Here is a 230686-nt window from a genome sequence, read left to right on the forward strand (position 1 = left end):
ANCCCCTCCCTTCCAGGGAGGGGAGAAGAGTCGCCGGCATCTCTCTCCACGCCACTGATCAGCCCCAGTTAATCCACGTTGCCCGCCCCGCCGTTGCCGCCCTCTACCCCGCATGCTAAATGCGCGCGCTTGGGGCACAGGGTGAAATCGGAAATTCGATGAAGATTGCTGCACTTCCGGGTCGATTCACCGTCCAGTGAGCGTCGACCAGACCGCCGCGGCCTCGACCGTGCCACCCGCCAATCTCGATCTCGAGACGGGACATCACAACTCCGACGGCATGTTGAAGCTCGCCTTCGGTGCGATCGGCATCGTCTTCGGCGATATCGGCACCAGCCCGCTCTACGCCTTCCGCGAGACCTTCGCCGGCCACCACAAGCTCGCGCTCGACGCGGCGCACATCATGGGCGTCATCAGCCTGATGTTCTGGTCGATGATGATCGTCGTGACGGTCAAGTACGTCATCATCATCATGCGCGCCGACAACAAGGGCGAAGGCGGCAGCCTCGCGCTGCTCGCGCTCGTCTCGGGCAAGACCAAGACGAAGCGCTGGAGCAAGGGCATCATCCTGCTCGGCGTGTTCGCGACGGCGCTGTTCTATGGCGACAGCATGATCACGCCCGCCGTCTCGGTGCTGTCTGCGGTCGAGGGCCTTGCGGTCGCCGCGCCCGCCTTTGCCGGACTGGTGCTGCCGATCGTGATCGTGATCCTGATCGCGCTGTTCTGGGTGCAGAAGAGCGGTACCGCGCGCATCGGCCTCGTGTTCGGGCCGATCATGCTGGTGTATTTCAGCGTTATCGCGGTGCTCGGAATCCTCAGCATCGTCCAGACCCCCGAGGTGCTCTGGGCGCTGTCGCCGCACTACGCGGTCGAGTTCTTCATCATCGATCCCGAGCGCGCGTTCCTGGCGCTGGGCTCGGTCGTCCTTGCCGTCACCGGCGCGGAAGCGCTGTACGCGGACATGGGCCATTTCGGGCGCAAGCCGATCGGCCTGTCCTGGCTGTTCTTCGTGCTCCCCGCGCTGATCCTCAACTACATGGGGCAGGGCGCACTGCTGTTTCGCGATGGTCGCGAGGCGCTGGTCAGCCCGTTCTACAATCTCGCCCCCGAAAGCCTCCAACTCCCGCTCGTCATCCTAGCGACGATGGCCGCGGTGATCGCGTCGCAGGCGGTCATCTCGGGTGCGTTCTCGGTAACGCAGCAGGCGATCCAGCTCGGCTTCATCCCGCGCCTTCGGATCGAGCACACGAGCGCCTCGACCGCCGGCCAGATCTACATCCCGCTCGTCAACGGCGCGCTGATGGTGATGGTGATCCTGCTCGTGCTGTTCTTCCGCACCTCGTCGAACCTGACGAGCGCGTACGGAATTGCGGTAACCGGGGCGATGTTCATCGACACGTGCCTGCTCGGGGTGGTGCTGTTCCGCCTGTGGAACTGGCCGAAGATCGCGGCGATCCCGCTGCTGGCGATCTTCTTCACGGTCGATGGCGCCTATTTCGCGGCAAATCTGACGAAGGTTCCCGCCGGTGGCTGGTTCCCGCTGCTGGTCGGCTTCATCATCTTCACCTTCCTGACGACCTGGTCGAAGGGGCGGATGCTGATGATCGACCGGATGCAGGAGGCGGCGATGCCGATCAAGGTGTTCATCGGCTCGGCTGCCAGTTCCGCGTCGCGTGTGCCGGGCACCGCGGTGTTCATGACCTCGACCGCGGACGGCGTGCCGCACGCGCTGCTCCACAATCTCAAGCACAACAAGGTGCTGCACGAGCGCGTCATCCTGCTCACCGTCAAGATCGTCGGCCAACCGTATTGGCCTGCCAACGACCGTGCGGTGCGCGAGGAGCTTGGCGACGGCTTCCACCGTCTCGTGCTGCGTTACGGCTTCATGGAGGACGCCGACGTGCCCGCCGCGCTGCGCCAGGTCCATAATTGCGGTGCGGACTTCAAGATGATGGACACCAGCTTCTTCCTGTCGCGCCAGACGCTGCTCGCGTCGGACAAGCCCGGCATGATGATCTGGCGCGAAAAGCTGTTCGCGTGGATGCTGCGCAATGCGGAAAGCGCGATGGAGTTCTTCCGTCTGCCGACCAACCGCGTTGTGGAGTTGGGTAGTCAGGTCGAGATTTGATGGCTCCCTCGGTTCACTTCGTAAGCCTCGGCGTAACAGGAACGTATCATCTGCAAACAGTAATACCCCCCCGGCGAAGGCCGGGGCCCAATTGGAGAGGTTGCAGTAACGAAGCGCAGCGATCGTCATCGACGTTTTCCAACTGGGCCCCGGCCTCCGCCGGGGGGGTGTTTCTATGACGACCGGCCCCACCGAAGTAGCCCCGATCATCGTCACCGCCCTGTTCGGCCGCAATGACACCGCGTTCTTCGACGCAATGCGCCGCGAGCATTTCCCGCCCGAGCGCAACCAGCTCGACGCGCACCTGACGCTGTTCCACCATCTGCCGCCCTCGGGCCTCGACGAGCTCAAGCACCGCCTCAACCAGGAAACGCGCGGCATCCGTGCTCCACAGGCCCGTGTGGGCGGCCTGATGTCGCTAGGACGGGGTGTGGCCTACCGGATCGAATCCCCCGAGCTTGTCGGCATCCGTGCGCGCCTTGCGGACGCGTTCACCGGCATGCTCACCCCGCAGGACGCGGGCGGCTGGCGTCCGCACGTCACGATCCAGAACAAGGTCAGCCCGCAAGTCGCCAAGCTCCTGCTCGGCAATCTGCAGCGAGATTTCACGCCGAAGGACGTCGAAATCGCCGGTCTCGGCGCTTGGTGGTATCGCGGCGGACCATGGGAAGCGATTTCCCGGCACATGTTCGCTTGACCGCCTCGAAACCGCTTCCTATAGGCCGCGCCTCGCAGGGAAGAACGCTTCCCTGACGGACGGTACGGCGAAGTAGCTCAGTTGGTTAGAGCACGGGAATCATAATCCTGGGGTCGGGGGTTCAAGTCCCTCCTTCGCTACCATTTCGGATCTGGCGCGCGCCGCCGCCGGCACATCCCCGCAGACCGACGCAAGCGATCACCAACTGCGGGAAACTCGTCTTCGCAATCGCAAAATGCGCTTCTATTGCCTTGGGTTAATGGTCAGCCAGTGTGCCGCATCTCGGGCGCACGCGTCGGCCCGACCGTTCGGGAGATACGAGTATGCGCGACAAACGCCCTGATGGGATCGCCGATTATACGGGTCCGGCCGGCGGCTGGGGTGCGCTGAAGGCGGTTGCCGTCTCGCTCAAGGCGCAGCAGATCGTGGTCCGCGGCGGCCAGACGCTCCTGAAGTCGAACCAGCCCGACGGCTTCGACTGCCCGAGCTGCGCATGGCCCGACCCGAAACATACCTCCTCGTTCGAATTCTGCGAGAACGGTGCCAAGGCCGTCGCATGGGAATCCACTGCCAAGACGATCGGCGCCGACTTCTTCGCCAAGCATAGCGTGTCCGACATCTGGAAGCAGAGCGATCACTGGATCGAGGACCAGGGCCGCGTCACCGAGCCACTACGCTACAATGCCGCCACCGACCACTATGAGGTCGTGAGCTGGGCGGATGCGATGCGCGAGATCGGTGCCGGCCTCGCCGCCGTCCCCGATCCGAACCAGGCCGAGTTCTACACGTCGGGTCGCTGCTCGAACGAGGCGGCATTCCTGTTCCAGCTGTTCGTGCGGCTGTACGGCACCAACAACTTTCCCGACTGCTCGAACATGTGCCACGAGGCGACGTCGGTCGGGCTGCCGAAGTCGATCGGTATTGGCAAAGGCACCGTCAGCCTCGAAGATTTCGATCACGCCGACCTGATCCTGTCGATCGGCCACAACCCCGGCACCAACCATCCGCGGATGATGGCGACGTTGCGCGAAGTGTCGAAGCGCGGTGGCAAGATCATCGTCTTCAACCCGCTCAAGGAGCGCTCGCTCGAACGTTTCGAATCGCCGCAATCGGTGGTCGAGATGGCGACGATGTCGGCAACCCCGATCGCGAGCAGCTATTACCAGGTGAAGGTCGGCGGCGACGCAGCCGCGCTGAAGGGCATAGCCAAAGCGCTGGTCGCGCTCGACGAGGCCGCCAAGGTGTCCGGTGGCGAGCGCGCGCTCGATCACGCATTCATCGCCGAGCATACCGCGGGCCTCGACGACTATATCGCCGACCTCGCCACCACCGAATGGGCGGATATCGAACGCTCCAGCGGGCTTTCGCAGAAGGACCTCGAAGAAGTCGCGCTCGCCTATTCGAAGTCGAAGTCGACGATCTGCTGCTACGGCATGGGCGTCACGCAGCATCGCACCGGCACGACCAACGTCCAGCAGATCGCGAACCTGCTTCTCCTGCGCGGCAATATGGGCCGGCCAGGCGCGGGCATCTGTCCGCTGCGTGGCCACAGCAACGTCCAGGGCGACCGCACCGTCGGCATCACCGAGCGGCCGATGCCCTTGCTGCTCGACAACATGCGCGACGTGTTCGGGTTCGAGCCGCCACGCGAGCATGGCCATTCGGTGGTCGAGAGCATCGCCGCGATGCGCGACGGCCATGCCAAGGCGATCGTCTGCCTCGGCGGCAACCTCGCGATCGCCTCGTCCGATCCGCAGGCGTGTGCGGAGGGCTTCCGCAACCTCGACCTCGCGGTCCACATCACCACCAAGCTCAACCGCACGCAGTTGCTGATGGCGAAGGCGACCTACGTCCTGCCGTGCCTCGGCCGGACCGAACTCGACATGCAGGCCACCGGCCAGCAATCGGTCACGGTCGAGGATTCGATGTCGATGGTCCACGCCTCGCGCGGCTTCCTGATGCCGCCAGGCGACAACGTGAAGTCGGAGATCTGGATCGTCGGCGAGATCGCCAAGGCGACCTTCGCTGCCAAGGGCCGTGCGCCGATCGAGATCGACTGGGACGCCTATGTCGGCGATTACAGCCTGATCCGCGACAAGATCGAGGCGGTCTTCCCCGCGTTCGCCGACTACAACGCACGTATCCGCAAGCCGGGCGGCTTCCACCTGCCGAACTCGGCAGCGATGCGCGAGTGGAAGACGGACAGCGGCAAGGCGAACTTCATCGTCGCCAAGGGCGTCGAGGAGGACGAGACCGCAGGCGATCCGACCGTGCTGCGGCTCACCACGCTGCGCGCGCACGATCAGTACAACACCACCGTCTACAGCCTCGACGATCGCTATCGTGGCGTATTCGGGCGCCGCGACATCCTGTTCATGAACGAGCGCGACATGGCACGGCTCGGGCACAAGGAGGGCGACGTCGTCGACATCGCCACCGCGCTCCAGTTCGCGCGGCCCGACCGCGTCGTGCAGAAGCTGATGCTGGTCCGCTACGCGCTGCCCGATGGCTGTGTCGCCTCCTATTACCCCGAAACGCAGCCGCTGATCGCGCTCGAGGATCACGATCCGCAGAGCTTCACCCCGTCCTATAAATCCATTCCGGTGACCGTCCGTCCCGCGGCGGCCGACATGGGTTCGGATCGCGGCGTGGTGCGCGCGGGGATCGTCGGCCACGAGAGCAAAGTCCCCGCATGAGCACCGGTTATTCGTCGACGATCGACACCTACGCGACCCTTGCGGCGACCAAGGCGGAGGCGTTGCGGCGCTCTCCCGCCGGGTTCTTTGCAGGCGCGATCCTCGCGGGCACGTATATCGGCATCGCGATGATCCTCGCGATCAGCACCGGGGCGGGGCTCGAACCGGGCGTGCGCCCGCTGGTGATGGGCGCGACCTTCGGGCTCGGGCTGATCCTGACGGTATTCGCAGGCGCCGAGCTGTTCACTGGCTATGTGATGTACCTGGGCTTCGGCTTGGCAAAGCGGACGATCACCGTCGCGGACGCCGTGAAGCTGACCATCGTTGTATGGGTCGGTAACCTGATCGGTGGATTAGTCCTGTCGGCAGTGTTCGCGGCTGGCGGCGGCGGCGCGGTGTTTGCCAACGCGGACACGATGTTCCACGCCTATGTCCAGCACAAGGTCGAGGCGAGCGCGGTCGCCCTGCTGGCGCGTGCGATCCTCTGCAACTGGCTGGTGTGCCTGGCGATCTGGACCGCGGCGCGGATGACGGGTGACGCCGCGAAGTGCATCGCGATGGCGTGGATACTGCTCGCCTTCGTCGCGGCCGGGTTCGAGCATTCGGTCGCCAACATGACCGCATTGACGCTCGGGCTGATGGTGCCGAACCCTTCGGTCGACATCGTCGGTATGGTCCGCAATCTCGCAATCGTCAGCGTCGGCAACATCATCGGCGGGTTGGTGTTCGTCGTCGGCGGCTACCTCGCGGCGGCAAAGACCGACGCGGTTCTCGACCCGAAATAAGCTACCCTCCGCCTGGCCGCATCACCCGCGGCTAGGCGAAGACGTCCCACGGATCGTTGACCACCAGGATCGCGTCGCTGCGCGCGAGCGCGAGCAGCGTCAGGCCGTGCTCGCGTGCATGATCGATCGCCAGGCTGGTCGGGGCAGAGATCCCCACCAGCATCGGCGCCCCGGCGATCAGCGCCTTGTCGACCATCTCGAAACTGATCCGCGACGTGACGAGGATGAAGCTGTCGATCGGCTGCCCCGTGATCGCGATGCCGCCGACGAGCTTGTCGAGCGCATTGTGACGGCCGACGTCTTCATACGCCGCAACGATCCGACCCTCGCGATCGCACGCAGCAGCAGCATGGATCGCGCCCGTAGCCGCGTTCAGAGGCTGGTGAGCGCGTAACCCGCCCAGCGCGGCGAACAGCGCGTCTACCGGCGTATCGGGCTTTTGCGGCGTCCTAGGGACGGGTTTGCGGAGCTGTTCGAGCCCGGAGATGCCGCACAACCCGCAACTCGTGTCGCTGGTCCGATGGCGGACGCGGTCGTGAATGCGGCCCTTGCAGTGATCGGACAGCCCGACACGGACGATCCAGCCCGCCTCCGCCTCGAAGATATCGATGTCGCGCACGTCGTCCGCGCTGTCCGCGAGCCGCTCGGTCAACAGGAAGCCGGTCGTGAACTCGGCCAAGTCGGCCGGCGTCATCATCATCACCGCATAGCCCAGCCCGTCGATCTCGATCGCGACCGGGACTTCGACGGCGATAGCGCGCTCGCCAACGGAAATCGAATCAGGCCGCAGGATCTTGATCGCTTCGTTGCGCGACGTGGTCATAGGGTCTCAAGATCCTGCGGCGTGTTGACGTTCGGGATAGGCGCACCCGCCGGGATCGGGATAGCCCCGATCGCCTCCGCCCAACCGCGCACCGATCGCCGCGGGACGGTCTCGATATGGGTCAGCAAATTGCCGAGCAAACCCGCCTCCCAATGCCCGAGCACCGGAGCGTCGGGGCAATAGGCGGAAGCACGTCGGGACAGCGCCGTCAGCAACCCGTCCGGCAACCACGGCATGTCGCATGCGATCGTTAGCACCGACGTGAACCCGTGCAAGGCCGCGTAACCGAGCGCGCCGGCGATGCCCCCCAATGGCCCAATATGTGCCCTCGGCAGGTCGGGGATCGCCCCATCCCGCCCCGCGATCACCGCGGCCTCGACATGAGGCGCAAGCAGTGCCCGCGCATGCTCAGCCAACGCACGCCCGTCCAACACCGCCATCGCCTTGTCGGACCCGAACCGCGACGACCGTCCGCCCGCCAGTACGACGCCGAGAATGCGCTGCTCGGTCAGCGCGTCTTCTCGATCCGCACCGGCACAGATTTCGCCGCCGGAACATGGCTTTCGCGGGCATGGTGAGCAACCGGTATGAGCAAATTGCACTCCGGATAGTACGCGCCGAGGCAGCCCTCAGGGATCGCGTATTCGACCACGCGCAGCTTGTTCAGGCGGCGATCCGAGTTATCGCCTGCGTCACCGACCAGATCGACGTCGTCGCCGTCGGTGATCCCCATCCGGATCATGTCGCTGCGGTTCATGAAGACGATGTCGCGCGTGCCCTTCACGCCGCGGAAACGGTCGTGATAGCCATAGACGGTCGTGTTGAACTGGTCGTTCGACCGCAGCGTCATCAGCCGGAAGCGGCCCTCCGCCTCCTCGAACCCGGTCACGTTCAGCGCCTGCGGAACGTTGATCTCCGCCTTGCCGCTCTTCGTCTTCCATTCGCGATGCGCCGCCGGCACGCCCTTCCAGAAGCCACCGGGCGTGAACATCTGGTCGTTGAAGTTCTTGAACAGGTCCGGATACGTCACCTCGATCGCATCGCGAACGCGCGCATAATCGCGCACCCACGCATCCCAATCGAGCTTCGGATTGGGCGCCAGCGTCGCCTTCGCGATACCCGCGACGATCGCCGGTTCGGACAGCAGCGTCTCGGCGGCAGGCGTTGCCTTGCCCTTCGACCCGTAGATCTGGCTGAACGAATCCTCGATCGACACGCTCTGCGGCCCGGTGCCCTGCATGTCGGTCTCGATCCGGCCGAGGCACGGGAGCAGGTACGACGTCTCACCCGGCAGCAAATGCGAGCGGTTGAGCTTCGTCGCGATATGCACCGTCAGGTCGAGTGCACGCCATTTCGGCTCCATCCGCGCATGATCGGGGATCGCCCGCACGAAATTGCCACCAAGACCGACGAACGCCTGCGCGCTGCCGTCGAGGACCGCCTCGCACGCCTCGACCGTATCCCAACCCTTCTCGCGCGGCGGCTCGAACCCATATTGCTCGGCAAGCTTGTCGAGCGGCGCGAGTTCGGGCTTCTCGGTGATGCCGACGGTCCGCTGGCCCTGCACGTTCGAATGACCACGAACCGGCCCCATGCCTGCGCCCGGCTTGCCGATGTTGCCGCGGAGCAGCATCAAGTTGACGAGCATGTGGACGTTGTCGATCCCGCCGACATGCTGCGTCAGCCCCATGCCGTACACCGCGATAACCGCCTTCGACTTGGCATAGACCTTCGCCGCTGCCTCGATCTCGGTGCGGGGCAGGCCGCTTTCATGCTCGATCGTCGCCCATTCGGTCCCGCGTGCGACATTGGCGAACGCCTCGAACCCGGTCGTGTGCTCGGCGAGGAACGCGTGGTCGAGCACGGGCAGGCCGTTGATCCGCTTGGCGTTGTCGTCAGCCTCGATCAGATATTTGCACATCCCCATGATCGCGCCGACGTCGCCGCCGGTCTTCAGCTGGTGGTATTGCGAGGCGATCGGCGTCGACTTGCCCGTCACCATCTCGATCGGGTTCTGCGGATCCTGGAATTTCTCCAGACCGCGCTCCTTGAGGGGATTGAACACGACGATCTCGACGCCACGCTTCGCACAATCGCGCAGCGGATGCAGGAACCGCGGGCTGTTCACGCCGGGGTTCTGGCCGAAATAGAAGATCGCGTCGCACTTCTCATAGTCCGACAGGTGGATCGTGCCGACCGCCGAACCGATCGCCGACTTCAACCCGACCGAGGTCGTCTCGTGGCACATGTTCGAGCTGTCGGGCAGGTTCTGGCTGCCATACATCCGCGCGAGCAGGCTATACATGTACGACGTCTCAAGGCTGGCGCGACCCGACGCGTAGAAGATGACCTTGGTCGGATCATACGTCTTCAATTTGGCGCCAATTCCCGCGAACGCCTCGTCCCAGCTGCACGCCGCATACTTATCGGTCGCGGCATCATACTTCAGCGGGTGCGTGAGCCGCCCGGCTTGTTCAAGATCGTAATCCTTCCAGCCGACCAGCTCGCTGACCGTATGCTGCTCGAAGAACGCAGGCGTCACCCGGAACGAGGTCAGCTCCCACGCCGTCGCCTTCGCGCCATTCTCGCAGAACTCCGCGACGTGCGGATGCGCCGGCTTGCCCCACGCGCAACTGACGCACGCAAAGCCATCCGGCTTGTTCTGCCGGGCGAGTTCGCGGATCACTTCCGGGCCGACCTTCTCGCGCGCGGAAATCTCGACGAGCGACTTCATCGAGCCCCAGCCGCCTGCTGGTGCCGTGTAATCCTCGATCTCTACGGTCCGGTCGTCGCTCATGCTCATCTCCGATTTTATCGTCCAACGCAGTGGCAAAGCTTTCGATGCAGGCGGCACAGATTTACCGGCGGTTCAAATCCGGCCGCGCATCCCCTAGATGCAATCTCGAATCTCCAAGGCCAGAACCTTCAAGGAATGCCGATGACGACGCACACGACCCGCATGCTTATCCTCGGCTCGGGCCCCGCCGGGCTCTCCGCCGCGATCTATGGGGCGCGTGCCGGGATGGCGCCGATCGTCGTGCAGGGCATCCAGCCCGGCGGCCAGCTGACCACGACCACCGACGTCGAGAATTATCCCGGCTTCAAGGACGTGATCCAGGGCCCGTGGCTGATGGAGCAGATGCAGGCACAGGCCGAGCATGTCGGCACGCGGATGATGTGGGACACCGTCACGCAGGTCGACCTGACCAGCCGCCCGTTCCGCCTGATCGGCGACAGTGGCGACGTGTATGAGGGCGACACGCTGGTGATCGCGACCGGCGCGCAGGCCAAGTGGCTCGGGATCGACAGCGAGGAGCCGATGAAGGGCAAGGGCGTCAGCGCCTGCGCGACCTGCGACGGCTTCTTCTACCGCGGCAAGAAGGTTGCTGTCATCGGCGGCGGCAACACCGCGGTCGAGGAAGCTCTGTACCTCACCAACCATTCGCCCGACGTGACGCTGATCCACCGCCGCGATTCGCTGCGGTCGGAGAAGATCCTCCAGGAGCGGCTTTTCGCACACAAGGGCGTGACGGTGCTCTGGAACAAGGAGGTCCGCGAGTTCGTCGATGGCGGCGGCAATGCAGGCCTGGTCGCGCTTGAGCTCGAGGACACGGTGACGGGCGAGCGCTCGCGGCTTGCGGTTGACGGCGGGTTCGTGGCGATCGGGCATCATCCGGCGACCGAGCTGTTCCGCGGCCATATCGATCTCGATTCGGACGGGTATATCTCGGTCGAGACCGGGTCGACCCGGACTAGTGTCGAGGGTGTGTTCGCGTGCGGCGACGTCGCGGACAAGGTGTACCGGCAGGCGGTGACGGCGGCGGGGACGGGCTGCATGGCGGCGCTGGACGCCGAGCGCTTCCTCGCGGCGGCCGAGTTTGCGGAGCTGGCCGAAGCCGCGGAATAACGCCCGCGTCCTTCGTCATCGTCATCGTCATCGTCATCCTGACGAAAGTCAGGATACAGGTTTCCAAACGATAGCGGTTATGGCTCTGGTCCTGCGTTCATCAGGACCCGAGCAGCTACTCGTGCGCCATCCCGTCGACGATCGCGGCGTGGAGCGCTGCGGCGTTCTCCGCCCCGGCAAAACTATGTGACGCCGTGTCGAACCGCTTCACTTTCGCGCCACCGCGATACCGTGCAGCAAAGGCGATCGCGGTCGCGTCGCCCGTCGCAAGGACGATGGCGGCGTCGTCTCGCCAGCCGTCAAGTGCGGTCAAGACGCTGGTCGCTAGTAAAGCACGCTCTTCAGCCTTGGCGGTCACAACCCTCTTCAAGCCTCGGAGAAGTTTGGTAAAGCTGACCTGTCCTGTCAGCGCGCGTCGCCAGGTTGCGGGGTCGCGAAGCGCGCTGCGATAGCGGGCGCTGATCGCGTCGGCCGGGGGCAGGTCGTCGATCGGTTGCACGACCCAGGGGTTGGCGACGATGATCCGGTCGATCCCCGCCGATCGTCCGAACAGCGCGAGCGTGCTGGCCGCGTCGCAATTGCCGAAGCCGACCAACCGGCTGACCTTAGGCGCCGAGCGGCGGAACGCGGCGGCGGCTGCGATCAGGTCAGGTTCTGCGCTGAGGAAGCCGTTATTTTCGCCCGTCGAGTCTCCCACGCCGCGGCGGTCGTAACGGAACACGGGTATGCCAGCGGCGGCCAGTCGATGCGCCAGCATCGCCATGCCGCGATGGGCACCGCTGCGAATTTCATTGCCGCCAGACACGATGAGTAGCCCTGTCGACCCGTCTGCCTCGTCCAGCGTCGCGGCAAGGGTTTCGCCTTCGCAGGGGAACGCGATCAGCGTTCGCACGATGCGATCCAGTGCGAGATATCGTCGGCAAGTATCTGAGCCAGCGCAGTATCATTGTCTGGCTCTGAGCGGCGCCACAGGGGCGCTGCCGCATATTTCACGTCTGCGTCGCGCGGGTCGGACTCGAGCCGGATACCTCGCACGGGACCCGTTCCAACAAAGGGTGCGGCGTCGCGGAGGTCGGCCAGCATTTCGCGGGACAGCGTGTTGCCCGCATAGTCGATGTCGCTAGCGCGAGCGGAGCGAGAGGCCACTCGCACGCGGTCCAGTTCACGCAACAGGTCTTCGCCCGTTTGCGGGGACAGCTGCCATCGTCCGGCGAGGGCCGCGTCGGTATCGAAGAGCGCGCCGCTTCTTATCGAAATGCCGTAAGTGTTCCGGCCAAGTCGCTGAGCAAGCTCGGCATAGGCTGTCCGCTGGTCGCGGAGTCGCGCTTCGCCGGTGACGACGATGCTCTCGCCGGTGCCCGGGAGATCGGGGAGCACGCTGCCGATCCCATGATCCGCAAGTTCGTGCAAAATCGTGACGAGGAACTGGCGGGTCCGGTTCGCTTCCTCGAACAGCGGGAGGGCGGCGATGACGATCGGGCCGGCATCCGGGCCGAACCGCAGCATCGCTTCGCGGCCGCCGCTCCAGTCATAGGTGTCAAAGCGCAGGCCGGTCATCCCGGGTGAGGCTAGACCCCCCGTTAAAGCTAGACCAGTGCCTTGCTGGCAGCAAACTGGACGAGCGCGCCGAACGTCTCGAGCATCTCGCCGTCGATCTCGTCGTCCTCGATCAGGATGCCGAGCCGGTCTTCGAGCTCGGTCAGCACACTCGCCACCGCCATCGAATCGAGTTCTGGCAGCGCGCCGAACAGCGGTGTGTCGGCTGTGAACGCGGCGACACGGTCCGCGCTCAGACCGAGGATATCGGCGAGGACGGCGCGTACCGTCGTTTCGACTTGGGAAGTGCCTTCGAAGATCACGAGCATCGCCTGAACGGTTAGGAACCCGGCCCCGCTAGCGTGTGGGGGTGAATTCGGCAACGGGTTCGCGCTAAAGGGGGCTTGGCGCTATTAGGGCGTCATGATCGCGCTCGACCCCAAGCCGTACCCTATCGACCACATCGCGCTGCGTGGTGCGCCGGATGCCTTCGCGCTGGTCGACAAGGCGGGCACGATGACGTTTACCGAGCTTGAGGCAAGGGTCGGTGCATTGGCGGGGTGGCTCGCTGGCCGGGGGCTGTCGGCCGGCGACCGCGTCGCGACGTGGCTACCGAAGACGCGCGTCGCCTGCTTAATGCCGCTCGCAGTGGCGCGAGCGGGTTTGGTGCATGTCCCGGTAAACCCACTGCTCCGGCGAGCGCAGGTCGCACATATCCTGGCAGACAGCGGCGCTCGCCTACTGGTGACCCAAACCGTGCGGGCCGGGACGCTAGACGATGGCGACGTACCGGATGCCTGCGCGATCGTAGACGAGACGGATCTTCTTTCTCTGTTCTCTTGCGAACGCGGGGGCCCAGGATTGCAGAACGCGACGCCCGTGATTGCTGGCCCCCCGCCTTCGCGGGGGAACGGAATGTTGGCTCCATCCGACGCCGACCCCGATACCCTGGCCGCGATCCTCTACACGTCCGGCTCCACCGGCCCGCCCAAGGGCGTGATGCTAAGCCACGCCAACCTGTGGCTCGGCGCGATCTCTGTCGCGCACTATCTGAAGCTGGAGCCTGAAGATCGCGTGCTCGGCGTACTGCCCTTGTCGTTCGACTACGGCCAGAACCAGCTATTCTCGACATGGGCAGCCGGCGGGTCGGTAGCGCCGCTCGACTACCTCGTCGCACGCGACGTGGTGAAGGCGGTCGAGCGGGTCGAGGCGACGACCTTGGCGGGCGTGCCGCCTCTTTGGGTGCAGTTGCTGGAAGCGGAGTGGCCGGCGGAGACGGCGGCGTGGTTGAAGCGCCTGACCAACTCGGGCGGCGCACTGACGCCGCGACTCGTGCGGGGTCTGCGAGAGCGGTTCCCGGAAGCGCAGGTGTACGCGATGTACGGGCTAACCGAGGCGTTCCGGTCGACCTATCTCGACCCGGCGCTTATCGATACGCATCCCGACGCGATGGGGCGCGCGATTCCGTTCGCCGAGGTTTCGGTGGTGAAACCCGACGGCACGCGCGCTGCGCCGGGCGAGGCGGGGGAACTCGTGCATTCGGGGCCACTCGTCGCCCAAGGCTATTGGCAGGACGCGGAGCGTACGGCGCAGCGGTTCCGGCCGGCTCCCGGTGGCAACGGCATGGCGGTCTGGTCGGGGGATACCGTCGTCGAGGGCGAGGACGGCCTGCTCCGATTCGTCGGCCGCGATGACGAGATGATCAAGAGCGCGGGGAACCGGATCAGTCCGCTTGAGGTCGAGGAGGCTGTGCTGGCGGGAGGCGAAGCGCGCGAGGCGGTCGCGGTCGGTGTGCCGGACGAGCGGCTGGGTCAGGCGATCGTCGTGATGCTGGCGGGGGATGCGGGCGGAGAGGGGGCGTTGCGGGCCCGGTTGCGGACGGCTTTGCCGAGCTTCATGCAGCCGGGGATATACCTCTGGCGGGACGAATTACCGCGTAATGCCAATGGCAAGCTGGACCGGTCTGCCATCGCGTCGGAGGTAAAAGCTTATTCTCCCGCGAGGGCGGGAGTCCAGTCTGGGCCCCCGCCTTCCCGGGGGAACACGGAAGGGAGCGCGTCATGAAACCGATGGGTGCTCTTCCTCGTGAGTTTGTTGCGCAGTCGGGGGCGCTAACGATCGGCGGTCGGCCTGCCGATGGTTGGGCTGTAGAGGCAGGCGACACGCCCATGTTCGTTTACGACATAGAGATCGTCGCCGCCCGCATCGCACGGTTCCGCGCGGCGATGCCGGCGATCGATCTGCATTACGCCATCAAGGCCAATCCACACGCCGACCTGCTAGCCGCGATCGCCCCGCTGGTCGACGGGCTCGACGTCGCCTCCTCGGGCGAACTCGCGAAGGCTATGATCGTCAAACCCGCCGCGTCGATCAGTTTCGCGGGGCCCGGCAAGCGCGACGACGAACTCGTCGCCGCGATCACCGCCGGCGCCACGCTCAACGTCGAATCGGAAGGCGAGGCCACGCGGGCGTTCGCGATCGGCGACCGCCTCGGCCACACACCGCGCATGGCGGTCCGCGTGAACCCCGATATCGAACTGCGCGGCTCAGGCATGCGAATGGGCGGGCGCGCGTCGCCGTTCGGCGTCGATGCAGTGCGGGCGGCCGCGCTCGTGAAGGCGATTTTAGCAGCGGGTGCGGACTGGCGCGGGTTCCATATCTACGCCGGCAGCCAGGCGCTCGATGCCGGTGCGATCATCGAGACGCAGGCTGCGACGATCGCACTCGCGGCGCGATTGGCAGAAGAGGCGAGCGTCGCCCCACCGCTCGTCAATCTCGGCGGCGGTTTCGGCGTGCCGTACTTCGCCGGCGACGCGGCGCTCGACGTCGAACGGGTCGGCGACGCGCTAGCCGAAGCGCTCGCATCCCGCCCCGCGATCCTCGGCAAAACCCGATACGCGATCGAACTCGGCCGCTGGCTCGTGGCCGAAGCAGGCGTCTACCTCACCCGCGTCATCGACATAAAGCAAAGCCAGGGCGAGACCTTCGTCGTCGTCGACGGCGGCCTCAACCACCAGCTCGCCGCCAGCGGCAATTTCGGCACCGTCGTCCGCCGCAACTACCCGATCGCGGTCGCCGCGCGGATGGGCCACGCGCCGACCGAAACCGTCTCCGTCGTCGGCCCGCTCTGCACCCCGCTCGACCGGCTCGGCGACAAGGTCGCGCTGCCACCCGTCCATGTCGGCGACCTGATCGCGATCTTCATGGCCGGCGCCTACGGGGCGAGCGCCAGCCCGACTGCGTTTCTCGGGCATCCACCGGCGTCCGAGATCGTTACTGGTATATAAGGTGCAGTTGCAGTGCCTTGGCGGGGCATGGTTACGGGGCGCTCCTAACGCTATCTTCACCTGTTACTTGCATAGCGAAGGCTGAGTTAGCCGCCCGTCGGGCAACCGATGGACGGTGCGGCGCCAGGAGAAAGTTACCCATGCGTTCCGGATCTGTATCGAAATCCCTGCTGACCTTAGGCCTCGCCGCGACCACGCTCGGCGCGTGCACGACCGGCAGCACGCCGCCCGCACTGCCGCCCGCCTCGTTCGTCGCGAAGCAGGAATTGCCGGGCGAGGAATATGTGATCGGCCCGCTCGATCAGCTCAACATCTTCGTCTGGCGCAATCCAGAGCTGTCGTCGAAGGTCCAGGTGCGTCCCGACGGCCGGATCACCACGCCGCTGATCAACGACCTGCCTGCGGTCGGCAAGACCCCCGCGATGCTCAGCGACGATATCAAGAAGGCGCTGGGGGCCTATATCAAGGACCCGATCGTTTCGGTCATCGTCGAGAATTTCAGCGGCACCTACAGCCAGCAGGTCCGCATCGTCGGTGCGACCGAGAAGCCCGCGTCGATCCCGTACCGCGCCAACATGACGTTGCTCGATGCGATGATCGCGGTCGGCGGGCTCAGCCAGTATGCGGCGGGCAACAAGGCACGGCTGGTGCGCTACGATCGCGCGACCGGCAAGCAGACCGAGTTCGGGTTGCAGATCAACAACCTACTCAAGAAGGGCGATTCGTCGGCCAACGTCCGGCTCGCGCCGGGCGACGTGATCATCATCCCCGAATCGATGTTCTGAGGCGATCGGGATGAACGGGATCTACGACGAGGTACGGATCGCGCTGCATGCGATCTGGACGCGGCGCTGGCTGGCGCTGGCGGTGGCATGGGGCGTGTGCGTGCTCGGCTGGCTGGTCGTGTCGCAGATCCCGAGCCGCTACGATTCGACCGCCCGCGTATTCGTGCAGATGCAGACGATCCTGCCCTCGGGCATGGACGGCGTGCCACAGGTAGCGCCGATGACGGTCGATACGATCCGCACGACGCTGATCTCCGCGGTGAACCTCGAAAAGGTCGTGCGCGGCACCGATCTCGCGAACACCGTGTCGAGCGACCGCGACGTCGCCGACCGCGTCGCGGCGCTGGCCCCGAACATCAAGATCGTGTCGCAACAGGATAATCTGTTCCAGATCACGACCAGCGCCGCGACCCCGAAACTCGCGCGCCAGATCACGCAGAAGCTGATCGACCTGTTCGTCGAGCAGAATCTCGCCGGCGATCGCTCGAAGACGACGCAGAGCCTGACCTTCCTCGACCAGCAGCTCGCCTCGCGCCAGAAGCAGCTTGCCGACGCCGAGGCCAAGCGCGCCGACTTCCAGAACCGCTATCTCGGCGCTCTGCCCGGCACGGGTTCGGTCAGCGACCGGATCAGCGCCGCGCGGTCGCAGATGTCGCAGGTCGACGGCGATCTCGCCGCCGCGCAGTCGAGCCTTGCCGCGGTCCAGGGCCAGATGGCCGGGACGCCGGCAACGGTCGCAGGGACGGGGGGCGTCGCTGGCGCCGCGGGGCCGGCGCGCGCACGGCTTCAGGCGATCCAGGGTCAGCTCGCCGATGCCCGCGCGCGCGGCTATACTGAGAACCACCCCGACGTGATCGCGCTGAAGAGCCAGCTCGCATCTGCCACCGCGGCCGCGCGCAGCGAGCCGCTGGCAGGCGGCAGTGCAGGGGGCAGCGCGCAGAACCCCCTCTACGCGTCGCTCCAGTCGATGGTCGCGGATCGCACCGCCACGGTCGCCTCGTTGCGGATGCGCCGGAGCCAGTTGCAGGGCGATCTCGACCTGCTCAATTCGAAGCTGTCGGGCGATCCCGAAGTCGCCGCCGAACAGGGCTCGATCGATCGCGATTATCAGGTGCTGAAGGACCAGTACGACGCACTGCTCAAACAGCGTGAGCAGACCGCGATCGTGGGGCAAGCGCAGTCGCAGAGCGATCACGTGAAGTTCAGTGTGATCGATCCGCCGACGATGCCGAGCAAGCCGAGCGCACCGAACAGATTGCTGCTACTCACGGGGGTTCTGATCGCGGGACTCGCGGCGGGAATCGGCGCGGCCTTTGCGATGGGGCAGCTGCGATCCACGTTCGCGACGACCGCGCGGCTCGAAAAGGCGGCAGGCATGCCGGTGATCGGGTCAATCGGCGAGGTGGTGACGCGCGTGCAATCCGGCCAGCGTCGGCACAAGTTGAAGATGTTCCTGGGCGGTACGGCCGCACTGGGCGTCGCCTATGTCCTGTTGCTGGGGGTAGAGATCCTCCAGCGCGGACTGGCGGCATAGGGGGATGACCGTGACGAAGCCTGATCGCGAACCCTCGTTGCTCGAACGAGCGGCCAAGGTGTATGATTTCAACGCGCACGCCCGACTGCGTGGTACCGCCGTGCCGACTCCGCCGCAGGTCGACGCGCCCCCGGTCGCGCCCGTGGTCCCCCCCGTCATCGAGGCGCCGGAACCCGAGTCGCCGAAGCTTGAAACGCAGATCGAAGAGGCGCCCGCTCCGACACCCGCTCCCGTATCCGAGGCCGAGCCGTCGCACGAATTCGTCGATCCCACCTTTCTCGCGATCCCGGAAGAACTGCGCGCACCGGTCGGTGACGAGCTTCCCGACGAATTCTATTTGCCCGACGAAGCATCCGACACCGTGCGGATCGATCGCGGGATGCTGGCCGCGAACGGCATGATCGTCCCCGGTGCGCCCGTCGGCCCGCTTGCCGAGGAATTCCGGCTGATCAAGCGGCAGTTGCTGATCACCGGCGCGCGGATCGCGGAAAGCGGGAGCGCCGACAAGGCGCGCATGATCCTGGTCTGCTCGGCGCGCCCCGGCGACGGCAAGACGTTCTGCGCGATCAACCTCGCGCTCTCGATCGCCGCCGAGCGTGATACCGAAGTGCTGCTGGTCGATGCCGACGTCGCAAAGCCCGATGTCGTCGCGCAGCTCGGCCTCACCGATGGCCCCGGACTGCTCGATGCGCTGGGCGATACGCGGATCGACGTCGAGGATTTCGTCATCCAGACTGACGTACCGCATCTCTCGATCCTGCCTGCCGGGTCCAAGACCAGCATGGATACCGAACTCCTCGCCAGCGCGCGGACCAAGTCGGTGATCGCGCGCCTGCTAGAGGCCAATCCGCGCCGCGTGGTTATCTTCGATTCGCCGCCTGCGCTGGCGGCGTCGCCGGCATCGGTACTGGCGATGCGGGTAGGGCAGGTGATGCTCGTCGTCCGCGCGGACCACACCCCCGAGAACGAACTGCGGGCGGCAGTGAACCTGCTCGACGGGTGCGAGCATATCCAGCTCGTGCTGAATGCCGTGTCGTTCGTCCAGGGCGGTGCGCGGTTCGGCAGCTATTACGGGCATGCGTCGTGATGCGGACACTGCACACTAGGCGGATGAAGCTGGCGTTGATCGCCGGCGGTTGCGTGCTCGCCGCACTGCCCGCCACGCCGGTCGTCGCGCAGGCCGATCTGCCGACGCAACCCGCGCAATCGTCTCGCCGCATCACGATCAATCCGTATGTCGAGGCAAACCAGACGCTGTCCGCCGATCTCAACGGTGGCGACGTGCTGACCTATACCAGCCTCGCCGCTGGCGTCGACGCGGCGGTCCAGACCCAGCGTATCTCGGGCCAAGTCAGCTATCGGTACGAGCATCGATTCGGCTGGGGCGATCGTCTCGGCGACGACGATATCCATTCGGGCCTCGCGCGCGTCGATGCGCGCGTCACGCCGAACCTCACGCTGGAGGCTGCCGGTATCGCCACCCGGTCGCGCTCCGATATCCGCGGCGCGGCGCCGGGCGTTCTCGTCGGCAATGTCAGCAACGTCAGCCAGATCTATTCGGTCTATGCCGGCCCCAGCTTCACCAGCAACGCCGGCCCGGTGACGCTGAACGCGAACTACCGGCTCGGCTATACCAAGGTCGATACGCCGACGTTCGGCGATGCGGGCCTGGGTGGGCAACGGCTCGATTATTACGACGATTCGATCGGCAACACGGTGACCGCCAGCGCCTCGGTGCGCCCCGGTGCGATCGCGCCGTTCGGGCTCACGGTCAGCGGCGCTTACGACCGCGAGACCSCCAGCCAGTTGAAGCAGCGGTACGAGGGCTATTACGGCCGCGGCGACATACTCCAGCCAATCTCGCCCTATGTCGCGCTCACTGCCGGCGTCGGTTACGAGAAGATCGAGACGAGCCAGAAGGATCCGGTCGTCGACGCGACCGGCACGCCCCTGCTCGATCGCGACGGTCGCTTCGTCACCAACGAGGCATCGCCGCGCCGCGTCGCCTACCGCACCGACGGCATCTATTACGACGCCGGCGTCGTCTGGCGGCCCAATCGCCGGACCTCGGTGGAGGGGCATGTCGGGCGCCGCTACGGATCGCTCAGCTACACCGGCACCGCGACCTATCAGGCATCGGACTCCGTCGGCCTCGCGGTCAACGTGTATGACGGCGTGCAGACCTTCGGCCGTCAGCTCCGGACGGGCATCGGCAATTTGCCGACCAGCTTCCTGAGCGGCAACCAGCAGGGTTTCGGCCAGCAGTTCAATGGCTGCGTGTTCGGCTCCACCGGTGCGCAACCGGGCGGCTGCCTCAACGACGTGTTCCAGTCGATCTCGACCGCCAGCTACCGCGCACGCGGGATCGACGGTGTGATCTCGGCGACGCGCGGGCGCTCTACCTGGGGCGCGGGCATCGGCTACGCCAATCGCAAGCTCTATGCGCCGCGACTCGCGCCCGGCTTGGTCGTCGCGGGTCTCGATGATGAAAGCTATTACGGCCAGCTATTCTACACGCGCAGGCTGACCCCGGTTTCCGGCGTCAACGCCGACCTGTTCGTCAATTATTACGACAGCGGCGTCGACGACATCACCGGCGATACCGGCGTGTGGTCTTACGGCGGGACGGGGACATATTTTCATAATTTCGGGCGTCTCGGCACCACCGCGTCGCTCGGGCTTTACAGCTTCAAGGTCGGCGACCTCGACAGCGACTGGTCGGCGCAGGCGCTGATCGGTGCGCGGTACCAGTTCTGAAGGCGAGCAGCTTATGTACGATCAACATTATGGACTGACGGGTCGGCCTTTCCAGCTCACCCCCGATCCCAAATTCTGGTTCGAGACCGCCACCCACCGCAAGGCGATGGCGTATCTCGGCTATGGTCTGGCGCAGGGCGAGGGCTTCATCGTCATCACCGGCGATATCGGCGCGGGCAAGACGACGCTCGTCGGTCACCTGATGGACACGATCGACCTTCAGCGCCTGAACGCGATCAAGCTCGTCTCGACCGCGATCGAGGCGGACGACCTGCTCCGGATCGTCGCTACCGACCTGCAAGTCGATCCGGCTGGGCTGAGCAAGGCCGAACTGCTCACCGCGATCGAGCGCGGGCTGCACGCGGTCGCGCGCACCGGCAAGCGGACGCTGCTGATCGTCGACGAGGCGCAGGCCTTGCCCGTCGATGCGCTCGAAGAGCTGCGGATGCTGTCGAACTTCCAGGCCGGCGGCCACGCGCTGCTGCAGATCGTCCTGCTCGGACAGCCCGAGTTCCGCGATCGCCTCCACGGCTCGGAGCGTCTCGAACAGCTCCGCCAGCGCGTGATCGCGATCCACCATCTCGATCCGATGGAGGAGCATGAAGTCTCCGAGTATCTCGCGCACCGCCTGACGGTGGTCGGCTGGACGGGGAACCCCGATTTTACCGAGGACGCGTTCGCGGCGTTCTTCACCGGGTCGGCGGGTGTGCCGCGTCGTTTGAACCAGCTTGCGGGGCGCGTGATGCTCCATGCGGCGATCGACGACCTCACGGTGATCGACGGCGATACGGTGCGGGCGGTGCAACGTGACCTTGAAGGCGACCTGCCGATGATTGCGCAGGATCGGGGAAAAGGTGCGCATAACGCGCACGAACCGCGCGAACCCGTGTCCACGCCGCGTGCTGACACGCCGAGCACCGATCCTGCGGTCGAGGAGCGGCTCGCTGAACTCGAGGCGCGGGTGGACATGCAGGACAAGGCGCTACGTCGCGTGCTGACGCTGCTGGTCGACTGGGTCGAGGGTGACGATACCAAGCCGGAATACGCGCCGATTCGCGGTGTGGCCGCCTGGCACGATGCTGCCTGAAATGCCTGTTCTCAATGGCATGTCGGTCGATGTTGAGGACTGGTTCCAGGTCGGCGCGTTCGAAAAGGTGATCGACAAGGCCGACTGGGACTCGCTCCAGCCGCGCGTCGAGGCCAACACCGACGCCGTCCTGGCCTTGTTCGCCGAGCGCGACACGAAGGCAACGTTCTTCACTTTAGGCTGGGTAGCCCACCGCTATCCCGCCCTGATCCGCCGCATCGTCAACGCCGGACATGAGGTTGCCAGTCACGGCTGGGACCACCAGCGCGTCTTCACGATGACGCCCGAGTTCTTCCGCGCCGACCTCGTGCGCGCTCGGACGGCGATCGAGGATGCGGCGGGGGCAAAGGTCACCGGTTATCGCGCACCGAGCTTCTCAATCGACCAGCGTACGCCCTGGGCGCATGTCGAACTTGCCGAGGCGGGCTATGCCTATTCCTCCAGCGTCGCGCCGGTGAAGCATGATCATTACGGTTGGCTCGATGCACCGCGTTACGGGTTCAAGCCGCTCGCGGACAGCGCCTTGATCGAAGTCCCGGTAACGGTCGCCAAGTTCGGCGAGCGCAAGCTGGCGACCGGCGGCGGGTTCTTCCGGCTGCTCCCAGCGGCGATCACCGATCTCGCGGTGCGCCAGGTCAATCGCGAAGACCGTCCGGCAATGTTCTACTTCCACCCGTGGGAGATCGATCCGTCACAGCCGCGTGTCGACGCGGCACCGATGCGCTCGAAGATCCGCCATTACTCGCGGCTCGGGGCGATGGCCGGCAAGTTGCGCGGACTGCTTGGCCGGCACGATTGGGGCCGTGTGGACACTGTCGTAGCGCGCGAAGCGGCGCGACTGGCGTGACCGCGCCGATGCCTGTCGGCGTGCGCGAAGTCGATCTTCGCGATCCGGCCGAGTGCGCGTGGATCACGGCGTTCGTCGAGGCCAGCGACGGGGCAACGCCGTTCCACCTGCCCGCCTGGAGCCTCGCGGTGCAGGATGGATGCGGCCAGCGCGCGCATTATCTAGTCTCGGACAGCGGAGGCACGATCGACGGCGTGTTACCGTTGACCGAGATGCGATCGCGGTTGTTCGGGCGCGCGCTGGTGTCGGCCGGGTTCGGCGTCGATGGCGGCGTCTTGGGTGACGCGGTCGAAGCGCTGTCGGCGGCGGCTTGGAACCTTGCGCTGCGGACCGGCTGCCCCTCGGTCGAGTTACGCGGCGGTCCTGCGCCTAGGGGCTGGAATAGCGATGACACGAGTTATCTGGGCTTTATTCGCGATCTGGCCGCGGACGACGATGCGGAACTGCTCGCGATCCCCCGGAAGCAGCGTGCCGAAGTCCGTCGCGCACTCGGCTTCGACCTGGAGATCGTCATTGGCAACGACCGGTCAATGCTGGCCGAGCATTACCGGGTTTATGCGGAGTCGGTTCGCAATCTCGGCACACCGGTCTTCCCGGCCAAGCTTTTCCGTAGCGTTGCGCGCGTGATGGATGCCGATGTTCTAACCGTTCGACACAAGGGCCGCGCGGTCGCCAGCGTCCTGAGCCTGTATCTCAACGGTACGGTCTATCCCTATTGGGGCGGCGGGACCGAAGCCGCGCGCGGACTGCGCGCCAACGACCGAATGTATTTCGCGCTGATGGCGCACGCCCGCGCGCGAGGGTGCACACGGTTCGATTTCGGCCGTTCGAAGACCGGCACGGGGGCGGCGGCGTTCAAGAAGAACTGGGGCTTCACGCCCGAACCGCGGCTCTATGCCAAGCGCGGCAACGGGCCGGCGCGCGAGGTGAACCCGCTGAACCCGAAATACGCGCTGATGGTGCGGACGTGGAAGAAGCTCCCGCTCTGGGCGGCCAATGCAGCAGGACCGTGGATTTCCCGAGGCCTGGGGTGAGCCTGCTCTTCCTGGCGCACCGCGTTCCCTTTCCGCCCGACCGCGGCGACAAGATCCGCAGCTTCCACATTCTCCAGTATCTGGCGAAGCGAACGCCGGTGCATCTTGTGGCGTTCGCTGACGACGAGGCCGACTTCGATCCGCCGGCGGTGTTCACGAATATGCTGGCGAGTTGCACGATCCTGCCGCGCGGGAAGTCGCAGAAGCGTGCGGCGGTCGAAGCACTCGTAGCTGGTAAGCCGGTCTCGTTGACCGCCTTTGCAAGCGCGGCGATGCAGGATGCAGTCGATCGTGTCTTGCCCGAGGTTAGCGGGGTCTACTGCTTCTCCGGCCAGATGGCGCAGTATCTGCCGGTTGGCAGTCCGCCGGTCGTCATGGATTTCGTCGACGTCGATTCGGCCAAGTTCGCTGGTTTTGCCGACGACGCATCGGGGCCGATGCGGTGGATGATGCGCCGCGAGGCTCGGCTGCTCGGCGCGTTCGAGCGTGAGGTGGCGGGCAGGGTGTCGGCCAGCCTGTTCGTCAGCGAGGCCGAAGCGGGGTTGTTCCGGGAGGGTGGGGCAACCGGGCGGATCATCGCGGTCGAGAACGGCATCGATTCGGCGAAGTTCGATCCGACGGCCAGAGACGCCCGCCGATCTGCCCCCCTCCCTGGAAGGGAGGGGTTAGGGGTGGGTCGGCCTGCTTGGGTTACGCCCGGTTGCGTCCGGGGAAGCCAACCCACCCCCAACCCCTCCCTTCCAGGGAGGGGCGCAGAAGCGTTGATCGTCTTCACCGGGCAGATGGATTACCGACCTAATATCGACGCCGTCATCTGGTTCGCGCGCGACAACCTCCCGCTCGTCCGCGAGCGCCACCCCGCTCACTTCGCGATCGTCGGCCGAGCGCCGAGCGCCGCCGTCCAGGCGCTCTCGAGCGATCACGTCACCGTCACCGGCGCAGTCGACGACGTTCGAGGCTGGCTCACCGCCGCGGACGTCTGCGTTGCCCCGCTGAAGCTCGCCCGCGGCATTCAGAACAAGGTGCTTGAGGCGATGGCGATGGCGCGCCCCGTCGTCGCCTCGACGGCCGCGGCCGAGGGCATCGACCATGCCGGCACGATCCATGTCGCCACGACCGCGCAGGAGTTCGCCGACCGCATCTGCGACCTGATCGAAGCCCCCGACACGGCAGTTGCGCTTGGCCAGTCCGCCCGCGCGCAGGTCATCCGCCGCTACGGCTGGGACGCACGCCTCGCGCCGCTGGACGCGCTGCTCGGCCTCCCGGCATGACCGCATGGCGTCGTCACGGCATCGCGCTCGCGGTCGTCGCGGTGCTGATACTCCTGACGTTCCGAAGCGACGTCGCCGATCTCGCGCATATCTGGTGGACCAGCACCACCTTCGGCCACTGCCTCTTCATCGGTCCCGTGATCGTGTGGTTGGTCTGGCAACGCCGTGCCGAGCTGGCGCAACTGACCCCGACCGGCTGGTCGCCTGGCCTCGCGCTCGTCGCGATCGGCGGGTTCGGCTGGCTGATGGGCGATGCAGCCTCGGTCGGGTTCGCGCGCCAGCTGGGGCTCATCATGATGCTGCAAGGCGCGGTCGTGACGATCCTCGGCCCCAACGTCGCGCGCGGGCTGCTTTTTCCGCTCGCGTATGCGTTCTTCCTCGTGCCGTTCGGCGAGGGTCTCGAACCGCCCCTCCAGACCGTCACGGTCGCGATCGTCATGCCGCTGCTCCACCTCGTCGGCGTACCCGCGGTGGTTGACGGCGTGCTGATCCATGCCGGCCGCTATTATTTTGAGGTCGCCGAGGCGTGCTCAGGGGCCAAGTTCGTCATCGCGATGGTCGCGTTTGGGGTGCTCGTCGCCAACCTCTGCTTCGTGTCGTGGAGGCGGCGCGCAGTTTTCCTAGTCGTGTCCGTCGTCGTACCGGTCATAGCCAACGGCCTCCGCGCGTTCGGCACGATCTGGGCGGCGGACCTCACTTCGGTCGAAGCGGCGACCGGGATCGATCATATCGTCTATGGCTGGGTGTTCTTCGCGCTGGTCATGGCGGGCGTGATGGCGATCGGCTGGCGCTGGTTCGACCGCGCACCCGATGATCCCGCGTTCGTTCCGACGAAGCTGCAGGCGACCCCACGCAACCGGACCGATCTCGCCGTTGCGACAGCGTTGGTCTTAGGCACGTTCGCAGTGTTCCCAGCCTGGAGCGCGGCAATCGCCAGGCGCGCACAGCCACTTCCCGCGCATATCGACCTGCCCGAGATCGCCGGCTGGCACCTCGTCCCCGTCAGTACGCGCGCGCCGTGGACGCCCTATTACCCCGGCGCGGACCATTATCTGTTCGGCCGCTACGCCGATGCAGCTGGCGCGCAGGTCGACATGAGCATCGCGGTGTTCGGCAGCGAGCACGAGGGCAAGGAACTGATCGCCTACGGTACCGGCGTCCTGCGGGAGGAAGATCGCTGGGTCCGCGTCGCCGATTTGGCCGATATAGCAGGGGGAAGCGTCATGCGCATCACGGCGCCGGGACCCGTAGAGCGGATCGTCGCGACGTGGTACCGGGTCGGCGACACGACCACGCAGGACGACACGCTGGTGAAGATCGAGACGATGAAAGCGCGGTTGCTCGGGGGGCCGCAACGCGCGGTGGCGATCCACCTGTCGGTCGAGGGCGCCGATGCGCGTCCGATCGCGCGCTTCCTGGCCGCGCTCGGGCCGATCGCGCCGGTCGCCGATCACGCCGCGGGGATGCGCTAGATGTGCGGCATCGCCGGGGTCTTCCACCCCGGCACGCCCAAGCCGGTCGACCCGAACCGCGTGCACGCGATGATCGCCGCGCTGTCGCATCGCGGCCCCGACGGCGACGGCATCTGGACTGCGCCCGGCGTTGGTCTGGGGCATCGCCGCCTGTCGATCATCGACCTCGAAGGCTCGCCGCAGCCGATGTCGGACGGCACGCTCACGATCACCTACAACGGCGAGGTCTATAACTTCGCCGAACTGCGCGACGAACTGACCGCCAAGGGTGCGATCTTCCGGACGTCCGGCGACACCGAAGTCCTGCTGCACGCGTGGCGCGCCTGGGGACCGTCGATGCTCGACCGGCTGAACGGGATGTTCGCGTTCGCGATCCACGACACCGCCGCGCACACGCTGTTCCTCGCGCGCGACCGGATGGGCGTGAAACCGCTCCATTATGTTGAACTGGCCGACGGGTCGCTGGCGTTCGCGTCCGAACTGAAGGGCCTGCTCGCACATCCGCAACTCCGGCGGGTGCCCGATCTCGGCGCGGTCGAGGATTACCTGGCATTCGGGTACGTCCCCGACGATTCCTGCATGCTCGCGGGCGTGAAGAAGCTTGCGGCCGGGCATTTCCTGCTGGTCGAGCGCGGTAAGTCTGTACCGCAGCCGCGCAGATGGTGGGACGTCGACTTCTCGAACCGCGCGACTGGTTCCGCCAAAGCGCTGGGCGAGGAACTGGTCGATCGGATGCGCGCGGGCGTCCGCTCGCGAATGGTCGCGGATGTGCCGCTGGGTGCGTTCCTGTCGGGCGGCGTGGACAGCTCGGCCGTGGTCGCGCTGATGGCGGAGGCCAGCCCGAAGGCGGTCCGCACCTGCACGATCGGGTTCGACGAGGCTGGGCATGACGAGCGCAGCTATGCCGACACCGTCGCGCGGCGTTTTGCGACCGATCACCGCGAGCGCGTCGTCCAGTCTGGTGATTTCGGGCTGATCGATACGCTGGTTGCCAGCTTCGACGAGCCCTTTGCCGATGCCTCCGCGCTCGCCACCTACCAGGTCTGCGCGCTTGCCCGTGAAAGCGTCACCGTCGCGCTGTCCGGGGACGGTGCAGACGAAGCACTCGCCGGATACCGCCGCTACAAGTTCCAGTCGGTCGAGGAGCGAGTCCGCGGCTTGCTGCCGTCGCATCTTCGGGCCGATGTGTTCGGGACGCTCGGCCGCTGGTATCCGAAGGCCGACTGGGCACCGCGGCCATTACGGGCGAAGTCGACGTTGCTCGCGCTCGCGCAAGGTGGCAGCGAGGCGTATGCGCGCTCGGTTGGCGTCACCACGCCCGAACTCCGCGCGCAGCTGTTCAACGCCGACGCTCGCGCGAAGCTCGGTGGGTACCGGGCCGAGGACCGCTATGTCGCGACGATGGCGACCGCGCCCGCCCGCGACGCGATCGACCGCGCGCAATATGCCGACATCAAGCATTGGCTGCCCGGCGACATCCTGACCAAGGTCGACCGCACCAGCATGGCGGTCGGCCTCGAAGCGCGCGAACCGTTGCTCGACCACCGCCTGATCGAGTTCTGCGCGACGCTGCCGGCGAACATGCGGTTGCGGCACGGCGAGGGCAAATGGCTGATGAAGAAGGCGATGGAGCCGTATCTGCCGCGCGACATCCTCTATCGCCAGAAGATGGGCTTCGTGACGCCGATCAGCGCCTGGTTCCGTGGCGCGCTGGCGGGCGAGGCGACCGCGCTCGCCAAGTCGCGCACGCTGGGCGAAACGGGGTGGTTCGATATGGCGACGATCGCGCGGATCGCCGACGAGCACCGGATGGGGCGTGCTGAGCATGGTCGCACGTTGTGGCAGTTCGTGATGCTCGAACGCTCGATGAAGTGGATGTTCGGGTAGCAATCATGCAATCCTCCCTGCCAGGGTGAGGTGGTTGGCACTTGCCAGACGGAGGGGGAGGTACGCGAAACGCTTGTTCCTTGTCCGCCCCCTCCGTCACCTTCGGTGCCACCCCCCCTGGCGGGGGAGGATTGAGACTTAGAACAGCCCTTCGATTAGCCCGTCGTCGTTCAACCGGATCGCCTCCGCTGCCGGCATGCGCGGCAGGCCCGGCATCGTCATGATCTCTCCGCAGATCGCGACCACGAACCCGGCACCCGCCGCGAGCCGGACTTCGCGCACCGGCACGATGTGCCCGGTCGGCGCGCCGAGCAGGGCAGGGTCCGTCGAGAAGCTGTACTGCGTCTTCGCGAGGCAGACGGGCAGATGGCCGTAGCCCGCATCCTCCCAACGCTTCAACTGCGCGAGGACGCTCGGCTCGGCGACCGCGTGCTCGGCGCGGTAAATGCGGCGGGCGACGGTATCGATCTTGTCGAACAGCGACAGCTCGTCGCCATAGATCGGCGCGAACCCGCCCCCGTGCCCGTCGCAAAGCTCGGCGACCGCGTCGGCCAGCTCGACCGCACCGGCGCCACCCTCGGCCCAATGCCGGCACAGGATCGCGCGCGAGCCGTGGTGCGCAGCGGCCTCGACGATCGCGGCGATCTCCGCATCGCTGTCGGTGTAGAAATGGTTGATCGCGACCACGGCGGGAACGCCGAACTGGCGGATGTTCTCGATATGCCGCACGAGATTGACCGCGCCGCGGCGGACGGCGTCGACGTCCTCGCGCCCCAGATCAGCCTTGGCGACGCCACCGTTCATTTTCAGCGCGCGGGCGGTCGCAACGATCACGACCGCGTCGGGGGCCAGCCCCGCCTGGCGGCATTTGATGTCGAAGAACTTCTCCGCGCCGAGGTCCGCGCCGAAGCCCGCCTCGGTCACCACGTAATCGCCGAGTGAGAGTGCGGCCCGCGTTGCGATCACCGAGTTACAGCCATGCGCGATGTTGGCGAACGGCCCGCCGTGAAGGAACGCTGGCGTCCCCTCCAGCGACTGGACGAGGTTCGGCTTGATCGCCTCGGCCAGCAACACAGCCATCGCGCCATCCGCCTTCAGGTCGCGTGCGGTGATCGGCCTGCGGTCCCGCGTGTAGGCGACGACGATGTCGCCCAGTCGCCGCTCCATATCCGCGAGCCCGTCGGCGAGGCAAAGGATCGCCATCACCTCCGACGCGACCGTGATGTCGAAACCCGACTCGCGCGGATAGCCGTTTGCAACGCCACCGATCGACTGGACGATATCGCGCAGCGCCCGGTCGTTCATGTCGAGCACGCGCCGCCAGACCACGCGGCGGACATCGATCTCGAGCGCGTTGCCCCAGTGGATATGGTTGTCGATCATCGCCGCGAGCAGGTTATGGGCCGCCGTGATCGCGTGAAAATCACCGGTGAAGTGGAGGTTGATGTCCTCCATCGGTGCCACCTGAGCACGACCACCACCCGTCGCGCCGCCCTTGGTTCCGAAGCACGGCCCGAGCGAGGGTTCGCGAAGGGCGAGCACGGCTTTGCGTCCGGTATGGCGGAGCGCATCAGCGAGCCCGATCGAGGTCGTAGTCTTGCCTTCGCCTGCCGGGGTTGGATTTATTGCGGTGACGAGGACGAGCTTGCCGTTCGCCGAAGACTTGCGCGCGTTCAGCCATTCTAGCGAAATCTTAGCCTTGTACCGGCCGTAAGGCTCAATCGCGTCGTCTGGAATATGCAGGCTCTCGGCGATGGCGGCGATAGGGCGCAGGGCGACGCTGCGAGCGATAGCGATATCGGTTTCCATGGCGCTGACCTAGCGGGGCCGGGGATGGCTTTCCAGACGATTAGGAGTCCCGAATGCAGAACGGCGCCCGCTTTGTGAAGCGAGCACCGTCTGTAATCCGCCGTCGATAGGACGCCGGATGATTACATCGTCTGCAGTTCGGTGATGTGCGACTGGACGACCGGTACGATCCCGGCTGCAACAGTTTTCAGGCCCGCCACGGTGCCCTTGTCGGCATAGCCTTGCTGCAACGTCAGCGCCTTTGCATGCGCCGCCTTCTGCTGCGTCACGTACAGCCGATCGCGCGCCGTGCCCTTCGCCGCGCGCAGTGCCGCGACGTTCTTCGCGCCCATCGGATCGAGCTTGGGTGGTGCGACCTTCACATGCGCCGCCATCGCCGCCGCCTTCACGTCCTCGGTGCTCTTGGTGTGATCGGTGATCATCATCTGCGCAAAGCTCTTGAGTTTCGGATTAGTGGTCGTCTCGAGCAGGATCTGGCTCGACGTCTTCTCATACAGGTCGCCGGCGCCGGCCTTCATCACATAGGTGGATGCGGGCATCGGTGCCTGTGCAGATACGGCGGCGATCGGCAGCGCGATCAACGCGGCGGCAGTCAGAAATCGTGACATGGTCTTCTCTCTCCTGTTGAAACTGTCGTTCAATCGTTCGCGGTGCCAGGCTCGGCCATCTTGCGGTGCATCTCGGCGAGTACGGCGTTGGGCGTGACGTTGGCGATCGCCGACTGGACCTTGTTCTTCCAGCCCGACACGACCGCGGCCTTGCCGGACATCAGCGCGTCCCAGCCGTCCTTCGCCACGTCCGCCGGATCGCTTTTCTTGGGATCGGTCCCGACATCGGTGTCCATCATGTGCGCACGGTCGAAGAATTCGGTATCGACCGGGCCGGGCATCAGGTTGGTCAGCGTAACGCCGTCTGCGTCCTTGATCTCGTTCTGGATCGCCGCGACGAAGCTGTCGACGAAGCTCTTCGTACCGTTATACACCGCCTGGAACGCACCGGGGATGTAGCCTGCGATCGATCCGGTCACGAGCACCTTGCCTGCGTTGCGCGCGACCATCGGCGGCAACACATTCTGCAACAGATACGCCGTGCCGATGACGTTGGTGTCGACGACCTTGCGCCACTCGGCCAGATCTTGGTCGAGGAACGCCTTGCCGAGCCCGCGCCCGGCATTCGCGCAGACCAGATCGATCGTCCGGCCGTTCGTGGCCGCAAGCAACTGGTCGACGCCTTCGATCGTCGAGAGGTCGGCCTGGAGCGACTGAACATCGGTGCCGAACTGCTTGAAGTCCTGCGCGGCGGCGTCGATCAACGCCTCGTCGGCTACGACCAGTATGTCGTAGCCGTCCTTCGCCGCCAGGGTCGCCAGCTCGAAACCGATACCAGTCGACGCGCCGGTGATGATTGCGAATTTATCAGCCATTGTCAGATATCCTCAGTTGAAGCCGGGCTTGAGCACGACCTTCGTCACTTCGTTCTGGTTGTTCTTGAACATGTCGTAGCCCTTGGGGGCGTCCTCCAGGTCCATGCGGTGCGAGATCAGGAAGGTGGTGTCGATCTTGCCCTCCATGATCGCGTTGAGCAGCGCGGGCATGTAATGCTGGACATGCGTCTGGCCGGTCTTGAGCGTCAGCCCCTTCTCCATGAACGCCCCGAGTGGGAACTTGTCGACGAACCCGCCGTACACTGCAGGCATCGACACCCGCCCGCCCTTGCGACACGCGATGATCGCCTGGCGGATCGAGTGCGTCCGATCGGTGCCGAGGAAGGTCGACGCCTTGATCTGGTCAACGACGTCGTCGACGAAGAAGCCGTGTGCCTCGAGCCCGACGCTGTCGATGACGGCGTCAGGACCGATTCCGCCGGTCATCACCATCAGCGCCTCGTAGACCGCGCTTTCCTCGTAGTTGATCGTCTCGGCGCCGAACTTCTTGGCAAGCTCCAGTCGGTGGGGGAAGTGGTCGATCGCGATGGCTCGTTCGGCGCCCATCAGGAACGCCGACTGCACCGCGAACAGCCCGACCGGACCGCAACCCCAGACCGCGACCGTGTCGCCGGGTTCGATCTGCGCATTCTCCGCCGCCATCCAGCCGGTCGGCAGGATATCGGAGAGGAACAGCACCTTCTCGTCGTCGACGCCGTCGGGAATGACGATCGGCCCGACGTCGCTGAACGGCACGCGGACATATTCCGCCTGTCCGCCGGCATAGCCGCCCGTCATGTGACTATAGCCGAACAACCCGGACATGGGTTGACCGTAGATTTCCTGTGCGATGTCCTGGTTGTCGGCGGGGAGGCCGTTGTCGCACGCCGAATATTGATGCTTGCCGCAGTGGTAGCAGCTGCCACACGCGATCGTGAACGGGACGACGACCTTCTGGCCCTTCTTCAGCGTCGACTTGGCGCCAACCTCGACAACTTCGCCCATGAACTCGTGGCCGAGAATGTCGCCGGCCTGCATCGTCGGGATATAGCCGTCGTACAGATGGAGGTCGGAGCCGCAGATCGCGGTCGCGGTCACCTTGATGATGCAGTCGCGTTGGTTGACGATTTCGGGATCGTCGACCGTATCGACGCGGACGTCGTGCTTACCGTGCCATGCCAGAGCGCGCATCAGGCGAGTTCCTCTTCATGCTGCTTGCGGTTCATCGCGGCAGTCGCGATCTCGCCGGTTTCCATCAACTGCTTGAAACGGCGCAGGTCGCGGCGCGCCTGGATCGCGGGTTCCCGCTGGAACATCTTGGCGATCAGCTTACCAATCACCCCGCCCGGCGGGTCGTACAGGATCGTCGCAATGACCACCGTCCCACGCGCACCGGCATCGCGGAACTCGACACGGCCGCTGTTCGGGACGTCGGCGCCATCCTCCGACGACCATGCGATGACGCTATCCGGCGTTTCGTCCGTAATCGTCGACGTCCACTCGTAGGACTTTCCGGCCGGACCCTTCACGACCCAGTGCGAACGACGCGCATCGAGGACATCGATACGCTCGACATTCTCCATGAACGTCGGAAGGTTCGCAAAATTTCGGAAATAGGCGAACAGCTCGCCGACGGGCCGGTTGATGGTCACGGCGCGCGCTACGATGCTGCTGCCCTTGCCGTCGGCCAAGTCCTGCGTCGCGTCCGCGACGGCATCGCGTCGCTTTGACGCGCTTAACGGAGCATCGTCTCTGGAATCGCTTTCGGTCATGATCGTCTCCAACTGCGAAGCCTGTTCAACAGCGTCGGGAGAATGAATGTTCCGCTGTTTCTCCAATGAATTGCGGGGCGTTAATCTGGATCAGGACGTTCGCACGAACGGTCCTTTTCCGTTGTCACTAAAGTTACAACGGAACAACCGGGCAGCCGTGTTCGTGACATCGCCACGCTGTTAACTCGCCATTACCCGGCTTCGCCGGTGTCAACTTCGCTACAAGGTGATCATCGCAGCAGACGAGGATCGCCCGTGACCTACCAGACGCACATCGCCCAGTTGACCAACCTCATCGCCGACCAGAACGGCACGTGGGACGCGATCTCGCCCGAGTCCGTCGCGCGGATGCGGCTGCAGAACCGGTTCACCACCGGTCTCGACATCGCGCGGTACACGGCGGCGATCATGCGCAAGGACATGGCCGCTTATGACGCGGACCCGGCGAACTACACCCAGTCGCTCGGCTGCTGGCACGGGTTCATCGCGCAGCAGAAGATGATCAGCATCAAGAAGCATTTCGGCACGACCGACCGGCGATATCTGTACCTGTCGGGCTGGATGGTCGCGGCTATGCGGAGCGAATTCGGCCCCTTGCCCGACCAGTCGATGCACGAGAAGACCAGCGTCCCCGCATTGATCGAGGAACTCTACACCTTCCTCCGCCAAGCCGACGCGCGCGAGCTCGGCATGATGTTCCGCGACGTCGATGCCGCGCGCGCCGCCGGCAACGCGATCGAGGAACAGCGGCTGCTCAACGCGATCGAGAACCACCAGACGCACGTCGTGCCGATCATCGCCGACATCGATGCGGGCTTCGGCAATGCTGAGGCGACCTACCTGCTCGCGCGCAAGATGATCGAGGCGGGGGCCTGCGCGCTCCAGATCGAGAACCAGGTCAGCGACGAGAAGCAGTGCGGCCACCAGGACGGCAAGGTCACCGTCCCGCACGAGGACTTCCTCGCGAAGGTCCGCGCGTGCCGCTACGCGTTCCTCGAACTCGGCGTCGAGGACGGCATCATCGTCACGCGCACCGACTCGCTCGGTGCGGGTCTCACCAAGCAGATCGCGGTCAGCAAGGAAGCGGGCGACCTGGGCGACCAATATAACTCGTACCTCGATTGCGAGGAGATCGACTCAGCCACCGCGCAGAACGGCGACGTCATCCTCAACCGCGACGGCAAGCTGCTCCGCCCGAGGCGCCTGCCGTCGAACCTGTTCCAGTTCCGTGCGGGAACGGGGGAGGATCGCTGCGTGATGGACTGCATCGCCTCGCTACAGAGCGGCGCGGACCTGCTGTGGATCGAGACCGAGAAGCCGCATATCGAGCAGATCGCCGGCATGGTCGACCGCATCCGCGAGGTCGTTCCGAACGCAAAGCTCGTCTATAATAACTCGCCGAGCTTCAACTGGACGCTGAACTTCCGCCAACAGGTGTTCGATGCCTGGTCGGCTGCGGGCGAGGACGTATCGACCTATGATCGTGCGCGTTTAATGAGCGTCGATTACGACGGCACTAAGCTCGCTGACGAAGCCGACGAACGCATCCGCACTTTCCAGGCGGATTCGGCCAAGCGTGCGGGGATCTTCCACCACCTGATCACGCTGCCGACGTATCACACGGCCGCGCTTTCGACCGACAATCTCGCGAAACAGTATTTCGGCGACGCGGGGATGCTTGGTTATGTGAAGGGCGTCCAGCGCAAGGAAATCCGCGAGGGGATCGCCTGCGTGAAGCACCAGAACATGTCTGGCTCGGATCTTGGCGACGACCACAAGGAGTATTTCGCGGGTGAGGCGGCTCTGAAGGCTGGCGGCGCGCACAATACGATGAATCAGTTTGCGGCGTGATGCCCAAGCCGGAGCGAAAGCTCCGGCGCGGATCCGGCATCCCGCCCGGCCGGCGGGGCCAAAAGCCCCGTCCGACGACGCGGCTTTGCCGCGGCGCGTAGCCTAGTTTCGATAAGGCTCGCGAAAGCCGATATCCACATCGAGTGATCCTCCCCCGCCAGGGGGAGGTGTCGCCGAAGGTGACGGAGGGGGAGGACACGGAGCAGAGGTCACCTTATCCTCCCCCTCCGTCAGGCAAGTGCCTGCCACCTCCCCCTAGTGGGGGAGGATCGTTTCGTTGCGACCGGCTTTACTCCGCCGGGTCCACCCGGTCCGCCGCAAGCGGTTCCGCCAGCGCCGTCTCACCCAGCGATGCCAGCACAGCCGCCGTCAGCGCATCGAGCCCGTACGGCTTCTCCAGCATGATCGCATCCGTATCGCCTTCGACCGACGCGGTATCACCACTCGCGAAGACGATCCCCACGCCCGGCCGCAGCGCGCGCGCGGTGCGGGCGAAGTCCGGTCCAGAGACGCCGGGGAGGTTGATGTCGGTCACCAGCGCGTCGATCGGCACGGTCTGGAGCGCGGTCATCGCATCCTCCGCGCTCGCCGCGTCGACCACCACGAAGCCGCTGCCTTGCAGCATCTCGGCAGTGTTCGCGCGGATCATCTCGTCGTCCTCGACCAGCAGGACGGTGCGCCGTGCCGACGCGTCCAGCCGTCGATCCGCTTCGATCCGTGCATCGCGGGCGCTCTTGGCGGCAGGCGAGTCGCCGCGTTGCCGATTGGCGAGCACTTCGCGGAATTTCCGTGCCAGCGCCTCGCGTGAATACGGCTTCGACAACAGGTCGACCCCGGCATCGAGCTTGCCGCCGTGCACGATCGAGTTCTCGGTATAGCCCGACGTGAACAGCACCACGAGATTGGGCAGCCGCTCCTTCGCCTGGCGCGCGAGTTCGGGGCTTTTCAGCGTTCCGGGCATCACTACGTCGGTGAACAGGATATCGATCGGCACGCCGCTCTCGACCACATTGAGCGCACTGGCCGCGTCGACCGACTTTAGGACGCTGTAGCCGAGATCGGTCAGCAGCTCGACCACGGTGGTGCGGACCTCGTCGTCGTCCTCGACCACCAGCACCGTCTCCGTGCCGCCACAGATCGGCCCCGCATCGGCGACGACCTCGACGTCCTCGCTCTCCATCGCGCGCGGCAGATAGAGCTTGATCGTCGTGCCTTCGCCGACCTCCGAATAGATCTTCACATGGCCGCCGGACTGTTTGACGAAGCCGTAGACCATCGACAGGCCGAGGCCCGAGCCCTTGCCTTCGCTCTTGGTCGAGAAGAACGGTTCGAACACCTTCTCGATGATTTCCGGGCTCATGCCGCTCCCGGTGTCGGACACTGCGAGCAGGACGTATTGCCCGGCTTCGACCTCCTCGTGGCTGCGCGCATAAGCGTCGTCGAGGTGTGCGTTGCCGAGTTCGATGGTGAGCTTGCCCTGGCCTTCCATCGCATCGCGCGCGTTGATCGCGAGGTTCAGGAGCGCGTTTTCGATCTGCGCAGGGTCGATGAAGGTGTTCCAGAGGCCGCCGCCGACCACGGTCTCGATCTCGACGCCTTCGCCGATCGCGCGCCGCAGCATGTCGTCCATCCCGCGCACGAACCGCGTGACGTTGACGACCTTGGGCTCGAGCGCCTGGCGACGCCCGAACGCGAGCAGCTGCGAGGCGAGCTTCGAGCCGCGTGTGACACCGGCCATCGCGTTGGCGACCCAGCGCTCCGCACGCTCGTTGCCGGCGAGGTTCTTGCCGAGCAGCTGGAGATTGCCCGAGACGACCTGGAGCAGGTTGTTGAAGTCGTGCGCGACGCCGCCGGTGAGCTTGCCGACGGTCTCCATCTTCTGCGATTGCGCGAGCTTGGCTTCGGCCTCGCGGCGTTCGCCGATCTCGGCGATGACGCGCGCCTCGAGCGTCTCGTTGAGCTGGCGGAGCTGATCCTCGGCACGCTCGCGGTGGCGGACCTGGCGGGCGAGCGCTTCGGCCTGTTCGCGCAAGGCGGCCTCGGCGGCGCGCTGATGCGTGATGTCGGTGTGGACGCCGACCCATTCGATGACTTCGCCCGCCGAATCCAGGATCGGCAAGCTGCGGACGGCGAACGTGCGCCATGCCCCGCAATGGCGGCGGACGCGGTGTTCGAACACGAACATCGACTTGTTCAGGACGGCGGCGGTCCACGCCTTGATCGTCGAGGCGACGTCGTCGGGGTGGATCGCGTCGGCCCAGCCGAAATTCTGGTATTCGTCGATCGACTGGCCGGTGAGCGTCGCCCAGCCCGGTTGCTCGCCGATCATCCGGCCGTCGGGGCTGTTGGTCCAGAGCACGCCGTGGACCGCATCCATCGCGGTGCGGAACCGGCCGTTACTGATGCCGAGTGCGGCCTCGCGTTCGGCGCGGTCCTCGACGTCGATGCCGAGCACGTAGATGCCCGCGACCACGCCGTCCGCCTGAATGTGTGGAACATAGCGGAATTCGGAGCGGCGCGAGCGGCCGTCGCGGTGCGGGAAGACGGTCTGCGCGATGAAGCTCTCGCCGGCCAGCGCGCGGTCGAACGACGGGCGGCGATCCTGGTAGACCGCATCGCCAAGTACTTCGCGGACGGACTTGCCGATCATCGACTCGGGCGCGACGCCGAGCCATTCGTCATATTGCGCGTTGGCGAGACGGTAGACGTGGTCGCGGTCGATGTAAGAGATCAGCATCGGCACGGCATCGGTGACTCGGCGCAGTTGGGCTTCGCTGGCGGCGAGACGGTGCTCGGCTTCGACGCGGCCGCTATTGTCGACCATCGTGCACAGGACGCCACCGACAGTCCCGCCCGCGCAGTAGACGGGCGTGTAGAACAGGTCGAGCGTCAGCGTTTCCGGGCCCTCGGGGCGCTGGAACAGGATCGGCTGGTCGCGATAGGCGACGGTCTCGCCACGGAAGCCTGCTTCGAGGACCGCGCGGTTCCAGTCCCACACTTCCGGGAACGCGGTCGCGACCGCGCTGCCGAGCGCGGCCGGGTGGCGGTCTCCTGCGACGGCGCGGTAGCTATCGTTGTAGAGCATGACGTGCTCGGGCCCCCACATCACGACCTTGGCGACGGGGGAGTTGAGGATGTTGGCGAGCGTGACGCGGAGCTCGGCGGGCCACGAGTCGATCGGGCCGAGCGAGGTCGCGCTCCAGTCGCGCTGGCGGACGAGCATCCCGCATTCGCCCCCGCCGATCAGGATTTCCGCTGGTGCGGCCAAGGCGGCGTCGCGGTCGCGCATCTGCTGGAGCGCGGCGCGGACGATGGCGGCGGCGTCGCCATGCCCTCCGCCGGTCAATTCGTCGATGTAACTGCCGAGGTCTGCGGGCAGGGAAATGGTGCGCGACGAGTCTGGCGTTGTCATGCCGGACTAGTGGGTATGCGGCGCGCGCCTGTCAATGATTAGGGGGGGCGGGGAAGCTCTGCCCCTCCCTCATACCACCCCAGCGAAGGCCGGGGCCCAATTGGAAAGGTGGTCGTAACGGCGCGCTGCGCATCGCAATCACCGTCCCCCAATTGGGCCCCGGCCTTCGCCGGGGTGGGCCGGTGAGGGGTAGCCGAACTCAAGCATGTTTCCCCGCGAAGGCGGGGACCCAGACTGGGCTCCCGCCTTCGCGGGAGAACAAGGAAGAGGGGGCCGCCCTGCGACGGCGCCACCTTCCTCGTACTCTCTCGTCGATCAGCCCTCGGTGCGCGGCAGGCCTAGCGGGTTGTCGTGCTTGACTGCCTTCGGCAGCAGCGCGTCCGGCAGGTCCTGGTAGCATACCGGGCGCAGGAAGCGCTCGATCGCCGCGGTACCGACCGAGGTCGTGCGCGGGTCCGACGTTGCGGGGAAAGGCCCACCATGCACCATCGCAGGAGCAACCTCGACGCCGGTCGGCCATCCGTTCGCGAGGATGCGGCCCGCCTTGCGCTCGAGCACCGGCACCAGCGTCGCAGCGTCGGCGTAGTCACCCTCGTCGATCTGCAGCGTGATCGTCAGCTGACCCTCGACCTGTTCGAGAACCTGGCGAACCTCGGCGAGGTCGGCGCAGCGGACGATGATCGAGGCAGCCCCGAACACTTCATGCGACAGCGCAGGGTCGGCGACGAACGCCTTGCCGGTGGTCGAGAACAAAGCTGCACGACCGCGGTTTGCGCCCTCGGCCTCGGTGCCGCGGGCGAGCGTCTCGACCGCATCGTGACCGGCGAGCGCGGCGACGCCCTTGTCATAGCTGGCATGGATGCCGGGGGTCAGCATGACCTGCGGCGCAGCTTCGCCAAGCGCAGCGGCGGCGGCTTCGACGAAGGTGTCGAGGTCTGGACCATCGACCGCGACGACGATGCCGGGGTTGGTGCAGAACTGGCCCGAGCCCATCGTCAGCGAACCGACATAGGCCTTGCCGAGCGCTTCGCCGCGCGCCGCAAGCGCCGCGGGGAACAGGATGACGGGGTTAACGCTGCTCATCTCGGCATAGACCGGGATTGGCTCGGCGCGCGCTGCGGCGAGTGCGACCAGGGCCAAGCCACCGCCGCGCGAGCCGGTGAAGCCGACTGCCTTGATACGCGCGTCCTTGACGAGTGCTGCGCCGAGTTCGTTCGCAGGGCCCTGGACCAGCGAGAACACGCCCTCGGGCAGGCCGCACTTGGCGACCGCAGCCTGGATCGCCTTGCCGACCATCACCGACGTGCCGGGATGCGCGGGGTGGCCCTTGACGACGACCGGGCAACCGGCGGCGAGTGCGGAGGCGGTGTCGCCGCCCGCGACCGAGAAGGCGAGCGGGAAGTTTGACGCACCGAACACCGCGACCGGGCCGACCGCGATGCGGCGCTGGCGCAGGTCCGCGCGGGGGGCGGGCTTACGATCGGGCTGTGCTTCGTCGATGATGACCGAGGCCCAGGTGCCAGCGCGGAGATGCTTGGCGAACAGGCGGAGCTGGCCGGTGGTACGGCCGCGCTCGCCTTCGAGGCGCGGGCGGGGCAGGCCGCTCTCCTGGATCGCACGGGCGACGAGCGGCTCGTGGATCGCCTCGATCTCGTCGGCGATCGTCTCGAGGAATTTCGCGCGCGTTTCGGGATCGGTTTCGCGGAAGGTATCGAACGCTGCTTCGGCGAGCTTGCAGGCTTCCGCGACGTCTTCTTCACTCGAAACGGCAAAGGCGGGTTCGATCTTTGCATCGGTCGACGGGTCGATCGCGAGGAAGGTGACGTCGCTGTCTACGGCGCGCGCGCCGATCGGGAAGGTACCGTCCATGTCAGTTCTCCAAATCAAATCGAGGGACGCGCCGACCGGGGCGGTGGTGCGTCGGGAAGTCGTTGGCCAGGATACGCGCCGACCGTGAAGGTGGCGCTATCACTCCTGGAGCCTTCATCCAATGTGGTGCGAAGGCGGAGCATGTTCCAGTGCGAAGCAACAGTCGTGGACGACAATGTGACATTGAGGTCAAGGATTGAATAGAGCGTACGGCTCAGATCGTATCGCACGCGCTCCCCCTGTCCGTCCCATATCTGCTTGCTGCCCGGTAAGGCAAAACCCGATTGTCCGACTAATCTTGGGAGCGATAACACGCAAGAGCGAACGGCCGCGGCGCGATGTTCTCTGAGTATACGACCACGGTAACTCAGATTACATGCTGATAATATTGCAATCACCTGCTAAAAAGCGCGGCATGAGCCTCGCCACGCGCAAGCCGCGCAACACTTCGGGCCGCAGAAGCGGCGCACCCACCATTTCCGACGTCGCGGTTCTCGCAGGCGTTTCGCCGATGACCGTTTCGCGCGTCATCAATGGGGAAGCGAAGGTCCGAGAGGCGACGCGCGAGGCGGTCAACGTCGCGATCGATACGCTGCGATACGCCCCCAACCGCGCCGCACGCAGCCTGGCCGGCGGCGGGCAGATGCGGATCGGCCTTCTCTACAGCAATCCGAGCGCGGCATATCTGAGCGAGTTCCTGGTCGGCAGCCTCGAACAAGCAAGCCGCAGCGACGTGCAATTGATCGTCGAGAAATGCGACATCGGCGACCATGAGATCGAGGTCGCGCGGCACATGATCGAGAGCGGCATCGACGGCGTCATCTTGCCGCCGCCGCTGTGCGATTCGCGCGCGGTGCTCGACGTGCTGACGGAGGCCGGCGTGCCGACCGTGGTCGTCGCGACCGGGTCCCCACCGGAAGGGTCGGCCGCGGTCACGATCGACGATTTCGAGGCGGCCCGCGCGATGACCGAACACCTTGTTAAGCTGGGTCATTCGCGGATCGGGTTCATCATCGGAAACCCGAACCAGACCGCCAGTCGGCTTCGTCACGAGGGGTATCTCGCGGCGATCGCCGATGCCGGTCTGGCGCCGGATGAGTCGCTGGTGGTGGGCGGCCTGTTTACCTATCGCTCCGGGCTCGACGGTGCCGAGCAATTGCTCGACGCGAAGGATGCGCCCACCGCGATCTTCGCCAGCAACGACGACATGGCTGCGGCGACCGTCGCGGTCGCGCATCGCCGCGGTCTGGACGTGCCGGGCGACCTGACGGTGTGTGGGTTCGACGACAGCGCACTCGCGACGACGATCTGGCCCGAACTGACGACCATCCACCAGCCGATCGCCGATATGTCGCGCGCGGCGGTCGAACTGCTCGTCTCGGCGATTTTCAATCGTCGCAGCGGCGGCAAGGATGCGAACGGCCACGTCGTGCTCGATTACACGCTGGTGCGCCGTCAATCGGACGCCGCACCGCGCCGCCGACCACCGTCGCGCGTTCACCTATAGTGTTTGCAGACGCTTGACCGACCGACGACCGTCGCGGTAGCGCTCCCATGAGATAACAGACCGCGTTCAGGAGAGTTTGCAGTGGACCGTGTACCGGTGAAGCCGTTCCGATCGCGCGACTGGTTCGCCGATCCCGCCCGCTCGGACATGACCGCGCTCTATCTCGAACGCTTCATGAATTACGGGCTGACCCCGGCGGAGTTGCGCTCGGGAAGGCCGATCATCGGCATCGCGCAGTCGGGCAGCGACCTTTCGCCGTGCAACCGCATCCATCTGGAACTCGCCAAGCGAACGCGCGACGGCATCCGCGACGCCGGTGGCATCGCGATGGAGTTTCCAGTCCATCCGATCTTCGAGAATTGCCGGCGGCCGACCGCGGCGCTCGATCGTAACCTGGCGTATCTGGGCCTGGTCGAGACGCTTTACGGCTATCCAATCGACGCGGTCGTGCTGACCACCGGCTGCGACAAGACCACGCCGTCGGGGATCATGGCGGCGTCGACGGTCGATATTCCGGCGATCGTGCTGTCGGGCGGTCCGATGCTCGATGGCTGGCATGACGGCGAACTGGTCGGGTCGGGAACGGTGATCTGGCGTAGTCGGCGCAAGCTGGCGGCGGGCGAGATCGACGAGGAGGAGTTCCTCAACCGCGCTACCGACAGCGCGCCCTCGGCCGGGCATTGCAACACGATGGGCACGGCGTCGACGATGAACGCGGTCGCCGAAGTTCTGGGGCTGTCGTTGACGGGCTGCGCGGCGATTCCGGCGCCGTACCGCGAGCGCGGGCAGATGGCGTACGAGACCGGGCGGCGGATCGTCGACATGGCGTATGAGGACCTCCGCCCGTCGAAGATTCTCACGCGCGACAGCTTCCTGAACGCGATCCGCGTGGTCAGCGCGATCGGTGGGTCGAGCAACGCGCAGCCGCACATCATGGCAATGGCGCAGCATGCCGGCGTGACGCTGTACCCGGAGGACTGGTCGGATCATGGCTACGACCTGCCGTTGCTGGTCAACATGCAGCCGGCGGGCAAGTATCTCGGCGAGCGCTTTCACCGCGCGGGCGGCGTGCCCGCGGTGCTGCACGAGCTGATCGCCGGCGGGAAGCTCGACACGTCGTGCCTGACGGTCACCGGGCGGTCGATCGGCGAGAACATCGCCGGGCGCGAGACGCGCGATCGCGAGATGATCAAGCCGTTCGATGCGCCGATGATGGAGCGTGCAGGCTTTCTGGTGCTCAAGGGCAACCTGTTCGATTTCGGGATCATGAAGACGTCGGTGATCTCGCCGGCGTTTCGCGAGCGGTATCTCTCGACGCCGGGGGCCGAAGATCGCTTCGAGGCGCGGGCGATCGTGTTCGAGGGGTCGGACGATTATCACCACCGGATCAACGATCCTGCGCTCGACATCGACGAGGGCTGTATCCTGGTGATCCGTGGGGCGGGGCCGATCGGGTGGCCGGGTTCGGCGGAAGTCGTGAACATGCAGCCGCCCGACGCGCTGATCCAGCGCGGCGTGCTGGCGCTGCCGACGCTCGGCGACGGGCGCCAGTCGGGGACGTCGGACAGTCCGTCGATCCTGAACGTGTCACCTGAGAGCGCTGTCGGCGGCGGGTTATCGTGGATTCGGACGGGCGATGTGGTCCGGATCGATCTGGTCGCTGGGACCTGCGATGCGCTGGTAGAGCCCGACGAGATCGCGCGACGCAAGGGCGAGGGGCTGCCCCCGGTACCCGAGAGCAATACGCCTTGGGAGGAACTGTACCGCGAAAAGACCGGGCAGCTCGCCGAGGGTGGCGTACTCGACTTCGCGGTGAAGTATCGCGGGATTTCGGCGAAGACGCCTCGGCACAATCACTGAGAGTGCGGGGGGCGGGGCCTGTGCCTCGCCCTTCGTCCTATGACTGATCGGTGTCTCGCGCAGGCGGGTCCCTACGACCGCCTAGCGCTGCGCTATCAGGGGGAACCGGTATGGCTTCCCGCCTCCGGGGGAATGACGGAAGAGATGGCGAGGATGCTGGCAACGTTGCGGCGGACCTTCGCCACTCGTCCCGTCCAGGCCATCTAAACTCGATAGTCCCGCAGAGCCGATCCCTGCCCCCGTTATCCAAGCGGAAGCTCGAATCTTTATGTGACGGGCGTCATCCGCGCTGTGAAATACTCTGGCTTTCGCTGGAGTCACGGAACGCGGCTGGGGAAGGAGAAGGGCTGGGGGCGTCTGACGTTCAGGTCTTCGAGCGGCTTTATCTCGCACCTCCCCGGCGGAGGCCGGGGCCCAGTTGGGGGACGTTGCTAACGGAGGAAGGTCCGCCGTTACTTCCGCCTTGCCAACTGGGCCCCGGCCTCCGCCGGGGTAGTGCTATTGGAGGGAGGTCGTTGGCTGTCTGACTTAATACAGGCCAAGTCCAACTTCGGCATGAGCTATCGGACCTACCCGGACCGCGACCCAAGCCGCGGTCCGGTGGTCGGCTTCACCCCACCATATCTTCCAACTCGCGACCACGCGTTTCCGAAACCATCTTCCAGACGAAGAAGAACGAGACGAACGCGGACAGTGCATAGAAGCCGTAGGTGAGCGACAGGCCGAGCGAGATCGCCATCGTCGGGAAGCTCACCGAGATCGCGAAGTTGGCGAACCACTGCGCGAAGCCCGCGACCGCGAGACCCGAGCCGCGGATCTGCGTCGGGAACATCTCGCCGAGCATCACCCACATGATCGGGCCCCAGCTCAGGTTGAAGAACACGACATACGCATTGGCCGCGATCAGCGCGATCAGGCCGTTGCGATCCGACAGGTGCAGCGAACCCTCGACGATCGCGCCGCTGGCGAAGCAGATCGCGACGATCGCCAGCGCGACGGTCATGCCCGCAGAACCGATCAGCAGGAGCGGCTTGCGGCCGACCTTGTCGACCAAAGCAACCGTGAGCAGGCAGGCGATGATCGACAGCGAGCCCGACAGGATGTTGATGAGCAGCGCATCGCTCTCGCTGAAGCCGACCGACTGCCACAGCACCGAGCCGTAGTAGAACACGATGTTGATGCCGACGAACTGCTGGAAGATCGCGAGGCCGATGCCGGTCCAGACGATCGGGCGGATCTTGCCGCTCGCCTTGTCGATCAGGTCGGACAGCTTGGGGCGGTGCGCGTCGACCGACAGCGAGCCGCGGATCTCGGCGACCTTGCGGGTCGCCTCGGCGGCACCGAACAGGCGCGTGAGGACGACCTGCGCCTCGTCATAGCGGCCCTTGAGCACCAGGAAGCGCGGACTTTCGGGGATCAGGAACAGCGTCGCGAGATAGATCGCGGCAGGGATAACCTGCATCCAGAACATCCAGCGCCATGCCGGATAATCGAGCCAGAACAACGCGGTCGAGGATCCGGCGATGCGCGCGAGATACCAGTTGGCGACGAATGCGCCGGTCAGCCCGGTGATGATCATGATCTGCTGCACGCTCGAAAGCCGGCCGCGGACGTTCGCGGGGACGACTTCGGAGATGTAGACCGGTGCGAGCACGCTGGCGGCACCGATGCCGAGACCGCCGACGATGCGCGCGAGCACGAACATCGTCGCTGAGGTTGCCGCACCCGCTGCGAGCGCGCTGACGATGAACAGCACCGCGGCGATCATCATGACGTTGCGACGGCCGAGATTGTCGGCAAGCCGCCCGGCCATGAATGCGCCGACGGACGAGCCGATCAGGATCGCGCCGACGGTGAAGCCGGTGCCGAGCGACGACAGCGCGAACGTGCTCTCGAGCCCCGCCTGCGTGCCGTTGATGACGCCCGAGTCATAGCCGAACATGAACCCGCCGATGGTCGCGACGATGACGATCATCGCAATCAGTGCTCGGTTCACTTGGGGCGCGGATTCTGCCGCTAAAGTCATTGGTTTTCCTCTCCGTGACGGCGCTCTAACGGCGACGCTTATCGTGAATGGGGTGTCGTAACATTGGTTGCACTAAAGTGTGACGGGTTCGACCGGGACGCCGGGAATGGCGACGCGGAAGGTGAACAGGTTTCCGGCCAGCGGCTGGGCTGCGAGCGCTTCGTCGTCGAGGCCTTTCGCGGCGGTCGTCGCATAGGCGGTGCGACCGTCGGGGCCGCCGAGCGCGATCTTGGTGATGTTCGCGACGGGAAAGCGGACAATGTCGGTGCAGGTGCCGTCCGGCGCGAACCGGCGTGCCGCCCAACCGCCGAAAAACCCGACCCAGACGCCACCTTCGGAATCGCAGATCGCACCATCGGGGTGACCATCGTCGGGGCCGATCGTCAGGAAAAGGCGTGGCTCGCCGACATTACCGTCCGCGTCGATCGGGTAGGCGTCGATCCGCTTGCCGAGCGTGTCGACCGCATACAGCGTGCGGCCGTCGGGCGAGATTGCGGGGCCGTTGGTGATCGCGACGGGCGGGATCTCCGTCTTGGTCAGTTCACCGTCATGCCAGTGATAGACGTGGCCGGTGTGCTCGGATTCCGCATTGTCCATCGTCCCGAACCATACGCGCCCGGTGGGATCGCGCGCGGCATCGTTGAGACGATTGCCGGGAGTCTCGGCGTGAACGACCGCAATCTCGTCGAATGCGCCGGTCGTTGGATCGAACCGGTGGAGAGCGCCACGGACGCCAGCGAGAAACCCGCCATCGTCCGCCGGAATGATCCAGCCGATCTGGTCTGGCGCCTTCCAGGTGTCGAGCGCTCCCGTCGCCGGATCGAACCGGTGGACGCACGGCGACTTGATGTCGACGAACCAGAGCGCGGCGTCGCGCGCGATCCAGATCGGGCCCTCGCCGAGCGTCGCACCGACGTCGCAGATGCTTTCCGCGGTCGTTTCGACGGGAACCTCGTGGCTCATCTCAGCGCCACCCGGCATCGACGAAATAGTCGTGGCCGGTGCACATCCGCGCATCGTCCGACGCGAGGAACAGCACCAGCGCCGCGACGTCCGCCGGCTGCACGCGGGTCTTGAGGCACTGCGCGCCGATGATCTCGGCCTCACCCTCGGGCGTGTACCATTTCAGCTGGCGTGGCGTCTCGACGTTGCCGGGGACGATCGTGTTGACGCGGATGCCGTCGCCGCCGAGATCGCGCGCCATCGCGCGGGTCATGCCCTCGATGCCGGCCTTGGCAGTCTGGTAGATCAGCAGTTCGGGCAACGCGAGATGCCACGAGATCGACCCGAAATTGAGGATCACGCCGCCGCCTGCGCGCTTCATCGACGGCACCACGGCCTGCCCCGCGAAGAACAGGTGGCGCAAATTGGTCGCCATCCGCTCGTCCCAATAGGCGGGCGTGATCTCTTCGATCGTGTGGCGATCGTCGTTCGCGGCATTGTTGATCAGCACGTCGATGCCGCCCAGCCGGTCCTCGATCGTCGCGACGGTCGTCTTCAGCGCATCGACGTCGCGCAGGTCGAGCGGCAGGAATATCGGCGCGGTCGCGACGTCGGGCGTCAGCGTCTCGATCAGCGCTTCCGCGGCGTCCTTGGCCATGTCGACGAACGCCACATGTGCACCCTGGCGCGCGAACGCCTCGACCAGACCGGCGCCGATCCCCGACGCGCCGCCGGTGATCAGGACGCGCTTGCCCTTCAGGCTTGGATAGATCGCCGTCTGGTCGGCCATTTCGGTCTTCTGCAACACGCGCTTACGCCCCTTGATTCTTGGTATGGCCGAGCAGCCCCCGGCTCGCGAGATTGCGCATCAGGTCGCCGATCCCGTAATTCCACGGCGCCGCATCCTTCGACGTGGTCACCGGATTGACCAGCGCGCCGAGCTTCGGGTTCGAGATGGTGACGACATCGCCGACCGCATGCGTGAAGCCGCGGCCCGGCTCGTCGCGGTCCTGCGTCGGCGCGAACAGCGTGCCGAGGAACAGCACGAAGCCGTCCGGATACTGATGCTCGCTCATCGCCTGGCGAACGAGCTCCTCCGGATCCCGGCTGATCTGGTCCATCGAGCTGCTGCCGTCGAGGCGGTAGCCGTCCGCGCCCTCGATCGTCAGCGCGATCTGCGCGGCGCGGACGTCGTCCATGCCGAAATTCTCGTCGAACAGCCGGATGAACGGCCCGATCGAGCAGGACGCGTTGTTGTCCTTGGCCTTGCCGAGCAGGAGCGCCGAGCGCCCCTCGAAATCGCGCAGGTTGACGTCATTGCCGAGCGCCGCGCCGACCGTCTTGCCGGTGCGGTCGACGACCAGCACGACTTCCGGTTCGGGGTTGTTCCAGGTGGAGTCGGAGCGGATGCCGATCTCGCCACCCCAGCCGATCGTCGACAACGTCGGTCCCTTGGTGAAGATCTCCGCATCCGGGCCGATCGCGACCTCGAGATATTGCGACCACATGCCGTCCTCGATCAGCGCGGCCTTCAGTGCAGCGGCTTCGGGCGAACCCGGTACGACCGAGCGGATGCTGCCGCCGACGCGCTCTTCGAGACGGGCACGGACCGCGGTCGCTGCTGACGCGTCACCGCGCGCGCGTTCCTCGATCACGCGTTCGAGCGCGGAGACGGCGAAGGTGACGCCCGATGCCTTGACGACATGGAGATCGATCGGGCTGAGCAGACGGGTCTTGCCCTCAGCCGCTGGCGTCAGGTTCAAGTCGTCGAGAGCGCCGAGATCTGCGCCGGCATCCGTATCGAAATCCCCACCCGCGATCAGATCGGCGACTGTCGGCGCGACGGCGGACATGTCATACACGCGGCCATCGCGAACGATCACGGGCGTCGGACCGTCGCCAAGGTCGATACGACCAAGTAACGCCGCCTTTTCCCAGTCGACGGGCAAAGCCCCCGTCGACGTGAATGCGATCTCCACGATGTCATCCCCTCCGTTTTGTTAGCGGTACCGTATGCTGCGCAGCGTCAGCGTCAAGTCCCCAATGCCGATGTCGCGTCGGTGCCCCGTCATCGACGTCACGACGGTTCAAGTAAATGCGACCGATTAATCATACAATTAAAAAGTGGGACGACGGTGTTCGGCAGCAGATAACTGCGTACGAAAAACCTCACAGTCGCTCTCGCAACCTGGTATCGATATCATAGCGACAAGCTTGCCATTTTGCGCCAGGTCCCGTGGTGGCCCCAAAGCACGGCAAGGGCGGCTTGCGAGTTGGCGCGCCCGGAGGGGTTCGAACCCCCGACCGAGGAGGTAGAAGCTCCTTGCTCTATCCAGCTGAGCTACGGGCGCGCGCTGCGGCGACGACTAGCGCGGATTGTGCGGGCTTGGAACCTCGATCATAACGCCGGGCATGGAAATTGGAACGGATCAGGCGCCCGGGCTCGAACCGATCGACGCGAACGCAGTCGGTGGGGTGCAGTTTCGCTATTTCGACTTCGTGATGGCGGCGTTCGTCACGATCCTGCTGCTGTCGAACGTGATTGGCGCAGGCAAGCGCGCGGTGATCGATCTGCCGTTCATCGGCACGTGGCCGTTCGGCGCAGGCATCCTCTTCTTTCCGGTCAGCTATGTGATCGGCGACGTCCTGACCGAGGTGTACGGCTATGCGTATGCGCGGCGGTGCATATGGGCAGGGTTCGGCGCGATGCTGTTCATGGTGTTCATGTCGGCGGTCGTCGTGGCGTTGCCGCCTGATGCCGGGTGGACGGGCCAGGCCGCGTATGAGTCCGTGTTCGGCCAAGTGCCGCGGATCGTGTTCGCGTCGATCTGCGCGTTCTGGGTGGGGGAGTTCGCCAACAGCTTCGTGCTCGCGCGGATGAAGATCTGGACGCAGGGCCGCATGTTGTGGACGCGGACGATCGGCAGCACGGTGGTGGGGCAGGCTTTCGACAGCCTGATCTTCTATCCGCTCGCGTTTTACGGCGCGCCGGACTGGCCGGTGGAGGCGATGCTGATGGTGATGGTCAGCCAGTTTTTGCTGAAGGTGTCTTGGGAGGTGTTGCTGACGCCGCTGACGTACGTGGCGGTCGGGTGGCTGAAGCGGCGCGAGGGGGTCGATGTTTATGATCGGGGGACGGACTTTTCGCCGTTCCGGACGCGGGTTTGAAGGTGTTGCAACCCTAACGCTTCCGTGACCGTCCCCCTTCCCATCCCCCCGTTCGTGCTGAGCGAAGTCGAAGCATGTGAGACTCAGGCCCTTCGACTTCGCTCAGGGCGAACGGAGGGGGGGGGCGAAGGGGATGGTGACGGAGCTTAGACGCCGACGGCTTCCAACAAGCCCTCGAACAGGCGGCGACCATCCGTGCCACCGTGGGCCGCTTCGATCCGGCGCTCCGGGTGGGGCATCATGCCTAGCACGTTGCCCTTGTCGTTCAGCAAACCGGCGATGTTGCGGGCCGAGCCGTTGACGTTTTCGGCATAGCGGAACGCGACGCGGCCTTCGCCTTCGAGGCGGTCGAGCGTCTCGGTGTCGGCGAAGTAATTGCCGTCATGGTGCGCGACCGGGAATGAGACCTGCTCGCCGGCGGTGTAGCCCGAGGTGAAGGTCGAGCTTGCCGTTTCAACCGTGAGCGCAACGTCGCGACAAACGAAGTTCAGTCCCTCGTTGCGCATCAGCGCGCCGGGCAGGAGCCCCGCTTCGGTCAGCACCTGGAAGCCGTTGCAGACGCCGAGGACCGGCAGGCCCTTGCCCGCCTGCTCGACGACCGCGCGCATGATCGGCGACCGTGCGGCGATCGCGCCGGAGCGCAGGTAATCGCCGTAGGAGAAGCCACCGGGCACCGCGACCAGGCCGACATCGCGCGGCAGGTCCGCGTTGCCGTGCCAGACCATGAGCGGCTTGACGCCGGTCACCGTCTCCAGCGCGACGGCGATGTCGCGGTCGCAGTTGGAGCCGGGAAAGACGATGACCGCGGTCTTCATGCTTTCTCGACCCGGTAATTCTCGATCACCGTGTTGGCGAGCAGCTTACGGCACATGCCGTCGATCGTCGCGTCGTCGGTGTCGTCGGCGACTTCCAGTTCGATCAGCTTGCCCTGGCGGACGTCCTGCACGCCGTCGAAGCCTAGGCTTCCGAGTGCGTGGTGGATCGCCCGGCCCTGCGGATCGAGAACGCCCGGCTTCAATGTCACGAAAACCTTGAGTTTCATTTACTTGCCCCGGTTCTTGCGATGCTTTTCGAGGTCGAGGACGGCGTTGTCGGCACCCTCGGGCAGCAGGCCAAGACGGCGTGCAACCTCTTGATAAGCCTCGACTTCACCACCGAGATCGCGACGGAAGCGATCCTTGTCCATCTTCTCGTTGGTTTCCATGTCCCACAAACGGCAGCCATCGGGGCTGATCTCGTCGGCGAGGATGATGCGGCCGAAATCGTTGTCGAAGATGCGGCCGAATTCGAGCTTGAAGTCGACCAGGCGGATGCCGACGCCGGCGAACAGCCCGCACAGGAAATCGTTCACGCGGATCGCGAGGTCGGCGATGTCGTGCATCTCCTCCTGGCTCGCCCAGCCGAACGCGGCGATGTGTTCGTCGGAGATCATCGGATCGCCGAGCGCATCGTCCTTGTAGTAATATTCGATGATCGTACGGGGCAGCTTGGTGCCCTCCTCGATCCCGAGGCGCGTCGAGATCGAGCCCGCGGCGACATTGCGCACGACGACTTCGATCGGGACGATCTCGACCTGGCGGATCAGCTGCTCGCGCATGTTGAGGCGACGGATGAAGTGCGTCGGCACGCCGATATGATCGAGCAGCGTGAAGATGTGCTCCGAGATCCGGTTGTTGAGCACGCCCTTGCCGTTGATCGTGCCCTTTTTCTGGGCATTGAACGCGGTCGCGTCGTCCTTGAAATACTGGATCAGCGTGCCCGGCTCGGGACCCTCGTAGAGGATCTTGGCCTTGCCTTCGTAGATCTGGCGGCGGCGAGCCATGCGCGGTCCCCTGGAAATCGAGCGATGAAAATCGAGCGGCCCCAGCCTACGCGCTATGTACCGCGAAGCCGAGGCCGGAATAGGCCGCGCCTATAGGCGAAGGGTGCGGGGGGTGCAATCAGGCGTGATCGTTCTCTGCGCGACGGTGGACGCGACCGCGGATCGTACGCCATCCGAAGTAGCCGAGCCCCGCGAGCAAGGCCCAAGGCGCAAGGAAGATCAGTGTGCTGAGTATGGCTGCAATGCCGATCGAGAAAGTGCTCCATGAGCCGGCAATGGAATCTCCTAATCCGGACCTCGGACTACCGGGATCGGCCGCGACCGCATCGTAGCTGATCTCGATCGTCGACATGGCGACGCGTCCGCGAAGTTCGCCGAGCCAGCCCTTGGCCTGATCGATCTCTTCCTGTGCGGCGGCGACGCTGCGTTCGGCCTCGACGAGTTCCGAGACCTTGCCGGTTCGCGTCCTGAGTATCTCCGTCAGGCGTTCGACCAAGAGCGTTCGCTGGCGCAGACGCGCTTCGGTATCGACGATATCCTTCGACACGTCCTCGGCCGCGATCGAACTCGATACCGCGCGACCGCCGGCCTTAGCGACGGTGTCCTGCAATTGTTGGCCGAAGCGGCGGGCAATACTGCTTTGGACGCGCAGTTTTAGCGTGCCGGTCGAAGCCGTACCGTCGCTTTTGCCGCTGTCCAGCGCAAGTACTTGGCATCGGGCGGGACCGAGCCTATCGCACAACGCGACGTGCGTCTGTTCGGCTCGGCCAATCGCGTCGCCGGCAAGCCGGAACGCGTATTTATAGGAATACGCCATTTGCGGGATCGCGACCGCGATCGGTTGCGGCGCGTTCGCCGCGCTCGGTGATTTTGCGGGTTCCTGCGCCGACGGCTCAACGTCGTAGGTGTTCAGCTTCTGTGCCGGCGCTCCGTTTGGTGCCTTGCTACAGGCCATGAGCGACAGGATTACCGCACCAATAACCACGTATCGCATGCCCGCTCTCCCGTTCGTCGGACATACTATCAATGCGATCAGTATTGCGGTCAATCGAGATCAGGTGACGGCAAGTCGTGTCGAGAAGCGTGGGTCCCTCCAACTTCCACTGGTAATGATTTTACATAGTATTTCGCCCGCCCGCCACACATCTTCATGGCTGAGGTACAATGGCGTCAGGCCCAAGCGGAGGATATCGGGGTCGCGGAAGTCGCCGATTACGCCCTGCGCGATGAGGGCCTGGGTAAGCTCGTAGGCGTGCGGGTGGCGGAAGCTGATGTGGCTGCCGCGTTTGGCGGGGTCTCGGGGGCTGACGCAGTCGAGGCCGAGCGCGTCGCCGGCTGCGGCAAGAATATCGAACAATTGGGCGCTCTTGGTGGCAACCAGTTGCTGGTCGATGTCGGCCCAGAGGTCGAGTGCGGTTTCGAGTGCAGCGGTCGAGAGCATGGCGGGGGTACCGGCTAGCCAGCGCTTCATGCCGGGGGCGGGGCGGTAGGCATCCTCGAACGCGAACGGCGCGGCGTGGCCCATCCAGCCGGAGAGCGGGCTGGCGAGCGCGTCCTGCCAGCGATTGGCGACGTAGAGGAACGCGGGCGCGCCGGGGCCGCCGTTGAGGTATTTGTACGTGCAGCCAACGGCGAGGTCGGCGTTCGTGCCGTTCAGGTCGATCGGGACCGCGCCGACGCTGTGGCTCAGGTCCCAGAGCATGAGCGCGCCGGCATCGTGCGCGCGAGCGGTCCAGGCGGCCATGTCGAAGCGGTCGCTGGTCTTGTAGTGCACGTGCGTGAGCAGCAGCACCGCGGTGTCGTCGTCGAGTGCGGCGGCAAGGTCCTCGCGGGCGACGACCTTCAACCGCGCGCCGGGGACGCAGGTGACGGCGCCTTCCGCGATGTGGAGATCGGTGGGGAAGTTGCCGGCCTCGCTGATGACGGTGTGGCGGTCGGGGTTGCTGCGAAGACCTGCGACCAAGGCCTTAAAGAGGTGTGTCGAGGTCGTGTCGCCAATGATAACTTCGTCCTCGCCTGCGCCGATCAGGGGAGCAATCTTCGCACCGATCCGTTGGGGAGCCTCGATCCAACCTTCGTTCCAGCTTCGGATTAGGCGGTCGCCCCATTGACGCGTCGCGACGTCGGCGAGCGCTGCGGGCGTGGCCTTGGGCAGGGCGCCGAGCGAATTACCGTCGAGGTAGATCACGCCCTCCGGCAGCGCGAACTTATCGCGGTACGCAGCGAGCGGGTCGGTCGCGTCGAGCGCGCGGGCGTCTTCGAGGGTCACTGGCTCTTTCCGAAATCGGACAGGATCAGGCGTTTGGCCTCGGCCCAGGCAGGCGTTTCCGGCGCGATCAGTTCGACATGGCCGGTCGCGGGGATGGTGTGGAGCGTCGCGGTGTCGCCGGCAGCTTCGGCCTTGGCGATATAGTCGGTGGCCATGACGAAGGGGATGATTCGGTCTTCACGGCCGTTGACGAGATCCTGCTTCACGCCGAGTGGCAGGAGGCGCGGGACAGACGTGTCTGCGTAGACGTCCGGATGCTGCGGCGTGGGCGCGCCGACCAGTTTCGCGACGACTTCGGTGCCGCAGCCATTGTCGGCGTTGCTCGCGGTGGCTTCGAGATCGGGCAGGCCGCCGAGGCTGACGACGTGGCGGATGCGGAGTGGGTGAGCGGTGTGGAGGGGGCTCGTCGTCGGAAGCTTCGCGCGGGCGGCGAGCCAGAGCGCGAGGTGGCCGCCAGCCGAGTGGCCGATCGCGAGCACGTGGCGCGTGTCCAGGTTGAACGTCTTGGCGCTGACCTTGAGTTGGTCCGCAGCCTTCGCAGCATCCGCGAACGTACCGGGATAGCCGCCGCCGCTCCGGTCGACGCCTCGATAGTCTATGTTCCAGACCGCGACGCCAGCGTTGCGGAGGTCGTCGGCGATCCAGTTCATCAGGCTGCGATCGGCGATGCTCGTCGTCCAGCAGCCGCCATGGACCATCACGACCACCGGGAAGGGCCCCTTGGCCTTGCCCTTGGGGAGCCAAACGTCGACCTTCTGCATCGGGTCGGTACCATAGTCGACGGTCGCGTCAGGCATCGGTTTCGGCCGCTTGGTCAGGTCGTGCCATGTCAACAGCTTAGCCGGCGGCGAAGCAGGTGTTTGCGCCACGACGGGCGTGGACATTGCGGCAAGCGCGAGAAAGGCAAGGCGGATCATAAGGTTGGTGTAGCGGGCTCGATCGACCACGTCATGCGGGCATATCGTCGTGATCGAACGTGCAGGCCGCTTCGTACGTTCATGCTTTGATCGTTTCGTTCGCGGCTGCTATCGCTGCGCGCAATGGCCACCGATTTCAAAGATCCGTTCGACTCCATCGTCGACGCCCCCTTCGACAGCGCGCTGTCCGAGCGGTATCTCGTCTATGCCTTGTCGACGATCACCGCGCGGTCCTTGCCCGACGTGCGTGACGGAATGAAGCCAGTGCATCGGCGGCTGCTGTGGGCGATGCGGCTGCTCAAGCTCGATCCCGCGCAAGGGTACAAGAAGTGCGCGCGCGTCGTCGGCGACGTCATCGGTAAATATCATCCGCACGGCGACCAGTCGGTCTACGACGCGATGGTCCGCTTGGCGCAGTCTTTCGCGATGCGCTATCCGCTGGTCGACGGGCAGGGCAATTTCGGCAACATCGATGGCGATAACGCGGCCGCCTACCGTTATACCGAAGCGCGGCTGACGCAGGTCGCGATCGACCTGATGGACGGGCTCGATGAGGACGCGGTCGCGTATCGTCCGACATACAATGGCGAGGACCACGAGCCCGAGCTTTTCCCCGGGCTGTTCCCAAATTTGCTAGCAAATGGCGCAAGCGGGATCGCGGTCGGCATGGCGACCAGCATACCGCCGCACAACGCAGCCGAACTGCTGGAGGCGGCGATCGTCCTGATCGACACGCCCGACGCGGACGACGCGGCGATCCTGGAGCATGTGAAGGGCCCGGACTTCCCGACCGGCGGACTCGTGGTTGATCCGCCTGCCGTGATCCGCGAATCCTATGCGACCGGGCGCGGCGGGTTCCGCGTCCGCGCGCGCTGGGAGACCGAGCGGGAGAAGGGCGGCGGCTGGCAACTGATCGTCACGGAGATCCCGTACGGCGTTCAGAAGGGCAAGCTGATCGAGCAGATCGCCGACCTCATCAACGCCAAGCGCCTGCCGATCCTCGCCGACGTGCGCGACGAATCGGATACCGAGATCCGCATCGTGCTCGAACCGCGCAGCCGCACGGTCGATCCGCAGATCCTGATGGACGGGCTGTTCCGGCTGACCGATCTCGAGACGCGGATCAGCCTCAACCTGAACGTGCTCGACAAGGATCGCACGCCGCGCGTGATGAGCTTGCGCGAGGCGCTGGCGGCGTGGGTCGATCACCAGTTCGTCGTGCTGCGCCGGCGTACCGAGCACCGTCTGGCGAAGATCGCCGACCGGGTCGAGCTGCTCGACGGCTATCTGATCGCGTACCTCAATCTCGACCGCGTGATCGAGATCATCCGCACCGAGGAAGAGCCGAAAAAGATGATGATCGCCGAGTTCGCGCTGACCGATCGCCAGGCCGAGGCGATCCTCAACATGCGGCTCCGCAGCTTGCGGCGGCTGGAAGAGTTCGAGATCAAGACCGAGCGCGACAAGCTCGACAAGGAGCAGGCGACGCTCGCCGCGTTGCTGGCGGATCCGAAGAAGCAGCGCGCGCGGATGAAGCGTGACATGGCGAAGATCCGTGACCGCTACGGCCTGGAGACCCCGCTCGGCAAACGACGCACGACGATCGAGGAGCACGCGCCGACCCGCGACATCCCGCTCGAGGCGATGATCGAGCGCGAGCCGATCACCGTGATCCTGTCGCAGCGCGGCTGGATCCGGGCGATGAAGGGGCACAACGATCTGGCGAGCCCGGAAGCGCTGAAGTTCAAGGAGGGCGACGGCCCCGCCTATGCGTTCCACGCGCAGACCACCGACAAGCTATTGCTCGCGGCGGAGAACGGGCGGTTCTACACGTTGGCGGCGGACAAGCTGCCAGGCGGGCGCGGGTTCGGCGAGCCGGTGCGCGCGATGATCGACCTCGACGGCAGCATCGGGATCGTCGCGTTGCTGCCCGCGAGCAAGCATCCCAAGCTCTTGGTAGTGGCAACTGACGGGCGCGGCTTCTCGGTCAGTTCGGCGGAAGTCGTCGCCGAGACGCGCAAGGGAAAAACGGTGATGACCCCGCGGCCGGGTGCGCAGTTGAAGATCGTCCGTCCTATTGGCCCCAATGACGATTACGTCGCGGCGATCGGCGACAATCGGAAGATGCTGGTGTTCCCGCTCGCCGAACTGGTGGAAATGACGCGCGGGCAGGGGCTCCAGTTGCAGCGTTACCGCGACGGTGGGCTGGCGGATGCGATCACGTTCACGTTCGCCGAGGGCCTCAGCTGGGCGATGGGCGGCGGCACCGGCCGCACTCGGACCGAATCGGACCTCGGGCCGTGGCGCGCTGCCCGCGGTGCCGCCGGGCGGATGCCGCCGACGGGCTTTCCGCGCGATAATCGATTCGGATAATGGATGAGAAAGGCCCCATTCAGGGTCCTTCAGAGCCTCTTAACGAACCCGCGGTACCGGGGGGGATGCCATCGCCCGCCCTCGAAGAGACTGTAAAGCCGATCGTGACGAGCGATATGATCGCACGCGGGCTTGAACTCGTGGCGATCCCGGCGGTTCACGTCGTGCTGAACGCGGGTCGGATCGAGCTGTTCGCGATGAATCGCGCCTATCGGCTAGCCGGGTTCGGTGTCGTTGCGGAGCGGTCGCGGATGATTGCCGAGCTTGGCGACCAGATCCGCGCATTCCTTGGCTCCCAGCAGATCAGGTCCGACTTCGATTGGGTCCTGGGCGACGAGATCGACTGCCGCCATTACCGCGTCACGATCGCACGATCCGATCCCATATTCCGCGAACGGTGTACGATCAGTTTCATCGACCTGACGTCGCAGGTCCAGACCGAGCGTAGCTTGCGTCGCGAGATGACGACCGACAGCCTGACGGGACTGTTGAACCGGGAAGGGTTCGCGGACCTGATCGAGGAGCTCGAAGACCATACGGTCAGGGCCGTGCTTGCGATCGACCTCGATCGGTTCGGCCGGCTGAACTCGTGCCTTGGCTCGTTGGCGGGAGACGAATTGCTGATCACGGTGGCGCGTAGGATCAAGGGCGCGTTGCGCGCGCGCGACACGCTGGCGCGGATCGGAGGAAATCAATTCGGTATCCTGATATCGATCGACCAGGATCGTGAGGAGGCGCAGGCGCTCGCCGAGCGGATCCACCGGACGTTGCAAACGCCGTTCCGGTTGACCGATTACGAGATCAACGTCGAGTGCTCGGTCGGGATCGCCTTTGGTGCCGATGAGTCCGGCGACAATGTCGATCTGGTCCGCCACGCGCAGTTTGCGGTCAAGCGCGCTAAGGTGAGTGGTCGCGCCGAGTTCTACCAGGTCCAGGATTTCGCGATCGCGCGCGCGCAATTCGGCATGGAGACCGCGCTCCGCCGTGCGATCGAGCACCGCGACCTGCGGCTGGCGTATCAGCCGATCTGCGACCTGGCGACCGGCCGGATCGTGTCGTTCGAAGCGCTGGCGCGCTGGACCGACAAGGATGGCCACGAACATTCGCCTACCGAATTCATCGCGGTCGCCGAGGAATCGGGGTTGATCGTGCCGCTGGGGCGGTGGGCGATCGAGGAAGCGGCGCAGACGCTGGCGCGCTGGGACGCGACGAACGGCGGACCGTGTGGGGTGAGGCTCGCCGTCAACCTGTCGGCGATCCAGTTGCAGCGTGATGCGATCGCCCCGGTGCTGCAGGCGGCGCTGGACTCGACGGGGCTGTCGGGAGATCGGTTCACGCTCGAACTGACCGAGAGCGCGATCGTCTCGGATCCCGACCGGATCGCCGGGACGATGCACGCGCTGAAAGCGCTCGGGACGAACCTGGCGATGGACGATTTCGGTACCGGGTATTCGAACCTCGCCTATCTCCAGAAGCTGCCGATCGACATCCTCAAGATCGACCGAAGCTTCGTGACGGGCATGCTGGCGGACCGCGACAAGGTGTCAATCGTCCGCGCTATCCTCAGTCTGGCGCAGGCACTGGGGATGCGGACGACGGCCGAGGGGGTCGAGACGCATGAACTGTCCCAGACGCTCGCGGCGCTGGGGTGCACGTACGGGCAGGGCTATTTCTACGCGCGACCGCTGGAGCCGGATGCGGCGTATGCGATGATCAACTCTATAACTGCTATGAACTGACTGGCGCCCACGCCGGCTCAATCGGGTTAGGCGGAAACCTCCGCCACCAGTCCGTCGGCAATGACCGCCACGCGCTCGGCGCCCGGAAACCCTTCCGAAATCCACTGCGTCTCGACCCGGCGCAGCGTCGCAGCCACGTCCGGCCCCTTGCGGAGTCCACGTTCGACTAGAGCCCCGCCGGAGAACGGGAACGCAGGCGGTGTCCAGTCCGTGATTGCGGACACGTCTTCGCCAGCGATGAGCAGACGGTCGACCGCGCCGGCCACACCGACACGATAGGCCAAGGCGAGCGGGCCTTCCTCACCCGGCCCCGCAGTGGCTGCCATGAGGCGCTTGCGGTCGACGTTCGACAGCTTCAGCCTCGCTCCAACGGCCTCCGCGGCGGCAGGCGCGATCGCCACAGCGAGGCGGCGGATCGGATTCGGTGCTATGCCAGCGCCCGTCTCTCGCTCGGCTAGCACGCCGAGACGCGCCGCTCCCCCGGCGTCTATCTCGGGCAATACCGCCCGGAAGATGCCGCGTTCAACCATCAGCGCGACTACGGGCACGGCGTTGGCGGCGACCAGCAGCTTCAGGACTTCGCTCGCCACGCGTTCGCGGGACAGCGCCATCAGGTCGTTCGCGCGCGCGGTGCAGGCATCGAGACCGGCTTGGTCGATCGAGGTGCCGAACCGCGCGTGGAAGCGGAAGAAGCGGAGGATGCGGAGGTGATCCTCGGCGATCCGCTGCAACGGGTCGCCGATGAAGCGGACGCGCCGCGCCGCAAGATCGTCGAGGCCGCCGAAATAATCGAAGATCTCGCCGGTCGCGGGATCGGCGTAGAGCGCGTTCATCGTGAAGTCGCGCCGTGCCGCATCCTCGCGCCAGTCGTCGGTATAGGCGATGATCGCGTGGCGGCCGTCGGTCGAGACGTCGCGGCGCAATGTCGTGACTTCGACCGGACCCGCGGGGGTGACTGCCGTGATCGTACCGTGCGCCAGGCCAGTCGGGACCGCCTTGATCCGCGCATCCTGAAGTCGCTCGATCACCTCCTGCGGGGGCAGGCGGGTGGCGATGTCGACATCGGCGACGTCGATCCCGAGCAGCGTATCGCGCACCGCGCCACCGACGAAGCGCGACTCGCCCTCCGCCGCGCCGAGAACCTTAGTCAGTGCGTCCAGGCCATCACGGTCGCGCCACGCCGCAGCCGGGAGTATCAAGACCACCTCAGGCGGCGGGCGAGGTTGACGATCATCGCCGCAGTCGCACCCCAGATGCGGCGCTCGTTCCACATGATCTCGTAATAATGCCGGTCGTGGCCCTGCCATTCGAGCGTCGCCTCGACATGGTTCGCTTCGTCTAGCAGGAACGCGAGCGGGACTTCGAACACGCTGGCGACTTCTGCCTCGCTCGGGGTGAAGATCAGGTCGGGCGGAATGGCGCCGATCACCGGCGTCACCTGGAACCCGGTGACGGTGCGATAACTGTCGGCTTCGCCGATCACCCGGACCTTGTTGCGAGGAAGTGCGATCTCCTCCTCGGCCTCGCGCAGCGCGGCGGTGACGACGTCCTCGCCGGGATCGATCCGACCGCCGGGAAACGCGATCTGGCCGGGGTGGCGGCTCATCGTGTCGGTGCGCTGCGTCAGGATCACGCCGGGATCGGCGCGGTCGGTCACCGCGATCAGCACCGCGGCGGGCAGCAACGTGTCGGCGGCGGTAAGGTCGCCGTCATGCTGGTCGCCGGTAAGCAGGATCATGTGCGACCCGGCGCCCTTTGCCAGCGCCGCGGCCATCCGTTCCGTCAGGCTCATGCAGCGTGCTCCAGCGGGAAGAATGCGCCGTCGCTCCACAGGCCGGCGGGCGTTGCGTCGTCTGCGATCGCGCGCTCGGCGAGTTCGTAATAGACCGAGCGGACGACCAGCGCCTCCATCCCGCCGCGGACGGCGAGATACGGGCGCGGACCGCCATCTCCGTCGGTCGTGTCCTCGACGAAGCGCAGCGGATGCTCCGGACCCGCCGTAACGAGGTCGCCGGTATTGAGCCGGAAGGCGAGCTTCGCATCGCGACCGCTACCCTCGGCCTTCATCTCCACCGCGATGAACGGCGCGTCTTCGACCTCGATATCGAGCTTTTCGACCGGGGTGACGAGGACATGGCTGCCGTCGGGTTCGCGGCGCAGGATCGTCGAGAACAGCCGAACCATCGCCGGGCGGCCGATCGGCGAGCCCTGGTGATACCAGGTGCCGTCGCGCGCGATCCGCATCTCGCTGTCGCCGCAGTGCGTCGGGTTCCATTTCTCGACCGGCGGGAGCTTGGCCTCTTCGACGAGCTTCGCGATTTCGGCGAGACTGAGCGAGGCGATATCGGGGATGGCATCCATGGGCATGGCGGCGGACTAGGCGGGCAGGAGGCGGAGGTAAAGCGGTGGCTTATGCGGATGCGGCGACCGGCATGGTCTCCGCAACGCGCGGGCCTAGCATGCCGGTGCTGTCCGGTACGGCATCGCCGCGCGCGAGCAGGCGGTGGCGCTCGACCGGGCCGGGGGCGGCCCAGCGTGCAGTGCGGTCGGCGGAGAAGCCGAAGAAGCGGCCGTAATAGTCGGGATCGCCGATCAGCATGAGCGCATCGTCGAGCCCCGTGAAGGCAGCCGCATCGAGCGCCTGCGTCATCAGGCGACGACCGATGCCATCGCCTTGATGGTCGGGTACCACGGCGACTGGGCCGACCATGATCAGCTGAAACAGTCTGTCGTCGTCGACCAGCGCAATCGGCCAGCACTGGATCGAGCCAACCAGCACGCCATCCTCGACCGCGGCGAAGCTGAGCGCGGCGACCGGCTTCGTGCCACCGCGGATCGTGTACGCGGTCCGCGTGAACCGATCCGGGCCGAAAGCGGCATCGAGCAGCATCTCGACCGCTGTCGGGTTGATGCTGGCCAGGGGAACGAGAGTGATCAACGGCATCTCCGGCCCGGACTGCGCCGCGTACACGCGGGAAGGGCAGCGCGCTTTAGCCTTGGCGACGCTGAACGCAAGGATAACCGGACCGTCGCTCGGCCGACCCGGCGCGAACGGTGTGACTTTCATCTCGCGGTGCGTCTGCTAGAGGCGCGCAGATGGAAGACAGTCTCCAACTCGAAGTCCACGATCTCGAAGTGCAGGTCCTGACCGGCATCTATTCGGAGGAGACGCACCTGCCGCAGCCGTTGCGGATTTCTCTGACCGTGGACATGGTCTGCCCGAGACACTTCGCGCCGGATACGCCGTTGTCGGCATCCAAGAACTATCTCGACCTGAAGAACGCCGCGACGACCGCGCTGCCGCCCGGCGTGCATTTCACGCTGATCGAGGGCGTTGCGGATCATATCTGCGAGACGTTGTTCTTGCAGGATGCCCGCGTCCTGCGGGTGATGGTCAAGATCGTGAAGCTCGCGATCGCCGAAGCCGACGAGGCAATCGGCGTGACCCTCGTCCGACATCGCCGCTGATCGCATGCTGCTGACGCTGGAGCCGGGCGGGGACATTGCGGCGCTCGTCCGTGGCGCAGTCGGCGAATCGCGGATCGTGTTGATCCCCGCGAACCTCGATCCGCTGACGATGGCGCAGGCGAGGGCGGCGATCGGCCCTCTCGCGATCGAACTGGCGCCAGCGGTTCGCGTGAATGGGGTGGCACCGGCCGAGGCGGCTCGACACGCCGATGTAGACGCCGCGGTCGCGTTTCTCGAGCAGGCGCGCTCCACTACCGGACAATTACTGGTCGTCGGTTAGCCTGCGCGCTTCCGAGGGTGGTTCAGCTTTTCCGAGTCCGTCCGCACGGCCCCAGCGCGGCCACGACGAACGCGTAATCCTCCCGCGCGATCGTCGCATCGGCGGCCTCCAACGATCCCGTGCTGCGGTCCGGCAAGGCCTCCGGCAAGGCGCAGCTCAGCCGGTACCACAGCAGCGTCTCCGGGGCGGGGGGCGCCGCCGATTCATCGACGATTTCGCTCAGCGCAACCGCCCAGCGTGGCTGTTCGCCGGGACGACGCAGCACCGACAGCGAAACCGGGCGTTGGTCAGCGGTCGTCAGGAAGATCTGGGTCTCGCCTTCACCGGGCAGCGCGCCCGGCACGTGAAACGCGTTGCCGATGCCGGTGATGACCGGCGGCGCATCGCTCGCCAGTGCATCGCGGGCGATCTTCCGTGCGCGTGCATCTGCGGTCGGCGTCCAATCCAGCTGCGCGTCGGGCGCGACCAGTTGGACCTGATTCACTGCGCCGGGCACTGGTCTGGCGAAGATCAGCACGCGCGCCTTCTTGAATTTCGGCACCCGGCCGGCTGCGTCGGGCATTACGTCGAGCAGATACCCGATTCGCGGCGGCAGCCCGTCGGCGCCGCGGATCAGCGCGGTGACGTCGACCTCGACATATAGTCTGACATGACCCGCCGCGAGATTTGGTGCCTCGGCCGGCTTGATCTTCGTCGTCGATCGGACAGTCGCGTCGGCGATCACGGGGGCGGAAAGCACCAGGTCGGCGATGTCGGAATATCCAATGCCGCCAGCCGCTTCGCGCTGCACCGCACCCTGCGACGCATCCGTGTTATCGGCGAAAACCCTGGGCGCGGCCGGGGTTTCCTGAGCACTGACAGAAGTTGCCGCGATGATGACGGAGAGGGCCGAAGCCGTAACGTGAAAGAGAAGATTCATGTCTTCAGGCTACGCTACGCAACCTGAACGATACAGAAATAATTCTGCCATCCTGTGGTTGTACGTTTGTTGCGTCCGACAAAGCGTTTGCGTGTCGCAGAACGTGGCGATAGGACTTGCTCACTGTCCCGTGGTTATTCCGGCCAACGGCAGACGCATGTGCCGCGTACCCATTGCGGGCACGTGCGTACGGAGCAGGCAGATTAAGGGAGTGTCGTTTCTGAATGGCCTATACTGACCAAAAGATGTCCGGAGGCAAAATCGTCGCGATCGTGATCGTCGCGCTGATTCATGCGGCCTTGGGCTATGCTTTCGTCACTGGCCTCGCGTACCAGTACGTGAAAAAGGCCCAGGAAAAGATGACGACGTTCGACGTGGAGCCGCCACCGCCGCCGCCTCCGCCCGACGAGCCCCCGCCGCCGCCACCCGACCAGCCAAACCTGCCGCCGCCACCGACTACGGTCGTGACGCCGCCGCCAGTCGTGGTAACGCCGCAGCCAGCGCCCGCGCTGACGACGTCGAGCATCATTCCTCGGTTCCAGCCGACGGCACCGCCGTCGCCGCCCGCACCACCAGCGCCGCCGGCACCGCCGCCGACGCCACGTGTCTCGCAGGCTGCTGGTCTCAAGGGTAACCCAGGGCAGTATTTCGGCGCGGACAATTATCCGCCGTCGGCACAGCGCGAGGGTGCTCAGGGTCGCGTTTCCGCGAAGCTGACGATCGGTACGGATGGTCGCGTGACCGACTGTTCGGTGACGTCGTCCAGCGGCAACACGACGCTGGATGATGCGACCTGCCGGATCTCCAAGGCGAGGGTGCGTTTCACGCCTGCCAAGGACGAGAACGGCAATGCCGTAGGGTCGTCGTACCAGCTGAACATCAGGTGGGTCCTGCCTCAGGAATGATCCATCCTACGTCAACCGCACCAGATAAAATTCAGTCAGAGGACTAAGCGAACATGATCACCACCATTCTTGCAGCGGCAGCGCCCGCCGCAGCCGACGCCAACCCGTACGGCCTGCAAGCCGCACTTCGCGAAGGCGGCCTGATTTCGCAGACCGTGTTCGGCATTCTCGTGCTGATGTCGGTCGTGTCGTTCTACATCCTGTTCTCGAAGCTGTTCGAGCAGCAGAAGATCATCGGCCAGGGCAAGCGCGTCCGTCAGGCCTTCTGGTCGTCGAACAGCCTTCGCGAAGGTTCGGCGAAGCTCGAGAAGAACTCGGCCTACAAGCAGATCGTCGACGATGGTCTGGCCGCTCAGGATCAGCATTCGAAGCTGACCGATCCGGTCGAGGCGCATGACTGGCTGCACGGTTCGCTGGCTCGCTCGGAAGCCGCGATCAACTCGAAGCTGGGTGGCGGTCTCGCCTTCCTCGCGACGGTCGGTTCGGTTTCGCCGTTCATCGGTCTGTTCGGTACTGTTATCGGCATCTACCGCGCGCTCGTGAAGATCGGTGCATCGGGTCAGGCATCGATCGACAAGGTCGCAGGGCCGGTCGGTGAAGCACTGATCATGACCGCCCTCGGTCTGGTCGTCGCGGTTCCTGCCGTGCTGTCGTACAACTGGCTGCAGCGCCGCAACAAGTCGATCGCAGAGGACCTGTCGGCCTTCTCGAACGACGTGCTCGGCTTCCTTGCCTCGAACGGTGCGGTTCGTCCGTCGATCGCAACGGCTGCCAAGCCGGTTTCGGCCAAGCCTGCTACGACGACCACGACTGCCGGCCAGACCGGTGGCGTACCGCGCGCCAACTAAGACGCGAAAGGCGGGGCTGCTGTTCGCAGCGGCCCCGCTTCATTGCCGCCGGCGGTTCCGGTGGCGATCAAATGGATAGGATAGTTCGCACATGGCGATGAGTGTTGGTGGCGATTCCACCGAGAGTTCGATATCGGACATCAATACGACGCCGCTGGTCGACGTCATGCTCGTGCTCCTGATCATCTTCCTGGTGACGACGACTGTCGCGGTCCAGGCTGTGCAGCTGAAGCTGCCGGATGTTCGGTTCGATCCGACGATGACCAAGCCCGAGAACGTCTCGCTGTCGGTGACGTCGGCTGGCGGTCAGTGCCAGGTGTATTGGGGTCTTTCGCCAGTGACTCACGAAGAGTTGCTGCAGCGTGCCGTCGACAAGCTGAAGGCTGAGATCGCACGTCAGGGCGGTGTCAACGCGGCTGGTCTCGAATTGCCCGAGGCTCACATCCGCGGCGACGTGAACGCACCGTATCGCTGCATCGGCGCAACGATCTACACGATGCAGCAGGCTGGGTTCGCCCGCGTCGGCTTCATCTCCGAACCGCCTCCCGGCGGCACCACTGAACGTTGATGGCGAACGCTGATGCCGAACGCTGATGATCGCTCGGACGTATTTAGGAGTAGTATAAGATGGCAATGAGCGGCGGCAAAGAAGATGGCGCGCCGATGATGGAAATGAACATGACGCCGTTGATCGACGTCCTGCTCGTTCTCCTCATCATGTTCATCATCACGATCCCCATTCAGACGCATGCGGTGAAGGTCGACCTTCCGGTCAACAGCAAGAACCAGCCGCAGAACCCGGTCGATCCGCAGAAGAACAAGATCTCGATCGATCCCGCCGGTACGGTCGCGTGGAACGGTTCGCCGGTCGACGAGGTCACGCTGCGCCAGTATCTGGATCAGTCCGCTGGCATGACGCCCGAGCCGGAACTCCACTTCCAGCCCGATCCGGAATCGAAGTATGAAGTGGTCGATCGCACGCTGGCCGTGATCAAGCGGTCCGCGATCACCAAGCTCGGCTTCATCGGCAACGAGCAGTATCGCAACGCCTTCTAAGACGTCCTGCGTACAGTATCGAACGTCCAAAGGGCGGTCCTCCGGGGCCGCCCTTTTTCGTTGCTTGCTCAGGATCGGGCGGCGGCTGGAACGGGTCGGCAAAACGCTTGGCGGGCTATCGACAGACCGCAGTCCGTATGGCTGGGCGAACTTGATCAATGTGCTTGTATGACAGTCATCGAAGTGACACACTGTTGTCACAAAAATGAAACCTTCCGATACGCGAAGGTCAGTGGAGATGGATGATGCGCAAGACCGTCCTGTTCGTTCTAGCAACCTTGGGTGCAGCCACGCCGGCGTTGGCGGACCAGTCCGCGTCGACGGATCGCACTGGCTATGTCGCGATCGCGGCCGGCGACCTGTCGACGGCAGAACAGCGCATCGTCGCCGAGCGGAAGATCTTCCCGCAGCGTCCCGAACTCATGCTGAATCTGGCGTCGGTCTATCATCGCACCGGCCGCGAGTCGGAGGCACGCGCGCTGTATGCAGCGGTGCTCGACCGTCCCGCGGTCGCGATGGACCTGCCATCGGGCGCAGTGGCGTCCTCGCACGATCTGGCCAGCCGCGCATTGGCGCGCCATTCGCAGCAGATTGCGACTCGCTAACGACTGACGCGCGCCGTCCGAGGAGGTCGCGTACTCCCTTGTTCTCCCGCGAAGGCGGGAGCCCAGACTGGGTCCCCGCGTCCGCGGGGAAACAAGCTGAGTAGGCGGTTGATCGTATCTGCACAGCTGCGAACAGCTATCAGCTGTAAGGAACCTCATCGTTCGATCGGATCGCCATGACGGCGGTTCGAAGGTACTGCGATTAGGCGGCAATCCGACAACGTTTCGTGCACTATTCGCTTGCGACCTCGCGGTCGTTAGCAGCCGGAAACCCCGTCAACCACGACAGGCATCTCACGACCCCGGAGAAGGCCGGGGCCCAGTTGGAAGCCGCCCCCAACTGAGCGGTGAGCGTCATCACCGAGACCTCACCACCTGGACCCCGGCCTTCGCCGGGGAGGTTGGCTAGAAGGGGATGCCCTTTACTCACTGCCTACAAGTGGCTGCCAAGTTGCGGGGAGCATCGCGGAATCGCGCAGTTCGGCGACATGGAGCAGTTAGATCAGCTTTAACGCTGAGCAACCGTCTGCCGTGGTCTCGCTCGAGCCCCGAGCCCAACCCTACAGTCGCGGCAGAGTCACCCCACGCTGCCCCATATATTTCCCCGCCCGGTCCGCATAACTCACTTCGCACGGCTCGTTCCCCTTCAGGAACAGGAACTGGCACGCACCCTCGTTCGCATAGATCTTGGCCGGCAGCGGCGTGGTGTTGGAGAATTCCAGCGTCACATGCCCCTCCCATTCCGGCTCCAGCGGTGTCACGTTGACGATGATCCCGCAGCGCGCATAGGTCGACTTGCCGAGGCAGATCACCAGCACGTCGCGCGGTACGCGAAAATATTCGACCGTGCGGGCCAGCGCGAAGCTGTTCGGCGGGATGATGCAGACGTCGGTCTTGCGGTCGACGAAGCTGTTCGCGGCAAAGTCCTTCGGGTCGACGATCGCGCTGTCGACGTTGGTGAAGATCTTGAACTCGTCGGCAACGCGCGCGTCGTAGCCATAGGACGACAGCCCATACGAGATGCAGCCGTCGCGGCGCTGCGCTTCGTGGAACGGTTCGATCATCGCATCGCCCAGCGCGCGCTCGCGGATCCAGCGGTCGGACATCACGGACATGGCAACTCCCTTTTCGCGAGCGGCTTTCGCCCGGATGCGGGCCGACGGCAAGAGGGACGCGCCGAATCACGTGTAGCCCCGACCACGACTCCTTCAGGAAGCGTCTGCCTACGCGCGTAGGCTATTGATGCGGTCGAGCGGTGGCGTCACAATGCAGCGTCACGATCGCCGCGGTCGAGACTGCGCCATCGGTGCTGGCCCGACGGCTAAAAGGGAAGCTGGCTTGAAGTTCATCGAGACCCCGTCACCCAATTTCGACGATCGTTCGCTGCCCATCACGATGATCGTGCTGCACTATACCGGGATGCAGGACGGCGCGTCGGCGATCGCTCGGCTGCGCGACCCCGAGGCGAAGGTGTCCTCGCATTATCTGGTCGAGGAAGACGGCACCGTCCTGCGGATGGTCGCGGAGGACAAGCGCGCTTGGCACGCGGGCAAATCGCATTGGCGCGACGTCGACGACGTCAACTCGGCCAGCATCGGCATCGAGATCGTCAATCCCGGCCACGAGTTCGGCTATCGCCCGTTTCCGCCGGAGCAGATCGCATCGGTCGTGCAGCTGGTCGCCGAGATCAAGGATCGCCACGAGATCACGCGCGGCAACATCGTCGGCCATTCGGACATCGCCCCTGTGCGCAAGCGCGATCCGGGCGAGCTGTTTCCGTGGCACGAACTGGCGCGGCGGCGACTGGCGCTGCCGCGGCCTACCAAGAATTTGATGGACCCGGGCTGGACCGAAGGCGGCTTCTGCCTCGCGCTCGAGCGCTTCGGCTACGACGTCGAGAACCGGATGGCAGCGACGATGGCCTTCCAGCGGCGATTTCGACCGGAACTGGTCGATGGCGAGGTCGATGCGGAGTGCCGGTGCATTCTTCTTGCGTTGCTGCTGCCGAAGCCAATGGGCGACGACTGACGAACGCTACGGTCTCCCCTCCCTAGAAGGGAGGGGCAGGGGGTGGGTTGGCCGGCTTTTGTCGTAACCGTTCCATGATGCGGAAACCTACCCACCCCCGACCCCTCCCTTCCAGGGAGGGGAGAGCGTTTCGCCTGTAAGAGTGCTCCTACTAAAAACGGTGGTGCATCGCCCATACCCGCGCTAGGGCTCGCGTCGCCAGAGGGTCGGGCGGCCGCGGGTGTCTTTGGACACGCGAGGAAAGTCCGGGCTCCGCGAAACGACGGTGCCGGGTAACGCCCGGCGAGGGTGACCTCAGGGAAAGTGCCACAGAGAGCAGACGGCCAACCCTCGGCGCAAGCTGGGGCGGTCAGAGTGAAAGGGTGCGGTAAGAGCGCACCGCGCGCCTGGTAACAGGGGCGGCACGGCAAACCCCACCGGGAGCAAGATCGAATAGGGGTGGCACATGGGCTTCGTTTCAGCTCGTCACCCGGGTTGATTGCTTGAGGCGGCGGGCAACCGTCGTCCTAGAGGAATGGTCGCCTAACTTCCGTATCGAAGGATCGGAAATGGACAGAACCCGGCTTACAGACCCTCTGGCATCCTTCCCCGAACCATTGCAGACTGCGCTGAAATAACGCTGGGCTGCGACGTGGGGAATGTGATGCGTATCAAGACGATCGCGCTGTTGGGTGCAGGCGTGTTGGCGATGGCGGGTGGGCTCGTCCCCGTTGGCGCGCAGACGCCGCCGTCGACGACGACAATTCAACAGGACTTCGACGCAGCGACGGCGCTGGATGCGAAACCCGATCGCGCGGCGTCGCTGGCGGCCTGGGAGAAACTGGAAGCGCGAACCAAGCCCGGGTCACGCAGCCGCGGCATCGTGCTCGTCCGCAAGGCGCCGACTCTGTTCGCGCTGAACCGCGCCGACGAATCGGTTAAGGCTGCACGGGCCGGGCTCGCCTTGCTGCCGGCCGACGATGCCAGTCTTGCAGAAGACCGGACACGCGCTTTCCTCATCCTCGGCCAGGTCGCGACCGATACGCTCGATTACGCGGGCGCCGTGACCGCGCTCCAGCAGGCGGAGGCGAGCGCGATCAGTACCGCCGACAAGCTGGGCGCGATGCTGTCGCTGGTGACTGCGCAGATCTTCATCGATCCCACCGCCGCGGCGGCGACGTTGGCACGCAGCGACGCATTGGTCGGCACGGTGAAACTCGAGAAGAGCGTCGCCGCGCGGTTCGCACGCGAGCGGACCCTCCTGAAGCTCAACACCGGGGACATTGCCGGCGCCCGCGCCAGCGCGTTGCAGGCGATCCGGCTTCTCGGCGGCCTCGAAACCGACAAGGTCGATATCATGGACGCATCGGCGCGCTCCGATGCTGCGATCGCATACCTGCTGAGCGGCAATGCGGACGAGGCGCGGCGGTACATGGCCTATACTGGTGCCGGACGCATGGTGAAGGGATCGTTCGACCCTGCCGCGGAGATGCGCTCGCCCGATTGTGGCGGCGATGCCGGTCTCAAGCCGCAGGACGTTGCGGTGGTCGAATTCAACATCGCGTCCGACGGTACGATCGACCAGGCGGCGCCGATCTATGCCGCGGGCGGCGGCCAGGTCGCGCTGGAGTTCGCGCGGGCGGTCAAGGGTTGGTCATGGCCTGCCGAAAAGGTGCAGGCGATCCCGGCCTTCTATCGTTATCACGTGCGGGTCGAGATGCGCTGTTCGACCGCGTTCGAGCGGCCATCGATCGACGACGGACTGGACGACGTCCTGGAACAGTGGCTGTCCAGCAAGGGCGTCACGGTCGCCCCTGCACCGACCGGCTCGCAGGCGGCCGCGCTCGCCGGACAGCGCGCCGAACTCGCATCGGCGACCGCTCAATCGCCTAATGGTTTGCGTACGCTCGCCGCGATCTATCGCCTGACGAACAATCCTACGGTAGCGCGCGAAGAGCGTGCGGCCTTGGCTGCGCGGGCGCTGGCGATCGCGGTCGCCAACGATGCGCCGCCTAGTGCGCGGCTGACGTTCGACCTGCCGGGACGCGTCGATGCGGTGACCGACATCTGGCGGCCGGGGGTATTCGAGCGGACGCTGACGCCGATGGTATCGGAACCCGTCTACGCGAACGACCCCCAGGCGCGGGCGGCGATCCGGTTGATGATGGTCGACGGCGCCGTCGCACGGACGCGAAAATCCGAGAAGAACGACACGGCGATCGTCACGCTTCGGCAAGTGGCGGACGACAAAGCCTTGAAGCCGAACGATCCGCTGCGCGTCGGCGCGCTGATCCGCATCGCATCGATTGAGGAGCGCAACGGCGAGATCGACGCAGCGCGGGCGACATTCGCGTCGAGTGGCCTAACCGCGAACCAGTGCGCGATCATGGATGCACCACCGAAGATGGTATCCCAGCCGGGATCGGAAGCGTTCCCGATGGAAGCAATGCGTTGGGGTTTCGAAGGGTGGACCCAGGTTCAGTTCGACATCGGCGCGGACGGCAACGTCATCAACCAGCGTGCGCTGCTGAGCTATCCGCCGTTCATCTTCTCGGAGGCGGGCACCAAGTTCTTCACCAAGGCCAAATACGCCAAGACGTATCGTCCCGACGGCGGGCTCGGTTGCGGCGCCACGACGACCCGTATCAAGTTCATGCTGCCAGACTCCGCGCGGCGCGGCTCGTAAGCGAAAGATAGCCCCTTCCCACGGCTAAGGTGGGAAGGGGGAACGCCTTACACCAGCACCTTGTCCGGCCGGCCGACCTCTTCGAGCACGGTCGTCGAATCGATCTCCATCATCGGTTTGATCAGCCCGTCGCGGATGTCGTAGACCCACCCGTGGAGCAGCACTTCCTGGCCCCGCGCGAACGCCCCCTGGATCGTCTTGGTGCGCGCGAGCCGGATGAGCTGGTCGCGGACGTTGACCTCTACCAGGCGGTTGACCTTCTGCTCGCGGTCGGGCTGCGCGTCGATCTCGTCGGCATGGTCGTGCAACACGCAGCGCGCGGTGCTCAGCCAGTCGTCGACCGGTCCGGTGGTGCCGCCATCCAGCGTCGCGCGGATCCCGCCGCAAGCATAATGCCCGCAGATGATGATGTGCCGCACGCCGAGCACGTCGATCGCATATTGCAGCACCGACATCAGGTTCATGTCGTCGTCATTGACGAGATTGGCGATGTTGCGGTGGATGAACATGTTGCCGGGCGGCGTCATGGTCATCTGTTCGGGCCCGACGCGGCTGTCCGAACAGCCGATCCACAGGAACTCGGGGTTCTGGCCGACCAGCTGGCGCTGGAAGAAGTCGGCGCTCTCCTCGATGATCTCGGCCGCCCACGCCTTATTGGCGAGCAGGAGCTGCTTGTACTGCCTCATGCGAAACGGACCTCGGTCTGGGGGGCGTTGATCAGCTTGACCGTCCGGAGCGCGAGATCGCCGCGGATGAGCACGGTGATGCCGCGATACGCGGCGCCCTTGATGAACGCGTTGATGATGTCGACGTTGTCGAGATCGACATAGCTGGTCGACGACAGGTCGATCAGCAGGTTCGCATTGTCGGGCACCTTGGCGAGCGACTTCTGCAACTCGTATTTGTGGATGAAGTACAGGTTGCGGCGGGCGCGGACGAGGCAGTCCTCGTCGTCGCAGGCAAAGGTGATCGCCGTGCGGAAGTTGCGCGCGACGACGAACACGAAGCCGACCGCGAGGCCGATGACGATGCCTTCGAGCAGGTCGGTGAACAGGATCGCAGCCACCGTGACGACGAACGGAATGAACTGCGTCCAGCCCTGCTTGAAGCGCTCGGTGTAGAGCTTCGGCTTGGTCAGCTTGTAGCCGGTCGCGATCAGCACCGCGGCGAGTGCCGACAGCGGGATCAGGTTTAGCACCGCGGGGATCAACGCGACGCTGACCAGCAGCCAGAAGCCGTGCAGGATCGTCGACAGCTTGCTCTCGGCCTTGGCATCGACGTTCGCCGACGAGCGCACGATCACCGAGGTGACGGGCAGGCCGCCGATCAGCCCGGACAGGATGTTGCCGCCGCCCTGCGCCATCAATTCCCAGTTCTTGTCGGTCGAGCGACGGCGCGGATCGATCTCATCGACCGCCTTGACGCTCAGCAGCGACTCGAGGCTGGCGACGATCGCGAGCGTGACCGCGCTGCTCCAGACGATGCCCATCGTGATCCCGGAAAAATCGGGGAAAGTGAACAGCGACGGGAATTGCGACAATGTCTGCGTGATAGGCACCTGCACAAGATGCGTCGCCTGCAACTGCCAATCGGGCTTCACGGCACCGAGCAACATGTTGCCGAAGATGCCGATCAGCACGACGACCAGCGGGCCGGGAACGAAGCGCAGCGGGCCGTCCTTCGGCTTCGCGCCGTCCCACCAGAACAGGAAGGCGAGGCTGACCGAGGCGATCAGGATCGCACCCGGCGTCACCGCGGCGCTGAGGCTGTCGAGGATCCGCGAAAAGGTGTTGATGCCGTTCGCGGTGGTGAATTCGAAGATACCCTCGGCCTCACGGTCGAAGCCGACGGCATGCGGTATTTGCTTGAGGATCAGGATCAGGCCGATCGCGGCGAGCATGCCAGTGATGACGGAGGACGGCACGAACTCGCTGAGGATGCCGGCGCGGGTCAGCGAGAAGCAGATCTGGAGCACGCCGGCTAGCACGACCGCCATCAGGAACATCTGGTAGCTCGGCATGCTCTCGATCGCGGTGAGCACGATCACGGTCAGGCCGGCGGCGGGGCCGCTGACCGACAGCGGCGACTTCGAGAACAGGCCGACCGCGATGCCGCCGACGATGCCCGATATGATGCCGGCGAACAGTGGCGCCCCGGAGGCGAGCGCCACGCCGAGACAGAGGGGCAGCGCGACGAGCGCGACGACGATGGAGGCGGGAAGATCCGCGCGCCATGTGGTAAGCTTTGGAATGAGAGTCGGCACCAGGGCTCCTGTCCTTAAGGTGTCGGCCGGGAATACGTCCGCACCGGACGCATCTATCCATGCCACATGACAAATAGTTCATGTTCAGTAATCGATGAACGGTGTCTGACTCAAGGCGGAATGTTGCGGCGCGGAAGATTGTCGGATCGGGCAAGTTTACATCGCGATCGCTGCGTGCGGTTGCGTTGTCCGTGGGGACGCCTATCTCGGGCCGCTATGGCGAGAAGCACGACACGATCTTCCGACTGGGGTTTCCCGCGCTGGCGCGAATATGGCGCGAGCACCGAGGCGGTGACCGTCCGGTTGTGCGATCGGCATGGCTGCAACGAGCCCGGCAACTGCCCGGCGCCGAAATCGCCCAACAGCCCCGACCGCTGGTATTTCTGCATGAACCACGCCGGCGAATATAATCGCGGCTGGAATTATTTCGAAGGCTTGAGCGCGGAGGAAGCGGCCGAGCGCGAGGCGGCGGAAACGCGCACCGCCGACGGCTATACCGATCCGAAGCATTATGCCTGGGCTGGCTCGGGCGACGGCAGCCGGTCGCGCGACGAGATGCGCGCGTTGGAGGTGCTCGACCTCGAGCCCGACGCGACGTTCGAGGACGTCCGCGCGGCGTGGCGGCGGATGGCGAAGGCGAATCATCCGGACGTGCGCCCGAACGACAAGGATGCTGCGAAGCGGTTCCAGGGCGTGCAGGCGGCGTACGAAGTGCTGAAGGTGGCCGAGGATCAGCGGACCTGGAAACCGGCGTGATCCGGGTCCTCGCCAGTCGCTGGCAAGGTAGCGTTCTGGTTTGCGGCAAGTGTTCGAAGAAGCTCGATGGCGGGTTTGGCGAAAAGGGCCGGACACCCCTCGCGAAGCTGTTGCGTCAGGCACTCGGCGTCAAGAAGGGCCGCAAGTCGGATCGCGGCGTGGTCGAGGTGAGGTGTCTTGGCGTGTGCCCGAAGAACGCGGTGGTGATGGTCGATGGCGCCCGGCCGGACCGGTGGATGTTGGTCCCGGCTGGTGCTGATGCCGAAGAGGTCGTCGCTACGCTCAACGAACCCGCTAGCGTGCCCTCACCCTCGCCGCCTCCGGCGTCTCTCCCTCTCCCCTAAGGGGAGAGGGAAGGGGCCCGCGGCCACTTGGCCGTGGGAAGGGTGAGGGCACGATTTAGGCGTACCGCTCCGCCGTCTCCCGGATCAGCGCAATCATGTTCGGAATCCCCTGCGTCCGGTTCGAACTCAGCTGCTTGCTAAGATCGAACGGCGCCAGTTCCGCCTTGATATCCGTCGTGACGATTGCGCCAGGCGCCTGATCCTGCACCGTCAGCAACACCAACGCGATAATCCCCTTCGTGATTGCTGCGTTAGAGTCTGCAAGAAAGTGGAGCCGGCCATCATCGGTCGTAGTCGGATACACCCAAACCGAAGCCGAGCACCCCCGCACCAACGTCGCGTCGGTCTTCAGCGCCTCCGGCATCGGTTCAAGCTCTTTGCCAAGGTCGATCAGCAGGCGATAGCGGTCGTCAGGTTCAAGGAAGTCATATTCCTCGCGAATGTCGGTGAGAGTGGCCATTCCTGTCGGGTAGCGGTTCGAAGGTAACGCTTCAACATCATGTTCCCCCGCGAAGGCGGGGGCCCAGTCTGGACCCCCGCCTTCGCGGGGGAACAAGTCTCCCGGTCGGTGGCCCTATAGATCCACCCCGGCCGCGATCGCCTCAAGCTTCTTGATCCGCTCCTTCAAGTCCGCGATCTCGATCCGCGATCCGGTCGACACCGCGACCGGCATGCGGCCGTCCTGCATGTTATCCAGCTCCATCCGCCGCAGCGAGAGCCATCCGCGCCATCCGGCCAATCCGCCTGCGACGATCATCGCCAGCCCCGCAAGGCTCGCCAGCGCCAGGGTGATATAGACGTTAGGTTCGATCATGTCCGCCTCCTAGCGGTCGCGGAGCCGTTCGATCTCTCGGTCGAGATCGACGCTCTTGTGGTTGTCGGTGATCACGCGCTCCAGCACCTGGATGCGCTCCTTCATCTGCTGCACCTCGTCGCGGAGGCGGGTTGCTTCTGGGTCGTTCATCAGCGACGAGCCCTCGGCATGTCGGCCGCTCTTGTGGCGCGATTTGAAGATGCCGGTAATCATCACGATCAGGACGATCATCACGACCATCACCTGTCCACCATTCATGATCTTGTCTCCTAACGGGTCGGTCTAGTTGGCCAAGCGCTCGGTCGCGGGACCGGTATCGCGGAGCAGGTCGATCTCGTTCGAGAGCTCGATCCCGCGGTCGGTGACGATCCGTTCGAGCACCCGGACGCGCTGTTCGAGGCGGTCGGTATGCGCCGCATATTGCGCGGACTTCTCGGCGATCATTTGCGCGTCGAGTTCCATGCGGCGGTGCCGGTAGGCGAACCAGGGCCTGACGAAGACACCGCCGAAAATCGCGAGCAGTCCGCAGCAGATGCCTAGGATCGGGATGAGCAAGGGGCTGAGCATGATCGTGTCCTTCAGCGGTCGCGGAGGGCGTCGATCTCGCGAGCGGTGCGCTCGGCGGGATCGGTAGCGATGCGTTCGAGGACCGCGATCCGCTCCTCGAGGCGGGAAACCTGACCGGTGAGGCGCTCATTCTCGCTGCTGAGCAGCTCGACCTTTCGTTCGCCAGCGGGGTCCTGCTTGTGCCCGCCGCCCCAGTTCATTGAGTTGCCCCAGTCGTCGCTCGGCGGATAGCCGTGCTTCGTACGGATCCAGTTGTTGACGATCCAGCCGACGGTCGTGATCGCGATGATGGCGATAATGAAACCTGGTCCACCCCAAGCCATAGTCATTCTCCCTGTTGACGCCGCGTCTCAGCGCAGGCTGTCGATCTCTGCCGCGAGGCTGGTGCTGTTGCGGCTCGTATAGTGCGTCTCGATGTCGGCGAGGCGGCGGTCGATGTCGCGGAACTTGCTGCGGACCTCGGCGGTCGAGCGCTTCGGGTTCGAACGGACGCCCTGCCAGAACTTCGCGTCGTCAGGTGTCTCGTACAGGCCGATCGGCTTGGCATGCCCCATCCAGGCGACCATCCAATAGGCCAGCAGCGTCCAGGGAAATCCCCCGGCAAGCGTCAGGACGACCATGCCGACCCGGACGAAGAGCGCATCGACGCCAGTGTAGTCGGCGATCCCCGCGCAGACGCCCTTCCACTTGGCGTTCTGCTTATCGAGGTAAAACTGCGTGCGGCTGCCGGACATCTCAGTTCCTCCGATCAGAAGTGCGGTCGGACTGATGGTCCGACAGATACGGCGATTGCGTCGTGCCGAGGCCCGGCTTCCAGTCGGGATTGTCGGCGGCGATGATCCGTTCGACGGTCATCACTCGGTCCTCGAGGCGGCGGGCGAGCATCTGCATCTCGTCGAGCAGGCGCTCGTCCTCCTCCGTGATCCGCGGCGCCTGTTTCCACTTTGTGATGTAGTGCAGGATCACCCACGGCAGCCCGATGAAGAGCACGGCGCAGACGAGAACGGGCATCAGGTCATCCATCTCAATCGTCCTTCTTCATGCGCGCCTTGAGCGCGGCGAGCTGGGCGTTGACCTTGTCGTCGCTGCGCAGCTCGGCGATTTCCTCTTCGAGCGACTTGACGACCCCGAGCCCCATCGCATCCGCGCGGCCCTCGGCCTCGTCGACACGGCGGTCGAGGATGTCGAAGCGGCTGAACGCCTCGTGCGTTTTCGGCCCGTTGTACATCTCGCGCAGCCGGGTGCGGTTGTTCGCGCTTTCCAGCCGGGTCTGCACCGCGTTCTGCTTGGTGCGCGCCTCGCGGAGTTTGGTCTGGAGCTTGGCGATGTCCTCTTCCGACGCGCGGAGCGCATCGTCGAGCACGCCGACCTCGGCCTTCAGCTGCTCGGCCATGTCGAATGCCTTCTGGCGCTCGACCAGGGCAGCCTTGGCAAGATCCTCGCGGTCCTTGCTCAGCGCCAGTTCGGCCTTCTCGGTCCAGTTGTCCTGGAGCTGCTCCAGCTTCGAGATATGGCGGCGCATCTCCTTCTGGTCGGCGATGGTGCGCGCGGCGGAGGCGCGAACCTCGACCAGCGTTTCCTCCATCTCGAGGATGATCATGCGGATCATCTTCGACGGATCTTCGGCCTTCTCGATGAGATCGGCGAAGTTGGCGGCGACGATGTCGCGGGTGCGGGAAAAGATGCCCATGTAAAATCCTACTCCAGGGGTCGGCCCGAGGCTCTTGGCGAGCCGTCGGGGTCTTATGCCACGATTGCGGTAGTTGCCGCGATAGGCGTCATGTTGGTTGCGGTCGCAGGTCCTACCGCGCCGATGACGCAGGTTGCGCTGGCGACGATGGTGCAGAGGGCGGCGACGACGGTGCGGGCGATGGTGGTGTTGAACATGGTGGGTCCCCTTTGAGGATGGTCGGTTCCGCTATTCGGCGGGTTGCCTGAAGCGTTGCATCAGTCGTGCCAGTTTCGAAAATGGTGCAATTGCAGGGGTTTGCGCGATTTCAGTTGTTCGGGGCGTGGCGGAAGCTTGCCAAGAGTTGGGAATTCGCGCCACATCTTCGCCATGGAGCGAACAACCCAGGTCATCGGCGAGTCCGGCACGTTCATGGCGGCGCTCGAACGCGCGTCGCGGGCGGCGGCGTTGGATCGCCCCGTGCTGGTGATCGGCGAGCGCGGCACGGGCAAGGAACTGGTCGCCGAACGCCTCCACCGCCTGTCGCCGCGGTGGGATCAGCCGCTGGTTATCATGAACTGCGCGGCGCTGCCCGAAACGCTGATCGAGGCGGAGTTGTTCGGGCACGAGGCGGGCGCGTTCACCGGCGCAACCAAGGCGCGAGTAGGGCGGTTCGAGGAGGCCGATGGCGGCACGCTGTTCCTCGACGAACTCGGCACGCTGTCGATGGCCGCGCAGGACCGACTGCTCCGCGCGGTCGAATATGGCGAGATCACCCGGATCGGTTCGTCACGCCCGATGCGCGTCGACGTCCGCATCGTCGCTGCCACCAACGAGCATCTCCCCGACAAGGTCGACCGGCACGAGTTCCGCGCCGATCTGCTCGACCGGCTGTCGTTCGAGGTGGTGACGTTGCCGCCATTGCGTGCGCGGACCGGCGACGTGGTCGTGCTCGCCGAGCATTTCGGTCGGCGGATGGCGTCCGAACTCGGTCGCGAGCGTTGGGAGGGGTTTGGCCCGGCGGCGATGGATGCGCTGATCGCCTATCGCTGGCCCGGCAACGTCCGCGAGCTGCGTAACGTCGTCGAGCGGGCGGTGTATCGCTGGGAGCAGGCGGGACCGATCGACGCGATCGAGATCGACCCGTTCCAGTCGCCGCACCGGCCGGGTGCGTCGACCGCGCCTAAACCTATGGCGGTGCCGCTCCGCGATGCCGAACCGAACGAAGGCGAGGACCCCGTCGTCGCGTGCGAGGAAGGCCCCTCGGACTTCAAGTCCCGCGTATCCCGCTTCGAACGCGACCTGCTCTCCCGAGCGCTGTCGGAACACCGCTTCAACCAGCGCGCCACCGCTGAAGCGCTAGGCCTGAGCTACGACCAACTCCGCCACGCCCTGAAACGCCACGATCTGCTCAACGCAGGCGGCTAAGCCTACTTCCCCCCTCCCTGAAAGGGAGGGGCCGGGGGTGGGTCGGCTTCCGCATCAGGCGACGTCAGCGGCACAAGCGGGCCGACCCACCCCCAACCCCTCCCTTCCAGGGGGGGGGGGGAAGAAAGTAGCGTGGTGCTTACCCGCTCTTCCCCACCAACCCCACCAGCTTCTTCAACTTCGGCGCAACCACAGGCACGGTCAGCATCGTGCTCGCCAGCGCCATCAGCAGCAGCGCGGTAAACGTCTCATTCGTGATGATCTTCTTATCCAGCAGGATGTTGACGAAGATGATCATGATCAGCGCCTTGGTCTGCAGCAGCCAGCCGATCGCCGATGCCTCCCCCGGGCGCCACTTCAGGATCCGCCCGGCGGCGTGAACGCCCGCCAGCTTGCCGCCGACAGACGCGACCAGCAGCAATGCCGCCGCGCCGAACACTGCGTACCCGCCAACCGCCCACTGCGTCTTCAACCCGGTGGACAGGAAGAACACCGGCATCACCGCAAGCAGCACGAAATGGCGGAATTGGTCCATCTTCGCCGTGGTGAACCATTTCGAATCGAGCACCGCGCCCGACAGGAACGCGCCGACCATGAAGTGCAGTCCCGCCCAGTCCGCCGCAAACCCGCAGCCGGCAAGCCAGATCAGGCTGACATACCAGCGATCACGCTCCTCAATCAGCGCCATCAGTTTGCGCACGATCAGCGTCGCGACCGCAAACCCGACCAGGAAACCACCCTGCCGCCCGACCCGCTCCCAATCGAGCAGGATCAGCGCCAGCACGCCCCAAATCGCGATGTCGTCGAGGCTCGCATAGCGCAGGATCCGCTGGCCGATCGGCTGGCGCAGCACATCTAGTTTTTCGAGGAACAGTACGAGGATCGGCAGCGCGGTCACCGCGCAGGCCATGCCGATGCCGAGCACCACCTGCCACGTCCCGCCGTCCGGCCCGCGCCAGCCGGGGTAGCGCAACATTAACACCGCTGCGATGCTGCCGGTGATCAGCGGCACCGCGAGCGCGAGCCCTGCGGTCACGCCGGTCTCGCCGCGCCGCTTCCATGCCTCGCCAAGATCGAGTTCGATCCCTGCGACCCACACGAACATCATCACCGCCCACCACGCGATGCCGTTCAGAGAGCCCAAGGTCGCGGGCGTGAAGACCGTCGCGTAATAGTCGGGATAGGCCGCGCCGAGCACGCCCGGCCCGAGCAGGATGCCGCCAAAGATCTGCACCACCACCAGCGGCGCCCAGTAATCGGTCCGCCCGAGCCGCCATACCAGATACGGCACGGTAAAGATGATGAGTATCGCGAGGAGGAAGACCTCCGTCGGCGTCATGGCGTGCATGTGGATCCCCCGCGCCGGTCGGTTCCCCCCGCCGGCTTTGTTACGGTAGCGGTATTATGCGTTCGACGCGGGCACGGCAATATGCGGACATCGGGATCGACCCATCCCGGTTCATTCTTTCCAATGCTTCATAACGGGACAGGCGTCGTCGAAGCGCGGCGGACGGACTGGTCGAAGCGCGACGTTCCGTGCGATCACGCAGCCCATATCGTCGGCGGGCCACCGCTGCGGAACGAAGAGGATCTCGGATGAAACGATCGTTGCTCGCCCTCGCGCTGTTCACCGCCCCCGCGTTCGCGCAAAGCTCCGCGCCGTTCACGATCGACGGGCAGGGGTTCGCGACGTTGCAGGAGGCGGTCTCGTCGATCCGGCTGGGCACCGCGACGATCCTGATCGCGCCGGGCACGTACCGGCAATGCGCGGTCCAGGCCGGCGGCCACATCACCTTCAAGGCGATCAAGCCCGGCACCGCGATCTTCGAGAAGGTTGCCTGCGAGGACAAGGCCGCGCTGGTCCTGCGCGGGCAGGGCTCGGTCGTCGATGGTCTCGTCTTCCGCGGCTACCGCGTATCGGACGGCAACGGCGCCGGGATCCGCACCGAGATGGGCGACCTGACCGTCACCAACGCGATGTTCCTCGACAGCCAGGAGGGTATCCTCGGCGGCGAGCCGACCGCCCAGAAGATCCTGATCGACCATTCCACCTTCGCCGGTCTCGGCCAGTGCGACGAATCGCCCGGCTGTTCGCATGCGATCTACCTCGCGAACAAAGGGAGCGTGACGATCACCAACTCGCGGTTCGAGCGCGGTACCGGCGGGCATTACGTCAAGCTGCGCGTGCCGACCGTGTCGATCACCGACAACAGCTTCGACGATACCGCGGGGAAGAAGACCAACTACATGATCGACCTCCCCGAAGGCGCGACCGGCCTCATCGCGCGCAATACCTTCGTGCAGGGGCGCAACAAGGAGAACCATACCGGGCTGATCGTGGTCGCGGCGGAAGCGCAGACGTACCGATCGACAGGGTTGCGGGTCGAGGGGAACGACGCGAGACTGTCGCCTGGGGACAGTAGCAGCCCGGCGTTCTTGGCGGACTACAGCCACGACAAGCTCGCGCTTGGGGCGAACCGGCTGGGCACCGGGTTGCGAGCGTTCGAGACGCGGTAGCTTGCACGCTGGCCGGAGCGATCGTTCGAGGTAGCACGCCCCAAAAAGCTTGTTCTCCCGCGAAGGCGGGAGCCCAGTCTGGGCTCCCGCCTTCGCGGGAGAACAAGCTTTGCAGTGAAGGTGCGCGGCGCTCAGTTGCCGCAGGTACTCGCAGCACCCGGATCGAGATCCAGACAGCGCCCATCCAGCCCGCTAACCGGCAACCCGATCGTCGCCGCCAAGGTCGGCACAATATCCACCGTCTCCACCGAAAGCGGTTGCTCGAACCCCGTCATCCCCTTGCGCCAGAACAGGATCGGCACGCGGCGGTCGTAATCCCAAGGCGACCCATGCGTTTCGACATAGCCGCCCGCCGGCGACACGATCGTCGTCACGCGCGGCTTGAGCAGCACCACCATCTGCCCCGACCGCTCCGGATAGAACGACGCCCGCGCCCGCTCGATCAGCGTCCATGTCTCGGGCGGCGACTTCGCCATCGGTGTCGCCATTATTTCGGCGGCCGAGTACGCACCCGCGATCTGCGGCATCGCGCGATAGCGACGCAGCGCCTCCGCAAGCACCTTCGCCTGCGTCTTTGCCGGCAGCGCGTCGTCGATATACACGTCGCCCTCGGTCCCGAGCAGCACGTTGCCCGGCAGCCCCATGTCCTTGGCGATCGCGGTGCCGACCTGCTTGGCGAGGACGTTCTCGTCCATGTGCGCCTCCATCGGCATCGCGCGCTGCTGCTGGCGTTCGGTCGCGTCGTGCGCGCCGTGATCCGCGGTCAGCACGACCTCGTAATCGACCCCGGTCTCATCCATCACGCTAAAGAAGTCGCCGAGCGTCTTGTCGAGCTGCGCCATCTGGATGCACATCTCCGAGCCCTGCGTGCCATAGGTGTGCCCAATATAGTCGGTCGCCGACGCGCCGATGTCGATGATGTCGGTCTGCGGCCCCTTGCCGAGCTTCATGTCCTGCACCAGCGCCGCCGCCATCGCGAACACCGCGGCGTCCGAGGCCGGCGACACGCGGAAGCCCTTCGCGTCACCGGCTTCACGCTCGAAGCGCCCCTGGCCGTAGGTCTTGCCCGCGATCACGATCGGATGGTTCACGCCCGCGCAATAGCCGGGCAGCGGCAGCGCCGCCTGAGGCTTGGCGATCAGCGCTGCGACCGCATCGCGCGTGCGCTGCACCGCCGGCGGTACCGCGCGCGCCGCGTACGAAACGTACGTCTTGCCGTCCCACCACCATAGCTCGTCGACCTTGTGGCCGCCCATCATCACCGCCGCGCGATCCTTGCCCGCGACCGAGACCGAGCGCGTCCGCGGATCGCGCGCCTTCATCATCTCGCCGAGCGTCGGCACCTTCAGGTGCATGTCGGACACGGTGTAGCTGTCGTGTGTGCTGCCCGTAACGCGCTCGTCCTCCGAGCAGTAGACGACCTTGTCGGGCCGCCCCGCGCGCTGGTCGATCCAGTTGTTGGCGATGATGCCGGTATGTGCAGGCCGCATGCCGGTCAGGATCGTCGAGTGGCCGGGGCAGGTCTCGGTCGCGGCATGGCTCTGATACCCGCTCGGGAAAACCGCGCCGTTCAGCAGTCGTGTGAAGCCGCCCGTATAGTGATTGCGATATTGCTGGAACAAGTCGGCGGCGAACTGGTCGACCGAGATCGCGACGATCAGTTTCGGTGGAGTCGTCGGGGTCGCCGCGGGGGGCGCCGCCGTCTGGGCAGAGACCGAAGAAGCCGAAGTCAGCAGGAGCGCGGCGATAAGTGCTTTCACGAACAGTCCTTTAGCCAGCGACATCCCTCGATCGAGGCCGTCGCTTTGAAGTGCAATACGACAAGGTCACCGCTATGGCTTTGCGCGATGAACGAAACAAGGATGGCCATGCGCGGATTACGTTGCGCCGTGATGACGGTTTTGCTGGCCGTCTGCGGGCTGGCGAGTGCGCCCGCGCTTGCTGAATCGCTGAACGGCTCCAGCCAGCATCTGATGATGAAGCTGGTCGCCGAGAGCGATCACCCGAAGGCCGGCGCGCCGCTGACGATCGCGCTCGCGACGACGCCCGAGACCGGCTGGCACGGCTATTGGCGCAACCCCGGCGATGCGGGCTTTCCGGCGACCTTCGACTGGACCTTGCCGCCGGGCGCGAAGGCAGGCGAGCCCGAATGGCCGGTGCCAACGACGCTGCTGATCGCTGGCCTGATGAACTATGTCTACGAGGCGCCCTATGCGCCGCTCGTGACGATCCAGGTCCCGGCGGGGCTAGCGGTGGGAACCAAATTCCCGGTTCGCCTGAAGACGAGCTACCTCGTCTGCTCCGCGACGATCTGCGTGCCCGAAGAGAAGGCGCTGTCGCTCGATCTTACGATCGGCGACGGCGCGCCATCGCAGGCCGCCGCGTTCGCCGGCTGGCGTCAGGCGATCCCCAAGCCGCTCGATGCCGGCGCGACCTACGCGGCGAGCAACGGGACGATGCGGATCGCGGTGCCGTTCCCGGCGAGCGCGAAGATCGACAAGGCGTATTTCTTCCCCGTCACCACCGGCGCGATCGAGAACGGCGCGGCGCAGACCGTCACGCGCGACGGCGACCGCCTGACGATAACGACGAAGGTCGCCGCCAACGCCAAGACCGGCGGCCCGATCGAGGGCGTGCTCCGGATCGGCGACGGGCAGGGGCTCGGCGTAAAGGCGACGCCCGGCGCGGTGGCCGAAGCGGCCGGCGGCGACGCAACCAGCGCCAGCGGCGAGAGCCTCTGGCTGACGGCGCTGATCGCGTTCGCCGGTGCAGTGCTCGGCGGCCTGATCCTCAACATCATGCCCTGCGTGTTCCCGATCCTCAGCCTCAAGGCGCTGAGTCTTGCCCGCGGCGGCGCGAGCGAGAAGGACGCGCGGGGCGAAGCGCTGGCCTACACCGCAGGCGTCGTTCTGGTGTGCCTCGGTCTCGGCGGCGCGATCCTGGCCTTGCGCGCAGGCGGCTCCGCAGTCGGCTGGGCGTTCCAGTTGCAGCATCCCGGCGCCATCGTCGCACTGCTGCTGCTGAGCACCGCGATCGCGTTCAACCTTGCCGGGCTGTTCGAGGTCCCGACTCCGCGCTTTGCCGGTGAGAGTGGCGCAAGCGGCGCATTCGCAACCGGAGCACTTGCCGCGTTCATCGCAACGCCGTGCACCGGGCCGTTCATGGGCGCGGCGCTCGGCGCCGCGCTGGTACTGCCGTGGCCGGCGGCGCTGGCCGTGTTCGGCGGGCTCGGGATTGGGCTGTCGCTTCCGTTCCTCGCGATCGGGTTCATCCCCTCATGGCGGCGGTGGCTGCCGAAGCCCGGGGCATGGATGGAGACGTTCCGCCACATCCTGTCCGTGCCGATGTTCCTGACCGCGATCGCGCTCGGCTGGGTGCTCGGGCGCCAGACCGGCGCGGACACGCTGACGCTCGCGTTGGTTGCCGTGCTCGCGGTCGGCGCGGTGCTCTGGATCGGCGGCTCGCGCCAGCGCAAGGGCAAGTCGTTCGGCGTCGTCGCGCAGGTCCTGCTGCTAGTGGTGTTCGTAGGCAGCGCCGTGCTGATCTCACGCGCGCCGCCGGTTGCCGCGAAGACGGCTACCGCGGGCGACGAGGCGTTCACCGAGGCCAAGCTCGCCTCGCTGCGCGCCGAGAAGCGCCCGGTGTTCGTTTACTTCACCGCCGACTGGTGCCTGACGTGCAAGGTCAACGAGAAGGCCGCGATCGACACCACCGGCGTCCGCGACGCCTTCGCCAAGCACAAGGTCGCGGCCTTGATCGGCGACTGGACCGACGGCGACCCGGTAATGGGCCGCTTCATCCAGGCCCACAACCGCGCCGGCGTGCCGCTGTACCTATACTACGCGCCGGGCGCAGCCGAACCCACCGTCCTCCCGCAGGTCCTCACGCCGGGCCTGCTGAAGGGATTGGGCGCCTGAACCGATCCTCCCCCGCAAGGGGGAGGTGGCGCGAAGCGACGGAGGGGGAGGAACACGCAACGGAACTCACCCTTACCTCCCCCTCCGTCTGGCAAGCGCCAGCCACCTCCCCCTGGCGGGGGAGGATTGAACGGTCACCAGCCGACCAATGCTTACACAGAAGGACTTGTGCAGCGCAGCGATGCGTTGCAGCATGGAACCGCAACGCTTGATGGGGAATTGACCGTTTCGATGGGGAAACAAGCGTTCGACGAGATCATGGGCACCCCGGGCGACACGACCGCCCGGCCCCAACTGGCGGCTCTCGGCAAGTGGATCGAGGATACGCCCGACGCCGAGCTGCGACGCCGGCAGGAAGCCGCCGAGACGACGTTCCGGCAACTCGGCATAACCTTCGCGGTGTACGGCGAGAATGAAGCAGCCGAGCGGATCATCCCGTTCGACATCGTCCCGCGAGTATTCCTGCATGACGAATGGACGCGGTTGTCCGAAGGCCTCGTCCAGCGCGTCGAGGCGATCAACGCGTTCCTCGACGATATCTACGGCGAACGACGCATCTTAAAGGAGGGCATCCTCCCCGAAGACCTCGTGCTCGGCAACGCGCAGTTCCGGCCCGAGATCGCCGGTATCCGCCCGCCGCACGGCGTATGGGCGCATATCTGCGGGATCGATCTCGTCCGCACCGGCCCCGACGACTTCTTCGTGCTCGAGGACAACGCCCGCACGCCGTCCGGCGTCAGCTACATGCTGGAAAACCGCGAGGCGATGCTCCGGCTCTGCCCCGAACTCTTCCGCGAGTTTCGCGTCGCGGCGGTCGACAGCTATCCCGACCTGCTGCTCGAGACGATGAAGTCGGTCGCGCCGCACGGCACGGGCTCCAACCCGACCTGCGTGCTCCTGACCCCCGGCCACTACAATTCCGCGTATTACGAGCATAGCTTCCTCGCGGACTCCATGGGCATCGAACTCGTCGAGGCCGCCGATCTGGTGGTCGACGACGATATCGTCTGGATGCGGACGATTGCCGGGCGGGTGAAGGTCGACGTGATCTATCGTCGGATCGACGACGATTATCTCGACCCGCTCGTGTTCCGTCCCGACTCTGCGCTCGGCGTCCCAGGCTTGATCGCAGCGTACGCTGCCGGCAACGTCGCGATCATGAATGCGCCGGGCAACGGCATCGCCGACGACAAGGCGATCTACAGCTACATGCCCGACATCGTGAAATTTTACTCCGGCGGCGAGTGCAAGCTGCGCAACGTCGAGACGTGGCGCTGCCGCGAACCGCAGGCGCTGAAGTTCGTCCTCGACAATCTCGAAGACGTCGTCGTCAAGCTGGTCGACGGCTCGGGCGGCTACGGCATGCTGGTCGGCCCCACCGCCTCGAAACAGGAAATCGAGGATTTTCGCGCCGCGCTCATTGCGGAGCCACACCGCTACATTGCGCAACCGACACTTGCCCTGTCGACCGTCCCGACGATGGCACAAGGCGGCCTCAGCCCCCGCCACGTCGACTTCCGCCCCTTCGTGCTGAGCGGCGCGAAGGGCGTGCAGGTCGTCCCCGGCGGCCTCACCCGCGTCGCGCTCAAGGAAGGATCACTCGTGGTCAATTCCAGCCAGGGCGGCGGCACCAAGGACAGTTTCGTGCTCATGGCCGACCAGTCGCAGCGGATGAACGCCAGTGGGATGACCCAAACTATGGGCGGCATGACGCAGACGCTCGGTGGACAGACCTCCGGCGGGACCGTCTGATGCTCTCGCGCACCGCATCCTCGCTCTACTGGCTCGGCCGCTATTTTGAGCGTGCCGACTTCATCGCCCGTCTGGTCGAAGCCACCGTTCGCCTCGACGTGCTCTCGTCGCAACCCTCGGGCGACGCCGCCTGGGCGTCCGCGCTGGCCGTCACCGAAACCGACGAGGCGTTCGCAGCGACCGGCGTGGAAATTGGGCAGCGCGACGTCGTGCGCTTCCTGACGCTCGATTCGAGTCATCCGGGATCGATCGTCCGTTGCCTAGACATGGCGCGCAACAACGCCAAGGCGGTCCGAACCGCGCTGACGCGCGAGGCCTGGACCGCGATCAACCGCGCATGGCTGCTGTTCGAGAACCGCGCCACGCCCGGCAGCACGACCTCGCAGCTGAACCTCGTCGAGGCGGTCAAGAACGAGACCCGCGGGTTCGAGGGTGCCGTCCATCGCATGCTCCGCAACCAGACGACCTGGTTCATCCGGCTCGGCCAGGCGGTCGAGCGCGCGGACAACACCGCGCGGCTGCTCGACGTCAAATATCACATCCTGCTGCCCGAGGGCGAGCGGCTCGGCGGCGCGATCGACCGTGACCAGTGGACGACGATCCTCCAGACGGTGTCCGCCGTCACCGCCTATCGCTGGCTCTACAATGACGGGCTTCGTCCCGCCGACGTCATCGACCTGCTCCTTGCCCGGTCCGAACTACCGCGCAGTCTCGCCGCGTCGGTTGAGGAGACCGTCGACGTGCTTAACCTCCTCGCCAAGCGCACCGGCAACCACGGCGAGGCCGACCGGATGGCACGGATGCGTGCGTCGCGGATGGCGAAGACACGATCGGGCGAGGTCATTGCCTCCGGGCTGCACCAGTATCTCCAGGCGTTCATCGCCGAGAACGCGTTGCTGCACGGCGCGATCGGCCGTCAGTTCAAGTTCCTCTGATGCGGCTGTCGATCGACCATCACACGATCTACCGCTTCGCGCAGCCGCAGGGTCGCTTGGTGCAGATGCTCCGCCTCACGCCCGAGAACACGCACGATCAGACGGTCGCGTCGTGGCGGATCGACGTCGATTGCGATGCGCGGCTGCGGCCGGGGCGTGACGGCTTCGGCAACGCGGTGACGATGCTCTACGCCGAAGGGCCGGTCGACGGGATCGAGATCACCGTGAAAGGCGAGGTGCTGACCAGCCATTCCGACGGCGTCCTGCACGGCGTCCACGAAACGCTCCCGCCCGCGCTGTTCCTGCGGTCCACCGAGGCGACCGTCCTCGATACGGCAATTGCCAAGTTCGCGGCCAATTCGGCCGAGGGCGCACGCGACCGGATCGGCGCATTGCACCGTTTGAACCGCGCGTTCCATAAGCGCTTCGCATTCGACGCCGGACGTCCGGAACCCGGTCGGACGGCCGCCGCGGCGTTCCGCATGGACAGCGCCACGCCGCGCGACATGGCGCAGATGTTCGCCGTCGCCGCGCGGTCGCTCGGGGCGCCGGCGCGGTATGTGTCGGGGTATCATCACAACGATCACGAGGTGGTGCATCTGCCGACGCCGCACGGCTGGGCCGAGGCGTTCGTCGACGGACTCGGCTGGGTGGGGTTCGATCCGTGCACGGGGATGTCGCCTGAGGAGCACTATGTCCGCGTAGCGATGGCGCTTGATGCGGCTGGCGCTGCGCCGGTGGCGGGCTCGAGGTTGGGCGAAGGTGGCGAGGAACTCGACGTCGACGTCGTGGTCCAGCGCGAGGACTAAGATGTGTTTCCCCGCGAAGGCGGGGGCCCAGACTGGGCTCCCGCCTTCGCGGGAGAACAAGGGGCAGGAGTTCTCGAGGGTACCACCCCGGCGAAGGCCGGGGCCCAATTGGCAAGGTGGTCGTGATGGAGCGCTGCACTCAATTAGCGGTGTTTCCCAATTGGACCCCGGCCTTCGCCGGGGTGGTGGTCTTGGGACGCGGGAGTGGACTAATTTAGTACCCCAACTTCAAACCAACGCCGCAACCCGCGCAGCCTTCGTCACCAGATCCGCATCCTCCAACCGCCGCCACCCCGCCGGCCCCAGCACTTCCAACGGCCGGTACCGCGTCTTGTACTCCATCCGCGGCGAGCCCTTCACCCAGTATCCAAGATACACGTATGGCAGCCCGGCATCGCGGGCCCGCAGGATGTGATCCATAATGATGAAATTACCGAACCCCGGTCGCGCCGCGTCGTCCGCCGCAAAGAAGCTGTAGACCATCGACAACCCGTCAGCCTGGCGATCGGTCAGGCACGCGCCGATCAGCGCGCCCTGAACGCCGCCGACGCTAGGCTCGCGATATTCGACGATCACCGAATTGACCGGCGAATGCTCGATCATGTCGGCGTAATCGTCCTCGTCCATACCCGCCATGCCGCCGCCCGGATGCCGCGTCCCGAGGTAACGGCGCAGCAACTGGAACTGCTCGTCGGTCGCCCACGCCTTGCACGCCGTCACCTCGATATCGCCAAGCCGCTTGAGCAATTTGCGCTGCGTCGCGTTGGGCACGAACTCGTCCGTCACCACGCGGACCGAGACGCATGCGGTGCACCCCGCGCACGACGGCCGATACGCCACGCCCTGGCTGCGACGAAAGCCGATCCGCCCTAGCGCATCGTTCAACTCGTTCGCGTGCGGACCGGTCAGTTCGGTGAACACCTTTCGCTCCTGCCGATCCGGCAGATACGGGCACGGCGCAGGGCTGGTGACGAAAAAGCGCGGGAAACGGAAAGGCGCGGTCACCGAGCGAAAAGTCCTTCAGGCAGGCGCGATCAGCCGCGTCGCCCCGTATATGGCCGCCCAGCGCAAACGTACAATCGGTTTACCACGAATGTCGGTTAACGCGGTAAATCACCGTATCAGAATGGGATTATGCCAGCTCGACGGTCGACGTCTCGTACCCGCCAGCCCGCAATGCCCCCACCAGCCGATCGAGGTGAGCACGGTCGCGAAGCTCGCATTCGATGTCGGTGATGAGCCCCTTCGCCGGCAGCGTCGTGAAGACGCGCTGGTGATAGATCTCGATGATGTTGACGCGTTCCTGGTCGAAGATCCGCGCGACATGGAACAGCGCACCCGGCTTGTCCTGCAGCCGGATCCGCAACCGCGCCAGCCGCCCCGACCGCGCCAGATCGCGCAGCAACACGTTGGCGAGCAACCGCGTATCGATATTGCCACCGCACAGCACGATCCCGACGGTCTTCCCGGCAAACCGTTCGGGATGCGACAGCAGCGCGGCGAGCCCGGCGGCACCCGCACCCTCGACCACCGTCTTCTCGATCTGAAGCAGCAGGCTGACGGACTCTTCCAGGCTGCGCTCGCTGACCAGCACGATGTCGTCGACCAGCTCGGCAACGATCTTCGAAGTGATCGCGCCCGGTTCCTTGACCGCGATGCCCTCGGCCAGCGTATCGCCGGCGCAGGCCATATCGGTGCCGTTGATCCGGTTGTACATCGACGGGAACAGCTCGGCCTGTACGCCGACGACCTCGATCGGGTGTCCGCCGGTCTGCCGGCTCAAAGCGCGCGCGACCGTCGACATGCCGGAGATCAGCCCGCCGCCGCCGATCGGGATGACCAGCGTGTCGAGTTGCGGCACGTCCTCCAGCATCTCGATCGCGACGGTGCCTTGGCCGGCGATGACGCGAGGATCGTCGAACGGGTGGACGAAGGTGAAGCCGCACTCACCCTCCAGGATGCGAGCGTGGGCATAGGCCGCGTCGAACGTCTCGCCGTGCAGCACGACGTTGGCGCCGTGGCCCTCGGTCTGCATGACCTTCACGGTCGGCGTGTTGGTCGGCATCACGATCGTCGTCGGAATGCCGAGTCGGTTGGCGTGATAGGCCAAGCCCTGCGCGTGATTGCCCGCCGACGCGGCGATGACGCCCTTGGCGCGCGCTTCGGCCGACAGCTGCAACAGCGTGTTGAGCGCACCGCGCTCCTTGTACGCTGCGGTGAACTGGAGGTTTTCGAACTTCAGATACACCGTCGCGCCGGTCATCTTGCTCAGCGTCCTACTGATCAACGTCGGGGTGCGGACGATCGAGTCACGGATCCGGTCATGCGCGACGCGGACGTCGTCGATCGAGACGGGGAGGGCGGGTGCCGCTACGGCAGCGTGGGTAGCCATGCCCGACCCGCTAGACCATCTGGCGCGCATGGGAAACACCGCTTATGCGCGGACGCTATGGCAAAACTGGCATTCATCGGAACCGGCGTCATGGGCGCGCCGATGGCGGGACACCTCGCCGCGGCAGGGCACGACGTCACCGTCTATAATCGGACTCAGGCCAAGGCGTTGGCGTGGGCCGATAAATATGGCGGCAAGGTTGCCGACACACCCGCGGCGGCGGCGAAGGATGCCGAGGCGGTGTTCGCCTGTGTCGGCAACGACGACGATCTGGCCGGTGTCACTTTAGGCGAGGACGGCGCGTTCGCCGCGATGCGCGACGACGCGGTGTTCGTCGATCACACCACCGTCTCGGCCTCGATCGCGCGACGCCTCGCGGGTGAGCGTGCGCTGGTAGTCGACGCACCCGTATCGGGCGGGCAGGCTGGCGCAGAGAACGGCAAGCTCTCGATCATGTGCGGCGGTTCGACCGAGGCGATGGCGAAGGCCGAACCCTTCATGCAGGCCTATGCCGCGCGGATCGTCCATGTCGGCGAGGCGGGCGCAGGCCAGACCACCAAGATGTGCAACCAGATCGCGATCGCCGGCGTGATCCAGGGCGTCGCCGAATCGCTGCGGTTCGCGCAAAATTCCAGGCTCGATCTCGACAAGGTGTTCGAGGCGATCTCGGGCGGCGCGGCGCAGAGTTGGCAGATGGTCAATCGCTGGCCGACGATGGCGAAGGACGAATTCGACTTCGGTTTCGCGGTCGACTGGATGCGCAAGGACCTTGGCCTCGCGCTCGACGAAGCACGACGCAACGGCGCGGTCCTGCCGGTCGCGGCGCTGGTCGATCAATTCTACGCCGATGTTCAGGCTATGGGCGGCGCCCGCCAGGACACGAGCGCGCTGGTACGGAGATTGCCGAAGTGATCAAGCGCATTACGACGACTCTGCTCCCCTCCCTGGAAGGGAGGGGCCGGGGGTGGGTTGGCCCGTTGTCCAGGCACCAGGCTGCCCCAACCAGCCGACCCACCCCCAACCCCTCCCTTCCAGGGAGGGGGGCAAGAGCCGCGCTAGTCCTGGCATTGCTCCTCCCGACCCCCGCGCTCGCCGACGGGATCGTCGACAACGTCAACGGTGTCACCATTGCCGACGGCGGACGCGTGATCCACTTCAAGGCGATCCTCGTAGACAAGGATGGTCGCGTCACGCGGCTCGTCCCCCCCGGCGAGGAACCACCCAAGCTCAGCCGCAAGGAACTGAAAAAGAACGCCGGCAAGCCGCTGTACGACTGGCGCGTCGACATGGGTGGCAAGACGGTGTTGCCGGGCTTCATCGACGCCCATGGCCATGTCCTAGAAATGGGCTTCGGCGCGCTGTCGCTCGACCTGTCGATGACCAAGTCGCTCGCCGAGGCGAAGTCGCGAATCGCCGCCTACATTGCCGGCAATCCCGATCGCAAATGGGTCCTGGGCCGCGGCTGGAACCAGGAGGCGTGGGGGCTGGGTCGTTTCCCGACCGCCGCCGACCTGGAGTCGGTTTCCGGCGGCCACCCAATCTGGCTGTCGCGCGCCGACGGGCATGCCGGCTGGGCGAACCGCGAGGCGATGCGCGAGGCCGGAGTCACCGGCGCGACCGTATCTCCAGCGGGCGGGCGGATCGAGAAGACCGGCGGCGCGCCCGCGGGCGTATTCGTCGACGGCGCGCAAGGATTGATCGAGAAGGTCGTGCCGCAACCGCTTCCCAAGGAGCGCGATGCCGCGTTCCTGACCGCGCAGCGCATCCTGCTCGGCTACGGCGTCACCGCGGTCGCCGACATGGGCACGACGCTCGACGACTGGCTGACCTATCGCCGGATGGCGGACATCGGCGGGTTGCGCGTCCGCATCATGAGCTATGCGATGGGCGTCGAGACCGCGAGCCGGATCGGCGGCAAGGGGCCGACGCCGTGGCTGTACAATGATCACCTGCGGATGGGCGGCGTGAAGCTCTATGCCGACGGCGCGCTCGGGTCGCGCGGCGCATGGCTGCTGAAACCCTACTCGGACGCACCGGGCCAGTCGGGGCTCGGCTTCCTGACCGACGACCAGCTTCAGAACCAGATGAGCCGCGCGGCGATGGACGGGTTCCAGGTCGCGGTCCATGCGATCGGCGACAAGGCGAACCGGGAAGTGCTCGACGCGATCCAGGTCGAGAGCGAGACCTATACCGGCGATCGCCGCTGGCGGATCGAGCATGCGCAGATCGTCGATCCGACCGACCTGCCGCGCTTCGGCAAGTTCGGCACGATTGCCTCGATGCAGCCTACGCACGAAACCAGCGATCGGACGATGGCCGAGGCACGGCTGGGCCCGAACCGGTTGGCGGGGGCTTATGCGTGGAAATCGATGCTGACCAACGGCGCCAAGCTCGCCTTCGGGACCGACTTCCCGGTCGAGAAGCCCGATCCGTTCGCGACCTGGGCGGCGGCGTTCACGCGTCAGGACGCCGATGGACAGCCGCAAGGTGGCTGGCAACCGCAGGAACTGGTGACGCGCGAACAAGCTTGGTGGGCGATGACCGGTGCTGCGGCCTATGCCGGGTTCGCCGAGAAGCAGTTCGGCGCGCTAGCACCGGGCCAGCGTGCGGACTTTATCGTCGTCGACCGTGATCCGACGATGGTCTCGCCGACCGACCTGCGCGCGACGAAGGTCAGCGAGACGTGGATCGGCGGGGAGAAGGTCTGGGTGCGCAAGTAACCGCGCGGGTTACTGGCGCATCCTGATCAACCCCTCCTGCGCGACGCTGGCGACGAGCCGGCCGTCGCGCGAGAAGATGCGCCCGCGGTTGAACCCGCGGGCGTGTCCGGACCACGGTGCGTCGCAGGCGTAGAGCAGCCAGTCGTCCGCGCGGAAATCCTCGTGCAGCCACAGCGAATGGTCGAGGCTCGCGGTCTGCAGCCCCGGCGTGATCCAGTTGACGCCGTGCGGCAGCAGCGCGGTACCGAGCAATGCCATGTCCGACGCATAAGACAGGATCGCGCGGTGCATCGCCGGGTCGTCGCCGATCGGCGCGACCAGGCGGAACCAGTTGGCATGCGCCGCGGGTTGCGGAACGGGCTCGATCCAGCTGCGCGGGTTGACCGGACGGATCTCGATCGGGCGCTGGCGAAGCATGTGCGCGCGGAACTTCTCGGGGATGCCGTCGATGCTCTCCAGCCTTAGCTCACGATCCGAGCGCAGGTCTTCGGGCGGGGCGACATCGGGCATCGCATCCTGATGATGGAGTCCGTCCTCGGGCGTCTGGAACGACGCCGCCATGTTGAGGATCGGCTGCCCCTTCTGCATCGCGATCACCCGCCGGGTGGCGAAACTCCGCCCCTCGAAATCACGCACCACGCGGTAGACGATCGGGTAATCCTCGTTCCCCGGCCGCATGAAATACGCGTGCAATGAATGCGCGGCCTTGGGCGCCTCGGTCGAGCGTTGCGCGGCCTGCAACGCCTGCGCGATGACCTGCCCCCCGAACACGCGACCGACCCCGCCCGGCTGGCGCTTGCCGACGTAGAGATCGGTATCGACCTCCTCGATTTCGAGCAGGTCGACGAGCCCCTGCGCGAGAGCTTCGGGCGACGTATCGGCAGTATCCAAGCTCATCTGACCTCCGTGTTCACCCGCGAAGGCGGGTGCCCAGTCTGGGCCCCCGCCTTCGCGGGGGCACACCCTACGGTCAATACCCCGCGGCTACGGCCAGCCGATCCGCATGGAAGTTCGCATCCCCGAACATCTCGGCCAGCACCCGCGCGCGCTTCATGTAGAAGCCGATGTCGTATTCGTCGGTCATGCCGATCCCGCCATGCATCTGCACGCCCTCCTGCACGCTCAGCGTCGTCGCCAGCGCGGTCATCGCCTTGGCCACCGACACCGCCTCGTCCGCGCGGTCGCTGCCGAGATCGAGCAACTGCTGCGCCTTCAGCACGGCAGCGCGCGCCACCTCCATCTCCGAATACAGATGCGCGGCACGGTGCTGGAGCGCCTGGAAGCTACCGATCAGCGTCCCGAACTGCTTGCGCTCCTTCATGTAGCCGATCGTCATGTCCATCGCCCCGCCGCCGACACCGAGCAGTTCCGCCGACGCCCCGGTCCGCCCTGCCCGGAGCAGGCGATCGAGCGGCGAACGCCCCGCATCGACCTCGCCGATCACTGCATCCGCATCGACCTCGACGCCATCGAACTCGAGCCGTGCAGCCAAGCTCGAATCAGCCAGACGCTCGGCATTCGCGGTCAGCCCAGCAGCATTCTTCGGCACCGCAAACAGCGTGATCCCGTCCTTGTCGTCGGCACTGCCTCCGGTACGCGCGGCGACGATGATCAGGTCGGCGGTGTGGCCATGCGTGACGAACCGCTTGACCCCGGTCAGCTTGAAGCCGTTGCCCGAGCGTTCGGCGGTCAACGCCACGGTGTCGCGGTGCTTGGCGCCCTCGTCGATCGCCAGCGCCGCGACGGTCTCGCCAGCGATGATCCCCGGGAACCAGCGCTCGGCCTGCCCCGTGCCCTTCAAGGCCTCGACCGCCGCGACCGCGGTGGCGAGGAACGGGGAGGGGGACAAATTGCGCCCGATCTCCTCCAGCACCACGCCCGCCTCGACATGGCCGAGCCCGAGCCCGCCCTGGTCCTCGCCGATCAGTATGCCAGTAAAGCCCATCTCCGCGAACTGCTTCCACAGGTCGCGCGAGAAGCCGGTCGCATCGTCGGCGTCGCGCAACGCCCGCATGTCGCTCACGGGCGCGTGCTCCGCGACGAAATCGCGAATGGTGTCCTGAAGGACGGTCTGGTCGTCGTCTAGATACAGTGGCATTTCAATTCCTTCTTCTCCCTCGCCCCGTCGGGGAGAGGGTCGGGGAGAGGGGCTGTTGGGTCGGATCGCCCGAGCCCCCTCTCTCCCGCCTACGCTTCGCTGCGGCACCCTCTCCCCGAAGGGGCGAGGGAATTACGCCGGCAATTCCAAAATCCGCTTGGCGATGATGTTGAGCTGGATCTCGCTCGTCCCGCCCTCGATCGAGTTCGCCTTGGTCCGCAGCCACGACCGCGGGATCGCCCCGCCGCGCGACCGATCGCTGTCCCATTCGAGCGCATCCGACCCGCCCGCCGCCATCATCAATTCGTACCGGCCCTTGTTCAGCTCGGTCCCGTAATATTTCATCATGCTCGGCTGGGCAGGATGCGCCTTGCCCGCCTTCAGTTCGTCGATGAAGCGTTCGGACATCGCCCCGAACGCCTTCGCCCGCACCTCGAACAACGCGATAGAAGCACGCAGCAACGGATCGGCCAGCCGCCCGTCATGCCCAAGCCCGACAGTCGCGATCGCGCCATCGATCAGCGGATTGCCGCCGCTCGACGCCAGCCCCATTCCCGAGATCATCTCGCGCTCATGCCCGAGCAGATATTTCGCGACGTCCCAGCCCTTGTTCTCTTCGTAGACGCGGTTGACCTTGGGCACCTCGACATTGTCGAAGAACGTCTCGCAGAACGGCGAATTGCCACTGATCAGCAGGATCGGCTTGGTCGACACGCCCGGCGAAGACATGTCGAACAGCACGAAGCTGATCCCGCCCTGCTTCGACGTCTTGTCGGTGCGGACGAGGCAGAAGATCCAGTCGGCCTTGTCGGCATAGGACGTCCACACCTTCTGCCCGTTGACGAGATAATGGTCGCCCTTGTCCTCCGCCGAGGTCGCAAGCCCGGCAAGGTCGGAGCCTGCATTCGGCTCCGAATACCCCTGGCACCAGCGGATCTCGCCCCGCGCGATCTTGGTCAGGTGATCGAGCTTCTGCTCCTCGGTGCCATATTTCAGCAGTGCCGGCCCGAGCATCGAGATCCCGAACGAATTGAGCGGGTTGCGCGCCTTGATTGCTGCCATCTCTTCGCGCAGAATCTTCGTCTCCGCGGGCGACAACCCGCCGCCGCCATACGCCTTGGGCCAATCCGGCACGGTCCAGCCCTTGGCGGCCATCTTGTCGAGCCACTCCTTTTGCGCAGGGCTCGAAGGCTTGAACTGGCGCCCGCCCCAGCAGACGTCGTCCTCCGAGCGCACCGGTTTGCGCATCTCGGGCGGGCAGTTCTCCGCGAGCCACGCACGCGTTTCGGTACGGAAAGTATCGAGGTCGGACATCGGATCAGCTCCTGCTTAGTCGATTGCACAGCGCGGCGACGGCGATCGCGTCGTGGTCGCGGTAACGGTTGGTGATGACCTGCACGCCGATCGGCAGGCCGAGCGGGTCGATCCCGACGGGCACGCTGGTCGCGGGCAGATTGGGGAAGGTGGCGAGCCCGGCCCAGGCGAACTGGACGCCGAACGGGGTATTTTCACCGTCGATCGAAAGCGTGCGCCGCGCGACGTTGCGCTCGGCGATATGCGCGAAGGCGTTCACGCCGCTCGCCGGCGCGATCACCGCGTCGAACTCTTCGAACAGTGCACCCCAGGCGCGTTGCAACCGCGCCTGCGAATCGAGCAGGTCGAACCAGTGCGACAGCGTCGCGACCTTGCCGTCGCGCGCGGGTCCGCCGCGGGTCATCGCGATGCCGAGCATCCGCATATAGTCGGCATGCTGCGCGGCGAGGTCGATCGGTGGGGGTGCGCTTGAAATGATGGCGCCGGCCGCGGCGAGGGCTTCACCGACGCGCCCGATCGCGCCGACGATCGACGAGTCGACGCGTGCCGAGGGATGCGCGGTGAGCAGCAGGATGCGTGGTCGGGCTAAGTCGACGGTCGCGCGCGGCAAGGGGATGTCGGCGAGGATATCAAGCGCAACGGCCAGATCCTCGGGATTACGCGCGAGCGGACCAATGACGCCGAGAGCCGCGCCCGCCCCGTCGGTGCCGGGCACGCGGTGGCCGATATCGGACAAGGCGCCATAGGTCGGCTTGTGCCCCCAGACGCCACAGAACGCGGCCGGCACGCGGATCGAGCCGCCGATATCGGAGCCGAGCTCGAGCGGTACCATCCCCGACGCGAGCGCCGCCGCGGCACCACCCGACGATCCGCCGGGCGTCAACGTCGGGTCGAGCGGATGGTTCGTCCGGCCATGGATCGGGTTGTCCGCCTGCCAGTCGCTCAACCGCACCGGCACGTTGGTCTTGCCGAGGATCACCGCGCCCGCCGCCTTCAGCCGGGTGACGGCGACGGCATCGCGGTCGACGATGTTGTCGCGATGAACCCCGACGCCCCAGCTGGTCGGCAGGCCGGCGACGTCGAACGATTCCTTGACCGTCATCGGTACGCCGAACAGCATCCGGTCGTCCGGACCCTCCGCATCGAGCGCCCGCGCCGCCTCTCGCGCCCGCGCGAAATCGCGGACGACGACGGCGTTGATCGCACGGTCGCGCGCCTCGATCCGCGCGATCGCCGCGTCGCACTCGGCGAGCGCGGTCGTCTCGCCCGCACGGATCGCCGCCGCCGTCTGGAGCGCAGACCGCTCCATCAGCGATCGACTACCGGCAAGAAACGACCACGACGGATCACTTCAGTCGACCACCCGAGACCGCGGCATCCTTCAGCGACTTCGCCACCGGGAACCCGTATTTCTCGAGCCCAGCCACGACCTTCGGCAACCCCTCGGACTGCGCCCAGAACATCGGGCCACCGCGGTACACGGGCCAGCCATAGCCGTAGATCCAGACCACATCGACGTCCGACGCGCGCTGTGCCTTGCCCTCTTCGAGGATCAGCGCGCCTTCGTTGACCATCGTGTAGAGCGTCCGCACGACGATTTCCTCGTCGCTGATCTCGCGCGGCGTCACGCCCGACTTCTTGCGGAAGTCGTCGATGATCTCGGTCACCCGTGCCGAGTTCGACGGCGTCCGCTTCTCGTCGTAATCGTAGAAGCCCGCCTTGGTCTTCTGGCCCCAGCGGTTCTCCGCCGCGAGCGCATCGCGGATGTTCTCGATCCGGCTCGGATCGCGGTGCCAGCCGATGTCGACGCCCGCGAGATCGCTCATCTGGAACGGCCCCATCGGCATCCCGAACGCGACATGGACCTTGTCGATCTGCTCCGGGCTCGCGCCTTCGAGCAGCAGCTTGGTCGCCTCGACCTGCCGCGGCATCAGCATCCGGTTACCGATGAACCCGTAGGTGACGCCCGCCACCACGGCGACCTTCTTGATCTTCTTGGCGAGCGCCATGACGGTCGCCAGCACGTCGTCCGCGGTCTTGTCGCCGCGCACGACCTCCAGCAATTTCATCACGTTGGCGGGCGAGAAGAAGTGCATCCCGACCACGTCCTCGGGCCGCGTCGTGCACGCCGCGATCGCGTCGATGTCGAGATACGACGTGTTCGAGGCCAGGATCGCGCCCGGCTTGGCGATCGCGTCGAGCTTGGTGAAGATCTCCTTCTTCACCTCCATCGTCTCGTACACCGCCTCGATGATCAGGTCGCACTCGGCGAGATCGGCGAAGTCGAGCGTCGGCTTCAGCGCACCCATCGCCTGTTCGACCTGTTCGGGCTTCATCCGGCCCTTGGCGGCGGTCGCCTCGTAATTCTTGCGCACGACGCCGGTGCCGCGGTCGAGCGCGTCCTGCTGCATCTCGACGATCGTCACGGGGATGCCCGCGGACAGGAAGTTCATCGAGATGCCGCCGCCCATCGTGCCCGCGCCGATCACGCCGACGCGCTTGATCTCGCGGAGCCTGGTGTCGGCGGGGACGTCGTCGATCTTGGCCGCCTGACGCTCGGCGAAGAAGATGTGGCGCTGTGCGGCCGACTGCATGCCCATTATGAGCTTCATGAATTCCTGACGCTCGAACGCGATGCCCTCCTCGAAACTGGAGCCGTCCGCAGCCTTCTCGACGCAGGCGATGTTCGCGGCCGGCGCGTCGAAGTTGCGGAAACGCCGGGCGTTTTCCTTCTTGAATGCGGCCACGGCATCCGGATCGGCCTGCGCGGTCTTCTCGGACGCACGGGGCAGGGGGCGCTTCGTCGCGATCTCTCGCGCGAAGGCGACGGCATCGGCCTCAAGGCTGTCTTCACCGACGATCTTGTCGATCAGCCCGGCATCGAGTGCCTTCTTCGCCGAGATCGGATCGCCCTTCGCGGTCATCTCCAGTGCGAGCTTCACGCCGGCGATCCGCGGAATACGCTGCGTGCCACCCGCGCCGGGGAGCAGGCCAAGCTTCACTTCGGGCGTGCCGATCTTCGCCGAGGGAACGGCGACGCGGTAATGGCAGCCGAGCGTCACTTCGCAGCCGCCGCCGAGCGCGGTGCCGTGGATCGCCGCGACGACGGGCTTCGACGACGCCTCGATCATGTCGACGACGGTCGGCAGGCCGGGCTCGACCATTTCCTTGCCGAACTCGGTGATGTCGGCGCCCGCAAAGAACGTGCGGCCATCACAGCGGATCACCATCGCGGTGATGCTGTCGTCGTTCACGCCGTCCTTGATCGCCGCTTCGAGGCCCTGGCGGACCGCCGCGCCGAGTGCGTTGACGGGGGGATTGTTCGAGATGATGACGAGCACGTCGTCATGGCGTTCGGTGCGGATCGGGCCAGTATTCGTCGACGGGGTCATCATACTCTCCTTGTTCTCCTGCGAAAGCAGGAGCCCAGGGCCACATCGGCAGCCCTGTGTGATACTGGACTCCTGCGTGCGCAGGAGAACGAAAACTCAGGTCATCGCCGCGTAGATCATCGTCTTCAGTTCGCGGCGGATGGGATAGAAACTGCTCGGCGAAAGCTGTGTCATGAACACCATCGACAGGCGTTCGACGGGATCGACGAAGAACGCGGTCGAGAACATCCCGCCCCAGTAGAATTCGCCCTTCGACCCCGGCACCATCGTCTTCGCGACGTCGTCGGTGATCGCGAACCCGAGCCCGAAGCCGGTGCCCGCGTTCGACGCCTCGCTGAACAGCGACTTCGACATCGCCGCGAGATCGGATTTTCCGGGCAGGTGGTTCTGCGTCATCAGGTCCAGCGTCTTGCGCCCGAGAATGCGCGCGCCGTCGAGTTCGCCCCCGTTCAGCAGCATCGTATTGAACCGGTGATAATCGAGCGCGGTCGAGATGAGCCCGCCGCCGCCGGAAACGAGCTTCGGCTGCCGGCTCCACGCACTCTCAGTCCCGCGATCGTACATCACGCGGCCCTTGCCCGGCGCGAGCGTGTAGCAATCGGTCAACCGGTCGAGCTTGTCGGCAGGAACCTGGAAGAAGGTGTCGTCCATCTTCAGCGGCGCGAAGATGCGCTCTTTGAAGAACTGGTCGAGCGGCAGGCCCGACACGCGCTGCACGACCGCGCCCAGGACGTCGGTCGCAACCGAATAATTCCATGCGGTGCCGGGCGAGAATTCGAGCGGGATCTTCGCCAGCGCGCCGATGAAGCCGTCGAGGTCATACCCGCCATGCCAACCCTCGATCTTGCCCTCGCGGTACGCGGCATCGACATTCGACCGGTTCTGGAAACTATACGTTAGCCCCGAGGTGTGGCGGAGAAGATCGACCATCCGCATCGGCTCGGCAGTTGGCTTGGTCACGAACGGAACGCCGCCGCCACCCCCATCATAGACGCCGATGTCCTTGAACTCGGGCAGCACATGGTGGACCGGCGTATCGACCGCAACGAGGCCCTGCTCGACCAGCATCATGAACGCGACCGACGTGATCGGCTTGGTCATCGACGCGATCCGGAACAGCGATCCTTCGTCGACGCTCTTGCCGCCCTCACGCGCCGTGCCCGCGTTCGAGAAATGGACGATCTCGCCGTCGCGCGCGATCAGCAATTGCGCGTTCGGCAGCTTGCCCGAATCGACGTAGCGCGTCTGGAGCAGCGTATCGATCGCCGCCAATCGGCTCGCATCGAAGCCGTGCGCGGCAGGTTCAGCGATTTTCACGATTCGACCGTCCGTGTCATGACCCGCTCCATACCCCTAGTTCGAACTTGGCGCCTCTATTGCCTTGAGTGCGGCAGGAATCAACTATAACCTGTCTTCGAACAGGCGATAAGCCAAACCCGAAATTCAACTCTGGAGTCAACCGGTCTTGGCAAGCGAACCGATCATCGCACTCGATCCCTCCTGGCCGGCGATGTCGCTCGCCGATGCCGAGCGAATGCTGACCGCGCCCGGCGCGAAGTTCGAGATGGAGATGCTGACGATCGACGGCGTCAAGACGCGCATCTGGAAGAATGCACCACCCTCGTTGCGCTGGCTGGCTGAGGCGGCGCGCGCGCATGGCGAACGGGTCTTCACGGCGTATGAGGACGAGCGCGTCACCTACGAGGCGAACTTTCGCGCGATCGCGGTACTGGCGCACCGGTTGCGCGAGATGGGGATCGGCCCCGGTGACCGCGTCGCGCTAGCGATGCGCAACCTGCCCGAATGGCCGGTCGCGTTCTTTGCAGGCGCCAGCATCGGCGCGATCATGGTGCCGCTCAACGCGTGGTGGACCGGCGCGGAGATGGAATACGGCCTCGCCGATTCGGGCGCGCGCGTGCTGATCACCGATGACGAGCGGCATCACCGGCTGGAGGCGGCCTATGCGACGCTGCCGGCGCTGGAGCACGTGTTCGTCGCGCGCGCCGCCGAACCGCTGACGGGGATCGTGACGCGGCTGGAGGACGTGATCGGCACCCCGCACGACTGGGCTGCGCTGCCCGATGTAGGCCTCCCAGAAGCGACGATCGCGCCCGACGACGACGCGACGATCTTCTACACCAGCGGGACCACCGGCGCGCCCAAGGGGGCGCTCGGCACGCACCGCAACATGATGTCGAACATCATGTCCGGCGGCTATTCCTCCGCCCGCTCGTTTTTGCGGCGCGGTGAGGCTCCGCCCGAACCGACGCCGCGCGTGACGCTGACCGTGATCCCGCTGTTCCACGTTACCGCCTGCTCGGCGGGGATGATGGGGGTGATCGCGACCGGCAGCACGATGATCTTCATGCGGAAATGGGACACCATTCGCGCGATGGAGATCATCGAGCGCGAGAGGGTCAACATCACCGGTGGCGTGCCGACCATTGCCTGGCAGTTGCTCGAACACCCCGACCGCGGCCGTTACGACCTCTCGTCGCTCGAATCGATCGCCTATGGCGGCGCGCCGGCGGCACCCGAACTGGTGAAGCGCATTTACGCCGAATTCGGCGCGATGCCCGGCAATGGCTGGGGCATGACCGAGACGATGGCGACGGTCACGCATCATGGCGGGGAGGACTATCTCAACCGCCCGACCAGCGCTGGGCCTCCGGTCGCTGCTGCCGACCTGAAGATCGTTGCGGACGACGCCGTGACGGAGATGTCTCTGGGCGAGGTCGGCGAACTCTGGGCACGCGGCCCGATGATCGTGAAGGGATACTGGAACAAGCCCGACGCGACCGCCTCGACGTTCGTTGACGGCTGGGTCCGAACCGGCGACCTGGCTCGCCTCGACGACGAAGGATTCTGCTACATCGTCGACCGCGCCAAGGACATGATCATCCGCGGCGGCGAGAACATCTATTCGAGCGAGGTCGAGAACGTCCTCTACGCGCACCCTGCGGTGACCGACGCGGCGCTGATCGGTATCCCGCATCGGATCCTCGGCGAGGAGCCGGCGGCGGTGGTGCATCTCGCACCGGGTGCGGTGACGACCGAAGCTGAGTTGCAAGGCTGGGTGCGGCAGCATCTGGCGGCGTTCAAGACGCCGGTGGCGGTCCGGTTCGTGCACGAGACTCTGCCGCGCAATGCCAATGGGAAAATCTTGAAAAAGGACCTGCAGGTGTTGTTTGCGGATCGGGTGGGGGTGGTGGCTTAGCCGCAGCATGCCTGCTTAGGTGCGCCTCCCCGGCGGAGGCCGGGGTCCAGTTGGGAAGGTCGTGGTAACGACGCGTTGCCCTACGTTAGCGATATTCCCCAACTGGGCCCCGGCCTTTGCTGGGGTGGTGGTTGGGGTTGCGGCGCGCGATCGGTTCTAGCGCTTCGACTCTGCGACGACCGCATCGACCGCAGCCTTCCATCCCGCCAGTCGCGTCTGCCGCTCGTCCTCTCCCTGCGATGGCGTGAACGTCTCGACCTCGCCGAGCATCGTCGTCGCGTCCTCCAACCCCGCGAACAGCCCCGCGCCGACACCAGCCAACATCGCTGCGCCCAACGCGGTCGTCTCCGCGAATCTCGGCCGTTCGACTGCGATCCCCAGCAAATCTGCCATGTCCTGCGCCATCCAGTCGTTGGCGACCATGCCGCCGTCGATCCGCAGGCTGTGCCAGTCGATGCCGTCGGCCGCGAACGCGGTCTTCAGGTCGTGGGCTTGGTACGCCATCGCCTCCAGAGCCGCGCGAGCCACGTGCGCCTTGCCGGTGGCGAAGCTCAGTCCCGAGATGCTCGCGCGGGCATTCGGTTCCCACCACGGCGCGCCGAGGCCGCTGAGCGCTGGCACTAGGTACACGCCGCCGCTGTCGGGCACGCTGCGGGCCAGTGCTTCGGTTTCGGCGGCCGTGCCGATCAGCCCGAGCGTGTCGCGGAGCCACTGGACGAGGCTGCCGGCGACGAACACCGACCCTTCCAGCGCATAAGTGCGCTCGCCGCCGAGCTGCCACGCGACCGTCGAAAGCATCCGGTGGCCCGAAGTCGGCGGTGTCGCGCCGGCGTGGGTGAGGATGAACGCCCCTGTTCCGAACGTGGCCTTGGTCTGGCCGGGTGAAAGGCAAGCTTGGCCAATCGCGGCTGCCTGCTGGTCGCCTGCGATGCCGCAGATCGAAATCGCCGCGCCGAACGCTGTCGTTTCGCCGAATCGTCCGGCGCAATCGACGATCTCCGGCAACGCAGCGCGGGGCACGCCGAACAGCGCGCAGAGCCCGTCGTCCCAGCTGCCGGTGTGCACGTCCATCAAGGCGGTGCGCGAGGCGTTGGTGGCGTCCGTCACGTGCAACCCGCCGGTCAGTTTCCAGATCAGCCAGCTGTCGACCGTGCCGATCGCGAGGCGCGCGCCGGCGTCCGCGAGCTGCGGCCATTCGCGCATCGCCCAGCCGATCTTCGAGGCGGAGAAATACGGGTCGAGCAACAGGCCGGTCTTGGCCTGAACCTCAGCTTCGTGGCCCCGTTCGCGCAGGTCCCGGCAGGTCGCGGCGGTACGCCGGTCCTGCCAGACGATCGCGGGCGCGAGCGGTTCGCCGGTCTCGCGGTCCCAGAAGACGATCGTCTCGCGCTGGTTGGTGATGCCGATCCCGGCAATCCGGTGCGCGCCGCCTGCCTGGGCGACCATCGCCGCGGTCACCCGCAGCGTCTTGCGCCAGATCTCGGCGGCATCATGCTCTACCCATCCGGCGCGTGGGTATGTCTGGTCGAGCGCGCGGGCTTCGCTGGCGATGCAGCGGCCGTCGGTCGCAAACAGCATGGCGCGGGTGGACGTGGTGCCCTCGTCGATAACGAGAATTAGATCATTGGCGTCGTTCGGCATGCTTGAATGCTAGCCACGATTACGGGATGGGGAAACAAAGGAAAATGCCATGACGGACGAGGGCCTTCGCCACGAAAAGAACCAGCCGCAAGGCGGGGACAGCGCCGTTACCGAAGGTCCGCCGGCCGAGAGTGCGTTCGGGCTGCCGATCGCGGTCGGGGTCGAGGATGCGATGCGAATCGCGCAGCGTCGCGATCGGTTGCTGGCGGCGCTGACGCTGACCGCGGGTGTCGGACTCATACTCGCGACGCCGTTCGCGTTGAAATCCGGAGCGGAGTTCTTCCTTCCGCTGACGATCGCGCTGGTGATTTCAGTGGCCTTGGTGCCGGTGCTGGAATGGCTCGAGCGGCGGCATGTTCCTTCGCCGCTTGCCGCGATCCTGTGCATTCTCGTGTTCCTGATCGCCGCGAACATCGCGATTGCCGCGATCCTCGTACCGGCGACCGATTTCTTCAGGTTGCTGCCGACGCGGTTGGACCGAATTCAGAACAATCTCGCGCCGCTGCTTGATCTTTATTCGAGCCTCGAGAAATATGTGAACAAGACGCTGCGACAGGTCGCGTCGACGCCGATCAAGCAGCCTGCGACCGCGGGCGTTGCTGCGCCGGGGTCGATTCTCGAACTTGCCGCGACGTCGGCGCCTGCCGTGATCGTCCAGTTCCTGTTCGGAATTCTGATCGTGTTCTTCTTCCTGTCGGGCTGGACGCGGATGCGGCGGCAGACGATCACGGGGCGGACCAGCTTCGACGGGGCGATGGCGACCGCTCGCGTGATCCAGGATATCGTCGACGACGTGTCCGCGTATCTTGGCACGATTACCCTCATTAACATCGTGCTGGGGATAATCACTGGCGTAGCGCTGTGGTTCATCGGCATGCCGTATCCGGCGATGTGGGGAGGGATCGTCGCGCTGCTCAATTACATCCCGTATTTCGGGCCCGTGATCGGTGCGTTTCTGCTCGCGCTGGGCGGGCTGATGACGTTCTCGGATATCTGGATGGCGATGCTGCCGCCGGCGCTGATGTACGGGCTGCACCTGGTCGAGGCGAACGCGATCACGCCGTTCGTGGTCGGGCACCGGCTGACGATCAGCCCGTTGCTGATCCTGATCTCGCTGAGCTTCTGGGGATGGGTGTGGGGCACGTCGGGCGCGTTGCTCGCGGTTCCGCTGCTGATCATCATCCAGACCATCGTGAAGGCCGCTGGCAAGCCCGATATCGCCGGGTTCCTGTTCGAGCACGGGACGCTGGTGCAGCCCAAGACCGGGCGAAATCGTCGTCGTGGCGACCCGCCCGAGACACAACGTGAAACTGGCGGATAATTTGGGTTGACGGTATCCGAACCCTCGCCTAGTTGCCGCCTCCACGCTGTTTCAGCGGGTGTAGCTCAGTTGGTTAGAGCGCCGGCCTGTCACGCCGGAGGTCGCGGGTTCGAGTCCCGTCACTCGCGCCATCGTTTACCCTGACCGGGTAGATGGTTCGAGATTGTGTTGAGGTTTTGACGAGCCTTCCCGCGTGGCCCTAGGGTCGCTAAGGTTCGTCATTGGGAATGCGGGTGTAGCTCAGTTGGTTAGAGCGCCGGCCTGTCACGCCGGAGGTCGCGGGTTCGAGTCCCGTCACTCGCGCCATCCCAAAGGGGTGGCTGAGACCCTTTTAGATTTTGGGTGCTGCGAGCATCCCGTCCAGCCTCCAAGGTCTGGATCATGCCCATTCCGTTCATGCCGAGTAGAGACCGAGTAGCTTCGAAGAAGCGTATCGAGGGCTCGTATCGAAGCATGGGTTCCCCGCGCCAACCTGTCCTTCGATACGCCGCTGCGCGGCTACTCAGGACGAACGGTAGGGGCCGGGGGGGCAGCGGAGCGCAACGGCTCTGGGAGGCGGCAGGCAGGGCTGCGTTACCGCCCGAGCTCCATCCACCGCAGCACCGGCTTCAACGGTGCGATCCAGATCAGGCCGGTGAACAGGTAGAACACCAGTTGCCCCAGCCAGTGCCAGCTGCCGACGATGTTCGACAAACTCACGACGGCCACGCACCACACTAAGATTAGTAGCAGGATGCCGAGCATGCCGACGGGTTTGCGCCAGGTTGGCGTCATGGCGTGATCCAGTCTGATTCGGTGGCGATGGCGTGGAGCGGGACGTCCCATGGGTCTGGGGTCAGCGTGTCGACTTCCTGCACCGACAACGCAACCCCGACGCGCCACGCGTTCGGGTGGGCAAGGAAGGCGCGGTCGTAATAGCCGGCGCCCTGGCCGATCCGGTTGCCGCTGCGATCGAAGCCGACGAGCGGGGTCAGGATGATGTCGGGTTCGAGTTCGGCCGCGTCTTCGGCGGGCTGGTGCAGCCCGAACGGTCCGGCGATCAGCGCCGCTTCGGTCGCCCAGGACAGGAAGCGCATCGGCAGCGAGCGGCGGACGATATGAGGCAGGGCGATGACGCACCCGGCATCGACCGCAGCGCGCGCGAAGGGCGAGGGATCCGCTTCGCCGCCGAACGGGACATAGGAGGCGACCGTCAGTCCGGGTTTCAGCCGTGCCAGAAACGCCGACGGCACAGAAAGCTCGACCGGCGGGCGCGCTTCTCGCGCGGCGCGGAGCGAGGCTCTCAGCGCGCTCTTGTCGGTCATGCGCCTGCGACCCTGAGATAAAGGGAAGATGGTGGTGTGGCGGGCCCACCATGGCCGTGTGCCGGGTTATCCACTGACGCACGGTACGTCAGGTGGGGACCATGTGCTTCGGACCAGGATCCTAACAGGGACAGCCCCCTATGGATGATGAATAGCCTCAGGGATAATAAAGGCTCGTACCGGGCAGAACCCGCCACAGCCAATCTAGGCGTTGGGCGGGCTAAGCTCAAGGGGCGTGTGTTCGAGAACCTGGGCGAGCCCTTCGAGACGATCTGCGATCCGGGTAAGTGCGATCTCGCTGACTGCGGAGCCTTCGGGTGGCCGGTGCGCGGCTTCGTCGAGGTCGTCGGCGAGCATCAGCGCGACGAACAGCATCGCGCGCTCGGCGCTGAGACCGCCTGCGGCACGGTCCGCGGTCGCCCAGCGTTCGGCGACCATCGCGCCCAGCAGGCGGACGCGCGACTCTTCGCCGTCACGGCAGGCGACGGCATGGGGACGGCCGCCGATATCGAGCATGACCTGTGCCATCAGTTGGGGCTCCCACGCGTGATGACGTCGTCGAGCGCGGCGACGGCTTCGGCCATCCGCGCCTTGAGGGCAGCGTGGCGCTTGGCGAGCGCGTCGCCAGCTTCGGTGCGGGCTGCAATGGCGGATTCGATCCGTGCGATCGCGGCATCGATCCGGTCGACGGCAGTTGGTCCGTCGGAAGGTGTGTCTGACATAGCATGCGAGATAGCATGGACGGGGGGTGCGACAAGTCGGTTTAGGCGAAACCCATCACCATCCACGGTGTTGACAGGGCGGCCCACCGCCCCGCAAAGGCATCGCGCCCGGAACGGACTCGCGGGCGTAGCGGAGAGACAGCAATGACGGTCAAGGTTGCGATCAACGGTTTCGGGCGCATCGGCCGTCTCGTCGCCCGTGCGGTACTCGAACAGTCGAACGGCGCACTCGAACTCGTCGCGATCAACGATCTCGGCGATGCCAAGTCGAACGCGTGGCTGTTCAAGCGCGACAGCGTCCACGGCAAGTATCCGGGTGAGGTTTCGGCCGAGGGCAACGAGCTGGTCGTCGACGGCAAACGCATCCGCGTCACCGCCGAGCGTGACCCGGCAAACCTGCCGCACGCCGAGCTGGGCGTCGACATCGTCCTCGAGTGCACCGGCTTCTTCACCGACAAGGCCAGCTGCCAGAAGCATCTCGATGCGGGTGCCAAGAAGGTGCTGATCTCGGCGCCGGGCAAGAACGTCGACCTGACCGTCGTTTACGGCGTCAACCACGACAAGCTGACCGCCGAGCACACGATCGTCTCGAACGCGTCGTGCACCACCAACTGCCTGGCGCCCGTCGCCAAGGTGCTGAACGATGCGATCGGCATCGAGCGCGGCCTCATGACGACCGTGCATGCGTACACCAACGACCAGAAGATCCTCGACCAGATCCACCCTGACCTGCGTCGCGCACGCGCTGCGGCGATGTCGATGATCCCGACCACGACGGGGGCCGCGCGCGCCGTCGCCGAAGTGCTGCCGGAGCTCAAGGGCAAGCTCGACGGTTCGGCGATCCGCGTGCCGGTGCCGGACGTTTCGCTGATCGACCTGACCTTCACGCCGTCGCGCGATACGACGCGTGAAGAGGTGAATGCGGTGCTGAAGGCGGCCTCCGAGAGCGGCCCGCTGGTCGGCGTGCTCGACTGGTCGGACGAGCCGCTGGTGTCGATCGATCTGCAGCATACCCCTGCGTCGTCGACGATCGACAGCCTGGAAACCGCGGTGATCGACGGCAAGCTGGTTCGCGTCGTCAGCTGGTACGACAACGAGTGGGGCTTCTCGAACCGGATGGTCGATACGGCCACGGCGATGGCGAAGTTCATCTAAGCTCGCGATCTATGCGTCCCCTGTTCCGTTCGCTTCGAGCGCAGTCGAGAAGTCGTCTCCCGTGACAGATGGTGTCTCGACTGCGCTCAACACGAACGGGGAGGGAGCGGTGGCTCGGGCCCAGGCCTCGACGACAGTCGGCACGATCGCCGGGATCGCTCGCCACGCGCGCGCCAAAGCCCCGATGGAGGTCATCGACGATGTCGAGATCACCATCGAGGCTGGCCTGCACGGCGACTTCCGCGGTCGCGTGAAGCTCGGCGGCAAGGGGCGGCGGCAGGTCACGTTGCTCGAACGCGGCGACTGGGACGCCGCGATGGCCGAAGTTGGGCGCGATATTCCGTGGTACGAACGGCGTGCCAATCTGCTCGTCGATGGCTTCGACCTTCCCCAGATACCCGGCACGCGGCTCCGCATCGGCGCGGACGTCGTGCTGGAGGTGACGCGCCACACCGATCCGTGCGACCGCATGGATGCACTGGCGCCAGGATTGTTCGCTGCGCTGACGCCGGACTGGCGGGGCGGGGCCTGTACCCGAGTTTTGATGGGCGGCAGAATCGCCGCCGGTGATGAGATCAGGATCGAAGAACCATGACCAAGCCATTCAAGACGCTCGATGATATGGGCGATGTCCAGGGCAAGCGTGTGCTCGTCCGTGAAGACCTCAACGTGCCGATGGCCGAGGGGCATGTCACCGACGACACTCGGCTACGCGCGACCGTTGCGACCGTTGGGGAACTCGCGGACAAGGGCGCGATCGTCCTCGTCCTCGCGCATTTCGGTCGTCCCAAGGGCGTCCCAAGCCCCGAATTCTCACTGTCGCAGGTCGTGAAGCCGTACAGCGAAGTGCTCGGCCGCGAAGTCCGCTACATCGACTGGGAAGGGGCGGATGATGCCGTCGCTACGCTCGAACCCGGCGACATTGCGGTACTGGAGAACACGCGCTTCTTCGGCGGCGAGGAAACCAACGACGCGGCGGTGGTGACCCGGTTCGCGAGCCTCGGTGACCTGTACGTCAACGACGCCTTCTCCGCCGCACACCGCGCACATGCTTCGACCGAAGGCCTTGCCCACGTTCTTCCCGCCTTTGCCGGACGCGCGATGGAAGCCGAACTCGACGCGCTCCAGAAGGCACTCGGCGAGCCCGAGCATCCGGTCGCGGCGGTCGTCGGCGGCGCGAAGGTTTCGTCGAAGCTCGACGTGCTGCGCCACCTCGTCACCAAGGTGGATCATCTGATCATCGGCGGCGGCATGGCCAACACCTTCCTCGCGGCACGCGGCGTCGATGTCGGTAAAAGCCTTTGCGAGCATGAGCTTGCGAGCGTTTGCGAACAGATCATGGAAGCTGCGGACAAGGCGAACTGCACGGTCCACCTGCCATACGACGTCGTGGTCGCCAAGGAGTTCAAGCCGAACCCCGCCACCCGCACGGTGAACGTGCACGAAGTCGCCGCCGACGAGATGATCCTCGACGTCGGTCCGGCCGCGGTCGAGTCGCTTGGCGACGTGCTCAAGAACTGCCGCACGTTGGTGTGGAATGGTCCGCTCGGTGCGTTCGAGACGCCGCCGTTCGACAAGGCGACCGTTGCGCTCGCCAAGACCGCGGCGGCGCTCACCGAAGGTGGTTCGCTCGTCTCGGTCGCGGGCGGCGGCGATACGGTTGCGGCGCTCAATCACGCGGGCGTTGGCGATGCGTTTACGTTCGTCTCGACGGCAGGCGGCGCATTCCTCGAGTGGATGGAAGGCAAGGACCTTCCCGGCGTCGCGGCGCTGACGCGTTAAGGCGCCGGTTCCCGCAGCAACGGGACCAGCAGGGTATTGAGTTCATTTAGGTCGATCGCGCCGGCTTTCGCATAGCGAACCACGCCGGCGCGATCGATGATGTAGTTGGTGGGGAGGGCGCCCATCACCGCGAACGGCCCCTTGATTCGCCGCGCCGACGGGATCGTCATCGCGGCGAACAGGGGTTTCAGCTTGAACGCAGGCAGCGAATCCTCCGTCGCCACCGCGAACACGCGCAGGCCGTTGTCCTTGCGAATGCGGTAATAGCTGTCGAGCAGCGGAAGCTCCGCCTTGCACGGCCCGCACCATGTCGCCCAAAAGTTCAAGACGACAACCTGCCCGTGCAGATCGGCACTGCGCACCTTGGTCCCGTCGATCAGCGTCAGTTCGAACGGCGGCGCTGGTTCGCCGATCTTGACTGCGGCCGTCGCTGCGGAGGCGATCGCGATTATCGCGCATGCGACGATGCCTTGCATGATCTTCATTGCCGCGCCCCTGTGCCGCCCGCCCCGTATTTCGAGAGTGTCGGCGTCGAAAGATCCAACGTCAATCACTAGGTTTGCAGTCCAGCCGGGGTTGATCCTCAACGCCCGCCCGCCTATGTTTAACATGTTAAACGGAGACTCGGATGCTTGGCGTCAGGCTCGATAGCGAACTCGAAGAGCGACTCGCGGCGGTTGCGCGCACCCAAGGGCGCAGCAAGAGCGATATCGCACGCGAAGCTGTGCGACGCTATGTCGAGCGCCACGACGAGGCGTTCCTGGCGGAGGCACGGCGTCAGTCGCTCGCGGCGGCTGATCACGATCGACGGGCGGGTGAAGAAGATTGGGACACACTGATCGCGGCGCCCCCTGCATGAAATTCGTCCGCGGTATGATCGTCGTCGGGGCGGGCAAGGGCGATTTCTCTGGCAAGCCGCGCCCCTTTCTTGTCGTCCAATCAGACCTTTTTGCAGATCACGCGACGATTTCTCTTTGCCCGCTGACAAGTGTCATCAGCAGTACGAACTTGTTTCGTGTATCGCTCGAGGCCTCTCCCGAGACTGGCCTCGTTCGCGACAGCGAGATTCAAGTAGACAAGGTCGACAGTCTCCGTCGCGACGAGATCAGCAAAATCATTGGCATGACACCGATCACCACCATGACCAGAGTCGACGACGCGCTGCGCCGTTGGCTCCAACTTTAAAACAGGATTTCAGCATGACCTCGACGATCACTCCGCAAGTCAAAACCATTCTCGACAAGTATGAAGCCACCAGTTCGGCGGTGAAGGCGAACCTCGCGCGCATCCTGATGCAGGGTAAGCTTGGCGGCACCGGTAAGCTCGTGATCCTGCCGGTCGACCAAGGGTTCGAGCATGGCCCGGCGCGCAGCTTCTCGGTCAATCCGCCGGCATACGACCCGCATTACCATTACCAGCTCGCGATCGATGCCGGGCTCAGTGCGTATGCTGCTCCGCTTGGCATGCTGGAGGCCGGGGCGGATACGTTTGCCGGCCAGATCCCGACGATCCTGAAGTGCAACAGCTCGAACAGCTGGGCGACGACGATCGACCAGGCGGTGACGGCGACGGTGTCGGACGCGGTGCGGCTCGGGTCGGCGGCGATCGGCTTCACGATCTATCCGGGCGCGGACCAGTTCTTCGACCTCGTCGAGGAAATCCGCGAGCTGAGCGAAGAGGCCAAGTCGGTCGGCATCGCGACGGTGATCTGGTCGTACCCGCGCGGTGGCGAGCTGACCAAGGACGGCGAGCTCGCGCTCGACGTCGGTGCCTATGCCGCGCACATGGCGGCGCTGCTCGGCGCGCATATCATCAAGACCAAGCTGCCGACCGCGCATATCGAGCAGAAGGAAGCCAAGCCGCTCTATGCCAACACCGATTGGTCGAAGCAGTCGGACCGTGTGAAGCACGTCGTCCAGTCGAGCTTTGCCGGGCGTCGCATCAACGTCTTCTCGGGCGGCGCGTCGAAGGGCGAGGACGCGATCTTCCAGGACGCGCGCGACATCCGCGACGGCGGCGGCAACGGCTCGATCATCGGCCGCAACACCTTCCAGCGCCCGCGCGACGAGGCGCTGGCGATGCTCGACCGGATCATCCGGATCTACAAGAACGAAGAGTAAGCTTTGGTTTGCCGCCACGTCATCCCGGTCCTGCGCCGGGGTGACGTGGCAGGCATGAAAGGCTAGGGCCGCGGACATGACCGAATTCGAAGATCCGCTGGGCCCGCTCGATCCCAATTTCGCCGAGAATTTCCGCCGCGACATGCGCCGACCGGCTTGCCAGCTTTATCTGGTGTCGCCGCTGGATGTCGGGGGCGACTTTCCCGAGCGTCTGGCGCGCGCGCTGGACGCGGGTCCGGTGGCCGCGTTCCAGTTCCGCGTGAAGGATATCGACCAGCATGCGGCGGCCGCGCTGGGCGAGCCTTTGCGGGCGATCTGTGCCGAGCGTGAGGTGGCGTTTATCGTCAACGACGATATCGGGCTGGCCAAGCGTCTCGACGCGGACGGCGTGCATCTCGGGCAGGACGATGGCGATCCGCGTGAGGCGCGGGCACAGCTTGGCCCTAACGCGCAGATCGGGGTGAGCTGTCACGGCAGTCGTCATCTGGCGATGGAAGCGGGCGAGGCGGGGGCCGACTACGTCGCGTTCGGGGCGTTCTATCCGACGACGACGAAGGTCGCGACGCATTCCGCCGAGCCGGTGATTCTGTCCTGGTGGTCGACCCTGTTCGAGATGCCCTGCGTCGCGATCGGCGGGATCACGCCGGAGAACGCCGCGCCGCTGGTTGCTGCAGGGGCGGACTTCATTGCCGTGTCCGGCGCCGTCTGGGGTGGCGACGAGGTTGCGGCGATCAAGGCGTTCGGTGAGGTTCTCGCGAAGCGCTGAGCCGTTGGAAACAACCGTCGTCCCGACCGTTTGATGCAGTAGCGTAACGGTTTGGGATGATGGGCATGACGGCATTTGCGATGAAGACTGCGGTTCTTGCGGCCTGCTTGCTGGGTGCCGCGTCACCCGCACTGGCGCAGACAGCGCCGGCCAAGCCCGTACCGATCGATCGCAATGTCCTGCACGTCCAAGTCATCCTCGATCACCTCGGCTTCGGGCCGGGCGTGCTCGACGGGCGTGGCGGGCAGTCGCTGGTCGCGGCGCTGAAGGGGTTCCAGGAGGCGAAGGGGCTGCCGATTACCGGCAAGTCCGATGCACGGACGTTGCAGGCGCTGTATCCGTACCGCGCCGCGCGGCCGACCGTAACGGTCGCGCTGACGCCGGAGATGCTGGCGGGGCCGTTCGTCAATCCGTTCCCCAAGGATCCCGCCAAGCAGGCCGAACTCCCGTCGTTGGGTTACAAGACCGTGATGGAGAAGCTCGGCGAGATGTTCCACACGACGCCGGCGGTGATCGTGGCGCTGAACTCGCCGACGACGAAGCTGGCGCCGGGCACCAAAATCGTGTTCCCGAACGCGTTGCCATCGTCGCGAGCCTATGATCCGAAGCTGAAGCCGGACTGGATCGCGACGCTCACCATGCTGAACGTCGATGCGAAGCAGCCGCAGGCGGATCATGTCGTCGTCGACAAGTCGGATGGCGTGCTCCGCGTGCTCGACGCGAACGACAAGCTGATCGCGCAGTTCTCCGCGACGATGGGGTCGAGCCATGATCCGCTGCCGCTCGGCACATGGACGATCAAGGGCTCGGACTACAATCCGAAGTTCCACTTCAATCCCGCACTGTTCTGGGATGCGAAGAAGGGGCAGCAGAAGGAAATGCTCCCTCCGGGCCCGAACGGTCCGGTCGGGGTCGTCTGGATGGATCTGTCGAAGGAGCATTACGGCATCCACGGCACGCCGAACCCCGAGACGATCGGACGTGCTGAGAGCCATGGCTGCATCCGCCTGACCAACTGGGATGCGGCGCGACTGTCGATGATGATCAAGCCGGGGACCAAGGCCGTGTTCCAGGCCTGAGGCGATGACGCGGACGTTCTGGATCATTCTCGGGCTGATCGTGGTGGCGATCGGCGGATTTGCGTCGATGGTGTCGTTCGGGAGCAGCGGTAGCGGCATCGAGCGGCGGGTGCCTTGGCGTAAGTCGGTGCCTCCCGAGGTCGCTGCCGTTACCGTGACGCCGGGGGCGCTGGCCGTTCCGGTGGCTGGCGTGTCGCGGAAAGCGATTGCCGACAGCTGGAACGATGCGCGGGGCGGCGGTCTGCGCAGTCATCACGGGACGGACATCATGGCACCGGGTGGCACGCGCGTCGTCGCGGCTGCACCGGGGCGGATCGAGAAGCTGTTCCAGAGCGGACTTGGCGGGATCACGCTGTACGTCCGCTCGCCCGACCGGCGCTGGACCTATTATTATGCGCACCTCGCGGGGTATGCGGCTGGCATCCGCGAGGGCATGGCGGTCAAGGCAGGTGATACGCTCGGCTATGTCGGCGACACCGGCGATGCGGGGGCAGGCAATTACCACCTCCATTTCGGGCTGACCAGGATGCAGCCGGGTGAGCGCTGGTGGCAGGGCGAGAACGTGAACCCCTACCCGCTGCTTGCCGGAACGGGGTCGTCCCGCTAAAGCCCGCCGCTTCGGGTTTCCGCAGAGTCATGCCCCAGGGCCAAGCTTCGCGGACGGCCCCTAGCTCTTTCCAGCAGGAATCGGTCATGAAGATCAACGCGGTCGAGATTCGTCCCGGCAACATTCTTGAATATGAGGGCGGCATCTGGCGCGCCGTCAAGATTCAGCACACCCAGCCTGGCAAGGGCGGTGCCTATATGCAGGTCGAGATGAAGAATCTCATCGACGGCCGCAAGAATAACACTCGCTTCCGCTCCGCCGAGAGCGTCGAGAAGGTGCGGCTCGAGACCGTCGACTTTCAGTTCCTGTTCCGCGAGGGCGACATGCTCACCTTCATGGACAAGGTCAATTACGAGCAGATCTCGCTCGACGCCGACATCCTGGGCGACGCCGCGGCGTTCCTGCAGGACGGTATGGACGTGGTGATGGAGCTCTGGGAAGAGCGGCCGATCTCGGTCCAGCTTCCCGACACGATCGAGGCGCTGATCGTCGAGGCGGATGCCGTCGTGAAGGGGCAGACTGCTTCGTCGAGCTACAAGCCTGCGGTGCTGGAGAACGGCGTGCGCGTGATGGTGCCGCCGCATATTGGTGCCGGCACGCGGATCGTGGTCGATGTCTACGAGCAGACCTACGTGCGTCGCGCGGACTGAAAACTGCTCCCCCTCCCGCAAGCGGGGGGCAACGACCTTGGCGCGAACAATTTCGATGCCGCGCGACGCTGATAGCGCGAGCCCACCCCCGGCCCCTCCCGCTTGCGGGGGGGGGGAGATAGAATACCATGCCCAGCCATTCAGGCATCATGACCGTCATCGAGCGCGCCGCCCGCAAGGCCGCGCCGCGCCTGCGCCGTGACTTCAACGAGGTCCAGCAGCTCCAGGTGAGCCGCAAGGGTCCAGCCGACTTCGTCAGCCAGGCCGACCAGCGCGCCGAGCAGACGATCTTCGAAGAACTCAGCCACGCCCGTCCCGATTGGGGCATGCTCATGGAGGAGCGCGGCGAGGTCGAGGGCGATCCGAACAAGCCGCGCTTTATCGTCGATCCCCTGGATGGGACGTCGAACTTCCTCCATGGCATCCCGCATTTCTGCATCTCGATCGCGGTCGAGGAGCCGATGCCGAACGGCAAGCGTGAGGTCACGACTGCGCTCGTGTATCAGCCGCTGACCGACGAGAGCTTCTGGGCCGAGAAGGGCCGGGGCGCTTGGCTCACCGACCAGCGTCTCCGCGTATCGTCGCGGCGTGATCTTTCCGAATCGCTGATCGCTACGGGGATTCCATTCCTGGGGCATGGCGACTTTGCGCAGTGGAGCCGGATTTTTGGGGCGGTTGCGCCTGAGGTTGCGGGCATCCGTCGTCTTGGGGCAGCGGCGTTGGATCTGGCTTGGCTTGCGGCCGGTCGTTTCGACGGGTTCTGGGAATCGAACCTGAAGCCTTGGGATGTCGCGGCGGGCATGCTGCTGGTAAAGGAAGCCGGCGGCTTCGTCACCGACTTCCGTGGCGGCGATCGCGCGATGGAGCGTAACGAGTTCCTCGCTGCGAACGACGCTCTCCACTCGCGTCTGCACAAGCTAGTGGCCGGAGCGTTGCGCTAAGGCGGATGAACTATCCCCCCCCCGCAAGGGGGAGGTGGCTGGCGTTTGCCAGTCGGAGGGGGAGGTAAGGGCAACCTCTGGTCCGCGTCCTCCCCCTCCGTCACCTTTGGTGCCACCTCCCCCTGGCGGGGGAGGATCGTGAGGTTGACAGCCTCAGCGCGCAGTCCGTTATGCCGGCTTGTTCCGGTATCCACTCGCGCAAAACATCTTCCGTTGTTTGTTTGCGGTGCGGGGGGCCTCGGGATTGCTCGGTGTATCCCCTAGAGCCGAAGTTAGCTTGTCTCCCCGCGAAGGCGGGGATCCAGACTGGGCTCCCGCCTTCGCGGGAGAACAAGGAGGCGGGGGCTGTCTTTCGAACGCGGCGTCGTCTTTGCTTCTCAGCAAGGCGCCGGACACGTCCGAGGTGACGGATCGGTATTGGCGACGTCATTGCGCGCCAACGCCCATCCACGCCAAGTAACGCATGTTTCCCGCCACCCCGGCCCCTCCACTTGCGAGTGATTCTCACACCCCCCGAGCCTTGCCCCGAACCCCCCATCGGCCTAAAGCGGCCCCGTTCCGTTCGCACTTGCGAGAAGCAATTTGGTCGACCTGTCGCACTATCTTCCGATCCTCCTGTTCCTCGGGATCGCCATCGCATTGTCGAGCACGTTCGTGTTCCTGCCGATGGCCGTCTCGCGCCTCACGGGGTCACACAAGCCTACGCCTGAGAAGCTCAGCGAATACGAGTGCGGCTTTCCCGCATTCGAGGATCCGCGGAGCCAGTTCGACGTACGTTTCTACCTGATCGCCATCCTCTTCATCATCTTCGATCTCGAGGCCGCGTTCCTGTATCCCTGGGCCGTCTCGGTCTTCACGCTCGGCTGGACCGCTTGGATTTCGATGATGATCTTTATTGGCGAATTGGCCCTTGGCCTCGTCTACGCATGGAAGAAGGGAGCACTCGATTGGGAGTAGAGCTTCAGCCCGCACCCGGTTCGCCCAGCTCGCTGGTGCCACCCGACCAGGGCTTTTTCGACGGATTGAACGGTGAGCTGACGGACAAGGGTTTCCTCGTCACGTCGACCGAGGAGCTGTTCCAGTGGGCGCGTACCGGCTCGCTGTGGTGGATGACGTTCGGGCTCGCGTGCTGCGCGGTCGAGATGATCCACGTCAACATGCCGCGCTACGATCTCGAGCGCTTCGGCGCCGCACCGCGCGCGTCGCCGCGCCAGTCGGACGTGATGATCGTTGCCGGCACGTTGTGCAACAAGATGGCCCCTGCGCTGCGCAAGGTTTACGACCAGATGTCGGAGCCCAAGTACGTGATCTCGATGGGTTCATGCGCGAACGGCGGCGGCTATTATCATTACAGCTACAGCGTCGTGCGTGGCTGCGATCGGATCGTGCCGGTGGACATCTACGTCCCCGGATGCCCGCCGACGGCTGAGGCGCTGCTGTACGGCATCATGCAGTTGCAGCGGAAGATCCGGCGGTCCGGGAGCATCGAGCGTTGAGGGCTCCCGCACCAGCCTATGCGTCGAACGATGGCGTGATCGACAGCGCCCGCGCTGCGCTCGGCGGCATGTTGCTCGACGCGGTCGATCATGTCGGTGAAGTCGCGCTGCACGTTCGTCGCGAAGACCTGTACGACGCGATGATCGCGCTGCGCGACACGCCGGGGCTTGCCTACCAGCAGCTCATGGAGATCGCAGGCGTCGACTATCCGGATCGCGCAGAGCGGTTCGAGGTCGTCTATTGCATGCTGTCGCTTACGCGGAATCACCGCCTCCGCGTGCATGTCGCGACCGACGAGGAAAAGCCGGTGCCGTCGGTGACCGACATCTGGCCGGTTGCCGGCTGGCTCGAGCGCGAAGTGTACGACATGTACGGCGTGCTGTTCAGCGGCAATCCGGACCTGCGCCGCATCCTGACCGACTATGGTTTCCGCGGTCATCCGCAGCGCAAGGACTTCCCGCTGACCGGGTATGTCGAGCTGCGCTATTCGGAAGAGTCGAAGCGCGTCGTGTACGAGCCCGTGCAGCTTGCGCAGGATTTCCGCACGTTCGATTTCATGAGCCCGTGGGAGGGCGCGAACTACGTGCTTCCGGGTGACGAGAAGGGCGCATTGCCAGAGGCCAAGGGTGCGCCGACGCCGCTCAAGGCTGACACGATCGTGAAGGCGGATGCAGCGCAGTCGCCTACCCAGGCGCCGACCGAACCCAAGAGCACCGAGTCGACCGCGCAGACGGGCGCCGGCAAGTCGGAGTCCGATGCGACGCCGAAGCCTGCGAACCCCGACGTGGTCCCGACCAAGGGTGGAGGACAGAACCAGTGAGTCTGTATGTCGAAGAGCTTCTGGGTGAAGCCGACGCAGCCGATCCCACGACCGGCGACGTCACGATCCAGAACTACACGATCAACTTCGGTCCGCAGCATCCGGCCGCGCACGGCGTGCTTCGTCTCGTCATGGAACTCGACGGCGAGATCGTCGAGCGCGTCGATCCGCATGTCGGCCTGCTTCACCGCGGCACCGAGAAGCTGATCGAGTACAAGACCTACACGCAGGCGCTGCCGTATTTCGATCGTCTCGATTACTGCTCGCCGCTGTGCATGGAGCATAGCTGGGTGCTGGCGGTCGAGAAGCTGCTCGACCTCGAGGTGCCCGAGCGCGCGCAGTATCTGCGGGTGTTCTTCGCCGAGCTGACGCGCATCTCGAACCACATGCTGAACCTCGGCAGCCACGTCATGGACGTCGGCGCGATGACGCCGAACCTGTGGCTGTTCGAGATCCGCGAAGACTGCATGAACTTTTTCGAGCGTGTCTCCGGCGCGCGCATGCATTCGAACTACTTCCGCCCCGGTGGCGTGCATCAGGATGCGCCGCTGAAGCTGCTCGCCGATATCGGCGACTGGCTCGACACGCGCCTGCCGCGACTGTTCGAGGATGCGATCTCGCTCGTCGCGGACAACCGCATCTTCAAGCAGCGCAACGTCGACATCGCCGTGGTCAGCCGCGACGACGCGATCAAGTGGGGCTTCTCCGGCCCGATGATCCGCGGTTCGGGCATCGCCTGGGATCTGCGCAAGTCGCAGCCCTACGACGCGTACGCGAAGATGGACTTCGAGGTGCCGGTCGGCACGCGCGGCGATTGCTATGACCGGTTCATGGTGCGCGTCGAGGAAGTGCGTCAGTCGGCACGGATCATGAAGCAGTGCCTGCGCGACATGCCCGAGGGGCCGATCGCGTCGCTCGATCGCAAGGTGGTGCCGCCCAAGCGCGGTGAGATGAAGCAGTCGATGGAAGCGCTGATCCATCACTTCAAGCTCTATACCGAAGGCTTTCACGTGCCCGCCGGCGACGTCTATGTCGCGACCGAAAGCCCCAAGGGGGAGTTCGGCGTGTATCTGGTCGCCGACGGGTCGAACAAGCCGTACCGCTGTAAGATCCGCCCGACCGCGTTCTCGCATCTGCAAGCCATGGACTTCATGGCGAAGGGCCACATGCTGGCGGATACGACCGCGATCCTCGGCGCGATGGATATCGTTTTTGGTGAATGTGACCGCTGATGGCTGAAGCTCCGAAAATTCCCGACGAGGCCGAGACCCGCGCCCGCTGGGGTTCGTTCGCGTGGACGGACGAGAACCAGGTGAAGGCGAACGAGATCCTCGGGCGCTATCCCAAGGGTCGCGAGCAGTCGGCGTCGATCCCGTTGCTCGATCTGGCGCAACGCCAGGTCGGCGCGGAAACGCAGACGCAGGGCTGGTTGCCGGTGCCGGTGATCGAATTCGTCGCGCGTCAGATCAGCGTGCCGTACATGCGGGTGTATGAGGTCGTGACCTTCTACACGATGTTCAATCTCGCGCCGGTCGGTCGCTTTCACGTCCAGGTTTGCGGCACGACGCCGTGCATGTTGCGGGGGTCGGACGACGTTCTGGCCGCCTGCAAGAACCGCGGCTTGGTCAAGGGTGGCACGACGCCGGACGGCATGTTCACGCTGACCGAGGTCGAGTGCCTGGGCACGTGCGCGAATGCGCCGATGGTGCAGATCAACGACGATAACTTCGAAGACCTCGATTACGACAAGACGACCGAGATCCTCGAGGCGCTGGCCAATGGCGGGCACCCGACGCCGGGGCCGCAATTCGGTCGTCGCGCAAGCTGCCCCGAAGGCGGCCCGACCTCGCTGAAGGCGATGGTCGACGCGAACCACGATTACCGGGGGGAGTGGGCCTGATGCTCGCCGATAAGGACCGCATCTTCACCAACGTCTACGGTTTCCAGCCGTGGAATATCGACGCGGCGATCATGCGCGGCGATTGGGACAACACCAAGGACCTGATGGCGCTCGGCCAGGACGCGATTATCGACGTGATGAAGGCGTCGGGTCTGCGCGGCCGTGGCGGTGCGGGCTTCCCGACCGGCACCAAATGGTCGTTCATGCCGAAGGAGCCGAAGCCGGATCGGCCGAACTTCCTCGTCATCAACGCCGATGAATCCGAGCCGGGTAGCTGCAAGGATCGCGAGATCATCCGCCACGATCCGCACAAGCTGATCGAAGGCGCGCTGATCGCCGGGTTCGCGATGCGCGCGCGTGCCGCGTACATCTACATCCGCGGCGAATATATCCGCGAGGCCGAGACGCTCTTCGCAGCCGTCGCCGAGGCGTACGACCGCGGCTTTATCGGCAAGAACGCGTGCGGGTCGGGCTACGACTTCGATGTGTTCGTGCATCGTGGCGCGGGCGCCTACATCTGCGGCGAAGAGACCGCGATGCTGGAGAGCCTCGAGGGGAAGAAGGGCCAGCCGCGGCTGAAGCCACCTTTCCCGGCAGGTGCTGGTCTTTACGGCTGCCCAACAACGGTCAACAACGTCGAATCGATCGCGGTCGCGCCGACGATCCTTCGGCGCGGCGCGGCGTGGTTCTCCAGCTTCGGCGCGGAGAACAACCGCGGTACGAAGCTGTTTCAGATCAGCGGCCATGTGAACAAGCCGTGCGTGGTAGAGGAGGAGATGAGCATCTCCTTCCGGGACCTGATCGAGACGCATTGCGGTGGCATCCGTGGCGGCTGGGACAATCTGCTCGCGGTGATCCCGGGTGGCTCGTCGGTGCCCCTGGTTCCCGCCGCGCAGATCATGGACTGCGCGATGGACTTCGACGGCCTGAAGGCTGTCGGCTCGGGCCTCGGTACCGCGGCGATCATCGTCATGGACAAGTCGACCGACATCGTCCGCGCGATCAGCCGCATCTCGTACTTCTACAAGCATGAAAGCTGTGGCCAGTGCACACCGTGCCGCGAGGGCACCGGCTGGATGTGGCGCGTGATGGAGCGGATGCGCACCGGCGACGCCGAGCTGTCCGAGATCGACATGCTCCAGCAGGTCACCAAGCAGGTCGAGGGTCACTCGATCTGCGCGTTGGGCGACGCAGCAGCCTGGCCGATCCAGGGCCTGATCAAGCATTTCCGCCCAGAGATGGAACGCCGTATCCGTGAGCGCGGTGGCGACACCGCGCCGATGATGGAAGCCGCAGAGTAATGCCCTTAGTCAAAGTCGATGGCGTAGAGATCGAGGTGCCCCAGGGCGCCACCGTGCTGCAGGCGTGCGAGCTTGCCGGCAAGGAGATCCCGCGTTTCTGTTATCATGAGCGCCTGAGCATCGCCGGCAATTGCCGGATGTGCCTGGTCGAGGTGAAGCCTGGTCCGCCCAAGCCGCAGGCGTCGTGCGCGCTGCCGGCGGCGGACAAGCAGGAGATCTTCACCAACTCGCCGATGGTGAAGAACGCCCGTGAGGGCATCATGGAATTCCTGCTGATCAACCATCCGCTCGATTGCCCGATCTGCGATCAGGGTGGCGAGTGCGATCTGCAGGACCAGTCGGTCGCCTATGGCCGCGGTCATTCGCGCTACGACGAGAACAAGCGCGCGGTCACCGAGAAGTACATGGGTCCGATCGTCAAGACGGTCATGACCCGCTGCATCCAGTGCACGCGCTGCATTCGGTTCGCCGAGGAAGTGTCCGGCGTCGAGGAGATCGGTGCGATCTTCCGCGGCGAGGACATGCAGATCACCTCGTATCTCGAGAATGCGGTCAAGAGCGAACTCTCCGGTAACGTCGTCGATCTGTGCCCGGTCGGCGCGCTGACGTCGAAGCCGTATGCTTTCGAGGCGCGTCCGTGGGAATTGCGCAAGACTCTGACGATCGACGTGATGGACGCGGTCGGCACCAACATCCGGCTCGACAGCCGTGGTCGCCAGGTGCTGCGCTGCGTGCCGCGGATCAACGAGGACGTGAACGAGGAGTGGGCGACCGACAAGACGCGCCATGCGATCGACGGCCTCGTCCGTCGTCGTCTCGACAAGCCCTATGTCCGCGTCAACGGCAAGCTGGTTCCGGCGACCTGGGACGAGGCGTTCGCTGCCATCGCCGCGGTCGATGCTGGTAGCAGTGTCGCTGCCGTCGCGGGCGACCTGGTCGATTGCGAGACGATGTTCGCCGCCAAGGCGCTGCTCGCCAAGATGGGCTCGACAATGCTCGAGGGCCGCCAGACCGGTATGGCCTATGACACGTCGAGCATGGCGGCGGTCAATTTCAACACCGCGATCGCCGGCACCGAGCGCGCCGACGCGATCCTGCTGGTCGGCACCAACCTGCGCTGGGAAGCGCCGCTGGTGAACACCCGCATCCGCAAGGCGATCAAGAAGGGTGCGAAGGTCTTTGCGATCGGCCCGGAGACGGACCTGACCTACAAGGTCGAGTGGCTCGGCGACGATCTGGCGCTGCTCGGCAATCTGCCCGACGCGGTGACCGAGGTGTTCGGCAAGGCCGAGCGCCCGATGGTGATCGTCGGCGGTGCCGCGCTGAAGGGCGGCCACGGTGCCGCGTTGCAGTTCGCAGAGCGGTTCAACCTGGTGCGCGACGGCTGGAACGGCTTCAACGTCGTCCACATGGCGGCATCGCGGATGGGCGGGCTGATGCTCGGCTATGCGCAGAAGGGCGGAATCGCCGACGTGATGGGGGCGAAGCTCGGCTTCTTCCTCGGCGCCGACGAGGTCGACTATTCGAAGTTCGCCGGTTTCAAGGTGTTCGTGGGCCATCACGGCGACAAGGGTGCGGCCGCTGCCGACGTCATCCTGCCGGGCGTTACCTACGCCGAGAAGTCGGGCACGTGGGTCAATCTCGAGGGGCGTGTCCAGCGCGGCGAGCGTGCGGTGTTCGCACCCAGCGACGCGCGTGACGACTGGTCGATTTTCCGCGCACTGTCCGACACGCTCGGCCACACGCTGCCGTTCGACAGCTTCGAGGGGCTGCGCGAGGAAATGTACGCGGACGTGCCTGCGCTGCGCCATCAGGCGCTCGCGACGTTCGAGTGGAACCCGCCTTCGCTTCAGGGTGAAGGGCAGGGCGTTCTTGCCGGCTATCCGATCAAGGACTTTTACCTGACCAACGCGATCTGCCGCGCTTCGCCGACGATGCAGCGCTGCTCGGCCGAACTTCTCCAAGGAGAAGATTACGCGGAGGCAGCCGAATGATCTCCTGGTTCGAATCCTCGCTCGGTTACGACTGGGCGTTCTTCCTCGCGACGATCATCGACATCCTCGTGATCGCGCTGCCGCTGATGCTGGCAGTGGCGATGATCATCTATGCCGACCGCAAGATCTGGGCGGCGATGGCACTGCGGCGTGGTCCCAACGTCGTCGGTCCGTTTGGCCTGCTGCAGAGCTTTGCCGACGGCCTGAAGGTGTTCCTGCAGGAGACGATCGTCCCCGCAGCCGCCAACCGGACGCTGTTCCTGCTGGCGCCGATCATCACCTTCACCGTCGCGCTGATTGTCTGGGCGGTGGTGCCGTTCGGCGTCGGCGTCGTGCTCGCGGACATCAACGTCGGGCTGCTCTACGTGCTCGCGGCATCGTCGCTCGGCGTTTACGGGATCATCCTGTCGGGTTGGGCGTCGAACTCGAAATACCCGTTCTATTCGGCGCTTCGAGCGGCCGCGCAGATGGTGTCGTACGAAGTCGCGATCGGCTTCATCCTGATTTCGGTCGTGCTGTGGACCGGCAGCTTCAACCTGTCGGCGATCGTGATGGCGCAGAAGTCGCACGTCTGGTTCTTCAACGGGTACATCCTCAACCCGCTGATGTTCCCGATGGCGGTGATGTTCTTCATCTCGTCGCTGGCCGAGACGCAGCGTGCACCGTTCGATCTGACCGAGGCGGAGAGCGAGCTCGTCGCCGGGTACCAGACCGAATATTCGTCGATGTCGTTCGCGCTGTTCTGGCTCGGCGAGTACGCCAACGTGCTTCTGATGTGCGCGCTGAACGCGACGCTGTTCTGGGGCGGCTGGCTGCCCCCGGTCGACTGGGCACCGCTGTATTACGTGCCGGGGATCATCTGGCTGTTCGCCAAGATCCTATTCTTCTTCTTCCTGTTCAGCTGGGTGAAGGCGACCGTGCCGCGCTATCGCTACGATCAGTTGATGCGGCTCGGCTGGAAGGTCTTCCTCCCCGTCTCGCTGTTCTGGGTTTTCCTCGTGTCGGGCTATCTCATGCTGACGCGCGTTGGAGTGGGTTCATGAGCGTCGCTCAGATCATCAAGTCGTTTACCCTGTGGGAATTCGTGAAGGCGCACGCGTTGACGCTTCGCTATTTCTTCAAGGAAAAGGCGACGATCAACTATCCGTACGAGCGCAATCCGGTGTCGCCGCGGTTCCGTGGCGAGCATGCGCTCCGTCGCTATCCGAACGGCGAAGAGCGGTGCATCGCGTGCAAGCTGTGCGAGGCCGTGTGCCCTGCGCAGGCGATCACGATCGAAGCCGAGCCGCGTGACGACGGTTCGCGTCGCACCACGCGCTACGACATCGACATGACCAAGTGCATTTACTGCGGCCTGTGCGCCGAGGCGTGCCCGGTCGACGCGATCGTCGAGGGACCGAACTATGAGTTCGCCACTGAGACGCGCGAAGAGCTGATCTACGACAAGTCTAAGCTGCTCGATAATGGCGACCGTTGGGAAAGCGCGATCGCGGCGAACCTTGCCGCCGATGCGCCGTACCGTTAATGGCGCGCTCATTCTTCTCGTGGGCGTCTAAGGGGCCGCAATCGTGATTCAGGCCTTAGCCTTCTATCTCTTCGCGTTCGTCGTCGTCCTGTCGGGCGCGCTGACGATCGCGTCGCGCAACCCGGTCCATTCGGTGATGTGGCTGATCCTCGCGTTCTTCAATGCGGCCGGCCTCATGATCCTGGTCGGTGCCGAGTTCATCGCGATGCTGCTCGTCATCGTCTATGTCGGCGCGGTCGCGGTGCTGTTCCTGTTCGTGGTCATGATGCTCGACATCGACTTCACCGAACTGCGCGCAGGCGTCGCACGGTATTTCGGGATCGGCCTCGCACTCGCCGTCGCACTCGCGGCCGAGGTGATGATCGCGATCGGTGCATGGAGCACGGGGCCAATTCAGCTGGCACGTCGTGCCGCACCGATCGATGACACCGTGCCCAACATCCAGGCGATCGGTAACCTGCTCTACACGCGCTATCTGTTCGTGTTCGAGGGTGCAGGCTTGGTGCTGCTGGTCGCGATGATCGGGGCGATCGTGCTGACGCACCGCCAGCGTGGCGGCGTCAAGGCGCAGAACATCAGCCGCCAGAACGCGCGCCGTCCGCAGGATGCCACGCGCAACACGAGCCCGGTCGTCGGGCAGGGAGTCGAACTGTGACGATCGGTCTCGTCCATTATCTGGTCGTCGCGGCGATCCTGTTCACGATGGGGGTGCTCGGCATCTTCCTGAACCGCAAGAACCTCATCGTCATCCTGATGGCGATCGAGCTGATCCTGCTGGCGGTGAACATCAATCTCGTCGCGTTCTCGGCGTTCCTCCACGATCTCGTCGGACAGGTGTTCGCGATGTTCGTGCTGACGGTCGCCGCGGGTGAAGCCGCGATCGGCCTCGCCATTCTCGTGATCTATTTCCGCGGTCGCGGCACCATCGCGGTCGACGACGTCAACCGGATGAAGGGGTAATACGGTTGATCCAGCTTATCGTCTTCCTGCCGTTACTGGCCGCGATCGTTGCCGGGTTCGGCAATCGCGCGATCGGCAACGTGCCGGCGAAACTCGTCACCACGGCTGCGCTGTTCGCGTCGTGCCTGTTGTCCTGGCCGATCTTCATCGGCTTCCTCTCGGGCACCAGCACGGCGACCGTCGCGCCGCTGCTCGACTTCATCCACTCCGGCGACATGAACGTCGCGTGGTCGCTGCGCGTCGACGCTCTGACCGCGGTAATGCTCGTGGTCGTCACGTCGGTCTCGGCGCTCGTCCACCTGTACAGCTGGGGCTATATGGATGAAGATCCCGACCAGCCGCGCTTCTTCGCGTATCTGTCGCTGTTCACCTTCGCGATGCTGATGTTGGTGACGGCCAACAATCTCGTCCAGATGTTCTTCGGCTGGGAAGGCGTGGGTCTGGCATCCTACCTCCTGATCGGGTTCTGGTTCCGCAAGCCGTCTGCCAGCGCAGCGGCCATCAAGGCGTTCGTCGTCAACCGCGTCGGCGATCTTGGCTTCATGCTCGGTATCTTCGGCACGTTCCTGGTGTTCGGCACGGTCTCGATCCCCGAGATCCTCGCTGCGGCCCCCGGCATGGCAGGTTCGACGCTCGGTTTTCTCGGCTACCGCTTCGACACGATGACGGTGCTCTGTCTGCTGCTGTTCGTCGGCGCGATGGGCAAGTCGGCGCAGCTGGGCCTGCACACGTGGTTGCCGGACGCGATGGAAGGCCCGACCCCGGTGTCGGCGCTGATCCACGCGGCGACGATGGTCACCGCCGGCGTGTTCATGGTCTGCCGCCTGTCGCCGATGTTCGAGATGAGCCCGGTCGCGCTGACCGTGGTCACCTCGGTCGGTGCCGCGACCTGCCTGTTCGCGGCGACCTGCGGCCTCGTGCAGACCGACATCAAGCGCGTGATCGCGTATTCGACCTGTTCGCAGCTCGGCTACATGTTCTTCGCGGCGGGTGTCGGCGCGTATGGCGCGGCGATGTTCCACCTCTTCACGCACGCGTTTTTCAAGGCGCTGCTGTTCCTTGGCGCCGGCTCGGTCATCCATGCGATGCACCACGAGCAGGACATGCGCTATTATGGCGGCCTGCGTAAGAAGATCCCGGTGACGTTCTGGGCGATGATGGCGGGTACGCTTGCGATCACCGGCGTCGGCATCCCCGGCATCTTCGGCAACACGGCGATCGGCTTCGCAGGCTTCCACTCGAAGGATGCGATCATCGAGGCAAGCTGGGCTGCGGGCCAGCCGGGCGTATGGTTCGTCGGTGTGCTCGTCGCGTTGCTGACCAGCTTCTATTCGTGGCGCGTGATGTTCCTGACCTTCTGGGGCAAGCCGCGCTGGGCCGCATCGGAGCATATCCAACATGCGCTCCATGACGCCCATGGTCACGACCACGGCGACGCGCATCATGCGGACGACCATCATTCGAACCCAGCGCAAGCCGAGGACGCAGGTCATGCGCCGCACGATCATCACGACGCGCAGCACGCGCCGGCCGAAGGCGATGGTGGGTATCACCCGCACGAGAGCCCGTTGCCGATGCTGATCCCGCTGATCGTTCTGTCGATCGGTGCGGTTCTTGCCGGCTTCGTGTTCCACGGCTTCTTCATCGAGCCGACCGCAGGCGAAGAGTTCTGGAAGGGCGCACTCGCGTTCCGCGAACATCTGATGCACGAGATGCACGGCGTGCCGTTGCTGATCAAACTGTCGGCAACGATCGCGATGCTGCTCGGCCTGCTGACCGCCTGGTATGCCTACATCAAGGCACCGACGTTCCCGGCCAAGGTCGTCGAACAGTTCGGCGTGCTCTACGACTTCCTGCTGCATAAGTGGTATTTCGACGAGCTGTACGACCTGATCTTCGTCCGCCCCGCCTTCGCGATCGGCCGCTTTCTGTGGCACCGCGGCGACGAGAAGACGATCAACCGGTTCGGGCCAGACGGCGCGACTTGGGTCGTCCAGATCGGCAGCCGCGTGGCCAACCGCTTCCAGACGGGATACCTCTACACCTATGCCTTCGTCATGCTGATCGGGCTGACCGCAGCCGTAACCTGGGCGATCGGACTGTAATGACCGGCTTCCCTATCCTCTCCGTCCTGATCGCGGTCCCGATGATCGCGGCCGTCGTGTGCCTGTTCGTCTCGGCGAACACGGCGCGGACGTTGGCGCTCGCGGCAACGCTGATCGACTTCGTTCTCGGCATCATGCTGTGGATGAACTACGACATCGGCGGCGCGCAGTGGCAGTTCGTCGAGCATGCGCCCGGCATCTTCGGTCCGTTCGGCTGGTCGCTCGGCATCGACGGCTTCGCGCTGATGCTGATCATGCTCAGCGTGTTCCTGATGCCGATCTGCATCGGTGCCAGCTGGCGCTCGATCACGACCCGCGTGCCCGAATACATGGCGGCGTTCCTGTTCACCGAAGTGCTGATGATCGGTACGTTCGCGGCGCAGGACCTGTTCCTGTTCTACGTGTTCTTCGAAGCCGGCCTGATCCCGATGTACCTGATCATCGGCATCTGGGGCGGTGCGAACCGGATCTACGCGTCGTACAAGTTCTTCCTGTACACGCTGCTCGGCTCGGTCCTGATGTTCATCGCGATGCTGTACATGGCGAAGACCGCGGGCACGACCAGCATCCCGGCGTTGATGAACTACGACTTCCCGGCGCACGTGCAGACGTGGCTGTGGCTCGCGTTCTTCGCGTCGTTCGCGGTCAAGATGCCGATGTGGCCGGTCCATACTTGGTTGCCCGACGCGCACGTCCAGGCGCCGACCGCAGGCTCGGTGATCCTGGCGGGCGTGCTGCTGAAGCTCGGCGGATACGGCTTCCTGCGGTTCTTGCTGCCGATGTTCCCCGAAGCCTCGGGCCAGCTCACCTGGCTGATCTTCGGCCTGTCGGCGGTCGCGGTAATCTACACGTCGCTCGTCGCGCTCGTGCAGTCGGACATGAAGAAGCTGATCGCCTATTCGTCGGTCGCGCACATGGCGATCGTCACGATCGGCCTGTTCGCGTTCAACCGGCAGGGCATCGAAGGCGCGATGATCATGATGCTGAGCCACGGCTTGGTATCGGGTGCGTTGTTCCTGTGCGTCGGCGTGATCTACGACCAGCTCCATACCCGCGAGATTTCGCGCTATGGCGGCCTCGCGATCAACATGCCGAAGTATGCTATCTTCTTCCTGTTCTTCACGATGGCGTCGATCGGCCTGCCGGGCACGAGCGGCTTCGTCGCCGAGTTCCTGTCGCTGATGGGCACGTATCAGGTCTCGACCTGGACCGCGCTGCTCTGCACGACGAGCATCATCCTGGGCGCCGCATACATGCTGTTCCTGTACCGCCGCGTCGTGTTCGGCGAGATCAAGTCGGACGACGTCCGCGCGATGGTCGACCTGTCGAGCCGCGAGATGTGGCTGCTCGCGCCGATCGCAGCCGTCGTGCTGTGGATGGGCGTGTATCCCGAGAGCTTCCTGGCACCGATGCGCAAGGACGTGGGCGTGCTTCTCGCCCGTGTCGACCGCGCCAAGCCTGCCAATGATTCGAACCCAACTGCGGGGAAGCCCGCCGCAACTGTCCATAGTGCCGCGCACGGGGAGGCACATTGATGGATTACGCCGCTAACATCGCAATGACACTGCCCGAACTGGTGCTGGCGTTGGGTGCGATCGCCCTGATGCTCGTCTCGGCCTGGGGCGGGGACAAGTCCACGCGGGCCGTCTCGATCGCCGCCGTGTTCGTGTTGGTTGGGGCAGGGATCGCATTGGTCGGTCCGGCCTCGTCGGGTGGCTATGCGTTCGACGGCCTGTACCGCGCGGACGCGTTCGGTGCGTTCGCCAAAGTGCTGATCTACATCGCCTCGGCGGTCGCGATCGTCATGGCGCCAAGCTTCTTCGCGCGCTCGCACGGCGACGATCTGCGTCCGGAATATCCGGTGCTGATCCTGCTGTCGGCATGCGGCATGGGGATCATGGTCTCGGCCACCGACATGCTAACGCTGTATGTCGGTCTCGAGCTCCAGAGCCTTGCAGCATACGTTCTCGCCAGCTTCATGCGGCGCGACGGGCGTTCGGCGGAGGCCGGCCTGAAGTATTTCGTGCTTGGCGCGCTCGCCAGCGGCATCCTGCTGTACGGCATCTCGCTGGTCTACGGGTTCAGCGGCACGACGTTGTTCTCCGGCATTTCGGAAGCATACGCCGGCACCAAGTCGCTCGGCCTGCTGTTCGGTCTGGTGTTCGTGTTCGCAGGGCTCGCCTTCAAGATCAGCGCCGTGCCGTTCCACATGTGGACGCCCGACGTGTACGAAGGCGCACCGACCCCGGTGACCGCGTTCTTCGCGTCAGCGCCCAAGGTCGCGGCGCTCGCGCTCAGCGTCCGCGTGGCGGTCGATGCGATGGGCCCGGCGACCGACCAGTGGCGTCAGATCGTGATCTTCGCGGCACTCGCGTCGATCATCCTCGGTGCGGTCGCGGCGATCGGCCAGACCAACATCAAGCGTCTGCTCGCCTATTCGTCGATCAACAATGTCGGCTTCGCGCTGATCGGTCTCGCGGCCGGAACGCCCGAAGGCGTGTCGGGCGTGCTGATGTATCTGACGATCTACGTCGCGATGACCCTGGGTTCGTTCCTGGTCGTGTTGCAGATGCGTGGTGACGATGGGCAGCCGGTCGAGACGATCGACAGCCTCGCCGGCATGTCGCGGACCCGGCCGGCCTTGGCAGCGGCGCTCGCGATCTTCATGTTCAGCCTCGCTGGCATCCCGCCGCTGTTCGGCTTCTACGCGAAGTTCGCGGTGTTCAGTGCTGCGGTCGACGCCGGGCTCTTCCCGCTGGCAGTCGTCGGCATCGCCGCTTCGGTGATCGGCGCGTATTATTATCTGCGCGTCGTCAAGACGATGTACTTCGACGATCCCGCCCCGGCATTCGCGCCGATGGAGAGCAAGGTCGAGGGCGGCCTGATCGCCATCGCCGCCGTGTTCGTATCGCCAGCCGGCTACCTCCTCATCCCCGTGCTCGGCGCGTGGACGATGGCGGCCGCACGGGCGTTGTTCTGAGCATCATCCGCACCGTCGCGGAGACAGGATCGACCAACGCCGACCTGCTGGAGCTTGCACGCGGCGGTGCCGAAGACGGTCTTTGGTTGCGCGCGATCCGGCAGACGGCGGGGCGGGGGCGGCTTGGGCGCGAATGGTCGTCGCCCGAGGGTAACCTCTACGCGAGCACGCTGGTCCGGTTGCGACCGAACGATCCGCCGGCCGCCAGCCTCGCGCTGGTCGCCGCGGTCGCCTTGCAGGAAACCGTGTCGACCTTCCTGGTCGCCGGGATCTGCCAGGGCACGACGGACGCAAGCGAGACGCTAGTCCTGAAATGGCCGAACGACTTGCTGCTCGCGGACGCCAAGCTGTCGGGCATTCTGCTCGAACGCGCGGACAATGCGGTGATCGTCGGCTACGGCGTCAACATCGCGCATCATCCCGATCTGCCCGACCGTGCGACGACCGATCTCGCCGCGCACGGTGTGGTGGTCGAACCGGCGATGTTCCTCGAGATTCTCGCGGACAGTTTCGCGCGCTGGATCGGTCGCTGGCGGACCGAGGGCATCGCGCCGGTTCGCGAGCGCTGGGTCGATTGCGCGCATCCCGCGGGCACCGCGCTGACTGCCCGCCTTCCCGATGGCAGCGGGATCGATGGCCTGTTCGTCGGGCTCGACACCGACGGCGCGCTGATCCTCCGCTTGGCGTCTGGCGAACGGCGTGTCATTCACGCTGCCGACGTCTTCCTGCTTTGAGGCCCCGCTGATGCTGCTCGCGATCGATGCCGGCAATACCAATGTCGTGTTCGCGCTCGTCGAGAGCGGCGAGATCGTCGCGCGCTGGCGTATCGCAACCGATCCGCGGCGTACGGCGGACGAGTATGCGGTGTGGCTGAGCCAGTTGATGCAGCTCGGCGGGCATGATCGCACTGCGGTCGAAGGCGTCATCGTCGCGACCGTCGTCCCCCGTGCGCTCCACAACCTCCAGGTGCTTGCGTCGAAATATTTCAGCACCGAAGCACTGATCGCCGGCCATGCGCCGGTCGAATGGGGCATTGCGATCGACGTCGACGAGCCTGCTTCGCTGGGTGCCGATCGCGCGGTCAATACGATCGCTGCGCATGCGCTGCATCCCGGCGACCTCATCGTGATCGATTTCGGCACCGCGACCACGTTCGACGTCGTCGACTATAGTGGCGCGTACAAGGGCGGGATCATCGCGCCGGGGATCAACCTGTCGCTCGACGCGCTGGTGACCGCCGCCGCGAAACTCCCGCGGATCGCGATCGAGGCGCCGACCGATACCAGCGTGATCGGGCTCAACACCGTCTCGCAGATGCATATCGGCATCTACTGGGGCTATGTCGCGATGATCGAGGGGCTGGTCGCGCGGATGAAACGCGAGATCGGCCGTCCCGTGAAGGTCGTCGCCACCGGCGGGCTTGCCACCTTATTCGAGAAACAGACCGACGTGTTCGACGTCATCGAAGCCGACCTGACGATCCAGGGGCTGGCGATGATGTGGGATCGTCACCATATCTAGGGCCATTGGGCTCGCGCCGACCGGCCTGCGGGCCATATTCCTGTATAATCCTGAAAGTAATCAATGACTCCGAAGAACGAACTCCTTTTCTGTGGCCTTGGCGGCTCCGGCGAAATCGGCATGAACGTCAACCTGTACGGCTGCCAGGGCAAGTGGGTGATGGTCGATCTCGGCATCACATTCGCCGATCCGCAATATCCCGGCGTCGACGTGATCCTGCCCGACCTGTCCTTCATCGAGGACCGGATCGACGACCTGCTCGGCATCGTCATCACGCACGGCCATGAGGATCATATCGGCTCGCTGCCGTATCTCGCCGAAGACCTTGGCGTGCCGATCTACGCGACGCCGTTCACGATGGGCCTGATCCGCGGCAAGCTCGAGGAAGAGGGTATCGCCAACCGCGTAAAGCTCAAGATGATCCCGATGGGCGGCAATTTCCAGCTCGGGCCGTTCGGCTTCACTTTCGTCGAGATGTCGCATTCGATCCCCGAGGCGAATGCGCTGCTGATCGACACGCCTTATGGTCGCGTGTTCCACACCGGCGACTGGAAGCTCGACAAGAACCCGGTGATCGGCAACCCGACCACGCCCGAGGGTTTCATGGCGATCGGCGACAAGGGCGTCGACGTGCTGGTCTGCGATTCGACCAACATCTTCAACACCACCGCGTCGGGCAGCGAGAGCACGGTCCGCAAGGGATTGTTCGAAGAGGTCAGCAAGGCCAAGGGCCGCGTGATGATCACCAGTTTCGCGTCGAACGCCGCGCGTTTGCACACGTTCGGCGAAGTCGCGAAGGAAACCGGGCGCAAGCTGTGCGTGACCGGGCGTTCGCTCGACCGGATCATCAAGGTGGCGCGCGCGACGGGCTATCTGAAGGATTTCCCCGACACGATCAGCCCCGACGAGGCGATGCGCCTGCCCAAGAACAAGGTGCTGATCATCGCCACCGGTGGCCAAGGCGAGGAGCGCGCGGCGCTGGCGCGTGTCGCCAATGGCCAGCACACGATCACGCTTGAGGCCGACGACACGGTGATCTTCTCGTCGAAGCAGATCCCGGGCAACGAGGTCCAGATCGGTCGCATCCAGAACACGCTGGCGGCCAAGGGCATCCGCATGATCACCGAGCGCCAGGCGCACGTCCATGTGTCGGGCCATCCGGGTCAGCCGGAGCTTGCGCAGATGTACGACTGGCTGCGTCCGGACGTGCTCGTGCCGACGCACGGCGAGATGCGCCACATGATGGAGCATGCGCGCTTCGGGCTCGAGCAGGGCATTCCGCGCGCGATCGTGCAAAGCAACGGCGACATCATCCGTCTGGCGCCCAAGGGGCCGGCGAAGATCGGCAATGCGACGGTCGGTCGTCTGGTGCTCGACGGCGACGTGATCCTGCCGGCGGACGGCGCGACGCTGAGCGAGCGGCGGAAACTGGCGATCAACGGCCAGATTTCGGTTGGTGTCGCGCTCGGCAAGGACGGCCGGATGGTCGGCCAACCTCAGGTTCGCGTGCAGGGTGTGCCGGTTGAGGAAGACCGTGCGGCGTTTATCGCCGACGCAGTGCAGGCAGCGGTCGACACGGTGCGGGGCGGCAAGCGCGAGAGCGAGAAGATGCGCGAGCAGATTCGTCTCGCGGTGCGCAAGGTCGCCAAGCGCTGGACCGGCAAGCAGCCGATCGTCGACGTGCTGCTGATCGAGGGCTGATCGAGTGCGCTGGACCTCGGCACTCGCGATCTACGTCCTGTTCTGGTCGTTCTCGGTGTTCCTGGTCCTGCCATTCGGCGTGAAGACGACGCGCGAGGTCGGGGGCGAACACGTCCCCGGCCAGGCCGAAAGCGCGCCGCACGAGTTTCGGTCGGGGCGTACGGCGTGGCGGGTGACGGTGGTCGCGACGGTGCTGTTCGTGCTGTTCCAGCTGAACTATTCTTACGGGTGGATCACCCCCCTGTCGGTCGACCTGTTCGACCGCGGCAACATGGTCACGCGCTGAGGGGTGACCCACGATCCTCCCCCGCCAGGGGGAGGTGGCACCGAAGGTGACGGAGGGGGAGGATACCGAACAGAGATTTTCCTTACCTCCCCCTCCGTCTGGCAAGTGCCAGCCACCTCCCCCTGGCGGGGGAGGATTGCAATTTTGCCTTTACCCCGGCGACGCGGCCGAGCCCGCCAGCAAACCGCCATCGATATTGATCTCCGTCCCGGTGATGTAGGTCGCCTCGTCCGACGCCAGCATCACCGCGACCGTGGCCACCTCGTCCGGCATTCCGAACCGCTTCAACGGCGTATCGGCAACTAGCGCCGCCATCCGCGCCTCGCGGTCCGGCCCATCCCCGAGCATCGGCTCCCAGATCGGCGTCAGAATGGCCGCGGGATGCACCGAGTTGCAGCGGATCTTCCATCCCTGCTGCGCGCAGTACAGTGCCACCGTCTTGCTGTGATTGCGGATTGCCGCCTTCGACGACGCATAGGCCGCGGCGAGGGGAATCCCGACCAGCCCGGATCTCGACGAGATGTTGATGATCGAGCCTGTGCCCGCCGTTTTCATCGCACCGATCGCATAGCGGCAGCCGAGGAACGTGCCGTCAAGGTTGACCGCATGGACCGCGCGCCAGTCCGACAAGGTCGCATGTTCGGGATCATGCGCGACCATGCCGTGCTCGAAGCCCGTCACGCCGGCATTGTTCACGACCACGTCGGCCACCGGAACGATCTCCGCTAGGCGCTGCCAATCCGCTTCTTCGCGGACGTCGAGCTTTTCGAACCGGCAGCCGATGGCCACCGCAGTCTCGGCGCCGGCGGTTTCGTCTATGTCGGTGAGGATGACGACGGCGCCTTCGTCATGGAAGCGCTCGGCGATCGCGCGGCCGATGCCACGTGCTGCGCCGGTGACGACGCAAATCTTGGTGTTCAGTCTGGGCATGTAAGCCTGGAATATGAGTCCGGTCGGCGGATTGCTCCGCTGGCGAAGGCCGCTTTAGCGGTGACGCTGGATCATTTCGAATTCCTATGCAGCTCGTCTCAGCGCAGGCGTTCGATTGCCTGCGCCAGTGCGACGTAAAGTTTGCCCATGTCGGACGACAGCAACGTCACGCCGAGCGGTGAGCCGTCGCGTTGCGTCAGGATCGTGCGGAGCATCGCTTCAAAGTCGTGGATGTAGCGGTTGACCATTTCGCGGAAGGTCTCGTCCTCGTCGTAGAGGCCAGCGATCTCGCGGACTTCGCTGGCGTCGAGGATGCGGACCGCGCGGCGCGTGAAGACGCCGCGGTCGCCCTTGAGATATGCGCCCCAGGCGCTGTCGGAGATTTCCGGCGCGATCGCCTTGGTGATGTCGATCGACGCCGAGTTGAGCGACTCGATCAGCAGCGAGACGCGGCGTGCGAAGGTGCCCTGGTCGGCGTCTTCGCGCTCGGTGCGCGCTTCCTGGAGCCGAGTTTCGACGATCGCGGTCTGGTCGACGATCACCTGGACTTCGCGCGCGAGGCGTTCGGTCGCGCCGGTAGCGGCGTCGACCGCCGCGCCGGTGGCGTCGGTGAGCGCCTTGACCTGGCGTTCCACGGTGTCGTTGGTCGCGCGGCGCATCGCGTCGGCGCTGGCGGCTTCGAGTGCGGCTGCGGCTTCGGGTATGACCTTCGACAGCGTCTCGCGCGCCTTGTCAGCGGCGACGGCAGCGGTCTCGCGGACGCGGTGGAGCGCCTCGATCAACTGCGGCGCGGCGTCTTCGGCGAAATGCTGCGTCCGGCCGATCGCCTCGTCGACCATGTGACCGAGCGCATCGGCCTTCGCGCGGCCGGTGTTGAGTGTGTTGAGCAGGTCGGTCGACAGCGTGTCGAGCACATGGCGCTGTTCGCCGATGACCCCGGCGATCGCCTCGATCGCGTCGTGCGTGCTCTCCGCCGCAGTGACGAGCGCGAGCAGTTCGGGACGCGCCGAAACGACGATGCTCTTGCTGGCGAGCACCTGCGTATCGAGGCGGCCGAGTGCGGCTGGCATCGTCTCGTCGATCTCGCGCGCGGCCGAGTCGAGGGCGACGAGCAGTGTTTCGGTCGTCGCGATAGTCCGGTGCGCCATGTCGTCGCCAGCCCGAAGCGCTTCGGTCATGGCATCCGCGGAGCCGCCTAGCGCGCTGATCGATACCGCAAGGTCCTGCGTGCGCTCGGTGCCGTGGCGGTGGAGCAATTCGATCCGTGCCTCGACTTCGCCGAGCCCGGTGTGGAGATCGTCGACGATCCGGTCGCCCGCGCTGCGTTGCAGGTCGAGGCGGATCGCGACGCGTTCGATCGCGTCCTCGACGCTGGCGATCCGCTTGGCGAGCGCTTCGGCGCTGTCGCGAGCGGCGCTGTCGAGTGCGGCCTGGTTCGCGCCGACCATCGCCAGCATCGCGTCACCCTGCGCGGCGATGCCGCGACGCGACAGGTCGACCGCGTCTGCGGTGCGGTTGAGCAGCGCGTCGACTGCTGCGGACATGCCGTCGGTGACAGATTCGAGATGCGCGCCGGCGGTCTGGCTGGTCGCCTCCATCCGGACAATGTGCGCGGCGAGGCGCTGTGCAGCACCGCTGGCCATCGCGTCGGCGTCGCGGCCGCGTTCGGCCAGCGCGACGATCTGCGCGTCGAGGGCAGCGGCATGTTCGCTCGCTGACAGGCCTGTGCGTTCGAGGCGCTTGGCGACGTCGTCGATATCCGCCTGCGCGCGGGGGAGGGTGGCGATCAGGACGCCGAGGCTCGTCTGCGCGCCGGCGGTCGAGGTGGCGAGGTTGCGCGCATGGGCTGCAGCCTGATCGATTTCGGAGACCATGCCGCGACCGATCGCTGCGAGTTGCTCGGTCGCGCCGCCGCCCATCGCCATCAACGCGTTCAATTGTTCGGCGAGTTGCTGGCGGTTGGCATCGATCGTGTTCGACAGTGCGGCGACGGTGCGTTCGAGGCTGGCGGCCTCGTCGCGCATCGCCTGCGCGGTGATGCTGAACCGGTGCGCCTCGCTACGGCTGGTGCGCATCGCGAGCAGCCAAACGATGCCGATCAGCGCGGGGACGACGCAGAGCGCAGCGATGAACTGGACTAAGGCAACCGGCTCGATGGTCGCGAACGATCCGCGTGCAAGCCACAGCATCGCCGCCAGCCAGATAACCACGACGGCGACCGCGATACCCACGTAAAGGCGTCCGCGGTCGGGCGCAGGCTCTTGATAAACCTCATCGAAACTGGATTCTGTGACGGTGTCGGACATGTTTTCTATCACCGGATCCATCACGATATCCGCGCGAATGGGATGGGCATTGCCTGCCGACGCGCGAAACCCGATCATTGACGAACCCCCGTTCATGAACTGCGGAGGTATCATGAATTGCGGCGGGACAAAACGGATGATGCGATCTTCGCGCGTTCATCCGTCCGGTAAGCAGGGCGGCACGGCTTACGTTCCGGCGACCATAAGGTCAAAGACCCTTGATCGACGGAACGTGCGAGAATTCGAGTATCGATCGGCGTGCAGTTTGGGCCTGCAACGCCGAACCGAGCCTTGGCGCAGGGCGGTTCGGCCGAACGCGGGCTTTGCAGGACGGCGCGTACCGCCTAACAGCCTGCGATGCTTGCCGGCCTATTATTTGCAATTCATGACGCCGACGATCGCCCTGATCGTCTTGCTGCGACCTTGCCCTTCAGCGGCGTGACGCTGATCGAGTATCAGGCGCGGTTGCTGATCGCCGCCGGCGTTTCGCAGATCATCATCGTGGTCGCGCGCATGACCCCCGAGTTGCTCGGGGCGATCAACCGCATCGGGCGCCGCGGCGTGAGCGTCGATACGGTGCGATCCGCGATGGAAGCAGGCGAGAAACTTCACCCGCTGGCACCGGTATTGATGCTCGGCGACGGGCTCGTCACCACCGATGCGATCGTCAAGGCGATGGCGGTCGAAGATGGCGACTGCCTGCTCGTCGTCCCCGAGAGCGACGCGGGGCCGGGGTTCGAGCGTGTCGGCGGGCAAATGGCGTGGGCTGGCGTCGCGCGGCTGAGTTCGAGCCGGATCGCCGAAGTCGCGGGCTTGCCGCAGGATTACGATCTTCAGTCTTCGCTGTTGCGGTTCGCGGTACAATCGCGCGCGACACATGTGCTGTTGCCGACCGATGCGGTGCGCGGTGGGCACGGGATAGAGCGTCAGGCGCGGACGCTGGAAGAACGCGGGCGCGCGGTGCTGATGACGATCGTGTCGGGGCGGCGGGGCTGGTTCGACCGCTTCGTTCTCGCACCGATCGCGCGGCTCGCGTTGCCGCTGTTGGTCGATCGTGGTGCGGCGGGCACTACGGTTGGAGCCGCCGGCGCAGCGCTGGGTTTGGCCGGATTGGTGACGATCGGCTTCGGGCTGCCGTCGATCGGCCTGGTCTTGTCGCTCCTCGGATGCATAGCCCTGGCACTCGGCTCGGTGCTCAGCGGACTTCGCGACGATGCGCCGATGGCCCGGGGGCAGACCCTGGCGATCGGCTGCGTGGCTGCGGCATCGATCCTGGTCTTCGCGTTTTTCGTCAGCGGCTATGCAGGGAACAACACCGCATTGGCGATCGGTACCGCGCTCGTCGCGATCGGCGGGCTGGCCGAGCGCGCCATCCTCGAACGCGAACGGCAGATGTGGTGGGGAAGTCCGGCAGCCTATCTGCTGATCGTCGCGCTGTTCGCGATCCTGGGGTTCCCGGTGTTCGGGCTCGGCCTGACCGCGGTGTATGCGACCGCGACGCTCGCCGTCGTCATCGAGCGTCTTCGCCGAACGCCTTAGGCGGACCTTAACGTCCGGAGGCTAAGCACGGGATCATGTCGGTCGGTCCAGACCCAGTGCGTGACGTCGTGTCGCCCTATGATCCCGTTGCGCGAGCGGAGGATGCACGCCTGCGCGCCGACGCCCGGCTGACCGGAACGATCGCGGATTTCTTTCTCGATGCCGATGCACGGCTCGACGACCGGACGCGGCTCATGCTCGCGCAGGTGCTCGGCGCGATCGTCGGGGCGATCGAGTGGGACATCCGCCGACATGCCGCACGACTGCTCGCGGGTGGCGGCGCGACGCAGGCCGGCGAGGCGATGTTGAAGGCCGGGGCGGGGGGCGTTCTGGATCGGCTCACGCGGGCGGGATTGCTCCGCGATGAAGAATTGATGGACGAACTGATCGCGCGCGTACGGCATGACCTGATCGCCGCCTCGTTGCCGGTGGAGGTCGCCGAACCCGACGAAGCGAGCTTGCTCGTGAGGCTGGCGGGGGTGCCGGACAGCGTGGTCGCGTCGGCGGCGTCTGCATTGCTGGCAGCGGAAAGCCGGCGGCGGGTGGCGAACGAGCAGGGATCGGTCGGGGGCAGTGAGTTACCCGCCGAACTGCATCACCGGCTGGTCTGGTGGGTGGCGGCGGCCGTGCGCGATGGCTTGAAGTCCGTTACGCGGGAGAACGACCGGGCGATCACCGATGCGGCGCAGCGTAGTCTTGCCGCGCACGACGAGGGTGAGCGGCCAGACGCGGTGGCGACGCGGCTCGCCGGTGCGCTCGATGCGCGACCGAACGAATTGCCCGCGGTGCTGGTCGAATCGATCGGCGACCGACGGTTGTCGTTGTTCGTCGCGGTGCTGGCGCATGCGATCGGCATCGCGTTCGATCAGGCGCGGGCCATCACGCTCGATCCGGAGGGCGATCGGTTGTGGCTCGCGTTGCGTGCGATCGATCTCGATCGGCCGACGATCGCACGGATCGGGCTGGCACTGTCGGAGGCGGATCCGCGGCGCGATATCGAGGCGTTTGCGGATGCGCTCGACGCGATCGTGTCGGTCGGGGTCGAGGATGCGCGTGCGTCGCTCGCGCCACTGGCGTTGAACCGAGATTTTCGGATGGCGTTGCGCGCGCTGGCGCGTACGGATCGGCGATGAGCGTGTTCGACCCTTCGATCGAAAGCCCGATTGCGCACGCGATCTTGGCGCCCGACGGTTCGCTGTCGTTTGCGGATCCGGCGCTGGTTGCGCTCAACCAGCGGGCGGGCGGGATGCGCGGTGCGCCACTCGCGGTGCCCCAACTTGCGACGATTGCCCGGCTGGCGCGTCGGCTGGGGATCGTCGTGTCGCGCGGCGTGGTCGTTGCGGACGACGAAACGGATGTGGATCTCTGGGTGCGGGCTCAACCGGATGGGGAGAACGTACGGCTGACAGTGAGCGGCTGGCGCGAGATCGCGGCGTGGCGGCCGGCGCGACCGTCGCCGGATACGCAGGACGATTTCCACGGCAGCGATACGGATTGGCGGTGGGAGACGGATTCCGCGCTACGGCTGACGTTCGTCACGCTCGATGCAGGGCCGAAGCACGGGTTCGACGCCTTCGCGTTGCTGGGCCAGCCGCTGACGGCGATGTTCTCGCTGGATACCGGTGTGGATGGGGCTTTGCCGATCCTCGATTCTCTTGCCCGGCGACGCCCGATGACGGCGCAGCCAGCGCGGCTGCGGAGTTCCGGACGCGCGGTGACGCTTACCGCCAATGTTCGACACGATGCGGCGGGCGACTTTGCCGGGTTCGTTGGCGCTGCACGCATGGTAGTCGAAGACGCGCCGCCCCCTGCTGCCTCGACCGAGACACTGTCGCCGACCTTTACGAGCGGCCTCGACAAGGCGTTGCGGGTTCCGCTCGCGCGTATCGTCGCCAATGCCGACAGCATCAATGCGCAGGCGGATGGCCCGGTGCAGGGCGATTACGCGGATTACGCGGCGGATATCGCCAGTGCCGGACGGCATTTGCTCGAACTGGTCGATGACCTCGTCGATCTCCAGGCGGTCGAGCGGCCCGATTTCGCGCTCGTGCCCGAGCCGATCGACCTTGCCGATGTGGCGCGACGGGCGGCCGGGCTGTTGTCGGTGCGCGCCGCGAACGCAGGCGTCACGATCACGCGCCCGGCGCTGGACGTGCGTGTTCCGGCGCTCGGCGATTTCCGTCGTGTGTTGCAGGTTCTGGTCAATCTGGTCGGCAACGCGGTGCGCTATTCGCCGCGTGGGGCGCAGGTGATCGTCACCGTGACGAGGACGCAGACCCACGCGGTCGTCGTAGTCGCGGACAAGGGCAAGGGCGTCGCGCCCGAGGATCAGGTCCGGATTTTTGAGAAGTTTGAGCGGGTCGATCCATCGGAGGCCGGCGGCAATGGGCTCGGTCTGTACATCGCACGGCGCTTGGCGCGGGCGATGCAGGGCGATCTCACGATCGAAAGCGCACCCGGCGAAGGCGCGCGGTTCGTCTTGACCTTACCGGCGGATCCGGCGCGCCACTAATATCAGCGCGAGGCCGAATGCGGCGAGGAATGCGCCGCGATCCGCCCATGGCCGCTGATCGAGCATGAAACTCGACTGCGGCCAATGGACGTAACCGAGCCCCTGACCGATCCAGAGCAGACCCATCAGCGCGCAGAGCACGCCGACGACCATCAGGATCGGCCGGAGCGTCTTCATCAGCGTGACGCCATCGGGACGTAGTCACGCGCGGTCGGGCCGCTGTAGAGCTGGCGCGGACGGCCGATCTTCTGGTCGGGATCGGTGATCATCTCGTTCCACTGCGCGACCCAGCCGACGGTACGGGCGAGCGCGAAGAGGACGGTGAACATCGAGGTCGGGAAGCCGATCGCCGAAAGGATCACGCCCGAGTAGAAATCGACGTTCGGGAACAGCTTCTTCTCGATGAAGTACGGATCGCTGAGCGCCAGACGCTCGAGCTCGATCGCGACGTCGAACACGGGGTCGGTGACGCCCAGTTCGCCGAGCACTTCCTTGACGGTCGTCTGCATGACGGCCGCGCGCGGATCGTAGTTCTTGTAGACGCGGTGGCCGAAGCCCATCAGGCGGAACGGATCGTTCTTGTCCTTGGCGCGCGCGATATACTCGGGGATGCGGTCGACGGTGCCGATCTCATGCAGCATGTTGAGCGCGGCTTCGTTCGCGCCGCCGTGCGCGGGGCCCCACAGGCAGGCGATGCCGGCGGCGATGCACGCGAACGGGTTGGCGCCCGACGAACCGGCGAGACGGACGGTCGAGGTCGACGCGTTCTGCTCGTGATCGGCGTGGAGGATGAAGATGCGGTCCATCGCCTTTTCGACGATCGGGTTCACGACGTACTTCTCGGCGGGCACACCGAACGTCATCTTCAGGAAATTGCCGGTGTAGCTCAGCGTGTTATCCGGATAGACGAAAGGCTGGCCGACGCTGTACTTGTACGCCATCGCGGCGATCGTCGGCATCTTGGCGATCAGGCGGTGCGACGCGATGACGCGCTGCGCCGGATCGTGGATGTCGGTCGAATCGTGATAGAACGCCGACAGCGCGCCGACGACACCGCACAGGATCGCCATTGGATGCGCATCGCGGCGGAAGCCACGGAAGAACTGCGCGAGCTGCTCGTGCACCATCGTGTGGCGCGTGATCGTGTTCGAGAAGTTCGCCAGCTCGTCTTCGTTCGGCAGTTCGCCGTTCAGAAGCAGATAGGCGACTTCCATGAAGTTCGACTGCTCGGCCAGCTCGCCGATCGTGTAGCCGCGGTGCAGCAGCGTGCCCGCGTCACCGTCGATATAGGTCAGCTTCGACTGGCACGACGCCGTCGAGGTGAAGCCTGGATCATAGGTGAAATTGTCCGTCTGCGCGTACAGCTTGCGGATATCGATGACATCGGGTCCGACCGTACCGGACATCACCGGATACTCGAAATCCTTGCCGTCGACCTTGAGGGTTGCGGTCTCGCTCATGCTTGTATCCTTCCTCGAAATCTTATCAGCTAGCCATCCGGTCGGCGATCCGTCCCAGGCTCTCGTCGCGCCCGAGCAGGTCGAGCACATCGAAGATCCCCGGCGACGTCTTGCGTCCCGTCAGCGCGGCGCGAAGCGGCTGTGCGACCTGGCCGAGCTTGACGCCCCGCGCTTCGGCCACGCGCCGTACCGCGCCTTCGAGCGCTTCCGTATCCCACTCGGCGAGCGCGTCAAGTTCGGCATGAACATTGACCAAAATCGCACTCGCTTCACCCTGCAAAAGGCTCGCCGCGGCGTCATCCATCGCCAAGGAGCGCTGGCTGAACAGGAAATTCGACCCCTCGGCCAACTCGTTCAGGTTTGCGGCACGCGGCTTCAGGACGGGCATCGCGCGAGTCAGAAGATCGAGTCCGCCGGTCGGCAGGTCGTGGCCGAGGCGATCGGCGGCGAGCTGTGCCAGCCGCGCATCGTCGGCTTCGCGGATATAATGGCCGTTGAGATTCTCGAGCTTCTTCAGGTCGAAGCGCGAGGGCGACTTGCCGACGCCCGACAGGTCGAACCACTCGACCGCCTGTTCGCGGCTGATGATCTCGTCGTCGCCGTGACCCCAGCCGAGCCGGAGCAGGTAGTTGTCGAACGCCTCGGGGAGGATGCCCATCTCGTCGCGGTATGCCTCGATGCCCACCGCGCCGTGACGCTTCGACAGCTTGGCGCCGTCGGGGCCGTGAATCAGCGGGATGTGCGCGTAGATCGGCTCGGGCCAGCCCATCGCGCGGTAGATCGGCAACTGGCGGAACGCGTTGTTGAGATGATCGTCGCCGCGGATGACGTGCGTGACGCCCATGTCGTGATCGTCGACGACGACTGCGAGCATGTAGGTCGGGGTGCCGTCCGAGCGGAGGAGGACGAGGTCGTCGATCTCTTCGTTTTTGACGGTGACCGACCCTTGCACGCGGTCCTCGATCGTGACGGCACCTTCTTGCGGCGCGCGCAGGCGCACGACGTGGGGAAGATTCGGTGCATCGCTTTCCGGGCGATCACGCCAGGGGCTGCGGATTCGGAGCGGCTTCTTCGCGGCCTGCGCCTCGGCGCGCATCGCGGCGATCTCGTCGTTGGTCATGTAGCAGCGATAGGCATGGCCTTTCGCGACCATCTCATGCGCGACCTGCGCATGACGGTCGGCGCCGGCGAACTGCATGACGACGTCGCCGTCCCAGTCGAGCCCGAGCCAGCGCATGCCGTCGATGATCGCGTCGATCGCCGGCTGGGTCGAGCGGACCCGGTCGGTATCCTCGATCCGTAGCAGGAACTTGCCGCCATTCGCCTTTGCGAACAGCCAGTTGAACAGCGCGGTGCGTGCGCCGCCAAGATGCAGGAACCCCGTCGGCGACGGAGCGAAACGGGTAACCACGGGTGCGGCCGGATTGGCGGTGCCCGTATCAGATATTGCGCCCAACCGCGGGTGCTCCCAGACTGATGAAACGATGGAGAAACGATGGCCATGACAGCCGTCGCCGCCCCTAGCATGCGTCCTTGGCGGCGACAAATGGGCGTGCCGCGATGGGGGGCTGTCGTCGGGCTTGCCGTGGAACGCTGGCTCGAGGCGGAGCGCGACCAGTTGGTGTTATGGCTGCCGGTAATGCTGGGCGGCGGGATCGCGCTGTGGTTCGCGTTGCCGGATCCGGCGGCGTGGTCCGTGGCGATGCTGCTGTTGGTGGCGAGCGGGTTGGCATGTCTGGCGGTCGGGCAGGGTGGCCGTGCGGCGCGGTCGCTCGCGATTGGGTTGCTGACTGCGGCGCTGGGGCTGGCGTTGATCTGGGCGCGATCGGAGTCGGTGGCGCGACCAGTGCTGGGCGGACCGACGATCGCGAGTTTCTCGGCCAAGGTGGAGGCGATCGAACCGCTGGTCGCGCGTAAGCTGGTCCGGCTGACGCTGCTGCCGATCGGGAAGGGCGCGGAAACCGACGGGCAACCGGTCGCCCTGCCATACCGCGTCCGCGTCAATCTTGCTGAAGCGGATGCGCCTAAGTTGCTGGGAACGGGCGCGGTCGTGCATCTGCGGGCTCGACTGATGCCGCCGCCGCTTCCCGCGGTGCCGGGCGCCTATGATTTCGCCCGGGTCGCGTGGTTCGGCGGGATCGGCGCGACGGGGCGGGGCTTCGCACCGGTGGTCGTGACGACGCCGAGCGAGTCGGGAGCAGGTATTCGCGTCGCGCTGTCGCACCACATCGTATCGCGACTGGAGGGGAGTGCCGGCGGTATTGCCGCAGCGCTCGCAACCGGCGACGTCGGCGCGATCAGCGAAGAGGATTCGGAGGCGATGCGCCGCGCTGGCCTCGCGCATCTGTTGTCTGTGAGCGGCTTGCACATAACGGCTGCGGTGGCGGCGACGATGTTGATCGTGCTGCGGCTACTGGCGCTGAGCCCGTGGTTGGCTCTGCATGCGCGCTTGCCTCTGATCGCTGCGTTGGCGGGAGCGGCGGCAGCGATCGGTTATACGTTACTGACCGGCAGTCAGGTCCCGACGATCCGGTCGTGCGTGGCGGCATTGCTTGTGCTGGCGGCGCTCGCAATGGGGCGTGAGGCGATGACCTTGCGCCTCGTCGCGGCGGGGGCGGCGTGCGTCATGCTCGTGCTGCCCGAATCTGCGGCGGGCCCGAGCTTTCAACTCTCGTTTGCGGCGATCACTGCAATCATGGCGCTGCACGAGCATCCTTCGGTTCGCGCGTTTTTCGGGCCCCACGAGGAGGGGCGACCGCGCCGTCTCGCTCGCGGAGTAGCATCGCTGTTGCTCACCGGCCTGCTCGTCGAATTCGCGCTGATGCCGATCGCGGTCTATCATTTCCACAAGGCCGGGCTCTACGGCGCGTTCGCCAACATCATCGCGATTCCTCTGACGACCTTCGTGGTGATGCCGCTGGAGGCGCTGGCGTTGCTACTCGATGCCGGCGGGCTCGGTGCGCCGATCTGGTGGCTTGTCCAGCGATCGCTGGATGCGCTGCTGTGGCTGGCACATGTTGTTGCCAGCGCGCCAGGATCGGTGCGGTCGTTGCCCGTGATGCCGACGGCGGCGTTTGCATTGATGATCGTTGGGGGCATCTGGATCGCCTTGTGGCGAACGCGGTGGCGGCGGCTCGGGCTGGTACCACTGGCGATCGGCGCGGTCTGGGCGCTGACGACGCCGGCGCCGGATGCTCTTGTGACTGGTGACGGGCGCCATGTTGCGGTGCGGACGGCGGCGGGGCTCGCGATGCTGCGCGACCGAGCGGGCGACTACACGCGCGACATGCTGGCCGAGAATGGCGGGGTGGATGGCGAGCCGCTGCTGCTGGCGGACCAACCCGATGCGCGGTGCAGTCGCGATCTGTGCGTCACCGATATCGCTGCAGGGGGACGTATGTGGCGCATCCTGGCGACCCGCAGCGCCTATATGGTCCCGATCGCCGAGTTCCTTGCCACCTGCCGCAGCGCCGATGTCGTCGTAAGCGAACGCGGTCTGCCGAGACGCTGTATGCCGCGGTGGCTAAAACTGGATCGTCGTGTCCTCCGGCGGACGGGTGGAGTCGCGCTGACCTTGAGGACCGGGACGGTCGTGACGATCCTGAACGCGGGCGATCGCCATCCCTGGCGCGATCCGCCCATGCTCGAACGTACGGCACATTCGTTTAGACCGCGGCATGTCCGGTTTCACGATGCAGCGTCGGCGTTTCAGGCCAGCCGAGGCCGTCATAAGTAGAAATGTTCACGTGAAGGCGCACAGGCGCGAAGGTGATGCGATTCGGGAGACCTTCACACCTTAATGAACGATAAGCCGACGCCGGTTTTTCCGTGGTCTGCGAAGACAAATAGACGCCAATCTAAGCACCACATCTTCGCACCTTTGCGCCTTCGCGTGAACAAAATCATCCATCATCACCTGCGATTGCAGTACGAAGAATTTGTTCACGCGGAGACGCGGAGCCGCGGAGAAGTTTGATACGATGGGTGAATCGGGCTGGCTATTGTTCAGTCTCACTACCGAAGGCATTGGAACAGCTTCACCCCTCCCCGAACGCAACACCTCCGCGTCTCCGCGTCTCCGCGCGAACCAATTCTTCGGCAGCGCGGGGGACAGACGGCGATATGTTCGCGCAGAAGCGCGGAGGCACAGATATTGAGGGTTCGAGTCGAGGTCGCGCTTATGCATAGAAGCGGGACAGAGTCTTCCGGACGCTTGGCGTTCTTTGCTTGGGCATATCGAAGAACTGTCCCAGACAGCTCCGAGTACATCGCTTAATTTGCCGATCAGACCGGTCGCTGTCGCTAGCGGGAGAGAGCGACTTGGCTTACCAGCTTGAGCGGGCACGTTTCCTAAGCAGCTAAAACCGAGACCGGCCAGCGCGTTGATAACGCAGGTCGGTCTCGGCCGTTCAGTCGTAGCGGCGAAGGATGCCGGAGAGTTTGCCTTGGACGCGGACTTGGGCGGGGGCGTAGCGTTGGGGGTCGTAGGCTCGGTTTGCGGGGTCGAGGCGGACCATCGCGCCTTCGCGGCGGAAGTATTTTAGGGTGGCTTCGCTGTCTTCAATGAGAGCTACGACGATCTCGCCGTCTCGCGCCGTTTCGGTGCGGCGGATCAGGGCGTAGTCGCCGTCGAGGATGCCGGCTTCGACCATCGAGTCTCCGGAGACTTCGAGTGCGTAGTGTTCGCCGGTGCCGAGAAGCGCGGCAGGGACGGCGAGCATCGTGCTGCCCTCGAACGCCTCGATCGGGACGCCAGCGGCGATGCGGCCGTGGAGTGGAATCTCGACGACGTCGTTCGCTGGCTGCGGCGTCGCGGCGGCTGGTGCCGTCTTCACGTTCGACGCCTTCGACGGCGACTTTTTCTCGGCACGCTCGGGCATGCGCAGCACTTCGAGCGCGCGCGCGCGGTTTGGCAGGCGGCGAATGAAGTTGCGCTCCTCGAGCGCGCTGATCAGACGGTGGACGCCCGACTTCGACTTGAGATCGAGTGCGTCCTTCATCTCCTCGAACGACGGCGAGACGCCGGTATCGTTGAGGCGATCGTTGATGAAGCAGACGAGTTCGTGCTGCTTGCGCGTGAGCATGGCGGTTCTCCGTCCGGAACAGACTGGGAACTTCTATGGAACATAATTAACGCCGTCAAGCGCTGGCGTCACGCGATCACGAGGATTTCTGCCGATTCGCCTGCCTTTGCAACCGGAGCGTTGCCGGGGCGGACGATGAGGCAGGTCGAGCGGGCCAGTGTCAGGAGCATCGAACTGTCCTGGATTGTCGAGGCATAGGCTTTGCCGTCGCGGAGTTCGGCGCGGAGATAGTCGGTGCGGGCGTTGTTGGCGGGGAGGTCTTCGCCGAGCAGCGCGTGCGTCGATTGGGGGAGCGGGTCGCGTGCGCCGGCCATGTGCGCGACGACGGGTTTGACGAACAACGTCGCGGTGACGAACGCGGAGACCGGGTTGCCGGGGAGGCCGAGCACCATCATCTCGCCGATCCGGCCGGCCATCATCGGCTTGCCGGGGCGCAGCGCGATCCGCCAGAAATCGATGGTGCCGCCGGCGGCTTCGATCGCCGGGCGGACGAGGTCGTGGTCGCCGACCGATGCGCCGCCGGTGGTGACGAGTAGGTCGGCCTCGACGCTGGCGAAGGCTTCGCGGAGGACTTCGAGATTGTCGGGGAGGATGCCGAGGTCGATGATGTCGACGGGCATGTCGGCGAGCATCGCGGCGAGCATGATGCCGTTCGATTCGGGGAGCGCGACGCCGTCGGTGGTCGAGCCGGGGGGGACGAGTTCGTCGCCGGTCGCAGCGACGGCGACGCGGACGCGGCGGTTGACGGTGAGGCTGCCGTGGCCGCCGGTCGCGGCGACGGCGATGCGCGCCGGGCTGAGGCGGTCGCCGGCGGCGATCAGGCGGGTGCCGGTGGAGAAGTCGAGGCCCTTGCGGCGCGTGTTGCGGCCGAGCGTCGGGGGGCCCTCGCCGGCCAGGATCAGGGTTTCGCCGTCACGTTCGGCTTCTTCCTGGACCATGACGGTGTCGGCGCCTTCGGGCATGGCAGCGCCGGTGAAGATGCGCGTGGCTTCTCCGGGGGCGACTTGGCCTGCGAAGGGGCGGCCGGCGGCGCTTTCGCCGATGACTTTCCAGGGGCCGGGGAGGTCGGCGTAGCGGATCGCGTAGCCGTCCATCGCCGAGAGGTCGGCCGCGGGCTGCGTGCGGCGGGCGAGGATGTCCTCGGCGGCCCAGCGGCCGGCGGCTTCGCGCAACGTCACGGTCTCGTGGCCGACGCGGGGGGCCATGGCGAAGAGGCGGGTCTGGGCTTCGGCGACGGGGACTAGGGTCATGCGTAAGGCTCTGTTTCTGGGCGGCTCTCCTGCTGGAAGTGCAGGAAGTTCACACGCTGGGAGACATTTGGCGGGCGCGGTTCTGCGGTTCAGGTTTGGAACGGTCTCGTCCGGTAGAAGGTCCGGCGGGAGGGGGTGAGTTTTGGCGTGTCTGGCGCTTTGCCATGGGTTTGGGATGTAGGACAGGTGTTGTTGGAGTTGCGGCAGGACGGTCCGTTGCTCTCTGGGCTGCTTGATATCGAACGTTTGCGACATCCTTCTTGTTCTCCCGCGAAGGCGGGAGCCCAGGCTGGGTCCCCGCCTTCGCGGGGAAACATGGGTTTGGCGGGCGCCGCGCTTCGTTACCGCGAGTTTCCCAATTGGGCCCCGGCCTTCGCCGGGGTGGTGGTTTGGGGGGGGCTCTCTTCCGAGGGGATGCGGGTGATCGCTGTCGCCTTCCCGAAACGCCCGGCCAGCGCGGGTTCATCGCTTGCGGGGCTTTGTTTGGGGGAAAGAGACACCAGATCAGCATGATGACACGTAATCAGCCTCGGGCGAGAGACAGGATCGGGGCGGCGTTGGGTGCTGTCCTGTTGCCGGGGGTGCTTGGCTATGCGCTGCTCAACGGGCTGGTGGTGCCGATGCCGGCGGCGGTGAGCGATGCGTTGAAGGTGTTCGATGCGGCGCCGCCTCCGCCACCGCCGCCCGAGGAGAAGGTCAGGCCTCGGCCGTCGCCTAGCCGGAAGCCGGAGGGGGCTGCGTCGCCGCCTAATCTGAAGTCGAAGGCTACCGAGGTGGTGGCGCCGCCGCCGGTGGTGCCGGTTGTGGTGCCGCCGCCTGTCGTCGTTGCGGAGAAGGCCGGGGTGGGGGCGCAGGCGACGGCGGGCGCTTCGGATATTCGCGGGCCGGGGACCGGGAGTGGGGGGATCGGTAATGGCACCGGGAGCGGGGGGTATGGCGATGGCGACGGTGGTGGGGGCGAGGAGACGCCGCCGCGGTGGCGAAAGGGGCGGTTGAAGGATTCGGACTATCCGCGCGAGGCGGCCGAGACGGGGATCCGGGGTCGGGTTTCGGTGCGGTATCTGGTGCAGACCGATGGGCGGGTTTCGCGGTGCCGGGTGACTCGGTCGAGCGGGAGCCGGGAGCTGGATACGCTTACGTGTCGGTTGATCGAGGAGCGGTTTCGGTATGATCCCTCGCTCGATGCGGCCGGGCGGCCGGTGGAGTCTACGATCGTTGAGGATCATGAATGGGCTATGGGTGGGGATTGAGTTCAGCTGAGCGCGTTCTGCTTGGCTTGCCCTCACCCTCGCCGCCTTTGGCGTCTTTCCCTCTCCCCTTTGGGGCGAGGGATTTCTTTTACGCGGTCCAGTTGCCGGATTTGCCGCCGGACTTTGCGCGGACGCGGATGTCGGTGAGGACCATCGTCTTGTCGATCGCTTTCGCCATGTCGTAGATCGTCAGGAGCGTTACCGTGGCGGCCGTCAGGGCTTCCATCTCGACGCCGGTCTTGCCTTCGGTCGAGGCAGTGGCGGTGGCGGTCACGCCGGTTTCGTCGACGATCAGGTCGATTTCCACCTTCGTCAGCGGAAGCGGGTGGCAGAGGGGGATGAGGTCGCTGGTGCGCTTGGCGGCCATGATGCCGGCGACGCGCGCGACGGCGAGGACGTCGCCCTTTTTCGCAGTGCCGGCGCCGATGGCCGCGGCGGCTTCGGTGGACATGGTGATGCGGCCGGAGGCGATGGCTTCGCGGGCGGTGACCGCCTTGCCGCCGACGTCGACCATCCTTGCCGCGCCGGCTTCGTCAATGTGGGTCAGGCCGGTCATCCGACGAGAGCGCGCGTTGCCGCTTCGACGTCGTCCTGGCGCATGAGCGCTTCGCCGATCAGGAAACAGTGGATGTCGTGTTCGGCCATCGCGTCGAGTTCGGCGCGAGTTGTGAGCCCGCTCTCGGCGACGAAGGTGCAGTCCTTGGGCGCCTTGCCGACGAGGTCGTAGGTGCGCTGGAAATCGACCGAGAAGTCGCGCAGGTCGCGGTTGTTGACGCCGATCAGGCGCGACTTGAGCCTCAGCGCGCGCTCCATCTCGTGCGCGTCGTGGACCTCGACCAGCACGTCCATGCCGCATTCTAGCGCGGAGGCCTCGATCTCGGCCATCTGGACGTCGTCGAGCGCGGCGACGATGATGAGGATGCAGTCGGCGCCGATCGCGCGCGCTTCGGTCGACTGCCATGGGTCGACCATGAAGTCCTTCCGCAGGACGGGTATCGAGACGGCGTCGCGCGCCGCGGTCAGATAGGCGTCTGAGCCCTGGAACCACTTTTCGTCGGTCAGCACCGAGAGGCATGCGGCGCCGCCGGCTTCATAAGCGCGGGCGTGCGCGACCGGGTCAAAATCGGCGCGGATCAGGCCCTTCGACGGACTCGCTTTCTTGACCTCGGCGACCAGTGCGTAGCCAGTCTTGGCATCAAGCGCGGCGCGGAAGCCGCGTGGCTTCGACATGCGGGCGATGCCGGCGTCGATATCGGCGAGCGAGGTCGTGGCCTTGCGCGCGGCGACTTCGGCGCGCTTGGTCTCGAGGATACGGTCGAGCATGGTCATGTCAGTAGGCGATCCAGCGGGCGAGCAGCGCGTCGGCGCTGCCGGTGTCGAGGGCGGCGGCGGCTTTGGCCGCGCCGTCGACGAGAGTGGGGACGGTGCCGGCGACCATCAAGGCGGCGGCGGCGTTGAGCAGGACGGCGTCGCGGTAGGCGCCGGTCTCGCCCTTGAGCAGGCGGCGGAGCGCGTCGGCGTTGTGGTGTGCGTCGCCGCCGCGGATGTCGGTGATGGCGTGGCGGGTGAGGCCTGCGTCTTCGGGTGTGACCTTGCCGGGGAGCGTAACGTTGCCGACCGAGGCGACGATGCTGGGGCCGGCGCCCGACAGTTCGTCCAGGCCTTCTTCGCCCGAGACGACCAACGCGGCTTCGGTGCCGAGCTGTTCGAGGGCTTCGGCGTAGAGCGTGACGTAGTCCGGGCGGGCGATGCCGATGAGCTGGCGGGTGGTGCCGGCCGGGTTGGCGAGCGGGCCCATCAGGTTGAAGATCGTCCGCTTGCCGATGCGCTGGCGGATCGGGGTGATGCGCTTCATCGCCGGGTGGTGATTGGCGGCGAACAGGAAGGCGATGCCGATCTCGTTGAGGCTTGCCTCGGCGGTGGCGCCGGCGCGGTCCATGTCGAGGCCGAGGACTTCGAGCGTGTCGGCGGCGCCGGCCTTGCTCGAGGCGGCGCGGTTGCCGTGCTTGGCGACGGGGACGCCGCACGCGGCGACTACCAGCGCGACGGCGGTCGACACGTTCAAGGTGTGATGGCCGTCGCCGCCGGTGCCGCAGACGTCGATCGCGCCGGCGGGCGCGTCGATCGGGATCATCCGGTTGCGGAGCGCGCGCGCGGCTTCGGCGATCTCGATGCTGGTTTCACCGCGGGTCGCGAGGTCGGTGAGGAACGTGGCGATCGCGTCGTCGCTGGCGCGGGCGTCGAGGATGTCTGCGAACGCTTCTCGGGCGGATTCGCGCGAGAGGGGGGAGAACGGGTCGGGAAGCAGGGCGACGGTGGTCACATTCCCCTCCCGCTTGCGGGAGGGGTTAGGGGAGGGGCTACCTCGGAAGTCGTGAGCGCGGCGCTGCCCTCCCCCGACCCCTCCCGCAGGCGGGAGGGGAGTTGGTGGGGGATGTTCGCCATCTTGAGGAAGTTCGCGAGCATTTCGTGGCCATGCTCGGTCGCGATGCTCTCCGGGTGGAACTGGACGCCGTGGATCGGCAGCGTCTTGTGGCGGAAGCCCATGACCGTGCCGTCCTGCGCTGTGGCGTTGACGACCAGCGTGTCGGGGACCGCGTTGACGATCAGCGAGTGATAGCGCGTGGCGATGAACGGCGAGGGCAGCCCGGCATAGAGCCCGGTATCGTCGTGGACGACGGGCGAGGTCTTGCCGTGCATCAGGCCGCCGCGCTCGACCTTGCCGCCGAAATGCTGGCCGATCGCCTGGTGGCCGAGGCACACGCCAAGCAGTGGCTTGCCGGCATCCGCGCAGGCCGCGACCAGGTCGAGGCTCACGCCCGCCTCGGTCGGCGTGCAGGGGCCGGGCGAAATGAGGAACGCGTCCGCGCCCGACGACAGAGCCTGCCCGGCGGAGATCGCATCGTTGCGGACGACTTCGACCTCGACACCCAGTTCCATCAGGTAATGGACGAGGTTCCAGGTGAAGCTGTCGTAATTGTCGACGACGAGGATCATGGCGCCGCCATAGCCGATGCGGGGCGCGGTGCAACAGCGCTCGGCCGGGACGGTTCGGCGCTAATTGTCCTTGGCAAGGTCGCGAACGGCGATGGCGGTTCCTATATCGCCCGGGCAGGCGACCATCATTCAGTGCGGAGCAATGCTGCATGACGGACGTTATTCGCTCAAAGGAGCCTGATCCATGTTTCGTACCGCCGTCCTTGCCGCACTGATCGCATTCCCCGCCACGGCGTTCGCACAGGAGGCGCAGGTCGACACGCCGCCGCAGCGCATTCGCAGCGTGACGCTGACCGGGGACCAGGCATGCCCAAAGTCGACCGCTGGCGAAGTCGTGGTGTGTTCGACGCTCGACCAGCCGTATCGCATCCCGAAGCAGTTGCGCGACGACAAGCCGATCGCGGCGCAGAACCAGAGCTGGGTCAATCGTGCGGCGTCGATGGATCAGCTCGGGCGTGTTGCCGGCGGGTTGCCGGATACGTGCTCGGCGGTCGGGACCGGTGGCCAGTCGGGGTGCTTCCTGGCGCGGAACAATGCCTATGCCCAGGAGCGTCGTGCGCCGGCTAGCGAGACGAATACGACTCCATGATTTGATCAACGTCGGTTGATGCTTGGTTGTAGTCGAGCAACTACTTCTACCACCCCGGCGAAGGCCGGGGCCCAATTGGGGGACGGTGTTAACTGAGGTTGCGGGTTGTTACGGCGACCTTCCCAATTGGGCCCCGGCCTTCGCCGGGGTGGCGTTATCGGGCTGGTCTACTGACCGAAGCCCGGAGCTTTCGCCCGGCCTACAGCCTCGCGAGCCGCGGCGAGAATCGCGCCAGCCTTCGCTTCGCATTCTCTCTGTTCGTATTCGGGGATGCTGTCGGCGACGATGCCCGCGCCGGCCTGGACGTGGATTGTGCCGTCCTTCACCACTGCGGTTCGCAACACGATGCAGGAATCCATCGAGCCGTCGGGGGAGAAATAGCCGACGCCACCTGCATATGCGCCGCGGCGTTCGGGTTCCAACTCGGCGATGATCTGGCAGGCGCGGACCTTGGGCGCGCCGCTGACGGTGCCGGCGGGGAAGCCGGCGAACAGCGCGTCGAGCGCGTCCTTTTCGGGGGACAGCGTGCCGACGACGTTCGAGACGATGTGCATGACGTGGCTGTAGAATTCCACGCCGTAGCTGGCCGTCACCTTCACGGACCCCGGCGCCGCGGCGCGGCCAACGTCGTTGCGGCCGAGATCGAGCAGCATCAGGTGTTCCGCGCGCTCCTTGGGGTCGGCGAGCAGGCTGATGCGGTTCGCTTCGTCCTCGGCGGCGGTCTTGCCGCGCGGGCGGGTGCCGGCGATCGGGCGGATCGTCACTTCGTCGTCGCGGACGCGGACGAGGATCTCGGGGCTGGAACCGATCAGCGCGAAGCCGGGCAGGTCGAGATGATACAGGAACGGTGACGGGTTGATCCGGCGTAGCGAGCGATAGAGCTCGAACGGCGGCAGCGCGAACGGCGTGCTGAAGCGTTGGGCGAGCACGACCTGGAAGATGTCGCCGGCGAGGATATAGTCCTTTGCCGCCGCGACCATCTCGCCGTAGCGGCCTTCGGGGAGCGCTGGCGTGTAGGTCGGTTCGGCGACGTCGGCGTGGATCGGTGCGGGGACGGGCGTGCTGGTGAGCTTGGCGGCGACCGCGTCGAGGCGCTCTTCGGCTTCGGTCACGATTGCGTCGGCGTTGCGGGCCGGATCGGGCCAGGCCGGTGCGACCAAGTAGAGTGCGTCGGTCAGGCGATCGAACACGAGGATGACGGTCGGCCGTACGAAGATCATGTCGGGCAGGCCGAGCGGGTCGACCGGCGGCTGCGGCAGAGTCTCGACCAGCCCGATCGTCTCGTAGCCGAAATAGCCGACGAGGCAGGCGAGCGCACGGGGCAGTTCGGCCGGAACGTCCGCACGGCATTCGGCGACCAGCGCGCGCAACGCATCGAGCGTAGGCACGGGGCACGGCGCGAACGTATCGCGATCGGTGGCCCAGTGGCGGTTGATCTCGGCGCTGTGGCCGTGCGCGCGGAACAGCAGGTCGGGGGCGAGACCGATCAGGCTGTGGCGACCGCGGATCGCGCCGCCCTCGACCGACTCGAGCAGGAAGTCGCCACGGCCTGGCTCGATCAGCTTCAGCGCGGCGGCGACCGGCGTTTCGGTGTCGGCGACCTGACGACGCCACACGAGCGCGGGACGCCCTTCGGCCAAGGCTTCACGCGCGCTGGTCATGCGATCAGTTCCCGGCAGCGCCCTGGCCGAGCAGGTCGGCACGGACGCGCGCGAGTGCGGCCGGGTTGGTCTTCACGCCGACATCGGCACGGACCGCCTTGGCGAACTGCTCGACATATTCGCGACCGACCGAGCGGGCGATGTTGCCGCGCGCTGCCTTGATTGCCGCGTCGTTGCCAGTTGCGTTGCCGCTCTGGACGCTGTCGAGCTTGATCACGAACCAGCCGCTGTCGTCGGGGGCGGCGAGCGTCTTGGCGGTGTTCGGCGCCATGCTGAACATCAGCGCGAGCGCGGGCGGTGCACCGCGCGGATCGGCGGCGAGCTGCGCACGGGCAGCGGTCAGCGTGCGTGCGGGCGGCATCGGCAGCTTGGTCTGCGCAAGCGACTGCTGGATCGGCATGCCCTTGTTGATGCGCGCGAGCACTTCGCCGGCGACGCGACGGGCGGCCTGGCGAGCGCGATCGGCGGTCACGTCCTTGAGCACCGCGGCGCGAACCTGTGCCAGCGGACGCGGGGCGGAATGGACGACGCGGCCAAGCGCGACGACGGCAAAACCGCCATCGGTGCCGACCTGGACGAGCTGCGGGCCGTCGCCATCGGCAGCCTGGAATGCTGCGGCGACGAGTGGCGTAAGCGCCGCATCGGGCTTGCTGGCGGGATCGTCGGGGTTGATGCCGCTGGCGATCAGCGCGGGCGTGGTGACGGCCGCGAGCTTCTGGTCGGCGATGACTTCGTCGAACGTCGCGTTCTTCGACAGCGAGTCGTCGATCTTGTCGTGGATCGCCGAGAGCGCCTCGGCCGACTTCTGGATACCGAGCGCGGCAGCGATTTCGCCACGGACCTGATCGAGCGAACGAGCCGCGACCTTTTCGATCTTGTCGACCTTGGCGACGGTCCAGCCGAGCGGCGTGCGCACCGGGCCGATCACCGCGCCGCTGGCGGCCGCGAAGACGGCATCGGCAACCTGCGCGGACGTCGTTCCGGCATAGGCAGCCTTCTCGACACCGGTCTGGGTCGAGGCTTCGAGACCGGCAGCGCGGGCGGCATCGGCGAGGCTGGTACCACCCTTCACCTTGGCGGCGACCGCGGCGGCGCCGGCCTGATCGGCGACGACGACCTGCGTGATGTCACGCTTCTCGGTCGCGGCGTAGCGGGCGCTGTCCTGCTGATAGGTCTTGGCGATCTCGGCGTCGGTCGGGACGGCCTGTGCCTTGACGGCCTCGGGCGTGATCATCGCGTAGCGGACGACTCGGCGCTCGGGGACGGTGTAGCGCGCGATGTTGCGCTGATAGAAGGTGTTGAGGTCCGCATCGCTCGGCGCGGGGCCGGCGGGGACGAGGGCGGCAGGAATGAAGCCGATCGTGCCGGTGCGCTTTTCGAGCAGCAGCGACGCGTAGGGGAGCGCGAGCTGGCTGGCGACCTGGGTCGCGCCGTTCGAGGGCAGAGTCAGCTGCTGCGCGAACGTGTCACGCTCGATATCGCTGCGGATTTGCGCGTCAGTCAGCTTCCGCTGGGCGAGCACCTGGCGGTAGAGATTCTCGTCGAACTTGCCGGTCGGCCCCTGCAACGCGGGGATGCTGGCGATCTGGCCGTCGATCGCGCGCTTGCTGACGACCATGCCCTGCGCGCGGCCGAACTGCTCTAGCGCCATGCTGGAGATGATCCGGTCGAGCGTGCCGTCGAAGCCGCCCTGGTTGACGAAGGTCGCCATGTCGAGCGTCGGCTGCTGCTGGCGGAAGCCCTCCATCTCGGTCTGCGCCTGCGTCTTGAGCTGGTTCGCGGTGACGTCCGCCTTGCCGACCTTGGCGACGTCGCCGCCGGTGATTCCGGCGCCGCCGGTCATCGAGCTGAGCCCGGTGACGTCACCCGCCGCGAACGCGAGCGCGATCACGCCGAGTACCAGGAACGTGATGATCACGCCGACCTTCGAATGGGTAAGGCGGCGGAAGAAAGCGAGCATGGACAGCCGATCGACAGGGATGGGAACGCGGTTGCTTTACGGGGGCGAGGGCGGCTCTTCAAGTCGGGCGCGCAACGTTGCTTGGGGTTGTGCGGGGCGGGTGCGGCGCTATCGCTGGGCAAAACACGCGGGAGATGACGATGCGGCGTAAGCTTGTAGCCGGAAACTGGAAGATGAACGGGTCGCGCGCGGCGCTGGCGGAGCTCGATACGATCGCGGCGGCAGCGGCTGCCGCCCCGGGCGTTGATGTCGCGGTGGCGGTGCCTTTCACGCTGATCGACGCCGCGTCGCAGCGCGTTCCGGGGTTGGCGATCGGCGCGGAGGATGTGCACGAGGCGGATTCGGGCGCGCATACCGGGTGCGTGTCGGCGTCGATGGTCAAGGAAGTCGGCGCGAGCTTCACGATCGTCGGTCATTCCGAGCGTCGCGCGGACCAGCACGAGACCAGCCACGACGCCTGGGCGAAGGCGGCGGCGGCGCGGCGGCAGGGACTGAACGTGATCCTGTGCTGCGGCGAGACCGAGGCGGAGCGCGATGCGGACCGCGCCGAGCGAGTCGTGCAGGCGCAGATCGAGAAGTCGGTGCCGGACAATGCGGACGGAAGCTGGTTCACGCTCGCGTACGAGCCGCGCTGGGCGATCGGGACGGGACGCACGCCGACACTGGAAGAAATCGCGGCGATTCACGCGATCGCGCGCGCGAAGTTGCGGATGCTGATCGGTGATGCGGCGGCCGGGGTGCGGATCCTGTACGGCGGGTCGGTGACGGGGGCGAATGCGGCGTCGATTCTCGATACGCCGAACGTCGACGGGGCGCTGGTCGGTGGGGCTAGCCTGACCGCCGAGAAGTTCGTGCCGATCATCGAGGCTGCGGCGGGGTTGTGACGGGCGGTCCGGTCGATCTTGATCCTGATTTGGACGTTTCTGATCCGGATCTCGGGTAGAGCGTGTTAAGTCTCGATAAACATGGCGGTCTTATGGTCCGTGACACGATTCGACGGCCGAGTTTCGGGCCGGGGCGTTGATCGGACAACATCGGTGCGAGGGTTGATATGGCCAGGTGGTTCCCCGGTTGCGTGAGTGCCTCGCTGATCGCGAGCTCCGTCCTGTGCCCGATCGCGGCGCGTGCCGAGACGCCGCGCGAGTTGCTGACTCAGGCCGGGTTCGTCGACCGCGATCGCAATGTCGCGCTGGCGCGCATCGACCGGGCGGCGGCGGCGGCGGGGCAGGCGCTGAGCCGTTCGCCGAACGACGCCGAGGCCGCGATCATGCAGGCGATGGCGAAGGGGTATCGCGCCAAGCTGCTCGGCAACCGGAGCGAGGCGATCGCCGCGCGGAAGCAATATGAGGCGCTGGTCGTCCGCTATCCGCGCAATGCCGAGGCGCAGGCAGCGCTGGGGGCTTGGCATGTCGGGGTGATCGCCAAGCTCGGGCGGTTCGTCGGGCGTGCGGTCGCGGGCGCGCAGAAGGCGACCGGGTTCGAGGCTTTGGACAAGTCGGTGGCGTTGGGTGGTAACCGCGCGATGTTCGCGGGGCTTGCCGGGTTGTTGCGGCTGGAGTTGGATCCGAACGATGCCCGGGGACGGGCGCTGGTCGAGACGGCGAGCAAGGCCCCGACGCCGACCGCGATCGACGGGTATGTGCGGAAAGCTGCGGTGGCGGTGCTGGTGCCGTTGCGCGCTGGCGATGCGAATGCGACGAAGGCTCTGGCGGATAAGCTGCTGCCGTTCGGGCAGTTTGCGACGGGGTAATCCCGGTTACGGCATCACAGCTGTCATTCCCGCGGAGGCGGGAACCCATATTGGCTATCGTATCGATGTGATCACCGACACCTGGGATTATGGATCCCCGCCTGCGCGGGGATGACGGGTGTTTTGCGTTCCCTTTATTTAGCGCGAGTACCGTTTCGCCAACATCGCGAAGGCTGCACGCAGGGCGTAAGCCTCGCCGCCCTTAGGCCGTCCCGGTTTGGCGGACGGCCGCCACGCGAACACGTCGAGATGCGCCCACGCCGCGGTCTTCGGCACGAACCGGCGCAGGAACAGCGCGGCGGTGATCGCGCCGGCGAACCCGCCATCGGGTGCGTTGACCATGTCGGCGATGTCCGACTTTAGCATCTCGTCGTAACCGTTCCAAAGCGGTAGGCGCCACATCTGGTCGTTCTGTCCCAGCCCGGCCGCGAGCAGGTCCACCGCGAGCGACTCGTCGTCGGTGAACATCGGCGGCAGGTCGGGGCCGAGTGCGACGCGCGCCGCGCCGGTGAGGGTGGCGAAGTCGAGGATCAGTTCCGGATTGCTCTCGCCCGCCTTGGTCAGCGCGTCGCCGAGCACGAGGCGGCCTTCGGCGTCGGTGTTGGTGTTCTCGACGGTCAGGCCCTTGCGCGTGGCGAGCACGTCGCCGGGGCGGAAGGCGTTGCCAGCGATCGAGTTTTCCACCGCGGGGATCAGCAAATGGAGACGGACCGGAAGCTTGGCCGCCATCACGAGGCTCGCCAGCGCCAGCGCATGCGCCGCGCCGCCCATGTCCTTCTTCATCAGCCGCATGCCGGCGGACGGCTTGATGTCGAGCCCGCCGGTGTCGAAGGTGACGCCCTTGCCAACCAGCGCGATGCGGGGGTGCGAAGGGTCGCCCCATTCGAGTTCGATCAGGCGGGGCGCGCGATCCTTGCTCGCCGCCTGGCCGACCGCGTGGATCATCGGGTAGCCGGTCGCGAGCGCATCACCTCGCGTGGTGGTGACGGTCGCTCCGTGGCGTTTGGCGAGCGTCTCCGCGGCGGCTTCGAGATCGGCGGGCCCCATGTCGGACGCGCCGGTGTTGACGAGATCGCGGACGAGCGCGGTGGCTTCGGCGAGGCGAACCGTCTCGTCAATATGTGCGGCGTCGGCGGTCAGCAGCACGCGGGGGCCGATCGCGTCGGGCTTCACGTACCGCGTGAATTGGTGCTGGGCGAGCATCCAGCCAAGCCCGGCTGCGCCGACTGGCCCCTCCGCGAGACGGTATGTGCCCTCGGGCAGCGATGCGCCGAGCGAGGCGATCCGCCAGGGGGACGTGACGGCTTCGTTGCAGACCAGCAGCATCGACCAGTCGTCCGCGATCTCGCCGGGCAGGACCGCGCGGTCGCCGGGCTTGCCGGTCAGCCGGTGTGCGGCGATCGTCGTGCGGATGCGCTGCGACTGTTTGGCGAGCCAGCTTTCATACGCGTCGGGCTCGACGACGTGGATCGTCCGCGCGGGCTGGCCGCGGTCGGGTTGGAGCATCGAAGCGAAGTCGGTCATTGTGCGGGTGCCACCAAAAGTTGTTCGTATCGGCCGTTCGCGCCGGGCTCGGCATAGGTGCTGAGCGAGAGCGTGCGGTCGGGATAGGTGATGCGGTAGGTGCGGTTGACGAAGCCGCCGCGCAAGCGGGTCTTGCCGGTTTGTGCGAACGCGGTCGGTTGGCCGAGCGCGCCCAGACTCGTCTTGTAGTCCGCGAGCGCGACCGGCTTAAAGTAGTAATTGGCGTCTTCGGTCAGCCCCTTGCGGTCGAGCGTGCCGGTTCGGAGCTGGTCGTAGACCGCTCGGGCTCGGGCGAGTGCAGCGGTGTCTTCGGCGTTGGCGGGCGCGGGCGGCAGGACGATCTTGGCGACGCCGGCGGCGATGCGGCCCGTTGCGTCGCTGAACCAGCTGTTGGTGAGGACGACGATGGCCGCCTTGTCGTCGGGGTAGACGGTGTTTTCGGACAGGAAGCCGACTGCTTCGCCGCTATGCTCGACATAGCGGCGGCCGTTGGTGCTGCCGGTGAAGACGCCGAGGCCGTAGCCGTTGCTCGATCCGTCGGCGAGTTTCACCGGCGTTTCCTGCGCGGCCCAGTCGTCGGCGGGGAGCGTGGTGCGGTTGAGGCGGGCGACGTCCCATTTGGCCAGGTCTTCGGCGCTCATCGACAGTTCGCCGGCGGCGTAGAGCCAGCCGTCCGCGCTCGGCGTTTCGGGGCGGACGGGGCCGAGGGCGAAGCGGCCATAGCCTTGCGGGAAGGCCTTGCCGATCGCCTTGTCCTGGTCGAGCGCGCGGATGTCGAGCGGCTTGAAGATGCGTTGCTGGAGGAAGCTCAACAGCGGTTGATGCGCGACCTTCTCGACGATCAGCCCGGCGACGACGTACCCCGTGTTGGAATATTGCCACTGCGTGCCGGGCTGGAAATCGAGCGGCTTCTTGGCCCAGCGATCGGCGATCTGCTGCGGCGTGACGGGCTTGGCCATTGCGGCGAAACTGTAGTCCTGCGGCCAGTAATCCTGCAGGCCCGAGGTGTGGCTGAGCAACTGGCGGATCGTGATGCGGTCGCCGCCGGTGATGCCAGGAATGTATTTTGACACGGTGTCGTCGAGGCTGAGCTTGCCTTCGTCCTCAAGCAGCAGGATCGCGGCGGCGGTGAACTGCTTCGAGATCGAGGCGATCTGGTAGGGGAGTTTCGGGTCGGCGGTCGCGATCGCCTCGGAGGGTTTGCCATAGGCCTTGGCGAACACGATCCGTCCGCTGCGGACGACCGCGATCGAGGCGGACGGCACGCCGGTATCGCCGAGCGCGCCGGTGACCAGCGTGTCGATCTGCGCGGTTTCGGCGGGGGTGAGCAATTGCGCGAGGGCGGGGGCCGGCAATAGCGCGGCGATGGCGAGAAAGCGGAGGATCATGGCCGCAACGAAGCAGAACCGGCCGGCGCACGCAACGCCGCGATTTTAATTTCGCGCTGGTTGAAGGGGTTAGGCTAGGGCAGAAATGTTGACGGAACACGTCGTGTTACACGCACGTTTCATCGTCCGACCGGGAGCCTTTTCACGTCTTAGGGGACACAACCATGCTGTATACCATCGCCGTCATCCTGCTGATCCTCTGGCTGGCAGGCTTCGCCTTCCATGTCGCTGGCGGACTGATCCACATCCTGCTGGTGATCGCGGTCATCGTCGTTCTGGTGAAGCTGTTCACTGGCCGCAACGTCGTCTGACGGACTCGCGAACTTGGCCGTTCTCCCGCGGACGCGGGAGTCCAGGATCACCAACGGTATCGTTCGAGATTCCTGGACCCCCGCTTTCGCGGGGGAACAGCTAATTAGACGGGGACGCCGTAGAGGTCGTGATCGTCGGCGTCTTCGATCGTGACCGGGACGATGTCGCCGACCGTCAGATGGCCGGCGTCGCGGAGGAAGACTTCGCCGTCGATCTCAGGTGCATCCGCCTGTGAGCGGCCAGTGGCGCCTTCTTCGTCGACCGCATCGATGATCACGTCGAGCGTCCGGCCGATCTTGGCCTGCAACTTGGCCGCGGAGATCGCCGCGGTCTTTTCCATGATGCGGGCGTAGCGCTCTTCCTTGAGCTCCTCGGGCACGTGGTCGGGCAGCAGGTTCGCCGCAGCCCCTTCGACCGGCTCGAAGCGGAACGCGCCGACACGGTCGAGTTGCGCCTCGTCGAGCCAATCGAGCAGATACTGGAAATCCTCCTCGGTCTCGCCGGGGAAGCCGACGACGAAGGTCGAGCGGATCGTGATGTCGGGCGCGATCGTCCGCCAGTTGTGGATGCGCTGGAGCACTTTCGCATCGTTGCCGGGGCGCTTCATCCGACGGAGTACCGACGGCGAGGCGTGCTGGAACGGGATGTCGAGATACGGCAGCACGAGACCTTCCGCCATCAGCGGGATGACGTGGTCGACGTGCGGATAGGGGTAGACGTAGTGGAGGCGGACCCACGGCGCGATCTTGCCGAGTTCGCGCGAGAGATCGGTCATGTGCGCGCGGACGTCGCGGGCTTCGTTGCGGGACATCGGGCCGCCGGTCTTCACGGGCCAGCTCGCGTGACGCAGGTCGACGCCGTACGCCGAGGTGTCCTGGCTGATGACCAGTAGTTCCTTGGTACCGGCTTCAACGAGCTTCTCCGCCTCGCGCAGGATCGCGTCGGGGCGGCGGCTGACGAGGTCACCGCGCAACGACGGGATGATGCAGAACGAGCAGCGGTGGTTGCAGCCCTCGGAGATCTTCAGATAGCTGTAGTGGCGCGGGGTCAGCTTCAGGCCGGCGTCGGGGATCAGGTTGAGGAAGGCGGACGGCGGCATCGGGGCGGCCTCGTGGACCGCGCCGACGACCTGCTCGTATTCGTGCGCGCCGGTGATCGCGAGGACCTGCGGGAAGCGCGCGCGGATCGCGTCGGCTTCCTTGCCCATGCAGCCGGTGACGATGACCCGGCCGTTCTCGGCGATGGCCTCGCCGATCGCCTCGAGGCTTTCTTCCTTGGCGGAATCGAGGAAGCCGCAGGTGTTGACCAAGACGATGTCGGCGCCGGCATAATCGGGCGACATCTGGTAACCGTCGCCGCGGAGCTGCGTGAGAATCCGCTCGCTGTCGACGAGGTTCTTAGGACAGCCGAGCGAGACCATGCCGATCTTCGGCGGGGAGGGGAGTGTTGTTGCCATGAAGCCCGCGCACATAGGCGCAAAGTTCGGTTTTTTCTAGGCGGGCGGAATCGCATCCTGCATGGATGGGCGGATTACGCGGGAAGGAACCGATATGCTGGCGATTGGACTGATGTCGGGGACGTCGCTCGACGGGATCGACGCGGCGTTGATCGAGACCGACGGCGAGGCGTTCGTGCGGCCGATCGCGTTTCGCGGCGAGCCGTATTCGGATGCGGCGCGGGCGCAATTGGCGGAAGCCACGCGGATGGCGCTGACGTTCGACAAGCCGCGCGCCAGTCCGCCGGTGGTCGCCGCGGGCGAGCTGATTACGCGCGCGCATGTGTTTGCGGTGCATAAGTTGCTGGCGGATGCGGGAGTTGCGGCGGCGGATGTCGATGTGATCGGCTTTCACGGGCAGACGATCGCGCATCGGCCGGATCGGCGCTGGACGTGGCAGATCGGAGATGGGGCGGCGGTCGCGCGCGCTACCGGGATCACGACGGTGTCGGATTTTCGGTCCGCGGATGTGGCGGCTGGTGGGCAGGGCGCGCCGTTGCTGCCGGTGTATCATGCGGCGTTGGCGGCGGGGCTCGAGGGGCCGGTCGCGGTGCTGAACCTTGGTGGGGTGGGGAACATCACCTTCATTCCCGGCGGGATTGACATGCATGATTCGCGCGAGATGTCGCCAGAGCGGGCGCAGATGATGGATCGCGATGGCTTGGTGGCGTTCGATACCGGGCCGGCGAACGGATTGATTGATAGCTGGGTCGAGGCGGAGACTGGTGCGCGATATGATGCCGGGGGGGCGTTGGCGGCGTCCGGGCGGGTGGACGAGACCGTGTTGACCGCGATGCTCGATCACCCGTTTTTCGATGCGCCTCCGCCGAAGTCTCTGGATCGGAATGACTTTACGATCCAGCCGGCTCGGGGGTTGTCGGCGGCTGATGGGGCGGCGACTTTGACGGCGTTTACGGCCGCTACCGTGGCAGAGGCTTTGCGGCATTTGCCGGCTCGGCCGGTTCGGTTGCTGGTCGCGGGCGGGGGGCGGCATAATCCGACGATGCTGGCGATGATCGCTGAGCGGACCGGGTTGGTGGTGGAGCCTAGCGATGTGCTCGGGTGGAACGGCGATGCGCTGGAGGCCGAGGGGTTCGCGTATATGGCGGTGCGGACGTTGAAGGGGCTGGCGATTAGTTTTCCGGGGACGACGGGCGTTCCGGTGGCGATGGCTGGTGGGGTTGTGGATCGGGTTTGAGGGGGCGGCTAGCCAACGCTTCGCGCAACTGACCGAAAGCTTGTTCTCCCGCGAAGGCGGGAGCCCAGACTGGGCTCCCGCCTTCGCGGAAGAACAAGGAGGCGGGGGTGGCGCCGCTTGGGTCACTCGCACCCGCTCCCCACCTCACACGTTTACCCTTAGTTGCTACCACCCCGGCGGAGGCCGGGGCCCAATTGGAAAGGTTGCAGTAACGAAGCGCGCGCTCAGTTAGCGACGTCCCCCAATTGGGCCCCGGCCTTCGCCGGGGTGGTGCACCGGACTAGGTGCACCAAGCTATCAGTGCGGCTTCTTTGCCTTGGCCGGCTTCTTCGGTTCGGGCTTCTTCGGCGGCGCCTTCTTTTCCGCCGCATCCTTCGCGCGCAACGCAGGCGCTGCGATCGCTGCTGCGATCCCCGCGATCACCGTCGCACCAACCGCGATAGCGGTCTTCGGGTGCGACTTCACCGTATCCGTGGCCGTCGCGAGGCCAGCCTTTGCCGCGTCGGTCGCGTCCTCGACCCAATCGCTGGTCGCCGCGGTCTTCTTCGCGTCGGGCTTCGGCTTGTGGTCGTCGTCGTGATGGACCTTGGCGTGCGGCATGGCGGAGTTGGGGATCGACGACATAGGGCTTGTCCTTCGGTAAGGGATGATGCCCGATAAACCGATCGCGTCCGTGACGGTTCCGTTACGGTCCGCCGCTCACCGCGCCAAACTCATCGTTTCCGCGTCAGCTCGCGCATCGCGTCGTCGAGCCCGGCGAGGCTCAGCGGGTACATCCGGTCGGTCATCAGCTCGCGGATGATCCGCACCGACTGCGAATAGCCCCATTGCGCCTCGGGCACCGGGTTGAGCCACGCCGCCGCCGGATAGGTGTTGGTCAGCCGCTGCATCCACACCGCGCCCGGCTCCTCGTTGAAATGCTCGACCGAGCCGCCGGGGTGCGTGATCTCGTACGGGCTCATCGACGCATCGCCGACGAAGATCAGCTTGTAGTCGTGGCCGTATTTGTGGAGCAGATCCCACATCGGCGTGCGCTCCGCAAACCGCCGCGTGTTGTCCTTCCACACGCCTTCGTACGGGCAGTTGTGGAAGTAGAAGAATTCGAGATTCTTGAACTCGGTGGTCGCGGCGGAGAACAGCTCCTCGCAGAGCTTGACGAACGGGTCCATCGAGCCGCCGACGTCGAGGAACAGCAGCAGTTTCACCGCATTGCGGCGTTCGGCGCGCATGACGATGTCCAGATAACCTTGCCGCGCGGTGCCGGCGATCGTGCCGTCGATGTCGAGTTCGTCGGCGGCGCCGTCGCGCGCGAAGCGGCGCAGGCGGCGGAGTGCCACCTTGATGTTGCGGGTGCCGAGTTCCTTGGTGTTGTCGAGGTTGCGGAACTCGCGCTGGTCCCAGACTTTCAGCGCGCGCTTGTGCGTGCTTTCGCCGCCGATGCGGACGCCTTCGGGGTTGTAGCCGCCATTGCCATACGGGCTCGTGCCGCCGGTGCCGACCCATTTGTTGCCGCCCTGGTGGCGTTCCTTCTGCTCCTCCAGGCGTTTCTTGAGAGTCTCCATGATCTCGTCCCACGAGCCGAGCGACTTGATCGCGGCCATCTCCTCGGGGGTCAGGAATTTCTCGGCGACCGCCTTCAGCCAGTCCTCGGGGACGTCGCCGGCGGGCGTGCCGTAGCTGGTGGCGAGGCCGCGGAAGACCTTGGCGAAGACCTGGTCGAACTTGTCGAGCAGCCCCTCGTCCTTCACGTACACCGCGCGGGACAGGTAGTAGAAATCCTCGGGCGTCCGCTCGATCACCTCGGCGTCGAGTGCTTCGAGCAGGATGAGGTGCTCTTTCAGGCTGGCGGGGATGCCGGCGCTGCGGAGTTCGTCGAGGAAGTTCAGGAACATGGGCTCACGTCCTCACTTGGTAGCCGCGATCGGCAGTTCGATCGCGCTGGCTTGCGCGGTCGAGTGGAAGACGCTGATCGTGGCCTTGCGGTAGTCGGCGGGCTTCGCGTCGAAGATGTTGAGGACGTAGGTCTGCGGGTTGCGGTCGTAGAGCGGGAACCAGCTCGACTGGACCTGCACCATGATGCGGTGGCCGGGGAGGAAGACGTGGCTGGCGTTGGGCAGGACGACGCGGAAATGCGTCGGCTGGCCGGCGACGATCGGGGTCGGCTTCTCGAAGCTATCTCGGTAGCGGCCGCGCAGAATGTCCATCGAGACGGCCAGCTGGTAGCCGCCCATCTCCGGCTTGTCGGAATATTCGGCGGGGTAGACGTCGATCAGCTTCACCACGAAATCGCCGTCGGTGCCGGTGGTGCTGGCGATCAGGTCCGCGACGGGCGCGCCGGCGATCGCGACCGGGCTGGTCAGCGGCGGCGTCTGGTAGGTGAGGACGTCGGTGCGATCGGAGAACGGGCGCTGATCGTCGACGAGCCATTGCCGCCACGTGGAGCCGGTCGCGTAGGTCGGGCGGATCGGGCGGAGGCGGTAGGGGATCGGCTTGGCGGGATCGGAGATATAGTCGTCGTGGCCGTCCTGCGCCGGAGCAGTCGGGGCGAGGCCGCTGGCGGGCTGGAAGTAGAGTTTCTGTGTGGCGGTCGAGTTAGGCCAGCCGGCGAGCGTCTGCCACTGGTTGGTGCCGGTCTGGAACGCGGTGACCGGGGCGAGCGGTGCGGCGGTGCCGCCGGTCTTCAGCGCGCCGTTGAGGAACGGGAGCAGGACGTTCTTGCGGAACCAGAGCGCGGTGTCGGAATCGAAGCGGATCGCGCCGAGCGTCGAGCCGTCACCGTTCGCGCCGCCATGCGCCCAAGGGCCGAGCGCGAGGTGGTTGACGTGGTTGGGGTCGACCTTCGACACGGCTTCGTAGGCCGCGACGGCGCCGTAGATGTCTTCCTGATCCCATTGGCTGGCGACCCAGAGCGTCTGCACCGTCTGCGGCTGCTTGGGCAGGATCGTCTCGAGCGCCTGCCCCTGCCAGAACGCGTCATAGCTTGGGTGATCGTGGAGGCGGTTGACGAACGGGAGCTGTTCAAGGCCGCGGCTCTTCACGAACGCACTGGCGGACCCGGCGCGGAGGAAGGTGTCGTAATCATCGTACGCGTCGCGCCAGAGGTCGCCGGCTTCGCCCTTCGCCGCGTCCTGCGTGTAGTAATAGTCGTAGCCGATCTGGCGGAACGCGCCGCCGTGGAAGTCGTCGTCGCCCTTCCAGGTGTTGATCACCGGGTTCATCGGGACGGCGGCCTTCAGCGCGGGGTGCGGGTTCACCAGCGCCATCGCGGCCATCATGCCGTCGTAGCTGCCACCGATGATGCCGACGCGCCCGTTGCTGTTCTTGAGGTTCTTCACCAGCCAGTCGATCGTGTCGTAGGCGTCGGTGGAGTGATCGACCTTGGTCTTGTTGAGCGGGCCGATCAGCGGGCGTTCGTTGATATACGCGCCGTTCGAGCCGTTCTTGCCGCGGACATCCTCGAACACGCGGATGTAGCCGGCGTCGAAGAACATCGCGTCGGACGCGCGCAGGTTCATCGCGCCGCTCGGGCTGGAGGATCGACTGGCGCTGCTTTCGGCGTTGTAGGGCGTGCGCTGGAGCAGGATCGGCGCGTCGGTGACGCCCTTGCGCTGGACGATGACCGCGTGGAGCGTGACGCCGTCGCGCATCGGGATGTCGACCTCGCGGCGGTCGAAGTCGAAGCTGGCGTTGGCGGGGACGAACTTGGCGGGAATGTCGCCGCCGGGGGGCGGGGACTTTTCCTTCTGGGCCCCGACGATCGCGGGAGTGGTCGCGAGCAAGGCCAGCGTGACCGTCGTAAGAGCCTTGAACCGCATCGCTATCCTCACCGTGTTTTGCGCGACGGTGGTGGCACGGTTTCGAGGGTGGCGGCAATGCTTAGTATTTGGGCTTAGTATTGAAGCGCGCGGCTCTTCTGGCTCCCCTCCCTGGAAGGGAGGGGCTGGGGGTGGGTAGGTTTCAGTATCCCGGCACGGTTGCGACTAAAGCGGGCCGACCCACCCCCGACCCCTCCCTTCCAGGGAGGGGGGAGTTAGCAGGAAGGGGGTGTTCAGCGCGCGATGGGCTCGCCGCTGACGGGCACATACGCGTCGATCAGCGCGCCGACATAATCAGGGTTGCGGCTCGTCAGTTCGGCGGCCGCATGCGCGTGGCCGTAGATGAACCCGTACACCGGGTAGATCCCGCCGCCGAGGCCATCGACGTCCTTGTACCAGACCTTCACGTCGCTCCAGTCGTTGTTGCGCGAGACGTCGAACAGCGTGACGTCCTGTTCGGCATGCCCGCGCTCGCCGTTCTGGCGTGACCAGTTGGCGTGGGTGAGCATGACGACGCGCTTCTCGACGACGCGGCTGACGACCGCGACATGGCCGAACGGCAGGCGCGGGGTCTTGGCGAAGACGATGACCGCGCCTTCCTTGGGCTTGTGCGTGCGTTCGTACTTGCCGTCGGCCTGCTCCCACCAGGTCCAGGCGTTGCCGTAGATCTGGATACCCGACGCGGCGCGCGCGAAGGGGACGCACTGGCCGACATAGTCGAGCAGAGAGGCGGATGCGGGGGCGGCCATGCCGATTGCCAGCAGTGCCGGCGCCCAACGACGGAAAGCATACAATCTCATGCCGTCACCTTGCCGGACAGGTATGGCATTATTGTTGCCGCAGATGGTTAATGTGCATCAATATCTAATCCGTCGGACTTTGCCGCGATCTGCTCGCCAATCGCCGTGACCGTCTCGACGAATTGCGGTCACAATGGCGCGGAATAGCTGAACGGACGGTGACGCCGATCCTGTTGATACGAATACGTATAGTTCTCTAAGGCGGCCCACGAAAACTTCGCCGTCGTGCAATAACTCCGAAGTGGTCGCGTATCGACGGACCGATCCCGGGATTTGCGTCCAAAGATACTGCGTGGTTTCCCGATCGGAATACTTCGCTTGTCCGACTGAGTGATCACGGTTTCACCATAAAAGGATTGTGATCATGTCGGTCGATATCAGCGATACAATCGATGCAGTTGCGGCAGAAGCACTGCTGGGTAAGGCTGTAGACTGGAAGCAGTATGACGGATTGCGCGTTACATCGCACACCAGCGGCGCAGTCTATCTGGTGATGTGGGGCCAGCTTCACTGGATCCCGGATGCCGCAACCTTCAACAGCGTGTTCAAGGACTGGAACGGGATCGTCAACAGCGATTACATCGTCGACAACATGCCGAAGGCGTTGTCGCTGGCCCCCGGCTCGTTCATCGCGATCAGCGGAGCGTCGCCGGCGTGGTATTTCGTGACGCTCGGCAAGAAGCTGCACATCCCCGATCCTGCGACGGTGAACCGCTTCAACTTCCGCAGCCCGATCTCGCTGCCGCATCTGGCGCTGGACTATATCCCGACGGGTCCGAACGTCACGTAACGCTCGAACTATCGGACCGGCGGCGGTGCTCATGCGCGGCCGCCGGTTCCTCGATAGGTTACCCCTGATTCTTCTGACGTTTCGCCATGAAGGCGAGGCGTTCGAACAGCATGACGTCCTGTTCGTTCTTCAGAAGCGCTCCGTGGAGGGGCGGAATCGCCTTGGTCGGGTCGCGGTTCTGGAGAATGTCTAGCGGCATGTCCTCGTGGAGCAGCAGCTTCAACCAGTCGAGCAGTTCGCTGGTCGAGGGCTTCTTTTTGAGGCCCGGCACGTCGCGGACGTCGTAGAACAGGTCCATCGCCTTGCTGACGAGGATCTTCTGGATGCTGGGGAAATGGACGTCGACGATCGCCTGCATGGTCTGGCGATCGGGAAACTTGATGTAGTGGAAGAAACAGCGGCGGAGGAACGCGTCGGGCAATTCCTTTTCGTTGTTGCTGGTGATGATGACGATCGGGCGCTCGACCGCGCGTACGGTTTCCTTGGTCTCGTAGACGTGGAATTCCATCCGATCGAGTTCCTGCAACAGGTCGTTCGGAAACTCGATATCGGCCTTGTCGATCTCGTCGATCAGCAGGACGGGCGGCGCAGGCTGGGTGAAAGCCTCCCACAATTTGCCCTTGCGGATATAGTTGCCGATGTCGTGGACGCGTGCATCACCGAGCTGGCCGTCGCGCAGGCGGGCGACCGCGTCGTATTCGTACAGGCCCTGTTGCGCCTTGGTGGTCGACTTGATGTTCCACTCGATCAGCGGCGCGCCGAGCGCTTTCGCGATCTCGTAGGCGAGGACGGTCTTGCCGGTGCCGGGTTCGCCCTTGATCAGCAGCGGGCGGCGCAGCGTCACGGCGGCATTGACCGCGACTTTCAAATCGTCGGTCGCGACGTAGCTCTGGGTGCCCTCGAAGCGCTTCATGCGATGTCCCGTCCGGTTCTGAATACCGGGTATGGATAGAGGGGAAGCGTTGGTCAGCGCAAGCGGTCAGAGGTCGCCGCGCGCACTCGATCGCGCTTCGAGCAGCGACCACAGGCCGCGGTGCTGTGCGAAAAGTTGCTGTGCGCCGAACAGGATCGCGCGCTGGCAACCGGGCGATGCACCGAGTTCCGCCACGAGCGCGGCGGTGTCGGTCTCGGACGGAAGCGTGATCGCGGGGACGGCTACCCCGAACCGCTCGGCGGCGACATCGAGCACGCGGCGGATCGCGCGCCAGTCATGGAGCAGCGCAGCCACCGCCCCGGTCGCACATCCACGACGCTCCGAACGGGCGAGCATTTCGAGCGCATGACGTTCGCCGACCAGTGCCGACTCGCTCTCCGCCTGGCCGGGGGTCGACGGGAGCGGGCCGACGGCCGCGGTGAGCTGTGCGAGATAGGTGCGCTCGTCCGCGAAGCCGCTGGCCGCGACGGCGAGCCAATCCGATGCTTCGGGCTGGATCGCGCGGGCGAGCACGTCGACGATCAGGCCGGGATGGTCGCCGTGGACCGCGCACAGCGCGTGGACCGCGTCGGAGAGGTTGCGCTGGCCCGGACCGCCGGCGATCAGGCGCGCATGATGCGGATGCGCTGCGCTGCCGTCCGCGTCGGCAAGCGTGACGAACGCATCCCATGCGCTCCGCTCGCTCGGCTCCCCGTCCTGTATGCCCGCGTTCGAAACCATCATTCCCCGGCCGTGCTGCACCACGGAAAGCTCGATCCGCGACGATGTCCCGCTTGCCATAAACGAAGGACGTAAAGACGGAGTTTACGGAGCGTTCATTATGCCGTGTTGGAGGGATATGCCGTGTTGGAGGGAAATGACGATGATGCGAGTCGGGGTCGCTTCGGTTCGCTCGGCATCACGATGCGCCCTTTACGCCGACGCACGCCGCCGCGATAACGCGCGACCGAAGATTTTCGGGTCCGTCGGGCGGTATCCGGCGGGATGATCCCACGGAGACTACAGGATGCGCACATGGTTGCTCGGGCTTGCACTTGCTTCGGTCGGAACCGCCGCGATGGCCGCTGATCAGGTCACGCCGCCAGCCGCACCTGCCACGCCGGCTCCAGCTCCGATGCGCCCCGTCGAAGCCGCCAAGCCCGGCGACCTGACGATGGCGCGCGTGTTCGGCAACCCGGACCTATCGGGATCGCAGCCGAAAGCGGTGCGGCTTTCGCCCGACGGCACGCTGCTGACGAGCTTGCGCAACCGCGCCGGCGAGAAGGAGCGCTTCGACCTTTGGGCGGTCGATACCGCGACGGGCCAAGCGCGGATGCTGGTCGATTCGAAGACCGTCGGCAGCGGCGCGGAACTGACCGAGGCCGAAAAGATGCAGCGCGAGCGTGCGCGGATCGGCGGCCAGAAGGGCATCGTCGCGTATGACTGGGCGCCGGACGGCAAGTCGATCCTCGTGCCGCTCGACGGCGACCTGTATCTCGCCGGGCTCGACGGCAAGGTGAAGCGGCTGACCAATACGCCCGGCGGCGAGCTGAACCCGGTGGTCAGCCCCAGGGGCAGCTTCGTCTCGTTCGTCCGCGACCAGAACGTCTTCGTACAGCCACTCGCCGGCGGCGACGCGCGCGCGGTGACGACGGGCGGCGGCGGCACGGTCCACTTCGGCGAGGCGGAGTTCGTCGCGCAGGAGGAAATGCATCGCGACACCGGCTATTGGTGGTCGCCCGACGAACGCTATGTCGCGGTCGAGCGGTTCGATGAGGCGCCGGTCCATACCGCGACGCGTGCATCGATCGGCGCGACCGGGACCAAGGTCTACGAACAGCGCTATCCGGCCGCCGGTACGCCGAACGTGCTGGTCGACCTCTATGTCATGAAGCCGGATGGCTCGGGGCAGGTGAAGGTCGATCTCGGCACCAACCCCGACATCTATCTCGCCCGCGTCGACTGGACGCCGGATGGCCGGATGCTGCTGGTGCAGCGCCAGAGCCGCGACCAGAAGCTGCTGGAGATGCTCCGCGTCGATCCGGCGACGGGCAAGTCCACCGTGCTGTTCACCGAGAAGTCGGGCGTGAAGAGCTGGCTGAACCTGTCCGACGCGTATCGCGTGCTCAAGGACGGGAGCCTGATCTGGCGGTCGGAGCGAAGCGGCTACGGCCAGCTCTACCGGTTCGCGTCGGGGAAATGGACGCAGCTTACCAAGGGCGACTGGGTCGTCACCGATCTGGTCGGCGTAGATGAAACCAAGGGACGTCTTTTCTTCCTTGGCAACAAGGACGACGTGCTCGAGCAGCAACTCTATTCGGTCGACGTCGCCAAGCCGAATGTCATCACCAAACTGACCGAGGCCGGCTGGTGGAACAGCGCGACGATGGATGCGGCGGCGAGCCGGTTCATCATCTCGCGCTCGAACCCCAAGCAACCGACGCAGGTCTATCTGGCGGATGCGACCGGCAAGCGACTCTCGTGGATCAACGAGAATGCGGTGGTCGAGGGGCATCCCTATTACCCGTATCTCGCCAGCCATCAGGAGACCAAGTTCGGCACGCTGAAGGCCAAGAACGGCATGACGCTCCATTACGAGATGATCACGCCGCCGCTGGAGCCGGGCAAGAAATACCCGGTGTTCTTCGAGCATTATGGCGGCCCCGGCACAGGTCAGGTCGTCACGCGCGGCTGGCAAGGTGCGCTGCCGCAATACCTCGTCGATCGCGGCTGGATTTACTTCAAGATCGACAATCGCGGCTCGTATAACCGCGGCAAGGCGTTCGAGGACCAGATCTATCACGCGATGGGCACGGTCGAGGTCGAGGACCAGCTATCGGGCGCGAACTACCTGAAATCGCTGCCGTTCGTCGAACCGAGCAAGATTGCGACCTATGGCTGGTCGTATGGCGGCTACATGTCGCTGAAGATGCTGGAGAAGACGCCGGGCGTGTATGCGGCCGCGGTCTCGGGCGCGCCGGTCACCGACTGGCAACTGTACGACACGCATTATACCGAGCGTTATCTCGGCGATCCGGCGAAGGACCCGGCGAGCTATGCGACTTCGGCGGCGGTCGAGGAGGCCAACCGCATCGTCGATCCGTTGCTGCTGATCCATGGCATGGCGGACGACAATGTATTCCTCGACAATTCGACCAAGGTTGCCGCGCGGATGCAGGCGACCGCGACGCCGTTCGAGATGATGTTCTACCCCGGCTACACGCATCGCGTGGCGGGGCCGGGGATCAGCGAGCATGTCTGGGGGACGATCCTGAACTTCCTCGACCGGACGGTGAAGGACAAGCCGGTCCCCGAAGTGGCTGCGGCGCCGGTGAAGTAACGTCCGGTGCGGTTCGTCGAGACGTTTCACCTGTGGCCGTTCCTCGACACGGTGGTGAGCTATATCGCCGCGTTCGTGTTCGGGACGCTGATCGGGGCGGAGCGGCAATATCGCCAGCGCACCGCGGGGTTGCGGACGAATACGCTGGTCGCGCTGGGGTCGGCGGCATTCGTCGATCTCGGTCAGCGGCTGGGCGGGGACGTCGAGTCGATCCGGATCATCGCCTATGTCGTGTCGGGGATCGGCTTTCTCGGCGCGGGCGTGATCATGAAGGAGGGGATGAACGTCCGCGGGCTGAACACCGCGGCGACCTTGTGGTGCTCGGCGGCGGTGGGGTCGTGCGCGGGCAGCGACATGATCGCGGAGGCGGGGTTGCTGACGTTCGTCGTGCTGCTGGCGAACACCGCGCTGCGGCCGCTGGTCGACGGGATCAACCGGATTCCGACCGAGGGGCGGACGATCGAGGCTACCTACAGCGTGATGGTGACGGCGGCGGCGGGGGATGCCGGGCCGATCGGCGATCTGGTGGTCGAGCATCTCGAGGCTGCGCATTTGCAGGTGGCGGAACTGGACGTGACCGAGCGGGGGGAGGACCGGGTGGAGATCGCGGCTACGCTGGTGGCGACGAACGTGCCGGCGGAGGAGCTGGATGCGATCACCGATCACCTGGCGAAGGTGCACGGGATCGAGCATGCGACCTGGCAGGCAAGGACGCACGATTGAGGCGGGGGCGGATCTCACCTTACATTCGGCACCACCCCGGCGAAGGCCGGGGCCCAATTGGGAAACGTTGCTAACGGAGCGCGGTCTCCTGTTACTGGGACCTTTCCAATTGGGCCCCGGCCTCTGCCGGGGTGGTGCTACTATTGGATTGGAGCGGAAAGAAGCTTGTTCCCCCGCGAAGGCGGGGGCCCAGACTGGGCCCCCGCCTTCGCGGGGGAACAAAGAAGGGAGGGCGCCGTTTCTCCGCCCCCCCAAACTCCCCCTATCCGCGCAACAAGTCGAAAGCCGTTGGACCTCGCCGCGCAACGTCGGTACTGCCCGCCCCAAGTCCAATCGGAGTTAAGACATGGGTTATCGGGTGGTGGTCGCAGGGGCGACCGGCAATGTCGGGCGTGAGATCCTCAACATCCTGGCGGAACGCGAGTTTCCGGCGGATGAGATCGCCTGCGTCGCGTCGTCGCGCAGCCAGGGGTTGATGGTCGACTATGGCGACACCGGCAAGCAGATCAAATGCACGAACATCGAGCATTTCGACTGGAACGGCTGGGACATGGCACTGTTCGCGATCGGCTCCGAGGGTTCGGCGATCTACGCACCGATCGCCGCCGCGGCCGGCTGCGTCGTGATCGACAATTCGTCGCTCTATCGCATGGACCCCGACGTGCCGCTGATCGTGCCCGAGGTGAACCCCGAGGCGATCGACGGCTACAAGGTCCGCAACATTATCGCCAACCCGAACTGCTCGACCGCGCAGATGGTCGTCGCGCTGAAGCCGTTGCACGACGCGGCGAAGATCCTGCGCGTGGTCGTCTCGACCTACCAGTCGGTCTCCGGCGCGGGCAAGGCGGGGATGGACGAGTTGTTCGAGCAGAGCCGCAACATCTTCGTCGGCGATCCCGCAGAGCCCAAGCTGTTCACGAAGCAGATCGCCTTCAACGTGATCCCGCACATCGACAGCTTCCTCGACGACGGTTCGACCAAGGAAGAGTGGAAGATGGTCGTCGAGACCAAGAAGATCCTCGACAGGAAGATCAAGGTCACCGCGACCTGCGTCCGCGTGCCGGTGTTCGTCGGCCATTCGGAAGCGATCAACATCGAGTTCGAGAACGAGATCTCGGCCGAGGAAGCGCAGAACATCCTCCGCGAGGCACCCGGCATCATGCTGGTCGATAAGCGCGAGGACGGCGGCTACATCACACCGATCGAATGCGTCGGCGACTTCGCGACCTATATCAGCCGCGTGCGCGAGGATCCGACCGTCGAGAACGGCCTCAACCTTTGGTGCGTCAGCGACAACCTCCGCAAGGGTGCGGCGCTGAACGCGGTGCAGATCGCCGAACTGCTCGGACGCCGGCACCTGCAGAAGGCGTAGTCGGGCGGGGCCATCGCGCCTTCAACACGCTCCAAAAGACCGATCGAAACCGCGTCGTCACCCCGTTTGACGGCGCGGTTTTACGATTCGCTTCCGATGAAGAGCGCGAGCGGCTGAAGGCACCGATCGAACCGAATTGCGGTGAATTTGATCGTCGATCTGGATAGCGACCAGTTTGAGTGCGATTGTTAACGATCCAAAGTGTCCGACGAGCAATTACTTCGACAGTGGACGCAAAAGCTAAAACAAAAACGGTTTTATAACTTGGTCAATCTGAGTTTAAGTTGCGTTGAATAACGACAGATTGCTTTGCCTGTTCCACCTTTAGTCTTATTTATTACGGTAACAAACTGTTAGTATTACAAGGGTGAACATCCTCCCGTTCCGATAATCGAATCTAGAGTTCGACGATGCGGAAAGTCAGGGCTGCTGTTGCAGCCGTCAGTGGAGGTTGTTTGATGTCCAACGCGTTTGTTCGCCCGCAGAATCGAGACGCCGTGACGCCGACTGGCGCAAAGACGCTCGGATCGCATCCTGTAAAATCGCCCACCTTTACCCGCACGCTGCGCCGCCTGCGCGATGGCGCTTCGCTGATCGGGCTGGCGACCACGTCGCTGCTCGCGACCCAAGCGGCTTCAGCGCAGACAGCCACGCCGAACATCGTCAGCGTATGCTCGGGCGTCAGCCTGCCACGCTCGGTCGTCACGGATATCCTGACCCCGGTGGTCAACGGAATCGTCACGCCGATCCAGAACACGGTCAACCCCATCACCGGGGGCATCAACACGTTGCTGCCGCTGCTTGGTGTGCCGACGCTCGGCATCAACGCATCCGCGCTTCTGACAAATGCGGCGGCGGGCAACAACATCACGTTGCAGGTGCTCAACGCCAACGGACAGCTCGTCGGACCGGCGGATCGTTGCGATACGCAGGCGGACAGTTTCACGTTGCGGACGCCGGCCGGCATCGCGATCGGCGGCAATCGGATCACCGGGCTCGGCGCGACCGGCGCCGAAGCGTCTGCAGGAGAGGGAAATTCGATCGCATTCGGTAACAGAGCGCTGACCAGCGCGACCGCGCTCGGCTCGATCGCGCTCGGCACCGGATCGACGGTCGGCGCCAATGCAACCGGCGCGATCGCTCTGGGTACGGGAGCGATCGCGACCGGCGCGAACGGCGTCGCGCTCGGTGCAGGCAGCGTCGCCGCCCGCGGACCGCTGGCAGGCTATACCGCGATCGGGCTCGCTGTTCCCCAGAACTCGGCCAGCGAAGTCTCGGTCGGCGCGGCGGGTGCCGAACGCCAGATCACCAACGTCGCGGCGGGCACCGCGGCAACCGATGCGGTCAACGTCGCCCAGCTCACCGGCGTCCAGGCGCAGATCGGCACGCTCGCAAGCGGTGCGGTCCAATATGACGGTGCGACCCGCACCAGCGTGACGCTGGGGGGAGCCGGTACCGGCGCGCCGGCGGTGGCGCTCCGCAACGTTGCGGCAGGCACGCTCGGCGCGGCATCGACCGACGCGGTCAACGGCAGTCAGCTGTTCGCGACCAACACCAATGTCTCGAACCTGACGACCAACATCAGCAACGGCGCGATCGGCGCGCTGCAATATTCCAACGCCGCGACGCCGACCGTTCCGAATGGCGGCGTTCCCTCCAACGACGCTGCGCTGGTCGGTGTCGCGGCGGGCCCGGTCGGGCTGCACAATGTCGCCAATGGCGTCGTTGCCGCCGGATCGACCGATGCGGTCAACGGCGGACAATTGTCGACTGTGACGGATCAGGTCGGCACGCTGGCCGGGATCGCCGTCCAGTATGACGACGCGACGCGGACGCGGGCGACGTTGGGCGGTGCTGGCACGGGTGCACCTCCCGTCGCGCTCGGCAACGTCACGGCCGGCACGCTCGGTGCGACCTCGACCGATGCGGTCAACGGCAGCCAGCTGTTCGCGACCAACACCAACGTCACGAACACCAATACCGCGCTGACGAACCTGACGACCAACATCACCAATGGCAGGATCGGCGCCGTCCAGTATTCGAACGCTGCGACGCCGACGGTGCCGAACGGTGGCGTCCCGACCAACGACGTCGCGCTGGTCGGTGCAACGGCAGGACCGGTCGCGCTACACAACGTTGCAGAGGGCACTGTCGCGACCGGATCGACCGACGCGGTGAATGGCGGTCAGCTTGCCACGGTGACCGGCCAGGTCGGAAACCTCGCCGCCCTGTCGGTCCAGTATGACGACGCAACGCGCGCTCGCGTGACGCTGGGCGGTCTCGGTACGGGGGCCACTCCGGTGGCGATCGGCAACGTCGCGGCGGGTGCGCTCGGCGCGACCTCGACCGACGCGGTCAACGGTAGCCAGCTGTTCGCGACCAATACCAACGTCACCAACCTGACGACCAACATCGCCAATGGTGCGATCGGTGCGCTGCAATATTCCAGCGCGGGTGCACCGACCACGCCGAACGGGGGCGTGCCGTCGAACGACGCGACGCTGGTGGGCGGTGCCGCCGGCGCGGTCGCTCTGCACAATGTCGCCGATGGCGCGGTCGCGGTGGGTTCGACCGACGCGGTCAATGGCGGTCAGCTTGCCCTGGTCTCGGGGCAGGTCGGCACGCTGAACGGTTTGGCGGTGCAGTATGACGATCTCAGCCGGTCGCGCGTGACCTTCGGCGGGACTGGTGCGGCACCTGTGGTGCTCGGCAACGTCGCGGCGGGGACGCTGGGCGCCGCCTCGCTCGAGGCGGTCAACGGCAGCCAGCTGTTCACGACCAACGCCAACGTCACGAACACCAACACCGCGCTGACGAACCTGACGACCAACATCGCCAATGGCGGGATCGGCGCGGTGCAATATTCCAACGCCGCGACGCCGACCACCCCAAATGGCGGCGTGCCGAGCAACGACGTCGCGCTGGTCGGTGCTGCGGCTGGCCCGGTCGGACTGCACAATGTCGCGAATGGCAATGTCGCGGCGGGATCGACCGACGCGGTCAACGGTGGACAGCTCGCCAGTGTCTCGGGCCAGGTCAGCGGCCTGTCGGCACTGGCCGTGCAGTATGACGATGTCGGCCGGTCGCGGATCACACTCGGCGGTCTCGGCACAGGTGCGGCCCCCGTCGTGATTGGCAACGTCGCGGCAAGCACGCTCGGTGCGACCTCGACCGAGGCGGTCAACGGCAGCCAGTTGTTCGCGACCAATACCAACGTCACCAACCTGACGACGAACATCGCGAACGGTGCGATCGGTGCGCTCCAATATTCGAGCGCAGGCGCACCGACCACGCCGAACGGCGGCGTACCGTCGAACGACGTGACGCTGGTCGGAGGTGCCGCTGGTGCCGTCGCCTTGCACAATGTCGGCAATGGCGTGGTTGCGGCCGGCTCGACCGATGCGGTCAACGGCGGTCAGCTGGCGACCGTATCCGGCCAGGTCGGCAACCTCGCCGCGCTGTCGGTGCAGTATGACGATCCGACCCGGACGCGCGTGACGTTCGGTGGGGCAGGCAACGCGCCGGTCGTGCTCGGCAACGTCGCGGCGGGAACGCTCGCGGCAGGATCGACCGAAGCGGTCAACGGCGGGCAGCTCGTGGGGCTCGGTACTAGCGTCGCGGCGGGTCTGGGTGGCCTGTCGAGCTACGACGCGGCGACCAACCGCGTGCTGGCCTCGATCGGGTTCGGCGGGGTGCAATATGGCAACGTCCAGTCGGTCTTCGACGCGGTCGATGGTGCGATCAACGGCGGTGCGGGCATCCGGTATTTCCGGGTTCTCTCGACCCGCGGCGACAGCGTCGTGACGGGTACCGACAGCATCGCGATCGGGCCGGAAGCGACCGCGACTGCGGACAACAGCGTGGCGATCGGCACCGGCTCCTCGGCGCTTCGTGGCGGTACGCTCGGCTATGCCGCGCTGGGTCTCGCCGGCTTGCAGAACTCGGTCGGTGAAGTGTCGGTCGGCTCGGCCGGTGGCGCTCGGCAGATCACCAATGTGGCGGCAGGCACCGCGGCGACCGATGCCGCCAACGTCGGCCAGGTCGCAGGCGTCGCGGCGCAGGTCGCGGCGCTGGGCACCACGACCGTCCAGTACGACAACGGCACGAAGAACGCGATCACGCTCGGCGGTGCCGGCGGGACGGTCATCACCAACGTCGCGGCGGGCAACGTAGCCGCCGGGTCGACCGACGCGGTCAACGGCGCGCAGCTTGCGGCGACCAACACGCAGGTGGCGAACAACACGACCGCGATCACCAACCTGGGCAACCAGATCAGCAACGGTGCGACCGGGCCGGTGCAATACTCCAACCCCGGCAGCGCCACCACGCCGAACGGCGGCACGAAGACCAACGACCTGACGCTGGTCGGTGCGGCGGCTGGCCCCGTCGGCCTGCACAACGTCGGGGGCGGTTCGATCGCGGCGGGTTCGACCGACGCGGTCAATGGCGGGCAGGTCTATGCCCTGGCGCTGACGGCGGTGAACGCGGTGTCGTACAACACCGATGCCAACGGTGCGCGGACCAACACCGTGACGCTGGCGGGTGGCAATGCGGCGGCGCCGGTGACGATCGCCAACGTGGCCGCGGGCACGGTCGCGGCGGGGTCCGCCGAGGCAGTGAACGGTGGCCAGCTCTACACCACCAACCAGGCGGTCGCGACGGCGCAGGGCACCGCGAACAGCGCGCTCGCGCTGGGCAGCAACTCGGTGCAATACGGTCCTTCGCGTACCAACGTGACGTTCAACGCAGGCGGCCAGGCGACCGTGCTGAGCAACGTCGCGGCGGGCGTGTCGACCACCGACGCGGTCAATGTCGGACAGCTGAACTCGGGCATCAACTCTGCGGTGACGCAGGCGAACGCCTATACCGACGGACGGATCGCGGCGCTCGACTTCGATCTTCGGAACCTCCGCCGGGACAGCTTTGCCGGGACCTCCAACGCGCTGGCAGCAGCCGGACTCCCGCAGGCGTATGAAGCGGGCAAGGGGATGATCGCGATGGGTGGCGGCACCTATGCCGGCCAGTCGGCGGTCGCGGTCGGGATGTCGAAGGCGTTCAGCGACGGCCATACCGTCGTCAAGCTGAGCGGCACCTATGACTCGCAGGGCCGTGCCGGTGCATCGGGCGGGATCGGGTATCAGTTCTGATCCTGTCTTTGGACGTTGGGAACGGGCGGCCTTCGGGTCGCCCGTTTTCGTTTGGGGCGGGCTCGCTCGACGTTGGAAGCCGCGGAAGACGAGGGCGCGGGTTGACTTGGGCGGCGGCGGCTACGAATTGGCGGCGAACCAATGCAGGATGTGACCGTGGCCAGCACCCCGACCGAGACGCAGTTTTTCGAGAGCTTCGACGGCACGCGGCTGGCGTGGCGCGAGGTCGGCGAGGGACGGCCGGTGGTGCTGATCCACGGCTATTTCTCCGACGCGAAGACCAACTGGATCCGCTACGGCCACGCGGCCAAGATCGCCGCCAAGGGTTTCCGGGTGATCATGCCGGACCTGCGCGCGCACGGCGAAAGCGGGAAGCCGCATGGGCTAGAGGCGTATCCGGCGGATGCGCTGACGCAGGATGGCCACGCGCTGGTCGCGCATCTCGGGCTGACGGACTATGATCTTGGCGGGTATTCGCTGGGCGCGCGGACGACGTCGCGGATGCTGGCGACGGGTGCGACGCCGCGGCGCGTGATCTTCTCCGGCATGGGTCTCGAAGGGCTTACCCAGACGTCGCGCCGGGCCGGGCATTTTCGGAATATCCTGACCAGGCTGGGGCAGCATGTGCAGGGTACGCCGGAGTGGCTGGCGGAGGCGTTCCTGAAGACGACGGGCGGCGATCCGGTCGCGCTGCTGGGTATCCTCGAGACGTTCGTCGACACGCCGCTGGATTCCGTGAAGGCTATACAGCAGCCGACGTTGGTCGTGTGCGGAGGCGAGGATCAGGATAATGGCTCGGCACCGGATCTGGCTGCGGCGTTGCCGAACGGGACGTATGTCGAGACTCCGGGCGGTCATATGAGCGCGGTGGTGAAGCCCGAACTCGGCCAGGCGATCGCGGACTTCCTTGCAGGCTGACGCCCCGTCCTCGATCCTCCCCCGCCAGGGGGAGGTGGCTGGCGCTTGCCAGACGGAGGGGGAGGTAATCGACCACCTCCGTTGCGCGTTCCTCCCCCTCCGTCGCCTTCGGCGCCACCTCCCCCTGGCGGGGGAGGATTGGAAAGATCGGCGTTGACCAGACGGGGTCGGATGCTCACTCTGGAGGCATAATCCAGGGGAAGATCATGATCCGTACCGTCTCTCTGATCGCGCTCGCGTGCGCGATTGCCGTGCCCGTGTCCGCGCAGGCCCAAACCGCACCCGCCGCAACCGGCAAGCCGACCGTCGCGCAGGCGGACGCGTTCGTCGCCGAGGCAGAGAAGGCGATGGTCGCGGCCTCGCTGGATGCCAACCGCGTGGCGTGGGTCAACGCGACCTACATCACCGACGACACCGACGCGCTGGCGGCGAAGTCGGGCGCGGAGATGACCGATCTCGGGGTGAAGTATGCGCTCGGCGCCGCGCGCTATGCGTCGCTGCCGGGGCTGTCGTTCGATACCAAGCGCAAGCTCGATTTGCTACGCGGTGGGCTGACGCTGCCGGCGCCGACGCGGGCAGGCGCTTCCGAGGAACTGTCGACGCTCACCACCAAGATGTCGTCCTCCTATGGCAAGGGCATGGGGACGCTCGACGGCAAGCCCATCAACGGGTCGGATATCGAAGCGGCGATGGGCTCGACCCGCGATCCGGCCAAGCTGACCGAGATGTGGACGAGCTGGAACGACAAGGTCGGTGCGCCGATGCGCGGCGACTATGCGAAGATGACCGCGATCTCGAACGAGGGCGCGCGCGAACTCGGCTACAAGGACGTCGGCGCGCTGTGGCGCTCGGGCTACGACATGACGCCCGAGCAGTTCGCGGCGCTGACCGACACGATCTGGAAGCAGGTCGAGCCGCTCTACATGGCGCTCCACACCTACACGCGGTGGAAGCTGAACGAGAAATACGGCGACGCGGTGCAGGCGAAGACCGGGCCGATCCGCAGCGACCTGCTCGGCAACATGTGGGCGCAGGAATGGGGCAATATCTATGACATCGTCGCGCCGAAGGGGGCGGGGGATCTGGGCTTCGATACCGGCGATCTGCTGAAGGCGAAGGGGTATGACCCGCTGAAGATGGTGAAGCAGGGCGAGGGCTTCTATTCGTCGCTCGGCTTCGCACCGTTGCCGGAGACGTTCTGGAAGCGGTCGCAGATCACCAAGCCTGCCGACCGCGATGTTATCTGCCATGCGTCGGCGTGGAATATCGACGCCAAGGACGACATCCGGATCAAGATGTGCACGAAGGTGAACGCCGACGACTTCGTCACGATCCACCACGAGCTCGGCCACAATTACTATCAGCGCGCGTACAAGGCGCAGCCGTTCCTCTACGCGAACGGTGCGAATGACGGCTTCCACGAGGCGATCGGCGATACCGTCGCGCTGTCGATCACGCCGGATTACCTGGTGAAGATCGGTCTGCTCGACCAGGCGAAGGTGCCGAGCGCGGACAAGGACATCGGCTTGCTGCTGCGCCAGGCGATGGACAAGGTCGCGTTCCTGCCGTTCGGGCTGCTGATCGATAAATGGCGCTGGGGCGTGTTCTCGGGGCAGATCCCGGCGACCGGCTATCAGGCGGCGTGGGACGCGTTGCGGCTCCAATATCAGGGGATCAAGCCACCGGTCGTACGCGACGAGACCAAGTTCGATGCGGGCGCGAAATATCACATCCCGGCGGCGGTGCCGTACACGCGCTACTTCCTGGCGCGGGTGTTGCAGTTCCAGTTCTACAAGGCGGCGTGCGATCAGTCCGGCTGGAAGGGGCCGCTGCATCGTTGCTCGTTCTACGACAACAAGGCGGTGGGCACGAAGCTGAACGCGATGCTGAGCATGGGGCAGTCGAAGCCCTGGCCGGATGCGCTGCAGGTGTTCACCGGCAGCCGCGAGATGTCGGGCGCGGCGCTGGTGGAGTATTTTGCGCCGCTGAAGGCTTGGCTTGACGTGCAGAACAAGGGGAAGCCGACTGGGTGGTGAGGGGGTAAACCTGACCACTCCAACTTCTAGTGCCCCCGCGGAGGCGGGGGCCCAGGGTTACGAACGCTTCCGTGGTTTAGCTGGGCCCCCGCCTCCGCGGGGGAACAATCGGCAGCGGCACTCTCTCGTTTTTACCACCCCGGCGAAGGCCGGGGCCCAATTGGGAAACGCCGCTAACAGAGTGATGCGGTTCGTTACTCAAGACGTTCCAATTGGGCCCCGGCCTTCGCCGGGGTGGTGTATTAATCTGGGAACGGGGATGCTTACTCCGGGACCGTCCCAGGATCGGCGATGCCGGCGTCGAACGACTTCGACGAGTCCGTCCCGTCAGCCTGATGCGCGTGCGTACCCTTCGGTTTGGGCGCTGTCTGAGTCTTCGGCGTACTGCCGCGTAAAGTCAGGAGAGCCCCAACCGCTGCGCCAGCAACCGCAACACCGCTGAAGATCGCGGCAGCCCCCCATTTGCCGCGGGTCTTCTCCGGAGGCTTGGCGACCGCGACCGGCGTGGCCGTATTGCGTGCAGGCACCGGGCGGGGCGTGCTGCGCTTGGTCGAGCGCGGCTTTGGCGTCGGCTTGGCCACTGGTTTCGACGACGCGGCGGTGACAGGCTTGTCCGCAACCGGCACGGGCTTGGGCGCGACCGGCTTGGCGGACGACGTCGCCGCCGGAGCCGCCTTCGGTGCGCTCGTCTTGCGCGGTGCGCGACGGCGGGCGGCGGGCTTCTTTGCTTCCGTATCGGGCGTGTCGGTGTCGGCCACTTCTATCTTCCCTCAGCAATGATTCCGGAAGCGTAACGCATTCCCGTGCGATCCGCTCCGGTTTTTACCGGAACGGCGGCTCGTCGAACGCGCGCAGCTTGCGGCTGTGGAGCTTCGAGCCTTCCAGGCGGAGCTGTTCGCAGGTCTCGATCCCGATCCGCAGATGCTCGCTGATCGCGCGCTCGTAGAAGCGGTTGGCCTGGCCCGGCAGCTTCAGCTCGCCGTGGAGCGGCTTGTCCGAGACGCAGAGCAACGTGCCGTAGGGCACGCGGAAGCGATAGCCCTGCGCGGCGATCGTCGCGGACTCCATGTCGATGCCAACGGCGCGGCTGAGCGAGAAGCGCAGCGCGGACTTCGAGTAACGAAGCTCCCAGTTGCGATCGTCTGTCGTGACGATCGTGCCGGTGCGGAGGCGACGCTTGAGTTCCTCGCCCGACTGGCCCGAGACGATCTCGGCGGCCTTGGCCATCGCGAGCTGGACTTCGGCGATCGCGGGAATCGGGATTTCTGGCGGCAGGACATCGTCGAGGACATGGTCGTCGCGTAGATACGCGTGCGCGAGGACGTAGTCGCCGATCCGCTGGCTCGGGCGCAGGCCGCCGCAATGGCCGATCATCAGCCATGCTTCGGGACGCAGAACCGCGAGATGATCGCAGATCGTCTTCGCGTTCGACGGCCCGACGCCGATGTTGACCAGCGTGATGCCGGTGCGGTCGTCCGCCATCAAATGATAGGCGGGCATCTGGTGACGGCGCCAGGCGCTGTCGGAGATGATCTTGTCGATGTCGTCGCCCGACGAGATCGTGATCCCGCCCGCGCCCGACAGGCTGGTGAAGCGCGAGCCTTCGCCCAACTGCGTGCCGGCCCAGCGGACGAACTCGTCGACATAGCGGTGATAGTTGGTGAACAGCACGAAGCGCTGCGCGTGTTCGGCGGGCGTGCCCATGTAATGGCGCAGGCGGGCAAGGCTGAAATCGGTGCGCAGGCCGTCGAACAGCGCGAGCGGACGCGTCTCGTCCTGCGCGATCCAGAGGCCATCGGCGATCTCGTCGCCGATATGCGCGAGCTCGGTCGCGGGGAAGTGGCGCGACAATTCAGTGGCGGATACCTCGTCGAGGCTCAACGCGTGGCCCGGTTCGATCACATAGGGGAACGGGATTTCCTGGCGACCCTCGACCGCTTCGACGGTGACGTCGTAATCCTCGATCAGCAGCGTCAGCTGTTCGGTCAGATATTCGGCGAAGATCGCGGGCTTGGTGACGCTGATGCGGTATTCGCCCGCGTTGACCAAGCGGCCGAACGAGCGGAGCGGGGTGGGCCGGTCGACGCCGCCTTTATAAGTCAGCCGGATTTCGGGATAGGCGAACGAGCCGTCGGTGCGGCTGACCGGATCTGGCGTCGTGCCGTCGGCGATATAAGCGCTCATGGCAGCTTGGAGGCGCTCGACGGAGGCGCGGTAGAGGCGGTCGAGTTCGGCGACGAGGTCGGATGCGATTGTCATCGGGCAGTGTTAGGTGGCGGAGGTTACGGTGGCAAGACCACCTGAGGGGTTGGGTGAAACCTCGGCGATAAAGCCATTCCCCTCCCTGAAAGGGAGGGGTTAGGGGTGGGTCGCTCTCGAGGGAACGCTGGCACGCGCCCCAGACCCACCCACCCCCGGCCCCTCCCTTCCAGGGAGGGGTGAAGATAGCATGCTCCTCGCCGGGGAGGATCAGATTTCGCTAAGCAGATGCTCTGCCGAACTAACCTTGAACTCGCCCGGTGCCTCGACGTTCAGCTGCTCGACCACGCCGTCGTTGACCACCATCGAGTAACGTTGGCTACGCGTGCCCATGCCGAAGCCCGAGCCGTCCATCGTCAGCCCGATCGCCTTCGCGAAATCGCCATTGCCGTCCGCGAGCATCGTGATGTCGCCGGCACCCGCCGACTTGCCCCACGCGCCCATCACGAACGCGTCGTTGACCGAGACGCAGGCGACCTCGTCGATGCCCTTGGCCTTCAGTTCGGCTTCCTTCTCGACGAAACCGGGCAAGTGCTTGGCCGAGCAGGTCGGCGTGAACGCGCCCGGGACCGCGAACAGCGCGACCTTGCGGCCCTTGAAGAAGCTGTCGGTATCGACCTGGTCGGGGCCGTCTGCGGTTGCCTTGACGAGATTGGTGGTGGGAAGCCGGTCGCCGACGCTGATCGTCATCTGAAATCTCCTGTCGCCGCGCATTGGTCGCGGGSGAGCCGTACCTTGGACGCGGGCGCGCGTATTTCAAGCGTGGCGGGGGCTCGTCCGCGTCGCTATGTTCGAACGCATGGACAAGACGCCCTTTCTTTCCGGACAATTCCTGCTCGCGATGCCGGGGATGAGCGATCCGCGGTTCGCCCGCGCGGTGATCGCGATGTGCAGCCATGACGAGAATGGCGCGATCGGCATCGGGATCGGTGCTACGATCGACGGACTTGGTTTCCACGACCTGCTCGAACAGTTCGGGATCGAGCCGGGCGATGCGCCGAACGCGCCGGTGCATTTCGGCGGGCCGGTCGAGCCGCGGCGCGGGTTCGTCGTGCATTCGTCCGACTGGGGCGGGCAGGACTCGGTCGACGTCGCCGGCCGGTGGAAGCTGTCGAGTACGGTCGACGTGCTGCGCGCGATCGCCGAGGGGAAGGGTCCGTCGGAATGGGTCGTGGCGCTGGGCTATGCCGGCTGGGATGGCGGACAGCTCGAGGGTGAGCTGTCGCGGCCGGGGTGGTTCAACGTGCTCGGCGATACGGAATTGCTGTTCGATACCGCTGCGGAGGATCGGTGGACGCTTGCCTTCGCGCAGGCCGGCGTGGATCCGCGGTTGCTGGTGGCGGAGACGGGCACGGCCTGACTTCTGCTCCCCTCCCTGGAAGGGAGGGGCTGGGGGTGGGTCGGCCGGTTGGCTAGCTGTGCGCCCGCCTCAAACCGACCCACCCCCAACCCCTCCCTTCCAGGGAGGGGAGTCGAAGAAGGGCGATGCAGCTAACGCGAACGGCATCCCCGAGCATCATATAAAGATATCTTTATATTTGATTTGAGCCCCTCGATCCCCTAAGTGACACGGCATCCGGCACGGGCATGAGGCTCGCCGATCACAGAATTTCCAGGAGACCCATCGTGGCCACCACCCTCGCCCCCGCGAAGACCGATTACGTCGTCGCCGACATCAGCCTCGCCGATTTCGGCCGCGCCGAGATCAACATCGCCGAGACCGAGATGCCCGGCCTGATGTCGCTGCGCACCGAATTCGGCGCCGCGCAGCCGCTCAAGGGCGCGCGGATCACCGGTTCGCTGCACATGACGATCCAGACCGCCGTGCTGATCGAGACGCTGACCGCACTCGGCGCCGACGTTCGCTGGGCGACCTGCAACATCTTCTCGACGCAGGACCATGCCGCAGCCGCGATCGCCGCATCGGGCGTGCCGGTGTTCGCGATCAAGGGCGAGAGCCTCGCGGATTACTGGAACTATGTCGGCGACATCTTCTCGTGGGATCGCGACGTCGAGGGCCAGACCGCCAACATCATCCTCGACGACGGCGGCGACGCGACGATGTTCGCACTCTGGGGCGCCAAGCTCGAAGCCGGCCACACGATGCCCGAGCCCGAGAACGAGGAAGAGGTCGAGATGCAGCGTGCGCTCAAGGCGTACGTCGCGAAGAACCCCGGCTATCTCACCGAGACCGTCAAGAACCTGAAGGGCGTCTCGGAAGAGACTACGACGGGCGTTCATCGTCTTTACGAGATCGCCAAGAAGGGCGAGCTGCCGTTCCCCGCGATCAACGTCAACGACTCGGTGACCAAGTCGAAGTTCGACAACCTCTACGGCTGCAAGGAATCGCTGGTCGACGCGATCCGTCGCGCGACCGACGTCATGCTCGCCGGCAAGGTCGCCTGCGTCGCCGGCTTCGGTGACGTCGGCAAGGGCTCGGCCCAGTCGCTCCGCAACGGCGGCGCGCGCGTGATGGTCACCGAAGTCGATCCGATCTGCGCACTGCAGGCGGCGATGGAGGGCTTCGAGGTCGTGACGATGGAAGAGGCCGTGAAGCGCGCCGACATCTTCTGCACCGCGACCGGCAACGCCGACGTCATCACCGCCGATCACATGAAGGCGATGAAGCCGATGTCGATCGTCTGCAACATCGGCCACTTCGACTCGGAGATCCAGATCGCCGCGCTGTCGAACTACGACTGGACCGAAGTGAAGCCCGGCACCGACCTGGTGAAGTTCCCGGACGGCAAGCAGATCATCATCCTGGCGAAGGGTCGCCTGGTGAACCTCGGTTGCGCCACCGGCCACCCGTCGTTCGTGATGTCGGCCTCGTTCACCAACCAGACGCTCGCGCAGATCGAACTCTGGACCAAGGGCGAGAACTACAAGAACGAAGTCTACGTCCTGCCCAAGCACCTCGACGAGAAGGTCGCGATGCTCCACCTCGAGAAGCTCGGCGTGAAGCTGTCGAAGCTTTCGGACAAGCAGGCCGGCTACATCGGCGTGCCGGTCGAGGGCCCGTTCAAGCCGGACCACTACCGCTACTGATCTTAGGGATTTAGTAGGGTTTTCGAAAGCCGCGTCCGCGATTAGGCGGGCGCGGCTTTTTCGTTACGCATCCGTGTTGCAGCTCTGCAACATGTTTGTAATGTTTTGCTGCCCGGATTGAAAAACGGGCAGGAAAGGTGTCCTTCTGACCTCAGTAAAAGATTGGGTTCAGGGGTTATTTAATATGACTGGCATGCCGATCCGGAAGTCCGGATTGTTCGTAACAGCGTCGACGGTGGCGTTCGTATTAGTCTCAATGATCCCGGCAGCGGCGCAGACTGCAACACCGGTTGACGCGCAAAGCCAGGCGCCCGGCACCGATCCAACAGCTCCGGTTGGTTCGGACACTACGACGGGCGCAGTTGCACAGACAGTGGCGGCCGAAGCCAATGCCGGCAGCGAGATCGTCGTCACCGGTTCGCGCATCGCGCGGCCGACGCTCAATTCGCCTATCCCCGTCACCACCGTGACGCAGGCCGACCTGACGCGGACCGGCGCTGTCGTGATCGGCGACGTGCTGAACGACCTGCCGTCGCTGCGCTCGACCTACAGTCAGGCGAACTCGACCCAGTTCATCGGTACTGCCGGCATCAACCTGCTCGATCTTCGTGGTCTTGGGCCATCGCGTACGCTGGTTCTCGTCAACGGCCGCCGTCACATCACCGGATCGACCGGCGAGTTTCTCGTCGACACCAACACGATCCCGACCGACCTGATCGACCGCGTCGACATCGTTACCGGCGGTAGCTCGGCGGTGTATGGTTCGGACGCCATGGCCGGTGTCGTGAACTTCGTGCTGAAGCGCAATTTCGACGGCGTATCGCTTAATGCCCAGAGCGGGATCGCGGATCGCGGCAATCGCGGTACATATCGCCTGTCGGGCACCTTCGGGACTAACTTCGCCGAGGGGCGCGGCAACATCGCGCTCGGTCTCGAATATAACCAGGCCGATCTGCTGACTTATACCGACCGTCCGGGGTTGACCGGTGCCTATGATGGCCGGAACCAGTTCCAGCGTGTCGCGACCAACGCGTCCGGTCAGCCGCAGCGGACTTTCCTAACGGGTGTCCGTAGCTTCGGCTATGACAATGGCGGCAACTTCATCGCCTATAACGGCGGCAATCTGCTGGGCTGCGGTGGTGGCGTAGCTGCTGCCTGTCGTGCGAACGGCGCTCCCCGCGTGTTCGGCTTCGGGTCGAACGGGCAACTCTCCGAGTATAATTACGGGAATGATTTCCGCCCGGTAGGCTCGAACAACAACCAGAACGGCAGCGGCGCGACGCTGACCGATATGGGTACGTTGGATCCGTCGCTCAAGCGCTACGTCGCAAACCTGATCGGCCATTACGACGTATCGGAAGCGTTCAAGCCGTTCTTCGAAGCGAAGTTCGTGCGCGTTGAAAGCTTTGCCCAGTCGAGCGGTACGTTCAACCAAGGTGGATCGCAGGGGACCGATGCCGAGGGCGAGACGTATCTTGGTGGGGGCGTGCCGATCGCGTTCGACAACGCGTTCCTCAATCCTCAGGCTGCGGCGACCATCCGGTCGTTGTTGCCGGCAGGCTCCGAGTATTTCCGCCTCAATCGCAACAACACCGATCTCGGCACGCGTGATGAGGCCGATCGTCGCGATACCTATCGCATCGTCGTCGGTGCAGAGGGGACTTTCAACGACGACTGGAAGTATGATTTCTCGATAAACTACGGCGAATTCCGTACGAAGTCGAAATTCTACAACAACCAGTTCCAGTCGCGCTTCTACAACGCGATCGATGCGGTCCGTAACGGGGCCGGCCAGATCGTCTGCCGCATCAACCAGGCGACTGTCGTCGATCCGTCGTGCGCTCCGCTCAACATCCTGGGCGGGGGGCGGGCTAGCCAGGCCGCGCTGAACTACATCAACACGACCTCGACCAGCCGCGGCAAGGCGACTGAGTTCGACGTGACGGGCAACATCGTCGGGGATAGCTCGCAGCTGTTCGAACTGCCCGGCGGTCCGGTCCGGTTCGCGGTCGGCGGCGAGTATCGTCGCGAAACGGCGTTCTCGGCGTATGACGATACCATTAAGGGCGGCGACACGTTCTTCAACGTCATCCCCGACTTCCGTCCACCCGCATTCGCCGTGAAGGAAGCGTATGGCGAGATCGAAATTCCTCTGTTGAAGGACATCAGCTTCGCCAAGGAGCTGACGATCAACGCTGCAGGTCGTGTCGCGGATTACAAGGGGTCCACGGGAACGGTCTATGCCTATAACTTCGGCGGGATCTATGCGCCGATCAACGACATCAAGTTCCGCGTGAACTATTCGCGGTCGGTCCGGGCGCCTACGCTTGGCGATCTGTACGCTTCGAACAGCCAGGACTTCCCGCAGCTCGACGATCCGTGCGATGTCAACTTCATCACCACGGGGCGCTCGACCCGTGCTGCAAACTGTGCGGCAGCAGGTGTTCCGGCTGGTTTCATCAACAGCACGGCCCGGGCTGGTTCCACTGAAATCCTGTCAGGCGGCAATCCCAACCTACAGGCGGAGAAGTCACGGAGCTGGACCTATGGTGCGATCTTCCAGCCCAGCTTCCTTCCAGGCTTTGCGCTCACGGTCGATTATTACGACATCAAGATCAACAAGGTCATCAACGCTGTCGACGCACAGACGATTCTCGATGCCTGCTATGACGCTCCGACGCTGACCAACCAGTTCTGCAGCCTGATCAATCCGCGCCAGGCGAACGGCCTGTTCGCACGGCCGGCGCTGTTGCAGAGCACGGTCAACTTCGCCGCGCTCAAGGCCAAGGGCATTGATTTCGACGCCAGCTACAACCGCCGGTTCGGTGCGGACACCAAGGCTGCGGTGCGCGTGGTGGGGACCTGGGTCCGCGACCGGACCGACTTCCCGTATCTCGACGAGCCGAGCCGCCCCGACCGGGTGAAGGGCGAGCTTGGCGATCCGATCTGGAACGTCAACGCATCGGTCGACCTGACGCACAAGAACTTCACGATCGGCTATCAGGTCCGCTATATCGGCCGCCAGTCAATCACCGATTGGGAGGCGCAGCACGACACAAACGGCGTTCCTGCGCTCAACCCGAACTATGCCGACGTCGTCTATTATCCGAAGGTGTTCTATCATGCGGTTCGCGCGTCGGTCGACGTCGACAAGCGCTTCACCTTGTACGGCGGCGTCGATAACCTGACCAATAAGAAGCCGCCTTACGGTCTGCTCGGCAATGGCGATGGCGACGCGATCTACGACAACATTGGTCGCGCGATGTACATCGGCGCTTCGGTGAAGCTGTAAGCGTAAGCCAGGTTCTATCGGTTAGATCGAGAAGGGCGGTCCTTATGTCGGGCCCGCCCTTTTCCTTGTCTCGTGGCTTTCCCCTGGGGGACGGTTTAGCCTACATGGTCCGATGATGTCGCTACGGGCTTCCCGATAATGGTCCTGGGGATCGGTGCCGCCGTGATGGTAGGGGCGTTGCTGCTCCTGGTGATCCTCGCCGGCTTGGTACTGCTATACATCGGACTGCAAGCCCGTTCCGACGCCGCGGAAGTGATAGAGGTGCGCGCGCAGTTGCAGACGATCCTCGATGGATCGCCGGCGATCGTGACGGTGATCCGTTCTGGCGGGCGGATCGAGATGACGCAGCGGATGGCGGACTGGCTTGGGCTTGGGGCGCCGCCTCGGTCGATCGCGGAGCTTGCTGCCGGGGGGACGGGGCTGTCTGCCGACGATGCAGCGCGGCTTATTGCCGACGTCACGGCGGCGCAGCGGTCGGGGCGGGCTTTCGTGCGGTCAGTGCGGTTGCAGGGTTCGACGCGAGCGATCACGTTTCGCGGTGGGCGCGCGCCGGGCGAGATGGGCGCGACCGGGGCGGTATTGCTCTGGGCGTTCGATGCGACCGACAGCGAGGCGGAGATCGCGCGACTTGGTTCCGAGACCGCGCGACTCGGTGAGGCGTATGAGTCGCTGACGGGGCTGATCGAGGCGGCACCGATGCCGATGTGGTATCGCGCGACCGACTTGCGACTGGCGATGGTGAACTCGGCCTATGTCGACGCGGTCGAGGGGCGCGATGCCGCGGACGTCGTCGCGCGTGGGCTGGAACTGGTCGAGGGATCCGGGCGTGGCGGGCCGCTCGCTGGTGCTGCGGTCGCGCGCGAGCAGGGACGCCCGCATCAGCAGGTCCTGCCCGCGACGATCGACGGTGCGCGACGGTCGCTGGAAATCTACGACGTACCGTTGCCGAGCGGCGGGGTGGCCGGGTTTGCGATCGATATCGAGGAACTGGAACAGGCACGGTCGGGCGCCAAGCGCTTTGCCGAAGCCCAGCGTGCGATGCTCGACCGGTTGTCGGCGGGCGTGGCGCAGTTCGGCGGGGATCGGTCGCTCGTGTTCTGCAACCAGCCGTTTCGGCGGATGTTCGCAATGCGGAGCGAATGGCTCGCCGATCGGCCCGAGTTCGACCGCGTGCTGGAGCGGATGCGCGAGGCGAACCGCCTGCCCGAAGTTCGCGACTTTCCAAGCTGGAAGGCGGAGCGGCGCGACTGGTTCATGCAGACCGGCTCGGCCCAGGGTGGCGGCGCGATGGAGGAGAATTGGCACCTGCGCGGCGGCACGCACCTGCGCGTCGTCGCGCAGCCGCTTCCCGATGGCGGCTTGCTGCTCATCTTCGAGGATCGCACCGAGCAGGTCCAGCTTGCCAGCGCGCGCGACACGTTGCTGCGGGTGCGGACGGCGACGTTCGACAACCTGTTCGAGGCGCTCGGCGTGTTCGCGGCGGATGGTCGGTTGCAGCTTTGGAACAACCGGTTTCGCGCGCTGTGGGGCCTGGAGGAAGAGTTTCTCGCCTCGCACCCCCGCGTCGACGCTTTTGCCGAAGCGGCGGGGGCCAAGCTTGCGACACCTGGCCGGTCGGCACTGATCCCGGATCTCGTGCGATCGGCGACGGTCGGGCGGCAGCAACGCGGCGGGCGCGTGGCATTTGCGGACGGGCGGCATTTCGAGTTTGCCGGCGTGCCGTTACCTGACGGGAATGCGCTGTTCACGATGCTAGACATCACCGACAGCCGCCGCGCGGAGCAGGCGTTGCGCGATCGTGCGGATGCGCTCGAGGCGACCGACAAGGTGAAGACCGCGTTCGTCGCGAATATGAGCTATGAACTGCGCACGCCACTGACGTCGATCAGCGGGTTCGCGGAGATGTTGCATGGCGGATATGCCGGCGCGCTGACGCCGCAGGCCGAGGGCTATGTCGGGGCGATTCTCGAGTCCGTCGAGCGGCTGGGGTTGCTGGTCGACGACGTGCTCGACCTGACGCGCGCGGAGAGCGATCGTGCGGAAACCGATCGCAGCGACGTGGACCTCGCAGCTACCGTGCGCGCCGCGGCGGAAACGATCCTGCCGTCGGCCAAGCGACGTAAACTCGACTTCGCGATCGAGGTCGCGCGCTCGACGGGCCGCGTGAACGGCAATCCGAAGCGGCTGAAGGAGGTCGTCGAGCATCTGTTGCGCCATGCGGTCGCGGCGACGCCGGACGGCGGGCGGGTGCTGCTGCATACCGACGGTAATGCGACGTCGGCGCGGATCGTGGTGTCGGACGATGGGGTTGGGATGGATGCGGAGGCGGTGGCGCATGCGTTCGACCGGTTTGCGGAGTCGAAGCCTATGGGGGATCGCGCTCTGGGTCTCGGATTGCCGTTGGCGAAACAGTTCGTCGAGGCACACGGCGGGACGATCGAGCTTATGTCCGAACCCGGCGCCGGCACGCTGATCACCGTCGAGCTACCACGCCGATGAGCGCCGATCTTCTGCCCCCTCTCCCCTCCGGGGAGAGGGTCGGGGTGAGGGGTCGCCGAGCAGCGCAGCGCCTCGAACGGCCCCTCACCCAACCCTCTCCCCGAGGGGGAGAGGGCTCGTGCGCATGATCCGTCTACCCGACCCGCAAGCCACCGAAGCGTTCGGGGCTATGCTTGCCAAGCGCGTTCGACCCGGCGACGTGATCACTCTTGTGGGCACGCTCGGCTCCGGCAAGACCAGTGTCGCCCGCGGCCTCCTCGCCGCACTCGGCCTCGCCGGAGAGGCACCATCGCCCAGCTTCGCGATCGTCCAGCCCTACGAGCCACCCGAAGTGCGCTTTCCCGTACTGCACGTTGACCTCTACCGCATCGACGACCCCGCCGAGATCGAGGAACTCGCGCTCGACGACGCGCGCTACGATTCGCTCCTGCTGGTTGAATGGCCGGAACGCGCAGGCCCGGATTACTGGCCGGATGCGCTTCGCCTGAGCCTGACGATCGAGCCGGACGGCACGCGCAGCTTGACTATCGGCGTGCCGGAAGCTTGGAAGTCGCGATGGCCGACATGACCCCGCCGCCCGGCGCCGCCGCTTTTCTCGACGTTCATGGCTGGGGTGGGGCACAGATCCTTCCGGTCGCGGGCGACGCGTCGTTCCGGCGCTATTTCCGCGCGATCGAGAGCGCCGAACAGGGTGGGCGCCAAGCGATCCTGATGGATGCGCCACCGCCGCACGAAGATCCCCGCCCGTTCATCGCCATCGCCGAATGGCTGGTCGAGCGCGACTTCGCCGCGCCCGCCATTCTGGCGTGTGACCTCGACCAGGGGCTCGTGCTGATCGAGGATTTTGGCGACGATAGATTGCGTGAGGCGGTCGACGCGGCGCCCGCGGACGAACTGTCGCTCTACGGGCCGGCGATCGACTTGCTGGTGCGGTTGCGCGCCGAGCCGGCTGGGCCGGTCCCCCCTTACGATCGCGCGGTGCTGAAGCGCGAGGCGGGGCTATTCGTCGAATGGTACTGCCCGGCGGTCGGGGTCGAGCCAGATCTGGCTGGCTGGGCCGCGGCATGGGAGGCAGTGTTCGATCACGCCATCGCCGAGACTCCGGTCACGGTTTTGCGCGATTATCACGCCGAGAACCTGATGCTCGTCGGACCGGCGCGGTCGCTCGGGTTGCTCGATTTTCAGGACGCGCTCGCGGGGCATCCGGCCTATGATTTGGTGTCGCTGTTGCAGGATGCGCGGCGGACGGTCGATCCGGCGGTCGAGGCGGCGATGCTGGCGCGATATCGTGCGGCGGCGGATGCGGGAGACGAGTTCATGAACGCGTATCACGTGCTCGGCGCGCAGCGGAATGCGAAGATCCTCGGCATCTTCACGCGGCTGTGGAAGCGCGATGGCAAGCCGCATTATGCGACGATGTGTCCGCGTGTGTGGACGTATCTGGAGCGCGATCTGGCGCAGCCGGTCATGGCGCCGGTCGCGGCGTGGTTCGCGGCGAACGTGCCGCCCGCGAAGCGCGGCGATCCGCTGGCCTTGAGCGCGTGACTCGCCAGCAGACGATCCGGCCCGTCCCTCGCGGTGTCGTGCCCGAAACGGCGATGGTGATGGCGGCGGGCTTGGGCAAGCGGATGCGCCCGCTGACCGCGACGCGACCAAAGCCGCTGGTTCAGGTCGCGGGCAAGCCGTTGATCGACCACGTGTTCGAGCGGTTGCAGGCCGCCGGGATCAAGCGCGCGGTCGTCAACGTGCATTACTTGGCGGACACGCTGGAGGCGCACGTCACCGACCGGTTCGCGGGGATCGACGTCGTGATCTCCGACGAGCGGAAAATGCTGATGGAGACGGGCGGCGGGCTCGTCCAGGCGCGGCATCTGCTCGGCGACGCGCCGGTGCTGGTGGTCAACAGCGACAATCTCTGGATCGACGGGCCGGTCGACGCGATCAGGCTGCTCGCGTCGCGCTGGGACGACGCGAAGATGGACGCGCTGCTGCTGATGGTGCCGCTCGCGCGTGCCAACAATCACGGCGGGATGGGCGATTTCTATCTCGGCAGCGACGGGCGGATCGTCGGGCGGCGCAAGCCCGGCCGGGTCGCGCCATTCGCCTATACCGGCATCCAGATTCTCCACCCGCGGTTGATCGCCGACTGGCCGGAGGGGCCGTTCTCGACCAACATCTTCTGGAACCGCGCGATAGCCGCCGGCCGCGCCTACGGCCAGGTCCACCAGGGCCTGTGGTTCGACGTCGGCACGCCCGCCGCGATCCCGAAAACCGAGGCAATCCTCGCGGATGGCTGACGTCGCCACGGCGGATCGCCCGACGCTCTACACGATCCCGGCGCACCGGGCGTTTGCTGACGCGCTGGTCGCCGGGCTGACGCGGCGGGCCGGGCGCGATCCGCTGGCGCTCGCCCGTGCGCTCGTCGTGCTGCCGAACAACCGCGCGGTGAAGGCGGTGACCGAGGCGTTCGTCCGCGCGAGTGGCGGCGGGCTCGTCCTCCCGCGTCTGGTGGCGCTGGGCGATCCGGAGATGGGCGAGGCGGTCGGCGCCGCGCTCGACCCGGCGGACGACATCGATCCGCCGCTGCCCGCGGTACCGCCCTATCAGCGGCGCATGATCCTAGCGCGACTGGTGTCGGAAGAGCGCGCGCGCGAAGGCCATCCGGTCGATGTCGCCGAAGCGGTGCGCCTCGCGGGCGAACTCGCGCGGACGCTCGATCAGTTGCTGGTCGAGGAAGTGCCGCCGACCAAGCTCCGCGATATCGAGCTCGGCCCCGAACTGACCGAACACTGGCGGCGCGCGCTGGCGACGTTCGAGATCGTGCTGCAACGCTGGCCCGGCGAACTCGCGCGGCTTGAGCGGATCGACGCGGCGACGCGGCGTTCTGCGCTGCTCGACCGACTCGCCCAGCGCTGGCGAAGTGCACCGCCAGCCGGCATCGTCTGCGCGGCCGGCGTGACCGATTCCGCGCCGGCGGTCGCGCGCCTGCTCCGCTGCATCGCCGACATGCCACAGGGCATGGTGGTATTCGCCGGCCTCGACCTCGCGCTGCCCGACGAGGAATGGGACGCGCTTGGCCCGCACGATTCGAACCCGGTCACCGGCCTCACGCGGCGCTCGATCGAAACCCATCCGCAGTTCGATGCCAAGCTGATGCTCCTGCGCATGGGCGTCGCCCGAGGCGAGGTGCAGACATGGCGCGAGGGCGGCGGGCACGATGCCGACCCCGCGCGCGGCCGGGCGATCGCCAACGCGCTGGCGCCTGCCGACTTCACCGGTAAATGGACGCAGATCGCGGCGGAGGATCGCCGCTTGAAGGGCGTGACCGCCGCCGAACTCGCCACGCCCGCAGAGGAAGCGCAAGCGATCGCGCTCGTTCTGCGCGAGGCGTTGGAAGTGCCGGAGCGGACCGCCGCCCTCGTCACGCCAGATCGCGCGCTCGCACGGCGCGTGGCGGCGCATCTCGGGCGCTGGGGCATCGGCATCGACGACAGTGCAGGGCGGCCTCTGTCGATCCTGCCGCCGGGCACGTTGCTGCTCGCGTTGGCCGAAGCAGCAGCGCAGCGCTTCTCCCCCCTCGCGCTGCTGGCATTGCTGAAGCACCCGCTGGTCCGTGCAGGCGAGGATCGCTTGCTATGGCTCGACGGCGCACGCGCGCTCGACCGACGGTTGCGCGGGCCAAGGCCGGCGGCGGGGCTCGACGGGATCGCCGGACATCTGGAGGAGCGTAAAGGCACGGCGGCGACATGGTGGACCGACGTCCAGCCTTTGCTGACGCCGCTGGCGAACGCATTCGATCAGGGGCCGCAGCCGTTGGCGTCGGTGCTCGCCTGCCTGCGCGAGACGGCGCAGACCTTGTGCGGCGACAATCTCTGGTCGGGGCTTGCAGGGCGTGCGGCAGCGGAGTTCCTCGCCGATCTGGAAGCCGAAGCACCTGGCGGACCACCGCGGATCGATCCGCGCGAACTACCGCAATTGCTGCGGACGCTGCTCGACGAGGTCGCGGTGCGGCCAGCGCCGGGGGGCCATCCGCGACTGGCGATCTACGGGTTGATCGAGGCGCGGTTGCAGACCGCCGACGTCATGGTGCTCGGCGGGCTGAACGAAGGCGTCTGGCCGGGGCGGCCTGCGCCCGATCCCTGGCTGGCGCCGCGCATCCGGATGGAGCTAGGGCTGCCGGGCTTGGAACGCCGAGTCGGCACCGCGGCGCATGATTTCGCGCAAGCTTTGGGCGCGCCTCGAGCAGTAGTCACCCGAGCGCGGCGAGATGCGAAGTCGCCGGCTTTGGCTTCGCGTCTCTGGTTGCGGTTGCAGGCGCTCGCGGGCGATCGGTTCGAGCGGGCATCGGCACTGGAAGGCTGGACGCGAGCGCTAGACGATCCGGGCGAGCATCTCCCCACCGACCGTCCCGCGCCGTCGCCGCCCGCGCTACTGCGTCCCAAGGCAATCTCCGTCACCGAGGTGGATCGCCTCAAGGCCGACCCCTACGCCTTCTACGCCCGCCGCGTGCTCGGGCTGATGCCGCTAGATCCGGTCGACGCGGACCCCAGCGCGGCGTGGCGCGGGACGGCGGTGCACGACATCCTCGAGCAATGGTGGAAGCAGGACAACTGCACCGTCGACACGCTCCGGCAGCGCGCGAAAGCGATGCTCGACGACGAGCGCACGCACCCGATGATGCGCGCGCTCTGGCAACCGCGCCTGCTCGAAGCGATCGACTGGATCGCCGGCGCCATAGTCGCGCAGGGCGAGGACGGCCGGACGGTCGCCAGCGCCGAGGGCAAGGGCAAGATCGAGATCGCCGGCGTGACCTTGTCGGGCCGCTACGACCGCATCGACAAGCTCCCCGACGGACGCCTCGCGGTGATCGACTACAAGACCGGCAAGCCGCCTTCGCCCACCGCCGTCCGCGCCGGCTACAGCCTTCAGCTCGGCCTACTCGGCCTGATCGCCGAACGCGGCGGGTTCGAGGACGTGCGCGGCACCGCCGGCGCGTTCGAATATTGGTCGCTCGGCAAGAAGCGCGACGCGTTCGGCTATATCGAGAGCCCGGTCGATCCCGAGGGCAAGCGCGACAAAATCCCGACCGCCGAATTCACGTCAATCGCCGCGCACAACTTTACCGAAGTCGTCGGCGAATGGCTGACCGGCAGCGCCGCGTTCACCGCCAAGCTCGTCCCCGAATACGCCCCCTATGCCGAGTATGACCAGCTTATGCGACGCGACGAATGGTATGGCCGTGAGCGGTGATGCGCTCGCCACGCTGCCCCGGCTAAGGGGCGCGCAAGCCGATGCGAGCAATCCGGCGTCGCACGTCTGGCTGTCGGCGTCGGCCGGCACCGGCAAGACGCAGGTGCTGGCCGCCCGCGTGTTCCGACTGCTGTTGCGCGGCGTCGATCCCGGCGCGATCCTGTGCCTGACCTTCACCAAGGCGGGCGCGGCGGAGATGGCGCAGCGCATCAACGGGCGGCTCGCCGCATGGGTGCGGATGCCCGCGCCGGCGCTGGCGGCGGACCTGATCGCGCTCGGCGAGAGCCCAGTCCAGGCGTTGCAGGACCGCGCGCGCACCCTGTTCGCCAAGGTGCTAGACGCGCCGGGCGGGGGTTTGCGTATTCAGACGATCCACGGCTTCTGCCAAGGGCTGCTTGCTGCGTTCCCCGTCGAGGCTGAGCTGACGCCAGGCTTCCGACCGCTGGAAGCGCGCGAGGAAGCCGGCCTAGCACGCGAAGCGCTGGCGTCGATGTTGTCGGATGCCGAGCGCGAGGGACGCGAGCGCCCGGTCGAGATCGTCGGGCGGCTGTCACTTCGCATGGGGGAGGGCGGGGCGGAGGCGTTCCTGCTCGCCTGCGCCCGTGCGCTGCCGGCTCTGGAGGCCGTCCCAGTCGGGATTCAGCCCTGGCTCCGGCGCGAACTCGGGCTTCCGTCCGGAGACATCGACGAGGCGATCGCAGAGTGGTGCGACGCGCTCGACCTCGACGCGATCGCGCGTATCGCGGCGGCCAATCGCGCGTGGGGGACCGCGACCGGTCAGGCCGCAGCGGCCACCGTACAGCGCTGGCTCGACTCCGAAGATCGCGCCGCGACGCTGGACGAGCTCGCCAGCGTCGTGCTCACCGGCACGGGCACCCAGCGCAAAGCGTCGAAGAAGTTGATCGATGCCGAGCCTGACTACGAAGTCCTCGCGCATGACCTGGGCGAGGCGTGCACCGACGTGCTGTCGATGGTGCAGCGCGCGACCTATTGCGACCTGCTCGCCGACGGGCTCGAGGTCGGGCGCGATTATGCGCGCGGCTATGCGCTGGCCAAGCGGCGCGCGGGGGCGGTCGATTTCGACGACCTGATCGCGACGACGGTGGCGTTGCTCGACCAGCCGGGGATCGGCGAATGGGTGCGCTACAAGCTCGACCAGGCAACCGAGCACCTGCTTATCGACGAGGCGCAGGACACCAACGGCCACCAGTGGCGGATCGTCCGTGCGCTTGCGGACGAGTTCTTCGTCGGCCGCGGCATCTATGCGCCATCGACGCGCACCCTGTTCACGGTCGGTGACTACAAACAGGCGATCTTCGGGTTCCAGGGCACCGATCCGCTCAATTTCCAGGCGGCCGAACAGTATTTCGGCGGCCGTGCGAGCGAGGCGGAGGGCGACGACGACTGGCCCGAAGAGGAGCGCGGCCTCCCTTTGGCGCGGCTATCATTGCGGCACTCGTTCCGGTCGACGCGGACCGTGCTGGAGTTCGTCGATGCGGCGATCGATGCGATCGGCGAGCCGGGGCTCGGGATCGCGGGCGAGGTCGAACAGCACGCCAGCGAGGTTGCCGGTCCGGGCACAGTGACCTTGTGGCCGCCGGTCTCGGCAGGCGGCAGCGAGGACGACGAAGAGGGCTGGGTCGACGACGCGGTGCGCAAACTCGCCAGCGATATCGCCCGCGCGGTAAAGGGCTGGCTAGCGCACGACACGGGGCTCATGCTGGAAAGCAAGGGCCGGCGGTTGCGCCCCGAGGATGTGATGATCCTGGTCAAGCGCCGCGGCGACCTCGCCTCACTGATCGTCGCGCGGCTCTATGCCGAGGGTGTCCCAGTTGCGGGCGTCGATCGCCTGAGGTTGAACGCGCCACTGGCGGTTCAGGATCTCCTCGCGACGATCCGTTTCGTGTTGCAGCCGGAAGACGACCTGTCCGTCGCGGCTCTGCTAGTGTCGCCGTTGATCGGCTGGACGCAGGACGAACTGATGGCCGCCGCCCCGCGCGAGGCCGGGCCGCTGTGGCGCCACTTGCAACGCACGCAACCCGCGACGCGACTCGCCCCCTTGCTGGCGATGCTAGCGCGCGCCGACATCGCCACGCCGTATCAGTTCCTGGAGGAACTGTTGTCGGGCCCGCTCGACGGACGCCGCAAACTGATCCGGCGGCTGGGCACCGAAGCGCGTGATCCAATCGAGGAACTGCTCAACGCCGCGCTGACGTTCGAAAGCACGACGACACCGTCCCTGCAGCGCTTCCTCGACTGGTTCGATCGCGGTGATGTCGAGATCGTCCGCGATCCGTCGGCACCGCTCGATGCGGTCCGCGTGATGACTGCACACGGCGCCAAGGGCCTGCAGGCGCCGCTCGTGATCCTGGCGGATGCGACGGCGGACCCGTCGGCGGCGCCGCGCTCGATCCTGAAATGGGCACCCGAGCCTGGGGCCGCGCCGATCCCGGTGTTCCGGCCGCGGTCGAGCGAGCGTGGCGGCCCGCTGGATGCGGTCGTATCGGCCGCCGAGCAGCGCGAACTGGAGGAGCATTGGCGGCTGTTCTACGTAGCCGCCACGCGCGCCGAAGAGCGGCTGGTGATCGCCGGTGCGCTCGGGCCGCGTGCGAAGGGCATGCCGCCGGAGAACAGCTGGTACGCGGCGTCCGACCGCGCGTTGACGGCGCTCGAGGTACCGGTGGGCGAGGGCGCGCGGACGTTTGCCGGGGTCGAGCCTCAGCCTGCGGTGATCGCCAAGGCTTCGGCTTCGGTCGAGATTGCGGCGAATGCGCAGTTGCCGGCCTGGGCGCATGAACCCGCACCGCAAGAAGCGCGTCCGCCTCGTCCGTTGTCACCGTCTGCGCTGGGCGACGACGCCGTGTCCGATCCACCGCCGACGCCAGCGATGCGCGTCGCGGCGGAGCGGGGGCGGCTGATCCATGCGCTGTTCGAGCGTTTGCCGGCGGTTGCTGCCGTTGAGCGCGCGACGGCAGCGGACCGCTGGCTGGCGAAAGCAGGTGGCGTCGACAATGCCGCAGCACGGTCCGAAATCGTGCAGAGCGTGGTCGCCGTGCTCGACGATCCGCGCTTTGCCGAGCTTTTCAGCGCGGATACGCTCGCCGAAGCGCCGATCGCCGCCACCCTCGCGAACGGCATGGTGGTGTCGGGAAAGGTCGATCGCCTACTGATCGAAACCGATCGCATCCGCGTCGTCGACTTCAAGACCGGGCGCCGCGCACCGCACGGCCTCGACGACGTGCCGGAATACCATCTGAAGCAGATGGCAGCCTATGCCGAAGCCTTGGCCGTGATCTTTCCGGGGCGGTCGGTTGAGGCAGCCTTGCTGTACACGGCCGGCCCGCGGTTGATCGTGCTGGACGACGAGACGCTGGCCGCGAACAAGCCGCACTATCGGCCCACGGAGCAAAGCTAGCGCCCCGGTGGTTGAGCGCACACGCGAGCGACCTTAGATACGACTCAACCAAGGAGAATTCACGATGGCGACCAAGCAGATCACCGATGCCAGCTTCGATGCGGACGTACTGAACGCCGACGGCCCCGTGCTCGTCGATTTCTGGGCGGAATGGTGCGGCCCGTGCAAGATGATCGGGCCGTCGCTCGAGGAGATTTCGGAAGAACTCGGCGAGAAGGTGACGATCGCCAAGCTCAACATCGACGAGAACCCCGACGCGCCGGGCAAGTACGGCGTCCGCGGTATCCCGACGATGATCCTGTTCAAGGGCGGCGCACCCGCGGCAACCAAGGTCGGCGCGGAGCCCAAGGGCCGGCTGAAGGCCTGGCTTGAGGGTGAACTGGCGTAAGCTAAACTTCCGCCGTCATCCCAGCGAAAGCTGGGGTGACGGCATTAGCGGTATCAGCTCCGATAGTCGGCGTTGATCGAGATGTAGCCGTGCGTGAGGTCGCAGGTCCAAACTGTGGCGCGGCCTTCGCCTAGCGCCAGATCGACGCCGATTTCGATCTCGTTGCCCTTGAGATGCGCAGCGACCGGAGCCTCGTTATAGCCGCTTAGTGCCAAGCCACCCTCGGCAACCTGCGTATTTCCGAACCGGATCGAGAGCGTGTCGCGATCGGCTGGTTCGCCGGCCTTGCCGACTGCCATGACCACGCGCCCCCAGTTCGCGTCCTCGCCGGCAATCGCGGTCTTCACCAGCGGTGAGTTGGCGATGCTCATCGCGATGCGGTGTGCGCTGCGGTCGCTGTCGGCACCGGTCACCTGGATCTCGATCAGCTTCTGCGCGCCTTCGCCGTCGCGAACCACCAGCATGGCGAGTTGATGGCACAGGTCCGCCAGCGCTGCGCGGAAGGCGTCCGCCCCCACGCTGTCATCGTCCGCCAGTTGGACGTTACCGGCTTTGCCCGTCGCGAACGCGAGTACCGTGTCGCTGGTCGAGGTATCGCTGTCGACGGTGATGCACGAGAAGCTCGGCGCGTTCGCCTTCGACAGCGCGGCTTGCAGGAACTCCGGCTCGACCGCGGCGTCGGTGAAGATGAAGCCGAGCATCGTCGCCATGTCCGGCGCGATCATCCCCGAACCCTTGATGATCCCCACCAGCGAGACAGTGCGATCGCCGATCACCGCGGTCGTCACCGCGCCCTTGGTGAAGGTGTCAGTCGTCATGATCGTCGCGGCGGCATCCTCCCAGCCGCACGGCGCCGCAGCGAACGCCGCGTCGAGCCCGGCTTCGGCCTTGTCGATCGGCAACGGCACCCCGATCACGCCGGTCGAGGACACGAACACGTCCGAAGGCTGGCACCCGAGATGCGCCGCCGTCCGCGCCGCGATCGCCTCGACCGCCGCGCGGCCACGTGACCCGGTAAACGCGTTCGAGTTCCCCGCATTCACCACGAGCGCGCGCGCCTGCCCAAGCGTCAGCGCAGCCCGGCACCACTCCACCTCAGGCGACGGACATTTGCTCTGCGTCAGCACGCCCGCGACCACCGTTCCCGGCTCCAGCGTCACGAACGTCAGGTCGCACCGATCCCAGGTCTTGTACTGCGCACGCGCGACATGCAGCGCGACTCCGTCGATCGCCGGCATGGCGGGGAAGGGTAGGGCGAGGGGAGATGTGGACTCGGTCATGCCTGCCATTTGCCGCTTGTGCCCGGCGGCTGCAACGGCTTGGTTGCGCGCCGGATCATTTCGGGGGATTCGTCAGTGAGGATATACGGGGTTGTCACGGGACTGGCGTTGTTCGCGAGTGTACAAGTCGAAGCTGCGCCCGAGCCTGTCGCGCCAAAACCTCGGATCGAACTGGCGACGTTGTTTGGGTCCGACGCGTATCCGCCGTTGGCGATTACCCTTGGCGAAGACGGGCTGGTGGTAGCGGCGTTGACGATCGATTCGCTGGGCGCGGTAACGGCATGCCGGATCGTCACGTCCTCCGATTCGACGTCGCTCGATGCCGCGACGTGCAGGATCATGACCGAGCACAAGACGGCGTTCTCTCCCGCGTATGATGCCGAGGGCAACGCGGTCGCGGGATCATACACCTTGAAGACCCGCTGGATTTTGCCCGAACCGCCACCCAGCCCCTTGAACAGCGTGGGGCAGCGGTTAACCCTGTTGCTGTCCAACAAAGCCGTGATCAAACGCTGTGAGCTTCGCGACATGCCCGGCAATGTTGCAGTCGAAGCAATGACCATGTGCGCGGGGTTTCGTGAATACGTGGCCGCGATGATCGGCGGCAACCCGGAGACCTCGCCACCGGGCGACGTAGAGGTCCTGGCGCTGATCGACCGGACGATCGGACAGGCCGCACCTTTGTCTGGTGCGATGCCCCCCGGAATCACGCTCATTCAGGACGCTGGCAGCGAGTTCGTGGTCCAGCCCGATGGCACGCGTACCGGTTGCACGCCGGTCTCGACTATGGTCGTTGAGACGACGGACGAGGAGGATGCGAAGTCCGCCGACCCGTGCGCCAGCGCGGAGCGGTTTGTCGCGCATCAGGGTGCGCCGATCAAGGTGCAGGACCGGATGCAGATGGGCTATCGGCTGATCGGGCGGCTCGTCGGGAAATGATCACCGGACGACGGATGGACCTTGACGACGTGTTCGCATAAAGCCGGTCCCGCATGAACCTGCTGCTACTCCTCTCTGCCCTGCTCTCCGCGCTGACCGGTGCGGTGCCGGGTATGCGTGGGCAGTCCGCCCAAGCAGTGGTGCAAGGCAACGTCTGCTCGCAGTCGATAGCAGCAACGCCGGCCAAGGTCTTGATAAGGCCCGTATCTGGCCTTCCCGTGCTGCCGCAGGTTGCCGTCGCCACCACGCTGCGTACGATAGCAATCGTCTCGCTACCGCTATGGGCAGAGCGCCGCCGCGAATAGCGTCTTGGTGTGACCTTATCGTAACCTTTGGATCCGAGCGATCCGCTTCCGCGTGCGCCCACCGTGTGCCGCCGCGTCTCAAATTCAGGAAATCAGCCCATGTTCGGTGGCCTCGCCAAATCCTTGTTCGGTTCGTCCAACGACCGCTACGTCAAGTCGCTCAACCCGATTCTCGCCAAGATCGCCTCGTTCGAGCCGTCGCTCCAGGCGATGTCGGACGAGGAACTCTCCGCGCAGACCGTGAAGTTCCGCGCGCGGCTCGCAGAGGGCGAGAAGCTCGACGACCTGCTTCCCGAGGCATTCGCGACCGTCCGTGAAGCGGCGCACCGCGTGCTCGGCCAGCGCCATTACGACGTGCAGATGGTCGGCGGCATCGTCCTCCACCGCGGCGAGATCGCCGAGATGCGCACGGGCGAGGGCAAGACGCTCGTCGCTACGCTCGCGACCTACCTTAACGCGCTCCCTGGTGATGGCGTCCACGTCGTCACCGTCAACGACTACCTCGCGGCGCGCGATGCGGAGTGGATGGGGCAGGTCTACACCTTCCTCGGCATGACGATCGGCGTCATCATTCCCAACCTGTCGGACGAGGAACGCCGCGCTGCGTACGCAGCCGACATCACCTACGGCACGAACAACGAGTTCGGGTTCGACTATCTCCGCGACAACATGAAGTACGAGCGCAGCGCGATGACGCAGCGCGCGTTCAACTTCGCGGTAGTCGACGAGGTCGATTCGGTGCTGATCGACGAAGCCCGCACGCCGCTGATCATCTCCGGCCCGACCGACGACAAATCCGAGCTGTACATGCAGGTCGATGCGGTCGTGAAGCAGCTCGATCCGATCGACTACGACAAGGACGAGAAGCAGAAGACGATCATCCTCACGGAAGACGGTACCGAGAAGGTCGAGCGGATGCTCGAGGCGGCGGGGCTGCTCGAGGGGCAGAACCTGTACGACTTCGAGAACACGCAGGTCGTGCATCACCTCAACCAGGCACTGCGCGCGATCGTGATGTTCAAGTCGGATATCGACTACATCGTCAAGGACGGCAAGGTCATCATCATCGACGAGTTCACCGGCCGCATGATGGATGGCCGGCGTTGGTCGGACGGCCTGCACCAGGCGGTTGAGGCCAAGGAAGGCGTCCAGATCGAGCCCGAGAACCAGACGATGGCCTCGATCACGTTCCAGAATTACTTCCGCATGTACCCCAAGATCGGCGGCATGACCGGCACCGCGGCGACCGAGGCGGCCGAGTTCTACGACATCTACAAGATCAACGTCGTCAGCATCCCGACCAACGTCGAGGTGAAGCGCGTCGACGAGGAAGACGAGTTCTACAAGGACACCAAGGACAAGTTCGCGGCGATCGCCAAGAAGATCAAGCATCACGCGGACCTCGGCCAGCCGGTGCTGGTCGGCACCGTGTCGATCGAGAAGTCCGAGATGCTCAGCGAGTTCCTGGTCGGCGAGAACGTCGATCACAAGGTGCTCAACGCGCGCTTCCACGAGATGGAGGCGCACATCGTCGCACAGGCCGGGCGCAAGTCCGCGGTGACGATCGCGACCAACATGGCGGGCCGCGGCACCGACATCAAACTCGGCGGCAACCTCGAATTCCGTATGCTAGACGAGCATCCGGCGCTGGTCGAAGGAACGCCCGAATATGACGAGGCGGCGGCGCGGATCACGATCGAGATCGAGGCGGAGAAGCAGGCGGTGCTCGCCGCGGGCGGCCTGTTCGTGCTCGGCACCGAGCGGCACGAAAGCCGACGTATCGACAACCAGCTGCGCGGGCGTTCGGGGCGTCAGGGAGATCCGGGTCTGTCGCGCTTCTATCTCAGCCTCGACGACGATCTGCTGCGCATCTTCGGGCCGGACACGCTGTTCGCCAAGATGATGCGCAACAACATCGAGGACGGCGAGGCGATCGGCAGCAAGTGGTTGTCGAAGGCGATCGAAACCGCGCAGAAGAAGGTCGAGGCGCGCAACTACGACATCCGCAAGCAGGTCGTCGAATATGATGACGTGATGAACGAGCAGCGGAAAGTGATCTACGAGCAGCGTGCCGACATCATGGATGCCGATACGGTCGGCGACGTGGTGACCGACATGCGTGCTGAAACGGTCAACGTGATCGTCGGCGATGCGTGCCCGCCCAACTCCTATCCCGAGCAGTGGGACGTTGCCGGCATGAAGACGCGGCTTGCCGAGGTGATGAACCTCGAGCCGCCGATCGACGCCTGGCTGCTCGAAGAGTCGGTCGACCCCGAGGTGATCGAGGAGCGCGTTCGCGCGATGGCGGACGAGGCGATCGCGCAGAAGTCGGCGGATCTCGATGCGGAGACCTGGACGTCGGTCGAGAAGTCGATCCTGTTGCAGAACCTCGACCATCACTGGAAGGAGCATCTCGCGACGCTCGACGCGCTGCGCCAAGTCGTCCATCTTCGCGCGTATGCGCAGAAGACGCCGATCAACGAGTATAAGCAGGAGGCGTTCTCGCTGTTCCAGCGGATGCTCGAGACGATCCGCGAGGACGTGACCAAGACGATCGCGCATGCCCAGTTCCAGATGCAGGCGCCGGTCGGGCTGCCTGAGCTGCCGGACTTCATCACGACGCATTTCGACCCGTTCACGGGCGAGGATGATTCGAACGATTTTGATGCGGGGACGCGCGGCCACATCACCTCGACGATGCCGCCGTTGCAGATCCCTCAGCCGCAGGAGGCCGATATCGGCGAGGATCCTGCGAACTGGGAGGGTGTGGTCAGCCGCAATGCGCCGTGCCCTTGCGGGTCGGGGCGTAAGTACAAGCAGTGCCACGGGGCTGTTTGAGCGACTGAGCTTTCGAGGCTTTACCACCCCGGCGAAGGCCGGGGCCCAATTGGTGAGGTCGAAGTAACGAAGCGCGTCCGTCGTTAGCGACGTTTCCCAATTGGGCCCCGGCCTCCGCCGGGGTGGTGAAATAGGATGCGGGTCGCCCCCTCCGTTCTCCCGCGAAGGCGGGAGTCCAGGCTACCAGCGATGGCGTGTGGGACCCCTGGACCCCCGCCTTCGCGGGGGAACGGTTGTTCGCCGAGGAAAGGATTTCGGAGCCACTCTGCTGACAGATTGTTAGGACCCCATGCGCCAATCCACCACTATCCTAACCTTTAACACAACCCGCCAAGGCCTCGTTGATGTCACCGACCAGATCGTCCGCTGGCTCCGCGAACAGCAAATGACGGAAGGTTTGCTGACGGTATTCTGCCGCCACACCTCCGCCTCTCTCCTCATCCAGGAAAACGCCGCGCCCGAAGTCCGGACCGACCTGGAAGCCTATTTCGCCCGCATAGCGCCCGAATCGCGAGAGTATCTCCACGACGATGAAGGCCCTGACGACATGCCAGCCCACCTCCGCACCGCGCTCACGCAGGTCCAGCTGGCGATCCCGCTGATCGACGGCCGACTCGCGCTCGGCACATGGCAGGGCATCTACCTCTTCGAGCATCGCCGCCGCCCGCATCGCCGCACATTGGCGCTGCACTTGATCGGCGTTTAGACGAAACGTGAAAAATGAGTCAGCAAGGTGGCGCATTGGAGCGAACCCGTTCATCAACCGTTCCACCACTGACGGCTAATAAGAGGCGTTTCGCCGCACTCGCCGCGAACGGAGACATACCATGTTCATGAAACCTGGTCGCAAGGTCGCATTGGCAGCGCTCGCAACGGGCGCTCTATTGCTGGCCGGTTGCGCGACCGAGACCACCTATCGGCCGGCGACGGGCCAGGGGTTCAGCCGCACCGGCTACAGCGACCGGCAGGTAGAGCCGGGTCGCTTCCTCGTCAGCTTTGCCGGCAACAGCGTCACGTCGCGCGATACGGTCGAGCGTTACCTGTTCTTCCGCGCCGCCGAGCTGACGTTGCAGAATGGCTACGACTATTACCTGATGGCCGACCGCGACACCAACCTTCAGTCGCGGACCTACTCGACGCCGGGGATCGGTGGCGGGTTCGGCTATGGCGGCTTCGGCGGCTATTGGGGGCCGTCGTGGCGCTATTACGGCCGCGGCTTCGGCTGGCGCAACTGGAGCCCCTATGGCGGCTTCGGTGGTGGTTTCGGCGGCGGCTATGGCGGTTTCGGCGGTGGCCCATGGGGCAACGACTTCGATATCCGTACGATCGATCGCTATGAGGCAACGGCCGAGATCGTGATGCGCAAGGGCCCGATCCCGCGCGACAACATTCGGGCGTTTGACGCACGCAAGGTGGTCGACAGCATCGGACCGAGTGTCGTGCTGCCGAAGTAAGCGTTACCTTCGAGACGGTAAAAAGGCCGGACTACCCCAGGGTAGTCCGGCCTTTTTCATGGCGCTGCTCCCTCTCCCCTGCGGGGAGGGGGCCCGGGTGAGGGGCTGTTGCAGAGGGTAACGCTCGCGGTGCCCCTCACCCAACCCTCTCCCCGAAGGGGAGAGGGCTTTTAAGAAGCCGCCTTCGCCAGCCCCTTCGACAGCTGCAACGCCCCATGCAGCCGCGCCTTCGGATCGCCCCAGGCCCGCTGCAGCACCAGCTTGCTGTCTGGCCGCAACCGCGCGACGCCGTTCAAGCGCTCGACATACGCCAGCAGCTTGTCGATGTTCGGCGGCTTGTCGTCGTGGAACGACACCAGCACGCCCTTCGGCCCGACGTCGATCTTCGATACGCACGCGCGCTTGGCGTTCAGCTTGATCTCGATGACCTTGATCAGATTCTCGGTCGCATCCGGCAGCGGGCCGAAGCGATCGATCATCTCGGCCGCGAACGCCTCGATCTCCTGGCCCTCGTCGAGATCGTTGAGGCGACGATACAGCCCCATCCGCAGGTCGAGATCGGGTACGTAGTCCTCGGGGATGAGGATCGGCGCGTCGACCGTGATCTGCGGTGAGAAATCGCGCGGCCGCGACGAGGTCATGCCGCCGGCCTTGGCATCCATGATCGCCTCTTCCAGCATCGCCTGGTAGAGTTCGAACCCGACTTCCTTGATGTGCCCGGTCTGCTCGTCGCCAAGCATGTTGCCCGCGCCGCGGATATCGAGATCGTGGCTTGCCAGCTGGAAGCCGGCGCCCAGTGAGTCGAGATCGGACAGCACCTTGAGGCGCTTTTCTGCGGTAACGGTCATCTGCCGCTCGGGTGGCGTCACGAGATACGCATACGCCCGCGTCTTCGATCGGCCGACACGCCCACGCAGCTGATACAATTGCGCGAGACCGAAGCGGTCGGCGCGGTGGACGATCATCGTGTTGGCGGACGCGATGTCGATCCCGCTCTCGATGATCGTGGTCGAGACGAGCACTTCGAACTTTTTGTCGTAGAACGCCGACATGCGCTCCTCGACCTCGGTCGGCGACATCTGGCCGTGCGCCACGACGAAGCGGATTTCGGGTACCTGCTCGCGCAGGAAGTCCTCGATCTCGGGCAGGTCCGCGACGCGCGGCGTGACGACGAAGCTTTGCCCGCCACGATAATGCTCGCGCAGCAACGCCTCGCGCAGCACGACCGGATCGAACGGCATGATGTACGTCCGCACCGCAAGGCGATCGACCGGCGGGGTCTGGATCACCGACAGCTCGCGGATGCCCGACATCGCCATCTGCAGCGTGCGCGGGATCGGCGTCGCGGTCAGCGTTAGCATGTGGACGTCCGCCCGCAGCGCCTTCAGCCGCTCCTTGTGCGTCACGCCGAAGCGCTGCTCCTCGTCGACCACCACCAGCCCGAGCCGCTTGAAGTCGATATTCTTCGCCAGCAGCGCGTGGGTGCCGATGACGACGTCGATCGTGCCGTTCGCCAGCCCTTCCTTGGTCGCCTTCGCCTCACTCGCGGTGACTAGGCGCGACAACCGGCCCATGTTCATCGGGAAGCCTTCGAAGCGGGCGACGAAGTTGTTGTAGTGCTGGCGCGCGAGCAACGTCGTCGGGCAGACGATCGCGACCTGCTTGCCGCCCATCGCCGCGATGAATGCGGCGCGCAGCGCGACCTCGGTCTTGCCGAAGCCGACGTCGCCGACCACCAGTCGGTCCATCGGTTTGCCCGCGGCGAGATCGCCGAGCACGTCCTCGATCGCGCGGTCCTGATCCTCGGTTTCCTCGTACGGGAAGCGATCGACGAAGCTCGGATAGCCGCTCGCATCGGGTTCGAGCACGTCGCCCGGATGCAGCGCGCGTTCGGCGGCGGTCGCGATCAGTTCGCCGGCGATCTCGCGGATCCGCTCCTTCATCTTCGATTTCCGGCGCTGCCAGCCTTCGCCGCCGAGACGGTCGAGCGTCGCGCCTTCCTCGGACGAGCCGTAGCGCGAGAGGACGTCGATATTCTCGACCGGCACGTACAATTTGTCGCCGCCGGCATAGCTCAGCGCGACGCAGTCGTGCGGGCTCTGGCCAACCGGGATCGAGGTCAGGCCCTCGTACCGCCCGATGCCGTGCTCGGTGTGGACGACGAGGTCGCCCGGCGTCAGCGTGGCCAGTTCGGCTAGGAACGCGTCGGCGGACTTCTTGCGCTTCTTGCGGTGGACGAGGCGGTCACCGAGCATGTCCTGCTCGGTGAGGACCGCGATCCCCGGCGCCGTGAAGCCGTGGTCGAGCGGCAGGACGATCAGCGCGACGCCGAAGCTGCGCGCGGTGTCGGCGATGCCGAGCGCCTCCTGCCAAGTCTCGGCGTGCTTGCCGCCTTTCATGCCGTGGTCGGCGAGCAGGCTCCCCAGGCGTTCGCGTGCGCCGATCGAGTAGCTGGCGAGGATCGGTTTCCGGCCCTGCTTGCGCAATTTCTCGACATGATCCGCGACGGCTTCGTAGATGTTCGTCTGCGCCGCGCGCTCTGGGCCGAAATCGCGCGGGCCGTCGACGTCGAAGTCGAGCACCGTGTCGCTCGGCGGTTCGTGGAACGGCGAGGTGATGTGCGCGGCGAACGCCTCGACGCCGCCGGACCATTCCTGCGCATCGAGATACAGCGCCTTGGCAGGCATCGGGCGGTAGCTGCCGGGCTGGGCCGCCTCGGCGCGCTTGCGGTTCTCGTAATAGTCGGCGATCGATTCGAGCCGGCTTTCGACCGCCGCGGCGACGCCGTTGTCGCGGACCACCACGTCGTCGGCGCCGAGATGGTCGAACAACGTCGCCATCTTCTCCTCGAACAGCGGCAGCCAATGCTCCATGCCCGCGATGCGGCGGCCTTCGGAGATCGCCTGGTACATCGGGTCGCCGGTCGCGGTCGCGCCGAACGCGTCGCGGTAGCGCGTACGGAAGCGCTTGATCGAGTCCTCGTCGAGCAGTGCTTCGGAGGCGGGGAGCAGGACGAAGCCGTCGATCCGGCCGGTCGTGCGCTGGTCGGCGGCGTCGAACGTGCGGACGCTCTCGATCTCGTCGCCGAAGAAGTCGAGGCGCAGTGCATGATCTTCGCCGGACGGGTAGAGATCGACGATCCCGCCGCGCACCGCATACTCGCCCTGGTCGTGGACGGTGTCGGTGCGGACATAGCCGTTCGCCTGGAGCAACATGGCGAGTTTGTCGCGGCCGATCCGTTCGCCGGGCGCCAGACGCGCGACGAGCTGGCGGATGCGGAACGGCGTGAGGACGCGCTGCGTCGCGGCGTTCGCGGTGGTCAGCAGGAGCTGCGGACCCTTGGGTTTGCCTTGCAGGCGTTGGAGCGCGGCGACACGCTCGGCCATGATGCGTAGCGTCGGCGAGGCGCGGTCGTAGGGGAGGCAGTCCCAGGCGGGGAAACTCAGCACTTCGAGATCGGGCGCGAAATACGCCGCGGTCGAGGCAACCGCTCGCATCGCCGCGTCGTCCGGCGCGATGAACACCGCGCGCGTCTTCGCGGCGCGCGCGAGATCGGCGAGCAGCGACGGCTGGAAGCCGGACGGCACGCCGGACAGGATCAGCGGGCTAGTCGCGGAAAGGATCGTCTTGAGGTCTGGCATTGTTTTCCTAAAGCCCTCTCCCCGCTGGGGAGAGGGTTGGGTGAGGGGCTGTTCCGGGCACTGCACTGCTTGGCTGCCCCTCACCCCGACCCTCTCCCCGAAGGGGAGAGGGAGGTACTTACTTCACGACCGTCACGTAGTTGATGTCGCGCATCGCCTGCATCATCGGCCCGTCCCATTCGGGTGGGCAGACGATCGAGCCGATCGCCCAGCCCATGATGTCGACGTCCTGTTCCTCCAGCAGCGCCTCGAACCAGTCGAGCTCTTCCGGCGTCCAGGTCCGGCCATAGGTCGCGAAGAAGCCACCGATCATCATGTCGGCCTCGCGCGTGCCGCGGTGCGAGCTGCGGAAGCCTAGGCGCTTGAGGCGGGTCTCGTGGTCCATCGTATCTCCAACGCGGATAGGCCAGCGACCGCTGGCGGCGGGCGTCGGCTAGGCTATAGAGGCCAGATAGTCATGCGACCCGAAATCCTCAATCCGCTGTTCGCCGAAACCCTCGTCCTGAAAGGGGTAGGGCCCGCGCTCGCCAAGCCGCTCGACCGGCTAGGGCTCGCTCGCGTCGTTGATGTCGCCTTCCATCTGCCGACCGGCTACGTCGATCGCTTGCCGCGCACCGAGCTGATGTCGAGCGATGCCGGGCGAATCATCACGATCACGCTGACTCCGCGCGACTACAGGATCAGTGCGGGGCGGGGGCCTACGCGGGTGCAGGCGACCGACGAGCTTGGCAATTACGTCAGCCTGGTCTTCTTCGGCGGGAGTTCCGGGTGGGCGAAGAAGCTGCTGCCGATCGGCGAGGCCAAGCGGATTTCGGGGCGGCTCGACGAATACGGCCAGGAATTGCAGATCGTCCATCCCGACATCGTCGAACCCGACGAGGAGTTGCGCGAGCGCGAACCGATCTATCCGCTGTCGGAAGGCCTCACGTCGCGGCGACTGGCGGCGCTGACCGCGCAGGCGGTCGCGCGCGCGCCGGACCTGCCCGAGTGGATCGAGCCGGGCCTGAAGGCGAAACGCGAATGGCCGGGCTGGCACGAATCGCTGGAGCGCATCCACGCCGACCCGTCGGACGCAAAGGCGCGCGAACGGCTCGCCTATGACGAGGTGTTCGCGAACCAGCTCGCGATGACGATCGTCCGCGCGGATACCCGCAAGCGCCGGGGGCGTGCGTTGCAGGGCGACGGCCGGCTGCGCGATATGCTGAAGCTGCCGTACACGCTGACCGGCGCGCAATCGCGGACTGTCGGCGAGATCGAGGGCGATTTGGCGCAGACCGCGCCGATGCTCCGGCTGCTGCAAGGCGATGTGGGCTCGGGCAAGACGCTGGTCGCGGCGATGGCGATGCTGATCGCGGTCGAGGCGGGCGCGCAGGCGGCGATGCTCGCGCCGACCGAGATCCTCGCGCGCCAGCATTACGAGACGCTGAGAAAGACACTTGCCGGGCTCCCTATCGAGATCGGCGTGCTCACCGGCCGCGACAAGGGGCGCGTGCGCGAGGCGACACTGATGGCGCTGGCGAGTGGCGAGATCGACATCCTCGTCGGCACGCACGCGATCTTCCAGGATGCGGTCGGGTACAAGGACCTGGGGCTCGTCGTGGTGGACGAGCAGCACCGCTTCGGCGTCGCGCAACGCATGACGTTGCAGGCCAAGGGTGTCGCGCCGCCGCATCTGCTCGCGATGACCGCGACGCCGATCCCGCGCACGCTGACGCTCGCGCAATACGGCGAAATGGATATCAGCCGCCTCGACGAGATGCCGCCGGGCCGCCAGCCGATCGAAACGCGCGTGATCTCGGAGGACCGGCTCGACGACGTGGTCAACGCACTCGGCCGGCATCTCGCGGATGGCGGGCAGGCATACTGGGTGTGCCCGCTGGTCGAGGAGAGCGAGAAGAGCGACCTCGCTGCCGCCGAAATGCGCGCGGAAACGTTGCGCGCCCGCTTCGGCGACAAGGTCGCGCTTGTCCACGGCCGCATGAAGCCGGCGGAGAAGGATGCGGTGATGGCGGAGTTCTCCGCCGCGCACACGTCGGTCCTCGTCGCGACGACGGTGATCGAGGTCGGCGTCGACGTCCCCAACGCCACGCTAATCGTGATCGAGCACGCCGACCGCTTCGGCCTCGCGCAACTCCACCAGCTCCGCGGACGGGTAGGGCGCGGCACCGGACGATCAATCTGCCTGCTGATGCGCGGATCGTCGCTGAGCGAGACGTCGCGCGCGCGCCTTGCGCTGATGCGCGAGACCAACGACGGCTTCCGCATCGCCGAGGAGGATCTTCGCCTTCGCGGCGCGGGCGAACTGCTCGGTACCAAGCAGTCGGGCGAAATGGCGTTCCGTCTGGCAACGCCGGATATGATGGCCGACTTGCTGCAATGCGCGCACGACGACGCGCGCCTGCTGATCGATCGCGATGGCGGACTGGAGGGGCCGCGAGGTCAGGCGGCGAGGACAGCCCTATACCTGTTCGATCGCGATGCAGGCGTGGCGCTGCTTCGCTCCGGCTGAGCCGTCAGCTGTTGCGGATCATCACCGTGAGCATGGTGTAATATTCGGCGAGCGGGATCGTCCGTTCGAGCTCGCAGCCGATCCGACCGCCGAGCGACCAGCGTACGACCGCGTCGACATAGCCGAAAATCGGCAAGCGAATCCGCAATCGATCGCCCGCGGCCGGATCGCCGTCGCACCGTGCCATCAGGCCGTTGGCGGACATGTTGACCAACACTAGCTTCACCATGCGATCGTCGCCATCAAGCGCATGCGTGCGGTGCATCACTTCGTCGCGCGGCTCGCCGCGCGCATCGCGAACGGCCATTGCATAACGTGGCATCGATCGCTCCCCTGGAATAACCATCCCGCCTGTGTACGGCGTGCGGCGTGAACCCGATACGAACGGTGATGCTTAACGCGACGTTCTTCGAAACGAGAATGCCTCTATTACGAGGGGGTTAGCATCCCATGTCGTTTTTTGCCGAGGCTGAGCCGGACGGGCGACGCGACGTCGATGCTCGTGGTCGGCTCGCGGACGGCCTCGCCATCGACACGCACCGCGCCCTCGGCGATCTTCCGGCGGGCCTCGCCGTTGGAGGCGACGAAGCCTAGTCCGACCAGCGCCTCGACGACACCGATCGAGCCACCGGAAACGGCGTAGCTCGGCAGCGAGTCGCCAGAAGCGCCCTCCTCGAACGTCTTCCGCGCAGTCTCGGCGGCCTGTTCGGCAGCATCGCGACCGCGGCACATCGCGGTCGCCTCGTTGGCGAGAACAATCTTGGCGGCATTGATCTCCGCGCCTTCGAGCGCTTCGAGACGCGCGATCTCGTCGAGCGGGAGGTCGGTGAATAGCTTCAGGAAGCGGCCGACGTCGCGGTCGTCGGTGTTGCGCCAGAACTGCCAGTAATCGAAGTGCGGCAACTGGTCCTCGTGCAGCCAGACCGCGCCGGACATCGTCTTGCCCATCTTGCCGCCATCCGCGGTCGTGATGAGCGGGGTGGTCACGCCGTAGACCTCGGTCGAATCCATGCGACGCGCAAGTTCGATGCCGTTGACGATGTTGCCCCACTGGTCCGAGCCGCCCATCTGCAACCGGCATTCGGCGCGGCGCGATAGTTCGAGGAAGTCGTACGCCTGGAGGATCATGTAGTTGAATTCGAGGAAGCTCAGCGACTGTTCGCGGTCGAGGCGGAGCTTGACCGAGTCGAAGGCGAGCATCCGGTTGACCGAGAAGTGCTGGCCGACATCGCGCAGGAACGGGATGTATTCGAGCGCATCGAGCCACTCCGCATTGTCGAGCATGATCGCGTCGGTCGGACCATCCCCGAACGTCAGGAAGCGCTCGAAGATGCGACGGATCGACGCGACGTTGGCCTTGATCCCGTCCTCGCCTAGCAGCTTCCGCGCTTCGTCTTTGAAGCTCGGGTCGCCGATCTTGCCGGTGCCGCCGCCCATCAGGACGATCGGCTTGTGGCCGGTTTGCTGAAGCCGGCGGAGCAGCATGATCTGGACTAGGCTGCCGACGTGGAGCGACGGCGCGGTCGGATCGAAGCCGATATAGCCGGGTACCACCTGTTTGCCGGCGAGCGCATCGAGCGCGGCGGCATCGGTCATCTGGTGGACATAGCCGCGCGAGGTCAGCGTGGTGAGCAGGTCGGACTGGTAGGTCATGGTGCGTCTCGTTCCCCTTCCGCTTGCGGGAGGGGTTAGGGGAGGGGCCTGCTTGCCCCCATGCCCTCCCCCGACCCCTCCCGCAAGCGGGAGGACGGGGGTGCGCCCCTTGCGCAGTTCGAAGTGCAGTTCTGGGCGATCGGCAAACCCGGTGTCGCCCGACAGCGCGATCGTCTGGCCACGCTTCACGCTCTGGCCGCGTTGCACGAGCAGCTTGGACGCGTGGCCATAGACGCTCGTCCAGCCGCCGCCGTGCTTAATGATGACCAGCCCGCCCAGCGCAGCAATGCCGTCGCCGACATAGGCGACGACGCCGTCCGCGGCCGCATGGATCGGCGTCGAGACCGGTACGGCGATCTTGATGCCGTCGTTGCGTTCGCCGCTGGCGCCGTGGCCGAAGCGTTTCACGACCTTGCCGTCGACCGGCCAGAGGAACCCGCCGCTTGCGAGTCGCGCCGGCGCGGTGACGACGGCGTTCGAGGGCAGCACGCGGCGCGGTGTCGCGATCGGTCTTGCCGGCGCCTGGTTGCTGGCGAGGGCGGGTTCACCGCCGGTCAGGATGTCGTCGATGTCGAGCGTGAACGCCTGCGCCCGTTCGGAGGCGCTCGCGGTGCCGCCGCTCGGCTCGCCGGGAATCTGGATCCGCTGGTCGGCGCGCAGCACGTAGGGCTCGACGAGCGCGTTGGCAGCCACGATCCGCGACCATTCGACGCCGTACGCGCGGGCGATCGCGATGCCCGTCTCGCCGCGTCGGACCTGGTGATAGCGGCCGCCGGGAATCTGCAACCGCTGGCCGGCTTGGATCGAATAGGGCGATTCGAGGTCGTTCGCGCGCGCGATCGCTTCGAGGCTCGCACCGCTGCGATCGACCACGCGGCTTAACGTATCGCCGGGGCGGACCACATAGGTCGTGTCAGGGATCGTCTTCGCATCCGCGCTGACCGGCCGCGCCTCCCAGGCGGGGCGCGGGGCGGGCAGGGTGGTGACCTCGCCCATGTCACGTCCGGGGATGTCCTGCGGCTGCCGGTCGTCACGCGGCGTATCCTCCCGCGGCGAATCGTCACGGGGACGCGGCGGATCGTCGCGGCGGGGCGGCGGATCGCGGTACGGACGCCGTGGCGGATTACCGTAGCCGGCGGGGTGATCGACGTGCGGAATGCACGCGGTCAGCGCGAGCGTCGCCAGCGTAACCAGGACGCCCGCACGCCGCATCAACGATAGGCCTGCGTCAGCATGTCCATCGACTCGAAATGGGTCAGGTCGAGATGCAGCGGCGTGACCGAGACGTACCCCGCCGCGGTCGCTTCAAGGTCGGTCGAGGGCGCCGGCGTCTCGACGGTTCGGCCAAGCGCGAACCAGTGATATTCGTAGCCGCGCGGATCGGTGTTGCTGACGATCTGCAATCGGCCATAGTCGCGGAAACCCTGGCCGACGACGCGCACGCCCTTCACCGCATCGGCGGGGCCGGCGGGAAAGTTGATGTTGACCAGCGTGCGCGGGGCCAACGGTGCGTCGACCAGTGGCCGCAACACGCGTTCGCCCCAAGCCGCGGCGGCCTCGAACGGGACGCTGTCGCCCATGCCCTCGCGGCTGTAGATCTGGCTCAGCGCAATCGACCGGATGCCGCCCAACGCGCCCTCCATCGCTGCCGAGACGGTGCCCGAATAGGTCACGTCCTCAGCCAGGTTCGCGCCCCGGTTGACGCCCGACAGGATCAGGTCGGGCGGGCAATCCTTCATGATCTTGGCAAGCGCCATCATCACCGCATCGGTCGGCGTGCCCGCGACGGCATACCGCTTCTCGCCGTGTTTCCGCACGCGGATCGGCCGCGACAGCGTCAGCGAATGCCCGGCGCCCGACTGTTCCTCGGCGGGTGCGACCACCCAGATATCGTCGGACAAGGTCCGGGCGATCGTCTCAAGCACCTTCAGGCCGGGCGCGTGATAACCATCGTCGTTTGTCAGCAGGATCCGCATCAGCGCTTAGGCTCCAGGACGGTCAGCCCGCCGAGATACGGCTGGAGCACCGTCGGCACCGCGACCGAGCCATCTTCCTGCTGATAATTCTCCAGCACCGCGACGAGCGTCCGCCCGACCGCGAGCGCAGAGCCGTTGAGCGTGTGGACGAATCGCGTGCCCTTCTCGCCCTCGGGCCGATAGCGCGCGTTCATCCGCCGCGCCTGGAAATCGGTGCAGGTCGAGACGCTGCTGATCTCGCGATAGCGCGCCTGGCCCGGCAGCCAGACTTCGAGATCGTAGGTGCGTGCCGCGGTGAAGCCCATATCGCCGGTGCATAGGAGCATCCGCCTGAACGGTAGCTGCAACGCGTCGAGCACGCCCTCCGCGCACGCCGTCATGCGCTCATGCTCGGCCTCGGACATGTCGGGGGTAACGATCGAGACCATCTCGACCTTGTCGAACTGATGCTGGCGGATATAGCCGCGCGTATCGCGACCCGCAGCGCCTGCCTCGGAACGAAAGCACGGCGTCAGCGCGGTGAAGCGCAGTGGAAGTTCGGCTTCGCTCAGAATCTGTTCGCGAACTATGTTGGTGAGGCTCACCTCCGCGGTCGGGATCAGCCAGCGGCCGTCGGTGGTCCGGAACAAGTCTTCCGAGAATTTTGGCAACTGGCCGGTGCCGAACACGGCCTCGTCACGGACCAGCAACGGCGGAGAGACCTGCTCGAAGCCAGCCTCGGCGACATGATCGAGCATGAACTGGCCGAGCGCGCGTTGCAGCTTGGCGGCAGGCCCGCGGACCAACGTGAAGCGCGCCCCGGACATCGCCGCACCGGTCTCGAAGTCGAGGCCGATCGCAGGACCGATCGCGTCATGCTCGCGCGCCGCGAAGGCGAACGTCGTTGGCGTGCCACGCGTGTGGACGAGCGCGTTGTCGTCCTCACCGCCGCCCTCGGGCACGTCGGTCGCGGGAAGGTTGGGGATCGCGGCAAGCATGGCTTGGAGTTCGCTACCAAGCCGCGCTTCGTCGGCTTCCAGCGCGGGCAGCGCCTCCTTCAGGCTCGCGACTTCAGCCATCAAAGCCTGCGCCTTGGCCTCGTCCTTCTGTGCCTTGGCTTGGCCGATCGCCTTCGAGAGTTCGTTGCGGCGGGTCTGCGCGCTCTGCGAGTCCGCGATCGTCGCGCGGCGCTGCTCGTCGAGCGTCACCAGCGAGGCGGACTGCGGTGCGACACCCCGCTTGGCGAGGGCGGCGTCGAAGGCGGCGGGATCGTCGCGGATCAGGCGTATGTCGTGCATGGCCGGGCTATGCCGACCGGCGGGGGCGTACGCAAGGCGGCGCAACCTCCCCGGTACGCGGCGCGTTCACCCCGCATACGCATAGCGAAAAGGAGAGACACGCATGCATCTTCCCCACAACTCCGTCGTGCTCGTCGCGGACGGCCGGAAAATGCTGTTCCTGCGCAACGAGGGGGACGCCGAGTTCCCCAATCTCGTCGTCGAGAAAGCGCAGGAGCAGGACAATCCGGCGACGCGTGACCAGGCAACGGATTCAGCAGGCCGCGCCTCGTCGCCACAGGGCGGTGTGCAGAGTTCGGTCGAGCCGACCGACTTCCACCAGATCGAGGAAGACCGCTTTGCCGCCGACGCCGCGGAATTCCTCAAGACCGGCGCGCTGAAGAACAAGTATGACTCGTTGATCGTGATCGCACCGCCGAAGACGCTCGGCGAACTACGCAAGCATTACCACAAGGAAGTCACCAGCCGCCTTAAGGGCGAACTCGACAAGGACCTGACCGGGCACCCGATCAAGGACATCGAGAAGGCCCTCATGAACGCCTGATCGACGGGTAAGAAAAAGGCCCCGTCGGAGGATCTCCGGCGGGGCCTTTTCTATGTGAAGTTTGAGCGCTTAAGCTGCAACTGCCTTCGTTTTGGCGAAACGCTTGCGCGCGACGAGCGCCGCCGCTGCCGCACCGAACAGCAACACCATCGGCGGAGCGGGAACGGGTGCCGGCGGACCACCGCTCGACCCCGTGCTGCCGCTCGAACTTGCGCTGCTCGCGCTCGACGCGCTGCTGGCACTGCTGGCGCTCGATCCGCTGGCGGACGAACCGCTGCTACCCGACGATGCGGAACTGCCGGACGATCCGTTCGAGCTCCAGCCGCCGGTCGAGTTCCAGCCGCCGCTCGATCCCCAACCCTTGCTGCTCGACCCATACCCCGACGAACTACCGCTGCTGGCCGAGGACGCGGAGGAGGCGGACGACGCCGACGATGCGCTGCTGGTCGAGGACGACACATCGCCGCTCGATCCGCCCGAGGCCGAAGAGACGTTGCCGCTCGAGCCTCCCGATGCGGACGAAACATTGCCGCTTGAGCCACCGGTCGACGAGGTGCTGGAAATGGTCGCGCCACCCGTGCTGGTCGACGACCCGCCGCTCGATGTCGAAGACGCGCCGCTTGAGGTCGACGACCCGCCGCTCGATGTCGAAGACCCGCCGCTGCTGGTCGACGATCCACCGGTCGAAGTCGATCCGCCGCTCGACGTCGAGGAGATGACGATGCTCCCGCTCGATCCGCCGCTGCCACCGAAGCCGCCGCCAAAGCCACCACCGAACCCGCCGCCGAATCCGCCGGGCGTACCGAAGAACCCGCCGCTGCCGCCAACCGCTATCGGGTCCGGACCCGCGCCGCCGCCGCCAATGTAACCGGTGCCGACCGGAACCGGGACGGGCGCTGCGTTCGCGACCGTTACAACGGTTGGCGCGCACGTCTGGCGAGTCGTGGTGACCACGCGGCGGACGCGCGGCCGGGTCACGGCGGCGATCTGTGGCCGCGCGACTCGCTTGACGAGGACTCGCTTGGTATTGGCGGTTCGCTGCGGGCGCTCGGCAATATGCACCGCGCCGCCGCCGATCAAAGCGCCACCGCACGCGCACGCGCACAATTTCGCCAGGGCCATCCTCACCGACATATCGTCACTCTTTCGTTGCCGGCACCCTCGTGTTGCCGGATCCCCGTACGCAGTATTCGGAACTGCTATCCGACTAACTGCAAAACAAAGCGTTAAGCGCAAGTGGCTTAACCACATTCCGGATGGTTAAACGAGGATTTACTTATGCGGAAACCAGTGCGTCATCGTTAACGTGCCGCGCTGGGACAAAGTATAGCCCAGGCATGCCGCGAACCCGTCCCGTGCCGAAAAACGCTGACGCGACATCCGCAATCCGGGCGCCGCAATAAAATGTCGGTTTCGGGGCAGAATGCGCAAGCGCTGTCGCTTGTGGTCCCATGTCCGTGAGACTATAGGCGCTTTCACCATTTGGGGGCGGTCCTTGGAAATCAGCGAGGCTGATGCGACGGGGCCAGAGGGAGAGTGGTATGGCGACCGTAATGAATCGTGTGGACGATACCGGGAATTCCAGTCGAGAGGCCGCCAACGACAGCGGTGAGGATGGTTATCGTCCAGACGCGGACGAGCCGTTCATGAGCTTGAAGCAGCAGGCGTATTTTCGCCGCAAGCTTCAGGAATGGAAGGAATCGATCCTTCGGGAGTCGCAGGAAACGCTTTCGCAATTGCAGGTCGATTCGCTGCGTGAGGCGGATCTCACCGATCGTGCGTCGAGCGAAACCGACTGGTCGATCGAACTTCGCACGCGCGACCGTCAGCGCAAACTCGTCTCCAAGATCGAAGCCGCGATCCGGCGGATCGACGAAGGCGAATATGGCTATTGCGAAGTCACCGGCGAGCCTATCAGCCTGGCGCGGCTTGAGGCACGACCGATCGCGACGATGACGGTCGAGGCGCAGGAACGGCACGAGCGTAACGAGAAGGTGTCGCGCGAGGATTGATCGCGCCCACCGACGGGGAAGAGAAAGCTGTGTTCGATCATGGTAAAATCGGTCGCGGCATGAGCATCGACACCGGGTCGCCCGGCGGCAACGAGAACCGCCGACAGCGTGAGCGGGACAGCTTGCTGCTGGTCGCGCAGGTGCGGATCGGCGACGAGACGACTGCCCGCGAGGCGCGGGTCCGCAATCTGTCCGAGACGGGTTTGATGGCCGAGCTCGCCAAGGTCGTCGATGTCGGTACGCCGGTCACGGTAACGCTGCGCGGGATCGGCGAAGTTGCGGGCACGGTTGCGTGGTGCACCGAGGGGCGGATGGGCATATCGCTCGACTCGCCGATCGATCCGCTGCTCGTGCGCAAATCTCCCGGTGGGACCAAGCCCTTGTCGCCGTCCTATACCGTCAAGGCGTCGGACAGCGCGTACGCCTTGCGCAATCCGAAGCCACTGTAACTCCGGCAAGTGGCTCCCCGGATTTACCCGGGGAGCAGTATCGGCGACCGTTATACGCTGACGATCTCTTCCTTCAGTCGCAGCTTCTGCTTCTTCAGGCTCGCCAACAGGTTCGCGTCGGGTAGCGGACGGTGCGTTTCGTCGGCGATCCGCTGCTCCAGCACGGCATGCTTGGTTTCCAGGGCTGTCTGATGAGTCGTCTGCACGGTGGGATGCCTCCTGCATTCGGGTTGGGGAACTGAGTAAACCACTCCGTCATCGAAATGTCTTCATCGGAAACGAGCCAAATCGATTGGTCGAACGATTTGGCGCGACGGACCGAACGTGCGCGGCGAGGTCGCAATTCGTCGTGAAGTACGTTTTCGACCTCGGTCCGCCTTGCAGGGACGGTTTCGCACTCGCGCACTGCGCTGCGTTTGCTAAGGGCACCGGATACGACGGCAGCCATCGGGGGACGAGTGGACGACGCGCAGACCAGAGTTCGACTTGATTCATTGCGGATCGAGCATCGCGATCTCGACGACGCGATCGCCGCCCTCGCGCTGGCGTCGACGCCCGATCAGTTGCAGATGGCGCGGCTTAAGAAGCGCAAATTGCGGCTTCGGGACGAAATTGCCTCGCTGGAAGACCTGCTGATCCCGGATATTATCGCGTGATTGCAACGTCCTAAACTGGAACGCGCACGTACTGGCGCATTTTGGGACAGGTGATGGTTAGCGTGTCGTTAACCTCTCTGGATGACGTCTGGTCGGTGTGCCATTTGTCCAATCGATGACCCACGCCGGATATGAATCGCGGATGCAGCGCCGCCTGATCGACGCTTTGTATAGCGAAGCGATGCTACTGGCCGACGAGGCGCGGACCTATTTCGACGAAGCCGGCCGGGTCGAACGTGAAGCGCTCGATCCGCTGATCCGGGTCAGTTTCAGCTGCGAATCGCTCAAGGTGACG

201 protein-coding genes, 4 tRNA genes, 1 other RNA gene and 2 pseudogenes (1 of these 208 cut by a window edge) are annotated in these 230686 nt (G+C 65.7%); 116 read left to right on the forward strand and 92 right to left on the reverse strand.

The window, feature by feature from the left end; genetic code table 11:
- The first annotated feature begins 229 nt into the window (after positions 1-229).
- The 5 genes from ASE82_RS01695 to ASE82_RS01715 all read left to right on the forward strand — a co-directional run bounded on the left by ASE82_RS01695 (position 230) and on the right by ASE82_RS01715 (position 6306).
- On the forward strand, positions 230-2128 hold the full coding sequence (locus tag ASE82_RS01695; RefSeq protein WP_056059520.1) for a potassium transporter Kup: 1899 nt from the start codon (positions 230-232) through the stop codon (positions 2126-2128).
- Positions 2129-2303: 175 nt separating this feature from the next.
- Complete coding sequence (locus ASE82_RS01700; protein WP_056058067.1) at positions 2304-2825, forward strand: 2'-5' RNA ligase family protein; 522 nt, start codon at positions 2304-2306, stop codon at positions 2823-2825.
- Positions 2826-2891: 66 nt separating this feature from the next.
- Positions 2892-2968 (forward strand) — tRNA-Met (locus ASE82_RS01705).
- Positions 2969-3148: 180 nt separating this feature from the next.
- Positions 3149-5521, forward strand: coding sequence for an FdhF/YdeP family oxidoreductase (locus tag ASE82_RS01710; protein WP_056058070.1), 2373 nt, complete (start codon positions 3149-3151; stop codon positions 5519-5521).
- On the forward strand, positions 5518-6306 hold the full coding sequence (locus ASE82_RS01715) for a formate/nitrite transporter family protein (RefSeq protein WP_056058073.1): 789 nt from the start codon (positions 5518-5520) through the stop codon (positions 6304-6306). Before ASE82_RS01710 ends, ASE82_RS01715 begins: the two co-directional genes overlap by 4 nt.
- Before the next feature lie 31 nt (positions 6307-6337).
- Here ASE82_RS01715 and fdhD read toward each other — a convergent pair whose 3' ends face one another.
- Genes fdhD through ASE82_RS01730 form a run of 3 tightly spaced genes read right to left on the reverse strand, consistent with a single transcriptional unit; the run spans position 6338 to position 9926 of the window.
- Positions 6338-7129, reverse strand: a complete 792-nt coding sequence (gene fdhD / locus ASE82_RS01720; RefSeq protein ID WP_056058076.1) for a formate dehydrogenase accessory sulfurtransferase FdhD — start codon at positions 7127-7129, stop codon at positions 6338-6340.
- The gene (gene mobA / locus ASE82_RS01725) at positions 7126-7671 is read right to left on the reverse strand and encodes a molybdenum cofactor guanylyltransferase (protein WP_335337799.1); all 546 of its coding nucleotides are present in this window, start codon (positions 7669-7671) and stop codon (positions 7126-7128) included. The genes fdhD and mobA overlap by 4 nt, the downstream gene beginning before the upstream one ends.
- On the reverse strand, positions 7638-9926 hold the full coding sequence (locus ASE82_RS01730) for an FdhF/YdeP family oxidoreductase (RefSeq protein ID WP_056059524.1): 2289 nt from the start codon (positions 9924-9926) through the stop codon (positions 7638-7640). Before ASE82_RS01730 ends, mobA begins: the two co-directional genes overlap by 34 nt.
- Before the next feature lie 141 nt (positions 9927-10067).
- Here ASE82_RS01730 and trxB point away from each other — a divergent pair, with 141 nt between their 5' ends.
- Positions 10068-11036: a thioredoxin-disulfide reductase gene (gene trxB, locus ASE82_RS01735; RefSeq protein WP_056058078.1), complete on the forward strand. Its 969-nt coding sequence runs from the start codon at positions 10068-10070 to the stop codon at positions 11034-11036.
- Between the two features lie 115 nt (positions 11037-11151).
- On the opposite strand, the gene ASE82_RS01740 is transcribed toward trxB, so the two are convergent.
- From ASE82_RS01740 to ASE82_RS01750, 3 genes are read right to left on the reverse strand one after another with little or no spacing between them, the layout of a single operon-like run.
- Positions 11152-11928, reverse strand: coding sequence for a hydrolase 1, exosortase A system-associated (locus tag ASE82_RS01740; protein WP_056058081.1), 777 nt, complete (start codon positions 11926-11928; stop codon positions 11152-11154).
- Complete coding sequence (locus ASE82_RS01745) at positions 11916-12593, reverse strand: hypothetical protein (RefSeq protein ID WP_056058084.1); 678 nt, start codon at positions 12591-12593, stop codon at positions 11916-11918. Before ASE82_RS01745 ends, ASE82_RS01740 begins: the two co-directional genes overlap by 13 nt.
- A gap of 29 nt (positions 12594-12622) precedes the next feature.
- Positions 12623-12901: an acyl carrier protein gene (locus ASE82_RS01750; RefSeq protein WP_093397165.1), complete on the reverse strand. Its 279-nt coding sequence runs from the start codon at positions 12899-12901 to the stop codon at positions 12623-12625.
- A 94-nt stretch (positions 12902-12995) separates the two neighbouring features.
- Here ASE82_RS01750 and ASE82_RS01755 point away from each other — a divergent pair, with 94 nt between their 5' ends.
- The 12 genes from ASE82_RS01755 to ASE82_RS01810 all read left to right on the forward strand — a co-directional run bounded on the left by ASE82_RS01755 (position 12996) and on the right by ASE82_RS01810 (position 28533).
- Entirely contained in the window at positions 12996-14636 is a 1641-nt protein-coding gene (locus ASE82_RS01755) for an acyl-CoA ligase (AMP-forming), exosortase A system-associated (protein WP_056058087.1), read from the forward strand.
- Positions 14633-15859: a pyridoxal-dependent decarboxylase, exosortase A system-associated gene (locus ASE82_RS01760; RefSeq protein ID WP_056058090.1), complete on the forward strand. Its 1227-nt coding sequence runs from the start codon at positions 14633-14635 to the stop codon at positions 15857-15859. The genes ASE82_RS01755 and ASE82_RS01760 overlap by 4 nt, the downstream gene beginning before the upstream one ends.
- A 140-nt stretch (positions 15860-15999) precedes the next feature.
- On the forward strand, positions 16000-16644 hold the full coding sequence (locus tag ASE82_RS01765; RefSeq protein ID WP_056058093.1) for an XrtA/PEP-CTERM system exopolysaccharide export protein: 645 nt from the start codon (positions 16000-16002) through the stop codon (positions 16642-16644).
- A gap of 10 nt (positions 16645-16654) precedes the next feature.
- On the forward strand, positions 16655-18178 hold the full coding sequence (locus ASE82_RS01770) for an XrtA system polysaccharide chain length determinant (protein ID WP_056058096.1): 1524 nt from the start codon (positions 16655-16657) through the stop codon (positions 18176-18178).
- Positions 18179-18182: 4 nt separating this feature from the next.
- Complete coding sequence (locus tag ASE82_RS01775; protein ID WP_056058099.1) at positions 18183-19265, forward strand: AAA family ATPase; 1083 nt, start codon at positions 18183-18185, stop codon at positions 19263-19265.
- Positions 19265-20935, forward strand: a complete 1671-nt coding sequence (locus tag ASE82_RS01780; RefSeq protein ID WP_235524411.1) for a hypothetical protein — start codon at positions 19265-19267, stop codon at positions 20933-20935. The genes ASE82_RS01775 and ASE82_RS01780 overlap by 1 nt, the downstream gene beginning before the upstream one ends.
- A gap of 13 nt (positions 20936-20948) precedes the next feature.
- Positions 20949-22022, forward strand: coding sequence for an ExeA family protein (locus ASE82_RS01785; RefSeq protein ID WP_056058104.1), 1074 nt, complete (start codon positions 20949-20951; stop codon positions 22020-22022).
- Between the two features lies 1 nt (position 22023).
- A complete protein-coding gene (locus ASE82_RS01790; protein WP_235524413.1) occupies positions 22024-22869 on the forward strand; it encodes an XrtA system polysaccharide deacetylase in 846 nt (281 codons plus the stop codon).
- A complete protein-coding gene (locus ASE82_RS01795; RefSeq protein WP_056058110.1) occupies positions 22866-23903 on the forward strand; it encodes a FemAB family XrtA/PEP-CTERM system-associated protein in 1038 nt (345 codons plus the stop codon). Before ASE82_RS01790 ends, ASE82_RS01795 begins: the two co-directional genes overlap by 4 nt.
- Complete coding sequence (locus ASE82_RS19920) at positions 23900-25174, forward strand: glycosyltransferase (RefSeq protein ID WP_056058113.1); 1275 nt, start codon at positions 23900-23902, stop codon at positions 25172-25174. The genes ASE82_RS01795 and ASE82_RS19920 overlap by 4 nt, the downstream gene beginning before the upstream one ends.
- The gene (gene xrtA, locus ASE82_RS01805; protein ID WP_056058116.1) at positions 25171-26646 is read left to right on the forward strand and encodes an exosortase A; all 1476 of its coding nucleotides are present in this window, start codon (positions 25171-25173) and stop codon (positions 26644-26646) included. Before ASE82_RS19920 ends, xrtA begins: the two co-directional genes overlap by 4 nt.
- Positions 26647-28533: an XrtA/PEP-CTERM system amidotransferase gene (locus tag ASE82_RS01810; RefSeq protein ID WP_056058119.1), complete on the forward strand. Its 1887-nt coding sequence runs from the start codon at positions 26647-26649 to the stop codon at positions 28531-28533.
- Between the two features lie 138 nt (positions 28534-28671).
- Here ASE82_RS01810 and ASE82_RS01815 read toward each other — a convergent pair whose 3' ends face one another.
- From ASE82_RS01815 to ASE82_RS01835, 5 genes are all read right to left on the reverse strand, one after another.
- On the reverse strand, positions 28672-30342 hold the full coding sequence (locus ASE82_RS01815; RefSeq protein ID WP_056058122.1) for a formate--tetrahydrofolate ligase: 1671 nt from the start codon (positions 30340-30342) through the stop codon (positions 28672-28674).
- A 122-nt stretch (positions 30343-30464) separates the two neighbouring features.
- Positions 30465-30950, reverse strand: coding sequence for a DUF4142 domain-containing protein (locus tag ASE82_RS01820; protein ID WP_056058125.1), 486 nt, complete (start codon positions 30948-30950; stop codon positions 30465-30467).
- A 29-nt stretch (positions 30951-30979) separates the two neighbouring features.
- Positions 30980-31765: an SDR family NAD(P)-dependent oxidoreductase gene (locus ASE82_RS01825; protein ID WP_056058129.1), complete on the reverse strand. Its 786-nt coding sequence runs from the start codon at positions 31763-31765 to the stop codon at positions 30980-30982.
- A 12-nt stretch (positions 31766-31777) separates the two neighbouring features.
- Positions 31778-32956, reverse strand: a complete 1179-nt coding sequence (locus ASE82_RS01830; RefSeq protein WP_056058133.1) for a zinc-dependent alcohol dehydrogenase — start codon at positions 32954-32956, stop codon at positions 31778-31780.
- Entirely contained in the window at positions 32956-33537 is a 582-nt protein-coding gene (locus ASE82_RS01835; protein WP_056058134.1) for an SRPBCC family protein, read from the reverse strand. The genes ASE82_RS01830 and ASE82_RS01835 overlap by 1 nt, the downstream gene beginning before the upstream one ends.
- 255 nt (positions 33538-33792) lie before the next feature.
- On the opposite strand from ASE82_RS01835, the gene ASE82_RS01840 reads away from it, so the two are divergent.
- Positions 33793-35388, forward strand: a complete 1596-nt coding sequence (locus ASE82_RS01840) for an isocitrate lyase (protein ID WP_056058137.1) — start codon at positions 33793-33795, stop codon at positions 35386-35388.
- 289 nt (positions 35389-35677) lie between these two features.
- Here ASE82_RS01840 and ASE82_RS01845 read toward each other — a convergent pair whose 3' ends face one another.
- From ASE82_RS01845 to ASE82_RS19925, 3 genes are all read right to left on the reverse strand, one after another.
- A complete protein-coding gene (locus ASE82_RS01845) occupies positions 35678-38800 on the reverse strand; it encodes a PAS domain-containing protein (protein WP_156348724.1) in 3123 nt (1040 codons plus the stop codon).
- 315 nt (positions 38801-39115) lie between these two features.
- Positions 39116-40669 carry an aldehyde dehydrogenase (NADP(+)) gene (locus tag ASE82_RS01850; RefSeq protein ID WP_056058139.1) on the reverse strand — a complete coding sequence of 518 codons (1554 nt, stop codon included), beginning with the start codon at positions 40667-40669 and terminating at the stop codon, positions 39116-39118.
- Positions 40670-41041: 372 nt separating this feature from the next.
- Positions 41042-41200, reverse strand: a complete 159-nt coding sequence (locus ASE82_RS19925; protein ID WP_235524415.1) for a hypothetical protein — start codon at positions 41198-41200, stop codon at positions 41042-41044.
- On the opposite strand from ASE82_RS19925, the gene ASE82_RS01855 reads away from it, so the two are divergent.
- Both ASE82_RS01855 and ASE82_RS01860 read left to right on the forward strand, forming a co-directional pair.
- On the forward strand, positions 41181-42176 hold the full coding sequence (locus ASE82_RS01855) for a LacI family DNA-binding transcriptional regulator (RefSeq protein WP_235524423.1): 996 nt from the start codon (positions 41181-41183) through the stop codon (positions 42174-42176). The genes ASE82_RS19925 and ASE82_RS01855 overlap by 20 nt on opposite strands.
- Before the next feature lie 81 nt (positions 42177-42257).
- On the forward strand, positions 42258-44036 hold the full coding sequence (locus tag ASE82_RS01860) for an IlvD/Edd family dehydratase (RefSeq protein WP_056058144.1): 1779 nt from the start codon (positions 42258-42260) through the stop codon (positions 44034-44036).
- Positions 44037-44646: 610 nt separating this feature from the next.
- Here ASE82_RS01860 and ASE82_RS01865 read toward each other — a convergent pair.
- The 5 genes from ASE82_RS01865 to ASE82_RS01885 form a co-directional block, all read right to left on the reverse strand.
- Entirely contained in the window at positions 44647-46062 is a 1416-nt protein-coding gene (locus tag ASE82_RS01865) for a sugar porter family MFS transporter (RefSeq protein ID WP_056058146.1), read from the reverse strand.
- Between the two features lie 72 nt (positions 46063-46134).
- Complete coding sequence (locus tag ASE82_RS01870; RefSeq protein ID WP_056059530.1) at positions 46135-47025, reverse strand: SMP-30/gluconolactonase/LRE family protein; 891 nt, start codon at positions 47023-47025, stop codon at positions 46135-46137.
- A gap of 1 nt (position 47026) precedes the next feature.
- A complete protein-coding gene (locus tag ASE82_RS01875) occupies positions 47027-47794 on the reverse strand; it encodes an SDR family NAD(P)-dependent oxidoreductase (protein ID WP_056059533.1) in 768 nt (255 codons plus the stop codon).
- A gap of 22 nt (positions 47795-47816) precedes the next feature.
- On the reverse strand, positions 47817-48986 hold the full coding sequence (locus ASE82_RS01880; protein WP_435368535.1) for a fumarylacetoacetate hydrolase family protein: 1170 nt from the start codon (positions 48984-48986) through the stop codon (positions 47817-47819).
- A 292-nt stretch (positions 48987-49278) separates the two neighbouring features.
- Positions 49279-49355 (reverse strand) — tRNA-Arg (locus tag ASE82_RS01885).
- 61 nt (positions 49356-49416) lie between these two features.
- Here ASE82_RS01885 and ASE82_RS01890 point away from each other — a divergent pair.
- Entirely contained in the window at positions 49417-50172 is a 756-nt protein-coding gene (locus ASE82_RS01890) for a queuosine precursor transporter (protein WP_056058151.1), read from the forward strand.
- A 146-nt stretch (positions 50173-50318) separates the two neighbouring features.
- Here ASE82_RS01890 and purQ read toward each other — a convergent pair whose 3' ends face one another.
- From purQ to ASE82_RS01920, 6 genes are all read right to left on the reverse strand, one after another.
- Complete coding sequence (gene purQ, locus ASE82_RS01895; protein ID WP_056058154.1) at positions 50319-50987, reverse strand: phosphoribosylformylglycinamidine synthase subunit PurQ; 669 nt, start codon at positions 50985-50987, stop codon at positions 50319-50321.
- A complete protein-coding gene (purS, locus tag ASE82_RS01900) occupies positions 50984-51214 on the reverse strand; it encodes a phosphoribosylformylglycinamidine synthase subunit PurS (protein ID WP_031439802.1) in 231 nt (76 codons plus the stop codon). Before purS ends, purQ begins: the two co-directional genes overlap by 4 nt.
- Complete coding sequence (gene purC, locus ASE82_RS01905; protein WP_056050712.1) at positions 51215-51994, reverse strand: phosphoribosylaminoimidazolesuccinocarboxamide synthase; 780 nt, start codon at positions 51992-51994, stop codon at positions 51215-51217.
- 118 nt (positions 51995-52112) lie between these two features.
- Entirely contained in the window at positions 52113-52988 is an 876-nt protein-coding gene (locus ASE82_RS01910) for a DUF4349 domain-containing protein (protein WP_056058157.1), read from the reverse strand.
- Between the two features lie 60 nt (positions 52989-53048).
- Positions 53049-54263, reverse strand: a complete 1215-nt coding sequence (gene kynU / locus ASE82_RS01915; protein WP_056058160.1) for a kynureninase — start codon at positions 54261-54263, stop codon at positions 53049-53051.
- Complete coding sequence (locus ASE82_RS01920) at positions 54260-55180, reverse strand: alpha/beta hydrolase family protein (RefSeq protein ID WP_082440989.1); 921 nt, start codon at positions 55178-55180, stop codon at positions 54260-54262. Before ASE82_RS01920 ends, kynU begins: the two co-directional genes overlap by 4 nt.
- A 123-nt stretch (positions 55181-55303) precedes the next feature.
- On the opposite strand from ASE82_RS01920, the gene parC reads away from it, so the two are divergent.
- Both parC and ASE82_RS01930 read left to right on the forward strand, forming a co-directional pair.
- A complete protein-coding gene (gene parC / locus ASE82_RS01925) occupies positions 55304-57553 on the forward strand; it encodes a DNA topoisomerase IV subunit A (RefSeq protein ID WP_056058163.1) in 2250 nt (749 codons plus the stop codon).
- Between the two features lie 65 nt (positions 57554-57618).
- Positions 57619-59292, forward strand: a complete 1674-nt coding sequence (locus ASE82_RS01930; RefSeq protein WP_056058166.1) for a putative bifunctional diguanylate cyclase/phosphodiesterase — start codon at positions 57619-57621, stop codon at positions 59290-59292.
- Between the two features lie 26 nt (positions 59293-59318).
- On the opposite strand, the gene ASE82_RS01935 is transcribed toward ASE82_RS01930, so the two are convergent.
- From ASE82_RS01935 to ASE82_RS01950, 4 genes are read right to left on the reverse strand one after another with little or no spacing between them, the layout of a single operon-like run.
- Positions 59319-60497 carry a CCA tRNA nucleotidyltransferase gene (locus ASE82_RS01935; protein WP_056058169.1) on the reverse strand — a complete coding sequence of 393 codons (1179 nt, stop codon included), beginning with the start codon at positions 60495-60497 and terminating at the stop codon, positions 59319-59321.
- Positions 60488-61084, reverse strand: a complete 597-nt coding sequence (locus ASE82_RS01940) for a CoA pyrophosphatase (RefSeq protein WP_056058173.1) — start codon at positions 61082-61084, stop codon at positions 60488-60490. Before ASE82_RS01940 ends, ASE82_RS01935 begins: the two co-directional genes overlap by 10 nt.
- Positions 61081-61659, reverse strand: a complete 579-nt coding sequence (locus ASE82_RS01945; protein WP_056058175.1) for a DUF1285 domain-containing protein — start codon at positions 61657-61659, stop codon at positions 61081-61083. The genes ASE82_RS01940 and ASE82_RS01945 overlap by 4 nt, the downstream gene beginning before the upstream one ends.
- Before the next feature lie 43 nt (positions 61660-61702).
- A complete protein-coding gene (locus tag ASE82_RS01950) occupies positions 61703-62359 on the reverse strand; it encodes a GNAT family N-acetyltransferase (RefSeq protein WP_335337793.1) in 657 nt (218 codons plus the stop codon).
- Positions 62360-62388: 29 nt separating this feature from the next.
- Here ASE82_RS01950 and ASE82_RS01955 point away from each other — a divergent pair, with 29 nt between their 5' ends.
- Positions 62389-62760 carry a dihydroneopterin aldolase gene (locus tag ASE82_RS01955; protein WP_056058178.1) on the forward strand — a complete coding sequence of 124 codons (372 nt, stop codon included), beginning with the start codon at positions 62389-62391 and terminating at the stop codon, positions 62758-62760.
- A 4-nt stretch (positions 62761-62764) separates the two neighbouring features.
- Positions 62765-63040 carry a Rossmann fold domain-containing protein gene (locus ASE82_RS01960; RefSeq protein ID WP_056058180.1) on the forward strand — a complete coding sequence of 92 codons (276 nt, stop codon included), beginning with the start codon at positions 62765-62767 and terminating at the stop codon, positions 63038-63040.
- 22 nt (positions 63041-63062) lie between these two features.
- On the opposite strand, the gene ASE82_RS01965 is transcribed toward ASE82_RS01960, so the two are convergent.
- Positions 63063-63959: a hypothetical protein gene (locus tag ASE82_RS01965; protein ID WP_056058183.1), complete on the reverse strand. Its 897-nt coding sequence runs from the start codon at positions 63957-63959 to the stop codon at positions 63063-63065.
- A 224-nt stretch (positions 63960-64183) separates the two neighbouring features.
- Between ASE82_RS01965 and ASE82_RS01970 the strand changes: the two genes are divergently transcribed.
- The 5 genes from ASE82_RS01970 (at position 64184) to ASE82_RS01990 (ending at position 67373) form a co-directional block, all read left to right on the forward strand.
- Positions 64184-64864, forward strand: a complete 681-nt coding sequence (locus tag ASE82_RS01970) for an energy transducer TonB (RefSeq protein ID WP_056058187.1) — start codon at positions 64184-64186, stop codon at positions 64862-64864.
- A 53-nt stretch (positions 64865-64917) separates the two neighbouring features.
- On the forward strand, positions 64918-65712 hold the full coding sequence (locus ASE82_RS01975) for a MotA/TolQ/ExbB proton channel family protein (protein WP_056058190.1): 795 nt from the start codon (positions 64918-64920) through the stop codon (positions 65710-65712).
- Between the two features lie 91 nt (positions 65713-65803).
- A complete protein-coding gene (locus ASE82_RS01980; protein WP_056058193.1) occupies positions 65804-66280 on the forward strand; it encodes an ExbD/TolR family protein in 477 nt (158 codons plus the stop codon).
- 59 nt (positions 66281-66339) lie between these two features.
- Complete coding sequence (locus ASE82_RS01985) at positions 66340-66768, forward strand: ExbD/TolR family protein (protein ID WP_056058196.1); 429 nt, start codon at positions 66340-66342, stop codon at positions 66766-66768.
- A 245-nt stretch (positions 66769-67013) separates the two neighbouring features.
- Positions 67014-67373 carry a tetratricopeptide repeat protein gene (locus tag ASE82_RS01990; protein WP_056059539.1) on the forward strand — a complete coding sequence of 120 codons (360 nt, stop codon included), beginning with the start codon at positions 67014-67016 and terminating at the stop codon, positions 67371-67373.
- Between the two features lie 560 nt (positions 67374-67933).
- Here the strand turns inward: ASE82_RS01990 and dcd are convergent.
- Positions 67934-68488, reverse strand: a complete 555-nt coding sequence (gene dcd, locus ASE82_RS01995; protein ID WP_055878967.1) for a dCTP deaminase — start codon at positions 68486-68488, stop codon at positions 67934-67936.
- A gap of 280 nt (positions 68489-68768) precedes the next feature.
- Here dcd and ASE82_RS02000 point away from each other — a divergent pair, with 280 nt between their 5' ends.
- The 3 genes from ASE82_RS02000 (at position 68769) to ASE82_RS02005 (ending at position 72066) form a co-directional block, all read left to right on the forward strand.
- Entirely contained in the window at positions 68769-69401 is a 633-nt protein-coding gene (locus ASE82_RS02000) for an N-acetylmuramoyl-L-alanine amidase (protein WP_056059541.1), read from the forward strand.
- 198 nt (positions 69402-69599) lie between these two features.
- Positions 69600-69984, forward strand: an RNA gene (gene rnpB / locus ASE82_RS04820) — RNase P RNA component class A.
- A gap of 60 nt (positions 69985-70044) precedes the next feature.
- Positions 70045-72066, forward strand: coding sequence for a hypothetical protein (locus ASE82_RS02005; protein ID WP_056058198.1), 2022 nt, complete (start codon positions 70045-70047; stop codon positions 72064-72066).
- A gap of 47 nt (positions 72067-72113) precedes the next feature.
- On the opposite strand, the gene ASE82_RS02010 is transcribed toward ASE82_RS02005, so the two are convergent.
- Positions 72114-72752 carry a carbonic anhydrase gene (locus ASE82_RS02010; RefSeq protein ID WP_056058200.1) on the reverse strand — a complete coding sequence of 213 codons (639 nt, stop codon included), beginning with the start codon at positions 72750-72752 and terminating at the stop codon, positions 72114-72116.
- Positions 72749-74329 carry a SulP family inorganic anion transporter gene (locus tag ASE82_RS02015; RefSeq protein WP_082440998.1) on the reverse strand — a complete coding sequence of 527 codons (1581 nt, stop codon included), beginning with the start codon at positions 74327-74329 and terminating at the stop codon, positions 72749-72751. Before ASE82_RS02015 ends, ASE82_RS02010 begins: the two co-directional genes overlap by 4 nt.
- A gap of 216 nt (positions 74330-74545) precedes the next feature.
- Between ASE82_RS02015 and ASE82_RS02020 the strand changes: the two genes are divergently transcribed.
- Entirely contained in the window at positions 74546-75085 is a 540-nt protein-coding gene (locus ASE82_RS02020; RefSeq protein ID WP_056058203.1) for a J domain-containing protein, read from the forward strand.
- Positions 75085-75429 carry a hypothetical protein gene (locus tag ASE82_RS02025; RefSeq protein ID WP_056059545.1) on the forward strand — a complete coding sequence of 115 codons (345 nt, stop codon included), beginning with the start codon at positions 75085-75087 and terminating at the stop codon, positions 75427-75429. Before ASE82_RS02020 ends, ASE82_RS02025 begins: the two co-directional genes overlap by 1 nt.
- 55 nt (positions 75430-75484) lie before the next feature.
- On the opposite strand, the gene ASE82_RS02030 is transcribed toward ASE82_RS02025, so the two are convergent.
- From ASE82_RS02030 to ASE82_RS19765, 9 genes are all read right to left on the reverse strand, one after another.
- On the reverse strand, positions 75485-75889 hold the full coding sequence (locus ASE82_RS02030; protein WP_056058206.1) for a SufE family protein: 405 nt from the start codon (positions 75887-75889) through the stop codon (positions 75485-75487).
- Between the two features lie 114 nt (positions 75890-76003).
- On the reverse strand, positions 76004-76243 hold the full coding sequence (locus tag ASE82_RS02035; protein ID WP_056058209.1) for a hypothetical protein: 240 nt from the start codon (positions 76241-76243) through the stop codon (positions 76004-76006).
- A 9-nt stretch (positions 76244-76252) separates the two neighbouring features.
- Positions 76253-76501, reverse strand: a complete 249-nt coding sequence (locus ASE82_RS02040; RefSeq protein WP_056058213.1) for a hypothetical protein — start codon at positions 76499-76501, stop codon at positions 76253-76255.
- Between the two features lie 24 nt (positions 76502-76525).
- Entirely contained in the window at positions 76526-76810 is a 285-nt protein-coding gene (locus ASE82_RS02045) for a hypothetical protein (protein ID WP_056058216.1), read from the reverse strand.
- Between the two features lie 11 nt (positions 76811-76821).
- On the reverse strand, positions 76822-77133 hold the full coding sequence (locus ASE82_RS02050) for a bZIP transcription factor (protein WP_056058221.1): 312 nt from the start codon (positions 77131-77133) through the stop codon (positions 76822-76824).
- Between the two features lie 27 nt (positions 77134-77160).
- The gene (gene pspC / locus ASE82_RS02055) at positions 77161-77544 is read right to left on the reverse strand and encodes an envelope stress response membrane protein PspC (protein WP_056058224.1); all 384 of its coding nucleotides are present in this window, start codon (positions 77542-77544) and stop codon (positions 77161-77163) included.
- Position 77545: 1 nt separating this feature from the next.
- Entirely contained in the window at positions 77546-77833 is a 288-nt protein-coding gene (gene pspB, locus ASE82_RS02060; protein ID WP_056058227.1) for an envelope stress response membrane protein PspB, read from the reverse strand.
- A 1-nt stretch (position 77834) separates the two neighbouring features.
- Complete coding sequence (gene pspA, locus ASE82_RS02065; protein WP_056058229.1) at positions 77835-78500, reverse strand: phage shock protein PspA; 666 nt, start codon at positions 78498-78500, stop codon at positions 77835-77837.
- Positions 78501-78553: 53 nt separating this feature from the next.
- Positions 78554-78697 (reverse strand): hypothetical protein, encoded by a 144-nt coding sequence (locus ASE82_RS19765; RefSeq protein ID WP_168711631.1) that lies wholly within the window; start codon positions 78695-78697, stop codon positions 78554-78556.
- A 172-nt stretch (positions 78698-78869) separates the two neighbouring features.
- Here ASE82_RS19765 and pspF point away from each other — a divergent pair, with 172 nt between their 5' ends.
- Positions 78870-79907, forward strand: a complete 1038-nt coding sequence (gene pspF, locus ASE82_RS02070; protein WP_056058233.1) for a phage shock protein operon transcriptional activator — start codon at positions 78870-78872, stop codon at positions 79905-79907.
- Positions 79908-80046: 139 nt separating this feature from the next.
- Here pspF and ASE82_RS02075 read toward each other — a convergent pair whose 3' ends face one another.
- Positions 80047-81255 (reverse strand): cation:proton antiporter, encoded by a 1209-nt coding sequence (locus ASE82_RS02075; protein WP_056058235.1) that lies wholly within the window; start codon positions 81253-81255, stop codon positions 80047-80049.
- Positions 81256-81503: 248 nt separating this feature from the next.
- Between ASE82_RS02075 and ASE82_RS02080 the strand changes: the two genes are divergently transcribed.
- On the forward strand, positions 81504-82424 hold the full coding sequence (locus ASE82_RS02080) for a right-handed parallel beta-helix repeat-containing protein (protein WP_056058238.1): 921 nt from the start codon (positions 81504-81506) through the stop codon (positions 82422-82424).
- A 131-nt stretch (positions 82425-82555) separates the two neighbouring features.
- On the opposite strand, the gene ASE82_RS02085 is transcribed toward ASE82_RS02080, so the two are convergent.
- The gene (locus tag ASE82_RS02085) at positions 82556-84184 is read right to left on the reverse strand and encodes an alkaline phosphatase family protein (protein ID WP_082441184.1); all 1629 of its coding nucleotides are present in this window, start codon (positions 84182-84184) and stop codon (positions 82556-82558) included.
- Between the two features lie 108 nt (positions 84185-84292).
- On the opposite strand from ASE82_RS02085, the gene ASE82_RS02090 reads away from it, so the two are divergent.
- The 4 genes from ASE82_RS02090 (at position 84293) to ASE82_RS02105 (ending at position 89837) form a co-directional block, all read left to right on the forward strand.
- Positions 84293-86341 (forward strand): protein-disulfide reductase DsbD family protein, encoded by a 2049-nt coding sequence (locus ASE82_RS02090; RefSeq protein ID WP_200910635.1) that lies wholly within the window; start codon positions 84293-84295, stop codon positions 86339-86341.
- Between the two features lie 231 nt (positions 86342-86572).
- Positions 86573-88093 (forward strand): circularly permuted type 2 ATP-grasp protein, encoded by a 1521-nt coding sequence (locus ASE82_RS02095; protein ID WP_056058246.1) that lies wholly within the window; start codon positions 86573-86575, stop codon positions 88091-88093.
- A complete protein-coding gene (locus tag ASE82_RS02100; protein ID WP_056048449.1) occupies positions 88093-89028 on the forward strand; it encodes an alpha-E domain-containing protein in 936 nt (311 codons plus the stop codon). Before ASE82_RS02095 ends, ASE82_RS02100 begins: the two co-directional genes overlap by 1 nt.
- The gene (locus ASE82_RS02105; RefSeq protein WP_056058249.1) at positions 89028-89837 is read left to right on the forward strand and encodes a transglutaminase family protein; all 810 of its coding nucleotides are present in this window, start codon (positions 89028-89030) and stop codon (positions 89835-89837) included. Before ASE82_RS02100 ends, ASE82_RS02105 begins: the two co-directional genes overlap by 1 nt.
- A gap of 228 nt (positions 89838-90065) precedes the next feature.
- Here ASE82_RS02105 and ASE82_RS02110 read toward each other — a convergent pair whose 3' ends face one another.
- Both ASE82_RS02110 and ASE82_RS02115 read right to left on the reverse strand, forming a co-directional pair.
- Positions 90066-90842: an arginyltransferase gene (locus ASE82_RS02110; RefSeq protein ID WP_056058252.1), complete on the reverse strand. Its 777-nt coding sequence runs from the start codon at positions 90840-90842 to the stop codon at positions 90066-90068.
- 127 nt (positions 90843-90969) lie between these two features.
- Positions 90970-92229: a threonine ammonia-lyase gene (locus tag ASE82_RS02115; protein WP_056058254.1), complete on the reverse strand. Its 1260-nt coding sequence runs from the start codon at positions 92227-92229 to the stop codon at positions 90970-90972.
- A gap of 57 nt (positions 92230-92286) precedes the next feature.
- Between ASE82_RS02115 and ASE82_RS02120 the strand changes: the two genes are divergently transcribed.
- Positions 92287-93141 (forward strand): NAD(P)-dependent oxidoreductase, encoded by an 855-nt coding sequence (locus ASE82_RS02120; protein WP_056058257.1) that lies wholly within the window; start codon positions 92287-92289, stop codon positions 93139-93141.
- 155 nt (positions 93142-93296) lie between these two features.
- On the forward strand, positions 93297-94949 hold the full coding sequence (locus ASE82_RS02125; protein WP_435368526.1) for an amidohydrolase: 1653 nt from the start codon (positions 93297-93299) through the stop codon (positions 94947-94949).
- A gap of 9 nt (positions 94950-94958) precedes the next feature.
- On the opposite strand, the gene ASE82_RS02130 is transcribed toward ASE82_RS02125, so the two are convergent.
- The 6 genes from ASE82_RS02130 to ASE82_RS02155 form a co-directional block, all read right to left on the reverse strand.
- Positions 94959-95846 carry an acyl-CoA thioesterase gene (locus tag ASE82_RS02130; RefSeq protein ID WP_056058260.1) on the reverse strand — a complete coding sequence of 296 codons (888 nt, stop codon included), beginning with the start codon at positions 95844-95846 and terminating at the stop codon, positions 94959-94961.
- A 73-nt stretch (positions 95847-95919) separates the two neighbouring features.
- The gene (locus ASE82_RS02135; protein WP_056058262.1) at positions 95920-97047 is read right to left on the reverse strand and encodes an acyl-CoA dehydrogenase family protein; all 1128 of its coding nucleotides are present in this window, start codon (positions 97045-97047) and stop codon (positions 95920-95922) included.
- Between the two features lie 132 nt (positions 97048-97179).
- Positions 97180-98361 carry an acyl-CoA dehydrogenase family protein gene (locus tag ASE82_RS02140; RefSeq protein WP_056058266.1) on the reverse strand — a complete coding sequence of 394 codons (1182 nt, stop codon included), beginning with the start codon at positions 98359-98361 and terminating at the stop codon, positions 97180-97182.
- A gap of 4 nt (positions 98362-98365) precedes the next feature.
- Positions 98366-99670, reverse strand: a complete 1305-nt coding sequence (locus ASE82_RS02145) for an amidase family protein (RefSeq protein ID WP_056058269.1) — start codon at positions 99668-99670, stop codon at positions 98366-98368.
- Positions 99671-99707: 37 nt separating this feature from the next.
- The gene (locus ASE82_RS02150; RefSeq protein WP_443025059.1) at positions 99708-101753 is read right to left on the reverse strand and encodes a 3-hydroxyacyl-CoA dehydrogenase NAD-binding domain-containing protein; all 2046 of its coding nucleotides are present in this window, start codon (positions 101751-101753) and stop codon (positions 99708-99710) included.
- 96 nt (positions 101754-101849) lie between these two features.
- Positions 101850-103070, reverse strand: coding sequence for a serine hydrolase domain-containing protein (locus ASE82_RS02155; RefSeq protein ID WP_056058273.1), 1221 nt, complete (start codon positions 103068-103070; stop codon positions 101850-101852).
- A 193-nt stretch (positions 103071-103263) separates the two neighbouring features.
- Between ASE82_RS02155 and ASE82_RS02160 the strand changes: the two genes are divergently transcribed.
- Entirely contained in the window at positions 103264-104970 is a 1707-nt protein-coding gene (locus ASE82_RS02160) for a class I adenylate-forming enzyme family protein (protein ID WP_056059549.1), read from the forward strand.
- Positions 104971-105126: 156 nt separating this feature from the next.
- On the opposite strand, the gene glpK is transcribed toward ASE82_RS02160, so the two are convergent.
- Positions 105127-106611 carry a glycerol kinase GlpK gene (gene glpK / locus ASE82_RS02165; RefSeq protein ID WP_056058276.1) on the reverse strand — a complete coding sequence of 495 codons (1485 nt, stop codon included), beginning with the start codon at positions 106609-106611 and terminating at the stop codon, positions 105127-105129.
- A gap of 172 nt (positions 106612-106783) precedes the next feature.
- Between glpK and ASE82_RS02170 the strand changes: the two genes are divergently transcribed.
- The 3 genes from ASE82_RS02170 (at position 106784) to ASE82_RS02180 (ending at position 108238) form a co-directional block, all read left to right on the forward strand.
- Positions 106784-107932: an AI-2E family transporter gene (locus ASE82_RS02170; RefSeq protein WP_156348754.1), complete on the forward strand. Its 1149-nt coding sequence runs from the start codon at positions 106784-106786 to the stop codon at positions 107930-107932.
- A 54-nt stretch (positions 107933-107986) separates the two neighbouring features.
- Positions 107987-108063, forward strand: a tRNA-Asp gene (locus tag ASE82_RS02175).
- A 98-nt stretch (positions 108064-108161) separates the two neighbouring features.
- Positions 108162-108238: transfer RNA gene (locus ASE82_RS02180), tRNA-Asp, on the forward strand.
- Between the two features lie 267 nt (positions 108239-108505).
- On the opposite strand, the gene ASE82_RS02185 is transcribed toward ASE82_RS02180, so the two are convergent.
- The 4 genes from ASE82_RS02185 to ASE82_RS02200 all read right to left on the reverse strand — a co-directional run bounded on the left by ASE82_RS02185 (position 108506) and on the right by ASE82_RS02200 (position 109958).
- Complete coding sequence (locus ASE82_RS02185) at positions 108506-108706, reverse strand: DUF2842 domain-containing protein (protein ID WP_056058279.1); 201 nt, start codon at positions 108704-108706, stop codon at positions 108506-108508.
- Positions 108703-109236, reverse strand: coding sequence for a 5-formyltetrahydrofolate cyclo-ligase (locus ASE82_RS02190; protein ID WP_056058281.1), 534 nt, complete (start codon positions 109234-109236; stop codon positions 108703-108705). Before ASE82_RS02190 ends, ASE82_RS02185 begins: the two co-directional genes overlap by 4 nt.
- Positions 109237-109440: 204 nt before the next feature.
- Positions 109441-109764 (reverse strand): cell division protein ZapA, encoded by a 324-nt coding sequence (locus tag ASE82_RS02195; protein ID WP_056058285.1) that lies wholly within the window; start codon positions 109762-109764, stop codon positions 109441-109443.
- On the reverse strand, positions 109764-109958 hold the full coding sequence (locus ASE82_RS02200; RefSeq protein ID WP_200910636.1) for a hypothetical protein: 195 nt from the start codon (positions 109956-109958) through the stop codon (positions 109764-109766). Before ASE82_RS02200 ends, ASE82_RS02195 begins: the two co-directional genes overlap by 1 nt.
- Before the next feature lie 144 nt (positions 109959-110102).
- Between ASE82_RS02200 and gap the strand changes: the two genes are divergently transcribed.
- From gap to ASE82_RS02215, 3 genes are all read left to right on the forward strand, one after another.
- On the forward strand, positions 110103-111113 hold the full coding sequence (gene gap, locus ASE82_RS02205) for a type I glyceraldehyde-3-phosphate dehydrogenase (RefSeq protein ID WP_056048489.1): 1011 nt from the start codon (positions 110103-110105) through the stop codon (positions 111111-111113).
- Between the two features lie 184 nt (positions 111114-111297).
- The gene (locus ASE82_RS02210; protein WP_056059554.1) at positions 111298-111708 is read left to right on the forward strand and encodes an MOSC domain-containing protein; all 411 of its coding nucleotides are present in this window, start codon (positions 111298-111300) and stop codon (positions 111706-111708) included.
- Positions 111705-112895, forward strand: a complete 1191-nt coding sequence (locus ASE82_RS02215) for a phosphoglycerate kinase (protein ID WP_056058288.1) — start codon at positions 111705-111707, stop codon at positions 112893-112895. The genes ASE82_RS02210 and ASE82_RS02215 overlap by 4 nt, the downstream gene beginning before the upstream one ends.
- Here the strand turns inward: ASE82_RS02215 and ASE82_RS02220 are convergent.
- Entirely contained in the window at positions 112892-113371 is a 480-nt protein-coding gene (locus ASE82_RS02220; protein WP_082441186.1) for a TlpA family protein disulfide reductase, read from the reverse strand. The two genes, ASE82_RS02215 and ASE82_RS02220, sit on opposite strands and share 4 nt — an antisense overlap.
- A gap of 152 nt (positions 113372-113523) precedes the next feature.
- Between ASE82_RS02220 and relB the strand changes: the two genes are divergently transcribed.
- From relB to ASE82_RS02350, 26 genes are all read left to right on the forward strand, one after another.
- The gene (gene relB / locus ASE82_RS02225; protein WP_056058293.1) at positions 113524-113754 is read left to right on the forward strand and encodes a type II toxin-antitoxin system RelB family antitoxin; all 231 of its coding nucleotides are present in this window, start codon (positions 113524-113526) and stop codon (positions 113752-113754) included.
- A complete protein-coding gene (locus tag ASE82_RS02230; RefSeq protein ID WP_056058296.1) occupies positions 113751-114080 on the forward strand; it encodes a type II toxin-antitoxin system PemK/MazF family toxin in 330 nt (109 codons plus the stop codon). Before relB ends, ASE82_RS02230 begins: the two co-directional genes overlap by 4 nt.
- A gap of 14 nt (positions 114081-114094) precedes the next feature.
- On the forward strand, positions 114095-115015 hold the full coding sequence (locus ASE82_RS02235) for a class I fructose-bisphosphate aldolase (RefSeq protein WP_056058299.1): 921 nt from the start codon (positions 114095-114097) through the stop codon (positions 115013-115015).
- A gap of 76 nt (positions 115016-115091) precedes the next feature.
- Positions 115092-115781, forward strand: a complete 690-nt coding sequence (gene thiE, locus ASE82_RS02240; protein ID WP_056058301.1) for a thiamine phosphate synthase — start codon at positions 115092-115094, stop codon at positions 115779-115781.
- Positions 115782-115846: 65 nt separating this feature from the next.
- Positions 115847-116860, forward strand: a complete 1014-nt coding sequence (locus ASE82_RS02245; protein WP_056058304.1) for a L,D-transpeptidase family protein — start codon at positions 115847-115849, stop codon at positions 116858-116860.
- A gap of 4 nt (positions 116861-116864) precedes the next feature.
- A complete protein-coding gene (locus tag ASE82_RS02250; RefSeq protein WP_056058305.1) occupies positions 116865-117467 on the forward strand; it encodes a M23 family metallopeptidase in 603 nt (200 codons plus the stop codon).
- An 86-nt stretch (positions 117468-117553) separates the two neighbouring features.
- Positions 117554-118117, forward strand: coding sequence for an elongation factor P (efp, locus tag ASE82_RS02255; protein WP_056058307.1), 564 nt, complete (start codon positions 117554-117556; stop codon positions 118115-118117).
- 128 nt (positions 118118-118245) lie between these two features.
- Entirely contained in the window at positions 118246-119058 is an 813-nt protein-coding gene (locus ASE82_RS02260; protein ID WP_056048515.1) for an inositol monophosphatase family protein, read from the forward strand.
- Positions 119059-119640: 582 nt separating this feature from the next.
- On the forward strand, positions 119641-120015 hold the full coding sequence (locus tag ASE82_RS02265; protein ID WP_056048518.1) for an NADH-quinone oxidoreductase subunit A: 375 nt from the start codon (positions 119641-119643) through the stop codon (positions 120013-120015).
- Positions 120006-120554 (forward strand): NuoB/complex I 20 kDa subunit family protein, encoded by a 549-nt coding sequence (locus tag ASE82_RS02270; RefSeq protein ID WP_056058310.1) that lies wholly within the window; start codon positions 120006-120008, stop codon positions 120552-120554. Before ASE82_RS02265 ends, ASE82_RS02270 begins: the two co-directional genes overlap by 10 nt.
- The gene (locus ASE82_RS02275) at positions 120551-121375 is read left to right on the forward strand and encodes an NADH-quinone oxidoreductase subunit C (RefSeq protein ID WP_056058314.1); all 825 of its coding nucleotides are present in this window, start codon (positions 120551-120553) and stop codon (positions 121373-121375) included. Before ASE82_RS02270 ends, ASE82_RS02275 begins: the two co-directional genes overlap by 4 nt.
- A 20-nt stretch (positions 121376-121395) precedes the next feature.
- Positions 121396-122607, forward strand: a complete 1212-nt coding sequence (locus tag ASE82_RS02280) for an NADH-quinone oxidoreductase subunit D (protein WP_274705252.1) — start codon at positions 121396-121398, stop codon at positions 122605-122607.
- Positions 122607-123275 (forward strand): complex I 24 kDa subunit family protein, encoded by a 669-nt coding sequence (locus ASE82_RS02285; RefSeq protein WP_056048529.1) that lies wholly within the window; start codon positions 122607-122609, stop codon positions 123273-123275. The genes ASE82_RS02280 and ASE82_RS02285 overlap by 1 nt, the downstream gene beginning before the upstream one ends.
- The gene (gene nuoF, locus ASE82_RS02290) at positions 123275-124576 is read left to right on the forward strand and encodes an NADH-quinone oxidoreductase subunit NuoF (protein ID WP_056050371.1); all 1302 of its coding nucleotides are present in this window, start codon (positions 123275-123277) and stop codon (positions 124574-124576) included. The genes ASE82_RS02285 and nuoF overlap by 1 nt, the downstream gene beginning before the upstream one ends.
- Positions 124576-126570 (forward strand): NADH-quinone oxidoreductase subunit NuoG, encoded by a 1995-nt coding sequence (gene nuoG, locus ASE82_RS02295; RefSeq protein WP_056058317.1) that lies wholly within the window; start codon positions 124576-124578, stop codon positions 126568-126570. Before nuoF ends, nuoG begins: the two co-directional genes overlap by 1 nt.
- The gene (gene nuoH / locus ASE82_RS02300; RefSeq protein WP_056058320.1) at positions 126567-127613 is read left to right on the forward strand and encodes an NADH-quinone oxidoreductase subunit NuoH; all 1047 of its coding nucleotides are present in this window, start codon (positions 126567-126569) and stop codon (positions 127611-127613) included. The genes nuoG and nuoH overlap by 4 nt, the downstream gene beginning before the upstream one ends.
- Positions 127610-128095, forward strand: coding sequence for an NADH-quinone oxidoreductase subunit NuoI (nuoI, locus tag ASE82_RS02305; RefSeq protein ID WP_055877898.1), 486 nt, complete (start codon positions 127610-127612; stop codon positions 128093-128095). Before nuoH ends, nuoI begins: the two co-directional genes overlap by 4 nt.
- A gap of 43 nt (positions 128096-128138) precedes the next feature.
- Positions 128139-128750: an NADH-quinone oxidoreductase subunit J gene (locus ASE82_RS02310; protein WP_056048540.1), complete on the forward strand. Its 612-nt coding sequence runs from the start codon at positions 128139-128141 to the stop codon at positions 128748-128750.
- On the forward strand, positions 128747-129055 hold the full coding sequence (gene nuoK / locus ASE82_RS02315) for an NADH-quinone oxidoreductase subunit NuoK (protein WP_082441002.1): 309 nt from the start codon (positions 128747-128749) through the stop codon (positions 129053-129055). Before ASE82_RS02310 ends, nuoK begins: the two co-directional genes overlap by 4 nt.
- Before the next feature lie 5 nt (positions 129056-129060).
- A complete protein-coding gene (gene nuoL, locus ASE82_RS02320; protein WP_056058323.1) occupies positions 129061-131160 on the forward strand; it encodes an NADH-quinone oxidoreductase subunit L in 2100 nt (699 codons plus the stop codon).
- A complete protein-coding gene (locus ASE82_RS02325; protein ID WP_056058326.1) occupies positions 131160-132695 on the forward strand; it encodes an NADH-quinone oxidoreductase subunit M in 1536 nt (511 codons plus the stop codon). Before nuoL ends, ASE82_RS02325 begins: the two co-directional genes overlap by 1 nt.
- On the forward strand, positions 132695-134140 hold the full coding sequence (gene nuoN / locus ASE82_RS02330; RefSeq protein ID WP_056058328.1) for an NADH-quinone oxidoreductase subunit NuoN: 1446 nt from the start codon (positions 132695-132697) through the stop codon (positions 134138-134140). Before ASE82_RS02325 ends, nuoN begins: the two co-directional genes overlap by 1 nt.
- A gap of 2 nt (positions 134141-134142) precedes the next feature.
- A complete protein-coding gene (locus tag ASE82_RS02335; RefSeq protein WP_056059555.1) occupies positions 134143-134874 on the forward strand; it encodes a biotin--[acetyl-CoA-carboxylase] ligase in 732 nt (243 codons plus the stop codon).
- Between the two features lie 10 nt (positions 134875-134884).
- Positions 134885-135661: a type III pantothenate kinase gene (locus tag ASE82_RS02340; protein WP_056058332.1), complete on the forward strand. Its 777-nt coding sequence runs from the start codon at positions 134885-134887 to the stop codon at positions 135659-135661.
- Between the two features lie 63 nt (positions 135662-135724).
- A complete protein-coding gene (locus tag ASE82_RS02345) occupies positions 135725-137362 on the forward strand; it encodes a ribonuclease J (RefSeq protein ID WP_056058334.1) in 1638 nt (545 codons plus the stop codon).
- Between the two features lie 4 nt (positions 137363-137366).
- On the forward strand, positions 137367-137648 hold the full coding sequence (locus ASE82_RS02350) for a DUF1467 family protein (protein ID WP_056058337.1): 282 nt from the start codon (positions 137367-137369) through the stop codon (positions 137646-137648).
- 150 nt (positions 137649-137798) lie between these two features.
- Here the strand turns inward: ASE82_RS02350 and ASE82_RS02355 are convergent, their stop codons facing one another.
- Both ASE82_RS02355 and ASE82_RS02360 read right to left on the reverse strand, forming a co-directional pair.
- Entirely contained in the window at positions 137799-138578 is a 780-nt protein-coding gene (locus tag ASE82_RS02355; protein ID WP_056058340.1) for an SDR family oxidoreductase, read from the reverse strand.
- Positions 138579-138676: 98 nt separating this feature from the next.
- On the reverse strand, positions 138677-140962 hold the full coding sequence (locus ASE82_RS02360; protein ID WP_235524425.1) for a hypothetical protein: 2286 nt from the start codon (positions 140960-140962) through the stop codon (positions 138677-138679).
- A 345-nt stretch (positions 140963-141307) separates the two neighbouring features.
- On the opposite strand from ASE82_RS02360, the gene ASE82_RS02365 reads away from it, so the two are divergent.
- The 3 genes from ASE82_RS02365 to ASE82_RS02375 are packed head-to-tail and all read left to right on the forward strand — an operon-like array spanning position 141308 to position 144935.
- Positions 141308-142423 (forward strand): hypothetical protein, encoded by a 1116-nt coding sequence (locus ASE82_RS02365; protein ID WP_235524428.1) that lies wholly within the window; start codon positions 141308-141310, stop codon positions 142421-142423.
- 35 nt (positions 142424-142458) lie between these two features.
- Positions 142459-143556 carry a DUF2336 domain-containing protein gene (locus tag ASE82_RS02370; protein WP_056058348.1) on the forward strand — a complete coding sequence of 366 codons (1098 nt, stop codon included), beginning with the start codon at positions 142459-142461 and terminating at the stop codon, positions 143554-143556.
- The gene (locus tag ASE82_RS02375; protein WP_056058351.1) at positions 143553-144935 is read left to right on the forward strand and encodes a sensor histidine kinase; all 1383 of its coding nucleotides are present in this window, start codon (positions 143553-143555) and stop codon (positions 144933-144935) included. The genes ASE82_RS02370 and ASE82_RS02375 overlap by 4 nt, the downstream gene beginning before the upstream one ends.
- Here ASE82_RS02375 and ASE82_RS02380 read toward each other — a convergent pair.
- The 3 genes from ASE82_RS02380 to gltX are packed head-to-tail and all read right to left on the reverse strand — an operon-like array spanning position 144909 to position 147851.
- A complete protein-coding gene (locus tag ASE82_RS02380; RefSeq protein ID WP_056058354.1) occupies positions 144909-145112 on the reverse strand; it encodes a hypothetical protein in 204 nt (67 codons plus the stop codon). The genes ASE82_RS02375 and ASE82_RS02380 overlap by 27 nt on opposite strands.
- Positions 145112-146395: a citrate synthase gene (locus tag ASE82_RS02385; RefSeq protein WP_056058357.1), complete on the reverse strand. Its 1284-nt coding sequence runs from the start codon at positions 146393-146395 to the stop codon at positions 145112-145114. Before ASE82_RS02385 ends, ASE82_RS02380 begins: the two co-directional genes overlap by 1 nt.
- 25 nt (positions 146396-146420) lie before the next feature.
- Positions 146421-147851, reverse strand: coding sequence for a glutamate--tRNA ligase (gltX, locus tag ASE82_RS02390; RefSeq protein ID WP_056058359.1), 1431 nt, complete (start codon positions 147849-147851; stop codon positions 146421-146423).
- A 90-nt stretch (positions 147852-147941) separates the two neighbouring features.
- On the opposite strand from gltX, the gene ASE82_RS02395 reads away from it, so the two are divergent.
- Entirely contained in the window at positions 147942-150131 is a 2190-nt protein-coding gene (locus ASE82_RS02395) for a ComEC/Rec2 family competence protein (RefSeq protein ID WP_200910661.1), read from the forward strand.
- A gap of 673 nt (positions 150132-150804) precedes the next feature.
- On the opposite strand, the gene lexA is transcribed toward ASE82_RS02395, so the two are convergent.
- Positions 150805-151479, reverse strand: coding sequence for a transcriptional repressor LexA (gene lexA, locus ASE82_RS02400; RefSeq protein WP_056058362.1), 675 nt, complete (start codon positions 151477-151479; stop codon positions 150805-150807).
- A gap of 68 nt (positions 151480-151547) precedes the next feature.
- Positions 151548-152729 (reverse strand): molybdopterin molybdotransferase MoeA, encoded by a 1182-nt coding sequence (locus tag ASE82_RS02405; RefSeq protein WP_056058364.1) that lies wholly within the window; start codon positions 152727-152729, stop codon positions 151548-151550.
- 557 nt (positions 152730-153286) lie between these two features.
- Here ASE82_RS02405 and ASE82_RS02410 point away from each other — a divergent pair.
- Positions 153287-153979, forward strand: coding sequence for an energy transducer TonB (locus ASE82_RS02410; protein WP_235524438.1), 693 nt, complete (start codon positions 153287-153289; stop codon positions 153977-153979).
- 88 nt (positions 153980-154067) lie between these two features.
- On the opposite strand, the gene moaC is transcribed toward ASE82_RS02410, so the two are convergent.
- From moaC to ASE82_RS02430, 4 genes and pseudogenes are all read right to left on the reverse strand, one after another.
- A complete protein-coding gene (moaC, locus tag ASE82_RS02415) occupies positions 154068-154535 on the reverse strand; it encodes a cyclic pyranopterin monophosphate synthase MoaC (protein ID WP_056058371.1) in 468 nt (155 codons plus the stop codon).
- Complete coding sequence (gene trpC, locus ASE82_RS02420) at positions 154532-155308, reverse strand: indole-3-glycerol phosphate synthase TrpC (protein ID WP_056058375.1); 777 nt, start codon at positions 155306-155308, stop codon at positions 154532-154534. The genes moaC and trpC overlap by 4 nt, the downstream gene beginning before the upstream one ends.
- Position 155309: 1 nt before the next feature.
- Positions 155310-156302 (reverse strand): anthranilate phosphoribosyltransferase, encoded by a 993-nt coding sequence (gene trpD, locus ASE82_RS02425; protein ID WP_056058378.1) that lies wholly within the window; start codon positions 156300-156302, stop codon positions 155310-155312.
- 110 nt (positions 156303-156412) lie between these two features.
- A pseudogene (locus tag ASE82_RS02430) lies at positions 156413-156976 on the reverse strand (anthranilate synthase component II); the annotation flags it as partial.
- Between the two features lie 184 nt (positions 156977-157160).
- Between ASE82_RS02430 and ASE82_RS02435 the strand changes: the two are divergent.
- Positions 157161-157565, forward strand: coding sequence for a hypothetical protein (locus tag ASE82_RS02435; protein ID WP_056058382.1), 405 nt, complete (start codon positions 157161-157163; stop codon positions 157563-157565).
- Between the two features lie 167 nt (positions 157566-157732).
- Here the strand turns inward: ASE82_RS02435 and trpE are convergent, their stop codons facing one another.
- Together trpE and ASE82_RS02445 are read right to left on the reverse strand one after the other, a co-directional pair.
- Complete coding sequence (gene trpE / locus ASE82_RS02440) at positions 157733-159226, reverse strand: anthranilate synthase component I (protein ID WP_056058385.1); 1494 nt, start codon at positions 159224-159226, stop codon at positions 157733-157735.
- A gap of 4 nt (positions 159227-159230) precedes the next feature.
- Complete coding sequence (locus ASE82_RS02445; RefSeq protein WP_056058388.1) at positions 159231-161186, reverse strand: peptidylprolyl isomerase; 1956 nt, start codon at positions 161184-161186, stop codon at positions 159231-159233.
- A 140-nt stretch (positions 161187-161326) separates the two neighbouring features.
- Between ASE82_RS02445 and tpiA the strand changes: the two genes are divergently transcribed.
- Both tpiA and ASE82_RS02455 read left to right on the forward strand, forming a co-directional pair.
- Positions 161327-162070 carry a triose-phosphate isomerase gene (tpiA, locus tag ASE82_RS02450; RefSeq protein WP_082441192.1) on the forward strand — a complete coding sequence of 248 codons (744 nt, stop codon included), beginning with the start codon at positions 161327-161329 and terminating at the stop codon, positions 162068-162070.
- Positions 162071-162237: 167 nt separating this feature from the next.
- Entirely contained in the window at positions 162238-162936 is a 699-nt protein-coding gene (locus tag ASE82_RS02455) for a hypothetical protein (RefSeq protein WP_056058391.1), read from the forward strand.
- 138 nt (positions 162937-163074) lie between these two features.
- Here the strand turns inward: ASE82_RS02455 and ASE82_RS02460 are convergent, their stop codons facing one another.
- Together ASE82_RS02460 and ASE82_RS02465 are read right to left on the reverse strand one after the other, a co-directional pair.
- Positions 163075-164460, reverse strand: a complete 1386-nt coding sequence (locus ASE82_RS02460) for a leucyl aminopeptidase family protein (RefSeq protein ID WP_056058393.1) — start codon at positions 164458-164460, stop codon at positions 163075-163077.
- Positions 164457-165848, reverse strand: coding sequence for a serine hydrolase domain-containing protein (locus ASE82_RS02465; protein ID WP_056058396.1), 1392 nt, complete (start codon positions 165846-165848; stop codon positions 164457-164459). Before ASE82_RS02465 ends, ASE82_RS02460 begins: the two co-directional genes overlap by 4 nt.
- A gap of 164 nt (positions 165849-166012) precedes the next feature.
- Here ASE82_RS02465 and ASE82_RS19215 point away from each other — a divergent pair, with 164 nt between their 5' ends.
- Positions 166013-166159, forward strand: coding sequence for a lmo0937 family membrane protein (locus tag ASE82_RS19215; RefSeq protein ID WP_107954842.1), 147 nt, complete (start codon positions 166013-166015; stop codon positions 166157-166159).
- Between the two features lie 104 nt (positions 166160-166263).
- Here ASE82_RS19215 and rimO read toward each other — a convergent pair whose 3' ends face one another.
- Positions 166264-167616, reverse strand: a complete 1353-nt coding sequence (gene rimO, locus ASE82_RS02470; protein WP_056059559.1) for a 30S ribosomal protein S12 methylthiotransferase RimO — start codon at positions 167614-167616, stop codon at positions 166264-166266.
- A 94-nt stretch (positions 167617-167710) separates the two neighbouring features.
- Here rimO and ASE82_RS02475 point away from each other — a divergent pair, with 94 nt between their 5' ends.
- Positions 167711-168853, forward strand: a complete 1143-nt coding sequence (locus tag ASE82_RS02475; protein ID WP_056058398.1) for an anhydro-N-acetylmuramic acid kinase — start codon at positions 167711-167713, stop codon at positions 168851-168853.
- 297 nt (positions 168854-169150) lie between these two features.
- On the opposite strand, the gene ASE82_RS02480 is transcribed toward ASE82_RS02475, so the two are convergent.
- The 4 genes from ASE82_RS02480 to ASE82_RS02495 form a co-directional block, all read right to left on the reverse strand.
- A complete protein-coding gene (locus tag ASE82_RS02480) occupies positions 169151-169477 on the reverse strand; it encodes a hypothetical protein (RefSeq protein ID WP_056058401.1) in 327 nt (108 codons plus the stop codon).
- 89 nt (positions 169478-169566) lie between these two features.
- Positions 169567-170745, reverse strand: a complete 1179-nt coding sequence (locus ASE82_RS02485; RefSeq protein ID WP_056058404.1) for a vWA domain-containing protein — start codon at positions 170743-170745, stop codon at positions 169567-169569.
- Positions 170746-170757: 12 nt separating this feature from the next.
- Positions 170758-172668, reverse strand: coding sequence for a CocE/NonD family hydrolase (locus ASE82_RS02490; RefSeq protein WP_056058407.1), 1911 nt, complete (start codon positions 172666-172668; stop codon positions 170758-170760).
- 233 nt (positions 172669-172901) lie between these two features.
- Complete coding sequence (locus ASE82_RS02495; RefSeq protein ID WP_056058410.1) at positions 172902-173468, reverse strand: CHAP domain-containing protein; 567 nt, start codon at positions 173466-173468, stop codon at positions 172902-172904.
- Between the two features lie 364 nt (positions 173469-173832).
- Here ASE82_RS02495 and ASE82_RS02500 point away from each other — a divergent pair, with 364 nt between their 5' ends.
- The gene (locus ASE82_RS02500) at positions 173833-174258 is read left to right on the forward strand and encodes a hypothetical protein (RefSeq protein ID WP_056058412.1); all 426 of its coding nucleotides are present in this window, start codon (positions 173833-173835) and stop codon (positions 174256-174258) included.
- A 58-nt stretch (positions 174259-174316) separates the two neighbouring features.
- Here ASE82_RS02500 and ASE82_RS02505 read toward each other — a convergent pair whose 3' ends face one another.
- Entirely contained in the window at positions 174317-175171 is an 855-nt protein-coding gene (locus ASE82_RS02505; protein WP_056058415.1) for an AAA family ATPase, read from the reverse strand.
- 66 nt (positions 175172-175237) lie between these two features.
- Positions 175238-175972, reverse strand: a complete 735-nt coding sequence (locus ASE82_RS02510) for a DUF6975 family protein (RefSeq protein WP_162236664.1) — start codon at positions 175970-175972, stop codon at positions 175238-175240.
- A gap of 334 nt (positions 175973-176306) precedes the next feature.
- Between ASE82_RS02510 and ASE82_RS02515 the strand changes: the two genes are divergently transcribed.
- The 6 genes from ASE82_RS02515 to ASE82_RS02540 all read left to right on the forward strand — a co-directional run bounded on the left by ASE82_RS02515 (position 176307) and on the right by ASE82_RS02540 (position 188707).
- Positions 176307-178511, forward strand: coding sequence for a S9 family peptidase (locus ASE82_RS02515; protein WP_443025067.1), 2205 nt, complete (start codon positions 176307-176309; stop codon positions 178509-178511).
- Between the two features lie 6 nt (positions 178512-178517).
- The gene (locus ASE82_RS02520) at positions 178518-179234 is read left to right on the forward strand and encodes an MgtC/SapB family protein (RefSeq protein WP_056058423.1); all 717 of its coding nucleotides are present in this window, start codon (positions 178518-178520) and stop codon (positions 179232-179234) included.
- A 346-nt stretch (positions 179235-179580) separates the two neighbouring features.
- Positions 179581-180606 (forward strand): aspartate-semialdehyde dehydrogenase, encoded by a 1026-nt coding sequence (locus tag ASE82_RS02525; RefSeq protein ID WP_056058425.1) that lies wholly within the window; start codon positions 179581-179583, stop codon positions 180604-180606.
- Between the two features lie 458 nt (positions 180607-181064).
- A complete protein-coding gene (locus ASE82_RS02530; protein ID WP_056058429.1) occupies positions 181065-185753 on the forward strand; it encodes a beta strand repeat-containing protein in 4689 nt (1562 codons plus the stop codon).
- Between the two features lie 156 nt (positions 185754-185909).
- Positions 185910-186671 (forward strand): alpha/beta fold hydrolase, encoded by a 762-nt coding sequence (locus ASE82_RS02535; RefSeq protein ID WP_235524441.1) that lies wholly within the window; start codon positions 185910-185912, stop codon positions 186669-186671.
- 206 nt (positions 186672-186877) lie between these two features.
- Positions 186878-188707: a M2 family metallopeptidase gene (locus ASE82_RS02540; RefSeq protein WP_056058436.1), complete on the forward strand. Its 1830-nt coding sequence runs from the start codon at positions 186878-186880 to the stop codon at positions 188705-188707.
- Positions 188708-188970: 263 nt separating this feature from the next.
- On the opposite strand, the gene ASE82_RS02545 is transcribed toward ASE82_RS02540, so the two are convergent.
- The 3 genes from ASE82_RS02545 to ASE82_RS02555 all read right to left on the reverse strand — a co-directional run bounded on the left by ASE82_RS02545 (position 188971) and on the right by ASE82_RS02555 (position 191656).
- Positions 188971-189465 carry a hypothetical protein gene (locus tag ASE82_RS02545; RefSeq protein ID WP_056058440.1) on the reverse strand — a complete coding sequence of 165 codons (495 nt, stop codon included), beginning with the start codon at positions 189463-189465 and terminating at the stop codon, positions 188971-188973.
- A 64-nt stretch (positions 189466-189529) separates the two neighbouring features.
- A complete protein-coding gene (locus ASE82_RS02550; protein ID WP_056058443.1) occupies positions 189530-190966 on the reverse strand; it encodes an AMP nucleosidase in 1437 nt (478 codons plus the stop codon).
- Positions 190967-191176: 210 nt separating this feature from the next.
- Positions 191177-191656 (reverse strand): peroxiredoxin, encoded by a 480-nt coding sequence (locus ASE82_RS02555; RefSeq protein WP_056058446.1) that lies wholly within the window; start codon positions 191654-191656, stop codon positions 191177-191179.
- A gap of 109 nt (positions 191657-191765) precedes the next feature.
- Between ASE82_RS02555 and ASE82_RS02560 the strand changes: the two genes are divergently transcribed.
- From ASE82_RS02560 to trxA, 10 genes are all read left to right on the forward strand, one after another.
- On the forward strand, positions 191766-192326 hold the full coding sequence (locus ASE82_RS02560; protein WP_056059560.1) for a YqgE/AlgH family protein: 561 nt from the start codon (positions 191766-191768) through the stop codon (positions 192324-192326).
- Positions 192327-192553: 227 nt separating this feature from the next.
- A complete protein-coding gene (ahcY, locus tag ASE82_RS02565; RefSeq protein ID WP_443025060.1) occupies positions 192554-194014 on the forward strand; it encodes an adenosylhomocysteinase in 1461 nt (486 codons plus the stop codon).
- A 184-nt stretch (positions 194015-194198) separates the two neighbouring features.
- A complete protein-coding gene (locus tag ASE82_RS02570; protein ID WP_235524457.1) occupies positions 194199-197306 on the forward strand; it encodes a TonB-dependent receptor domain-containing protein in 3108 nt (1035 codons plus the stop codon).
- Positions 197307-197444: 138 nt separating this feature from the next.
- On the forward strand, positions 197445-199805 hold the full coding sequence (locus tag ASE82_RS02575) for a sensor histidine kinase (RefSeq protein ID WP_056058452.1): 2361 nt from the start codon (positions 197445-197447) through the stop codon (positions 199803-199805).
- A gap of 124 nt (positions 199806-199929) precedes the next feature.
- The gene (gene tsaE, locus ASE82_RS02580) at positions 199930-200373 is read left to right on the forward strand and encodes a tRNA (adenosine(37)-N6)-threonylcarbamoyltransferase complex ATPase subunit type 1 TsaE (RefSeq protein WP_056058455.1); all 444 of its coding nucleotides are present in this window, start codon (positions 199930-199932) and stop codon (positions 200371-200373) included.
- Positions 200370-201350 carry an aminoglycoside phosphotransferase family protein gene (locus ASE82_RS02585; protein WP_165895473.1) on the forward strand — a complete coding sequence of 327 codons (981 nt, stop codon included), beginning with the start codon at positions 200370-200372 and terminating at the stop codon, positions 201348-201350. The genes tsaE and ASE82_RS02585 overlap by 4 nt, the downstream gene beginning before the upstream one ends.
- Positions 201347-202102: a nucleotidyltransferase family protein gene (locus ASE82_RS02590; RefSeq protein ID WP_056058461.1), complete on the forward strand. Its 756-nt coding sequence runs from the start codon at positions 201347-201349 to the stop codon at positions 202100-202102. Before ASE82_RS02585 ends, ASE82_RS02590 begins: the two co-directional genes overlap by 4 nt.
- Positions 202095-205055 carry a double-strand break repair protein AddB gene (gene addB / locus ASE82_RS02595; RefSeq protein WP_056058466.1) on the forward strand — a complete coding sequence of 987 codons (2961 nt, stop codon included), beginning with the start codon at positions 202095-202097 and terminating at the stop codon, positions 205053-205055. The genes ASE82_RS02590 and addB overlap by 8 nt, the downstream gene beginning before the upstream one ends.
- Positions 205039-208470: a double-strand break repair helicase AddA gene (gene addA / locus ASE82_RS02600; protein ID WP_056058468.1), complete on the forward strand. Its 3432-nt coding sequence runs from the start codon at positions 205039-205041 to the stop codon at positions 208468-208470. The genes addB and addA overlap by 17 nt, the downstream gene beginning before the upstream one ends.
- A 64-nt stretch (positions 208471-208534) precedes the next feature.
- On the forward strand, positions 208535-208858 hold the full coding sequence (gene trxA / locus ASE82_RS02605; RefSeq protein ID WP_055877560.1) for a thioredoxin TrxA: 324 nt from the start codon (positions 208535-208537) through the stop codon (positions 208856-208858).
- Between the two features lie 53 nt (positions 208859-208911).
- Here trxA and argJ read toward each other — a convergent pair whose 3' ends face one another.
- The gene (argJ, locus tag ASE82_RS02610; protein ID WP_056058473.1) at positions 208912-210138 is read right to left on the reverse strand and encodes a bifunctional glutamate N-acetyltransferase/amino-acid acetyltransferase ArgJ; all 1227 of its coding nucleotides are present in this window, start codon (positions 210136-210138) and stop codon (positions 208912-208914) included.
- A 207-nt stretch (positions 210139-210345) separates the two neighbouring features.
- On the opposite strand from argJ, the gene ASE82_RS02615 reads away from it, so the two are divergent.
- From ASE82_RS02615 to ASE82_RS02630, 5 genes are all read left to right on the forward strand, one after another.
- On the forward strand, positions 210346-211077 hold the full coding sequence (locus tag ASE82_RS02615; RefSeq protein WP_162236666.1) for an energy transducer TonB: 732 nt from the start codon (positions 210346-210348) through the stop codon (positions 211075-211077).
- Positions 211078-211130: 53 nt separating this feature from the next.
- Positions 211131-211382: a hypothetical protein gene (locus ASE82_RS19220; RefSeq protein ID WP_156348727.1), complete on the forward strand. Its 252-nt coding sequence runs from the start codon at positions 211131-211133 to the stop codon at positions 211380-211382.
- A 99-nt stretch (positions 211383-211481) separates the two neighbouring features.
- Entirely contained in the window at positions 211482-214220 is a 2739-nt protein-coding gene (gene secA, locus ASE82_RS02620; protein WP_056058480.1) for a preprotein translocase subunit SecA, read from the forward strand.
- Positions 214221-214509: 289 nt separating this feature from the next.
- Positions 214510-214926, forward strand: a complete 417-nt coding sequence (locus ASE82_RS02625; protein ID WP_056058482.1) for a secondary thiamine-phosphate synthase enzyme YjbQ — start codon at positions 214510-214512, stop codon at positions 214924-214926.
- Between the two features lie 127 nt (positions 214927-215053).
- Positions 215054-215674, forward strand: coding sequence for a CC0125/CC1285 family lipoprotein (locus ASE82_RS02630; RefSeq protein WP_056059563.1), 621 nt, complete (start codon positions 215054-215056; stop codon positions 215672-215674).
- Between the two features lie 170 nt (positions 215675-215844).
- Here ASE82_RS02630 and mfd read toward each other — a convergent pair whose 3' ends face one another.
- Together mfd and ASE82_RS02640 are read right to left on the reverse strand one after the other, a co-directional pair.
- Positions 215845-219315, reverse strand: coding sequence for a transcription-repair coupling factor (mfd, locus tag ASE82_RS02635; RefSeq protein WP_056058484.1), 3471 nt, complete (start codon positions 219313-219315; stop codon positions 215845-215847).
- A gap of 118 nt (positions 219316-219433) precedes the next feature.
- Entirely contained in the window at positions 219434-219700 is a 267-nt protein-coding gene (locus ASE82_RS02640) for an FAD assembly factor SdhE (RefSeq protein ID WP_056048683.1), read from the reverse strand.
- Positions 219701-219772: 72 nt separating this feature from the next.
- Between ASE82_RS02640 and recG the strand changes: the two genes are divergently transcribed.
- On the forward strand, positions 219773-221824 hold the full coding sequence (gene recG / locus ASE82_RS02645) for an ATP-dependent DNA helicase RecG (RefSeq protein ID WP_056058487.1): 2052 nt from the start codon (positions 219773-219775) through the stop codon (positions 221822-221824).
- A 4-nt stretch (positions 221825-221828) separates the two neighbouring features.
- Here recG and ASE82_RS02650 read toward each other — a convergent pair whose 3' ends face one another.
- The 5 genes and pseudogenes from ASE82_RS02650 to serS all read right to left on the reverse strand — a co-directional run bounded on the left by ASE82_RS02650 (position 221829) and on the right by serS (position 226730).
- Entirely contained in the window at positions 221829-222146 is a 318-nt protein-coding gene (locus ASE82_RS02650; RefSeq protein ID WP_056058490.1) for a PilZ domain-containing protein, read from the reverse strand.
- Between the two features lie 107 nt (positions 222147-222253).
- The gene (gene tyrS / locus ASE82_RS19770) at positions 222254-223477 is read right to left on the reverse strand and encodes a tyrosine--tRNA ligase (protein ID WP_056059564.1); all 1224 of its coding nucleotides are present in this window, start codon (positions 223475-223477) and stop codon (positions 222254-222256) included.
- A 147-nt stretch (positions 223478-223624) separates the two neighbouring features.
- Positions 223625-224689, reverse strand: a pseudogene (locus tag ASE82_RS19775) (LysM peptidoglycan-binding domain-containing protein); the annotation flags it as partial.
- Complete coding sequence (surE, locus tag ASE82_RS02660; RefSeq protein ID WP_056058493.1) at positions 224689-225453, reverse strand: 5'/3'-nucleotidase SurE; 765 nt, start codon at positions 225451-225453, stop codon at positions 224689-224691. The gene surE and the pseudogene ASE82_RS19775, both read right to left, overlap by 1 nt.
- Positions 225453-226730: a serine--tRNA ligase gene (gene serS / locus ASE82_RS02665; protein WP_056058497.1), complete on the reverse strand. Its 1278-nt coding sequence runs from the start codon at positions 226728-226730 to the stop codon at positions 225453-225455. The genes surE and serS overlap by 1 nt, the downstream gene beginning before the upstream one ends.
- 103 nt (positions 226731-226833) lie before the next feature.
- Between serS and ASE82_RS02670 the strand changes: the two genes are divergently transcribed.
- The 4 genes from ASE82_RS02670 (at position 226834) to ASE82_RS02685 (ending at position 229735) form a co-directional block, all read left to right on the forward strand.
- Positions 226834-227274: a host attachment family protein gene (locus ASE82_RS02670; protein WP_056058501.1), complete on the forward strand. Its 441-nt coding sequence runs from the start codon at positions 226834-226836 to the stop codon at positions 227272-227274.
- 103 nt (positions 227275-227377) lie between these two features.
- The gene (locus tag ASE82_RS02675; protein WP_235524460.1) at positions 227378-228142 is read left to right on the forward strand and encodes a hypothetical protein; all 765 of its coding nucleotides are present in this window, start codon (positions 227378-227380) and stop codon (positions 228140-228142) included.
- 673 nt (positions 228143-228815) lie between these two features.
- Positions 228816-229286: an RNA polymerase-binding protein DksA gene (dksA, locus tag ASE82_RS02680; protein ID WP_056058504.1), complete on the forward strand. Its 471-nt coding sequence runs from the start codon at positions 228816-228818 to the stop codon at positions 229284-229286.
- A gap of 59 nt (positions 229287-229345) precedes the next feature.
- Complete coding sequence (locus ASE82_RS02685) at positions 229346-229735, forward strand: PilZ domain-containing protein (protein ID WP_056059568.1); 390 nt, start codon at positions 229346-229348, stop codon at positions 229733-229735.
- Positions 229736-229785: 50 nt separating this feature from the next.
- Here ASE82_RS02685 and ASE82_RS18715 read toward each other — a convergent pair whose 3' ends face one another.
- Positions 229786-229941, reverse strand: a complete 156-nt coding sequence (locus tag ASE82_RS18715) for a YdcH family protein (RefSeq protein WP_082441033.1) — start codon at positions 229939-229941, stop codon at positions 229786-229788.
- Positions 229942-230193: 252 nt separating this feature from the next.
- On the opposite strand from ASE82_RS18715, the gene ASE82_RS02690 reads away from it, so the two are divergent.
- Both ASE82_RS02690 and ASE82_RS02695 read left to right on the forward strand, forming a co-directional pair.
- Positions 230194-230391 carry a DUF465 domain-containing protein gene (locus ASE82_RS02690; RefSeq protein WP_056058507.1) on the forward strand — a complete coding sequence of 66 codons (198 nt, stop codon included), beginning with the start codon at positions 230194-230196 and terminating at the stop codon, positions 230389-230391.
- 142 nt (positions 230392-230533) lie between these two features.
- Positions 230534-230686: the beginning of a DUF1465 family protein gene (locus ASE82_RS02695; RefSeq protein ID WP_156348728.1), read on the forward strand. Its footprint extends 282 nt past the window's final position; only the first 153 of its 435 coding nucleotides appear in the window; its start codon is at positions 230534-230536; the stop codon falls past the right edge of the window.

The organism is Sphingomonas sp. Leaf230, assembly GCF_001421745.1.
Classification (GTDB): domain Bacteria; phylum Pseudomonadota; class Alphaproteobacteria; order Sphingomonadales; family Sphingomonadaceae; genus Sphingomonas.

Excerpts from the sequence above, each read along its gene's own strand:
- ASE82_RS01710 (WP_056058070.1), top strand. The coding sequence starts at position 3,149 with ATGCGCGACAAACGCCCTGATGGGATCGCCGATTATACGGGTCCGGCC.
- secA (WP_056058480.1), top strand. The coding sequence starts at position 211,482 with ATGTTCGGTGGCCTCGCCAAATCCTTGTTCGGTTCGTCCAACGACCGC.
- ASE82_RS02010 (WP_056058200.1), bottom strand. The coding sequence starts at position 72,752 with ATGAGGCAGTACAAGCAGCTCCTGCTCGCCAATAAGGCGTGGGCGGCC.
- ASE82_RS02210 (WP_056059554.1), top strand. The coding sequence starts at position 111,298 with ATGGAGGTCATCGACGATGTCGAGATCACCATCGAGGCTGGCCTGCAC.
- addA (WP_056058468.1), top strand. The coding sequence starts at position 205,039 with ATGGCCGTGAGCGGTGATGCGCTCGCCACGCTGCCCCGGCTAAGGGGC.
- ASE82_RS02120 (WP_056058257.1), top strand. The coding sequence starts at position 92,287 with ATGGCAAAACTGGCATTCATCGGAACCGGCGTCATGGGCGCGCCGATG.
- ASE82_RS02135 (WP_056058262.1), bottom strand. The coding sequence starts at position 97,047 with ATGCCACTGTATCTAGACGACGACCAGACCGTCCTTCAGGACACCATT.
- nuoN (WP_056058328.1), top strand. The coding sequence starts at position 132,695 with ATGGATTACGCCGCTAACATCGCAATGACACTGCCCGAACTGGTGCTG.
- recG (WP_056058487.1), top strand. The coding sequence starts at position 219,773 with ATGCGACCCGAAATCCTCAATCCGCTGTTCGCCGAAACCCTCGTCCTG.
- ASE82_RS02115 (WP_056058254.1), bottom strand. The coding sequence starts at position 92,229 with ATGGCTACCCACGCTGCCGTAGCGGCACCCGCCCTCCCCGTCTCGATC.
- serS (WP_056058497.1), bottom strand. The coding sequence starts at position 226,730 with ATGCACGACATACGCCTGATCCGCGACGATCCCGCCGCCTTCGACGCC.
- ASE82_RS02540 (WP_056058436.1), top strand. The coding sequence starts at position 186,878 with ATGATCCGTACCGTCTCTCTGATCGCGCTCGCGTGCGCGATTGCCGTG.
- ASE82_RS02435 (WP_056058382.1), top strand. The coding sequence starts at position 157,161 with ATGTTTCGTACCGCCGTCCTTGCCGCACTGATCGCATTCCCCGCCACG.
- ASE82_RS02500 (WP_056058412.1), top strand. The coding sequence starts at position 173,833 with ATGTCGGTCGATATCAGCGATACAATCGATGCAGTTGCGGCAGAAGCA.
- ASE82_RS02490 (WP_056058407.1), bottom strand. The coding sequence starts at position 172,668 with ATGCGGTTCAAGGCTCTTACGACGGTCACGCTGGCCTTGCTCGCGACC.
- ASE82_RS01970 (WP_056058187.1), top strand. The coding sequence starts at position 64,184 with ATGGCCTATACTGACCAAAAGATGTCCGGAGGCAAAATCGTCGCGATC.
- ASE82_RS02185 (WP_056058279.1), bottom strand. The coding sequence starts at position 108,706 with ATGACGCCAACCTGGCGCAAACCCGTCGGCATGCTCGGCATCCTGCTA.
- ASE82_RS01875 (WP_056059533.1), bottom strand. The coding sequence starts at position 47,794 with ATGGCCGACCAGACGGCGATCTATCCAAGCCTGAAGGGCAAGCGCGTC.
- ASE82_RS02495 (WP_056058410.1), bottom strand. The coding sequence starts at position 173,468 with ATGAGATTGTATGCTTTCCGTCGTTGGGCGCCGGCACTGCTGGCAATC.
- ASE82_RS01990 (WP_056059539.1), top strand. The coding sequence starts at position 67,014 with ATGCGCAAGACCGTCCTGTTCGTTCTAGCAACCTTGGGTGCAGCCACG.
- trpE (WP_056058385.1), bottom strand. The coding sequence starts at position 159,226 with ATGACCAGCGCGCGTGAAGCCTTGGCCGAAGGGCGTCCCGCGCTCGTG.
- ASE82_RS02530 (WP_056058429.1), top strand. The coding sequence starts at position 181,065 with ATGTCCAACGCGTTTGTTCGCCCGCAGAATCGAGACGCCGTGACGCCG.
- ASE82_RS02575 (WP_056058452.1), top strand. The coding sequence starts at position 197,445 with ATGGTCCTGGGGATCGGTGCCGCCGTGATGGTAGGGGCGTTGCTGCTC.
- purC (WP_056050712.1), bottom strand. The coding sequence starts at position 51,994 with ATGGCTCGCCGCCGCCAGATCTACGAAGGCAAGGCCAAGATCCTCTAC.
- gap (WP_056048489.1), top strand. The coding sequence starts at position 110,103 with ATGACGGTCAAGGTTGCGATCAACGGTTTCGGGCGCATCGGCCGTCTC.
- ASE82_RS02090 (WP_200910635.1), top strand. The coding sequence starts at position 84,293 with ATGCGCGGATTACGTTGCGCCGTGATGACGGTTTTGCTGGCCGTCTGC.
- ASE82_RS02525 (WP_056058425.1), top strand. The coding sequence starts at position 179,581 with ATGGGTTATCGGGTGGTGGTCGCAGGGGCGACCGGCAATGTCGGGCGT.
- ASE82_RS01730 (WP_056059524.1), bottom strand. The coding sequence starts at position 9,926 with ATGAGCGACGACCGGACCGTAGAGATCGAGGATTACACGGCACCAGCA.
- ASE82_RS02670 (WP_056058501.1), top strand. The coding sequence starts at position 226,834 with ATGCATCTTCCCCACAACTCCGTCGTGCTCGTCGCGGACGGCCGGAAA.
- ASE82_RS02555 (WP_056058446.1), bottom strand. The coding sequence starts at position 191,656 with ATGACGATCAGCGTCGGCGACCGGCTTCCCACCACCAATCTCGTCAAG.
- ASE82_RS02080 (WP_056058238.1), top strand. The coding sequence starts at position 81,504 with ATGAAACGATCGTTGCTCGCCCTCGCGCTGTTCACCGCCCCCGCGTTC.
- ASE82_RS02105 (WP_056058249.1), top strand. The coding sequence starts at position 89,028 with ATGCGGCTGTCGATCGACCATCACACGATCTACCGCTTCGCGCAGCCG.
- ASE82_RS01835 (WP_056058134.1), bottom strand. The coding sequence starts at position 33,537 with ATGACCGAAAGCGATTCCAGAGACGATGCTCCGTTAAGCGCGTCAAAG.
- ASE82_RS01810 (WP_056058119.1), top strand. The coding sequence starts at position 26,647 with ATGTGCGGCATCGCCGGGGTCTTCCACCCCGGCACGCCCAAGCCGGTC.
- ASE82_RS01770 (WP_056058096.1), top strand. The coding sequence starts at position 16,655 with ATGAACGGGATCTACGACGAGGTACGGATCGCGCTGCATGCGATCTGG.
- dcd (WP_055878967.1), bottom strand. The coding sequence starts at position 68,488 with ATGTCCGTGATGTCCGACCGCTGGATCCGCGAGCGCGCGCTGGGCGAT.
- pspF (WP_056058233.1), top strand. The coding sequence starts at position 78,870 with ATGGAGCGAACAACCCAGGTCATCGGCGAGTCCGGCACGTTCATGGCG.
- ASE82_RS01755 (WP_056058087.1), top strand. The coding sequence starts at position 12,996 with ATGATCGCGCTCGACCCCAAGCCGTACCCTATCGACCACATCGCGCTG.
- rimO (WP_056059559.1), bottom strand. The coding sequence starts at position 167,616 with ATGGCAACAACACTCCCCTCCCCGCCGAAGATCGGCATGGTCTCGCTC.
- parC (WP_056058163.1), top strand. The coding sequence starts at position 55,304 with ATGGCCACCGATTTCAAAGATCCGTTCGACTCCATCGTCGACGCCCCC.
- ASE82_RS02455 (WP_056058391.1), top strand. The coding sequence starts at position 162,238 with ATGGCCAGGTGGTTCCCCGGTTGCGTGAGTGCCTCGCTGATCGCGAGC.
- ASE82_RS01975 (WP_056058190.1), top strand. The coding sequence starts at position 64,918 with ATGATCACCACCATTCTTGCAGCGGCAGCGCCCGCCGCAGCCGACGCC.
- ASE82_RS19765 (WP_168711631.1), bottom strand. The coding sequence starts at position 78,697 with ATGTTCAACACCACCATCGCCCGCACCGTCGTCGCCGCCCTCTGCACC.
- ASE82_RS01815 (WP_056058122.1), bottom strand. The coding sequence starts at position 30,342 with ATGGAAACCGATATCGCTATCGCTCGCAGCGTCGCCCTGCGCCCTATC.
- ASE82_RS19215 (WP_107954842.1), top strand. The coding sequence starts at position 166,013 with ATGCTGTATACCATCGCCGTCATCCTGCTGATCCTCTGGCTGGCAGGC.
- lexA (WP_056058362.1), bottom strand. The coding sequence starts at position 151,479 with ATGCTCACGCGCAAGCAGCACGAACTCGTCTGCTTCATCAACGATCGC.
- thiE (WP_056058301.1), top strand. The coding sequence starts at position 115,092 with ATGACCGAATTCGAAGATCCGCTGGGCCCGCTCGATCCCAATTTCGCC.
- ASE82_RS02405 (WP_056058364.1), bottom strand. The coding sequence starts at position 152,729 with ATGACCCTAGTCCCCGTCGCCGAAGCCCAGACCCGCCTCTTCGCCATG.
- ASE82_RS01965 (WP_056058183.1), bottom strand. The coding sequence starts at position 63,959 with ATGAATCTTCTCTTTCACGTTACGGCTTCGGCCCTCTCCGTCATCATC.
- ASE82_RS01790 (WP_235524413.1), top strand. The coding sequence starts at position 22,024 with ATGCCTGTTCTCAATGGCATGTCGGTCGATGTTGAGGACTGGTTCCAG.
- ASE82_RS19925 (WP_235524415.1), bottom strand. The coding sequence starts at position 41,200 with ATGACGCGCGAAACGGTCATCGGCGAAACGCCTGCGAGAACCGCGACG.
- ASE82_RS02570 (WP_235524457.1), top strand. The coding sequence starts at position 194,199 with ATGACTGGCATGCCGATCCGGAAGTCCGGATTGTTCGTAACAGCGTCG.
- ASE82_RS02100 (WP_056048449.1), top strand. The coding sequence starts at position 88,093 with ATGCTCTCGCGCACCGCATCCTCGCTCTACTGGCTCGGCCGCTATTTT.
- ASE82_RS02035 (WP_056058209.1), bottom strand. The coding sequence starts at position 76,243 with ATGATCGAACCTAACGTCTATATCACCCTGGCGCTGGCGAGCCTTGCG.
- ASE82_RS01820 (WP_056058125.1), bottom strand. The coding sequence starts at position 30,950 with ATGTCACGATTTCTGACTGCCGCCGCGTTGATCGCGCTGCCGATCGCC.
- ASE82_RS02140 (WP_056058266.1), bottom strand. The coding sequence starts at position 98,361 with ATGTCCGACCTCGATACTTTCCGTACCGAAACGCGTGCGTGGCTCGCG.
- ASE82_RS01980 (WP_056058193.1), top strand. The coding sequence starts at position 65,804 with ATGGCGATGAGTGTTGGTGGCGATTCCACCGAGAGTTCGATATCGGAC.
- ASE82_RS19220 (WP_156348727.1), top strand. The coding sequence starts at position 211,131 with ATGAACCTGCTGCTACTCCTCTCTGCCCTGCTCTCCGCGCTGACCGGT.
- ASE82_RS02040 (WP_056058213.1), bottom strand. The coding sequence starts at position 76,501 with ATGAATGGTGGACAGGTGATGGTCGTGATGATCGTCCTGATCGTGATG.
- ahcY (WP_443025060.1), top strand. The coding sequence starts at position 192,554 with ATGAGGCTCGCCGATCACAGAATTTCCAGGAGACCCATCGTGGCCACC.
- glpK (WP_056058276.1), bottom strand. The coding sequence starts at position 106,611 with ATGCCGAACGACGCCAATGATCTAATTCTCGTTATCGACGAGGGCACC.
- moaC (WP_056058371.1), bottom strand. The coding sequence starts at position 154,535 with ATGACCGGCCTGACCCACATTGACGAAGCCGGCGCGGCAAGGATGGTC.
- ASE82_RS01745 (WP_056058084.1), bottom strand. The coding sequence starts at position 12,593 with ATGACCGGCCTGCGCTTTGACACCTATGACTGGAGCGGCGGCCGCGAA.
- ASE82_RS01830 (WP_056058133.1), bottom strand. The coding sequence starts at position 32,956 with ATGCGCGCTCTGGCATGGCACGGTAAGCACGACGTCCGCGTCGATACG.
- ASE82_RS02160 (WP_056059549.1), top strand. The coding sequence starts at position 103,264 with ATGTCGCTCGCCGATGCCGAGCGAATGCTGACCGCGCCCGGCGCGAAG.
- ASE82_RS02150 (WP_443025059.1), bottom strand. The coding sequence starts at position 101,753 with ATGACCCCGTCGACGAATACTGGCCCGATCCGCACCGAACGCCATGAC.
- dksA (WP_056058504.1), top strand. The coding sequence starts at position 228,816 with ATGGCGACCGTAATGAATCGTGTGGACGATACCGGGAATTCCAGTCGA.
- ASE82_RS02005 (WP_056058198.1), top strand. The coding sequence starts at position 70,045 with ATGCGTATCAAGACGATCGCGCTGTTGGGTGCAGGCGTGTTGGCGATG.
- ASE82_RS01890 (WP_056058151.1), top strand. The coding sequence starts at position 49,417 with ATGGAAATTGGAACGGATCAGGCGCCCGGGCTCGAACCGATCGACGCG.
- ASE82_RS01700 (WP_056058067.1), top strand. The coding sequence starts at position 2,304 with ATGACGACCGGCCCCACCGAAGTAGCCCCGATCATCGTCACCGCCCTG.
- ASE82_RS02215 (WP_056058288.1), top strand. The coding sequence starts at position 111,705 with ATGACCAAGCCATTCAAGACGCTCGATGATATGGGCGATGTCCAGGGC.
- fdhD (WP_056058076.1), bottom strand. The coding sequence starts at position 7,129 with ATGACCACGTCGCGCAACGAAGCGATCAAGATCCTGCGGCCTGATTCG.
- ASE82_RS01960 (WP_056058180.1), top strand. The coding sequence starts at position 62,765 with ATGCTGCTGACGCTGGAGCCGGGCGGGGACATTGCGGCGCTCGTCCGT.
- ASE82_RS02385 (WP_056058357.1), bottom strand. The coding sequence starts at position 146,395 with ATGAGCGAGACCGCAACCCTCAAGGTCGACGGCAAGGATTTCGAGTAT.
- ASE82_RS02685 (WP_056059568.1), top strand. The coding sequence starts at position 229,346 with ATGAGCATCGACACCGGGTCGCCCGGCGGCAACGAGAACCGCCGACAG.
- ASE82_RS02340 (WP_056058332.1), top strand. The coding sequence starts at position 134,885 with ATGCTGCTCGCGATCGATGCCGGCAATACCAATGTCGTGTTCGCGCTC.
- trxA (WP_055877560.1), top strand. The coding sequence starts at position 208,535 with ATGGCGACCAAGCAGATCACCGATGCCAGCTTCGATGCGGACGTACTG.
- ASE82_RS02345 (WP_056058334.1), top strand. The coding sequence starts at position 135,725 with ATGACTCCGAAGAACGAACTCCTTTTCTGTGGCCTTGGCGGCTCCGGC.
- tsaE (WP_056058455.1), top strand. The coding sequence starts at position 199,930 with ATGATCCGTCTACCCGACCCGCAAGCCACCGAAGCGTTCGGGGCTATG.
- ASE82_RS02250 (WP_056058305.1), top strand. The coding sequence starts at position 116,865 with ATGACGCGGACGTTCTGGATCATTCTCGGGCTGATCGTGGTGGCGATC.
- ASE82_RS01910 (WP_056058157.1), bottom strand. The coding sequence starts at position 52,988 with ATGCGATACGTGGTTATTGGTGCGGTAATCCTGTCGCTCATGGCCTGT.
- ASE82_RS02485 (WP_056058404.1), bottom strand. The coding sequence starts at position 170,745 with ATGTTCCTGAACTTCCTCGACGAACTCCGCAGCGCCGGCATCCCCGCC.
- ASE82_RS02505 (WP_056058415.1), bottom strand. The coding sequence starts at position 175,171 with ATGAAGCGCTTCGAGGGCACCCAGAGCTACGTCGCGACCGACGATTTG.
- surE (WP_056058493.1), bottom strand. The coding sequence starts at position 225,453 with ATGCGGATCCTGCTGACAAACGACGATGGTTATCACGCGCCCGGCCTG.
- ASE82_RS01945 (WP_056058175.1), bottom strand. The coding sequence starts at position 61,659 with ATGCCCATGGATGCCATCCCCGATATCGCCTCGCTCAGTCTCGCCGAA.
- ASE82_RS02355 (WP_056058340.1), bottom strand. The coding sequence starts at position 138,578 with ATGCCCAGACTGAACACCAAGATTTGCGTCGTCACCGGCGCAGCACGT.
- pspB (WP_056058227.1), bottom strand. The coding sequence starts at position 77,833 with ATGGATGACCTGATGCCCGTTCTCGTCTGCGCCGTGCTCTTCATCGGG.
- ASE82_RS02475 (WP_056058398.1), top strand. The coding sequence starts at position 167,711 with ATGCTGGCGATTGGACTGATGTCGGGGACGTCGCTCGACGGGATCGAC.
- pspA (WP_056058229.1), bottom strand. The coding sequence starts at position 78,500 with ATGGGCATCTTTTCCCGCACCCGCGACATCGTCGCCGCCAACTTCGCC.
- ASE82_RS02550 (WP_056058443.1), bottom strand. The coding sequence starts at position 190,966 with ATGACAATCGCATCCGACCTCGTCGCCGAACTCGACCGCCTCTACCGC.
- ASE82_RS02465 (WP_056058396.1), bottom strand. The coding sequence starts at position 165,848 with ATGATCCTCCGCTTTCTCGCCATCGCCGCGCTATTGCCGGCCCCCGCC.
- ASE82_RS01920 (WP_082440989.1), bottom strand. The coding sequence starts at position 55,180 with ATGATCCGCCTTGCCTTTCTCGCGCTTGCCGCAATGTCCACGCCCGTC.
- ASE82_RS02095 (WP_056058246.1), top strand. The coding sequence starts at position 86,573 with ATGGGGAAACAAGCGTTCGACGAGATCATGGGCACCCCGGGCGACACG.
- relB (WP_056058293.1), top strand. The coding sequence starts at position 113,524 with ATGCTTGGCGTCAGGCTCGATAGCGAACTCGAAGAGCGACTCGCGGCG.
- ASE82_RS02625 (WP_056058482.1), top strand. The coding sequence starts at position 214,510 with ATGCGCCAATCCACCACTATCCTAACCTTTAACACAACCCGCCAAGGC.
- ASE82_RS02230 (WP_056058296.1), top strand. The coding sequence starts at position 113,751 with ATGAAATTCGTCCGCGGTATGATCGTCGTCGGGGCGGGCAAGGGCGAT.
- ASE82_RS02370 (WP_056058348.1), top strand. The coding sequence starts at position 142,459 with ATGTCGGTCGGTCCAGACCCAGTGCGTGACGTCGTGTCGCCCTATGAT.
- ASE82_RS02075 (WP_056058235.1), bottom strand. The coding sequence starts at position 81,255 with ATGCACGCCATGACGCCGACGGAGGTCTTCCTCCTCGCGATACTCATC.
- ASE82_RS01765 (WP_056058093.1), top strand. The coding sequence starts at position 16,000 with ATGCGTTCCGGATCTGTATCGAAATCCCTGCTGACCTTAGGCCTCGCC.
- tpiA (WP_082441192.1), top strand. The coding sequence starts at position 161,327 with ATGCGGCGTAAGCTTGTAGCCGGAAACTGGAAGATGAACGGGTCGCGC.
- nuoI (WP_055877898.1), top strand. The coding sequence starts at position 127,610 with ATGAGCGTCGCTCAGATCATCAAGTCGTTTACCCTGTGGGAATTCGTG.
- ASE82_RS01950 (WP_335337793.1), bottom strand. The coding sequence starts at position 62,359 with ATGAAAGTCACACCGTTCGCGCCGGGTCGGCCGAGCGACGGTCCGGTT.
- nuoH (WP_056058320.1), top strand. The coding sequence starts at position 126,567 with ATGATCTCCTGGTTCGAATCCTCGCTCGGTTACGACTGGGCGTTCTTC.
- ASE82_RS02260 (WP_056048515.1), top strand. The coding sequence starts at position 118,246 with ATGCCCAGCCATTCAGGCATCATGACCGTCATCGAGCGCGCCGCCCGC.
- ASE82_RS02195 (WP_056058285.1), bottom strand. The coding sequence starts at position 109,764 with ATGGCACAGGTCATGCTCGATATCGGCGGCCGTCCCCATGCCGTCGCC.
- ASE82_RS01870 (WP_056059530.1), bottom strand. The coding sequence starts at position 47,025 with ATGAGCCACGAGGTTCCCGTCGAAACGACCGCGGAAAGCATCTGCGAC.
- ASE82_RS01865 (WP_056058146.1), bottom strand. The coding sequence starts at position 46,062 with ATGACTTTAGCGGCAGAATCCGCGCCCCAAGTGAACCGAGCACTGATT.
- ASE82_RS01985 (WP_056058196.1), top strand. The coding sequence starts at position 66,340 with ATGGCAATGAGCGGCGGCAAAGAAGATGGCGCGCCGATGATGGAAATG.
- ASE82_RS01940 (WP_056058173.1), bottom strand. The coding sequence starts at position 61,084 with ATGAGCCTGACGGAACGGATGGCCGCGGCGCTGGCAAAGGGCGCCGGG.
- ASE82_RS02050 (WP_056058221.1), bottom strand. The coding sequence starts at position 77,133 with ATGGCTTGGGGTGGACCAGGTTTCATTATCGCCATCATCGCGATCACG.
- ASE82_RS02190 (WP_056058281.1), bottom strand. The coding sequence starts at position 109,236 with ATGACCGACAAGAGCGCGCTGAGAGCCTCGCTCCGCGCCGCGCGAGAA.
- ASE82_RS01855 (WP_235524423.1), top strand. The coding sequence starts at position 41,181 with ATGACCGTTTCGCGCGTCATCAATGGGGAAGCGAAGGTCCGAGAGGCG.
- ASE82_RS02325 (WP_056058326.1), top strand. The coding sequence starts at position 131,160 with ATGACCGGCTTCCCTATCCTCTCCGTCCTGATCGCGGTCCCGATGATC.
- ASE82_RS02510 (WP_162236664.1), bottom strand. The coding sequence starts at position 175,972 with ATGGCAAGCGGGACATCGTCGCGGATCGAGCTTTCCGTGGTGCAGCAC.
- ASE82_RS02145 (WP_056058269.1), bottom strand. The coding sequence starts at position 99,670 with ATGGAGCGGTCTGCGCTCCAGACGGCGGCGGCGATCCGTGCGGGCGAG.
- ASE82_RS01785 (WP_056058104.1), top strand. The coding sequence starts at position 20,949 with ATGTACGATCAACATTATGGACTGACGGGTCGGCCTTTCCAGCTCACC.
- purQ (WP_056058154.1), bottom strand. The coding sequence starts at position 50,987 with ATGAAGACCGCGGTCATCGTCTTTCCCGGCTCCAACTGCGACCGCGAC.
- ASE82_RS01955 (WP_056058178.1), top strand. The coding sequence starts at position 62,389 with ATGGAAGACAGTCTCCAACTCGAAGTCCACGATCTCGAAGTGCAGGTC.
- ASE82_RS02460 (WP_056058393.1), bottom strand. The coding sequence starts at position 164,460 with ATGACCGACTTCGCTTCGATGCTCCAACCCGACCGCGGCCAGCCCGCG.
- ASE82_RS02170 (WP_156348754.1), top strand. The coding sequence starts at position 106,784 with ATGCGAATCGCGCAGCGTCGCGATCGGTTGCTGGCGGCGCTGACGCTG.
- ASE82_RS02235 (WP_056058299.1), top strand. The coding sequence starts at position 114,095 with ATGACCTCGACGATCACTCCGCAAGTCAAAACCATTCTCGACAAGTAT.
- ASE82_RS01775 (WP_056058099.1), top strand. The coding sequence starts at position 18,183 with ATGACCGTGACGAAGCCTGATCGCGAACCCTCGTTGCTCGAACGAGCG.
- pspC (WP_056058224.1), bottom strand. The coding sequence starts at position 77,544 with ATGTCCGGCAGCCGCACGCAGTTTTACCTCGATAAGCAGAACGCCAAG.
- ASE82_RS02560 (WP_056059560.1), top strand. The coding sequence starts at position 191,766 with ATGGACAAGACGCCCTTTCTTTCCGGACAATTCCTGCTCGCGATGCCG.
- ASE82_RS02375 (WP_056058351.1), top strand. The coding sequence starts at position 143,553 with ATGAGCGTGTTCGACCCTTCGATCGAAAGCCCGATTGCGCACGCGATC.
- ASE82_RS02245 (WP_056058304.1), top strand. The coding sequence starts at position 115,847 with ATGACGGCATTTGCGATGAAGACTGCGGTTCTTGCGGCCTGCTTGCTG.
- ASE82_RS02000 (WP_056059541.1), top strand. The coding sequence starts at position 68,769 with ATGATCGTGCTGCACTATACCGGGATGCAGGACGGCGCGTCGGCGATC.
- ASE82_RS02515 (WP_443025067.1), top strand. The coding sequence starts at position 176,307 with ATGCGCCCCGTCGAAGCCGCCAAGCCCGGCGACCTGACGATGGCGCGC.
- ASE82_RS01845 (WP_156348724.1), bottom strand. The coding sequence starts at position 38,800 with ATGACAACGCCAGACTCGTCGCGCACCATTTCCCTGCCCGCAGACCTC.
- efp (WP_056058307.1), top strand. The coding sequence starts at position 117,554 with ATGAAGATCAACGCGGTCGAGATTCGTCCCGGCAACATTCTTGAATAT.
- ASE82_RS02395 (WP_200910661.1), top strand. The coding sequence starts at position 147,942 with ATGGGCGTGCCGCGATGGGGGGCTGTCGTCGGGCTTGCCGTGGAACGC.
- nuoG (WP_056058317.1), top strand. The coding sequence starts at position 124,576 with ATGCCCTTAGTCAAAGTCGATGGCGTAGAGATCGAGGTGCCCCAGGGC.
- mfd (WP_056058484.1), bottom strand. The coding sequence starts at position 219,315 with ATGCCAGACCTCAAGACGATCCTTTCCGCGACTAGCCCGCTGATCCTG.
- ASE82_RS02585 (WP_165895473.1), top strand. The coding sequence starts at position 200,370 with ATGACCCCGCCGCCCGGCGCCGCCGCTTTTCTCGACGTTCATGGCTGG.
- addB (WP_056058466.1), top strand. The coding sequence starts at position 202,095 with ATGGCTGACGTCGCCACGGCGGATCGCCCGACGCTCTACACGATCCCG.
- ASE82_RS01760 (WP_056058090.1), top strand. The coding sequence starts at position 14,633 with ATGAAACCGATGGGTGCTCTTCCTCGTGAGTTTGTTGCGCAGTCGGGG.
- xrtA (WP_056058116.1), top strand. The coding sequence starts at position 25,171 with ATGACCGCATGGCGTCGTCACGGCATCGCGCTCGCGGTCGTCGCGGTG.
- ASE82_RS02285 (WP_056048529.1), top strand. The coding sequence starts at position 122,607 with ATGGCTGAAGCTCCGAAAATTCCCGACGAGGCCGAGACCCGCGCCCGC.
- ASE82_RS02650 (WP_056058490.1), bottom strand. The coding sequence starts at position 222,146 with ATGCCACGTTATGCAATGGCCGTTCGCGATGCGCGCGGCGAGCCGCGC.
- trpC (WP_056058375.1), bottom strand. The coding sequence starts at position 155,308 with ATGACCATGCTCGACCGTATCCTCGAGACCAAGCGCGCCGAAGTCGCC.
- ASE82_RS02640 (WP_056048683.1), bottom strand. The coding sequence starts at position 219,700 with ATGGACCACGAGACCCGCCTCAAGCGCCTAGGCTTCCGCAGCTCGCAC.
- argJ (WP_056058473.1), bottom strand. The coding sequence starts at position 210,138 with ATGACCGAGTCCACATCTCCCCTCGCCCTACCCTTCCCCGCCATGCCG.
- trxB (WP_056058078.1), top strand. The coding sequence starts at position 10,068 with ATGACGACGCACACGACCCGCATGCTTATCCTCGGCTCGGGCCCCGCC.
- ASE82_RS02630 (WP_056059563.1), top strand. The coding sequence starts at position 215,054 with ATGAAACCTGGTCGCAAGGTCGCATTGGCAGCGCTCGCAACGGGCGCT.
- ASE82_RS02030 (WP_056058206.1), bottom strand. The coding sequence starts at position 75,889 with ATGGCCACTCTCACCGACATTCGCGAGGAATATGACTTCCTTGAACCT.
- ASE82_RS02480 (WP_056058401.1), bottom strand. The coding sequence starts at position 169,477 with ATGTCGTCGATCCCCAACTCCGCCATGCCGCACGCCAAGGTCCATCAC.
- ASE82_RS01930 (WP_056058166.1), top strand. The coding sequence starts at position 57,619 with ATGCCATCGCCCGCCCTCGAAGAGACTGTAAAGCCGATCGTGACGAGC.
- purS (WP_031439802.1), bottom strand. The coding sequence starts at position 51,214 with ATGAAACTCAAGGTTTTCGTGACATTGAAGCCGGGCGTTCTCGATCCG.
- nuoF (WP_056050371.1), top strand. The coding sequence starts at position 123,275 with ATGCTCGCCGATAAGGACCGCATCTTCACCAACGTCTACGGTTTCCAG.
- ASE82_RS02200 (WP_200910636.1), bottom strand. The coding sequence starts at position 109,958 with ATGTCAGACACACCTTCCGACGGACCAACTGCCGTCGACCGGATCGAT.
- ASE82_RS02360 (WP_235524425.1), bottom strand. The coding sequence starts at position 140,962 with ATGATCGGGTTTCGCGCGTCGGCAGGCAATGCCCATCCCATTCGCGCG.
- ASE82_RS02045 (WP_056058216.1), bottom strand. The coding sequence starts at position 76,810 with ATGCTCAGCCCCTTGCTCATCCCGATCCTAGGCATCTGCTGCGGACTG.
- ASE82_RS02445 (WP_056058388.1), bottom strand. The coding sequence starts at position 161,186 with ATGCTCGCTTTCTTCCGCCGCCTTACCCATTCGAAGGTCGGCGTGATC.
- ASE82_RS01825 (WP_056058129.1), bottom strand. The coding sequence starts at position 31,765 with ATGGCTGATAAATTCGCAATCATCACCGGCGCGTCGACTGGTATCGGT.
- ASE82_RS01715 (WP_056058073.1), top strand. The coding sequence starts at position 5,518 with ATGAGCACCGGTTATTCGTCGACGATCGACACCTACGCGACCCTTGCG.
- ASE82_RS01850 (WP_056058139.1), bottom strand. The coding sequence starts at position 40,669 with ATGGACGGTACCTTCCCGATCGGCGCGCGCGCCGTAGACAGCGACGTC.
- ASE82_RS01750 (WP_093397165.1), bottom strand. The coding sequence starts at position 12,901 with ATGCTCGTGATCTTCGAAGGCACTTCCCAAGTCGAAACGACGGTACGC.
- ASE82_RS02380 (WP_056058354.1), bottom strand. The coding sequence starts at position 145,112 with ATGAAGACGCTCCGGCCGATCCTGATGGTCGTCGGCGTGCTCTGCGCG.
- ASE82_RS02220 (WP_082441186.1), bottom strand. The coding sequence starts at position 113,371 with ATGCAAGGCATCGTCGCATGCGCGATAATCGCGATCGCCTCCGCAGCG.
- ASE82_RS02020 (WP_056058203.1), top strand. The coding sequence starts at position 74,546 with ATGGCGAGAAGCACGACACGATCTTCCGACTGGGGTTTCCCGCGCTGG.
- tyrS (WP_056059564.1), bottom strand. The coding sequence starts at position 223,477 with ATGACCTACCAGTCCGACCTGCTCACCACGCTGACCTCGCGCGGCTAT.
- ASE82_RS02130 (WP_056058260.1), bottom strand. The coding sequence starts at position 95,846 with ATGAGCTTGGATACTGCCGATACGTCGCCCGAAGCTCTCGCGCAGGGG.